The following is a 227,006-nucleotide window of genomic DNA, read 5'->3' as shown; positions in this document are numbered from 1 at the left end:
GGCGCGCCGGGTTGCCTTGCCATGTCGTGAAGGGCCGAGCGCGGCAGATAGAAGAAGAGCGAGTGAAACGGCTTGTCGATCACATAGCGCGGGTCGCGCTTGAGGTCGTACAGATAGGTCGCGCCCGCACGAATATCCTCCCTGGTGACGTAGCGGCCTTCCTCCCAACATTCGCAAGCGGGATAGTCGCGGAGTTTCAGGCTGACGAGGTAAGCATCTTCAGCCGGCAACGAGCCGGAAAGTTCGGACGTCGGCTTGTCATTGCGGACTTCGGTGACCGCAAGCTCCGCGCTGCGCAGCGAGCGCGTGATCAGAACCGGAGCTTCCTTCACGTGAAGGCCCCGCCCGAGCCTCTGCCCGTAGACGCCTGCTTGTGTCATTATCAATATTCCATCCGTGAAAGGCACGTCTGCGTCGGCCTTTCCGAGTCGATGCATTATCGGAGATCGACGACCGACGGTCCAGCTTCGCCGGATTAGCATATAGATTGTGGCAGCCGGTCGCACTCCGTCGCGACGAGGTGAATTCATTGTGATTTCAGCACGATTTCACAGGCTTGGCATCGCGAAGGACAACACCGTTAACGTGTGCGGCAGATCATGGCACGATTTTATCGTGCGTTCTGGAAAGCATCCGCTGCGCGCCTTTGCGCCGCTAGGCCGACCATTCCTCGCCCCAGACCTGGACGACGTGGCCGGGCGAGACTTCGCGATACTGCCGGACCGGCGGCTGATAATCCGGTGCGCGCACCGGGCTTCTGATCTCGTCGTTCGAGGTCTCGCGCTTCGTGCCGCGGCGCGATGGATCGGGCACGGGCACCGCGGCCATCAGCTTCTTTGTGTAGGGATGCTGCGGATTGCCGAAGAAGGCTGCGCGCGGGCCGGTCTCGACGATCTCGCCGAGATACATCACCGCGACGCGATGGCTCATGCGTTCGACCACCGCGATATCGTGGGAAATGAAGAGATAGGCAAGGCCCATGCTGGCCTGGAGGTCGAGCATCAGGTTGACGACCTGCGCCTTGACCGAGACGTCGAGGGCGGAGACCGCTTCGTCCGCAACGATTAGCTTCGGCCCGAGCGCGAGCGCGCGCGCAATGCAGATGCGCTGGCGCTGGCCGCCTGAGAATTCGTGCGGAAAGCGCGCGGCCATATCCGCGGTCAGGCCGACGCGTACGAGCAGATCGGCCACCTTGTCTCGTGCCTGTGAGGCAGTCGCGAGACCGTTGGCGAGCAGCGGCGCTGCGATCGCCGTCCCCACCGACATGCGCGGATTGAGACTCGCGAACGGATCCTGGAATACGATCTGCATCTGCTTGCGGAAGTCGCGCAAGGTCCGGGCGTTCATGGCGAGGACGTCCTGGCCGTCGACCAGGACGGTGCCGCTGTCCGGCTCCGTCAGCTTGAGGATGGAACGGCCTGTCGTCGATTTGCCGCAACCGGATTCGCCAACCAGCGCCAGCGTCTCGCCGGCGCGCAGGGTGAAGGAGATGTTCTCGACCGCGTGGACGCGGCCCGAAACCTTGCCGAACAAGCCGGAGCGGATCGGAAAGCGTGTGGTGAGGTTGGAGACTTCGAGCAGCGGCCGCTCGGCGGTTGAGACCGTTTCAGGTGTCTCCGTCGGCTCGTCCGAGGTGCCCGTCACCTTGTCGACGATCGGAAACCGCATCGGCCGCGTCCGCCCGCCCATCGAGCCGAGGCGCGGTACGGCCGCGAGCAGCGCGCTCGTATAGGGATGCGAGGGCGCAGCAAAGATGCGCGCGGTCGCATCGGTCTCGACCGCCTGCCCGCCATACATCACCACGGTACGGTCCGCGATCTCCGCGACCACGCCCATATCGTGGGTGATGAAGAGGATCGACATCCCCTCCTCCTGCTGGAGCTCCTTCAGAAGCTCCAGGATCTGCGCCTGGATGGTGACGTCGAGTGCCGTGGTCGGCTCGTCGGCGATCAACAGCTTCGGCTTGCAGGCGAGCGCCATCGCGATCATCACGCGCTGGCGCATGCCACCGGAGAAACGATGCGGATGCTCGTGGAAGCGTGATGCCGCCGCGGGAATGCGGACGCGATCGAGCAGACGGATGGTCTCGGCCTCCGCCGCCGCGCGCGACAGGCCGCGATGCTGGATCAGCGCCTCGGCGATCTGGAAGCCGATGGTGAGCACCGGATTGAGGCTCGTCATCGGCTCCTGGAAGATCATGGCGACATCGTTACCACGAACATCCGTCATGCTCGCTTCGGACAGCGTCAGCAGATCGCGGCCCGCGAGCGTGACGCGCCCCTCGACCCGGCCGCTCTCCTTCGGAATGAGCCGCATGATGGAAAGCGCGGTGACGCTCTTGCCCGAACCGGACTCGCCGACGATCGCCACGGTTTCTTTGGCCGCGATATCGAACGACACGTCGCGGACGACGGGAATCCATTGCCGCTCGCGCAGAAAGGACGTGGTCAGGCCCGCGACCGACAACACGGGCGCCTGCGCTTCGGCAACGATCGGATCAGGCCTGCTTGCGCCGGTGCTCATGCGATTGCCCTAATAGCCGCGACTGCGATCGACGCGCCCCGGCAGATCTTCGCCGCGGCGGTGGCGCGCGATGACGTCGAGCACGAAATCGACGGCCGTATCAGGCGTCGTCATGCTGGCATTGTGCGGCGTCAGCAGGATGCGCGGATGGCTCCAGAACGGATGGCCGGCCGGCAGCGGCTCGGGATCGGCAACGTCGAGCACCGCACCGGACAGTGCGCCGCTGTCGAGCGCCGCGAGAAAATCGGATTGGACGAGATGCGGGCCACGCCCGACATTGACGAGCCCTGCTCCGCGCGGCAGGCGCGCGAACAGATCGGCATTGAGGATGCCGCGGGTCTCGTCGGTCAGCGGCAGCAGGCAGACGAGAATGTCGGCCTGCGCGAGAAACTCTGGCAAGGTGTCCGTACCGGCGTAACAGGTGACGGCTTCAATCGCGCGCGGCGAACGATTCCAGCCGAGAAGCGGAAAGTCGAACGCCTTGAGCCGGTCGAGCACGGCCTGGCCGAGCTGGCCGAGCCCCATCACGCCGACACGACGACGTTTGGCCGGCGTGATCCGGATCTCGCGCCAGACCTGCTCCTTCTGTTGGCTGATGAAGTGCAGGAGATTGCGATGCAGGGCGAGCACGGCCATGGTGACGTATTCCACCATGGTCTCGGCGATGCCGGGCTCCAGCATGCGGACGAGCGGTATGTGCGGTGGAAGTTTTGTGGCATCGAACTGATCCACGCCAGCACCGACCGAAAAGACCAGCTCGAGATTGGGAAAGGTCGTCGCGATGTCGTCCGGCGGTACCCACGCCACCAGGTAGCGCACCTCTGCGGGATCGCCGATGTCGGGCCAGAGCCGGAACGACACATCGGGCGCGCGCTCGGCGAAGAAGCGCGCCCATTCGGCGCCGCGAACCATGTTGGCCTTGTAGAGAACCGTCATGCCACCAGCACTCTCAGAACGGGCTGACCGGCGCGAGACGCCGGCCGTCGATCATGCGCTTGTGGCTGTAGGCCGCGGGATCGACCAGCGGCGTCGCGCCGGTCACGATGTCGGCGGCGAGCTTGCCGGCCGCAGGACCGATGCCAAAGCCATGGCCGGAGAAGCCCGTCGCGAGGAAGAAGCCGGGCAAGGCATCGACCGGCGAGATCACAGGAATGGTGTCCGGCGTGCAGTCGATCGTGCCGCCCCAGGCTTCCGCGATCTCGATGTCCTTCAATTCGGGATTCGACTTGATCAGCGAAGCCAGCGCCGCGTTGACCAGCGACATGTCAGGCGCCGGATCGCGCACACGCTCGGTCTCGAACGGCGACGGCTTGTCCAAACTCCAGCTCGTGCCGCGCACGATCTGGTCGAAGAACGACTTGCCGAACGACAGTTTCAGCCCGTTCTTGCGATGCAGGTAGGTCGGCCAGAAGGTGCGCGCGTAGCGGAACAGGTCTGGCGACAGTTCGACCGTGCCGCGGCCGCGCAGCGCCAGTGTAAAGCCGCCGTCGAGGCGGCGACGGATACAGTAGAAGTCGGTGCCGAGCGCGCCGGACGTGATCTCCGGTCCCGGCGTGGTTCGGCATGCGGTGGCGTTGACGAGACCGATCGGCAGCTCGATGCCGTGACGGCGGCAGAACAGCGACGACCACGCGCCGCCCGACAGCAGCACGGACTGGGTGCGAATGGTGCCCTTCTCGGTGACGACGGCGCTGACCCGTCCGCCCTGCGTTTCCAGCCCGCGTGCAGCGCAGCCCTGGTGGATGGTCACGCCGTGCTTGCGTGCAGCGGTGGCGAGCGCGGGCACGGCCATCGACGGCTCGGCGCGCCCGTCGCTCGGCGTGTGCAGACCGCCGACCCATTTCTCGGAATTGCCGGGCAGGCGCTCGGCGACTTCCGCCGGCGTCAGGACGGTCGAGTGGACCTGCATCTCGCGCGCCGTTGCGGCCCATCGCTCCCAACTGGCCAGCTCGTCCTTGCTTTTGGTCAGGAACAGCACGCCGGTGCGGCGGAAGCCGGCATCGACACCGGCGTCGTTCTGCATGTCCTCCCACAGCCGGAGCGCCTCGCGGGCCAGCGGGATCTCCTCACGGGCGCGGCCCCTGCTGGCGGCACCAACCCCAATTGCGGCTCGACTGCTCGCCGCCGACATGGCCTTTCTCGACGAGGGCGACGGAGAGACCCTTCTTTGCCAGATGGTAGGCCGCGGACACGCCGATGACGCCGCCGCCGATGACGACGACGTCCACCTGCGCCGGCAGGCGTTCGTCGCTGTTTATACGGGTGAGCGGCGGGGACATGGGACACTCCAGCTATTCAGTTCGATCGAAGCAAGTCGGCTCGGGGGCAGGCTCGTCATGGGATATTCATTCGCGGATCGAGCGCGTCGCGCAGGCCGTCGCCGAGGAAATTGAAGCTCGTCACCGCGAGCGTGATGGCGACGCCCGGCACGATCGCAAGCCACGGCGCGCTGGTGAGATAGATCTGCGCGTTGTTGAGCATGTTGCCCAAACTCGCGGCCGGCGGCTGGACGCCGTAGCCGAGGTAGCTGAGATAGGATTCCAGCAGGATCGCCTTGGCGACGTTCAGCGTCGCCGCGACCACAATTGGCGCGATCGCATTGGGCACGAGCTCGCGAAACATGATCCGCAGGTTCGACGAGCCGAAGGCGAGCGCAGCAACCGCAAACTCACGTTCTCGCAGCGAGCGCACCTGGGCCTCGACGACGCGGGCCACCCACATCCAGGCGGTCGCCGCGATCAGGACGGTCGTGGTGATCAGGCCGGGCTCGGTAAGCGCCGCCAGCGCCAGCAGGAGAAAGATCGTCGGGAAACACAGCACGGCGTCGACCAGCCGCATCAGGACCGCGCCGACCACGCCGCCATAGAAGCCGGCAAAGGCGCCGACGGCGATTCCCACCGCCATCGCGATCACCATCGCGACGATGCCGATCGTGAGCGAGACGCGTCCGCCCATCATCAGTCGCGCCAGCACATCGCGGCCAAGTTCGTCGGTGCCGAGGATATGCGCACCCGACAAGGGCGGCGCGAACCGCTTCATGATGTCGATATGGGTGTCGTCGAACGGCAGCAGATAGGGACCGAACGCCGAGCCGAGGACGAGAACCAGAATGATGACAGCCCCCGCAAGCGCAAGCCGGTGCCGGCGAAAGCGCCGCCATGCGGCCTGGCCGGGCGCGAGCTGAGCGGTCGAGAGGGTCGCAGCCGTCATTCCTAGCCCACCCGGATGCGCGGATCGACGACGGCATAGAGGATGTCGGCAAGCAGCGAGCCGATCAGCACCATGGTCGCCGAGAACATCAGGATGCCCATCACCACGGGATAATCGCGGTAGCCGATGGAATCCAGGAACAGCCGGCCCATGCCGGGCCAGGTGAACACGGTCTCGGCGACCAGCGCACCGCCGAGCAGCGTCGGAAACTGGAGGCCGGCCACAGTGATCATCGGCAGCAGGGCGTTGCGCAGCGCGTGCACGGTGAGGATGCGCCATTCCGGCATGCCCTTGGCGCGCGCGGTTCGGATGTAGTCCTGGTTAATCACCTCGAGCATGGAGGAGCGCATGAAGCGACCCCACATCGCGGTCTCGACCAGCGCCAGCACCAGCGCCGGCGCAATCAGATGATGCAGCAGGTCGAGGAAGGAGCCATCGCCGACCGTTTGGCGATTGCCGGCCGGCAGCCAGCCGAGCTTCACCGAGAACACGTAGATGGTGACCAGGCCGAACCAGAAGGTCGGGATCGACAGCGCGATCATGGCGCCGACGGTCGCCAGCGTATCGAACAGCGAATAGCGGCGCAGCGCGCCTAGCACGCCGATCCAGCAGCCGAGCAAAACCGCGATGATCGTCGCCGTCGCCATCAGCTCCAGCGTGGCGCCGAGATGGGAGGAGATCACAGACAGCACCGCCTCGCCGTCGCGATAGGACTTGCCCCAATCGCCTCTCAGCATACGGCCGAACCAGTCGAGATACTGGATCGGCAACGGGCGATCGAGGCCGAGCTGCCTCGTGACGCGGTCGAGGTCCTCCTGCGTCATCTGCGCGGACGCCGCGTATTGCGACAGCGGACCGCCGGGGGCCAGATGCAGGATGGCAAACCCGATCGCGGAGACGATCACGAGCAGCATGATCGCCTGCGCCAGGCGGTTGACGACGTAACGGGCCATCTCAGGCGATCCAGCGAGCCTGAGGCATCAGGCCCAGTACCATTCGCGGATGTTCCAGCAATTGATGGACGTGTTGATGTTGGGACGGAAGCCCTGCAGCCCCTCCTTCACGCCCTCGGCGATAAAACCCTGGAACAGCGGCAGGATGGCGAGGTCGTTGCGGATCAGCTTTTGCAGATCGCCATAGGTCGTCTTGCGCTGGGCGAGATCGAACTGTCTGGCGCCCTCGGCAAGCAGACGATCGGCCTCGGCGCTGTTGTACTGATAGGTGTTGAAGCCACGGCCGCCCTTGGCAGGGATAGCGCCGGAGCCGAAGCGCGGCGTCACGTCGGGGTCGCTGCCGAGCATGAAGTTCACGGACACCAGCACCGAATTGAACTTCGACTGCTGCCAGAAATCGCCCCAGATCACGGCGGCCGGCATGTTGTTGACCCGCATCGCCGCGCCGATCGCGCGCCAGTCCTGGATCAGGAGCTGCTGGGTTTGCTCGCGCACCGCATTGCCCGACGTCGTCGAGTTGGTGAATTCGAGCTTGACCCCACCCTTCTCGCGGATGCCGCCGGAGCCCCGGGTCCATCCGGCCGCGTCGAGCAACGCGTTGGCCTTGGCCGGATCGTATTTGTGTTGCGGCAGGCCCTGCTGGAACGACCAGGCCTGTTGCGGCACGAAGCTCTCGGTCTGCGTCGGCAGGCCGTAGTTCAGCGCATCGATGATCGCCTGCTTGTTGATGGCAAGGTAGAGCGCCTCGCGCACCGCGCGATCGGCGAAGGGGCCGAATTCGAGATTGGGCGCGACGTGCTCCACCGACGACGTCGCGGAGACGAAGATCTTGCGGCCCTTCAGCGTCTTCGCCTCCTGCACGAAATTCGGCAAAATGCCTTGCAGGCCGGTGTAGTCGACCTGCCCCGTGCGGAACTGGGTGTAGAGGACGGTGAGGTCGGGGATGTATTTGAAGACCACGCGTTCGACGTAAGGTCCCTTGCCGTGGTAGCCGGCGTGGGCATTCAATTGAATGTGGTCGCCGGGCACGCGCTCGCCCCAGCGGAACGGCCCGGTGCCGACAGGCGCATTGTGGAACGGCGAGGCGTTCGGATCCGACAGCTTCTCCAGGATGTGCTTCGGCACGATGAAGGTGAGCGACAGGATCGACATGTAGGGCGAATAGGGAGCCTCCATCCGCCAGTGGATCTCGTCGGGCGCGACGACCTTGATGTCCTTGACGAGGTTGTGGCCGACGCGGTTGCGGACGCGGAAGTCGGGATTGTTGATCAGGTCCAGCGAGAACTTCACGTCCTCGGCCGTGAACGGCGTGCCGTCATGCCACTTCACGTCGCTGCGCAGCTTGATCTTCCAGGTCAGGCCATCGGCCGACAGGCCGCCATTCTCGATGGTCGGGACTTCGCGCGCGAGGTCGGGAACGAACTTGCCATCGGGCTCGATGAACCAGAGCGGCGAGAACACCTGCCACCAGATGCCCTGATCGACCTCGATGCCAGGCATCAGCGGATGGAAGACGGTCGGCTCCTGCGACAGCGCCGCGATCACCTGCCCGCGCGGCTTGTCCGGCGGATTGGTCGGGCGTTCGCTCTGCGCAAAGGCGTTGCCTGCAAGGGTCCATCCCGCCGCGGCACCCGCGCCGAGCTGGAAGAATTGTCGGCGATTCGGAATGCCGAGATGACGCAGTCCGCCAACGCCGAACTTGCCGGTGCTGTCTGCCATGACCAGTCTCCGTTCCCGCACACGGCACCGTCTCCCGCGCCCCCGAGACCCGGCAAAGGGACAGGAGTGGGCTTTAGTGCTTCTAAATTTTTCAGTCAAAAGTTCATCATGACTAAATACAGCTGTCAATCACATTGCTAGGATGCGCGACCTTTTCACGCCGCCGGCCATTCCGGCGGCGAGGCAATGCATGGGAGAGCGACATGGATGGTCGCGGCGAGACCAACAGCCCGAAGGACGCCCCGGCGATCGAGGCTGACGATGCGGTCGACCAGCGGCTCGGCGAAACCGTGCGGCTGCTGCGGCAGCGCGCCGGCCTCTCGATCCAGGACGTCGCCACCAAGACCGGGCTCTCCAACGGCATGATCAGCCAGCTCGAACGCGCGCGGGCCATGCCGTCGATACGGACGCTGCGCCTGCTCAGCATCGCGCTCGACGTTCCCATCTCCTATTTCTTCGAGACCACCGATCCCGCCGACGTGCAGCGCTACATCGTGCGCAAGAACAGCCGGCGCCTGTTGCGGCTCACCGCCAGCGGCGTCGTCAAGGAAGCGCTGACGCCGGCAGACGAGGGCCAGCTCGAACTCTACGAGCTGACGCTCAACCCCGGCGCCTCGTCCGGCACCGACTTCTTGCAGCACACCGGCGAGAAGGCCGGGTACATCCTGTCCGGCAGCCTGCGGCTGTGGCTCGACAACCAGGCTCATCTGCTCGAGGCCGGCGACAGTTTCCGCTTTCCGAGCATCGTGCCGCACATGTTCGACAACCCGACCCAGCAGGCCGCGCGTGTGATCTGGGTCACGACGCTGCGCCAGACCGATTCGCCGGCAGGTTGAGCGCGAGGAACGCCGGCGCCCCGCCGGAAATTGCCCCTCGACGCAGGCTCGCGGAGCCTGTAGCTGACGTGAAGCCGGAGCAATCTACAGCGCGAACGCGAGGGTCCCGCGATTGACGTCGCTGGTGTGAGACCATGAAACTCAGACCGCTTCTGACACTCGCGATGGCCGCGCAGGTCGCCGTGACCGCCGCGGCCCTCCTCGCCTCCTATGCCGGGACCGGGTTCGGCTTGGCCCAGGTCGTCGCTTTGCTGGTAAGCGGCGCCGTCGCGGTCCTGCTCGCACGGCTGTGCACGCGCGCGATCGAAACGGCGCAGGACAAACGCGCCGCCGCGCAACTGGCCGAGCAGGCCCAGGCCAGCGCACAGATGACCCAGGCCGTCATCAAGACCGCGCTCGACGCTTTCGTTCAGACCGATGCGAACGGCATCGTCCTGGAATGGAGTGTCCAGGCCGAGGCCCTCACCGGATGGACGCGCAAGGAGGCGCTCGGCGCCGACGTCGTCAACCTCCTCATCGCCGAGTCGCTCCGCGACGGCTTCAGGCAACGCATGATGCGGCTTTTGCCGGAACTGTCGGATACGCCGATCGGCATCCGGTTCGAAGCGACGCTGCTGCATCGGAACGGCGACCAGATCCTGATCGAGGCGTCGAGCACGGCGCTCCAGCTCGGCGGGCGCACCATCATCAACAATTTCGTCAAGGACGTCACCCAGAAGCGCGCCGCCGAGGAGCAGCTGATCCAGGCCCAGAAGATGGAGGCGGTCGGCCAGCTCACCGGCGTCATCGCGCACGAATTCAACAACATGCTCACCGTGATCACGGGGACGATCGAGATCCTCGCCGACGCCGTGAAGGACGACCCGCCGCTTGCGACCATCACCAAGCTGATCAGCGAAGCGGCCGATCGCGGCGCCGCGCTGACGTCGAGCCTGTTGTCCTTTGCCCGCAAGCAGGCGCTCCAGCCGGCCGAGATCGACGTCAACGAGCTGCTCGAAGAGGTGGCAAAGCTGCTGCTGGCGACCTTCGACAAGAAGATCGAGATCGTGTCCAGGCTTGACCGCAACGTCTGGCTGGCTTTCGCCGACCGCGGCCAACTGAGCGCGGCGCTGCTCAACCTCGCGATCAACGCACGCGACGCGATGCTGGATGGCGGCAAGCTCACGCTGACGACGCGCAACGTGGTGTTCGGCGTGCGCGAGGCCGTCGCGGTGGGCGCCGGCTATGCCGGCGACTATGTCGAGATCGAGATCGCCGATACCGGCACGGGCATTCCGCAAGCCATTCTCGAACGCATCTTCGATCCGTTCTTCTCGACCAAGGATGTCGGCAAGGGCACCGGGCTCGGCCTCAGCATGGTGTTCGGTTTCGTCAAGCAGTCCGGCGGCGGCATCAAGGTCACGTCCGAAGAAGGCCGCGGCACGATTTTCACGATCTACCTGCCGAAGGCCGAGACCAGTACGCTCCGTCCGGCCGGCTATGACGAGCGCAAGGTCGTGGGCGGCACGGAAACCATCCTTTGCGTCGAGGACGATCGCGACGTCCGCCAATATGTCACCGTCCAGCTCGAAAGCCTCGGCTACAAGGTCATCTCCGCCGCCAACGCGACCGAAGCGCTCGCCATCGTGGCCGACGGCGCGCCGTTTGATCTGCTCTTCACCGACATCGTGATGGCCGGCGGCGTCAACGGACGCGAGCTCGCCGAACAGATGGTGGCCGCGCGGCCCTCGCTGCGGGTGCTGTTGACGTCGGGTTATGCCTACGATTCGCTGCACGCGCAGGGGCGTGCCACCATGGGCGCGCCGCTTCTGGCAAAGCCGTACCGAAAAGCCGAGCTCGCGCGCATGCTGCGCCGCTCCCTCGACACCGCCGTTGACGCCGCGGGCGATCCGATCCCGACGCCGTACTCGGTGCAGGCGGATGTTGAGGGCTTTTTACGCAGGCAGGCATTGGAAGACGGCGCGACTCGATCGCGGAAGACGTAGGTTTCCGCTGGCCGGCCGGACCGAGCCAACGATGGCTTATGCACAATTCTCTTGCAACCTGTGCGGGCGGCCGGAATATTGTCTGCCCCGGACAACCTACCATTTCAGACGCCAGACGTTTTGAAGACCTAAGCCCTACTTGACATCATTCGAGGACCAGCCCATGGCGGACGTCGCAAATCAACAATTCAAAGAGCAAACGCCGAACACCTATAAGTGGGCACTGGGAGCAAGCGGTGTGGTCGCGGTCGCGACGACAGCGGCATTGTCGATAGCCCCCGAAGTCGCAGGTTACGCTATGGCTGGCCTGATGTTCTTCATTTTGCTGATGTTCATCGTCGTCAACTTAGAGATTGGGACGACTGCCAACGCCAATCCTCTTGCGCAAAATGCGCGGCTCCAGGTGAAGGTCTTGTCCTGGTTTGCAACCGTCGCTCTCATCCTGGGAGCGACATCGATCATGTCGTCGATCCTGCTTGGATGGCCACTACAAATATCAATTGCCCAAGACACGGGATCGAAGAAATACCTCGATTCCATCAAGCGCTATGACCTCCCGAAAAGCACCATCGAGCGAATTGCAGCCGGCGTCTGGCAAGAAAGGCTTCTGAGGGATAACTCAGCTCTCTATACATATACGGAGACGAGCTTCACACCGCACTTCCTGACATTGTGGGACGACAAGCGAAACGTGACTGTGCGAATTCCAACGCGGGGCGGCATGCTGGAATGGTCCATCAATGACAAGTTCAAGGACTGCGACGGCGAGTATTGCTGGGGTGACGTCAACCAGGCGACGATGTTTAGATGATGATGCATTGTCCTTGTCGCTCGCTTTTCGACAAAGGTTGATCGGGAAGCGCGGCGCTTTTCGCTAGCTCATCCTTCGCCGCAGCGTTGCCGACGGCGTCTCACCGAATTTTTCGCGGTAGGCACCCGCCATGCGGCCGAGATGGGTGAAGCCGAGATCGAAGGCGATCTCGGTGATGGAGACATCTGGCGAAGCCTGCGCGAGCCGGGCGTGCAGAGCAGCGAGGCGCATGTCGAGCAGCACCTCCGAGATCGACACGCCGAAGTGGCGGCGGAAGCCGAGCTGGAGCGCGCGGACGCCGATCCCGGACGCGCAGGCGAGCTGCGCGAGGTCGAGCGGCTCACCGGCATTTTCCGCAAGATGGTCCCGCGCGGCGCGCAGTGCACGCGGCAAACGCTCGGCTTGCCCCGAGAACCTCCTGATGGCATCCGACAGGCCATGGCGCTGGCCATTGAGGAGATGATCGAGCAGCACCTCGCGCCAATCGGCCATCGCGACCGGTGAAAGCCTGCCGGACGGCCCGAGACGCTCGGCGAGCAGCATCAGCTCGGCAAGGCTGGTCTGCAGGGCCTGCCCCGCCGGTGCGTCGAGGTCGATCGCGGCATCAAACTCGACCGGGCCGGCCGCCCTGCCCGACAGCGACGCAGCGCGTTGCTCGACCATGCGACGGTCGAGCAGCAGGATCGCCTGCGCACAGTCGCTCCACATCATCCGGGTCGGGATGGTCGGCGACAGCAGCGACGCCGTCCGGCCCGGCGCAGCATCGATTTCGCTGACGCCGGCACGAATGCGGGCGGTGCCGGTGAGCGGGACCTGCACCAGGAAGAAGCGCTCGAGGCAGCCGGGATCGATGCTCACCGACCCGCCATAGGCGACATAGTTGATGGAGAAGCCGTCGAACGCCGCGCAATTGTGCCGGGCGGAGAAACCGGGTCCGCGCGGCCGTACCGGCTCGAGATTGTGCGGGCAGAAGATGCGTCCGATCTGCTCTGCCGCTTCGTCGACATCGTCCGTGGTGACGCGGGCGAAGTCCGCAAGCCGTTCGGCTGCAGACGTTCTTGCGGTCATTTCCAGCACGGCTGCGGACATCATCGACCACGCTTCGCGTCACGGAATTGCTTTAAGCCTATAATGGTTCCTCGAACGCGGAAAGGGCCGCGTCGCAAAATCATCATGCTGCACGGCAACAGTCGCGTCCGGATTCGTTTAGCGGATAGACACCGACCGTCGACGGGTCGAAGCTCCATCCTCGCCGGAATCCATGAGGAGCGAGCCATGACTGCACTCGAAAAGGGCATAACCGCTGTTGGCACGGGCTATGGTGGCAAGAGCTGGAACATCCTTGGTCAGGTCTATTTTCCCAAGGCCGTCACAGATTCCACCTTCGCGTTCGAGACCAACAGCGAGCCCGGCCAGTTCGTGCCGGTGCACATCCATCCGACCCAGGACGAGTTCATCCTGGTGCAGGAAGGCACGCTCGACCTCAAGCTCGACGGCCAATGGGTCAAGGCCCATGCCGGGGATCTGGTGCGCATGCCGCGCGGCATACCGCACGGCTATTTCAACAAGTCCGACAAGCCGTGCCGCGCGCTGTTCTGGGTCTCGCCGATGCAGAAGCTGGAGGCGCTGTTCAACCAGCTCCACAATCTGACCGACCCCGCCGAGGTCGTGCGCATCTCGGCGCTGCACGAGGTCGACTTCCTGCCGCCCGAGGCCAACGACTAGGCAGCGGCCTCCCCGTCCACTTTCATCTGCTTGCAGGTCCGCCGGCCGCGCATCGCGGCCGAACGTGGCCGCTTGCGCCCGAAACACATTGATCGCGAGGAATCCCATGGTCAGCCCCAAGCATGTCTGCGTGATCGGCGCCGGCGTCTCAGGCCTCGCCGCCGCAAAGGCGTTCTCCAGCCACGGCCACCGCGTCACCATCGTCGAGCGCAGTGCCGATCTCGGCGGCGTCTGGGAGCCGGCCCGCTCCTATCCTGACGTGCAGACCCAGAGCCCGAAGGAGCTCTACCGCTACACCGATCGCGCCATGCCGGACAGTTATCCGGAATGGCCCACCGGGCCGCAGGTCCATGCCTATCTCTGCGACTATGCGAAAAACTTTGGCCTCGATCACATGCTGCGCCTCAACACTGGGGTCGCCGGCATGGAGCGCCGCGCCGATGGCAAACCGGGCTGGACGCTCACGCTATCAGGCAAGGACGGCGCGACCACGAACGAGAATTTCGATTTCGTCGCGGTCTGCACCGGGCAGTTCAACGAGCCGCGCGAGCTGCATTGCCCGGGCGAGGACGGCTTTCTGGCGCAGGGCGGCCAGATCCTGCATTCGTCGACATACAGCGATCCGACGCTGGCGAAAGGGCGGCGCGTCGTCGTGCTCGGCGGCTCGAAGTCGGCGACCGACATCGCCGTGAACGCGGTGAAATCGGGCGCGCGCGAAGTCACCATCGTGATGCGCGAGCCGGTGTGGCGCATTCCCTATTTCATCGGCGGGCTCGTGAACTTCAAGCGCATCCTTTACATCCGCGCGCAGGAGGAGATGTTTCCGGGCTGGGGCGCGAGCTCCATGGCACGGCTCGCGCACCGCATCGCCGCGCCGCTGATCTGGGCGAACTGGCGCGGGCTGGAGAGCCTGCTGAAGGCGCAGCTCAAGCTGAACCGGTGCAAGATGGTGCCGAAGGAGCGGATCGAGGACGGCGTCAACTGCTCGGTGCCGATCGCAACGCCGGACTTCTACCCGATGGTCGCCGACGGCCGCATCAAGGCGGTGTTCGGCAGCTTCGACCACTATGAAGGCGACAGCATCGTGATGAGCGGCGGCGAGCGCGTCGCGACCGACGTCGCCGTGCTCGCGATCGGCTACAAGCTCGGCGTGCCGTTCCTGCCCGAGGCCTATCGGCAGAAACTTGTCGATGCGGACGGGCAGTACCGGCTCTACCGCCTGATCGCCAACCCTGATCTGCCGGAGATGGGCTTCGTCGGCTTCAACTCGTCGTTCTGCACCGTTCTCTGTGCTGATCTGGCGGCGAACTGGCTGGTGCGCTATGCCGACGGACAGCTCGCGAACCAGCCGACGGCGCAAGCGATGCGCGACAATGTCGAGATGATGCTGCACTTCAAGCGGGTCGAACGGCCGGCCGCCGGCGTCTATGGCGGCCTCTGCGTCGCGCCCTATCACTATCGCCATTTCGACGAGCTCATGGCCGATATCGGCGCCAAGAACCAGAAACGCGGCGGGCTCGCCGGACACTTCCAGCCGCCGGATGCGGATGCCTATGCGAAGTTCCTGGCGACGGCGCCGGAGTACCGGGCCACAGCGTAAGGTCGGAGAACCCGGACTGTGCGTGATTTGCAACTCGCCAGTCCGCGCGTTTGATGTTTACGATCCCGTGACCGACGAATCTCCGGCACATGGGAACCGGCCATGGGACGACGATGTCACGCCGCCATAGCCCTGGCGGTGCTTGGGCTGATCCTCACGACGTTCACAGTCAGCCACGCACAAACGCCTAACGCGAAGCAATCGGAGGCGCTCGCCACCTATGATCGCGCGCTCGGCGATTTCAAATCCATCCTTGCCGAGCGGCGCCGACACATCGAGGCGAAGGAACCGCTGCCGAACCTGCCGGGACAGGCGCTCTATCTGGCGCGCGTCGCTGTCATCAGTGCTTACAAGGATCTCACCGACGCCATGCCGTCGCGGATCGGCAAGCCCAACAAGTTCGAGATACCACCGGCCTATTTCGACGCCGACATCGAGCCGCTGATCGACGAATATTCAAAGCTGTTCGACGTCATGGAGGCGCCGCCCGCGGGCGCGCAGAACTCGGCGACGCCGTTCAAGGACGTCGTCGATCTCGCCACAGCGATCGCGCGCGCCAAGGGGCTTGCACCGGCTCACGCCGAAGCTGCGGGCCGGATCAGCCTCGGGCTGTTCTTCGCCGAGACCAACGGCAAGCAGAATGTCCGCAACGGGCGCTCGAACACCTATATGGGCAGCTTCCAGACCGGCCCGTCCGAGGACCGCAACGGCCGCAGAAAATGGGAGGCCATCAAGGGAGACATCGCGGCGGCCGACCCCGAATTGAGCGCCCGCGACGACAAGGAAGAGGCGCGCGCCCGCGGCACGGACTATCGCTTCAACCACTGGACCAACGTGCGCGACGGCCTGATGAACGCGCATGCGGAGGTCTTCCCGGAGATTCCGGGAATCGTGAAGACACTGCCCGACCCGATCGACCAGATGAAGCTGTTCGAGCTGATCCAGATCGTGCCGACCCCGACGCGGTCCGCGCTCAAGTCCGGCGATCTCCTGAATTACAGGGTGTCCAGTCCAACGATTATGAAGCACCTGCGCAACAACAGCATCTTCGCGTTTGGACAGGCCGACCGGGCGCGCAACTCGGCCAGCTTCCGGGAGATCCTCGCTGCGATGTGGCTGTTCAACCGCAAGTTCGAGCGCGCGATGGTGAAATATTCGGAGATCAAGGGGCGCTGAGGACATACAGAAGGGCGACGCCCCGCGAGACTCAGCACAATTATAGATAGAGTGTGAGCTAGTTCATATCAGCGACCCCATGCCGGGCGTAGTTTTGCAAGGAGATGTCTCGCGTCCCGGCGCCAAAGCGTTGCGGGTTTCCGGACGTCAAGCCGAGCGAACATCTGTCAATCCATAGGAGGACAGGCCATGAAGTTCGCAGCACTGCTTTTTGTTTTCACTCTCGCCGCACTCACGACGACTGTTCCTGCAGATTCGGCCAACGCGTGCGCGCGCCCCTGCGGACACTATTGTTGCGGATAATCGGCGGAGAATTCCAATGCGCCCATTGGTCAAGTGGGGGGCATTAGTCGCGATCGTGAGCATCGCACCACTGGCATCCGTGGCCGCGATACATCTACGCACGCCCCCAAATAAGCTCAACGAAGCAATCACCGCTATCGGCTTTCACCCGATAACGCCACCGGTCCTCCTGCGCGCTCCAGGCTCCATCTATCATGTCTCTCCGAACGGCCAGGATTACGACATGCTGTGCGAAGTCTCGCCGGATCGGCTGGTCGGCGTCACTCGTACTTCATCTTCAGCGACCCAGGTCACTTCGGAGCTACGAAAGACACAGTATTCGCTCGACTCAAAAGTCGTGCGTTCGATTCAGTCACATACCGATGCAAAATTGGCAGAAGCTGTAAAGCTCGAGCTTGATGACGTTCAGGTGTTGGAAATCTCACTTGAAGATCTATCAATCATCGCGGAGGAGCTGTTCCGCCGCGAGTCCTGCGATCGGGAAGTGAAACGTTATCTGGAAAACGGGGAATACGTTTGCCAGGGACAGCGGGTTCTCAAGGCGTCGACGAAATACGTCGCGGCCTATGACAATTCAGCGGCAGGCTCCGTGGAGCAAACGACGGACTTGATAAGGAATAATTTCGATCCGACTGTCAGCATACAGGGCGGTCAGAGCCTCTCTGGAGCGAACCTCTATTATGGAATGAGACTGGCACCGCGGTGCCTGTCCCTCCAGGATGCCAAAAGGCAGCCACGGCCGCCGTCCTCGCTCTGGGACAGACTGGTCAATCACTTTCCTTCGCTTGAGTTCTTTTGAATACGGCCACGCGATCCGACACGGCGGCAGGAGTGTTCATGCAGGCGATGACTGACTTTTTCGCCGCATCCGCATCCCGGAATCATGCGTCGACACTCTAATTCGTCGGCACTCTAATTCTCCGGCTTGTAGCCGTCCGTCAGTGTCTTCAGAAACGCGATGATGTCGGCTTCGTCCTGCTCCGTCATTGCCGGCTTGTCGCCGGAGTGGCGATCGAAGGGCGGATCGGTGACGTCGACATTGGCATGATATTTTTGCGGCAGGTCGTCGTATTTCCGCACCGCGCCGTCGGCGCCGCGCGGAAAAACCTTTTCCGGATTGGTGTCGCGAAAATTGTAGAAATCCAGGACCTGCTCGAGGGTACTGAAGACGCCGTTATGGAAGAAGGCGTGGCGCGTCGCCGTGTTGCGCAGCGTCGGCGTCAGGAACATGCCGCAATATTGCGTCTGCTCGGGAATGTCGGTGCGCTGCGGGCCGCAGACGCCGAGATCGAAATGGTTGGGATCGCGGTTGCCGGCGAGCGCGGCATTGCGCGGCGCGCCGAGCGCCTCGTATTGGTGGTCGGTGAACAGCGGCGGCAGGCCGTCGCGGGTCGGCGCCGAGGTGTGACAGCCGGCGCAATTGGCCTTGTCGGGGTCGTTGAACATCTGCAGGCCGCGCAGCTCGCTTTCGGACAGCCGCGCCTTGCCCTCGAGCCAGTAGTCGTACTTGCTGGTGTAGGGATGGAAGCTGACTTCCTCCACCTGATAGCGCGCAACCGCGAACATCGCCTCCGCGATCAGGAGTCGCTGATTTCCGAGCACGCCGGCGCCGAACAGCTCGACGAAGCGATTGGCGTAAGGCGCACGGCGCAGCTTGTCCGCGACGATCTCGGCACTGCCGCCGTCCATCTCGTTGGGGTCGAGCAGCGGGAACAGCGCCTGGTCCTGGAGCGTGTCGGCGCGGCCGTCCCAGAACAGGCCGCCTTGCGGCACGATGTTCGCCGATGCGCCGCTGCCGCCGGCCGTCTTCGTCGTCCGCGCAGCCTGCTGGCCGATTGCAGCCATCTGCGCGAGATCGATGACGTTGTCGTCGTCGCCCTTGTCGGGGCCGATGCTGAAATTGGGGTGGCGATCGAGATAGGTCAGCGACGGCACCGCGCGCGCGCCTTGCCGCGACAGGGCGGCGCCGCCGAGCATCACCGGCCCGTCGTTGGGCGGGCCGTAGGCGTGATCCGGGCTGTGGCAGGATGCGCAGGACAGCGCGCCGGACGACGACAGAGAGGCGTCGTAGAAGATCTCCTTGCCGAGCTGCGCCATCGCGGACAATGGCGCGACGGGCGGGCGCATGGGGCGAACCGGATTCGGGTTCGCGCCGAGCTGGCTCGTCTCCGCAAGTCCCTGCGTCCCGGCCGCAAAGACGGCGCCGGCCAGACAAAGCAGGCCGGCGCCGAGGAGCCACATGGTGCGGCTGTTCATCAAGCGTCCCGTTGGACTAGTGGTGGTGGTGCTCGTCCGGCGGGCTGGTGATCGCCGTGCCGGAGGTCGGATCGAGGAACAGCGCGTCGGTCCGGTAGTCATGGCTGTGATCCTGATCGAAGTCGAACAGGTCCATGATCGAGCCGGAGCTGGCGTCGAACGAGCCGCCACCGATACGCTGGCCGCGCAGCCAGTTGTCCTCGATGAACCGCACCACGGACGCCTGCGAGATGTAGGTGCTGCTCACGTGGTTGGTCCTGGCGTAGGGCGAGACCACGATGAACGGAATGCGCGTGCCGGGACCGCAGCGGCCGTTCACCGGCTTGCCGGAGAGACCCTTCGGTGCCGGCTGCTTCTGCGGGCCGAGGCCGCACAGGCCCGGACCGTTGACCTGATCGGCGGTCGGATCGTAAGAGGCGGTCTTCGGCGCAACGTACTGGTGGTCGTACCAGCCGTCGGAGTCGTCATAGGTGATGATGACCGCGGTTTCGCGCCACTCCGGCTGCTTCTGGAGGAAGTTGATCAGCTCGACATTGCCGACCTGCTCGTCGAGCGGATCGGAGTTGCCGGCGTGACCGTCCTGGTAGGCCGACATCTTGATGTAGGAGACGGCCGGGAAATTGCCGGCCTTCACGGCGGCGTAGAAGTCCTCGAGGTCGTAGGCGTGGTTGGCCGGATCGACGGTCTTGCCGCCCTTCTCGTAGGTGTGGCCGATCGCATCGACCGAACTCGGCCGCGCATGGGTCGGGTTGGCGGTCGACTTGTAGTACTGGAACCAGGCGTGGTGCGGGCTGTAGTCCACGATCGTGCCGTTCACGTTGCTGGAGAACGTGGTGCGCGCGCAGCCGGTGGTGCCGTTGGCATTCTTGAGCGTCAGGTCAAAGCCGCCCATGAAGCTGCCCCAGCTGATGCGCTCGTCGTTGAGCAGGTCGCCGATGTTCTTGCCTGTCATCAGCACGGTGCTGCTCGTGCTCGAGCAGGAATCGTAGGCCGGGTCGGTGTCGCCGATCAGCGTCAGGCCGCCCTGGCCGTCGGCGATCGACGCCGAGGTGCCGACGATGTTCTGCGCGCCATTGGTCTGGCCGGAAATCACCGCGAGCGCGCCCTGCGTCGACGGACCGAAAGTGTCGGTCCAGGCATTGTCGCTCATGGCGAAGTGCTGGGCGTAGTTCCAGAAGGCGGTGGTGGTGTTGCCGTCGAAATAGCCCATGACCTGACCGTTGGTGCCGAACGCACCGGCGCCGCCGGCGGTGCCGCGGCCGGTGAATTTCGGAAACAGGTCTTCCTTGCCGTTGTCCACGGCCTGTTGCTCGGGCGTGTAGGAGTGGTTCTGCGAGCGCGTGTTGGCCTGAGTGCGGTCGAGGCGGAACGGATCCGTCGCGCCGGTGCCGTTGGCCGCGCTGTTGTTCGGATTGTTCACCAGCAAATGCGCGTTGGCGAGATTGTTGACCTTCGGCGTATGCGGCTTCGGCACGAAGGGGATCGAGCCCGACGGATTGGCCGCGTTCGGATAGGTCGCGAAGTAATGATCGAACGAGCGGTTCTCGTTGAAGATGATCACGAGATGCTTGATCGGCGTCTCGGTGTGGATGTCATGCGGATGACGGTGATGATCACGGTCGTGATCGTTGTCGCGACCTTGATCATGCCCGTGATCGCGGTCACGGCCGAAGTCGTCCGCAAGGACGGGAAGAGTGCACGCGAGCGCGCTCGCGGCCGCGACAATCGCAGCCGTCGTCAGTAGTCTCGATTTCATTTTTTTTGACGCCCCGGAAATGAGGATGTTTACGATCAGAAATGTTCTAAACATCGCGAGTGACAGAGCCGTGTCAGTTTGACGCACGAGACACTTTGCGCAGTGGTCGAGGCATAATTTTTTATGCAGCCACCCGCTTCGGCCGTACCGAAGCGCGTCTTGCCGTTTTATTCCAAGGGCGAAGGCAAAAATGATCGCGTTCAGATTGTTGCGCAATGCCCCCGGTTGCATTTAGCTTTGCCGGACAAGAACAAAGTCTCAGGGGGAAACATGAAAGCCGCTGTTCACAGGCGCACGCGCGATGTCGCGTCGGCTCTGGTCGCAACGTCCTTTGCCGGCTTTGCAAATTTCGCCGCTCATGCCGAGATCGTCGTCACCGCCAATGACGGCAAGATGATGCTGGAGAACGGCAATGCCGTGGTGCGCAAGCAGCCGCTGCCGGACACGGTCAGCGTCATCGATCTCGCCGATGGCGCGCTGAAGCTTTTGGGCGAGGTCCCGGCACCCGCCAGCGTAGTCGGGCCGCCGCCGAGCGTCGCGATTGCGCCGGACGGCTCGCTTGCGCTGGTCACGGGTGCGATGAAGCTCGATCCCGCGGACACGACCAAGACGGTCCCCGACGACAAGCTCTCGGTGATCGACCTCAAATCCACCCCGCCAAAGGTGCTCGCGACATTGCAGGCCGGCCCAGGCGCCGCCGGCGTCTCGATCAACCGTGCCGGCACGCTGGCGCTGGTTGCCAACCGCAGCGAAGGCACCGTCTCGGTCTTCGCGATCAGCGGCAATACGCTGACCGCAGGCGGGAAGATTCAACTCGGCGATGCCAAGTCCGGCCCCAGCCATGTAGTGTTCTCCCGCGACGGAGCCACCGCGCTGGTCACCCGCGACGGCGACAGCAAGATCTCGCTTCTGAGCGTGGACGGGACCAAGGTCGAATACACCAAGCGCGACCTCTCCGCCGGCATCCGCCCCTACGACATCGACCTCACCGGCAGCGCGGTGGCCGTCGTCGGCAATGTCGGTGCCAGCAGCGGCGACAGTGACACGATCAGTCTGATCGACATGACCGCCAAGCCGATCCGCGTCGTCACGACGGTTACCGTTGGACAGACACCTGAGGCCGTGAAGATGTCGCCGGACGGCAGCCATGTCGCCGTCACCGTCATGAACGGCTCGAACAAGCCATCGGCCTCGCCCTTCTTCAACGATTTCGGCCTGCTCAAAGTCTACAAGATCTCGGGCACCGACCTCACGCCGGTGGCGGAGGCCAAGATCGGCCATTGGTGTCAGGGCATGGTGTGGTCAAAGGACTCAAAACATGTCGTGGCGCAGTGCATGGTCGAGAACGAGCTGATCGCGTTCTCGTTCGACGGCAAGGCGCTGACCAGGACGTCCACACTCAAGCTGCAGGTGAGCCCCGCAGGCATTCGCACCGCGGAGCCGTGAGGCCAGTCGTAACAGCAGGCGAAGAGCCTGGAATGGCCGTCAGAGCCGCTTGGTGAAATGGTAGCGACGAATGCCGCCGCCCAATGTCTTGTTGCTGGCGGCATCGGCGATCTCCTCGCGCACCTTCTCGTATCCTGCGTTTCGATACAGCGCCAGCGCATCCTGCTGAAGCTCGGACGTGCTCAGCTGCAATTGCGGACGATTGCGGCGGCGGCACTCCTCTTCCGCAAACGCCAGCATCTTTCGCGCGATACCCCGGCGCCGCGCGCCGGGAGCAACGTACATGCGCCGTAACTCCATCGCGCGTTCGCCAGAGGCCTCCAGTCCAAACATGCCGACGATTTCATCGTCATCGACGGCGACCCAGAAACCGCCGCTCCGACCCGAATAATAATCGGCGAGACGATCTATCTCCTCCGCGAGGGAGCGGGTGATGTATCCTTCAAACGCCTCCGCCAAATGCACCGGCGCCAACAGGCGATTGACCTGGATGAACAGCTCGCGCACGGCGGCCGCATCGGCCAGCAAGAAAGCGCGGATCTGAATCTCGCTTGCCATGGAGCCGCTGCCGCTACTCCGTCCGGATCGGCGTGTCCTTCAGGCCATTGTTGTCATAGGCCTTGCGCAAGGCGCCGTTCGTCACCGCCTCGTTCATGAACTTGGTGACGAACGCCAGCGCTTGGCTGTGACCGAGCGGCACGGCCACCGCCGTCACCGTTTTCTTGAAGGTCTCGTCCAGCACCTTCGTGCCCGGGATCTTCTGCGCCATCTTGTTGAGCTGGTCGCGCGACAGCGCGAAGGCGTCGATCTCGCCGCTCTTCAGGAGGCCGAAGATCTCGTCATAGGTCTGATAGCCCGTGGCTTTCGCATTCTTCAGATGCGCGATCGCGCCGCGCATGGTCGTGGTGGCGTTGACGGCCGCGACCTTGATGCCGGGTTGATCGAGGCTGGCGAAGTTGGTGATGGCTGAGCCGGGCTTGACGATGTAGGTGGCATCCGCGACCTCGTAGATCGGGCCGAACATCATTTTGGTCTCGCGCTCGGGATCTTTTGGCAGCCAGGTGACGTCCCAGGTCCCCTTCGACGCCGCGTCGGTGATCTGCCCGGAATTCTGGTGCACGACATATTCGACGGGTACGCCGAGCTGGCCGGCCATCTCCTTGCCGAGGTCGACCGGCACGCCGGCATAGCCGGCTTCGGTCTTGGTCGACCAGAACGCGCCGCCCGCCGGGCTGATCGCGATCGCGACCCGCAGCTTGCCGGTCGGCGCGATCTCGTCCTTCAGGCCATCGGCTAGCGCGGGCATGGCGACTGCCGCTGCGAAAACGAGGCCGGCAAGGGCCGCCTGGAGCGACGTGGGCATGTCATGTTCTCCTCACCTTTTCTTCTCTGCTTCTCGACCGTTTCGTTTCCGTCACTCGGCCTTTGACACAATTCTGGTCGATCATGCACCCGATGAAGAGCGGTTTGCCATGACAAACCTGTCAAAGGCCACTGCGCCGTTTACAGTGTAAGGCTGGTGACCGCCATGGCTATGGTGTTCCACGGCCGGGCATTTGTTGGTAGCCTGCCACACCGACAGACAATAATCGGGGGCCACCGAATGACCTGCGCGAATCCCGCTGATCTCGCACAACGGAACGGAGCGTGGAGACATGTCGGGCGGGCACTCGTTGCCGCGGCGGCCGTGGTGGCGCTCGCCGGCTGCGAGGACAAGAACACGTTCGTGGCGCCGCCGCCGCCGAAGGTGGACGTCGCCACGCCGGTACAGCGGGCCGTGACGCGCTATGTCGAAGCCACCGGCAACACCGCGCCGGTCAAGAGCGTCGATCTGGTGGCGCGCGTGCAGGGCTTCCTGCAATCGATCGACTATCAGGACGGCAGCTTCGTCAAGCAGGGCACCCAGCTTTTCTTAATCGAGCCTGAGACCTACAAGCTCAAGCTCGAGCAGGCGCAGGCGGCCGAGGTCGGTGCGCAGGCCACGCTCAAGCAGGCCGAGGCCGATTTCAAGCGGCAGGTCGACCTCGTGCAGCGCCAGGCTGTCTCGCAGGCGACGCTCGACACCTCGACATCCACCCGCGACAACGCCCAGGCCAGTCTCCAGCAGGCCCAGGTCAATACGAGGCTCGCCGAGGTCAATTACGGCTACACCAAGGTGAGCGCGCCGTTCGACGGCATCGTCAGCGCGCACCTGGTCTCGATCGGCGAGCTCGTCGGCGTCTCCTCCCCGACCCAGCTCGCAACCATCGTCGCGCTGGATCCGATCTGGGTGAACTTCACGGTCAGTGAGCAGGACGTCCTTCGCATCCGCGCCGAAGCGGCCCGTCGCGGGCTGACCGTGGCCGACCTCAAACAGTTGCCGATCCAGGTGGGCCTCCAGACCGAGACCGGCTATCCGCATGAAGGCCACCTCGACTACGTCTCGCCGACCCTCAATACATCAACGGGCACGCTCGCGGTACGCGGCGTCTTGCCCAACGACAAGCGAGCGCTGCTGCCCGGCTATTTCGTCCGGGTCCGGGTGCCCTTCGACCAGGACAAGAACGCCCTCCTCGTCCCCGACACCGCGCTCGGCAGCGACCAGGGCGGCCGCTATCTCCTGGTGGTCAATAGCGACAACATTGTCGAGCAGCGCAAGGTGCAGATCGGTCAGGTCGACAACGGCCTGCGCGTGATCGAAAGCGGCTTGAAGCCGGACGACCGCGTGGTGATCGCGGGGCTGCTGCGCGTGATCCCGGGTCAGAAGATCGATCCGCAACTGACGAAGATCGAGCAGCCGCAGGCGTCTGCCAAGTGAGGGGGCGCCAGCCATGATCTCGAAATTCTTCATCGAGCGGCCGGTCCTCTCGAACGTCATCGCGCTTCTGATGATCCTGATCGGCGGCGTCGCGCTGTTCAACCTCGCGGTCGCGCAATATCCCGACGTGGTGCCGCCGACGGTGCAGGTCACCACGCGCTATCCGGGCGCCAGCGCCAAGACCGTGATCGACACCGTCGCGCTGCCGATCGAGCAGCAGGTCAACGGCGTCGAGGACATGCTCTACATGCAGTCCTACAGCGGCTCCGACGGCACCTATACGCTGACCGTGACCTTCAAGATCGGCACCGACCTCAACTTCGCACAGGTGCTGGTGCAGAACCGCGTCTCCAGCGCGCTGTCGCAACTGCCATCCTCCGTGCAGAACCAGGGCGTCACCGTCCAGAAGAAGTCGACCTCGATCCTGCTGTTCGTGACGCTGACCTCGCCGGACAAGACGTTCGACAGCCTTTATCTGAGCAACTACGCCACCATCAACATCCGCGACGAGCTTTCGCGCCTGCCCGGCGTCGGCAACGTCACGGTGTTCGGCGCCGGCCAGTATTCGATGCGGGTGTGGCTCGATCCGAACAAGCTCCAGGTCCGCGGACTGATGCCGTCGGACGTCGTCACGGCGATCCAGCAGCAGAGCCAGCAGGTCTCGGCCGGCCAGGTCGGCGCGCCGCCGACGCCGCCGGGACAGGCGTTCCAGTACACGCTCAACGTCAACGGCCGGCTCGACGACACCACCCAGTTCGAGAACATCATCGTCAAGACCGGCACCAGTGGCGACGTCACGCGCGTGCGCGACGTCGGCTGGGTCGAATTGGGCGCGCAGACCTACAGCCAGATCTTCTCGCTGAACAATCAGCCGGCCACCGGCATCGGCGTGTTCCAGTCGCCGGGCGCCAACGCGCTCCAGGTCGAGCAGGCCGTCGAGAAGAAGATGGCGGAGCTTGCAAAGCGATTCCCCGAAGGCATCAAATACGACACGCCGTTCGACACCACCAAATTCGTCGAAGCCTCGGTGCACGAGGTCTACATGACGCTGATCGAGGCCGGCCTGCTGGTGCTGGTCGTGATCCTGGTGTTCTTGCAGGACTGGCGCGCAATGCTGGTGCCGGCGACCACCGTGCCCGTCACCATCATCGGCGCGTTCGCGGCGATGGCGGCGCTCGGCTTCACCATCAACATGTCGACGCTGTTCGCGATCGTGCTCGCGATCGGCATCGTCGTCGACGATGCCATCGTCGTGGTCGAAGGCGCCGCGCACAACATCGAGCAGGGCATGAACGGCCACGACGCCGCGATCAGGGCAATGGACCAGCTGTTCGCGCCGATCGTCGGCATCACCCTGGTGCTGATCTCGGTGTTCCTGCCGGCCTCGTTCCTCGCCGGCCTCACCGGGCGCATCTATTCGCAATTCGCGCTGGTGATCGCGGCGACCGCGCTGCTATCCGCCATCAACGCGGCCACGCTGAAGCCGACGCAATGCGCGCTCTGGCTGCGGCCCACGGTGCCGCCGGAGCAGCGCAACTTCTTCTACCGCGGCTTCAACGCCGTCTATAACCGTGTCGAGCGGGGCTACACGCGCCTCATCGGCGTGCTGTGCAGGAACAGCACGATCTCGGTCGCATTCGCACTGGTGCTGATCGGGATCGGCGGCTACGGCCTGTCGCGGGTGCCGACCGGCTTCCTGCCGATCGAGGACCAGGGCTATTTGATCGCCGCCGTGCAACTGCCCGACGGCGCCGCGCTGGAGCGGACCCAGACGGTGCTCGACAGAGCGAGCGAGCTGATCAAGGACACGCCTGGTGTCCAGCAGGTCATCACCATCGCCGGCATCTCCGCGCTCGACAACAGCGCCAGCCTCGCCAATGCCGGCGTCGCCTACATCATCCTGAAGGACTGGTCGGCGCGCAAAGGGCCCGGCGAAGATCTGCGTTCGCTGGTCTACGGGCTGAACGACAAGCTCGCGACCATCATGGAGGCACGCACCCTGGTGTTGCCGCCGCCGCCGATCCAGGGCATCGGCAACGCGGCCGGCTTCTCGATGCAGGTCGAGCTGCGCGACGGCAACAGCGATTTTGCAAAGCTCCAGGCCATCACCGGCGCGATGGTTTCCAACGCCCAGAGCCAGAGCGCGCTGCAGCGCGTATCGTCTTCGTTCCGCTCGTCGGTGCCGCAGTTCAACGTCGAGATCGACCGCATCAAGACCCAGACGCTGCACGTCACCACCGATCAGGTGTTCGCGGCGCTGTCGACCTATCTCGGCTCGTCCTACGTCAATCAGTTCAACAAGTTCGGACGCGTGTTCCAGGTCTATACCCAGGCCGATCCGGCATTCCGCGTCACCGAGCGCGACATCGCCAACATGCAGGTACGCAACTCGAACGGCGACATGATCCCGATCGGCACCGTCGCCACGATCACGCCGGCCACCGGTCCGTCGCTGATCAGCCTCTACAACCTCTACCCTTCCTCGACCATCGTCGGCCTGCCGGCGCAGGGCTACTCGTCCGGCCAGTCGCTGAAGCTGATGGAGGAGATCGCGGACAAGACGCTGCCGCCGGGCACGGGCTATGAGTGGACCGCGATGTCCTATCAGGAGAAGGCCGTCTCGAACCAGATCTACTGGGTGTTTGGCCTTGCCATGCTGCTGGTCTATCTCGTGCTCGCCGGCCAGTACGAGAGCTGGTACGCGCCGATCTCGGTGATCCTCGCGGTGCCGCTATCGCTGATCGGGCCCATGCTCGTCCTCAACGCCTTGAAGATCGACAACAACCTCTATTGCCAGATCGGCCTGATCCTGCTGATCGCGCTGTCGGCCAAGAACGCGATCCTGATCGTCGAGGTCGGGCTCGAGCTGCATAACCGCGACGGCAAGCCGGTGCTGGAATCCGCGATCGAGGCGGCGCGCGCCCGCTTCCGGCCGATCCTGATGACGTCGTTCGCCTTCATCCTCGGCGTGGTGCCGCTGGTGATCGCGACCGGCGCCGGCGCCAGCGCGCGCAAGTCGATCGGCATCACCGTGTTCTCGGGCATGCTGGCCTCGACCTGCCTTGCGGTGCTGTTCGTGCCGGCCTTCTTCGTGGTGGTGCAGCGCTTCGAGAACTGGCGCACGTCGAAGAAGGCGCCGAAGGCAAAGACGGCGGCCGAGGTGAAACCGTAGTTTTTCCGCGGAGGCGGGCTGCCGACAAACAAAAAAGTCGAAAACAACCCCATGCACAGTAGAACGGCGTTGATGGCATTTGAGCGTTCCGGTGCTTTGACCCGTCGGGCAAAACACCGGCAGAATGGCATTGTGGGCGGGGTGCACGATGCGCCGGTCCATCCCCCGTCATTGCGAGCCCAGCGAAGCAATCCAGAGTCCCTCCGCGGAAAGATTCTGGATTGCTTCGCTACGCTCGCAATGACGATGGGGCGAGAGGCGCCCGTCTCTCGGCAATCCCTCACGCCGGCTGCGGCGTCCTGATCTCGCGCGGCAGGATGATCGCGGCGGCGATCGCGAGCAGGCACAGGGCAGCGAAGGCGTGCAGCATGGTGACGAAGCCGCCCTGCTCATAGAGCCAGGCGACCAGGCCGACGGAGGCGCCCGCGGCGGTGAAGCCGATGAAATAGCGCACGGCATAGGCGCGCGAGCGCCATTCCTCGCTGGTGTATTTGCCGACCATGGCATCGTTCACCGTGACCTGCCCGAACGCGCCCATGACGATGCCGATCGAGACCAGGATCAGCGGCAGATTGGACAGGTTCGCGGCGAGATACAGGAACGGCGCCAGCATGAAGGACAGCGGCAGCGCCACCGTCTTCAGCGAGTAGCGGTCGAGCAGCCGGCCGATCGTGTACTGGGTCATCGCGCCGAACACGTAGACGCAGGCCGCGATGACGCCGAGCAGCGCCGGGCTTTTTGTCAAATCCGCGAGCCGCTCGGCAAACAGCTTCGGCAGCGCGACGGTAACCGCGTTGAACGTCGTCGAGATCGCGATCACGACGATCAGCAGCGACAGGATCACGCGCCACATGTCTTTCTTCGCCACGCGCGCTTGAGCTGCCGCCTGCTTCGAGCCCTTGCGGTCCTCATGCACGACCATCATCGCAAAGGCGATGCCGATCAGGATGGTGACGACACCGGGCACGATGAAGGCAAAACGCCAGCCGAGATACTGGCCGATCACGCCGGTCACCAGCGCGGAGGAGGCAACGCCGAGATTGCCCCAGACGCCGTTGATCCCCATCTCGCGGCCGAGCCGGTCGGCATAGGACACGATCATCGCGGTGCCGACGGGGTGATAGATCGAGGCAAAAATGCCGATCGCGAACAGCGCCGCGCCGAGCTGTGCCGGGGTCTGCACGAAGCCGACCGAGATCATGGAAGCACCGATGCCGACGAAGAAGATCAGCATCATGTGGCGGCGGCTCCAGCGGTCCCCGAGCCAGCCGGTGAGCAGCGAGCCGGCGCCGAAGGCGACGAAGCCCGGCGTCGCATAGGGCAGAAGTTCCGAATAGGCCATGCCGAGCGCCGGCCCCATGATGATCACGGCGGCGGCGAAAATCAGCATCGCATAATGGTCGATGAAATGGCCTGCGTTGACGAAACTGATCACCCGGCTGGGACTATTCATTCCGAATCCTCTCCTGCTCCGAAATGGGTTATATGTCGGAGCCATGACGGGATGCTGCCAATGACTGTCTTGGAAACGCCAATCCTGCGGGAGGTCCGGAGCAACCATCGCTCGCCAGCGGGTGTGCACCTCGTCGCCCGCGACTATCCCAAGGGCATGCGGATCGATCTGCACATGCACCGCGAGGCGCAGCTGATCTATGCCGCCAAGGGCACGATGCAGGTGACGACGCCCGCGGGGCGCTGGCTGGTGCCGCCGGACCGCGCCGTCTGGGTGCCGGCCGGGCTCGAGCATGCCCTCGACCTGCTCGCCGACATCGAGATGCGCACGCTGTATTTCGACCTGCCCTGGCTCAAGCGCGAACAACGCTATGAGGGGCTGACCAAGGAATTCGTGGTGCGGGTATCGCCGCTGCTCAACCAGGCGATCCTCGCGCTGTTCGACGCGCGCAACACCGAGGAGCGCACCGAGCTGCTGGTCCGCCTGGTGATGCTGGAATTGCACCAGGCGGAGGATTCCGCGACCTTCGTGCCGCTGCCGCATGAGCCGCGCTGCCGGCGCGCCGCGATGATCGTGCTCGACGATCCCACCGGCCTGCACGACATCGACACGCTGGCGCGTGAGGTCGGAACCTCCGCGCGTACGTTGTCGCGGCTGTTTTCGACCGAGACGCAATTGAGCTTCAAGAGCTGGTGCCAGCGCGCAAGGGTTGCGGCAGCGATCCAGCGGCTGTCGACCGACCCCAATGTGTCGGTGAAGCAGCTCGCCACCCAGCTCGGCTATGCCAGCGTGCCGGCGTTTTCGGCAGCATTCCGTCAGGTGACTGGGCGGACGCCGACGGAGTTTGCGGGGAAATAGTCACGGTGTCGTCGCCCGGCTTGACCGGGCGACCCAGTATTCCAGAGACGGCCGTGATTGAGCCGAGAGGCCGCGGCGTACTGGATGCCCCGGTCAAGCCGGGGCATGACAGCTTTGGTGGCACTCTCGGCCTCGCGGGGCATGACAGCTTTCCTGGTGGCGCATGGCACCACGAAAGATACAAAATTCCCCTGCTTGATTGTGATCGGCTTCCGCCTAAATCCCGTGTAAGCTTCCGCAGCGCACAAACCGGAATCGAAACGACCAGATGGCCAACGCCTTCTTCTCAGACCTGCTCGCCACCATCTCCGATCGCGGCCGCACGCTGCTGCGCCGCGGGGATTCCGCCGACGCCAAGCACGATGCCGACGGGCTGATCGAGCTCTGCGGTGCGCTGCTGTCCGGTCGTGGCGAAGCTTCGGGCACCGCCATGGCGCGTGAGGTGCTCGACATCTACCAGGAGTTGGATGCGGCAGGACGCCGCGCCTTCTTCGAAGCCCTGGTGCGCGATTTCGGCCCCGATCGCGAACGCCTGTCCAAGGCGATCGAAAAATGGCGCGCCAGTCCCAGTGACGAAGACGCGAGCTCGCTGCATTTCGCCTCCGAGCCGCGCCGGCAGGAGCTGATCCGCCGCCTCAACCGCGCGCCGGGCGGCACCGGCGATCTCGTCAACATGCGCGCCGATCTGCTCGGCATGATGAACGGTCACACCGATCTCGCCGCGCTCGATCGCGACGTCTCGCACCTTCTCTCGTCGTGGTTCAACAGGGGGTTTCTCGTGCTGCGCCGGATTGACTGGTCGACCCCGGCCAACATCCTCGAAAAGATCATCCGTTACGAAGCCGTGCACGAGATCAGCGACTGGGACGACCTGCGCCGCCGCATCGATCCGGTCGACCGGCGATGCTACGCCTTCTTCCATCCCGCCATGGTTGACGAGCCCCTGATCTTCGTCGAGGTGGCGCTGACCGAGACGATCCCCGGTGCGATCGCGCCGCTGCTGGCGGTCGACCGCCAGCATCTGCCGATCGAGCGTGCGCGCACCGCGGTGTTCTATTCGATCTCCAACACCCAGCGCGGGCTTGGCGGCATCTCCTTCGGCAGCTTCCTGATCAAACAGGTGGTCGAAGAGCTGCGCCGCGAGACGCCAAAACTCGACACCTTCGTGACGCTGTCGCCGGTGCCGGGCTTCATGCAATGGGTGAAGCAGGACAGGGACCTGCCGCTCTCGGACGAGGACCGCGAGGTGCTGAAGCGCCTCGACGATCCCAAATGGTTCGAGAACCCCGAGACGACGACGCTGCTCCGCACCGTGATCGAGCCGCTCGCGGCCTATTACTTCCTGAAAGCGCGCACGCCGAAGGGCAAGCTGATCGATTCCGTCGCCCGCTTCCATCTCGGCAACGGCGCACGGCTCGAGCGCATCAACTGGCTCGGCGACCTCTCGCCGAAAGGCGCGCGCGAGTCCGCCGGCGTGATGGTCAACTACCTCTACCGCCTCGACGACATCGAGAAGAACCACGAAGCCTACGCCAATGACGGCGAGGTCGTGGCGTCGAGCGCGGTGAAGAAGCTGCTGAAGGGCGAGGGGCGCAGGCTGCTGGACATGCGGCTGTCGTAGGGACAATTGCGGTGTCATCGTCCGCGAAGGCGGACGATCCAGTATTCCAGAGGCCGGCGTTGGAGAAACTCGCTCTGACCACATCCGCCGCGGCGTACTGGATGCCCCGCCTGCGCGGGGCATGACAGCGGAGCGCGGCGGCTACTGGACATACCGCTATCCCAGGCGCTATCCGTTTCATCAGTTCCTGCACCAAAGACGGGACACCATGAAACGACGCGACTTTCTCAGCCTGACCGCAGCGGCGGCAACCGGCCTCTCGCTTTCGCCCGCGCGCAGTTTCGCGGAGGGATCTGGCTCCGGGCCAGAAATGACGGCGCTGTGCGACTACATGAGCGCTGCGAAAACCCGCGCGCTGCCGCCCGAAGTCGTCGAACAAGCAAAGCACCACATCCTCGACACGCTGGCGTCGATGATATCAGGATCGGAGCTGCCGCCCGGTCAGGCGGCGCAGCGCTACATTCGCGCCAATGCTGCGCAGGGGACATCGACCATTGCCGGCACATCGCTCACCGCGTCGCCAGTCGAAGCTGCGCTTGCCAACGGCGTTATGGCGCATGCCGACGAGACCGACGATTCGCACAGCCCGTCGCGCTCGCATCCCGGCAGTTCGACTGTGCCCGCGGCACTTGCGCTCGGCGAACACCTCGGAATCGACGGCGCCCATTTTCTGCGTGCGGTGACGCTCGGCTATGACGTCGGCACGCGCGTGGTGATGGCGATGGGCGGGGCCGATTTCAGCTATGAAAGCGTGCTGAGCACGCACAGCATTTCCGGTACGTTCTGCGCTTCCGCTGCGGCGGCTAGCGTCGCCGGCTTCGACGCGCACCGGATGCGCTGGGTGCTCGACTATGCCGCGCAGCAATCCTCCGGCTTCATCGTGTGGCGGCGCGACGTCGACCATATCGAGAAGGGGTTTGTGTTCGCCGGCATGCCGGCCCGAAACGGCGTGACGTCGGCACTGCTGGTGCGTTCGGACTGGAACGGCGTCGACGACGTGTTCTCAGGGCCAGACAATTACTTCCTGGCCTATGCGCCGAAGGCAGCGACCGGAAAACTCGTGGAGAAGCTTGGCGAGCGTTACGAGATCGCAGGCACCGACATCAAGAAATGGACGGTGGGTTCACCGATCCAGGGACCGCTCGATGCGGTCTACGCCATCCGCAGCAAGCAGGCGTTCGAGGCCGGAGAGGTCAAGCGCGTCACCGTACGTCTTGCGCCGTCGGTCGCCGAGGTCGTGGACAACCGCGACATCCCCGACATCTGTCTCCAGCACATGGTCGCCGTGATGCTGCTCGACAAGACCGCCTCGTTCCACGCCGCGCACGACAAGCCGCGCTTGCAGGACGCGGCGGTTTTGAAGGAGCGCGCCAAGGTGAATTTGGTGCGCGACGAGGAGCTGGCCAAACTATTGCCGGTGCGCGTCGCCGTCGTCGAGATAGAGCTCACTGATGGAAGCCGCCTCTCCGAGCGCGTCACCGCCGTGCGCGGCACGCCGCGCAACCCGATGACGCGCGACGAGGTCATCGACAAGGCGCGCGATCTGATTGCCCCAGTGGTCGGCGGCGAGAAGGCCGAGCGGTTGATCAAGTCGGTGTATGAGATTGAGGCTGTGACCGACATCCGCAGCTTGCGGCCGCTGCTGCAACGCGTGTGAGGAGCGAAATTTCGTAAGGGATGGCAGACTTTCGCCACATCGTCATTGCGAGGAGCTCTTGCGAAGAAACAATCCAGACTGCCTCCACAGAGAGATTCTGGATTGCTTCGCTGCGCTCGCAATGACGGAGCGTGTGGCAGGCATCTCGCCCCGCGCCACGCATCGTCGAGCTACAATTGGAATTCTTCCATGACATCCGATGGTGCCGCATCTCCTCGGCCAATAAGCCCCTCGGACCGGATCGACGCCATCGACGTGCTGCGGGGCATTGCCCTGTTCGGCGTCATGGCCATCAACGTGGTCATGGAATTTCGCATTTCGATCTTCGAGCAGTTTCTTGGTGCCAGGACGCTTGCTTCGCCGGTTGATCGCGCCGTCGAAACGATCCTGACGCAGGCCGTGGAGCTCAAGGCGTTTGCGCTGTTCTCGCTGCTGTTCGGCGCAGGCCTTGCCATTCAATTCGACCGGCTCGCGAACAGCGAGCGCCGCACTTTCCTGCTCCTGCGGCGGCTCGCTGTGCTGCTGGTGTTCGGCGTCATTCATTTGTGCCTGATCTGGAACGGCGATATCCTCACCGAATATGCACTGGCGGGATTCATCGTGCTGCCGTTCCTGTTTGGCCCGCGCTGGTTGCTGACGCTCGCCGCGCTGGCGTCTCTCGCGCTGTATCTGGCCATGCAGGCCTTTCCGCCCGCGGGGTTGTTTCCCGGCAGGACCGCGATCTGGCGGGACGTCATGGATGCAAATCGCATCTATGCGACGGGCGGCTTCCTCGACGTGCTGGCGTTTCGTCTCCGCGAAATTCCTCTCATCGCGTCCCTGCACGCGTTCGTCTTCTTGCGCACGATCGGGCTGTTTCTCGTCGGAGCGCTGGCCTGGCGGAGCGGCATTCTGCAAAATGCCCGCGGCCTGCTCGTCATCGCGCTTCCGGCTATCTGTCTCGGCGCGGCCTTGCTTTACGTCGGCATCGAGCCGCTCGGCAACATCCTGCTGGCGCTGGGCTATGGTGCCGCCATCCTCTTCATCGCCAGTTTCGGACGCGGCAAGAGGCTGCTCGGCTGGGCCGCGCCGCTCGGCCGGATGGCATTCACCAACTACGTCGCACAATCGCTCATCTTCGGCTGGATCTTCTACGGCTACGGCCTTGGCCTGTTCGGACGGCTCGGCATCACCCAGGCCCTCGCTATCGGCATCGCCGTCTACGTCGGACAGGTGCTGTTCAGCGCATGGTGGCTGCGCCACTGCCGATACGGCCCGATCGAATGGCTGTGGCGCACGCTGATGTATGGTGCACTGCAGCCGATGTTGTTGTCACGGGTGGAGGGCGTGCAGTGACCAAGGTCCCTCCGCCGTCATTGCGAGGAGCACATGCGACGAAGCAATCCAGACTGCCTCCGCGGAAAGATTCTGGATTGCTTCGCTACGCTCGCAATGACGGGATGAGTGGCGCCCTCTCGCCTACTACCGCCACTCCCCCTGTCGTCAGATCAGCGTCTCGTAGAGATCCGTCCAGTCCGGATTGGCGCTCTCGATCAGCGCAAGCTTCTTCGCTCTGCTGCCACCCTTGATCTGCTTCTCACGTACAATCGCATCGGTCATTGTCGCGTGCAGTTCGTACCAGACGAGAAGCTTGCAGCCGTGCCTCTGCGAAAAGACTCTGGATTGCTTCGCTGCGCTCGCAATGACGGAGAGTGTCGGCGCGGCCGTCGAGCCCAATCCTACTCCGCCAGCGCCTTCATTTCCTTGTAGAGATCGAACTTGCCTTCGAAGCCGATGCCCGGCAGGTCGGGCATGGTGATGTGGCCGTTCTCGACGCGCACACCATCCGGGAAGCCGCCGTAGGGCTGGAACAGGTCGGGATAGCTCTCGTTGCCGCCGAGGCCGAGGCCGGCTGCGATGTTGAGGGACATCTGGTGGCCGCCGTGGGGGATGCAGCGGCTCGGCGACCAGCCGTAGGTTTTCAGGACCTCCAGCGTGCGCTGGTATTCGCAGAGGCCATAGGACAGCGCGCAGTCGAATTGCAGCCAGTCGCGATCCGGGCGCATGCCGCCGTAGCGGATGAGGTTGCGCGCGTCCTGGTGGCTGAACAGGTTTTCGCCCGTGGCCATCGGGCCCGGATAGAATTCGGCGAGCGCGGCCTGCAGCGCGTAGTCGAGGGGATCGCCGACTTCCTCGTACCAGAACAGCGGATAGTCCCGCAGCATTTTTGCGTAGGCGATGCCGGTCTCGAGATCGAAGCGGCCGTTGGCATCGACCGCGAGCTGCGCGTCCTTGCCGATCTCCTTCAGCACCGCCTCGATGCGGGTGCGGTCGTCCTCGATCGACGCGCCGCCGATCTTCATCTTCACGACGTTGTAGCCGCGATCGAGATAGCCGCGCATCTCGCCGCGCAGCATCGAGAGATCCTTGCCGGGATAGTAATAGCCGCCGGCGGCGTAGACGAACACGCGCGGATTTGCTTTCACGCCGTGCCGTTCGGCGAGCAGGCGGAACAGCGGCTTGCCTGCGATCTTCGCCACCGCGTCCCACACCGCCATGTCGATGGTGCCGACCGCGACCGAGCGCTCGCCATGGCCGCCCGGCTTCTCGTTGGTCATCATCGCGCCCCAGACCTTGTCGGGGTCGAGATTGTCACCAGCCGCATTCAGCAGCGACTTCGGATCGGCCTCCAGGATGCGCGAGGCAAAGCGCTCGCGGATCAGGCCGCCCTGCCCGTAGCGGCCGTTGGAATTGAAGCCGTAGCCGACGACGCGCTTGCCGTCGCGGACGACGTCAGTGACGACGGCGACGAGGCTCGTCGTCATCTTGGTGAAGTCGATATAGGCGTTGCGGATCGGCGAAGAGATCGGCTTCGTGATCTCGCGGACGTCAACGATGCGGACGGACATGGGGTTGGCCTTTTACTTTCGTCATTGCGAGGAGCGAAGCGACGAGGCAATCCAGACTGTCACGGCGGAAAGATTCTGGATTGCTTCGCTTCCGCCGTCGCTCTTCGAGCTATGGCGGACAAGTCGCTCGCAATGACGTGGAGAGAGTGTGCGCTCCTCGCAATGACGGGTGGAGAGAGCACGGCGCGCTTAGAAACTATTTCTTATCCCTGAAATACGGCTCGACCGGACCATGCACCTTGATCGTCAGCGGATTGCCGTGGCGGTCCTTGGCGTTGCCGGCGGTGACGCGGACCCAGCCTTCGCTGATGCAGTACTCCTCGACATTGGTCTTCTCGACACCCTTGAAGCGGATGCCGACGTCGCGCGAGAGAATATCCGCGTTGTAATAGGGGCTGTTCGGGTCGACCGACAGGCGGTCCGGAAATTCGTCGCTCATGATTGTCTCGCTCATAACAGGGTCTCGATTTGATTCCGCAGTCCTTCCGGCCGTGCGGTCGGCGCGTAGCGCGCGATCACCTTGCCGGCACGGTCCACGAGAAATTTGGTGAAATTCCATTTGATGGAGGCGCCCAGCAGGCCGGATTGCTGGCGTTTCAGGTACTCATACAGAGGGTGCGCATGGGCGCCGTTGACGTCGATCTTCTCGAACAGGGGAAAGGTGACGTCGTAGTTGGTCGAGCAGAAGGACTGGATCTCGCTCGCCGGCCCCGGCTCCTGCGCGCCGAACTGGTTGCAGGGAAAGCCGAGCACCGAGAAGCCGCGCGGCGAGAGGTCGCGATAGAGATCCTCGAGCCCGCGATATTGCGGTGTGAAGCCGCATTTGCTCGCGGTGTTGACGATCAAGAGCACCTGCCCTTCGAAACGGCGCATGGGCACCTCCTCGCCGAGAAGCGAGTTGGCCTTGAAGTCGTAGATCACAGACATCGCTAACCCACGGGATCGATCGGCGACGGCGGCACGCCGCCCGCCTCGATCGCTTCGCCTGCGAGCAGACACAGATCCTCGCGATAGCGGCCGGACACGATGTGCACGCCGACCGGCGCCTTGCCAACCAGACCGGTGGAGACCACCAGGCCCGGCAGTCCCATGAACGGGGTCGCGATTTGCGGCATCTGCGCCTCCCAGACGCGCTCGAAGGATTCGTTGTCCTTGCGGTCGAGATGATCCGGGAACGGCAACTCGCCGGACACCGGCGTGAGCACCACGGCATATTTTTCGAAGAACAGCATCCAGTCGCGGGTCAGCGTGGCGCGGCGCGTGAGCGCCTTGGCGTAGTCCGCCTGGTCCATCGGCGTGACCTTGGCGCGATTGCCGCGCAGGCAGGCCAGCGCACCGGGATCGCCTTCGCGCTCAGCCATCTCCAGCTGCGCCTCATAGCCGTCGCCAAGCCAGAGTTTTCTCTGCCACTCGACCGCCTCGCGCATCGGCGGCGTGTTCTCGATGACCTCGACAGTCCAGCCGGCGCGCTCCAGCCGCTTGCCGGCGTCGGTCACCGCGGCCTTCACCTCCGGTTTGGTCGCAAGCCCGTCCGGGTTGAGGCAGAGCGCGGCGCGCTTCGGCCGCGCGGGGCCCTCCAGCGGCGCCGGCACGAACCAGGGGTCGCGGATGTCGCGGGCCGACATGGCTTCGAGCGAGATCCTGAGATCGTTGACCGTGCGCGCCAGCGGGCCCGAGACGGCCATGATCTGCGGCCCGATCGGACGCTCCGGCAGCGCCGGGTTGAAGGCCGGGATGCGGCCGAGCGTCGGGCGCAGGCCGTGCACGCCGCAGGCATAGGCGGGATAGCGGATCGAGCCGGCGATGTCGGTGCCGTGGGCGATATGGCCGATGCCGGCCGCGACCGCCGAGCCGGCGCCGCCGGACGAGCCGCCCGGGGTCAGCGAGGCATCGCGGGGGTTCTTGGTGTCGCCATGGACCAGATTGGTGGTGAACCAGCGATAGGAGAAGGCCGGGCAATTGGTGCGGCCAAGCAGGATGGCGCCCGCTTTGCGGAAATTGGCGACCACCGGATTGTCCTCGCGCGCGATCAGGTCGCGCTGGAGTTTCAGGCCGTTGGTGGTGGCAAAGCCTTCCTGGTCGACATTGGCCTTGATGGTGACGGGCACGCCGGCGAGCACACCGGGATCGTCTCCCCTGGCGATGGCGGCATCGACGGCATCAGCCTGCTTGAGCACGTCCTCCGGCCGGTGGTCGATCACCGCGTTGAGCTGGGGATTGACGGCGTCCAGGCGGGCCAGACCGGCCTTGGCCGCCTCCCTGGCGGAGACCTTTTTGGATTTGACGAGGGTAGCGAGGTCGGCGGCCGACAGGCGCCAGAGATCTTGCATGGTTTGCTCCGTTTAACCGGCGTCTTTTAGCGCCGGGAACGCGGCAAAGCCATGCGGATTTCGCGGGGAGGAAGAGCGGGCTTGGCGCCGGGTGGTGCCTCATTCCCGGTCATTGCGAGCGCAGCGAAGCAATCCAGAATCCCTCCGCGGAGACAATCTGGATTGCTTCGTCGCAAGGGCTCCTCGCAATGACAGGGGAGCGCGCGGGGGCCTCAATGCCTGGTCGCGGACTGATCCGGGATGTCCAGCAGGGCCTCGGTGAAGGGGAATTCGAGCACGATCTCCCCGTCGTCGTCGGTCACCTCGATGACGGCCTCCATGAGCGCCGGCTGGGCGCCCTCCGACTTCACCACCTCCAGGATCATCTGGCGGGCGACCTCCCAGGCGCGATCGGGGTTACGCAGGTCCTCCCCGTCGGGATCCACGATCAATTCGTCGCCGATGCGGGTGTTGAAGAAGTATCTGGGCATCACGAGAGTCCAAATTGGGAGGCCTGTACCGGATTGAAAGCTGCACTGCACTCACAACTGCTTTATCAGGACAGGGTTCGCGACCGAATGCGCCACGCGCAAGGCAGCATCACGGGAAGTGATGTTCCACCATCATTTTCGCGGCGCAACATGGCTTTCTCGGGAAGATTTCACTAGCGAAGTTTTCCGCTCGCATTACTTTAACCGTTGGGCGGATACGTCCGAATTCGTGAAAATGGAGAGCCAAAATGGCTTGGAAAGCCCCGAAGATCGTCGAAGTGCCCTGTGGCATGGAAATCAACATGTATGTGAGCGCCACCCGCAAGTAAGCGGTTGGTGGTTTCTGCGCAGGTGGATCTTTCGGTCACGATCGGTTTCCGGAAGACACGAACTTTGTCGGCATCCGTGTCGGCCTGAGATCCACCTCGCGACGTTCCCTCCAGGAGACGTATTATGCTTCGCGTCGTCGTCCTGGGCGCCGGGGCCGGCGGCGGAGTCCCGCAATGGAACTGCGGGTGTGAGGGCTGCCGGGCGGCCCGTGAAAATGGCCAGGAGCTTCAGAGAACCCAAGCCTCGGTCGCTTTCAGTGGCGACGGCGAGCACTGGTTCCTGATCAACGCCTCCCCCGATCTTCGCCAGCAATTGAACGCCACGCCGCAGCTGCATCCCAAGGCCGGCGCGCTGCGCCATACACCTGTTGCAGGCGTGATCCTGACCAACAGCGAGGTGGATGCGGTCGCGGGCCTGCTGTCGATGCGCGAGGGCTCACCCTTCACGGTCTATGCGCATCAGAAGGTGCTGGCGATCCTGAAGAGCAACAGCATCTTCAACGTCCTGAACGAGAAGAACGTACAGCGCCAGCCGATTTCCATCCACGAGCCGTTCGAGCCGCGGCTGCCTGATGGCGCGCGCTCAGGACTTGAGGTGCTGCCCTTCGCGGTGCCCGGCAAGTCGGCCTGGTATCTGGAAGGTAAGGCGCATCCCGGCGGCGAGACCGGCGACGGCGATACGCTGGGACTCAAGATCACGGACAAATCAACCGGCAAGTGCTTCTACTTCATCGCCGCCTGCGCCGAGGTGACCGATGCGCTCAAGGCCGAGATCGATGGCGCAGCACTGGTGTTCTTTGACGGCACGGTCTGGCAGGACGACGAGATGATCAAGGCCGGGCTCGGCCACAAGACCGGCAAGAGCATGGGCCATGTCGCGATGTCCGGTCACGATGGCGCGATCGCGCGCCTCGCCGACCTCACTCTCGACAGGAAGATGTTTCTGCATATCAATAACTCGAATCCGGCGCTGCTGCCCGATACGCCGGAGCGTAAAGCGCTTGAGGCCGCGGGCTGGCGGATACCCGCCGACGGAACGGAGATCGTGCTGTGAATGCCGCGTCACTGACTGGAATGACCGCGCTCTCTGTTGGCAAGGACATCAGGCTCAACTCGGCCGAGGAGCTTGAGGCGACGCTGCGCCATATCGGGGCTACGCGCTATCACAGCCTGCATCCGTTCCATAAGCTGCTGCACGGCGGCAAGCTGAACAAGGGCCAGGTGCAGGCCTGGGCGCTGAACCGCTACTATTACCAGAGCACGATCCCGATCAAGGACGCCGTGGTGATCTCGCGCTTCCGCGACCGCGCTACGCGGCTGGAATGGCGCCACCGCATCGAGGACCATGACGGCGACGTCGGCAGCGAGGGCGGTATCGAGCGCTGGCTGAAGCTGACCGAAGGCCTCGGCCTCGACACGGCCTATGTGGAATCGACCGAAGGCATCTTGCCGGCGACGCGCTTCGCGGTCGAAGCCTATGTCCATTACTGCCGCGAGAAGAGCCCGCTGGAGGCGATCGCCTCCTCGCTCACCGAATTGTTCGCGCCGAACCTGCACGAGGAGCGCATCTCCGGCATGCTGGAGCACTACGACTTCGTCAATCCCGACATCATGAGCTACTTCAAGCGACGCTTAGCGCAGGCGCCGCGCGATGCCGGTTTCGCGCTCGACTACGTCAAGGCGCATGCCACGACGCCGGAGCAGCGCGCCTCCGTCTGCAACGCGCTGATCTTCAAGACCAACGTGCTGTGGGTGCAGCTCGATGCGCTCCAGCACGCCTATGTCGAGGGCCACATTCCGCCGGGCGCCTTCGTGCCCAAAGCGAGCTGAGGGATCAGAGCAATGGCCGGGCCGCGGAACATCAGCGTCAGCGAGGCAAGCCGCCCGGTGCTGCCGCGGCATGCCAAGCTGAAATATGACGAGACGCGCAAGGTCTGGGTGATCCTGGCGCCGGAACGGGTGCTGGCGCCCGACGAGATCGCGGTCGAGGTCTTGCAGCTCTGCGATGGCGAGCGCAATGTCGGCGACGTCGCCGACCAGCTGGCCGCGAAATACGCCGCGCCGCGCGAAGCGATCCTGGCGGACGTCATCGTCATGCTGCAGGATCTCGCCGACAAGGGCTTCCTCACCGAGGCCCGGGAGAAGACGTCATGAGCGACCTGCTCGGCAATCTTCCGCCCGACATCAGCGACAGCCTCGCGGTGCTGGAGAAGCAACGCTCGACAGCGGAGACGTTCGGCATTCCGCTCGCCGTATTGCTCGAGATCACGCATCGCTGCCCGCTGCAATGCCCCTATTGCTCCAATCCGGTCGAGCTCGACCGCTCCGGCAAGGAACTGACGACCGAGGAGTGGAAGAAGGTCTTGAGCGAGCTCGCCGAGATCGGCGTGCTCCAGGTGCATTTCTCCGGCGGCGAGCCGACGGCGCGGAAGGACCTCGTCGAGCTGGTCAAGCATGCCAGCGACGTCGGCCTCTATACCAATCTGATCACCTCGGCCGTGCTGCTGACGCGCGAGCGGCTGAGCGAGCTGGCGGATGCCGGGCTCTGCCATGTGCAGATCAGTTTCCAGGGCGTTGAAGAAGGTCTCGCCGACCGCGTCGCCGGCTACAAGAACGGGCATCGCAAGAAGCTCGAAGTGGCGAAATGGACGCGCGAGCTCGATCTGCCGCTCACCGTGAACGCGGTGATGCACCGGCAGAACCTGCACCAGCTCCCCGACATCATCCAGATGTCGATCGATCTCGATGCCGACCGGCTCGAGGTCGCCAATGTCCAATATTACGGCTGGGCGCTGAAGAACCGCGCCGCGCTGATGCCGACCGTGGCGCAGTTAGACGAATGCACCCGCATCGTCGAGGAGGCGCGCGAGCGGCTGAAGGGCACGCTCGCCATCGACTACGTCGTTCCCGATTATTACGCGCTGCGGCCGAAGAAATGCATGGGCGGCTGGGGCCGGCAGTTCTTCAACATCTCGCCGGCCGGCAAGGTGCTGCCCTGCCACGCCGCCGAGAGCATCACCGGGCTCGACTTCGAATCCGTGCGCTCCAATCATTCGATCGCCTGGATCTGGCAGAACTCGGACGCCTTCAACCGCTATCGCGGCACCGGTTGGATGAAGGAGCCGTGCAAGACCTGCGAATTCCGCGAGATCGATTTCGGCGGCTGCCGCTGCCAGGCCTTTGCGCTGACGGGCGACGCCGCCAACACCGATCCCGCCTGCGCGCTGTCGCCGCTGCACGAGACCATCTTCAACCAGGCCGAGCGCGAGGCCGAGGGCGAGACCAACCGCTTCCTCTATCGCAATTTCGCCGGCGGCACTCTGGAATCCGGGAATGATGCCTGACGCCGACGCGGCCGCATCCGCCAAACGTGCCGATCCCTTTGCGCCGCTGACCTCCGACATGCTCGACGTCGGCGACGGCCACGAGCTCTATGTCGAGAGCGTCGGCCGCGCTGACGGCATCCCCGCCATCTATCTGCATGGCGGGCCCGGCAGCGGCTGCCAACCCGACCATCGCAAGCTGTTCGATCCCGAACGCTTCTGCGCGGTGCTGTTCGACCAGCGCGGCTGCGGCCGCAGCCGTCCCAAGGGATCGCGGGAAAATAACACGACGGCGCATCTGATCGCGGACATGGAGAAGATCCGCGAGAAATTCGGCTTCGACCGCTGGATGGTGGTCGGCGGCTCCTGGGGCGCGACGCTGGCGCTGGCCTATGCCGAGGCCCATCCCGACCGCATCTCCGGCATTGCGCTCCGCGCAACCTTCCTGGGCACCCGTGCCGAGGTCGAAACCGCTTTCACGTCGCGCCTGTCGCAATTCTATCCAGCGCTCCACGAGGATTTTCTCAGCGTGCTGCCGCCCGATGAGCGCGCACACCCGGTGGACGCCTATTGGCGCCGCATCCTCGATGCCGATCCGGCCCTGCATGGTCCCGCCGCGCGGGCCTGGCACGACACCGAACGCGTCCTGTCTGAGCACAAGGCGGCCAAGACGGGGCTGGACCTCGCATCGCTGAACGTGTGGCGCACGCTGCCTGCGACGCCATTCATGGAGGCACATTATTTCGTCCACGACAGCTTCATGACGGACGACCAGCTGTTGCGGAACGCCGGCAAGCTCGCTGGCATTCCCGGCATCATCGTGCAGGGCCGCTACGATCTGTTGTGCCCTCCTGAGACATCCGAGCGGCTTGCGAAAGTTTGGCCGGGTTCCGAGATTCGGATCGTGGAAGAAGCCGGACATTCGCTCTATGATGCCGGCGTGCGGGACGCGGTCATGAAGTCGATCGCCGATCTCGCGTCGAAAGCCGCGCGCTAGATCGATCTCCTCATCCTGAGGAGCGCTCCAAAAGGAACGCGTCTCGAAGGATAAGGCCCGGATCTAGCAGTGGGGCCTTCATGGTTCGCGACGCCACTTCGTGGCTCCTCGCCATGAGGGTCTGAATGGGAAGGACAAGAACAATGCCGCTCGCCGGGCAAGGCATGCTGCTGACGTCGATGAACATCGACGTTCCAGATGAGGCCGATTTCAATCGCTGGTACGATCGCGAGCATCTGGAAGAGCGCGTCGCGATCGAGGGTTTCCTGGAGGCGCGGCGCTATGTCGCGCATGCTGCCAATCCCAAATATCTCTCGCTGTACTCGACCGCGACGCTCGACGTGCTCGACAGTCCCGCCTACCGGGCCCGCCTCGCCAACCAGACCGAATGGTCGCGGCGGACCATGGCGCATTTCAAGAACATGCTGCGCGTGGTCGCGCGCATCACCATCAGCAAGGGCACCGGTCGCGGCGCAGCACTCGGGCTGGTGCGGCTGCGGCCGAGCGCCGACAATGCCGGGACATGGCGTGATGCACTGCACGAAAAGCTGACGCCCGGGGAGCGCGGGGGCATCATCTCGATGCATCTGCTCGAAAGCGAGCCGGAATTGTCGGGCGCGACCGCAGACATTCCAGCGGTGCGCAATGAGGGCGCGCGCGACTGGTTCGTGCTGATCGACGGCACGCATGTCGGCGCGGTCTCCGCGGTCATTGCCGAACGCTTCACCGGCCCCGCCGCATCGCCCTTCCCGCTTCCTGTCTCCGTCGGCACTTACAGCCTGATGTGGGATCTCGCGAAGAGCGATATCGCGTCCGGCTAGCGGCCATCCGCAACGCAACATATTGCACCGCACGCACCTTGCGTGCGGCCGTTAATGCTGAGCGCGCGCAGCACCTATGAAAGCAGGTGATCGCATAAATTTGCCGTTGTACTTCGGAATGATTCTAATAAGCTAACCCAATGACGTCATTCATAAACCAGATCGACGCGCATTAGCGTTCGCCAAGCTCAAGAAAAGGCCGCCGGGTCTTTGGGCCTGTGCGGACAGGGTAGGAATGAAACCGACCGACATCGCGGCCCCCGACTACTTTCACAAAGTGGTCGATTGCCAGTGGGCCTGTCCTGCACACACCCCGGTTCCCGAATACATCCGACTGATCGCACAAGGCCGCTACAGCGACGCCTACATGATCAATTGGAAATCGAACGTGTTTCCCGGAATTCTGGGACGCACCTGCGATCGTCCATGCGAGCCGGCGTGCCGTCGCGGACGCGTCGAGGAAACGCCGGTGGCGATCTGCCGCCTCAAGCGCGTCGCCGCCGACTTCAAGGACGACATCAGGCAGCGCCTGCCGCGTCCGTCGCCGAAGAACGGCAAGCGCGTTGCGTTCGTCGGCGGTGGCCCCGCCTCGCTGACGGTGGCGCGCGATCTTGCCCCGCTCGGCTATCACTGCACCGTGTTCGACGGCGATCCCGAGGCCGGCGGCATGATGCGCACGCAAATCCCGAAATTCCGCCTGCCCAATTCGGTCATTGACGAGGAGACCGGCTACATCCTCGATCTCGGCGTCGAATTCAAAGGCGGCCACCGCATCGAGAGCATGAAGGCGCTGCTCGCGGAGAAATACGACGCGATCTTCGTCGGCTCCGGCGCACCGCGCGGACGCGAGCTCGATGTTCCGGGCCGGAAAGAGGCTGCCGCCAACATCCATATCGGCATCGATTGGCTGTCTTCGGTGTCATTCGGCCATATCGACAAGATCGGCAAGCGCGTGATCGTGCTCGGCGGCGGCAACACCGCGATGGATTGCTGCCGCACCGCGCGCCGCCTCGGCGGCGCAGACGTGAAAGTCATTGTGCGCTCCGGCTTCGAGGAGATGAAGGCCTCGCCCTGGGAGAAGGAAGACGCGATCCACGAGGACATTCCGATCCTCAACTACATGGTGCCGGTGGCATTCAAGCATGTCGCCGGCAAGCTCATCGGCGTCACCTTCCAGCACGTCAAAGCCGAATACGACGCCAAAGGCCGCCGCAATCTGGTGCCTTCGGGCGACCCCGATCAAACCATTCCCTGCGACGACGTGCTGGTCGCGGTCGGCCAGGAGAACGCCTTCCCCTGGATCGAGCAGGATTGCGGCATCGAGTTCGACAAATGGCACATGCCCAAGGTCGATCCGAAGACCTTCGTCTCGACCAATCCGAAAGTGTTCTTCGGCGGCGACGCCGCGTTCGGCCCGAAGAACATCATCTGGGCCGTGGCGCAGGGCCACGACGCCGCGCTGTCGATCCACAAGATGCTCTCGGGCGATGACATCACCGAACGGCCGCTGCCGGAGGTGCAAATCTCCTCGCAGAAGATGGGCATCCACGAATGGAGCTATGACAACGACATCTCCAACGACAAGCGCTTCAAGGTTCCGCATCGCGACAAGGTGATTGCGCTGAAGGACATCCGAACCGAGGTCGAGCTCGGCTACGACGTCAAGCTGGCGCTGGGCGAAGCCGAGCGCTGCCTGAACTGCGACGTCCAGACCGTGTTCTCGACCTCGCTCTGCATCGAGTGCGACGCCTGCGTCGATATCTGCCCGATGGACTGCATCACCTTCACTGATAATGGCGAGGAAAGCGACCTACGCCAGCGCCTGAAGGCGCCCTCGCCACATCCCGACCAGGACCTTTACGTCTCCAGCGACCTCAAGACCGGGCGCGTGATGGTCAAGGACGAGGACGTCTGCCTGCATTGCGGGCTGTGCGCCGAGCGCTGTCCCACCGGAGCCTGGGACATGCAGAAATATTTCATCGAGATGACTTACGCAGGTTCGACATGTCCGACAAAAAGCCGCTCAGCAGCGTAAACGACTTCGTCGTCCGCTTCGCCAACGTCAACGGCTCGGGCTCGGCCAGCGCCAACGAGATGTTCGCGCGCGCGATCCTGCGTCACGGCGTTCCGGTCTCCCCCCGCAACATCTTCCCCTCCAACATCCAGGGCCTGCCGACCTGGTACGAGGTGCGGGTGACGGAAGACGGCCATCTCGGCGCCCGTGGCGGCGTCGACATGATGGTGGCGATGAACCCGCAGACCTGGGACAAGGACATCGCCGGCATCGAGCCCGGCGGCTATCTGTTCTACGATTCCACCAAGCCGATGCCGTCGACCAAATTCCGCGACGACATCACTGTGATCGGCGTGCCGCTCACCGCGATCACCAACTCGACCTACACCGATCCGCGCCAGCGCCAGCTGTTCAAGAACATCATCTATCTGGGCAGCCTCTCGGCGCTGCTCGACATGGACCCGAAGCTGATCGAACAGCTGATCGGCGAGCAGTACAAGGGCAAGGAGAAGCTGCTCTCCTCCAACGTCCATGCGCTGCATCTCGGCCGCGACTGGGCGCTGCAGAATTTGAAATGCCCGATCGGGCTGCGGGTGAAGAAAACCGACAAGGTCGGCGACCGCATCTTCATCGAGGGCAACAGCGCCGCCGCGCTCGGCGCGGTCTATGGCGGCGCCACCGTGTGCGCCTGGTATCCGATCACGCCGTCCTCGTCGGTGGCGGAGGCTTTCACCGCCCACTGCAAGAAGTATCGGCACGATCCTGAAACGGGCAAGGCGAAATACGCCATCGTGCAGGGCGAGGACGAGCTGGCTTCGATCGGTATCGTCATCGGCGCCTCCTGGAACGGCGCCCGCGCCTTCACCGCGACCTCCGGCCCCGGCATCTCCTTGATGACCGAGTTCATCGGCCTCTCCTATTTCGCCGAGATTCCGGCCGTGATCATGAACATCCAGCGCGCCGGTCCCTCGACCGGCATGCCGACCCGCACCCAGCAATGCGACATCATCGCCTGCGCCTATGCCTCGCATGGCGACACCAAGCACGTGCTGCTGTTCCCGGAAGATCCGGCCGAGGCCTTCGAGTTCGCGGCGGCCGCGTTCGATCTTGCCGAGCGGCTCCAGACCACGATCTTCCTGATGCTCGACCTCGACATCGGGATGAACCACCGTCTCTGCCGCCCGCTGAAGTGGGACGACGCGAAACAGTATGACCGCGGCAAGGTGATGACCACGGAGATGCTGGAGGAAGGCCGCGACTTCGGCCGCTATCTCGACGTCGACGGCGACGGCATTCCCTACCGCACCTATCCCGGCACGCATCCGACCAAGGGCTCCTATTTCACCCGCGGCACCTCGCGCGACCGCTATGCGCGCTACTCCGAGGAAGGCTCGGTCTATGCCGACAACATGCAGCGTCTGGTGCGCAAGTTCGAGACCGCGCAGGACCTGGTCCCGCGCCCGCTCCAGGCCAACGCGGAACGGCCGACCAAATATGGCGTGATCTATTTCGGCTCGACCTCGCCCGCGATGGACGAGGCGATCGGCCTGCTGGAGGCGCGCGGACATCAGCTCGACCGCCTGCGCATCCGCGCCTTCCCGTTCCACTCGAGCGTGGCGAGCTTCCTTGCCGAGCACGACTTCGTCTACGTGGTCGAGCAGAACCGCGACGCCCAGCTCCGCCAGCTCATCGTCAACGAGAACGGCATCGACCCGGTGCGCCTGGTGCCGATCGTGCATTACGACGGCACACCGATCACCGCCCGTTTCATCGCAAAAGCCATTGGCGACCACCAGGATCACCTCAAGGTGACCCCGCTCCGCAAGGCCGTGTCATGACCTATATTGCCAAGCCGAAGTTCCATCATCCGGGCCTCAAGAAGAACGAGCTCGGGTACACGCACCGCGACTACGAGGGCAAGATCTCGACCCTGTGCGCCGGCTGCGGCCATGACTCGATCACGGCCTCGATCATCGAGGCCTGCTACGAGCTCTCGATCGAGCCGCATCGGGTTGCGAAAATCTCCGGCATCGGCTGCTCCTCGAAGACGCCGGACTATTTTCTGGGCAATTCGCACGGCTTCAACTCCGTGCACGGCCGCATGCCGTCGGTCTTGACCGGCGCCAACCTCGCCAACCGCGATCTGATCTATCTCGGCGTCTCCGGCGACGGCGATTCCGCCTCGATCGGCTTCGGCCAGTTCGCTCATTCGATCCGGCGCGGCGTCAACATGACCTATATCGTCGAGAACAACGGCGTTTACGGCCTGACCAAGGGCCAGTTCTCGGCCACCGCCGACCGCGGCTCGAAGTCCAAGAAGGGCGTCACCAACACCGACAACGCGATCGACCTCGTCGCGATCGCGCTGCAGCTAGGGGCCACCTTCGTCGCGCGCTCGTTCTCCGGCGACAAGAGCCAGCTGGTGCCGCTGATCGCGGCCGCGATCGGCCACAAGGGCGCATCCTTCATCGACGTCATCAGCCCCTGCATCGCCTTCAACAACCACGCCGGCTCGACCAAGAGCTTCGACTATGTGCGGGAGCACAATGACGCCGTGAACCGGCTCGACGTGCTGGTCGGCCGCGATCCCATCGCCGTCGAGTATGCGCCGGGAACGGTGCAGGTGGTCGAGCAGCACGACGGCAGCAAGATCGCGCTGCGCAAGATCGACGCGGATTACGACCCGCACGACCGCCTCGGCGCCCAGACCTTCCTCCAGAAGCACGCCGCCAAGGGCCAGATCGTCACCGGTCTGCTCTACGTCGATCCCGATGCGGAAGACCTGCACACGCATCTCAACACGGTCGAGACGCCGCTCAATACGCTGGAGGCGGACACGCTGTGCCCGGGCTCGGCTGCGCTGGACAAGTTCAACGCCAGCCTGCGGTGATCATCGACCGCGCTCGACCGGCTGCCTGACACGTATGGTGATCTTCTCCGATACGACAGGCGGCTCGAACGGATAGTGCTTCGCGTCGCCCAGCACCAGTTGCAGCGTGTGCATCCCGGGTGGAAGTTCGAGCAGGGTTTCGGTCTGCCCCGCCCCGAAGTGCAGATGCGACTTGTCCTGCGGGATCGGCTCCTTGGGATCGATGGGATCGTTGACGTCGACCAGCAAATGATGATGGCCGGCGTTCTGGTACTCGTCGCCGGCGTGCGTCACGCCCATATTGCGCAAGCCGAACCGGACCCAGAACCCGCCCCGAACCTTCTGCCCGTCACGCGGGGTGATGAAATAGAGCTTGGCATCCTTGGGAGCGGTCTTGCCCTGCGGATAGGCGACGCCTGGGAGTAATGCGAGCGCCGCCGCCAGGGCGGCGCAACGAATGATCTGCATCGAAATGACTCCACCACTTAAGGACTTAGCGCAACGCGGAATCCATGCGTCGGATAACGAACATTGGTATCGTAGCCATCGCGGTTGGACGGCCTCACATATCTCGAATCGTTCTTCCATGAACCCGAGCGCAGGACATGCGACGAGCAGTCCCCGCCGGTCCATGCCGAGCCGTCACCGGGTGCGCCCTGATAGGTCCTGCGCCAGCAGTCCTCGACCCACTGATCGACACCGCCACCCATGTCGTGGAGGCCGAACGGATTCGGCTTGAAGCTGCCGACCTTCGCCGGCTGCTCGGCCGCGAGGTCACCGCAATCCTTGCATCCCGCCATGCCCGGCTGGAGCTTGTCGCCCCACCAATATTTCGTCTGCGTCCCGCCGCGCGCGGCGTATTCCCATTCGGCTTCGCTCGGAAGCCGATACGACTTCTTCGTGGTCCGCGCGAGCCAGGCCGCATATTGCTGCGCGTCGGTCCAACTCACATTGGTGATCGGCGCATCGTCCTTGCCGATGGCGGTGAAGCCGCACGCCTTTGCAGCCGCGCATTCGTTCCATTCCCGCACGGTCACCGGATACTTTCCGATCGAGAACGGCTTGACCGTGACCTGGTGGACGGGACGTTCGGTCGGATCGTCATTGCTTCCCATCGCGAAACTGCCGCCGCGAATGGCGATCATCTCGGGTTCGCGGAGCGACGTGGCCGATGGGCTTGGTGCTGGACTCGACGTCGAAGCACTTGACGTCGAAGCACTTGGCGCGGAAGCACTTGGCGCCGGAGCACTTGACGCTGAAGCACTTGGCGCCGGAGCGGGCGATGGAGACGATGCCGCCAATGAAGGAGACGGCTGCGGCGTTTGTGTCGCGGCTTCTCGCGGTGCAGGTTGCGGGCTCGGCGATGCGACCGGAGCAGCAGTCGGCGCGGCGGCCTGCTCCCTCACCCTGCCCGACGGCTGCGCCAGCAGATACCACAACACACCGGAAGCGATCACGAGGAGCGTGACGCCCAGAAGGAAGATCAGGGTATTCTCGCGCCGGCCTCGCGTCCTCCCAACCGCATCTGCGTCCGGCAGCACGCGATAGACGCGCACCGGATCGGTGATGTTCTTGACCTTGCGGTCGCCGAGCGACTCATAGCCGCATACCACCTTGTGCTTGATCTGCTCGTAGATCGCGCCCGAGATATAGACCTGACCGGGCTCGGCGATACCCTCGATGCGCGTGGCGATGTTGACGCCGTCGCCGTAGACATCGTCCGGCTCTACGATCACATCACCGAGATTGACGCCAATCCGATATTCGATCCGGGAGTCCTTCGGAAGCGAAGCGTTGCGCCCGACGAGATTCTGCTGGATGACGATGCTGCAGCGAACGGCCTCGACGGGACTGTCGAAGATCGCGATGAAGCCGTCTCCCGTCGTCTTCACCAACGTTCCATGGTGTTCGACGATGCTGGGCTCGATGAGATCCCGCTCGATCCGCTTAACGCGAACATGCGTGCCTTCCTCGTCGGCCTGCATCAAGCGGCTGTAGGAAGCGATGTCACCGACGATGATTGCGGCGAGACGACGCGGCATCGAGCCGTGTGGAGGCGGCTCGTCATGATTTCCGGATCTGAAGTTACGAATCTCGCCCATTGCGGGGAACTCCACAAACGCGGGTGAGCTTACGACATCGAATTTCAGCTGTCTGTGAAGACTATCACATTGATGATCCGCGACAATCTCGCAGAAATCAGCGGCGCCGAGTTCCCGGGCAGAAGCGCCGCAAGGATTGAACCTTCTCGGACCGACGGCGGACTAAGGCTCGCGCGACCACTCGGCAACGCAGCCTATGCCTGCTTCGACCGCCGCTGCGATGCGCGGCATCTTACCCGATGCAGGCGAATCCTCGCCCGCTTCAGCTGACAGCCTCGGGCTCCGGTTCAGGCTCCGGCACGGAGTGGTCCGAAGGGGCCGGTCGTCCGGCACCCCAATATTGCTTGCAGGTCTCGAGCAATGTCTTGACGTCCATGGTCAGGCCGCCCGCATTGACGATCACGCTGTCAGCGCCAAGCGTCTTGTTCATCAGCGACAAGGCACGCCTCAGGAAGCCCCCGGAGAATCGCCCGGCGACAAGGGGATCGAGCTTGAGCACCACGAACTTCTGCAGGCGCTGCTCCCAGATCTGTATCTTCCGCACGGAGCTCCAAGCGATGGTCTCGTCGGCGAGCCTGAGGTCGCGAATGCCGACACGGCTGATGAAGACGACCGGCGACCTGGCCGAGATCAACCTCCAGAGCATCCTGAAGGTGGCGAGGCCGAAAAACACCGCACCGACATAGCAGGCGGCGACCTCGAACGTGGTGATGTTCTTGCCTTGCTGCCACATGAATGCGAGCGCAGCGCAGAGCAGCGACAGCAGCAGACCGGCGCCGAAAAACACCAGCAGCCGTCCCCGGGAATAGCCGATCGTAATGTTGGGCAAGTTCTGACCTACGGACATGTTCGACCGCCACCAGCCTTTTGCAGCAACCCTGGGTTTACGAACGCCCCTTCTCCCGAGTTATTAGGACTGGAACCTTGCGCGAGGCTGCCCACGGGAATGCAAGGCATCGGCACTTGAACGCGCGGCGTCCGGCTTGCGACTAACCGCCAGTCGGCTCTCACCCCCCTCCGATGCGGCCGTCAATGGTTCGCGCGCCCGGTGCGATCATGAGGCTTGCCCTGCTCCTTCCGCTTGTCCTTGCCGCCTTCGTCGGCGCCGCACGCGCCGAGGAGGCCGACGATATCCGCGAGGCGACCAAGGCCGAGGCCGAAACCTTCAACACGCGCATGTATGCCGGGACACCCGGCAGCAAGGCCTATGCCTGCTTCGTCCGCCGCTACGATGCCGCACATCTGGCGCGGCATCCGAAGCAGAAGGTCGCCTCGATGAAGCTGCTGGTCTCGGCGGAATTGGACAAGGAGGACAAGGAGCTCCACAACTCCTTCCGGCTCGGCTTCAGATACCGCCATCGCTCCGGCGATTTCGACTCCAGTGGCTCCTGTAACCACGCTGTTTTCACCAAGGACGGCACCGAGATCCGGCTCGGCTGCGGTGTCGACTGCGAAGGCGGCGGTATCGGCGTTGCGCTCTCCAGGGACGACAAGTCGGCGATCGTACGGCTGGCGCGGGTCAGGGTCTGGCAGAACAACAAGCCGGACGACGAAGCCGAGCAATCGCTGGTCGCTGGTGCCGACGACGGCATTTTCCGCCTCGACCGCACCGACAACCGCGGATGCGCCTCGCTGGTGACGGACCGCAAGGAACTCGCCGCGCTGCGTCACAAGTGATAGGCCTCGGCGAAATCAGGCCAGTCGAGGGAGATCGCCATGAACCGCCGGAGCATCTTGTGGAGCGCCGTCTCGGCCCTGGGCGCGGCGCTTGGCGGCTCCAGCGCGAAGGCCGCGACGGAAGTCGGCGCGGGCAACAAGCTCAAGGTCGTCTATCACCTGAGCGACGCCGAGAAGGTCAATTTCGTGCTCGGCAACATCCAGAACCACGTTGACGGCGTCGGCGGTCCCCAACACGTCACCATCGCGCTGGTGATTCACGGGCCGGCGCTGAAGGCGTTTCACCGGGCACAGGCCAACCCCGACGTCGGCAAGCGCGTCGGCGATTTCTCCAAGGACGGTGTCGAGCTCGCGGCGTGCGCCAACACTATGAAGGCGCAGAACGTCACGCTGACGGGTTTGCTGCCGGGCTTCGTCAGCGCGGAGAAGGGCGGCGTGGTCCGTTTGGCCGAGCTCCAGTCGCAGGGTTATCTCTACCTGCGGCCTTAGGCGTCGAAGTCTTCCATTCTCCGGCTTGACTTATCCATAACTCTACGGTTATGAGTTAATCCATAACTTATGGGTTATGGATTTCACATGTCCGCCGCGCACGATCTTCTGTTCAGGACGCTCGCCGATCCGACCCGGAGGGCGATCTTCGAGCGGCTATGCCGGGAGGGCGAGCAGACGGTCGGGGCACTGACGGCGACGTCAGGCGTTTCCCAGCCGGCGGTCTCAAAACATCTCGGCGCGCTGAAGCAGGCCGGGCTGGTGCGCGACCGCCATGCAGGACGCCAGACCCATTACAGCGCGCAGCCCGGCGCGCTCAATCCGCTGATCGACTGGACCGGCCAGATGGCCGGCTTCTGGCAGAACCGGCTCGATGCTCTCGACGATCTCCTGAAGAGGATGGACCAATGACCGAAGCTGCCGCCGAGATGCGCTCCGTGGTGATCGAGCGCGAATTTTCCTTCCCGGCCGAGCGGATCTGGCGCGCGCTGACGCAGCCGCATCTGATCGAGGAATGGCTGATGAAGAACGACTTCAAGCCGGTCGTGGGACATCGCTTCAATCTTCGCGGCGAATGGGGCGGCGTGCTGGACTGCGAGGTCCTCACCATCGAGCCGCAGCGCGCGCTCGCCTATACCTGGAATTTCTCGCATGAGAACGCGGCGTTCGATCTGAAAAGCGTGGTGACCTTCACGCTGACGCCGACGAACGCGGGCACGCATTTGCGCGTCGAGCAGGCGGGCTTCAGCCCGACCCAGAAGCAGGCCTATGGCGGCGCGCATGCCGGCTGGAAGCAGTTTTTCGCCAAGCTGGACGAGGTGCTGGCGCGAGCTGACTAGGTCCGTCGCCGGCCTTTATTCGATCATCTCAAGAGGAGGTTTCATTGACCGGGAATATGTGGGTTCGGCAGATCCATCGCTGGCTGTCCATCGCTTTCACGCTCGCCGTGATCGCGAACATTGTTGCCCTGACGCTGCAAATCCAGGCCACGTGGATCGGGCTGCTGGCATTCGTCCCACTGATTCCATTGCTCGCGACCGGGCTCTACATGTTCGCGCTGCCCTATGTCGGCCGCCGCGGCGGCGCGCGGCAAGAGGCGTGATCATGAAGAGGGCTGTGACCGCGAAGACAAGCAGCGCGACCAAGACGGACGGCGCTTCGCCCTCCAGGATGATCGACGGCAGGATCAAGGAGCTCGGCGACTGGCGCGGCGAGATGCTGGGGCGAATCCGCAGCCTGATCAAGCAGGCCGATCCTGACGTCGTCGAGGAATGGAAATGGCGCGGCGTTCCCGTGTGGGAGCACGACGGCATCATCTGCACCGGCGAGACCTACAAGGCCGTCGTGAAGCTGACTTTTGCCAAGGGCGCGGCGCTGGACGACCCGGCCGGCCTGTTCAATTCCAGCCTCGACGGAAACGTGCGCCGCGCGATCGAACATTCGCGAAGGCGAAAAGATCAACGAGAAGGCGTTGAAAGCGCTGATCCGCGCGGCGGTGGAGCTGAATGGGTCCAAGAAGAAGCCGGCGAAGAAGCGATCGGCTTAGACCACGTCAAGTCGATGCAAATTCCTGGTGACGGCCAGAGCAAGCGCCTCGTCCTTCGAGACGACCGCTCCGCGGTCTCCTCAGGATGAGGCTAAGCAGAAGCGCTGTCTGTCGACATAGCTCCCGCACACTCCGTCCTCATCCTGAGGGCCCGCCAGAGGCGGGCGTCTCGAAGGATTGGCCGCGGGCGAGCTACCGCCACGTCGATGTTCCAGCAGCTTGCCAGCCGCGTCAGGCCGCCGCCGGGATCGGGCGCGGGCTTACGACATATTCGCGCAGGACCTTGTCGTTGGCATCGACCTCGATCAGTGAGACGTCGTAAGTCCAGAGATCGGCGAGGTGCTGGAGCACGCGCTTGGCGTCGGTCTCGTTGAGCTGCGAGCCCTTGATGACGTGGTGATGCAGGATCAGCCGGCGGTCGCCGGAGAGATCGACGTCGACCACTTCGATATTGGCGTCGATGAAGCCGACATCATGCTGCCGTGCCAGCTCGCGCCGCACCCGGCGGAAGCCGCGATCGTCGTGGATGGCATCGACCCGGATGCCGGCACGCTCCTCGGGATCGTCGTGCAGGTGGAACATGCGGAAGTGCCGCATCAGCTTCGGGCTCAGGAACTGCGCGATGAAGCTTTCATCGCGGTAGTTGGCCCAGACGTCGCGCAGCACGCCCATCACGTCGTTCTTGCCGGCAATGTCGGGGAACCACTCGCGATCCTCGTCTTCCGGCCTGGTGACGATGCGCTCGATGTCCTGCATCACGGCAAAGCCGAGCGCATAGGGATTGAAGCCGGAGAAGCGCGGATCGTCGAATTCGGGCTGGAACACCACGTTGGTGTGCGACTGCAGGAATTCGAGGAAGTTGCCGTCGGAGATGCGGCCTTGCTGATGCAGCTTGGTCATGATGCGATAGTGGACGTAGGTCGCGGTCCCCTCGTTCATCACCTTGGTCTGGCTCTGCGGATAGAAATATTGCGCGATGTGGCGGACGATGCGCAAAAGCTCGCGCTGCCAGGGCGCCAGCCGCGGCGCGCTCTTCTCCAGGAAGTAGAGCAGGTTTTCCTGCGGCAGGCCGAGCAGCTTGCGGCGGCGTTCGATGCTGAGCGCCGAGCGGGTCTTCGACGCCCCCTTCGGCACGGTGCGCCAGAGGTCGTTGAAGACTTCCTCCTCGTGCTGACGGCGGCGCCCTGCCCGCTTCTCCTCGGCGCGCAGATCCAGCTTCTTCTTGCCGGGATAGCGGTCGATGCCGTGCGACATCAGCGCATGCGCGGCATCCAGGGTGCGCTCGACCTCGACGCGGCCGTAGCGCTCCTCGCAGGTCATCACGTAGTTCTTGGCAAAGTCGAGATAGTCCAGAATGCCGTCGGCGTCGGTCCACTGCTTGAACAGATAGTTGTTCTTGAAGAAGTGGTTGTGGCCGAAGGCGGCGTGGGCGATCACCAGCGTCTGCATCGTCGCCGTGTTCTCCTCCATCAGATAGGAGATGCAGGGCGAGGAGTTGATCACGATCTCATAGGCAAGCCCCATCAGGCCCTTGCGGTACGAGGCCTCGTGGAACGCGAAGTGCTTGCCGAACGACCAGTGCTTGTAGAACAGCGGCATGCCGACGGACGAGTAGGCATCCAGCATCTGCTCGGCGGTGATGACCTCGATCTGGTTCGGATAGACGTCGAGCCCGAGATCCTTCGTCGCCACCTCCTCGCAGGCATCGGTGATGCGCTGCAAGGTGTGGAAATCCCAATCGGCGCCTTCGAACAAGCGTTCCGTCATGGAGCGGCTTTCTCCTGGGAAGTTTCGCGGCGCTGGAACAGATCGTGGAACACCGGGAAGATCTCGCTGCGCTCGCTGACCTTGCGCATCGAGAGCGGTGCGCCGCTGTTGCGCAGGCGGTCGTAGAGGGTCCAGAGCGAGGAGTCGGAGAGATCGAAGGCGCTGCCGCCGGACTCCCCGACCTCGAGATAGGCAAAGAACTGGCAGACCGGCAGGATCTTGTCGGTCAGCAGCATGCCCGTGAGCTCGCCGTCGGAATAGGAATTGTCGCCGTCGGAGGCTTGCGCGGCGTAGATGTTCCAGTCCGCCGGATTGAAACGCTCGCGCACGATCTCGTGCATGGCGTGGAGCGCGCTCGAGACCAGCGTGCCGCCCGAGGCCGGACCGTAGAAGAAGGTCTGCTCGTCCACCTCCTCGGCGCGGTCGGTGTGGCGGATGAAGACGATCTCGACATGCTTGTAGCGCCGCTTCAGGAACACGTAGAGCAGCATGTAGAAGCGCTTGGCGAGATCCTTCATGTGCTCGGACATCGAGCCGGAGACGTCCATCAGGCAGAACATCACCGCCTGCGCCACCGGCCGCGGCACCTTCTCGTAGCGGCGGTAGCGGATATCGAGCGGATCGACGAAGGGAATGCGCTTGGTTCTCGCCTTCAGCCTTTCGAGCTCGGCGAGCAGCAGCACACGCTCGTCCTCGTTGGTGCATGCCGCGATCGCAGCTTCCAGCTCCTCGATCTCCTCCTTGCGGGGACGCTTGAGCGCGATGCGCCGCGCCAGCGCGAGCTTCACCGTCCGGCTGACCGAGATGTTGGCGGGCGAGCCGGACGTGGTGTAGCCGGCGCGCTGGATGCCCTCGCTCTCGGTCTGCGCGATCTTGCGCTTGGCAAGATCCGGCAGCTCGAGGTCGTCGAGGAACAGATCCACGAACTCGTCGCGGGAGAGGACGAAGCGGAACGCGTCCTCGCTGTCGCCTTCGCCGGGACCGGAATCCTTGGCGCTGCCCTGGCCGGATCGCTGGAGGTAATCGCCCTCGATGAACTTCTTGTTCCCGGGCAAAACCATGTCGCGCGTTCCGCCTTCACGGCGGAAACGCGGCTCGTGCATGCCGTCGAGCGGTATCGTGACCTCACCACCCTCCAGGACGTCCTTGATGTCGCGTTCCTGCGAGGTCTTCTTGACGGCGCCCTGCACCAGGGATTTGGCCCGACGCAAGAACCGCTGCCGGTTCTCAAGACTCTTGCCGCCTGGATTCAGGCGCCTGTCAATAATGTGAATGGGCACTTTTCCATCCGCTCCATCCGCCTCAACCGGCCTGCTTCACACGCATGTACCATTCGACGAGCCGGCGAACCTGACGCTCGGTGTAGCCGCGCTCCACCATGCGTGCGACGAACTCGCCGTGCTTCTTCTCCGTCTCGCCGTCCTTCTTCGACCCGAAGGAGATGACCGGAAGCAGGTCCTCGACCTGCGAGAATATCCGCTTTTCGATCACGTCGCGAATCTTCTCGTAGGAAATCCAGGTCGGATTCTTGCCTCCGTTCTGGGCCCGCGACCGTAACGAGAATTTGACCACCTCGTTGCGGAAGTCCTTCGGGTTGGCGATACCCGCCGGCTTCTCGATTTTGGTCAGTTCCTGGTTCAAAAGCTCGCGATCGAGCAGCTGGCCGGTGTCGGCATCCTTGAAGTCCTGATCCTCGATCCAGGCGTCGGCGTAGTCGACGTAGCGATCGAACAGGTTCTGGCCATAATCCGAGTAGGATTCGAGATAGGCTTTCTGGATCTCGTTGCCGATGAACTCGGCGTAGCGCGGCGCCAGGTCCGCCTTGATGAATTCGAGGTAGCGCTTCTCGACTTCCTCAGGGAGCTGCTCGCGGCGGATCGACTGCTCCAGCGCGTACATCAGATGCACGGCGTCGGCGGCGACTTCCTGCGGATCGTGGTTGAAGGTCGCAGCCAGGATCTTGAAGGCGAAGCGGGTGGAGACGCCGTCCATGCCCTCGTCGACGCCGGCGGCATCGCGATATTCCTGGACGCTCCGTGCCTTCGGATCGGATTCCTTCAGGCTCTCGCCGTCATAGACCCGCATCTTGCCGAACAACGTGGAATTCTCGTGCTTGCGCAGGCGCGACATCACCGAGAACCGCGCCAACGTCTCCAGGGTCGACGGTGCGCACGGCGCGGCCGCCAGCTCCGAGCCCTGGATCAGCTTTTCGTAGATCTTCTGCTCTTCGGTGGCCCGGAGGCAGTACGGCACCTTGATCACGCAGATGCGGTCGATGAAGGCCTCGTTGTTCTTGTTGGCCTTGAAGCTCGACCACTCGGCTTCGTTCGAGTGCGCGAGGATCACGCCGGTGAACGGGATCGCGCCGATATTCTCGGTGCCGATGTAGTTGCCCTCCTGCGTTGCGGTGAGCAGCGGGTGCAGCATCTTGATCGGCGCCTTGAACATCTCGACGAATTCAAGGATGCCCTGGTTGGCGCGGTTGAGGCCGCCCGAATAGCTGTAGGCGTCGGGATCGTTCTGCGCGTAGGTCTCGAGCTTGCGGATATCGACCTTGCCGACCAGCGAGGAGATGTCCTGGTTGTTCTCGTCACCAGGCTCGGTCTTGGAGACCGCGATCTGGCGCAGCCGCGACGGCTGGATTTTTGCGACTCTGAACTGAGAAATGTCACCGCCGAAGGCTTCCAGCCGCTTGTAGCACCACGGGCTCATCAGGCCGGTGAGGCGACGGCGCGGAATGCCGTACTTCTCTTCCAGCATCGGTCCGAGATGATCGGGATCGAACAGGCTGAGCGGGCTTTCAAACACCGGGCTCAATTCATCGCCGGCTTTGAGCACGTAGATCGGCTGCACTTCCATCAGCGACTTGAGCCGCTCGGCGAGCGAGGATTTGCCGCCGCCGACCGGGCCGAGCAGATAGAGGATCTGCTTGCGCTCTTCGAGCCCCTGCGCCGCGTGGCGGAAGAAACCGACGATGCGCTCGATGGTTTCTTCCATGCCGTAGAAGCCGGCGAAGGCCGGATAGGTCCGGATGGTGCGGTTCAAAAAAATACGGCCAAGGCGTGGGTCCTTGGCCGTGTCAATCGTCTGGGGCTCACCGATGGCTGCTAGCAGTCGCTCGGCCGCGTTCGCGTATTTCATGGGATCGCTTCGACACGATTCCAGATATTCCGCCATCGACATGTCGTGTTGGCTTCTCGCCTCGAACGACTTAGCGAAAGCGTTGAATAGAGAATCGTTATACATGATCCCTCTCCGCGTGAGTTCCGCCACAAGCTGAAACGAAAGCAGTTACCGGACCGTTCCTCAGGCCATTTCGAATCAGCGTGAGCACATGACGATCATTGGACACCCGGGTGCCGACACGACGCAACGCACAACGTAGGCACTCGTTGAGTTACGAACAGGCACATGCCTGTAATTTGTGCGAATCTGTATCTATCTTCGCTCATTTCCAGAAAATGTCACTTGGTCGCAACATCCGGGCATTACCGGGGATGAGCCCATCCGGCACTGCAACATGGAGCGATCTGCGAGCGGCAATCTTATGACGCTTGTACGGCGAAGCCTTGCGTGCCGCGTTCATCTTCCTGCTGCAATGCGGTGCGCGCAACGCTCGCAGCATGACAATCGCGGCAAGCGCGCAGCAGTGTATCAAAATCGGTCGCCAACCCCTCGGAGGGGATGACAATCCGTTCATTCTGCCGTTCATTCTGCCGTTCATTCTGCGCGCGGGGCGCCAAGGTGCTGATGGTGCAGAGCTGCCGCTGCAAGGCCGGCGTCAGCGTCAGCACGATCGCCTTGTGGCCGCGGCCTTCCTCAGTCGAAACCTCCGCAATCGAGTCCCACAGCAGAAATTCATTGCCGATGCGGAGGTCGCGGATGCCATAGGGGGTGACGATCACCACCGGTCCCCGCTCGGCGGGCAGCAGCCAGATCAGCCGGCCGGTCACCAGGCCGAACAGCACGACGCCGGCATAGCCGACCGTCGTATCGTAGTCGCCCAGACCGTCCCACCAGTCGAAGGCAAGGGTCGCGCTGAACAGGGTCAATGCGAAGCCCGCCGCGACCAGCAGCCGCAGTTGGGTCGTACATGGGCTGATTTCGAGATCGTGGGTCGCATCGATGCATGCGGCCGGCGCGACCGATTGCGGGCTGTCGGCAACAGCGAGCGTCAGGCGGTCATGATGTGCGTGCATGCTCTTCCCCAGCATGGCCATTCGCGGCCGAGCGACGATCTATCAGGCGGACCGTAATCCGCTGATGACACTCCACGCAGACTGGGCTGACGAGACGAAGCGGCTACGTTGGTAACGAGCCCTTGGCCATTGTTCCGGCCGACGACTTTTTACGCAACACAGCTACTTCCGCCTGGATCGCCATGATCGCGACGGAGTTACACTGGAGGGTAGACGCCTATCCCCTTGATTGGTTCCCTCCCGGGAGCATGTAGGCTAGAGGATAGCGCGTCAGGACCGGCGCGGAAACCCCTCGCCCGCAGGCTTGGAGATAAATAAACATCATGAATCCCGTCAAAGAACTGGAAAAGCACGGACAAGCCGTCTGGCTGGACTTCCTGGCCCGTGGCTTCATCGCCAAGGGCGACCTGAAGCGGCTGATCGACACCGACGGTGTCAAGGGCGTCACCTCCAACCCGTCGATCTTCGAGAAGGCGATCGGCAGTTCGGACGAGTATGACGCCCCGATCGGCAAGGCGCTGAAGCGCGGCGACCGGACCGTGGCCGACCTGTTCGAGGCCGTCGCGATCGAGGACATCCAGAACGCCGCGGACGTGCTCCGCCCGGTCTATGACCGCCTGAGGGCCGGCGACGGCTATGTCAGCCTGGAAGTTTCGCCCTATCTGGCGATGGACACCGCCGGCACGGTCGCCGAGGCGCGGCGGCTCTGGAAGGATGTCGACCGCAAGAACCTGATGGTGAAGGTGCCGGCGACGCCGGAGGGCCTGCCGGCGATCGAGACGCTGATCGGCGACGGCATCAGCATCAACATCACGCTGTTGTTCGCCAGGGACGTCTACCTCCAGGTTGCCGAGGCCTATCTCGCCGGTCTGGAAAAATACGTCGCCGGCGGCGGCGACCCGTCGCACGTGGCGAGCGTCGCGAGCTTCTTCGTCAGCCGCATCGACTCGGTCGTCGACAAGCAGCTCGACGAGAAGATCGCCCGCGCCAACGATCCATCCGAGAAGGAGCGGCTCGCCGCGCTGAAGGGCAAGGTCGCGATCGCCAACGCCAAGGTCGCCTACCAGGATTACAAGCGCCTGTTTTCCGGCCCGCGCTGGGACAAGCTCGCCGCCAAGGGCGCCAAGCCGCAGCGGATGCTGTGGGCCTCCACCGGCACCAAGAACAAGGACTACAGCGACGTCCTCTATGTCGAGGAGCTGATCGGCCCCGACACCATCAATACCGTGCCGCCGGCGACGCTCGACGCGTTCCGCGACCACGGCAAGCCGCGCGACAGCCTGGAAGAGAACGTCGACGACGCCCGCCGCGTGCTGGAAGAACTGGAACGCTCCGGCGTCTCGCTCGAGGCGATCACCGAGGAGCTCGTCAAGGACGGCGTCAAGCAGTTCGCCGATGCCGCCGACAAGCTCTATGGCGCCGTCGCCCACAAGCGGGCAACCGTGCTCGGGCCTGCGATCGACCACCAGCTTCTCTCGCTCGGCGACGGCCTCGGCAAGGCGGTGGCCAAGACCACCGAGGAATGGCGCGCCTCGGCAAAGATCCGCAGGTTGTGGCAGCGCGACAAATCGGTCTGGACCGGCACCGACGAGGACAAATGGCTCGGCTGGCTCGACAGCGCGGCGAAGGCCGACGTCGCCGACTACGAGGACTATGCGAGCCGCGTGAAGGGCCAAAAGTTCTCCGATGCCGTCGTGCTCGGCATGGGTGGATCGAGCCTTGGCCCCGAGGTGTTGGCCGAGACTTTTGCGCGGAAGTCCGGCTTCCCGAAATTGCACGTGCTGGATTCCACCGATCCGGCACAGGTCCGGGCAATGGAGGCCAGGATCGACATCGCCAACACCGTGTTCATCGTGTCCAGCAAATCCGGCGGGACCACCGAGCCGAACGCGATGAAGGATTATTTCCACGAACGCGTCGCACAGGCGGTCGGGCCGAAAGTGAAGACCGGCCATCGCTTCATCGCGGTGACCGATCCCGGCTCGTCGCTGGGGAAGGCGGCGAAGAGCCTCAACTACGCCCGCATCTTCCATGGGGAACCCTCGATCGGCGGCCGCTATTCGGTGCTCTCGCCGTTCGGCCTGGTGCCGGCGGCGACCGCGGGCATCGACGTCAATACGCTGATCAAGCACGCGCTCTCCATGGCCCGCTCCTGCGGACCCGACGTGCCGCCAGGTGAGAACCCGGGCGTCCAGCTCGGCCTTGCCATGGGCCTCGCCGGCCTCGAAGGGCGCGACAAGGTGACGATCCTGTCGTCGAAGAAGATCGCCGATTTCGGCGCCTGGGCCGAACAGCTGATCGCGGAATCGACCGGCAAGGAAGGCAAGGGCCTGATCCCGATCGCCGGCGAACCACTCGGCGAGCCCGCGCTCTACGGCAACGACCGCTTCTTCATCGACATTCGCACCGAAGGCGAAGCGGACGCCGCGCATGACTCCAAGCTCGCCGCGGTCGAAGCCGCCGGCCATCCCGTCGTGCGCATCGTGATGAAGTCGATCGACCATCTCGGTCAGGAGTTCTTCCGCTTCGAGATGGCGACGGCGGTCGCTGGCAGCATCCTCGGCATCAACCCGTTCGACCAGCCGGACGTGGAAGCGGCCAAGATCAAGACCCGCGAGCTCACCGCGTCGTTCGAGAAGACCGGTGCATTGCCGGCCGAACAGCCGGTGGTCAGCACCGACGAGGCCGATCTCTACACCGACGAGGCCAACGCCACGGCGCTGCGCGCCGCTGGCGCCAACGGCGACCTCACCTCGTGGCTGAAGGCGCATCTCTCCCGCTCGGGCCGTGGCGACTATGTCGCCCTGCTCGGCTACATCGCGCGCGACAAGGCGACGATCGACGCACTCCAGACGATGCGTCTCGAAGTGCGCGAGAAGCGTCACGTCGCGACCTGCGCCGAGTTCGGGCCGCGCTTCCTGCATTCGACCGGGCAGGCCTACAAGGGCGGGCCCGACAGCGGCGTGTTTCTCCAGATCACGGCCGACGATGCCAAGGACTTGTCGGTGCCGGGCCAGAAGGCGAGCTTCGGCGTGATCAAGGCCGCGCAGGCGCGCGGCGACTTCGACGTGCTCACCGAGCGCGGCCGGCGCGCGCTCCGGGTCCACCTCAAGGGCGGGCTCAAGAAAGGTCTCGCGGCGCTCAACGCGGCGCTTAACGATGCGCTGAACTAAGGGAATCTCTCGATGCAACTCGGCATGATCGGCCTCGGCCGGATGGGCGGCAACATCGTTCGCCGCCTGATGCGCCACGGTCATACGACCGTGGTCTACGACAAGGACGCCAAGGCCGTCGCGGGTCTCGCCGCAGACGGCGCACAGGGCTCGGCGACGCTGGAGGAGTTCGTCGCCAAACTGGAGCGGCCGCGCGCGGCCTGGGTGATGCTGCCGGCCGGCCACATCACCGAGACGACGATCGACACGATCGCGGCCGTGATGCAGGCCGGCGACGTCATCATCGACGGCGGCAACACGTTCTGGCAGGACGACGTCCGCCGCGGCAAGGCGCTGAAGGAGCGCGGCATCCATTATGTCGACGTCGGCACCTCAGGCGGCGTCTGGGGGCTCGACCGCGGCTATTGCATGATGATCGGCGGCGAGAAGCAGGTGGTCGACCGGCTCGATCCGATCTTCGCCGCGCTTGCGCCCGGCGCCGGCGACATTCCGCGCACGGAGGGACGTGAGGGGCGCGATCCCCGCATCGAGCAGGGCTACATCCATGCAGGCCCCGTGGGCGCCGGCCATTTCGTCAAGATGATCCACAACGGCATCGAATACGGCCTGATGCAGGCCTATGCCGAAGGTTTCGACATCCTCAAGAATGCCAACATCGAGGCGTTGCCGGCGGATCATCGCTACGATTTCGACCTTGCCGACATCGCCGAGGTGTGGCGGCGCGGCAGCGTGATCCCATCCTGGCTGCTCGACCTCACCTCGACGGCGCTCGCCGACAGCCCTGCACTTGCGGAATATTCCGGCTTCGTCGAGGATTCCGGCGAAGGGCGCTGGACCGTGAATGCGGCGATCGACGAGGCCGTACCGGCCGAAGTTTTGACCGCGGCCCTCTACACACGTTTCCGTTCCCGCAAGGAACACACCTTCGCCGAAAAAATTCTCTCCGCGATGCGCGCGGGTTTCGGCGGCCACAAGGAGCCGAAGCAGCCGGGCGCTTCGAAACCCAAATAAGAGCCGAAGTAACAAGTAACAGAGCGAAGGCCGATCATTCGTGACAAAAGACCCGCAGGCCAAGCCCAAGCCCGAAAATTGCGCCTTCGTCATCTTTGGCGCGACCGGTGACCTTACCCATCGGCTGGTGATGCCGTCGCTCTACAATCTGGCCGCCGAGCACCTGTTGCCGGAGAAGTTCTGCGTCGTCGGCGTGGCCCGCAACCGCCAGTCGGATGACGAGCTGCGCGACAGCCTGTTGAAGGGCCTGCGCCAGTTCGCAACCCGTCCCGTGGACGACGACATTGCCCGGAAACTGCTGGAATGCGTGACCTTCGTCGAGGCCGATCCGAAGGATCCCCCCTCCTTCGACCGCTTGCGCGCGCATCTGGATTCGCTGGAATGCGCGCAGGACACCGGCGGCAACCGACTGTTCTATCTGGCAACGCCGCCTGCCGCGTTCGCGCCGACTGCGCGCGAGCTCGGCCGCACCGGCATGATGAAGGAGAACGGCGCCTGGCGTCGGCTCGTAATCGAAAAGCCGTTCGGCACCGATCTCGCGTCAGCCAAGGCGCTGAATGCCGATCTCTTGAAGATCATGGACGAGCACCAGATCTACCGGATCGATCATTATCTCGGCAAGGAGACGGTGCAGAACATCCTGGTGCTGCGCTTTGCCAACGGCATGTTCGAGCCGATCTGGAATCGCAACCATATCGACCACATCCAGATCACCGTGGAGGAGAAGCTCGGCGTCGGCCATCGCGGCGGCTTCTACGATGCCACCGGCGCACTGCGCGACATGGTGCCGAACCATCTGTTCCAGCTGATGTCGCTGGTCGCGATGGAGCCGCCGGCGCGGTTCGATGCGCATTCCGTGCGCTCCGAAAAGGCCGACGTGCTGACGTCGATCCAGGAGCCGACCCGGGAAGAGGCGCTGAAGAATTCGGTGCGCGCGCAATATCTCGCCGGCCGCATCGGCGACGACGAGATCACGGACTATCGCAAGACCGAGGACGTCAAGCCCGGCAGCACCACCGAGACCTTCGTCGCGCTGAAGCTGATGATCGACAATTGGCGCTGGGCCGGCGTGCCGTTCTATCTGCGCACCGGCAAGGCGCTCGGCCACAAACGCACGGAAGTGGCGATCAAGTTCAAGCAGGCGCCGCTGTCGATGTTCTCAGGCACGGATGTCGACCGCCTGTCGCAGAACTTCCTCACCATCGGCATCGCGCCGACCGAAACCATCGAGCTGCAGTTCAACGCCAAGATCCCGGGGCCGAGCATCACCATCGACGGCGTCGAGATGAAGTTCAAGTACGGCGACTATTTCCGCGCCGATCCCTCGACCGGCTACGAGACTCTGATCTACGACTGCATGATCGGCGACAACATCCTGTTCCAGCGCGCAGACGGCATCGAGGCCGGATGGCAGGCGGTGCAGCCGTTCCTGGACGCCTGGAAAAGTGAAGGCACCAACGGCATCGAGACCTATCCCGCCGGCAGCGACGGCCCCGCCTGCGCCGATGAGCTGCTCCGGCGCGACGGGCGAAGCTGGCGGAAGTTTACGTGATGGCAGCGGCCGACCAGCCGAAGCTGATCGTCGAGGCCGATGCCGAGGCGCTGGCGCAGGCCGCAGCCGAACGGGTGATGGCGCGGATATCAGCCAATCCCGGGCGGATTGCGATCTGCCTCACCGGCGGCTCCAGCCCGAAGAAGCTCTATCAATTGCTCGGCAGCGAGGCGTATCGCGGCAAGATCCCGTGGGACCGCGTGCACTGGTTCATCGGTGACGAGCGTTTCGTGCCTTCGAGCGATCCCCTCAACAACATGGCAGTCGCGCGCGCGACCTTTCTCGACCGCAATGCGCCGTCCGGGCATATTCACCCGATCCCCACCACGGCTGAAAGCCCCGAAGCGGGTGCCGAGGCCTATGCGCGCGAGCTTCAGTCCTTCTACGGCGCCGAAAACCTCGATCCGGCACGGCCGCTGTTCGACATGGTCCTGATGGGCGCGGGCCCGGACGGCCACACCGCCTCGCTCTTCCCCGGCTACCCCGCGATCGAGGAGACCACACGCTGGGTGGTCGGCGTCCCCAAGGCCAATGTCGCGCCGTTCGTGCCGCGGGTGTCGCTGACCCTGCCCGCCTTGGCCTCCTGCCGCGAAATGCTGTTCGAGATTGCCGGGCACGACAAGCAGCCGATCTTGACGCGCCTGCTCAATGGCGAGACTCTGCCGGCTGTACGCGCGCGCTCGAATGGTGAGACCGTCTGGCTGGTCGACCAGGCCGCGCTTCCGGAGGGAATTCGTGGCGGGCGTTGAAGCACCTTGTGCGTTGATCGTGATGGGCGTGTCGGGTTCAGGCAAGAGTACGGTTGCGGAGGCGCTCGGGCAGCGGCTCGGCTGGCGTTTCGAGGACGGCGACAGCTTTCACCCAGCCAGCAATGTCGAGAAGATGCGAGCCGGCCACCCCCTCACCGACGAGGACCGCTGGCCCTGGCTCAACGCCATCGCCGACGAGATTGCGCGGGTTTGCGATAAAGGCGAGCACGTGATCATCGCCTGCTCGGCGCTGAAGCACACCTATCGCGACGTGCTTCTGCGCGGACGCGACGACGTCCGCTTCGTCTTCCTGAGGGGCACTAGGGAGCTGATCGCCGCCCGCCTCGCGCAACGCAAGGGCCATTTCATGCCGCCCGAACTGCTGACGAGCCAATTCACGACGCTGGAGCCGCCCGAGGCTGGCGAGCACGTCGTCACCGTCTCGATCGATGAATCCGTCGAGGCGATCGTTGACGGCGTGGTCCGGCAATTAAAGCTGAGCGGGGCGAAACGCTGAGGCCGACAAACCCTGAGGTCCTGCCATGACGAAAATCTCACTGGTCGTCTCCGACGTCGACGGCACGCTGCTGACCAAGGACAAGACGCTGACGGAGCGCGCGCAGTCCGCGGTCCAGCGACTGCACAAGGCCGGCATCGGCTTCACCATCACCTCCAGCCGCCCAGCGATCGGCATGCGGTTCCTGGTCGAGCCGCTGGCGCTCTGGCTGCCGATCGGTCCGTTCAACGGCTCCTCGATCGTCGATCCCGAGATGCATCCGGTCGAGCAGCACCTGATCCCGGCGAACGCCGCCGAACGATCGTTGCAGATCCTCCGGGAGTTCGGCGCCGACATCTGGCTCTTCACCACCGACAAATGGCTGATCGACAACCCTGATGGTAAATACGTCGCGCACGAGCAGCACACGATCCGCTCCGATCCCACCATCGTGACGGATTTCTCGCCGTACCTTGCGAACGCCTGCAAGATCGTCGGCGCCAGCGCCGATGCCGCCGGCCTCGAGCGTTGCGAGAAGGCGATGCAGGAGGCGCTGGGCAGCGCGGCCACCGCGGTGCGCTCGCAGACCTATTATCTCGACATCACCCCGCCCGGCTTCGACAAGGGCACCTTCGTGCAGGCCATGGCCAAGCGCCTTGGTATTTCCACCGACGCGGTCGCCACCATCGGCGACATGCAGAACGACCTTGCGATGTTCCGCGTCAGCGGCACCTCGATCGCCATGGGCAATGCCACCGACAGCGTCAAGGACCAGGCCACCCACGTCACCGCAACCAACGAACAGGACGGCTTTGCGGAGGCGATGGAGGTGATCTTGAAGCGGAACGGGGTGGGCTGAGATCTGATGAGATGAGACTCGACTGGCGCCGCGACGGAGGTGCGCTCCCTCCCCCTTACTTCGACCGCTGAACCGCCGGCTTCTCGCTCTCCTGCCTCGCGGCCGAGAGATTGTGCGCGGTGTTGATCAGCGCGATGTGGGTCAAGGCCTGCGGGAAATTGCCGGTCTGGCGTTGGGCGCCTGAATCATATTCTTCGGCCAAGAGGCCGACGTCGTTCGCGATGCCGACCACGCGATCGAGCAACACTTGAGCCTTGTCGAGATCGCCGGCCAGCACATGCGCATCGGCCAGCCACAGGCTGCACGCCAGGAACGCGCCCTCGATCGGCTGCGTCTCCTCGGACACTTCGCGGGGATCGTGGCGCAGCACAAAACCGTCGCGCATCATGTGTTTCTCGACGGCGGCGATGGTGCCCCCAATGCGCGGGTCCGATGGCGGCAGAAAGCCGACGGCCGGCAGCAGTAGCACGCTGGCATCGAGCAGTTTTGAACCATAGAAGTCGACGAAGGCATTCTCCTCCGCGTCAAATCCCTTGTTGCAGACATCGCGATGAATGGCTTCGCGCAGGGCACGCCAATGCAGCAGCGGCGCCTTGAAGCCAAAGGTCTCGGCGCTCTTGATGCCGCGGTCGAAGGCGACCCAGGTCATGACCTTGGAGAACACGTAGTGCCTGGGCTGTCCACGCAGCTCCCAGATGCCGTTATCGGGACGGTCCCAGACCTCGGCGAGATGGTTGAGCACGGCGCATTCCAGCGCCCAGGTCGTCTCGTCGTCGAGCTTCAGCTTCGCCATGCGCGACTGGTGGAAGGCGTCGATCAGTTCGCCGTAGACGTCGAGCTGGAGCTGCGCATGCGCGGCGTTGCCGACGCGCACCGGTTGGGCGCCCTCATAACCGTCGAGCCAGCCCGCTTCCCATTCCAGCAGACGCCGCTGGCCCCAGATGCCGTACATGATCTGCATGTCCGCCGGCGAGCCTGCCGCCGCGCGCAGCAGCCAATTGTGCCAGGCCAACGCTTCCTCGGTGTAACCCGAGTTCATCAGCGCCAGCAGCGTGAAGGTCGCATCGCGCAGCCAGCAGAAGCGGTAATCCCAGTTCCTGGCGCCGCCGAGCTTTTCCGGCAACGAGGTGGTGGGCGCCGCGACGATGCCGCCGGTGGGGGCGAAGGTCAGCGCCTTCAGCGTGATCAGCGAGCGTACGATCAGATCGTGATATTCGCCGTCGCGGGTGCAGCGGCTGCACCATTCGTTCCAGAATTTCTCGGTCTCCTGGAAGGCGATCTCCGGATCGATCGGCGCGGGCGGATCGAGATGCGAGGGGCCGTAGGTCAGCACGAACGGCACGGTCTCACCCGCCTTCACGTCGAAGTCGGAGACCGTGGTGAGATCCTCGCCGCGGGTCTCCACCGGGGTGCGCAGCACCGTCATGTCCTGGCCGGCGATCGCCAGCAGCGAATGGTCGATGCGTCGCACCCAGGGAATGTCGACGCCGAAGCCGAAGCGGATGACAAGCTCCATCCGCATCTTCACCGTGCCCCTGAGGCCGCGGACCAGCCGCACGATGTCGGAGGCCTTGCCGCGCGGCGGCATGAAGTCGATCAGCGCAACGGTGCCGCTCCTGGTCTCGAAGCGCGTTTCGAGGATGAGGGTGTTGCCGAGATAGCGGCGCGAGATGGAGGTCGTGTCCTCGCTTGGCGCGATCAGCCAGCGGCCGTTCTTGTGCGTACCGAGGATCGCGGCAAAGCAGGCATCTGAATCGAAGGCCGGCCAGCACAGCCAGTCGATCGAGCCGTCGCGCCCGACCAGCGCTGCGGTCTCGCAATCGCCGATCAGCGCATAGTCCTCGATCCTCTGAGCCAATGTGTCACGAGCCCCGGAAAATCCGCCGTTTCAACTCCCGCCGGTCAACGAGCGTTCCCGCGTCGCCGCCTTCAAGGCCGTAACATCGACCTTGGCGGCGATCTTGTCGAGCGCCACCGGCAGGCGCTGGCGCCAGTTCGGATGCTCATCGATCGTACCGGGAATGTTGGGCTGGTCAATTACGCCGAGCAGATCCTCCAGCGACACCGCCAGCAGACGCGACGGCGTCCGCGACAGGAAGGCGAGCACCGAATAGAGATCGTTGGCGTTGATGCCGTTCTGGCGCAGGATCTCGTCGAGCCTGCCGAGCGCATCCCAGCGCGCCTGGTCGTTCTCGCCAGGGTCGAGCCCGAGCGAGCGCTTCATCTTGAGATCGCTGAAGGAGCGCCAGCCGGCATAGGTGCACAGATCATGCGTGTTCAGCGTGACCAGCGCGTTGGGCCGGTAATGGTCGGCATTGCGGAAGCGGCCGGCATCGTCGCGCTCGAACATCATGACCAGGTAGGACCAGATGCCGAAATCCTGCATGGTCTCGCGGAAACCTTCCGGCACGGTGCCGAGGTCCTCGCCGATCACGATGCATTTGTGCGCCGCGCTCTCGCGCACCACGGCGCCGAGCAGCGCCTCGAACGGCATCTGCACGTAGGCGCCGTTGTCCGGCTTGAAGCCGCGCGGCACCAGATACAGCCGTTTCAAGCCCAGCACGTGATCGAGCCGGATCGCGCCGGCATGGCGCATCGAGGCGGCCAGCATGTCGGCGAACGGCACGAAGGATTGCGCCTCCAGACCACCGGCATTGAAGCCGGCAAGGCCCCAATCCTGTCCGACGGTGTTGAGCACGTCGGGCGGCGCGCCGACGGCGAGATGGCGCGAAATCGCCATCTGCTCGTTCCAGGCGTCGAAGCCGTTGGACTGCACGCCGACGGCGACGTCGAGATAGAGCCCGACGCGCATGCCGAGCTGGCCGGCCAATTCCTTGGCGGACTGCAATTGGCTATCGGCCGTCCATTGCACGAATTCGACGAACTCGACCTCGCGCTTGTCGGGACCGTTGCGGAGCTCGGCGCATTTGGCTTCATCCGGCTGCTGCCACTCTTGCGGCCACTCCCACCAAGGCCCGGAGAAGCGATGCCGCAGCACCTCGAAGCAGGCAAAGCGGGACAACAGCGGCGCGCGGTCCGCGCGGAAGGCGTCGAATTCATTGCGGCGCGCCTCGCTCGCGCTCGTCACGAAACTGTTGTAGGCGGCGCGCAGGCCGAGCCATTTCAGCGCCGCCATGTCCGCATAGGGCACACGGTCGCCTTCGCGCAGCCGCGCGGCGGTCGCCGCCGCGTCGGGGACGAGGTCGGCGGCAAACTCCGGGATCGCCTCGACGTCGATATAGAGCGGGTTGAGAAACAGCCGGCTGTTCGGCGAATAGGGGCTGCAATCGGCGGGGTGGTTGTCGAACAGAACATGCAGCGGATTGAGCCCGACGCCATCGGCGCCGAGCTGCCTGGCGAGCCGGACGAGATCGGCGAGGTCGGTGAAATCGCCAATGCCCCAATTGCGGTCCGAGCGGACGCTGTAGAGCTGAACGGCAAGCAGCCAGCCACGGGCGAAATCGCCGCCGAAGGCGCGTTCGGGCGCCACGATCATCGGCACCTCTTCCGCAACACCCTTGGCATCGGTCAGCGTCAACCGATGATAACCGAGCGGCAGGCCGGCGGGCCAGGCGATCACGGGCTCGTGGGTCTCGCCTTGCGCGATCACATTGCCGTTTGCGCGCAATGTCCATTGCAGCGGCGGCGCGCCGATTGTCGTCAATTCGGTGCGCGGATGTCCCAGGGCGCGCACCACCACGGGCCCGCCGACGAAGCGGTAAACCCGCTTCTCCGGCAGGGCCTCGAGGATGGATTTGAGGGCCACGGGATCGGTGACCCGCAGCTTTCCGAGGGCATCGACGAATTCGGACTGAACGCCCTTGATCCGGGCTTGAGCTAAAAGATCCATTCGGCACGCAGCTTGCAGGCCGTCATCCGGCCGGGGGCAGGGAATTTAACGAGGTCGTGGAAGAGGTTAGTCAGGGCTAACTCGCAGACCGTGCCTGCCGTTCCCAAGGGAACCAATGACACACAAGCGGCTTTCTATATTGGTATCAAGCGTAGGTTCCCGACAAGGGAAACGGGCTCCTGCTTTCTTGTCAATGGCATCACCGTGAACAAGACAATTCAAACTGTCGAGAGTGCCGCAGCCGGCAGCGCTTTCCTCATCGAAGATATCTATCCCTCGATCGACAGCGGCCGTTTCGCGGTGAAGCGGATTGCGGGCGAACGGGTCGACGTCTGGGCGGACATTTATCGCGGCGGCCACGCGGTGATCGGTGCCGCGCTGATCTGGCGAGGAGAACAGGACCGGGAATGGCGGAGCGAGCCGATGATCCATCACGGCAATGACCGCTGGTCCGGCGCCTTCACCCCCGGCGAGCCCGGCCAATATGTCTATGCGATCGAAGCGTGGACCGACGAGTTCGCCACCTGGTCGCACGGGGTTGAGCGCAAGCGGCGCGCCGGTGCGGACGTCAGCCTCGACGCGATCGAGGGCGCCGGCCTCCTGACCAAGGCACATGGCGCCCGGCAGGACGCTGCGGCGGTCATCGTGAAGCAATGCGAGGATTATCTTCAGACCGGCGACGTCGGCTCGCTGCTGGCAGCCGATCTCGGCGCGGCCATGGCTGAGAGCCAGTCGCGGCCCGACCTGACCCGCTCGCAGAACTTCCCGCTGATCGTCGACCGCGACAGAGCGCGCTTCGGCGGCTGGTATCAGATGATGCCGCGCAGCCAGGGCCAGAGCCCCGGCCAGCATGGCACGCTCCGTGACTGCATCGCGCGCGTGCCCGACATCGCCGCGATGGGATTTGACGTGCTCTACTTCACGCCCATCCACCCCATTGGCCGCACCCGCCGCAAGGGCCGCAACAATGCGCCGGTGGCGACCGAAGGCGATCCCGGCTCGCCCTATGCGATCGGCACGACCGAGGGCGGGCACGATGCACTGCATCCTGAGCTCGGCACGATCGAGGATTTCCGCGCGCTGGTCGCGACCTGTCTCGAATACGGCCTCGAGCTCGCGCTCGACTTCGCCGTGCAATGCTCGCCGGACCATCCCTGGCTGAGGCAGCATCCGGAATGGTTCAAATGGCGGCCGGACCGCTCGGTGCGGACGGCGGATGATCCCTATTCGGACATCGTCATCCCCGATTTCGCCTCCGTCGACAGGGCCGGGCTGTGGAACGCGTTTCGCGATGCCATGCTGTTCTGGATCGACCACGGCGTCACCATCTTCGCCATCGACAATCACGACACCGCGCCGCTTCCGTTCTGGGAGTGGCTGATCAGCGACATCCGCCGCCGCCATCCCGAGGTGATCCTGTTCTCCAAGACCTTTGCACGGCCGAAGCTGATGCAGGGCCTCGCCAAGCTCGGCTTTGCACAGTCCTTCAGCTATTTCCCCTGGCGCACCGCGAAATGGGAGCTGGAGCAATATCTGGGCGAGCTGACCCGCTATCCCGAGCGGGATTTCTACCGGGCGAACCTGTTCGTGAGCACGCCCGACCTGCTGCCCTATCATCTCCAGGGTGGCGAGCCCTGGGCGTTCAAGTCGCGAGCCGCGCTGGCCGCGACGCTGTCCGGCAGTTACGGCATCTACAGCGGGTTCGAGCTGCTGGAGCATGACGCGATTCCCGGCCGCGAAGAATATCTCGATTCCGAGAAATACCAGATCAAGCAGCGCGACTGGGACCGGCCCGGCAACATCAAGCCCTACATCGCCGCGCTCAATCGCATCCGCAACGATAACGCCGCACTTCAACAAATGGAGAATTTGCGCTTCCTCGGCGTCGAGGACGGCGAGACGATCGCCTTTGCCAAGGAGGCGGCCGATCCAGCCAACACTGTCGTCGCGGTCATCGCCCTCTCGCGCCATGTCCGCGAAGTCTGGTTGCCGCTCGGCGACCTCACCATCGACGCCGGCGGCGCACGCCGCCACGTCACCGCACTCGAAAATCTCATCACAGGCGAACTGTCCCGCATCGAATGGGGCGGGATCAGATTATATATCGATCCCGACCGCGACCCGGCGCTGCTGTTCCGCTGCCTGGCGTAAGGATCACGCCATGAATGTTTTGTCTTCCGTCGACACCCAAAAAGCCGAGGCAGCCGAGATCGTGGATGAACTCTGGTACAAGGACGCCATCATCTACCAGCTCCACGTCAAGGCGTTTGCCGACAGCAACCATGACGGCATCGGCGATTTCGCCGGACTGACCGAGAAGCTGCCCTATCTCCAGGAGCTCGGCGTCACCGCGCTGTGGCTGCTGCCGTTCTATCCATCGCCAGGACGCGACGACGGCTACGACATCGCCGACTACGGCTCGGTCAATCCTGATTTCGGGACGATGAAGGACTTCAAGCGCTTCATCCAGGAAGCGCAGAAGCGCGGCCTGCGCGTCATCACCGAGCTCGTCGTCAATCACACCTCCGACCAGCACAAATGGTTCAAGCGCGCGCGCCGCAGCCATCCGGGTTCGAGCGCCCGCAACTGGTATGTCTGGAGCGACACCGACCAGAAATACCAGGGCACGCGGATCATCTTCACCGACACCGAGAAGTCGAACTGGACCTGGGACCACGAAGCCGGGGCGTTCTACTGGCACCGCTTCTTCTCGCACCAGCCGGACCTCAATTTCGACAATCCGCGCGTGGTCAGCGCCCTGATCCAGGTGATGAAGCGCTGGCTGGATGCCGGCGTCGACGGATTCCGCCTCGACGCCATCCCCTATCTCTGCGAACGCGACGGCACCAACAACGAGAACCTCCCCGAGACGCATGCGATCATCAAGCGCCTGCGCCAGGAACTGGACTCCTACTCCAAGGGCAAGCTGCTGCTGGCCGAGGCCAATCAATGGCCGGAGGACGTGCAGGAATATTTCGGCCGCGGCGACGAGTGCCACATGGCCTACCACTTCCCGCTGATGCCGCGCATCTACATGGCGATCGCGCAGGAAGACCGCTTTCCGATCACCGACATCTTGCGCCAGACGCCGGACATTCCCGCAAGCTGCCAATGGGCGCTGTTCCTGCGCAACCATGACGAGCTGACGCTGGAGATGGTCACCGACGTCGAGCGCGACTATCTCTGGACCACCTACGCCAACGATCCCCGCGCCCGCATCAATGTCGGCATCCGCCGGCGGCTGGCGCCGCTGATGGACAATGACCGCCGCAAGATCGAGCTCATGAACTCGCTGCTGCTGTCCTTTCCCGGCACGCCGATCATCTATTACGGCGACGAGATCGGCATGGGCGACAACATCTATCTCGGCGACCGCAACGGCGTGCGCACGCCGATGCAGTGGAGCCCGGACCGCAATGGCGGCTTTTCCCGCTGCGATCCCGCCCGTCTCTACGCGCCGCTGATCATGGACCCCGTCTACGGCTACGAGTCGGTGAACGTGGAGGCGCAGTCGCGCAGCCTGTCCTCGCTGCTCAGCGCCACCAAGCGCCTGATCTCGGTACGCAAATCGACCCTCGCCTTCGGCCGCGGCACCATGACCTTCATCCGCCCGGCCAACCGCGCCGTGCTGGCCTATGTCCGGCAGTACAACGACGAGGTGATCCTGTGCGTCGCCAACCTCTCGCGCGCAGCCCAGGCGACCGAGCTCGATCTGTCGCCGTGGAAGGACCGCATTCCGCAGGAGATGCTCGGACGCACGCGTTTTCCGCCGATCGGCGAGGTGCCCTACATGATCACGCTGGGGCCTTACGGCTTCTACTGGTTCCAGCTCACCGAGCGCAACAAGTCCGAGCCGGTGACGCCGCGCGCGGTGCCTGAGTTCGAGACGCTGGTGGTGCCGGTCAATTCGACCTGGGTGTCGCTGGCGCGCGAGCGCGGCGTGTTCGAGCACGAGGTGCTGCCAGGCTTCCTGTCGCGCACGCGCTGGTATCCCGAGCAAGATCCCAAGCAGATCAAGCCGACGCTGACCTCGGCGGTGCCGTTCTGCGACATCGGCGACAACAGGCCCTGGATCGCGATCTTCGAAACCCCGCAACAGGATGCCACGGCGCGCTACGTGCTGGCGATGCAGATCGAATGGGTGCGCTTCGACCGCGAACGCTTCAACCCGAAGGCGCTCGCCGCCGTGCGTCAGGGCGCGCGCGAGGGTACGTTGCTCGACGTCGCGACCGAGCAGATCTTCATCGGCCTGTTCCTGCGCAATCTGTCGCAGAACCTGGTGGTGGAAGAGAACAATCTGCGCCTGGAGTTCAAGGCGACCAGCCGGTTCGCCGATTACATCATCAAGGAGCCCGAACGCATCCGCGCCATCGAGCAGTCGAACAGCACGGCGCTGGTCGACAACCAGTACGTCGCCAAGATTTATCGCCAGCTCGAAGGCGGCATCAATCCCGAGATCGAGATCGGCTCCTACCTCACTGACGTCGCGCACTTTGCCAATACGCCGGCGTTGCTCGGCAGTGTCGAGCTGGTCGAAGGCGATCGAAGCAGCGCGGTCGGCGTGCTGCACGCCTATGTCGAGAACCAGGGCGACGGCTGGACCGTCACCACGGGTTATCTCGACCGCTATATCGACGAGCAGCGGTTGGCGCCGATGAGCGAAGCGCCCCGAGAGACCCAGGAGCAGGCGCCTTATCTGCACTTCATGGCGCAGATCGGCCGGCGGCTCGCCGAGCTGCATGTCGCTCTCGCCGCCGCAAGGCCCGATGATCTCGCGCCGGAGCCGATCGGCCCCGCGCATGTCGAGCGCTGGGCATCCGAGCTCAAGGCACGGGCCGAGCGGATCTTCGAACGGCTGGCCGACAGCCGCGACGGCCTGCGCGAGGCCGACCGGCCTCTGATCGACCAGCTCGTCGCGGTGCGCACGACCCTGCCCGACCACCTCTATGCACTCTTGCCATCCGACATCGGCGGGTTGAACATCCGTCATCATGGCGACTTCCGCCTCGGGCAAATCCTGATCGTGAAGGACGATATCTTCATCATCGACTTCGACGGCAATCCGCATCTCGCGCTGGCCGACAAGCGGCGCAAGGCACCGGCCGCACGCGACGTCGCCGGCCTGATCCGCTCGATTGAGCTTTCGGTTAACACAGCGCTCGGCCGCGCGCTGACGGGCGCATCCGACGAGCAGGACCGGCTCACGACCGCACTCGGCGAATGGCGCGAACGCGCCGCCGCGACATTCCTTAACGCTTACCGCGAAGCCATGACCGATCGCCGGCTGTGGCCGGAAGATCGGCAATCCGCGGAAGGCCTGTTAAGGTTTTTCCTGCTTGATCAAGCCTTCGACGAAGTAGAGTACGAGCTGTCCCACCGGCCTGAGGGGCTCCGCGCGCCGCTGACCGGACTGCTTCGCATTCTGTCCAATGAGAGCGAAGCCCATGCCTAAACTGCCAGCCGAGGCCTACGCGATCATCGAGGGCCGCCACTCCGACCCCTTCCATTATCTCGGGTTGCATCCCGAGGGCGGCAAGAGCGTGGTGCGCGCGTTCCTCCCCGAGGCCACCAATGTCGAGGCGGTGGGCGAACATGGCGAGGTGGCGAAGCTCGATCGCGTCCACGCTTCGGGCCTGTTCATCGGCGCCTTGCCGAACGGCTCGAAGCGCTATCAGCTCCGCGCCAGGTTCGGCGACAACATCGTCGAGTTCGAGGACGCCTATCGCTTCCCGCCGATCCTGACCGATTTCGATCTCTATCTGCTCGGCGAAGGCACCCATCAGCGCCTCTACGACAAGCTCGGCGCGCATCCGATGCGGCTCGAAGGCATCGACGGCATCGGCTTCGTCGTGCTGGCGCCGAATGCGCGGCGCGTATCCGTGGTCGGCGATTTCAATTTCTGGGACGCGCGGCGCCATCCGATGCGGGTCCGCGGTGCCGGTTATTGGGAGCTGTTCATCCCGCACGCCAAGGCCGGCGACCACTACAAGTTCGATATCATCGGGCCGCACGGCCATCAGGTGCCGCTGAAGTCCGATCCCATGGCCTTTGCGAGCGAGGTGCGGCCGAAGACGGCTTCCATCGTGTTCGACGAGGCACATCTCGCACGCCCGCGCCCGGCGCCGGATGGCATCAACGCGCTCTCGGCGCCGATGTCGATCTACGAGGTCCATCTCGGCTCCTGGCGGCGCAAGAACGGCGGCGAATGGCTCACCTATCGCGAGCTGGCCGAGCAGCTGCCGGCCTATGCCCGCGACATGGGCTTTACCCATCTCGAATTCCTGCCCGTCAGCGAGCATCCATTCGACGGCTCCTGGGGCTATCAGCCGACCGGCCTCTATGCGCCGACCAGCCGCTTCGGCGGGCCTGAGGATTTTGCCGCGCTGGTCGACGCCTGCCATCGCGAGGGCGTCGGCGTGCTGCTCGACTGGGTGCCCGGCCATTTCCCCGACGATCCGCACGGGCTCGGCAGCTTTGACGGCACCTCGCTCTACGAGCATGCCAATCCGCTCCAGGGCCGCCACCTCGACTGGGGCACGCTGATCTACAATTACGGCCGCACCGAAGTGACGAACTTCCTGGTGTCGAATGCGCTGTTCTGGCTCGAGCGTTACGCGATCGACGGCCTGCGCGTCGATGCGGTCGCCTCCATGCTCTATCTCGACTACAGCCGCCCGCCGGGCGCCTGGATTCCGAACCAGTATGGCGGCCGCGAGAACATCGAAGCGATCGCGTTCCTGCGCCGCTTCAACACCGAATTGTACGCGCGCTTCCCGCAGGTGACCACGGCGGCCGAGGAATCCACCGCGTGGCCGCAGGTCTCGCGCCCGGTCGAATTCGGCGGGCTCGGCTTCGGCTACAAGTGGAACATGGGCTGGATGCACGACACGCTGAACTACATCAGCAAGGATCCGATCCACCGCAAGCATCATCACGGCGATATCCTGTTCGGCCTGCACTACGCCTTCTCGGAGAACTTCATCCTGCCGCTGTCGCATGACGAGGTCGTGCACGGCAAACGTTCGATCCTTGGCCGCATGCCCGGCGACGAATGGCAGCGCTTTGCGAATTTGCGCGCCTATTACAGCTTCATGTTCGGCCACCCCGGCAAGAAGCTACTGTTCATGGGCGCGGAGATCGCGCAAAGCCGCGAATGGAATCACGACCAGTCGCTCGACTGGCACCTGCTCGAATACAAGTACCATTCCGGCATCCAGGCGCTGATCCGCGACCTCAACCGGCTCTATCGCGCGGTGCCGGCGCTGCACCAGATGGATTGCGAACAGGGCGGATTCGAATGGCTGATCACGGATGACGCCAACCGCAACGTGTTCGCCTGGCTGCGCAAGGGATTCGACGAGCACGCACGGTGTCTCGTGATCATCAACTTCTCGCCCAACGTCTATCGCAACTATCGCGTCCCCGTGCCCTTCGCCGGCAAGTGGAAAGAGGTGTTCAATTCGGACTCCGCCCATTACGGCGGCACCAATGTCGGAAACATCGGCGAGGTTCATGCCGCTGGCGGCAAGGTGCCCGAGCTTCGCCTCACCATTCCGCCGCTCGCCGCGATCTTTCTCGTTCCGGAAAGCTGACCGATGCGCCTGACTGCTGGATCGCCCGCACGCCTTGGCGCAAGCTGGGACGGACGCGGCACCAATTTCGCGTTGTTCTCCGCCAATGCGCAGAAGGTCGAGCTGTGCCTGTTCGACACGCAAGGAAGGCGCGAACTCGAGCGTGTCGAGCTGCCCGAGCGGACCGAGGACGTCTGGCACGGCTATCTCAATGACATCTCGCCGGGCCAGCTCTACGGCTATCGCGTGCACGGCCCCTACGAGCCCGAGCACGGCCACCGCTTCAACGCCAACAAGCTGCTGCTCGACCCCTACGCCAAACGGCTCGCCGGGCGGCTGGTCTGGAGCGATGCCCATTTCGCCTATCGCACCGGTTCGCCGCGCGAGGACCTCTCCTTCGACCGGCGCGACAACGCGCGCGGCATGCCCAAGGCGGTCGTCGTCGACGAGACCTTCAACTGGGGCCGTCGCGAGATCCGGCCCAACATCCCCTGGGAAGACACCATCATCTACGAGGCCCACGTCAAGGGTCTGACGCAGAAGCGCGACGACGTGCCGCCGAATTTGCGCGGCACCTATGGCGGCCTGTCGTCGCCGGCGATGATCGAGCATTTGAAAACGCTCGGCGTCACCACCGTCGAGCTGCTTCCGATCCACAGCTTCATCGACGACCGCATTCTGGTCGAGAAGAAGCTCGTCAACTACTGGGGCTACAACACGCTGTCCTTCTTTGCGCCCGAACCGCGCTACGCCCAGGACAATGCGCTCGATTCCTTCCGCACCACGGTCGCGCGCCTGCACGATGCCGGCATCGAGGTGATGCTCGACGTCGTCTACAACCACACGGCCGAAGGCAATCACCTCGGTCCGACCCTGTGCTACCGCGGCATCGACAATGCCTCCTATTACTGGCTGAACCGCGAGAACCCGCGCTATTACGACGACTTCACCGGCTGCGGCTCGTCGGTGAACCTCACCCATCCGCGCGTGCTCCAGATGGTGATGGATTCGCTGCGCTACTGGGTCGAGGTCTGCCATGTCGACGGCTTCCGCTTCGACCTCGCCACCACGCTCGCGCGCGGACCGAACGGCTATGATCGCGGCAGCTCGTTCCTGACGGCGATCCGGCAGGACCCGGTGCTGGCGGCGGTGAAGCTCGTCGCCGAACCCTGGGATCTCGGGCTCGGCGGCTACCAGGTCGGCGCATTCCCTTCCCAATGGTCGGAGTGGAACGATCGGTATCGCAGCGCCATGCGCCGCTACTGGAGCGGCGAAGGCAGCCTGATTGGCGACATCTCCAGCCGCATGACAGCCTCATCCGACCTGTTCAACCATGACGGACGGCGACCGCGCGCCGGCATCAACCACATCACGGTGCATGACGGCTTCACGCTCGCCGACCTCTTCAGCTACAACGAGAAGCACAACGAGGCCAATGGCGAGGACAATCGCGACGGCTCCAGCGACAACCACAGCAACAATTGCGGTGTCGAGGGTCCGACCGACGATCCCGAGATTCTCGGGCTGCGGCGGCAGCTTCGCAAGAACGTGCTGGCCTGCCTGATGCTGGCGCAGGGCGTTCCGCTGATCCTGGCCGGCGACGAGGTCGGCAATTCGCAGTCCGGCAACAACAACGCCTATTGCCAGGACAACGAGGTCGGCTGGGTCGGCTGGGACAATCTCGGCAAGGACGGCGACGACATGGTCGATTTCGTCGCCGGGCTCGCCGAGATCCGCCGCCGCTTCTCGCAACTTCGCAGCCATCGCTGGCTCGACGGCCGGCCCAAGGACGGCGTCTCCTACGGCGCGCTGTGGCTGACGCCCGCCGGCGACGAGATGACGGAGAACGACTGGAAATTCCCGGAAGGGCGGTTCCTCTCCTATGTGATGGGGCCGATGGAACCGGGGAGCGCCGCGATCTTTATCGTACTGAACGCCGCCCCCGAAGAGATCGCATTCAAATTGCCCAAAATGGCCGAGTACAAAAGCTGGCAGCAGATCCTGAACACCACCGATGCCAGACCGAACAGTGTTGATTTGCAGCCCGGAAGCGACAGCAAGGCGCCGCCGCGCTCCGTGCTCGCCTTCGCGGGGGCGCTATGAGACCATCGTTCGGGGCGAGGCCGACCAAGGACGGCGTGTCGTTCCGGCTGTGGGCGCCCGGCGCTCGCCGAGTCGATCTCCTGCTCGACAGAAGGCACGCGATGCAGCGCCGGCAGGATGGCTGGTATGTCGCCGAGATTGCCGGCCTGCCCGTCGGCAGTCCCTACCAGTTCAGGATCGACGACGAGATCGACGTACCCGATCCCGCATCCGCGTTCCAGCCGGACGACGTTTTTGGACCGAGCGAAGTCGTCGATCATGATGCCTTCGCGTGGCGCGCGCGCGATTGGCGCGGACGTCCCTGGGAAGAGACGGTACTGATCGAGACCCATGTCGGCACCTTCACGCCTGAGGGCACCTACCGCGCCATGATCGACAAGCTCGATCATCTCGTTGCGACCGGAATCACCGCGCTGGAATTGATGCCGCTGGCCGATTTCGCCGGCCGCCGCGGCTGGGGCTATGACGGCGTGCTCTGGTACGCGCCCGACAGCGCCTATGGCCGGCCCGAGGACCTGAAGACACTGATCGACGAGGCGCATCTGCGCGGACTGATGGTGTTCCTCGACGTCGTCTACAATCATTTCGGCCCCGAGGGGAATTATCTCGGCCGCTATGCGCCGGCCTTCTTCACCGATGCGCATACGCCCTGGGGCAGCGCGATCGATTATCGCGTGCCGCAGGTCCGGGCCTTCGCGGTCGAGAACGCGCTGTCCTGGCTCACCGACTACCGCTTCGACGGCCTGAGACTGGATGCCGCCAATCACGTCATGGCGATCCCGGGCGAGCAGTCGATGTTGCAGGACCTCAGTGTCGCCGCCGGCGAGCTCGCCAAGGCCACGGGACGGCACATCCATCTCGTGCTGGAGAACGGCGACAATCGCGCCAGCCTGCTCGATGCCGGGCAAGATCCGCCCAACGGCAAATATCGCGCGCAGTGGAACGACGACTATCACCACGTCTGGCACGTGATGCTGACCGGCGAGCTCGCGGGCTATTACGCCGACTACCAGACGCCAAGCATGGATCTTGCGCGCGCGCTCACCTCGGGCTTCGTCTACCAGGGCGAGATCTCGGAGTTCTGGGGCAAGAAGCCGCGCGGCGAGGCGAGCGGCGAGCTGCCGCCGGCGACCTTCGTCAACTTCCTGCAAAACCACGACCAGATCGGCAATCGCCCGTTCGGTGATCGGCTCGAGAGCCTGGCATCGCCGCGGCAGATCGAAGCCGCGCTCGCGGTCACCCTGCTCGCGCCGATGGTGCCGATGCTGTTTCAGGGCGAGGAATGGGGCTCCACGGTGCCCTTCCCGTTCTTCTGCGATTTCCAGGGTGGCCTTGCCGATGCCGTGCGCAAGGGGCGCAAGCAGGAATATGCCTGGGCCTACGAGAAATACGGCGACGAGGTCCCCGATCCACTCGATCCCAAAACGCTGCAATCGGCCGTGCTGGATTGGACCGGCCACACGCCGGAGCAGGATGCGCGGCTGGCGCTGGTGCGGGAGCTGCTCGCGCTCCGTCACAAGGAGATCGCACCGCGGCTGAAGGGTGCGAGGTTCGGCGATGCCGAGACGGCCGATAGCGGCCTGCTCACCGCGCATTGGCGCATGGGCGACGGCGCGAGGCTGCTCCTGACCACCAATCTCTCGGACAAGGACATCGCACGTCCCAGCGACGCGACAGACACGCCGATCTGGGGCTCTGTCAGCGGCGATCGGCTCCCACCCTGGTCGGTGATCTGGCATCTCGGAGGTTAGCATGCCTCCTGCCATTCCTCTGGCGACCTATCGGCTTCAGCTCACCGCGGATTTCGACTTCGACAAGGCCGCCGCGGTCGTGCCTTACCTCAAGGCACTCGGGATCACGCATCTCTACGCCTCGCCGGTGATGAAGGCGCGCAAGGGCTCGACCCACGGCTACGACACCGTCGACCACAGTCAGTTCAATCCCGAGCTCGGCGGCGAGGCCGGCTTTGCCCGGCTGAGCGACGCCCTCACGCAGCACGACCTCGGCCTTATCATCGACTTCGTACCAAACCATGTCGGCGTGCACTTTGCCGACAATCCCTGGTGGCTGGACGTGCTGGAATGGGGCCAGGCCTCGCCGCATGCGGTTTCCTTCGACATCGACTGGGATCAACTGGCCTATCGTGCCCGCGGCGGCGTGCTGCTGCCGATCCTCGGCTCGCCCTACGGTGAGGCGCTGGAGCGCGGCGACATCGAGCTGCGCTACGATGCCGATGAAGGCAGTTTTTCCGCCTGGTATTTCGAGCATCGCCTGCCGATCGCGCCGGAACGCTATGGCGAAATGCTGCGCGTGATCGTGAAGGAAGCCGACGCCGCCGAGACCGAGGCCGGCAAGCGCCTGCTCGCGCTCGCGGCCCGCTACACCGGGCTGCGTCGCCCCAACCGCAGGGAAGCGCCCGGCTTCAAGGCGGAGCTCAAGGAGATCGCAGGCAGCGCCGACATCATCGAACGCGGTCTCGCCACCTATCGTTCCGCCAAGGATCGTCCGGCGCAGACGCTGGCGCTGCATCATCTGCTGGAGCGCCAGCACTACAAGCTCGGGCACTGGCGGCTCGCCTCCAGCGACATCAACTATCGCCGCTTCTTCGACGTCAACGGGCTTGCGGGCCTGCGGGTCGAGGACGCGAGCACGTTCGCCGCCACGCACCGGCTGGTGAAGCAGCTCATTGCCGACGGCAAGCTGCAAGGCATCCGCCTCGATCACATCGACGGCCTGCGCGATCCCGCACAATATTGCCAGCGGCTGCGCCGGCTGGTGCGCGACGCGCAAGGCAACACCAAACCGTTCTATACCGTGATCGAAAAGATCCTGTGCGAGCACGAGCGCCTGCCGCGTTTTGCCGGCGTTCAGGGCACCACGGGCTATGAGTGGATGAATGTCATCACTCAGGTTCTGGTCGACGCGAAAGGGCTGCAGGCGCTGAACGAGACCTGGCGGCAGATCAGCAACCGCGCGCCACAGCTGGCGCCTTACGTCAAGGACGCCAAGCGGCGCGTGCTGGAGACGCTGCTGACCAGCGAATTCACCGTGCTGACTCGCCTGCTCGCGCGGATCGCCAACGGACATTACTCGACCCGCGACTTCTCCGCCGACAGCCTGCGGCAGGCGCTCGAATTGTACGTGCTGCACTTCCCGGTCTATCGCACCTATTTGACGCATAGCGGCCCGACCGCGCTCGACCGCAAGCTGATCGACGACACCATCGAACGGGCCCGCGCGGAATGGTTCGCTGCGGATGAAGGCATCTTCGACTTCCTGCGCGACGCGCTGACCATGGACCTGCTCAAACCCGGCCGTCCCCCGCACAGCGCCCCGCGGGTGCGCCGCTTCGCGCTGAAGGTGCAGCAGTTCACGGGACCGATGATGGCGAAGTCGCTGGAGGACACCGCGTTCTATCAATCCCACCGGCTGCTCGCCTTGAACGAGGTCGGCGGCGACCCCGCGAGCAACGGCCTCACGGTACCTGCCTTCCATGAGGCCATGCGCGCGCGTGCCAACGAATGGCCGCAAGGGATGACGGCGACCGCGACCCACGACACCAAGCGCGGCGAGGACGCGCGCGCGCGGATCGCGGCGCTCAGCGAAATTCCCGGCGAATGGACCAGTGCGGTGGCGCGCTGGAAAGTCCTGAACGCGCCGCATCTCGCGCTCGACGGCAATCTGCGCGCCCCGTCGGCGACGTTCGAATACATGCTCTACCAGACCCTGCTCGGCGCCTGGCCGCTTGGGGAGACGGCCGATGCTGGCTTCGTCGAGCGCATCCAGGCCTATGCGCTCAAGGCCGCGCGCGAGGGCAAGGAGGAGACCAGCTGGCTCAACCCGCACGAGGCCTATGAGAACGGCGTCGCGAGCTTCATCGGGAAGATCCTCGATCCAGTACAATCCAGCGAGTTCCCGGACGCGCTGCAAATCCTGGCACGCCGCGTCGCGCTGCTCGGCGCCTTGAATTCGCTGAGCCAGCTCACGCTCAAGGCGACGCTGCCCGGCGTGCCGGACTTCTACCAGGGCACCGAATACTGGGACCTGTCGCTGGTCGATCCCGACAACCGCCGCCCGGTGGACTTTGCCGCGCGGCAGACGGCGCTGACGTCACTGGAAGCGCCGGACTGGCGCGGGCTGACCAAGACCTGGCCGAACGGCCAGCTCAAGCTGGCCTGGACGCGGCACCTGCTCAAACTGCGCAACGAACTCGCCGATGTGTTCGCGCAGGGCGAATATCAGCCGCTGCAGGTCCGGGGCGCGCACGCAGACCACGTCATTGCCTTTGTCCGCCGACACGGCCGCACGGCTGCGATCGTCGTGGTCGGGCGCCAGTTTGCGCCGTTCACGCAAGAGGGCCGACAATGGCCCGCGTTCGAGGGCGTTGACGCGACGATCGACATCACCGGCTACACCGGGCCGGACCTTGCCGGCAATCAATTGCCGCTCGCGCAAGCCTTCCGGGATATTCCCGCTGCGGTCATCGAAGCACGTGCCGCCAGCACGGCGAGACCCAGGCAACAGCGCGCTCGTAGCTGACGGCTACTTGCCCCCGTCCTTGGTCAGCAGCAGCTGCCCGCGCTTGCGGATGGTCGCCTGCGCCATCTCGGCGAAGCGCTGCAACAGCCACGGCAACACAACCTCAACCTTGACGTGGTCGTCTGCGACATCGACCTGACCGCTCGCGATCTGCCCGAGCGCGCGGATGCGAAAATTCATGCTGTCGCCGTTCCAGCGCTCTTCCTCGACCTGCATCACGGGAATGCTGGCGGCGGCGCGGCCGAGCCCGGTCTTGAGCCGGCGCACGGCTTCCTCGCGGCCGAGACGATGCGGAATGGAGACGACAAGCGGTGCTGACATGGCGCTGCCCTGTGGTGACTGATCCTCACATAGTCATGCCGCCTGGACTAGCAAAGGTTCCATGCAAGTTGGCCCCGTTCGCCGTGTTTCATCGTGGGAACTATAGAACCTGCGGCAAGTTGCCCTCGCACCACGGGACAGGTGCAAACGACCCTTTCAACAAAGGGCTGGAGGAGACTAGCATGTCTATCGGTACGATCATTCTGATCATTTTGGTCATCGCGCTGCTCGGCGGCTTCAGCGGTATCGGCGGCGGCCCGTTCTACGGCACCGGCTATTATGGCGGCGGCGGCCTCGGGCTCGTCATCGTCATCCTGCTGATCCTGCTGTTGCTCGGACGGATCTAGCGCAAGGAGCTGTAGCGGCCTCGTAGGGTGGGCAAAGGCGCAACGCGCCGTGCCCACCTCTTCGCCGCAATAAGAAAGATGGTGGGCACGCTTCGCTTTGCCCACCCTACTTCTTCTTCTCCGCGAGCTTCTTCATCGCGGTCTTTATTGACGAAGCCGCCCCGTCATAGCCATCCCAGACTTTCGAGCGCGCCAGCAGACCCGGTACCGTCCGCACCGTGTACCGCTTCGGATCGAGATCGCCCTTCACCTGCGCCCATGTCACAGGCATCGACACGGTCGCGCCATCGCGCGCACGGGGCGACAGCGGCGCCACCGCCGTCGACAGGCGATCGTTGCGCAAATAATCCAGGAAGATCTTTCCATTGCGCAGCTTCTTCGACATGTTGAGCAGATAGCGCTCGGGATCGTCGTCGGCCATCCACTGGCAAACGCCTTGCGCGAACGCCTTGGCCTCCTTCCAGCTCACCTTGTCGCGCGCGCCGTGGAGCAGCGGCACCACCACGTGCAGGCCCTTGCCGCCGGTGGTCTTGCAAAAGCTCTCCATGCCGACGTCGGTGAGGCGCTGCCGCATCTCCTTGGCGGCGTCCACGACATCGGCGAATTTGACGTCCGGCGCGGGATCGAGATCGAACACCAGCCGGCCCGGCGTATCGTAGGCGTCCGGGGCACAATTCCAGGGATGCAGCTCGACGCCGCCGATCTGCGCGACCGCGGCGAGCCCCTCGACGCGATCGATCTGCAGGTACGGCTTGCGATCGCCCGAGACCTTTGCGAGCTCCAGCAGGTTCGACGTGCCCTGCATGGCATGGCGCTGGAAGAATTTTTCGCCGCCGATGCCATCAGGCGCGCGCAGGATCGAACAGGGCCGGCCCTTGATGTGCTCGATCATCCAGGCGCCGACGGCCTCGAAATAGCGCGCGAGATCGAGCTTCGTCACGCCCGCGCCGTCGCCGCCATCCGGCCACAGCTCCTTGTCGGGCTTTGAGATGACGACACCCATCACCTCGGCCGTGCCGGCATCCTTCCGCTTGCCTGCCTTCGGCACGGCCCGCTTCCTGGCCGAGGGCTTTGCGAGTTCGGTATCAGCGGGTGTTTCCGCCTCGACCTCCTCAGCCGGCTTGTCCTGCCGCAGGCCCTTGAAGGCGGCCTGGCGGATATTGCCGTCGGCGGTGAACCCGGCGAACTCGATCTCGGCGACGAGCTCCGGCTTCAGCCAGTGCACGTCGCGCGTCTTTTTCGGCGCGTTCTTGCCGCCGAAGGGGCTTTGCCTGGCCTCCATGGCTTTCAAGGACGGCATGATGCGCTTGACCGTGTCCGCGCCGAAGCCGGTGCCGACCATGCCGACGAAGGCAAGATGATCGCCGCGGTGCACGCCGGCCATCAGCGAGCGGAATTTGCCGTTGGTGGTCTTCCAGCCGCCGATCACGACCTCATGGCCGGCGCGGCATTTGGCCTTGGTCCAGCTTTCCGTTCGTCCCGACCGGTAAGGCGCATCGAGCTTCTTCGACACCACACCTTCGAGCTCGAGCTTGCAGGCCGATTGCAGCACGGCATCGCCGCTGCTCTCGAAATGCTCGACATAGCGGATTTGGCTCGATTTCTTCTTGCCTGCGTCCAGAACTTGCCTGAGGCGGTCCTTGCGCTCGCCGAGTGGCAGGCGCCGGCAATCGAGCCCCTCGGCGAACAGGAGATCGAAGGCAAAGAAGATCAGGTCCTCGGTCTTGCCGTCCGACAGCGCGGCCTGGAGCGAGGAGAAATTCGGCGCGCCGTTGTGATCCAGCGCGACGATCTCGCCGTCAATCATGGCGTCGGGAAGCTCGCCCGCCTCCTTCGCGATGGCTGCGAACTTGTCGGTCCAGTCGAGGCCCTTGCGCGTCTTCAGCGTCGCCTCGCCGTCCTCGACGCGGAGCTGGACGCGATAGCCGTCGAACTTGATCTCGTGGCACCAGCCATCGGCCGCCGGCGGCCGCTCGACCGGGGTACAGAGCTGCGGCGCGACGAAGTCCGGCATCTCCGAGACTTTTTTCGCGTTTGTCGCGATCGTGGCTTTCTTCTTTGCCGCCTCCTTCCCGCGCTTCAACGCCGCGCCGGGCGCCGGCCTGACGGTGCGCCCTTTCGGCTCCTCGGCACGATTGGACTGCCAGACCGCATCGGCCTTGGCCTTGGCACCCTTCGCCAGCATGAACGGCTTTGGCGCGCGACCCTTGCCATCAGCGATCTGCGCCATCGCGCGGCCGGAGGCCACCGACTTGTCCTCGCCGAGAATGTCGTCGCTCTCGCTGGCATATTCGTCGCGATGCTTGATCAGGAGCCAGTTGGTGCGCTTGCCGCCGATGCGGTCATGCCTCATCCGCACCAGCACCCAGCTTCCATGCAGCTTGTCGCCGTGGAGCGTGAACTTGAGGTCACCCTTCTGGAAGCCGCGCTCGGGATCCTCGGACTCCCAGGTGCCGCGGTCCCAGAGCATGACCGTGCCGCCGCCATACTGCCCTTCCGGAATCGTGCCTTCGAAATCGCCATAGTCGAGCGGATGGTCCTCGACTTCGACCGCGAGCCGCTTGTCATGCGGATCGAGCGAGGGTCCCTTGGTCACCGCCCACGACTTGAACACGCCGTCGAACTCGAGCCGCAGATCATAGTGCAGTCGCGTCGCATCGTGCTTCTGGATCACGAAGCGCCGCTGCGCCGATGGCGCCACCGCGGTCTTGCCCGACGGCTCCGGTGTCTTCTCGAAATCGCGTTTCTGTCGGTAGGTGGAGAGTTTTCGCAGCACGACCGGTCCCGCATTCTCTTTCGGCGTTGAAGCCTATCACGGCGGAAGTCCCACCCGGAACCAAAACCCGATGGGGCTGTTGGGGTTCCAAAATGCCTTGAAACGCTGGAGAACGGAATGGCCCCGCGCGCCTATTGGAAGGGAACGTTAAAGCTCTCGCTGGTCAGTTGCCCGGTCGCGCTTTATCCGGCGACCACCGCGGCCGAGAAGACGCGGTTTCACATGATCAACCGCGAGACCGGAAACCGGCTCAAGCAGCAGATGGTGGACTCCGAGACCGGTGACGTGGTCGAGAGCGGCCAGAAGGGACGCGGCTACGAACTGCGCAAGGGCAAATATGTAGAGATCGAGCCGGAGGAGCTCGAGGCGGTCCAGATCGAAAGCAACCACACCATCGACATCGAGAGTTTCGTGCCGAGCGAGGAGATCGACCAGCGCTATCTCAATCATCCCTATTATATCGCGCCCGACGGCAAGGCTGCGGTCGATGCCTTCGCCGTGATCCGCGACGCCATGAAGGACCAGGACCGCGTGGCGCTCGCCAAGATCGTGCTCACCAACCGCGAGCACATCATCGCGATCGAACCGCTCGGCAAGGGCCTGCTCGGTACCACGTTGCGCTTCCCCTATGAGCTGCGCGACGAGGACCAGTTCTTCGACGGCATCAAGAGCCCCAAGATCACCAAGGACATGGTCGAGCTCGCCGGCCACATCCTGCAGACCAAGGCCGCACATTTCGACCCGAGCAAGTTCAAGGATGAGTACGAGACCGCGCTGAAGGCGCTGGTGAAGCGCAAGGCCAGCGGCAAGACAATCGAGCTGCCGGAGCGCGAGGAGCGCCCGAGCAACGTCGTCAGCCTGATGGACGCGCTGAAGCAGAGCCTGAAGGGACGCGGCGGGAAGAAGACGGCGGCCAAACCCAGCGCACGCCGCGCGACGGGAAAGCAAAGAGCGACGAGGAAGACCCAGCGGTCGACGGCCCGGCACAGGAAGGCGGGCTGATTGCCTCCGTCATTGCGAGCGCAGCGAAGCAATCCAGGATCTTTCCGCGGAAGGACTCTGGATTGCTTCGCTGCGCTCGCAATGACGATGTGGATGCAGGCTCGCGCCACAACCTCTGCCGTCATGCCCGGGCTTGTCCCGGGTATCCACGTTCTTCGTGCCGCACGTCAAGGCATGGATGGCCGGGTCAAGCCCGGCCATGACGGGCCGTTTGACGTCGAAAGCTAATCCCCCGCCTTCAGCCGGTACCCGATCCCCGTCTCCGTCAGCACATATTGCGGGCGTTCGGGATCGGCTTCGATCTTCTGGCGGAGCTGGCGGACATAGACGCGCAGATATTGCGCGTCGGTAAGCTCGTCCCAGAGCTCCTTGAGCAAGAAACGATGGGTCAGCACCTTGCCGGCGTGCTGCACCAGCACGCGCAAGAGATCGTACTCCTTCGGTGACAGCTTTATCTCGCGCTCGCCGACCTTGACGATGCGACGCACGAGATCGACGGAGAGATCGCCGGTGCGGAACACCGGACGCTCGCCCTTGACCTGGAGCTGGTGCCGCAGCGCCGCGCGCAGGCGCGCCAACAGCTCGTCCATGCCGAACGGCTTTGTCAGATAATCGTCGGCGCCGAGATCGAGCGCCTGCACCTTGCCGGCCTCGTCGCCGCGGCTCGACAGCACCACGATCGGCACGCCCTCGTTGCGGCCGCGGATGGTGCGCAGCAATTCGTGGCCCTGGATGTCGGGCAGGCCGAGATCGAGAATGATCAGAGCGGGTTCTTCCGCGAGCTTCTCGAGCGCGGTCTTTCCGTTCGACGCTTCCAGGATCTCGTAGCCTTGCGTCGAGAGTCCCATCCGCAGCAATTTTCGGATTGGCGGCTCGTCGTCGATGACCAGAACCTTGATCGGGGCGGCGCTCATGCGGCTGTATCCAATGCGTGGGTCCGAGCCGGAACGGGCAGCCGGATGGTGAGGATCGCGCCGCTGCGGTCGCCGCGGTTGGCGGCCGAGATCGTGCCCTGCATCGCCTCGACGAAGCCGCGGGAGATGGCGAGCCCCAGCCCGGTGCCGGGACGGACATGGTCGCCCTTCTGCACGCGATAGAACTTGTCGAACACGCTCTCGAGCTCGTCAGGCGGAATGCCGCCACCCTGGTCGGCGATCTCTAACACGACATGATTTCCCTCGCGCCGGCTGCGGATCGAGATCGTTGTATCGGGCAGCGAATATTTCGCGGCATTGTCGAGCAGATTGAACAGCACTTGTTCGAACAGCACGGCATCGAGCTGAAGCATCGGCAGATCGGCCGCCAGCACCAGTTCCACCTTGTGCGCCGTCAATATCTTGCTCGCACGCCGCAGCGCGCTGCCGACGATCTCGCCGAGATCGTGCAGTGCCGCGTTGGGCACGATGGCGCCGGATTCGAGCTTTGTCATGTCGAGCAGATTGGCGATGAAGCGGTTGAGGCGCTCGGACTCGTCGATCACGGTGGCGAGCAGATCGCGCTTCTCGGTGTCGGACAAGGCACCGGCGAGATCGCGCATGGTCGAGGCCGCGCCGAGCACGGAGGCGAGCGGCGTCTTGAGATCGTGCGAGATCGAGGTCAGCAGCGCAGAGCGCAACCGCTCGGATTCGACGGTGCGCTTGACGCGATCCACGTCCTCGACCAGCAGCACGCGCTCGATTGCCAGTGCGCCCTGGTCGACGAGTGCATCGAGCAGCCGGCGCTGGTCGGGGGTCAGCAGCGGACCGGTGCGATCATTGTCGATACCGATGACGCCGATCGGACCACGCCCGGTGCGCATCGGCAGGAACAGCCGCTTGGCGCCGGGAAGCGTATCCGAGCCGCGGCCGGCGGGACGATCATTGCTCCAGGCCCAATTGGCTGCGGCGAGATCGGCCTGGTCGATCTGGTCCTCGGGCGGATAGCCGGACTTCACCGTGAGCAGCCCCTCCTCCGGCAGCAGCAGGACCACGCGAACCTTCAGCATCAGCGCGGTTTGATAGGCAGTTGCCCAGAGCACGTCGTCGAGCGTGCCGGTGCCCGTGAGCTTGCGGCTGAACGCATAGAGCTGCTCGGTCGTGCGGATGCGGCCGAGCGCGGTGTCCGCCTGCGTGCGCACCCGCCCGGCGACATTCGATACCACGAACGCGATCAACATGAAAAAGAAGAACGCCGCGACATTGGTCGGGTCGGTAATCGTGAAAGTGTAGACCGGCGGCAGGAAGAAGAAGTTGTACGCCAGCGACGCCGCGACGCTCGCAAGGAGCGACGGCCACAACCCATAGCGAACAGCCACGGCGACAACCGCGGTCAGGAACATCAGGTCGACGTTTTCGATGCCGAAATACGGCTTGATGGCCACCGCTGCGGCAAGGCCGAGCGCGGTGATCCCGAGCGCCTTCAAATAGGGACGAGCATCAAACGCCTCTGCCCGTGCCGCCGTCTGGACCGCCGTCTTCGGCGCCGGCTCGGCCGCGAGCTCATCGCCGGGAATGACGTGAACGCTGATATTGCCGGAACTGCGCACGAGATCATGCACGACGGAGCCGCGCGTCAGTTCGAACCACCGCGAGCGCGTCGATTTCCCGATCACGATCTGGGTGACGTTGTTGCCTTGCGCGAAGTTGATGACGTCGTCGGCGATGCGGCGGCCGACAGCGGGAATGGTCAGCGCTTCACCGCCGAGCGATTCGGCAAGCCGCAGCGTATCGGCGAGACGGTCGCGCTCCTCGTCCGAAAGCTGGAGCGACCGCCGGGTCTCGATCGAGATTGCGGTGAATTGCGCATGCAGCCGGTCGGCCAGCCGCTTGGTGTAGCGCACGAGCCCCGCCGCGCGCGGATCCTCGCTGATGCAGACGAGGATGCGCTCGCCCGCGGCCCAGGGGCCGGCGATGGCATTCGCCTGCATGTGATTGAGAAGCTGCTCGTCGACCCGCTCGGCCGTACGCCGCAGCGCCAGCTCACGCAGCGCGGTCAGATTGCCCGGCGAGAAATAGTGCTCCAGCGCCCGCTCGGCCTGCTTGGGCACATAGACCTTGCCCTCCCGCAGCCGCTGGATCAAATCGTCGGGCGTGAGGTCGATCAGCTCGATCGCATCGGCGCGGTCGAAGACCGAGTCCGGCACGGTCTCGCGCACCCGCACATGGGTGATCTGGGCGACGACGTCGTTCAGGCTCTCGATATGCTGGATGTTGACGGCGGTGTAGACGTCGATGCCGTGGGACAGCAGCTCCTCGACGTCGAGATAGCGCTTGGGATGGCGGCTGCCGGCGGCATTGGTATGAGCGAGCTCGTCAACCAGCGCGATCCGAGGGCGGCGCTCGATCACGGCATCGAGGTCCATCTCCTCGACGCTCTGGCCGCGGTAATCGAACCTCTTGCGCGGCACCACCTCGAGCCCGCGCACCAGCGCCTCGGTCTCGGCGCGGCCATGGGTCTCGACAAAGCCGACCACCACGTCGATGCCCGCCTTGCGCCTGGCATGGGCGCTTTGCAGCATCTCGTAGGTCTTGCCGACGCCGGGGGCGGCGCCGACGAAGATCTTCAGCTTGCCGCTCGCGCTCTCCTCCCGACGCGCGGCTTCAAGGAGCGCCTCAGGGGACGGACGTTGTTCGGGATCGCGGCGCTCTCGGACCATCAGGCCAATATAATCATCCGCCCGCCCCCAGCCTAGACCGCTACTTCGCGGTGGCGCGATCGAGCGCGAGGTTCAGTGCCAGAACGTTAACCCGCGGTTCGCCAATCAGGCCGAGCAAACGGCCCTGGGTGTTGGAGGCCACGAGCTGCTTGACCTGAGCGTCCGGCAGATTCCGCGCCTTCGCCACCCGCGGCACCTGAAATTCAGCCGCTTCCGGCGAGATGTCCGGGTCGAGGCCGCTGGCCGAGGTGGTGACCAGGTCGACCGGCACGGCGGCGTTCGGATTTTCAGCCTTCAACTTGTCCACATCCTCCTTGAGCCGGTCGGCCAGCGCCTTGCTGGTCGGGCCAAGGTTGGAGCCGCCCGAGTTGGCCGCGTTGTAGGGCGCCGACACCGTCTTGGTCGAATCATTCGGGTCCGGCGCCAAAGTCGCCGAGAGGCGGCCGTGGAAATATTTGTCCTCCTTGAACTCCTGCCCGATCAGGGCGGAGCCGATCACCTTGCCGTCCCGCTCGATCAGGCTGCCCTGCGCCTGCGAGGGGAAGATCGCACCGGCAATAGCGGTCATTGCGAGCGGATAGGCCAGGCCGGTGATGGCGGTGAGCACCAGCAGCAGGACGATGGCGGGGCGAATTTCTCTGAGCATGTTAGGTCTCCAAATCTTTCGTCATTGCGCGGGGCGCGGTGCGCCCCGCGACGACGATCAAGCCAGATGCAAGGCGGTGACGACGAGGTCGATCGCCTTGATGCCGATGAAGGGAATCACGATGCCGCCGAGGCCGTAGATCAGGAGGTTGCGCCTCAGCAATGCGCCGGCACCGACCGCGCGATAGGCGACGCCCTTCAGCGCCAGCGGGATCAGCGCGATGATGACCAGCGCGTTGAAGATGATCGCCGACAGGATGGCGCTCTGCGGGCTCGACAGGTTCATGACGTTGAGCACGTTGAGCTGCGGGTAGAACGCCAGGAACATCGCCGGGATGATCGCAAAATACTTTGCGACGTCGTTGGCGATCGAGAACGTCGTCAGCGCGCCGCGCGTCATCAGCAGCTGCTTGCCGATCTCGACCACCTCGATCAGCTTGGTCGGGTTGGAATCGAGGTCGACCATGTTGCCGGCCTCGCGGGCGGCCTGGGTGCCGGTGTTCATGGCGACGCCGACGTCGGCTTGGGCGAGCGCGGGCGCGTCGTTGGTGCCGTCGCCGCACATGGCGACCAGCTTGCCCTTGGCCTGCTCGTCGCGGATCAGCTTCAGCTTGTCCTCGGGCGTTGCTTGCGCGAGGAAGTCATCGACGCCCGCCTCCGCCGCGATCGCAGCGGCCGTCATCGGGTTGTCGCCGGTGATCATGATGGTGCGGATGCCCATGCGGCGCAGTTCTGCGAAGCGCTCGCGGATGCCGCCCTTGACGATGTCCTTGAGCTGGATGACGCCGAGCAGCTTGCCGTCCTTGGCGACCGCAAGCGGTGTTCCGCCCGCTTTCGAGATCTCATCGGCGATGGTCTGGACTTCACGGCCGACGTCGGAAAGCACCGCAGGCTGAATGGCGCGCGCGGTGTTGCCGGAGGCAACGGCCAGCGGCGCACCGCCGCCGACATAGTTGAGCATGGCATCGACCGCGCCCTTGCGCACCGACGAGCCGCCGGCATCGACACCGCTCATGCGGGTTTGTGCCGTGAACGGAATGAAGGTGGCGCCAAGCTCGGCCATGTCCCGGCTGCGAATGGAATACTTCTCCTTCGCCAGCACGACGATGGAGCGGCCTTCCGGCGTCTCGTCGGCGAGCGAGGCGAGCTGCGCCGCATCGGCGAGCTCCTGCTCGGTGACGCCGCGAACCGGGCGGAACGCGGTGGCCTGACGGTTGCCGAGCGTGATCGTACCGGTCTTGTCGAGCAGCAGCGTATCGACGTCACCGGCAGCCTCGACCGCGCGGCCGGACATCGCCAGCACGTTGAAGCGGACCAGGCGGTCCATGCCAGCGATACCGATCGCCGATAGCAGCGCGCCGATCGTGGTCGGGATCAGCGTCACGAACAGTGCGACCAGCACGACCACCGAGATCGAGCCGCCGGCATAAGCCGCATAGCTCGGAATGGTGACGGTGGCGAACACGAAGATGATGGTGAGGCCGGCGAGCAGGATGTTGAGCGCGATCTCGTTCGGCGTCTTCTGCCGCTCGGCGCCCTCGACCAGCTTGATCATGCGGTCGATGAAGGTCGAGCCTTGCGCGGCCGTAATGCGGACGCGGATCCAGTCGGACTGCACCTGCGTGCCGCCGGTCACCGCCGACCGGTCGCCGCCGGACTCGCGGATCACGGGCGCGGACTCGCCAGTGATGGCGGCTTCGTTGACGGAAGCGACGCCTTCGATCACCTCGCCGTCGGAGGGGATGGTGTCCCCGGCCTCGACCAGCACGATATCGCCGACCTTCAGGCTGGTGCCCGGCACCAGCGTGAAGGCCTGGCCCGCGCCGCTCAGGAGCTTGGCCTGGCTCTCGGTGCGGGTCTTGCGCAACGATTCGGCCTGTGCCTTGCCGCGGCCTTCGGCCACCGCTTCGGCGAAATTGGCGAACAGCACCGTGAACCAGAGCCAGAGGATGATCTGGAAGGTGAAGCCGAGATTCTCGCCGCCGGTGACGAGGTCGCGCAGAAAGATCACCGTGGTGAGCGCGGCCACGATCTCGACCACGAACATCACGGGGTTCTTGATCATCAGCCGCGGGTCGAGCTTGGTGAAGGACGCGCTGATCGCGGGCAGAACGATCTTGGGATCGAGCATTGCCGACATCGGGGCACGTTTTTGCAGTTTCATCGTATCCATGGAGGTCACTCCAAACAATCAGAAGACGTTGCCGGCGTTCATCGCGAGTTGCTCGACGATCGGGCCGAGCGCGAGTGCCGGGAAGAAGGTCAGGCCGCCGATGATCAGGATCACGCCCACGACGAGGCCGACGAACAGCCCGCCTGTAGTCGGGAACGTGCCCGCCGACGGCGGGATCGACTTCTTGGCGGCCAGCGAGCCCGCAATCGCCATCGCCGGAACGATCATGAAGAACCGGCCGACGAACATCGCGGATGCGAGCGTGAGGTTGTAGAACAACGTGTTGCCGGTGAGGCCCGCGAAGGCCGAGCCGTTGTTGCCGGTCGCCGAGGTGAAGGCGTAGAGCACCTCGGTGAAGCCATGCGGGCCGGCATTCGCCATGGAGGCGACCGCCGCCGGATAGACCACGCCGACCGCGGTCCAGCCGAGATACATCAGCGGCAGCACCAGGATCGCGAGCATCGCCATCTTGACTTCGCGCGCCTCGATCTTCTTGCCGACATATTCCGGTGTGCGGCCGACCATCAGGCCGGCGACGAAGATCGCGAGCACGACGAACAGCAGCATGCCATAGAGGCCGGCGCCGACGCCGCCGATGATGACTTCGCCGAGCTGCATGTTGATCAGCGGGATCATGCCGCCGAGCGCGGTGAAGCTGTCATGCATGGCGTTGACCGCGCCGCACGAGGCGGCCGTGGTCACCACGGCGAACAGCGAGGATGCGACGATGCCGAAGCGGACTTCCTTGCCCTCCATGTTGCCGCCGGTCAGGCCGAGTGCATGCATCATCGAGGTGCCGTTGGCTTCCGCCCAGTAGGTGATGGAGACACCGGCGATGAACAGCACGCCCATCACCGCGAAGATCGCCCAGCCCTGGCGCTGGTTGCCGACCATGCGGCCGAACACATTGGTCATGGCCGCGCCGATCAGGAAGATCGAGAGCATCTGCACGAAGTTCGACAGCGCCGTCGGGTTCTCGAAGGGATGGGCGGCGTTGGCATTGAAGAAGCCGCCGCCATTGGTCCCGAGCATCTTGATCGCGACCTGCGAGGCCACCGGGCCGACCGCGATGGTCTGCTTGGCGCCTTCGAGCGTCGTGGCCTCGACGTAAGCACCGAGCGTCTGCGGCATGCCCTGCCAGACCAGGAACAGCGTGTAGACGACGCAGATCGGCAGCAGCACGTAAAGTGTCGTGCGGGTGACGTCGACCCAGAAATTACCGACCGTGCGCATCGAGGCGCGCGAGAATCCGCGGATCATGGCCACCGCGAGCGCGATGCCGGTCGCCGCCGACAGGAAATTCTGGTGCGTCAGGCCGAGCATCTGCACGAGATAGGATACCGTGCTCTCGCCGCCGTAATTCTGCCAGTTGGTATTGGTGATGAAGGAAATCGCGGTGTTGAAGGAGAGATCCTGGGCGACAGCGCCCTGCCCGGCCGGGTTGAACGGCAACACCGCCTGAAGCCGCATCACGCCGTAGATGATCAGGAAGCCGCCGACATGAAACAGCAGCATCGAGACCGTGTAGGTCAGCCAATGCTGCTCGCGCCTCTCTTCGACGCCAGAAAACCAATAAATGCCGGCCTCGATCGGCCGCAGCACCGGCGACAGGAACGTCCGCTCGCCGTTGAACACAGCCGTCATGTACCCGCCGAGCGGTTTTGTCAGCGCGACGATAATCGCGCAAAAGAGAATGATCTGGAGCCAACCGATCATAGTCATGGCATCAACCCTTTAGGACGTTTGTCCTGCGCAGGAGCGGCAGGATCAGGGCAAGCAGGCACGCGACGAGCGCGGCGTCCGCGAGCAGCAATTCGAGAAGCAGCAGCACGGGTCAGAACCGCTCGGGCCGCAGCAGTGCGTAAGTGAGGTAGAACAGGAGACCGAGCGAGACGACGGCGGCGAGCGAATAATCGAAGGTCATGGTCCGCTCCCTCACAGCCGTTCGCAGGCGTAGGTGTAGCCGATCGCAAGCGCGAAGAAGCCAAAGCCCAGCGCCAGCACCAGAATGTCCATCATGGGAATGCTCCTCGTTGCGGCTTTATGTCGGACGCAACCGTTTCTCAGGCGTCCGGCGAGCGCGTGGAACGAAGGAAATGCAAAGCATTTCCACGGCACCAGCCGGGACTTTTGACCGTGTTGAAGTGCCACCACCGGCATAGGTTTTCGAGATGAGGCCTATGGCGAAGTTATATGAATTCTATAAGTGCCGACGCGTCGTGGCTGTTCGCCATGTGGCACCGACACTGTATTCCGGACGGTCGTTCCGAGCAGGCAGCGCAGCGACACAAGCCACCGTTGCTTTCACTACCGTTGTTAAGGCAGGCCATGGCCAGGGTCTTTTCAAAAAGCCCTGCTTCTATAAGCCTCGACCTTCGGCGGCGACGGCGGCCGGGGATCTGTCGCTCTTATCCGGAAGATTCCGTGCACTTATGAAATCCTTATATCGCCCGTCCCGCCCCCATCTCGTTTTCAAATGCGCTTCCAGCCATCTTGGAGAGGCCGGCCGACTGACCGACGCCAATTCCAGGAGGCCTGACATGACCGCCGTTCTCCGACGCCTTGCCCCACCTTCCCTCAACCAGCAGCTTCGCGCGGCACCGGCAATGACGCGTCCGCTGATGCTCGACATCATCGATCAGGCCTGCCGGCGCTTCCCGTCGCGCGGGCGGAGCGAGCGCAGCGCGCATATCACGCGCCTGGTCGACGCCGAGGCCTGGACCGACGCCGCGCTGGCGCTGATCGAGCTCGAGCTGCCGCTGTGGCAGGTCCGCCGCATCGCCTATGACGAGGGCGAGTGGCATTGCGCGCTGTCGCGCGAGCGCGAATTGCCGGACTGGCTCGACGCCGCTGTCGAAGCCCGGCATGCCGATCTCGCGCTGGCGTTGCTGTCGGCCTTCATCGAGGTACAGGCATTGGCCGTGGAGGTATCGCGGCCGAGCGTTCCCACCGTGCGCGCCGCCCCGGACCCGCTCTATCAGCCGGTCGCTTGCGAGAATTTCAGCTAGGCCAAGCGGAGGTTCGCGCCTTGCCGCAATCTTCAGACATGTCGCGGGGCCTCAGCCCGACGCGGTTGATCGCGCGCTTTGCCGTCCGCATCGCACTGCTCGTCGCCTTTGCAGCCTTCGGCAGCGTCGGCTTTGCACGCAGCCTCTCCGCCCTGCTCTGGATGTCGATCATCCTGTGCGCCCTCGCCGGCCTCGTCAGGCGCGAGCCGCTGTTCGGTGCCGTCCTCAATCATTGGGACGAGGGCGTTGCCTTCGGCGCCCTGTTCGCGCTGGTTCAGGTCGTCAACGAGCTGGCCTGAACATCGGGCTTTATGACCTTCCTATGAGATCGTCGCGCAGCCTCACTCGAAATCATATTCGCTTGAAAAGATATTGATCGGGTGGTCGCGGGACACGCACCCGTCGCCCGCGTCAATCGGAAGGAATACGAAAGTGAAACTCGTCGAACCTCCCTCGTGCAGCTCTCCCTCGACCATCGTCTTCATCGGCCGCAACCACAGGGGACAGTGGGTCGCCCAGCAGCAGAACGGCCTCTACGGTGGCCTGTTCGTCAACCGCGCCCAGGCCATCAAATATGCGCTGTTCGAAAACGGACAGCACCCCGAGACCATCATCGAGCTGCCACGCGAGATCGAGCTCGACATGGGCAGCAGGCCCGATGCCGCCGCTCCCAAGCGCGCCGCCTGAGCTTCTCGGCAAAAAACCATGTTCATCCCACCCTCCGCCTGGTTCACCGGGTTCATACCGGACCTGCCGACGCCGTTCGATTCGGCCGACGCGATCGACCTGAAGGCGTTCGCTGCGCTCTGCGAGCGTCAGATCGCGGCCGGCGTACCCGCACTGGTGGTGTGTGAGACCGCCGGCGAGGCACCGACGCTCTCGCCGGCCGAGCAGGCGCTGATCATTCGCACCGCGGTCGATGTCGCGCGTGGCCGCGTGCGGATCATCGCCGGCGCTGTGTCGAATTCAACGAGCCACGCCATCGAACTCGCGCGGCGCGCGGAAGCCGCCGGCGCCGATGCCGTGATGTCGGTGGTGCCCGCCTACAACAAGCCGATGCAGGACGGAATGCTCGCGCAGTTCCGCGCCATTGCCGGCGCGATCGGCCTGCCCGTGATCCTGCACGACGTACCCTCCCGCACGCTGCGGCCGCTCGCCGACGAGACGCTTCTGCGTCTCGTCGAATCGCGCCAGTTCGTCGGCTTGCGCGATGCGAGTGGCGACATCACCCGTCCGATGCGCCTGTCCCGCCGCCTGCCTGCCGGATTCCGCTGTCTATCCGGCGACGACAGCACCGCCTTCGGCTTCATCGCGGACGGCGGCGATGGCGCGATCTCGGAGGTTGCCAACGTCGCGCCGGATCTCTGCCGCACGATTTTTTCGCATGTCAGGCAGGGCCGGCTGCAATCCGCCCGCTACCTGCACAGGCGCCTGATCCCCTTGATCGCCTGCCTCGGGAAGGAGAGCCCGGCCGCACTCAAATGTGCACTCGGCGTGCTTGGCCTGATGTCGTCCGCCACAAGGCTTCCGATCGTTCCGCTGGACGCAGCCGCGCAGAGGGAAGTGGTACGCGCATTCGCCGCGATCGCCGACGAGGAGCTGATCGACCGCGTCGGCGCCTGAGGCGTCGCACGGCATCCGGGTATTCCCATGCGGCAATCAATCGAAAGGCCTCACAGGCTGCTCCGCGCCTGGCAGCTCGCGCTGCTGCGATTTGCGGTGACGCTCGATGAGTCCGACAGGCTTAATGTCGCCGCGCTCGCGGCGGAGCTCGATCATCTGGGCGGCGGCGCCAGGGACTCCCTCCACTTCTTTCGGCGGACCAGCTCGCAACTCTGTGCGGCCATCAGCGGGCAGCGGCAGAGTGTGGAAGCGACGCTGGAATGCTTCTGCAAGCAGATCGAGGAACCGCGGCTGCGGAACGCCTTTGCCGCAGCGATCGGGATGACGCATTCGGATCCTGCGCCGTCTCAGGCCCGGCCGAAGCGGAACCCCGGTCTCTTCAGAGGACTGCCGGCGCGACGGTCGGCATCCTTATAGCATTCCTATACTGGTGCCTCGGCGCTCATCTCGCAATCCTACGCAACGATGGACATCATACGAGGCAGATTGCGGCGGCCTCGGCCACCGCCACGCTGACGAAGGAATGCAGACATGTCGATGCTGACACATGGCGTTGATCGCTCCCTTGGATGGGCCGAACGCCCCGCACGGATCTCGCCGGAGCGCAAGGCGCAGCTCAAGCGCATCGCGCTCAGCGCGCTGACCCTGCTCTCGATGGGCAGCGTGCTCGCAGCGCTGATCGCGCTGAAGACCGCGATCTATGTCTGGCATCTCCACGCCTGACGGCATGGGAGACCATCATGACCTTGCAGATGTGTGAAGAAGCCGCCATGACCGCGATCGCCCTTCAAGCCACGCGTCGCCAGCCCGAGCGACCGACAATGGCCGCGTCCGCGGCGTGCCTTGGACCGATCGACCCGGATGTCATAAGCACCGCCATCCCCGCGTTCTTCATCGGGCGCAACGGCGCCGGCCTCTGGGTCGCGCGTGAGGCGCATGGACGCGTCGGCGGTCTCTTCCTGTTCAAGAGCTCCGCGGTCGATTTCGCCAACCGGCAGAGTGGCCTCGCAAGATGCGCGCTGGTGTTTCCCGCCGAGACCTTCGAGCTCGATATCGAGAACCGCGGCAATCCGCTGATTGCGCTGGCGGAGGGTGCGAGGCGGCTCCTGGCCCGCGCGGCGACAAGGCTGCGGATATGATCGAGCTCAAGATCGCCATCCTGGTTGCGGTGATGGGGGCATTGCTGCTCGGCCTGCGCATCGGCGTCGCGCCTGCCACGGACAAGTAGCATGCAGCTCCTCAAGGGAAATCTGGAGCAGGCGGTCACTACAACGATCCTGACCATGACGCTGAGCCTGATCTGGGGCGCGGTCCTGACAATCGTGATCACGCTCGTGGCACGCGGGCTGGGAGTTTAGAACCCGGCACATCGATGGACCGTGAATTGACCATGGCTGCCTACGAGGCGAGCAGCCGGGTGCGCGGCGCCGTCGCGATGCCCGCCTGAGGCCGCGTATCCCCGCGAAAAGATCTGGCCGATCTGGCGCAATTTCACGGAACCGTGTAGATCGGTTTCATGAGCACAAGCAGCGTCAACGTCGTCGCCCACCCCCTGGTCCAGCACAAGCTCTCCCTCATGCGGGAGAAGGACCGCTCGACCAAGAGTTTTCGCGAGATCCTGAACGAGATCGGGATGCTGCTCGGCTACGAGGTGACGCGCGATCTGCCTTTGGAGCTGGTGGAGATCGAGACGCCGATCTCGCCGATGCGGGCACCGAAGATCGCCGGCAAGAAGCTCACGCTGGCGCCGATCCTGCGCGCCGGCGTCGGCTTCCTCGACGGCATGCTGGCGCTGATGCCCTCGGCGCGCATCGCCCATATCGGGCTCTACCGCGACCCCGAGACATTGCAGGCCGTGGAATATTACTTCAAGGCGCCGCAGGACCTGTCCGACCGCACCGTGATCCTGATGGACCCGATGCTGGCGACCGGCAACTCGGCCTGCGCCGGCGCCTCCCTGCTCAAGGCGCGCGGCGCCCGCGACATCCGCTTCGTCTGCCTTCTGGCCGCGCCCGAAGGCATCGCGCAGTTCCAGAGCGAGCATCCCGACGTGCCGATCTGGACCGCCGCGATCGACGAGCGGCTCAACGACCACGGCTACATCGTGCCGGGCCTGGGCGATGCCGGCGACCGGATGTTCGGCACCAAGTAGACAGGTCTGCGCGATCGGGTTAGTCCGGTTGCCATGAGCGTCAACCAATTTTCGCTTCAATCGCTGATCGGTGCCGAAGGTGCCGAGCCCGCCTTCGTGTTTGACGGCAGGCCGGTCTCGCGCGCGGAATTCTCCGGGAAGGTCGAGCAGACCGCCGCATGGCTTGCCGCGCAAGGCATCGGCCAGGGCGACGTGGTCGCGGTCTGGCTGGTCAACCGGGTCGAATGGATCGCACTGCTGTTCGCCGCTGCCCGCTGCGGTGCGATCGTCGCCTCGGTCAATACCCGCTACCGCAGCGCGGAAGTCGGCCATCTGCTCAAGGTGTCCGGCGCCAGGCTGATGGTGGTCGAGGCCGCGTTCCGCTCGATCGATTTCGCCGCCATCCTCGCCGAGGTCACCAGGGACGAAGTGCCCGCGCTGCAAAGGCTCGCGGTGGTCGGCGGGGATGCGATCCCCGCACACTGGCCCTGTGTGCGCTTCGATGCGTTCGAGACATCCTATCCGCCAGCGCCGCCGACGCGGGACGAGGTCGATTTGCCGGTGCTACTCTACACGACATCGGGCACGACCAAGGGGCCGAAGCTCGTCGCGCATTCGCAGCGGACGCTCGCCACGCACGCCGCCTCCGTCGCCAAGGCGCTGAAACTCTCGCCACAGCGCCATTCGCTGCTGGCCATGCTGCCGTTCTGCGGCACCTTTGGCATGACCAGCCTGCTCGGCTTCATCGCAGCCGGCGCGACCATCCATGTGCTCGATGCTTTCGAGGCGGCATCAGCGTCGAAGGTCCTTGGCGAACACAAGATCACGCACGCCTTCGGCTCCGACGAGATGTTCCGCCGCATCCTCGCGCTCGCCGACACACCACGGCCATTCCCACATCTCGAAGTCTGCGGCTTCGCCGCGTTCCAGCCCGGCTGGCGCGAGCTCGCCGCGGAGGCCGAGGCGCGCGGCATGCCGCTGTTCGGCCTCTACGGTTCGAGCGAGGTGCAGGCGCTGTTCTCGATCGCCCGCCCCGGTGATGCCTTCGCCGATCGCATCGAAGGCGGCGGCTGGCCGATGTCTCCCGACGCGAAGGTGCGCGTGCGCGATACCGAGACCGGGGAGCTGGCGGCGCAAGGCGTCTCCGGCGAGATCGAGATCAGCGCGCCCTCGTGCTTCCTTGGCTATTTCAACAACCCGGATGCGACGCGCGATGCGATCACCACTGACGGCTTCTTCCGCACCGGCGATATCGGCCGCCTGCGCGGCGACGGCGCTTTCGTCTACGAGACCCGCGCGGGCGATGCGATGCGGCTCGGCGGCTTCCTGGTTGCGCCGGGCGAGATCGAGGACGAGCTCAAAGCCTGCACGGGGGTTGCCGACGCCCAGGCTGTCGCGATCGATCTTAGGGGTCAGGCGCGCTGCGTCGCCTTTGTGATCCCGGCCAAGGAGCCGCCGCAGCAGGAGATGCTGGTGGCGCGCCTGCGCGAGCGGCTCGCCGGCTACAAGGTGCCGGCCCGAATCTATATCGTCGACGCTTTCCCCGTCACCGACAGCGCCAACGGTGTGAAAATCCAGCGCGCCCGGCTTCGCGCCATGGCAATGGAACGGATCGCCGCCGAATAGGCCGGCCTGTTTCAGATAGCTCGCTAGTGCGCGGCGCGAAGTTGTGCCGACAGCGCATCGCGGTGCCCGGGCGCCGCGATCGCGATCATGCGGCGCGCGCGCTCGGCAAGTCCGCAACCGCGCAGCTCCGCAACGCCCCATTCGGTCACGATGGCATCGACGTCGGCGCGCGGCGTCGTCACGGTCTCCACATTGACGACAATGCGGCTGGTCCCGTCGGACGCCGTCGCCGGCAGCGCGATGATCGCCCTGCCCCCGGGCGATGCATTGGCACCGCGCACGAAATCGAGCTGCCCGCCGATGGCGCCGATCGCGACGCCGTTCAGCGTCTCGGAATTGACGCTGCCGTCGAGCCCGACCTGGAGCGCCGAGTTGATCGCGACCAGCCGGTTGATTCGCGCCAGCACGTTCTGGCCGTGCGTATATGACGTCAGCCGCACCGAAACAGCCTTGTTTTCGTGCACGAAGCGATAGAGCCGCTTCGTGCCGATCACCTGGTTCGTCACCGTGATCCCGGCATCGATTCCCTTCTCCGCATTCGTGACCGCGCCGCGCTCGATCAGGTCGACGACGGCGTCATTGATCAGGCCGGAATGGATGCCGAGATTGCGCGCATGCGACAGCGAAGACAGGATCGCATCCGGAATCCGGCCGACGCCGAACTGAAGCGTACTGCCGTCGGCGATCAGGCTCGCCGCATGTGACGCGATTTTCCGTGAGACGTCATCAAGTGGCGCCGGCGGCAGTTCGACGGGCGGACGGCGAGCGGCGACCCGCAGATGGATCGGCGCGTCCGCAGGCCATTCCGCGCCAAACGTCCAAGGCGCATCCGGATTGATCTCGGCGATGACGATGCGCGCGCCCCGTGCGGCATCGATGACATAATCGTTGGAGAGGCTTGCGCTCAATCGACCATCGCCGGACTCGGCGAGTTGCACCAGCACCACATCCGCACGGTGGCGCCGTGAGGCGAAATCGGCGCAGAAGGCGCTGTAGTTGCTCGGGATCACGTCGAGCCGTCCCGCTTTCGCGAGCCGCCGCGCATTGCCGATCACACCATAGCTCTGGAACGAGATGTTGGGCGCGCACGCCGCGGAAAAGGTGTCGGAGAATATTGGACCGACCATCATGCGGAACGCCGGCAGATGCCCGGCTTGCGTGACCAGCGCTTCGGTCAGGGTGACCGGCTCAGCCGTTGCCTGCCCGCACACGACACGGTCGCTCTCCCGGATCAGGCCGGAGAAGTCGAGGTCCATTGGCGTCCCCGCTCAGCGATTCGCGCGAAGACTAGTAAGACTTCGCCAGTCCGAGCACCTTTTCCGCAATGAAGCTGAGCGCGAGCTGCGGGCTGACCGGCGCGATGCGCGGGATCAGGACCTCGCGCAGATAACGCTCGACGTGGAACTCCTTGGCGTAGCCGAAGCCGCCATGGGTCATCACCGCTTGCTCGCAGGCGTGGTAGCCGGCTTCGCCTGCGAAATATTTCGCGGCGTTCGCACCAGCGCCGCTGGGCAAGCCCTTGTCGTACTGCCAGGCTGCCTGCATCACCATCAGCCAGGCCGCCTCGAGCTCGACCCAGTTCACCGCGAGCGGATGCTGGATGCCCTGGTTCTTGCCGATCGGCCGGTTGAACACCACGCGCGTCTTGGCGTATTCGGTCGCGCGCGACAGCGCGAGCTTGCCGAGGCCGACGGCTTCGGCGGCGATCAGGATACGCTCGGGGTTCATGCCTTCGAGGATATACTGAAAGCCCTTGCCCTCTTCGCCGATGCGGTCCTCCATCGGGATCTCGAAATCCTCGAAGAACAGCTCGTTGGAATCGACGATCTTGCGACCCATCTTCTCGATCTCGTGGACCTTGATCTTCTTGCGATCGAAATCGGTATAGAACAGGCTGAGGCCGTGGGTCGGCGAGCGCACGTCCTCCAGCGGCGTGGTGCGCGCCAGCAGCAGGATCTTGTGCGCGACCTGCGCGGTGGAGATCCACACTTTTTGGCCGTTGACGATGTAGCGGTCGTTCTTGGCCACAGCACGCGTCTTGAGCTGGGTAGTGTTGAGCCCGGTGTTGGGCTCGGTGACGGCGAAGCACGCCTTCTCGCGGCCCTCGACCATCGGCGGCAGCATGCGCTTGCGCTGCTCTTCGGTGCCGAACACCACGACGGGGTTGAGCCCGAAGACGTTGATGTGCACCGCGGAGGCGCCGGACATGCCGGCGCCGGATTCCGCGATGGCGCGCATCATGATCGCGGCTTCGGTGATGCCGAGCCCGGAGCCGCCATATTCCTCCGGCACGCAGATGCCGAGCCAGCCGGCATCGGCCATCGCCTTGTGGAAGTCATGGGGAAAGCCGCCGTCGTGGTCCTTCTTCAGCCAATAGGCGTCGGGAAAGTCCTCGCAAACTTTTGCAACGGCGGCGCGAATGGCTTCCTGCTGATCGGTGAGCGCGAAATCCATATTCTTGATCTCCTTATTGGGAGCCGGGCTCCGGTCCTAGCGCCCCATCTGCGAGGGCAGCCAGAGAATGATGGACGGAAATGCCACCAGAATCGCGATTGCGATCAGGTGCGCGATGAAATGCGGGAAGGTACCGTGGAAGACTTCCGCCACCGGTCGCTTGGCATAGCGGGCGACGATAAAACAGTTCAGCCCGACCGGCGGCGTGATCATGCCGACCTCGGCGGTGACGATCTTGATGACGCCGAACCAGATCGGATCGAAGCCGAGCGTCTTGATCAGCGGCAGCACGATCGGCACGGTCAGCACCAGGATCGCGATCTGGTCCATGAACGAGCCGAGCACGATGTAGCCGCACAGGATCAACGTGATGATCACCCAGCGCGAGGCGGGCAGGCTGCCGATCCAGGCGACGAGGTCCTGCGTGACATGGGTGAGCGTGAAGAAATAGCCGAAGATCGAGGCACCGACCAGGATCATGATGATCATGCAGGTGCCGTGGCAGGCGCGCAGCAGCGTCGCATAGAGCGAGGACGGCGTGATCTTGCCCTTGACGATGGCGAGCAGGAAAGCGCCGAACGCGCCGAAGGCGGAGGCTTCCGTCGGCGTCGCGACGCCGAGATAGATCGTGCCCGTCACGATCGAGAACAGCACCACCATCGGCGAGACCTGCCACAGCAGCGCAAACTTCTCGCGCCACGGTACCGACTTCGCGGCCGGTGCGCGCGATGGATCCTGCCAGACCAGGAAGTAGATCGTGGCCATGATGGTGAACGTCACCAGGATTGCCGGGATGATGCCGCTGATCAGGAGCTTGCCGATGTTTACCTCCGCCAGCAGGCCGAAGATAACGAGCGCAACGCTGGTCGGCAGCAGCATCGACAGCGTGCCTGAGATCGCAACGACCCCCGCCGCCATCTTCGGCTCGTAGCCCTGGCGGATCATCGCGGGCAGGCTGGTCGAGGACAACGTCGCGGCCGAGGCGGTCGAGGTGCCGCAGATCGCACCGAAGCCGGCGCCTGCGAGCGCAGTTGCCATGCCGAGGCCGCCGGGAATGCGGCCGACCCAGGCCGAGGCGGTCTTGAACAGATCGTCTGCGACACCCGACAGCAGCACGAGGTCTGCCATCAAGAGAAACATCGGAATGGTGATCAGCTCGTAGGCCGAGACGGTCGAGAGCGGCGCTGTCTGCAGGATGCCGAGCAGCGTGCCCCATCCGCCGACCATCACGAGGCCGACCGAGCCGGAAAAGGCCATGGCGAAGCCGACGGGCGTGCCGAGCGCGAGCAGGCCGAACAGCAGGGCGAGAACGATGAAAGGTGTCATGGATATCGCCCGTTACTCGAAGCCGCGTGCTTCGCCGACACCGGTCACCGGCGGCAGCGGATAGAGGTCGCGGCCGCTGACGAGGCTCAGCACATTGCCGACCAGCTGGAGCGCGAGCCGCAACACCAGCACGCCGCAGCCGAACGGCACCAGCGCAGCCGAGATCCAGGTCGGCCAGGGGATCGCGCCGGAGAGCACGTCGTGCTGCTCGTAATTCTCCAGCGCGCGCTCGAACCCGACCTTGCAGATCAGGATGAACACGAACAAGCCGGCGAGCGCGGTGACGATCTCGGACAACCGCCGCCCGGTCAGCGAGAAGCGCGACAGGAGGATGTCGACGCCGACATGGACATGCTCACGCAAGGCGTCCGACAGCGTGAAGAAGAACACACCGGCGAGGAGGTAGAGTCCGATCAGATCATAGGTGAAGGAGAACGGACTGTTCAGCGCGTAACGCATGAACACGTCGGTCACCACCAGCAGCATGATCACGAACATGAACACCACCGCGATCACCGTCAGCGCGCGTTCCAGCGCGCCGAGCACATCTCCTGCCCGTTTGATCACCTCTAGCGTCTCCCTGTTGGATATCGGACTACCTGGCGCTTTACTTGGCGCCGCCCGCGGTGAGCAGATCGTCGAACTCCTTCAGCGCGGCAGACGCCTGCTTGCCGCGGCTGTCGAGCCCGCTCGCCCACTCCTTGCCGACGCCCTTGAGCTTGTCCTTGATCTCGGTGCGCGTCGCCTCTGGCAGCGGATCGAAGCTGATGCCTTCGTCCTGCATTTGCTTCTTGGTGACTTCGCCTTCCTTTTCGACGCCGGCGCAGGCTTGCGGCGTAATCGCCTCCGAAGCCTCGTTCATCGCCTTCTTCACGTCGTCGGGCAGCTTGTCCCAGACCGACTGGTTGATGGAATAGGCGACGATGAAGCTGCCGAAGCTGACGCCTTCGGTGGCGTGCTTGACCAGCTTGTCGAGGCCGTAGGAGACGACGCTGTCGAGCGGGAACAGCAGGCCGTCCATGGTGCCGCGCGACAGCGACTCATAGGCATCGGGCGCAGCCATGCGCACCGGCACGGCGCTGAGCGCACGCAGCGTCAGGTCCTGCGCGCCGCCCGTGGTGCGCAACTTCAGGCCCTGCATGTCCTTGGTGGTTTCCACCTTCGACTTGACGGTCCACACCTGGTAGGGCGGCAGCACTACGGCGAGCAGCAGCTTGATCTTGTTCGGCGCGTATTCCTGCTTGGCGAGAATGCCTTCACGCGCGATCTTCCAATAGGCGAGTGTGCCCTGGCAGCTGGTTGCGAACGCACCCGGCAATTGCGCGACTTCCGAGAGCGGCATCTTGTCGGAGACATAGGACGGTCCGATGTAGCCGATGTCGACCACGCCGGACTGCGTCAGACGCAACATGTCGGCGGCTTTGCCGATCTGCTGGTTCGGATAATAGGTGAAGGTCACCGTGCCATTGGTGCGCCTGGTGACGTCGTCCATCCAGGGCTTCAGCATCAGGCGGACGAGATAGTGACCGGCGGGGAAGCTATCGGCGACCTTCAGCTCCAGGGCCTGCGCCTGCAGCGTCGAGACCGGCAGCGAGAGAGCGAGCACTGCTGCGGCCCTGACCAGATTCTTCTTCATGTCGTTCTCCTTGACGCGTCCCCACGCCGAACGCGGCAGCGAATTGCTGCGGCGCCGTCCGGCCCTCGCTCTATTTCTTGCTTGAAAATGTACATATAGGTGAATTTATCTGTCAAGTATATGAACTATGCATGGAGCTATGCGTCGTAGACCGGAGCCGTCGAATTGACACGGCTACTTTATGAACTTTAACTCCACCTATATGAATTTATCCAACGAGGCCTCATGGGACCGCTCGCCGGCTTCACCATTCTCGACCTGACCTCGGTGCTGATGGGCCCCTACGGCACCCAGGTGCTGGCGGACATGGGCGCCGACGTGATCAAGGTCGAAAGCCCCGAGGGCGACATCGTTCGCCAGATCGGTCCCGGCCGCACGCCCGGCATGGGCGGGATGTTCCTCAATGCCAATCGCGGCAAGCGCAGCATCGTGCTCGACCTGAAGAAGACGGAAGGCCGCGACACCTTGCTGCGGCTGGCGAAGCAGGCCAACGCGCTCGTCTACAATGTGCGCCCGCAGGCGATGGCCCGGCTCGGCCTCGACTACGAGACGCTAGCCGCGATCAATCCCGCTCTCGTCTATGTCGGCGCGTTCGGCTACGGCCAGTCCGGCCCCTATGCCGCAAAGCCCGCCTATGACGATCTCATCCAGGGCGCCGCCACGATTCCGACGCTGCTTGCGGCGGCCGGCGACGGCACGCCGCGCTACGTTCCCGTCACCATCGCCGACCGCATCGTCGGCCTGATGCTGGTCAATGCGATCATGGGCGGGCTGATGCATCAGAGCCGCACCGGCGAAGGCCAGCGCATCGACGTTCCGATGTTCGAATCGATGACGGAGTTCGTGCTGGTCGATCATCTGGGCGGCCTCACCTACGATCCGCCGCTCGATCATGGCGGCTATGCCCGCCTGCTCTCGCGCTATCGCCGCCCCTACAAGACCAGCGACGGTTATCTCTGTGTCCTCATCTACAACGACAAGCACTGGCGCAGCTTCTTCGAGGCGATCGGACAGCCGCATTTCCTCGATCAGCCGCGCTTCGCCAACCATGCGTCGCGGACGAAGCACATCGACGAGATCTACGAGGAGATCGGCCACATCTTCCTCACACGCACCACCGCAGAATGGCGCGAGCTGCTCGAGCGCGCCGACATTCCGGTGATGCCGATGCATACGCTGGAGACGATCCTCGAAGATCCGCATCTCAACGCGATCGACTTCTTCAGGACCGTCGATCATCCCGTCGAAGGCCGGATTCGCCAGATGCGCGTGCCCTCCACCTGGAGCGTGACCCAGCCGGAAGCCGCCGGCCCCGCACCGACGCTCGGCCAGCATGGCCGCGACATTTTGCGCGAGGCCGGCTTCTCGACCGAGGAGATCGAGCAGCTCGCAGAGCAAAAAGCAGTTCACCTGGCCGCGCCGCCCTAACGGCAGCGCTGGCCAGAATCGCAGCGATACAGGGAGGAAACCGCGATGGCCGGACTTTATTTCGAGGACTTTTCCGTGGGCCAGGAGTTCAGGCATCCGCTGACCCGGACCGTCACGGAGATGGACAACACCATGTTCAGCCTGCTGACGCTCAACCCGCAGCCGCTGCATATCGACGCGCATTTCGCTGAAAAGACCGAGTTCGGCCAGCGCATTTTCAACAGCCTTTACACCCTCGGCATCATGATCGGCATGACGGTCTATGATACGACCATGGGGACCACCGTTGCCAATCTCGGCATGACCGACGTCACGTTCCCAAAACCGGTCTTCCATGGCGACACCTTGCGGGCGACGACGAAGGTGCTTTCGTTGAGGGAATCCAAATCGCGCCCGAGAGCGGGTATCGTCGAGTTCGAGCACCACGCCTTGAACCAGAACGACGAGATCGTCGGCAAATGCCGCCGCATGGCGATGATGCACAAGAGGCCGGTCTGATGCGTTCGATGCTATTCGTGCCGGGGGATTCCCCGCGCAAATTCGAGAAGGCGAGCGAAGGCAAGGCCGACGCGCTGATCATCGATCTCGAGGATTCCGTCGTCACGGAGAAGAAGCCGGAAGCGCGCGGGCTGACGCTTGCGATGCTGAAGGGCCGCCCCGGCCCGCATCAGCTCTATGTCCGCGCCAACGCGCTCGACACCGACCTGACGCTCGCCGATCTCGCCGCGGTCATGCCCGGCAAGCCCGACGGCATCGTGCTGCCGAAATCGCAAGGCGGCGATGACGTGCGCCAGGTTGCAACCTGGCTCGAAGCCTTGGAAGCCGCGGCCGGCATCACGGTCGGCGCGACCCGCATCGTCTGTGTCGCGACGGAGACGGCCAGCTCGATCTTCGGGCTTGGCAGCTACAAGGGCTGCTCCCCTCGCCTCGCCGGATTGATGTGGGGTGCGGAGGATCTCTCGGCCTCGCTCGGCGCCACCGAGAAAGCCTCGGGCGGCGTGTTCCACAGCCCCTATCGGCTCGCGCGCGATCTCTGCCTGATGGCGGCGGCCGCGGCCGAAGTCGCGCCGATCGACACCGTCTATACCGACATCGACAACCTCGCCGGCCTCGAGCAGGAAACGCGGGCGGCGCGGCGCGACGGCTTTTCGGCGAAGGCGCTGATCCATCCGAAACATGTCGACGTCGTCAACGCGGCATTCGAGCCGACCGAGGCTGAGCGCACCTGGGCGGAAAAAGTGATCGCGGCATTCGCGAGCAATCCGAACTCCGGCACGCTGCGGCTCGACGGCCAGATGATCGACAAGCCGCATCTTCGCGCCGCGAAGAAGATCCTCGGCCAGACCTAGATCGGAACGCCGCCACCATGATCGTTCGCCAAGCCGCAAACGTCCTGGAGATCATGGAATTCTTCGCGCAAACGAGGAAGCCGGCGACGCTTGCCGAGATCGCCGATCATTTCGGCTGGCCGCGCTCGTCGACCTTCAACCTGCTCGCGACGCTGTCCGAGAAGGGCTACCTCTATGAACCGCGGCCGCGCGCCGGATTCTATCCGACGCCGCGCTGGCTGGCGATGGCACGGATGATCTCCGAGGTCGAGCCGCTGCCGCCGTGGACGCATCAGCTGATCGCAGATCTCTCCGCCGAGACGGGCGAGACCGCATCGATCGTGGCGCCGGCCGGCGTGATGGCGGTGTTCATCGACGTCGTCGAATCCCAGGCCGCGATCCGCTATTTCGCGACCATCGGCCACCGCGTGCCGATCCACGCCACCGCCAGCGGCCGCGCCCTGCTGCTGCAATATTCACAGGAAGAGCGCGACTCCGTCTATCGCAAGATCGAGTTCAAGCAATACGGGCCCTCGACGCCGATCAGCATCGAGGCGGTCGAGATCGAGCTGCGCAATTCGATCGCGCGCGGCTATTGCCAGAGCTTCGCCGATTACAGCCGCGACCTCGCCGGCGCGGCGATCCCGCTGCCGATCGGTGACCGCCGGCTCTCGGTCGTCGTCGCAGGGCCGGAATTTCGCATTGGTCCAAAAGTGCCGGAGGTGGCCGCGCTGATCGCACGGACCGTCGACCGGCTGCGGCCGAAGACGACCGCGGCCTAAAGCCGGAGCCTCATTCGAGTCCCTGAACGGGCGGGGTCGAAGTCTCCGCCGGCGGAGCCGGGGCAGCTTGAACTGGCTGCACCGGGGGCGTGGCTTGAGCCGGCGGATTGCTGGCAGCTCTGATCTGGCCGTTGGCATTCATCGCCTCACGCGCGCGCGGCGGAGCGCCGGTCGCGGCTGCGCGGTACGCCTCGCGGCGTGGCGGCTGCTGGTGTCTTGCCGACCGCGAACCTCTCACGCCCCATGACCTCGCGATTGAAGGACCGGCGGTATAGCCAATCACTGCACCCGCGACCGCACCGACCGGACCGAGCACGACGGCCCCGGACACGGCGCCTATCGCCGCAGCACCAGCGCGCTCCTGCGCAACGGCGCTCGCAGGCACGCCAGCCAGCAGCACGACCGCAGTGATCAAAACTTTCTTCATCGGAGCGCCTCCCTCTCGGGAGATCACTCTTACTCAAATATGGCCGCACGAGGTTTGTTCGTTGCCCAACACGGGGCAATGGCCGATGGAACTCCGGCAATTCAAAGACCCCCGCCGCCACTCGCGGTTCCAGCGGACGCAGTTCGGCGCAACTACGGCGCGATCTTGTCGCTGGTAAATCCATTACCATCGAGCGCACGACGCACGGTCCCGTCTACCTTGGCTTCATCCAGGAAGCGCGCCGCCCAGGCCTTCGCCACGGCCTTGCCCTTGGGAACGACCACGACCACGCCGGTCGATTGAATAACTTCGTCCAGCACCTTGGTTCCGGGCAGCTTTCGCGAAAGGTCTTCCAGAGCTCCCATGCCCATCGCCAGAGCATCGAGCTGCCCCTTGCCGATCAATTCGGCCGCCTCTTCCGGCTTCACGAACTTTGTCAGCTTCGCCTGCATCAGCGATTTCTCGACCGTACGTGACGTCGATGTCCCTTCGATGCAGCCGACCCGCATGCCGGCGCGATCGACATCCGCAACGATCAGGATGTCCGAACCGGCCCGCACGAGATAGCCGCTCATATAGGCGACGTAAGCAGGCCCCTGGTCCACGAACGCCTCGCGCTTGACGTCCGCCGGCATGAAGGAGAGATCCCAGACGTCCTTGCTGCCGGCCGCGGCGATCTCGTCGGAGCTCTGATATTCGACGAGCTGGAGCGGAACGTGCAGCTTGTCAGCGGCGGCCCTGGCGAGCTCGACCGTGACGCCGCGCGGCTTTCCGGTCGAAGGATCGCGCGTGGTCCAGAAGGCCGACGCGGCCGGGCCGACGGCCACCGCTACGCGGAGCGCTCCCGTCGGCGCGATGTCCACGGGGCCTTCGGCCTTTGCAACGGTGATCGCAAAGGCCAGACTCAACGTGGCGATCACAGCATGCCGCAACATGAGCACCTCCCGACGCGATACTTGGCTGCAGGGATCGGTTAAACGATCTTGATCGACATATCAGGCAGGCCCTCGAGCTTGCACAGCAGCACGTCGCCCTTCACCACCGGGCCGACATTCTCTGGCGTGCCGGAATAGATGATGTCGCCAGCTTTCAGCTCGAACGCTTCGGAGAGCTTTGCGATCTGCTCGGCAACGCTCCAGATCATCTTGCTGAGATCCGAGTTCTGTTTCACCGTGCCATTGATCGCCAGCGAAATGGCGCCCTTCTCGAAATGGCCGGTCTTGCTGGCCGGATGGATCGGCCCGATCACCGCGGCGTGGTCAAAGCTCTTGCCGATCTCCCAGGGCTTCTTTTCCGCGGCCATGCCGTTCTGGAGATCGCGCCGGGTCATGTCGAGGCCGAGCGCGTAGCCATAGACGTGATCGAGCGCCTTGTCGGCCGGGATGTTGGTGCCTCCCGATTTCAGCGCGGCGACCAGTTCGACCTCGTGATGATAGTTCTTGGTCAGCGACGGATAGGGATGGTCGGCGACCTCGCCCACCGCAACGTTCTGGATAGCATCCGTCGGCTTCTGGAAGAAGAACGGCGGCTCGCGGTTCGGATCCGAGCCCCGCTCGATCGCGTGCGCGGCATAGTTGCGGCCGATGCAGTAGATGCGGCGGACCTGGAACACCTGGGTCTCGCCGACGATCGGGATCGCGACCATCGGCACCGGGAAGATCGGCTTGGGTGCGGCCTGCGCCGCAGCCGGCGCCGCCTCAGTAAGGCCTGCCGCTGTCATCGCGGCCGCGGCAGTGAGCACGCTGCGTCGCGTGGTTTTTGTCATGGCTTCACTCCCTGATATTTGCCGTTTCTTGTCGAACGGTAGTCTTAGAGCCAAATGCAGGGCGGGCCAATGGCCCGCCCTGTGCATCTTAAGTCGCGACGCGATCGAAGAACGCGCGAACTTTTTGCGCGCAGACGTCCGGGTCAGTCGCGGCGACGTGATAGGAATCGCCCGGCAGCACTTCCAGCTTCGAGCCCAGAATCGTTTCCTGCCATGCCTTCACGGAGGCGACGTCGCCAAGACCGGAGCCGGTCGTGGTGATCACCAGCGTCGGACGCTTGATGGACGGAAGTTCGCCGGTGACGTCGACCGTCGGCACCATCTGTAGGAATGCCTCCAGCGTCGAAGCCTTGGTCTTCGACATCAGCTTGATCCACCAGTCCAGCGCCGGCGGCGGCAGCGAGGAGCCGAGGCGGCCGGCCGTGGTCTCGCGCACCCAGGGCTCGACGCCCTGCTCGCGGATCTGCTTGCGCCAGGTCGGCGCCCGCTCGTTGAACGAGGTGAGCGAGGCCGGCGCACCGACCGCGGCGACTGCGATCACGCGATCCGGGTGTTTTGCGGTCAGGTGCATCGCCAGCGTGCCGCCGATCTTGCCGCCAACCAGGAAAACGCGATCGAGCTTCAGCACGTCCAGCATCCGGATGATGTCGTCGCCAAGGCCTGCGAAGCGGTAAACGTAGTCGCCCTGCATCGGTGTCGAATCGCCATAGCCGCGCAGGTCAGGCCGCACCACCAGATGATGCGTGGCGAAATACGGCACCCAGCGCCGGAACGCCTCGCCGCTCTCGGCGAGCCCGTGCAGCATCACGACCGGCGGTTTGACGTCCCATGGCAGCAGATAATCGTCGATGCGAACCGCAAGCTCGCAATCCTCGCTGACACCGATCTTCCGCAGTTCGCTAGCCATTAGATACACCTCGTTCCACCGCCATCGACATTGATGCAGGTACCAGTAATGAAGGACGCGCGGTCTGAACAGAGGAACGCGACGATGCCGGACACCTCGTGCGGCTGCCCGACGCGGCCGAGCGGAACCGAGGCGATCGCCGCAGCATTGGTCGCGCCCTGATCCTGGCCCGAGATCGCCGCACCTTGAGAGATGAGGCTGTCCCAGCGGTCGGTCTGCACCGGTCCGGGATTGACGCCGGTGACCAGCACATTGTCCGGCGCGCATTCCTCGGCGAGCGCCAGCGTGAAGTTCAGCAGCGCGGCATTGACCGCGCCGCCCGCCATATAGGCCGCGCGCGGCTGGTGGCCGCTGCGGCCGATGATGTTGATGACGCGGCCCCAGCGGCGGTCGCGCATTTCCGGCAGGACATTGCGCGCACAGCGCATGTAGCCAAGCAGCTTCAGCTCGATCGACTTGGCCCAGGTCGCATCCGGCGTCTCCGCGATCCGGCCCATCGGCGAGGCGCCGGCGTTGTTGACGAGGATATCGATGCGGCCGAAGGCCTCGCGCGCGGTGGTCATTGCACGGGCGATGTCGTCAGGCTTGGTCATGTCGCCGGCACAGGCAATCACGCGCCGGCCGGTGTCCCGCGACATCTCTTGCGCCGCCGCCGCAAGCCGCTCGGCGTCGCGCGCGACGATGACGACATGCGCCTGCTCGCGCGCGAGTTCGGCGGCAATGGCACGACCGATGCCGACGCTGCCGCCGGTCACGACGGCAACCTTGCCGCCCAGGTTCAGATCCATGACGCTACCCTAACTCGCTAATCGACCGTGGCGCCGGAGGCCTTGACGAGCTTGCCCCATTTTGCGGTTTCTTCCGTCATGAACTGACCGAATGTGTCGCCGAAAACGGTGCCGGGCTCGGCCCCGAGTTCAGCGAGCCGCTTCTTGACATCCGGCATCTTCAGAATGGTCTCGAGCTCGCCGCTCAGCTTGGCGAGCGCGGGCGCAGGCGTCTTGGCCGGCGCCACCAGTCCGAACCAGGACGAAGCCTCGAAGCCGGGAATGGTGTCGGCCACGGTCGGCACGTCGGGCAGTGCTTCCGCACGCTTGGTACCGGCAACCGCGATCGCATTGATGGCCTTGCCCTGCACCTGCGGCAGCACCGCGGGCATGTTGTCGAACATGAAGGGGATCTGGCCCGCGAGCAGGTCGTTCATCGCCGGCGCCGCGCCACGATAGGGCACGTGGACGATGTCCACGCCGGCCATGCTCTTGAGCAATTCGCCCGCCAAATGATTCGTCGAGCCGATGCCGGACGAGCCGAAATTCAGCGAGCCGGGCTTGGCCTTGGCGAGCGCGATCAGCTCGCCGACATTCTTCGCCTGCACCGACGGGTTGACGACCAGCACGATCGGGACCGAGGCAATCAGCGCGATCGGAGCAAACGCCTTGGCGGGATCGAACGGCAGCTTCTTGTAGAGCGAACCGTTGATCGTCAGCGGAGGCGGCGCGGTCAGCAGCAGGGTGTAGCCATCGGGCTCGGCGCTCGCCACCGTCTCAGCCCCGATATTGCCGCCGGCGCCGCCACGGTTCTCAACGAGGAAGGTCTGGCCGTTCCGTTCAGTCAGCTTCTGCGCGACGATGCGGGCGATGATGTCGTTGGACCCGCCGGCCGGGAACGGCACGATGATCTTGACGGGTCGGGAGGGATAATCCTGCGCTACCGCGAAGCCGGAGAACAGAACGGCCGCACTGGCGGTCAGAAAGGTGCGTCGCATAACCCCGCGCATGGGCACTTCCTTGATGTTTGTCTTGTTGTTGATTGATTCATCACGCCGTCAGCAATGGCCTCAACTTGCCGACGTCGTCAAGCCGTTCGAGATTGCCGATCTGGTCGATCAGCTTCTCGGCCCTGTCACTGCCCAATACCGGTGCAATCAGATCCCGCGTCTTGGCCGCCACGGCTTCCGTGCTCAGCGGATTCTCCTTGGTGCCCGGCGGATATTTCGTGAAGTGCTCGACCTTCTTGCCATCGGTCAATGTCACTTCGACGACAGCGCCGCGCGGCGCTGCCGGGTCCATCAGCGCCTTGTCGCCAGCCAGCGTCACCTTGGCGCGCTGTTCGAGGATCTTGGGGTCGTGCATCAACGCGACGTCGTGACTGTCGTTGAACGACACGGCGCCCTTGACCAGCGCGACAGCCACGAGATGCTGGCAGTTGACGTCTGGCATCGCGCTCTCGCCCACAATTCCCATCGCATCGGTCGGCAGCTTGACCAGGATGCTACGCACATTATCTGGCGTGAGGCTGTGCTGCTTGCGCAGCGTCAGCATCGCATCCAGCGGCGACTGGATGGGATAGCCGACCGAGAAGGTCTTGATTGCGGTCTCCGTGACGTAGAAGCGACTGCCAAGCTCTTTCACCATCTCTTCCGGCTTCGGATCGCTCGACAGTGCAATGAAGAGATTATGCGTGCCGTCGAGCACGTCGTCGACGCCTGTTAAGCCATTCTTCACCATGTCGACGGCCATCACGCCGTTGCGTGCGCCCATGCCGGCGAAGTCGAAGGCCTTCTCGATATGGTCCTTGTCCTTGACCCAGCTCCAGAGGCCGGACACCTGCTGCGACGAATAGGAGATCGCGTAGCGCGTCCCCTTCTCGTCGAGCTGAGCCAGCGATGCGGCGGCGCCGAGCGCGCCAAATGTCGACGACGTTCCCTCCGCGCTCCGATGCGAGCCGCGCACGAGATCCGGGCCCAGCGCCATCAGCAGCCGGCAGGTCAGGTCGTAGCCGAGCGTAACGGCGCGAATGAAATCCTGTCCGCTGCGATGCTCGCGCTCGCCAATAGCAAGTGCGGTCGGCACCACTGAGCAGCCCGGGTGCGCCTTGGTGACGGGCTCGAAATCGTCGGTCTCGTCGGCATGCGCACACATCGCGTTCGCCAACGCCGCGTTAACGGCCGTGGTCCGGAAATCCGAGCCGACGACGGACGCCTGGGCATCGCCGCCGAGGGTGCGCACATATTTCAGCGCCATTTCGCCCGGCTTCATTCGCGAGCCCGAAACCATCGCGCCGAGCGTATCGAGAATGCGGTGCTTGCATTCACGCAGCACCTGCTCCGGCAGCTCCTGGTCGCGCGCGGCGACCATGTAGCGGGCGAGACGCTCGGTGACACCTGGGCTCGCCGCGAGAGCCGCACGGCCGCCGGTGGCGACCAAGGCGGCAACCGAACCGGCGGACTGCAGGAAACGGCGGCGTGACGGCATGCTGTTCTCCTCCGCGGTCAGGTTGCGACCGACATCCTTGCGATCTCCGCCGCGTTCGGCAGGTTCTCGACATTCCAGCAGGCGTCCATCACGCGCCGGATCGTCGCAGCAGGGATGATACCCTCTGCAAGGTCCGAGAATTTGGTTTCGAGCTGCTTGTCCGTCATCGGCACCTCGACGCTGCCGATCGCATGCTCGATGTAGCGGTTGAGCTTGCGGCCGTCCTTGAGCACGATGGTGAGATCGACCTGCTCCGGCTTGATGCCTGATGTTATGACCGGATTCACCTTGCCGCGCAGCGCGACGACGGTCGGATCGGTCACGGCCCGGTCACTGAACTGCTTCTCACCGCCGGCGCCCTCGACGATGGCGACCGCGACCGCGTGATAGATGCTGAACTTGCCTTCGAGGCCCGCCTTCGGCGTCTTCTTGCCGGTGAGTTCCAGCACCAGCGGATGGACCTTGAGGTCGACGCGCTCGATCTGGTCCGCAGTCACCTTGCTCTCGTTGCGGAGCTGGATCGCGGCGTCGATCGCCGGGTGCATGACGATGCCGCAGGCGAATGGCTTGTAGGTATTGAGCGCGGCCTCATAGCGTTTGCCGAGGTCGCCTAGGATCTCGTTGTAGTCCTGCTTGGTGCTGATCGTGTTGGCCCAGCCGCGCTTGGCCTCGATCATGGCATCGGACGAGGTGAAATTCTTCGAGGCCAGGATCGCCGCGAAAATGCCGCTTGATGCGGCACGGCCTGGATTGAAGCTCTTGTTCATCGAGCCGAAGGATTCGCGCAGGCCCACCGGCTGCGAGGCGGCAAGGCCGAGCGCCCATGTCATCTGCTGCTCGTTCAGCTTCAACAGCTTGCCGACGGCCGCGGCCGAGCCGAACACACCGGCGGTGCCGGTGATGTGCCAGCCGACATCGTAATGGTTCGGATAGACCGAGTTGCCGATCCGGCACTCGGTCTCGACGCCGAGCACCAGCGCGTTCAGGAAATCCTTGCCCGATACCGGCTGCATTTCCGACAGCGCGAGAATGGCCGAGGCCACCGGGCCGGCAGGATGGATGATCGTCTTCAGGTGGGTGTCGTCATAGTCGAAGATATGGCTCGACACACCGTTGATGAAGGCCGCGTTCATGATGTCGAACCGCTCACGCCGCCCGAACAGCGAGGCCTGCTGCAGCCCGGAGAACGGACCGAGCGCGGAGACCGCGATATCGACCGTCTCGTGATGCGAGCCGCCGATGGCGACGCCGACCCAGTTCAGCAGCGTGCGCACGCCTTCCTTGCGCACATTGGCCGGCAGGTCGTCATAACTCGCGGTCACGAGATAATGCGCCAGCGCACGCGTCACCTCCTTGGGTGGCGCTGCTGCGGGAGCTGCGGTGGGTGCCTGCGCGAATGCCGCGTTGGCGCCGACGGTTGCGAGCGGCAGCGCGGCCGCCGCCTGGAGCAGGGTCCTGCGATCAGTTTGCATGGGCAGCCTCCTTGACCTTGATCGATACCAGTTGCGCTGCAAGGCGGACCGCGCTTTCGAGCGCGCCGGTCTTGGCGACGCCCGTGCCGACGATGTCGAACGCGGTGCCATGCGATGGCGTGGTGAAGACGGTCTCGAGACCCGCGGTGACGGTGACGCCGCGGTTGAAGCCGCGCAGCTTGGTCGCGATCTGGCCCTGGTCGTGATACATCGCGACTACGCTGTCGAATTCGCCGGCGAAGGCGCGGATATAGACGGTGTCGGCGGGATAAGGCCCGGTGCAGGCGATGCCGGTCTTCGCGGCGGCCTCGACCGTCGGGCGGATCATCTCGATCTCGTCGCGGCCGAACAGGCCATTCTCGCCGGCATGCGGATTGAGGGCGGCGACCGCGATGCGCGGCTTGGCGACGCCGGCCTTGCGCATCATGCGGTCGACCAGTTCGATCGAGTCGGTGATGCTCGCCGGATTGATGCCGTCGAGCGCCTCGCGCAGCGACTGATGCCCGGTCACGCGCGACATCCATTGCCCGTCGAGCACGTTCATCTCGGAGAAATAGGTCTTATGCCCGAGCAGGCTTGCGAACATCTTGTGCTCGTCGGGGAACTTCCATCCGCCGTCGAACATCGCGCGCTTGTTGAGCGGCGCAAACGTGATCGCGTCGACCTCGCCCGCCTTGGCGAAATCGATCGCACGCGACAGCGTCTCGCCGGTCAGCCGGCCCGATTCCGCGCTGGCCTTGCCGATCGGGAATTTGCCGGGATCGGTGTTGCCGAGGTCGACGAGCTGCACGGCGCCGCGGCCCCAGTTGGCCGCCTTGGGCGAGGCAATCCGCTCGACCTTCAGCTTCACGCCGGCATGCGCCATGCCCATCTCGAGCACGCGGGCATCGCCGACGACGACGAGACGGGCCGCATCCGCGAGCCGGTCATCGGACAGAATGCGCGCGACCTGTTCGGGGCCGATGCCAGTGCAATCGCCGGGGGTGAGCGCGATGACGGGCAGTTCTTTGGTGCTGGTAGCCATGATAGAAACCTTGAGTCCTTACTTCACTGCTTGGATTTGAGCGGCGGACTGAGCCCAGTCCTCGCGGTTGAATTCCCCATCCCATTTCGCGACCACGACGGCGGCGACGGCATTGCCGATGGTGTTGGTGATGGCGCGCGCCAGCGACATGAAGCGGTCGATGCCGAGCAGCAGCGCCAGTCCCTCCGCCGGCAACCCCGCGGCGATCACCGTCGCGGCGAGTGCGGCGAAAGCGCCGCCGGTAACGCCCGCGGCGCCTTTGCTGGTGAACAGCATCACCACGAACAGGCTCAATTGCTGGCCGGCCGACAATTCGATGCCGTAGACCTGGGCGACGAACATCGTGGAGAGCGGCAGCGTCAGCGCGACACCATCGAGATTGAAGGAATAGCCGGAGGGAATGACGAGGCCAGCGACTGCCCGCCCCACACCCGCCCTCGGCAGCTTCTCCATCATGCCGGGGATGGCAGTCTCCGACGAGGAGGTGCCGAGCACGACGAGCAGCTCGTTGCGCAAGAGGCGCAACAGGTCCATCAGGCGGATACCGGCGAGACGGCAGATCACGTTGAGAATGACGAAGATGAAGAACGCCATCATCGCCCAGGCGGTGCCGACCAATAGCGCCAGCGCATAGAGCGTGGCGGCGCCGAACTTCGCCACCGTGAAGGCCATGGCGCCGAACGCTCCGATCGGCGCCAGCGCCACCACGACGTGGACGACGCTGAACACGAGTTCGGTGATCCGCTCAAGGCCCGTCCGCAGCGGCGCTGCCTTTTCGCCGAGCAGCAGCAAGCCGATACCGCACAGAAGCGCGAGCACGAGAACCTGGAGCACGTCGCCGGTCGCGAACGCGCCGACAAAACTCTCCGGGATCATGTGCTGGATGTAAGCTGACAGCGACCCGACATGGGCCTGCGAATAGCGCGCGACGGTCTCCGCCTGCTGCGCCGTGGCATGCGCCACGCCCGCGCCGGGCTGCACCCAGCGCACCACCACAAAACTGATCAACAGGCAGATCGTCGTCACCGCCTCGAAATAGGCGAAGGCCTTGAGCCCGATGCGGCCGACCGCCTTCATGTCGCCGACCTGCGCGATGCCGGTGACCACCACCAGGAAGATCAGCGGCGCGATCGTCATCTTGATCAGCGAGATGAAGGCATCGCCGAGCGGCTTGAAGTCGACGGCGACGGTCGGAAGCAGGAAGCCGAACAGTGCGCCGAGCGCGGCGCCGGCGACGACCAGGACATATTGCTCGCGCCAGAGCGGCTTGCGGCGGCGTTCAGAAACCGGGCGCGACATCGGCTCAGTCGATATGGGCTCAGACAGCGGCGTTGCGGCGATCTGCAATTTGCTTCCTCCAACGGCATCGTCGCGCCGCGCCTTGTTCTTGTCATGCGATGCCGTTTACATTGGACCAGCGGCGTGTCAGGCGCTAATGCCGTATCGGTATGATTTGAGGACAAAACCGCATCATGGACCTGGTCTGGCTGGAGGATTTCCTTGCCATCGCCGAGGAAGGCGGGTTCTCGCGCGCCGCCCAGCGACGGCATGTGACCCAGCCGGCGCTGAGCCGCCGCATCAGGTCGCTCGAGGAGTGGCTGGGCACGCCGCTGTTCGAACGTTCGACCCACACGATCACGCTGACGCCGGCCGGCGAGAGTTTCCGCCCCGTCGCGGAGGACGTGCTGCGCCGGGTCCTGGTCGGACGCGAGGAAGCGCTCGAAATGGCGCGGCTGAAGGCCGAGACCATCACCTTCGCTGCCACGCATTCACTGTCGCAGACCTTCTTTCCGGAATGGATTCGCAACTCCGACAGCGCGCGGACCGACTCGGCCGTTCAGCTCGTCGCTTCGAATTTCGCCGGCTGCGAGAAGCTACTTCTGGATGCGCAGGCGCATTTCATGCTGGCGCACTACCATCCGACGCTGGTGAGCCGGCTCGACATGGACCGCTTCCAGCGCGTCGATCTCGCGACCGACGTGCTGATCCCGATCAGCGCGCCGGCCGCAAAACCGGGCCGCGGTGGACGCAGCAGCAAAAAGGCACAGCCTCGTTACGCCCTGCCCGGCGCATCGGGCGCGCCGCTGCCCTATCTCGCCTATCACCCCGGCTCGGGCGTGGGGCGGCTCGTCACCTCGTTCCTGGCCGCGAAGGATTCGACGGCGTGGCTGGCGCCCGGCTTCGCCGCGCCGGTCATGCTGCTGGTCGACATGGCGCGCGAAGGGCGCGGCGTGACGTGGGCTCCGATGAGCCTCGTCCGCGCCGATCTCGACAGCGGCCGCCTGTTGCGCGCCGGCGGCGCGGATTGGGACATTCCGATCAGCGTCTCGCTGTTCCGCACGCGGGCCCGCATGACCCGGGCGGCCGAGAATTTCTGGAATTCGGTGCGCAAGGGCCGGCCAGGAGGGAAATCCATCGCCGCTGCGCCGCGGACCAGATGACCGTGTCGCGGATCAAGTCGGCCTTCGGGCTGCTTCGGCCGCAGATGCTGCTGATGAGCCTGCTCGCTGCCACAACGTTAGACGCGGCGCGCGCCGGCGACGCATCCGTCGCGCCCGCGGAACTGAAGGCGATCGGCACGATCGATGCGCGCTTTCAATCCTACAATATCGAGATGGTGGAGGTGACCGGCGGCCGGTTCTGGAAGCCTTATCCGCGAACGATGCGCGCGCTCGATGAGCGGGATCGTTACGGCGAGAGGCCGCCGATCGATCTTGCCAATGCGCGGCTGCACAAGCTCGCCGCCGCTTTGGCGCCGGCCTATCTGCGCGTGAGCGGCACCTGGGCCAATGCGACGTTCTTTGCCGACACGGACCGTGCACCGGCCAAGCCCCCGCCGGGATTCAATGACGTGCTCAGCCGCAACCGATGGCGCGACGTCATCGACTTTGCCCGCGCCGTCGACGCGGAGATCGTCACCTCCTTCGCGATCAGTCCGGGCAGCCGCGATGCGGATGGCGCGTGGAAGACCGATCAGGCGCAGCGCCTGATCGACACGACGCGTTCGCTGGGTGGCCACATCGCGGCGGTGGAATTCATGAACGAGCCAACGCTTGCGGCGACGAACGGTGCACCGCCGGGATATGATGCGGCCGCTTATGGCCGGGACTTCAGGATCTTTCGCGAATGGATGCAACGCGCGGCGCCCGAGACGCTGATCGTCGGTCCGGGTTCAACCGGCGACGCGCCGTCGCCATCCGGGTCGGGCATCACCACGCGCGATCTGCTCGCCGCATCCGCCCCCGGCATCGATCGCTTCTCCTATCATCACTACAACACGCTCTCGCCGCGCTGCGGCGGCCGCGACGATCCGGCGCAGGCGCTCTCCTCGGACTGGCTGGCACGCACCGACGCGACGTTCGCGACCTACCGCGCCCTGCGCGACGCATTCGAGCCGGCCAAGCCGATCTGGCTGACGGAGACGGCAAACGCCGCCTGCGGCGGCAATCCATCGGACAAGACCTTTCTCGACACCTTCCGCTATCTCGACCAGCACGGACGCCTCGCAAGGGCCGGCGTCCAGGTGGTGATGCACAACACGCTGGCCGCCAGCGACTACGGCCTGCTCGACGAGGGAACGTTTCGACCGCGGCCGAGCTACTGGGCTGCGCTGCTCTGGCATCGGCTGATGGGAACGACTGTGCTCGACGCGAACCCGGTCGCCGCGCCAGATCTCCATCTCTACGCGCATTGCCATCCGGGCATGCAGGGCGCCGTGTCCGTGCTCGCAATCAACGCGTCGCGGCACGCATCATCGACCCTGACGCTGGCACACCCCGCCGAGCGTTACACGATACATGCGAGGCGGCTGCAAGACGCGACAGTTCAGCTGAACGGCAAGACGCTCGCGCTGAGTGCCGATGACGAACTGCCCCGACTTGAGCCGCGCGCAACACCTGCGGGAGCGATCCGGCTGGTGCCGGCGACCGTCACCTTCCTGGCGTTTCCGGACGCAGCAAACCCCGCCTGCCGGTGACCGCGCTTACGACTTCAGTGCGTCGCGCGCTGTCTCCGGCGCCATCAGCGTCGCGATGATCGTGATGATCGAGAGCGCAATGATGTAGACCGACACCGGCCAGTAGGCGCCGGCCCATGCGAGCAGCGCCGTTGCGATCAGCGGCGAGAAGCCGCCGCTCAGCGCCGCCGCGACATTGGCGCCCAGCGAGGCGCCGCTGTAGCGCACCTGGGTGCGGAACAGTTCCGGCATGAACGCCGCCTTCGGCCCGAACAGCAGCGCGTGCGTCAGCGTCATCGTGACGACGAGTGCGAACGTGATCAGCGCCGGCTCCCTGGTGTCGAGGAACCAGAACAGCGGAAACGCCAGCGCCACCGAGAACACCCCGCCGGCGAGATACAGCGCCCTGCGGCCGAAGATATCGGAGAGCCAGCCGGCGAGCGGCAGCGTCGCGAACTCGACGAGCGCGGCATAGACCACCGCGTTCAGGATCACCTGGCGAGGCAGGCCGAGTTTCGTCGTCGCATAGACCACGGTGAAGACGGTGAGGAGATAGGCGAGCCCGACCTCCGACACCGTGATGCCGATCGCGAGCAGAAAGCTGCGCCAGTCGCGGCGCAGCACCTCCAGCACCGGCTGCGCCAGCACTTCCTTGCGCTCGACGACTTCCTTGAAATGCGGCGTTTCCGCGAGCTTGAGCCGCACGATGAAGCCGACGCCGACGAGCAGGATGCTGATCAGGAACGGCACGCGCCAACCCCAGCTCAAAAAGTCCGCCTCGGGCAGTTGCGTCATCAGGGCGAAGATACCGGTCGAGGCGGCGACGCCGACGGGAAAGCCGATCTGAACCAGGCTGCCGTAGAAGCCGCGCCGATCACCGGCGTGCTCGATCACCATCACGACCGCGCCGCTCCATTCGCCCCCGAGCCCGATGCCCTGGACGAAGCGCAGGATGATGAGCAGGATCGGCGCCCAGACGCCGATCTGGCTGTAAGTCGGCAGGCAGCCGATCAGGAAGGTGCCGAGCCCCATCGCGATCATGGTCGCGACCAGCATGGTCTTGCGCCCAAGCCGGTCGCCGTAGTGCCCGATGATGGCACCGCCGATCGGTCGCGCCACGAAGCCGACCGCATAGGTCGAGAACGCCACCAGCGTTCCGACGAAGGGATCGAAGCTCGGAAAGAACAGCTTGTTGAAGACCAGCGCAGCTGCCGTGCCGTAGATCAGGAAATCGTACCACTCGATCGCGGTGCCGAGCGCGCTTGCCCACACCACATGCGCCGTCGTCGATCTCTCCGCGGCCGCGGAGACCCCCGTTGCTGCCGTCATGCCCTGCCCCAAAGATTCCTGACGGCATCATGGCCAATCGCGATGGCGGTTGCAACCTGCGGAGGTGTGATCTCTGTGCGGGATTACAATGCGAGATTTTGCGCGTCGCTGCTCCCGCACTCCGTCATTGCGAGGAGCTCTTGCGACGAAGCAATCCAGGCTGCCTCCGCGGAGAAAGTCTGGATTGCTTCGCTGCGCTCGCAATGACGGGTGTGGCGGCAGTTGCGCGCACGCCTCCGGCAATGTCTCCCGGGCGACCATGGAACTCATTGACCCCTCTTATTCGCCATTGACAAACTCATTCGTCAATATCTAATTTATCCCCCAGAATAACCAGCCGCGCCAAGCGGCCAATAAGAGAGGGATCGACGATGAGAGGGCTTTTGGCCTGCACCTTGCTCGCGGCCATGACTTCGGCTGCCATGACCACGGCGGCGAGCGCGCAAGTCTCCGATGACGCGGTGCGGATCGGCGTGCTGACGGATCTGTCGAGCTGGGGCCGTGACAACAGCGGGCCGGGGTCGGTCGAGGCGGCCAAGATGGCGGTCGAGGAGTTCGGGCCGACCGTGCTCGGCAAGCCGATCGAGATCATCAGCGCCGACCACCAGATGAAGACCGATGTCGGCGTGCAGATCGTGCGCGGCTGGTTCGACAACGGCAAGGTCGACGCCGTCGTCGACATCCCCAACTCCGGCATCGCGATCGCCGTGCACAACATGGTGCGCGAACGCAACAAGATCGCGCTGCTCTCCGGCCCCGGGGCGAGCTCGCTGACCGACGAGCTGTGCAGCCCGAACACCGTGCACTTCACCTACGATACCTACGCGCTCTCCAAGGTGACGGCCTCCGCCGTGATCAAGGAAGGCGGCAAGTCCTGGTACTTCATCACCGCGGACTATGCCTTCGGCCAGCAGCTCGAAAAGGACGCCACGCGGTTCATCAACGAGATGGGCGGCAAGGTGCTCGGCGGCGTGAAGCATCCGACCAACACAGCCGACTTCTCCTCCTTTGCGCTCCAGGCGCAGAGTTCGAAGGCCGACGTGGTGGCGTTCGCCAATGCCGGCCAGGACACCGACAACGCCATCAAGCAGTCCGGCGAGTTCGGCCTGGTGCAGGGCGGCCAGAAGCTGGTCGGTCTCCTGATGTTCGACACCGACGTGCATGCGGTCGGCCTGAAGGCCGCGCAGGGCACCTACATGACAACGGCGTCCTACTGGAACATGGACGAGGCGACCCGCGCCTGGTCGAAGAAATTCTACGAGCGCACCAAGGTGATGCCGACCATGATCCAGACCGGCGTCTACGGTTCGGTGCTGCATTATCTGAAGGGCATCAAGGCCGCCGGCACCGACGACCCCGCCAAGGTGATGGCCAAGATGCGCGAGCTGCCGATCGAGGATACCTTCGTCCATGGCGGCAAATTGCGCGAGGACGGCCGCGTCATCCGCGACATGTATCTCGCCAAGGTGAAATCGCCCGAGCAGTCCAAGGAGCCGTGGGACTATCTGCAGATCGTCAAGACCGTGAAGGGCGAGGACGCCTTCCGCCCGGTCTCCGAATCCAAATGTCCGCTGCTGAAGAAATGAGGCCCGCATGACCGGCAACGAGCGCAACGCAATTGAGACTTACGAGTGCGATGTGCTCGTGGCCGGATCGGGGGCCTCCGGCATGTCGGCCGCGATCACCGCGGGTTATCGCGGCCTCGACGTGCTGATCGTCGAGAAGGAGCCGCGCTTCGGCGGCACCACCGCCCGCTCCGGCGGCTGGCTCTGGATCCCCGGCACCTCGCTGGCGAAGGCCTACGGCATCGAGGAGGCGCCGGAGCAGGCCCGCACCTACTTGCGGCACGAAGCCGGCAACAACTTCGATGCCGCGCGGGTCGATGCATTCCTGAGTGCGGGTCCCGAGGCGGTCGATTTCTTCACCACCAGGACCGCGCTGCGCTTCGACATGCCACTGGTGTTTCCCGACTATCACGCCGAAGCGCCGGGCGGCGCGCAGGGCGGCCGCTCCATGGTGACGCGCCCGTTCGACGGCCGCGAGCTCGGCGACCAGATCAAGACGCTGGGCATGCCGCTTCCCGAGCTCACCGTGTTCGGCATGATGCTAGGCTCCGGCAAGGAGATCATCCATTTCATGCGCGTGACGAAGTCGCTGACCTCGGCGGTATACGTCGCCAAGCGCCTGTCACGGCACCTGATGGACGTGCTGCGCTATGGCCGCGGCATGACCTTGACCAACGGCAACGCGCTTGCCGGGCGCCTCGCGAAATCCGCGCAGGACCTGAAGATTCCGATGTGGCTGTCCTCGCCCGTGCGCGAGCTGACGGTCGAGAACGGCACTGTGACTGGCGCCGTCGTTTCGCGCGAAGGCCGCGAGGTGCGCGTCCGCGCGCGACAGGGCGTCGTGCTCGCCTGCGGCGGCTTCCCGCATGACGTCGAACGCCGCAAGAAGATGTTTCCACACGCACCGACCGGCCATGAGCATTATTCGCCGGGACCGGCCGGCAACACCGGCGACGGCCTGCGCCTTGCCGAAAGCGCCGGCGGACATGTCGAGGATCGCCTACCGAACGCGGCGGCCTGGGTGCCGGTGTCGGTGACCAAACGCAAGGATGGTTCGAGCGGCGTGATGCCGCATTTCATCGACCGTGCCAAACCCGGCGTAATCGCGGTGATGCGGGACGGCAAGCGCTTTGCCAATGAGGGCAATTCCTATCACGACTTCGTCCAGGCCATGATCAAGGCCGCAAAGCCCGGCGAGGAGATCGCCGCATACCTCGTCTGCGATCACCCGACGCTGCGCAAATACGGCCTCGGCTGTGTGCCGCCGTTCCCGATGCCGCTCGGTCATCACCTCGATACCGGCTATCTCATGCGCGGCGACACGCTGGAGGCGCTGGCGGCGAAGACCGGCATCGACGCGACGGCGTTCACCGAGACGGTCAGGCAGTTCAATGCGACTGCGCCGCAAGGGCACGACGCCGCCTTCGGCAAAGGTTCAAAAGCCTATAACCGCTACCAGGGCGACGCCATGCACGGTCCAAATCCCTGCATCGCACCGATCAAGAACGGCCCGTTCTACGCCATCAAGATGGTGATCGGAGATCTCGGCACCTATGCCGGCATCGTCACCGACGAGAACGCGCGGGCGCTGGACGCCGAAGGCCGGGTGATTCCCGGGCTCTATGCCGCGGGCAACGACATGGCGAGCATCATGGGCGGCAATTATCCCGGTGCCGGCATCACGCTTGGGCCGGCGCTGACCTTCGGCTACATTGCCGGCCGTCATCTCGCCGACAGCGCCGCCAAGCGCAACGCGGCGTAAGCCACGCGCCAGGAGACGCATGAAGAGAGAAAGCCGCGGCATCCAGTCGATCGAGGTCGGCGGAGAATTGCTTCGCGCGCTCGCGAGATGCGGCGAACCGATGATGCTGCGCGATCTCGCGCGCGAGGCCGGCATGACGCCGGCCAAGGCGCATCCCTATCTCGCCAGCTTCTCCCGCATCGGGCTGATCGAGCAGGACGAGACTACCGGCCGCTACGAGATCGGCGCGCTGGCGCTGGAGCTCGGCCTGATCAGCCTGCGCCGTCTCTCCGGCGTGCGGATCGCGCGTCCGAAGATCGCAGGCCTCGCGAGCCAGATCGGCCATGCCGTCTCGCTCGCGGTCTGGGGCACGCACGGTCCGACCGTGGTGCAGCTGGAGGAGCCCGGTCAGCCCGTTCACATCGTGATGCGTGCCGGTTCGGTGATGGCGCTGCTCGAAACCGCGACCGGCCGCGCCTTTGCAGCGTTCCTGCCGGAGAAGACCATCAACGCCGCGCTCGAAAGCGGCCTCGACCGTCATGGCGTCGGCTACAATCCGAAGCGGGCGGTGAAGGGCGCGAAGGTCGCCGAGATGCTCACGGAGGTTCGCAAGCACGGCCTCGCCCGCGCGCTCGGCGATCCCCTGCCCGGCGTCAATGCATTCTCGGCGCCGGTGTTCGACCATTCCGGCCATGTCGCACTGGTCATCACCGCGATGGGGCCGGAAGGCACGTTTGATGCGCGCTGGGACAGCCCGATCGCCCATGCCCTGCGCGACTGCGCCGGCGGCATTTCGAAGCGGCTCGGCTACGGGATGACCATCGCGGCGGAGTGAGGCCTGTTAGGCCGGCGACACGCGCACCTCCTCCGCGGAGATCGATCCGCTGTCGACGACGAGCGCGACGGCGCCGCTGGTCAATGGGAGATCGCCCGTGTCCTGAACGCTGAAGAGTTTTTTACCATCGACATGGGCTTCGATGTCGCTTCCGGCCACGCGCAGCTCAATCCGATATCTCCGGTCGAGCTGCCAGTCGAAGCGTTCGCTGGCGAGCACGAGTTCGTCATGCACGCGCTTGACCAAACGGACGCGGCCGCCCTCGGCACGGTCGAACATCAGCGCGTAATAGCGCTCGCGTCCCTGCACCCGCGCCGCGAGGCCCCAGGCGTTCGCCAGCAGCGGCATGATCTCGGACGTTACGCGATAATCCTTCCAGTCGCGCGTACCTTGCGCGATGAAGCCGAGCCCGTCGCCATTGGTAACGCGCAGGCCCTCCCAGCGGGTCTGGAACTGGCTGACATTGTTGACCCAGGCGTGCTTCCACATCGTGCTCAGATTGTTGTCCGGCCGCTTCAGCACGGTGTCAGGCGCGCCACCCCAGGTCAGATAGTCGAGATAGAGCGTGCCATCGACGCCGAGCGGATCGCGCGTTTCGATCTCCACCCCGATCTCGAAGATCGGATAGGCATGGGTCTCCGGCACCTCCCAGCTCAGCACGGCGTGACAGCCGCCGGTCAGTTCCTGCGCATCGCCGTAGATCTGGATCAGCTCGTCGTGCTCGTCATAGACGCTGGAAAACAGTCGCACCGCCACGGTGCCGCTATCCGCTTCCGATTCAATCCGGCACTCCACCCGTTGCCCCGAATACAGCGTCGGACAGGCCACAAGCTGGTAGGTCGGCATCGTAAACACCTCCTTGTCGAAGAAGGTGGGGCTCGCAACGCGTGCCACGCGTCCGGGCGCCAGACGGCGGAAGTCGATCGCCAGACTCCGCTCCCCAGTGCGGCTGTGGCCGGCGACATTGCTGAGCTCGACCTCATGGAGCCGTGCGGGCGAGCCGCCCTTCACGTGGAAGCCCTGCAGGCTACCCGGAAAGTTGAAGTTGAAGCGCGCGCCGTCCTTGGCAACCGCCAGCGCCGGCACACCGGCGAGCGCAAGCCCGGCCGCGACCAGCGACTGCGTCTCGATCACGGCGTCGGAGATCGCAGCGCCACCATCGGCCGTCGAGATGTACATGCGGTCGGCGATGGGGGTGCGGAAGTCCGGCCCGGCGTCGAGGCCGGCAAGTCCGGTGCGGATGCCGAACAGGCAGCCGACATTGCCGGCGTTGCAGTCGGTATCCCAGCCGGCCGTGTTTGCGATGCGCATCGCCTCCTGAAAGCTGTTCCCGCCGTAGAGCGTCGCCAGGATGATCAACGCGTGGTTGGGCACGACATGGCAATTGCCGAGGAATTTGTCGTAGCCGTAACGTTCGGCGATCAGCGCACGGGTCCGTTCCCAGTCGTTGCCGTTGTCGCCGGCGTGCCATTCCCGGACGTCGTTGACGACGCGCCGGATCAGCGCGTCCTTCGGCACGAAGCCGAGCCCGACATCGATCAGCTTCTGCACGTCGTGCTCGACGAAGGCCAGCGCCTCCATCGCCGCGAGCAGTCTTGCGGCATGCACGGATTCACCATCATGGCTCACGCGCCCGGCCTGCTCGGCCAGATAAGCGGCCTGCTCCGGATTACCCGGGCTCACCATCGCCCAGCCGTCGATGAAGATTTGCGCACCGATCTGCTCGGCTACGGTCGTGCCGTTCAGCTCGATCGAGCCGCTCTGCGGCGCCGGGATACCGGACTTCAGCCGCAGATAGGCGGTGTGCTCGGTGGAATTGCCGATGCCACCCCACCACAGGATGGCGCGCTCCTCGACGATGTAGTTCAGCCAGGCTTGCCCGATCTGCTTCGAGGTGAGACGCTTCGGATAGCCATTGTCGGCAAGCGCGCGGGGAAACGCAAAAGTGCCAGAGACGTCGTCGTCGGTAACGACGAGATGATGGGATCGCAACGCGACGTCACGACGCTCGTTGACATAGTAGTTGATCGGCCCGAGCTCCTTCATGATGCGCTCATAGGTCCAGCCCTCGAAGGGCCGGCCGAGGTAGACACCGATGAGCTTGCCAAGCACGCCGGCATAGACCCGCTCCGCGTAATCATGAGGAATAGCTGTCACGAGTTCACTCCCATATCCAATTGCTTGGCTCGCGGGTCAGACCGACGAGCGCTTCATGATCTCGAATTTCAATTCATGGCTCCGGCCCGGCGCCGCGAGCCCGCCCGGTTGCAACCGCTTGACCAGCGTCTCTGCCGCAAGCGCGCCGAGATCGAACTCCGGTTGCCGCACCGTGGTGAGCCCGAGCAGCTTTGCGACCGGGATATCGTCGAAGCCGGCGATTGCAATGTCGCTGGGGATCGAGAGCCCGGCTGCACGCGCCGCCTCCATCGCACCGAGCGCCAGCACGTCGCTCGCGCCGAACACGGCGGTCGGGCGATCGCCCTTTCTTTCGAGCAGCCGCTTCATCGCACGCGCGCCGGATTCCTCGGAATAAGCGCTATCGGTAATGAAATCTGGCGCAAGTCCCGCTTCCCGCATCACCGCGCCGTAACCCTGCGCGCGCCGCTGGCTCGGGCCGAACTCGGCCTGGATCATCGCGATGCGCCGGTGCCCGCGCGCGATCAGAAGCCGCGTCATTTCCGCGGCCGCTTCGGCATTGTCGATATAGACGCTGTCGATCGCGAGCGGTCCGTCCGGCTTGTGCTGGCTCTCCAGCCGCACCAGCGGGATGCCCTTACGCGCGAGCACGGCGAGCTGGGGCGCCCGCAGATGAAAGAACGTTGCGACGACGCCGTCGGCGCGCCCCTGGAGGAGCCAGTCGATGGCGCGCGCCTCGCCTTCCGGCCGCCCGTCGGTGTCGAAGATCAGGACGTCATAGCCAGCCGGCGCCGCGACCGTCTGCAATCCCCGGACGAGGCCTGGATAAAACGGATTGGTGATATCTGGAATGACACAGGCAAACGTCATGGTCCGCGCGCTGCGCAGCATCCGCGCCGGATGGTTCGGCTGGTAACCCAGCTCCTGTGCGACCTGAAGAATGCGCGTGCGCGTCGCAGGCGGAACGGACGGCGTCTCCGTCTTGTTCAGGACAAGCGACACCGCGGCCTGCGAAACACCGGCCGCGAGCGCGATATCCTTCTGCGTGGGGCGGGCTGGCGCCTGCTTGTCGCGCCCCTTCCCCCGCTTCGTCCTCGTTGTTGACGTCGCCATTTGGCTTAGTTATACGTATTACTAAAGGAAAATCAACAATCACCGCCAATGACCTGAGGAAACCGAGGTTCATCGCCATGACCATGACCCGACGCCAGCTTGTTGCCGCCATCCCCGCTGCCGCGCTTGCCGTTAGCTTGCCGCGCGACGTTCGCGCCGAGGACGGGCGCAAGGTCGTGACGTTCTGGTTCGGCCAGGCGAATTCGGACGGCCAGGCCGCGCTGCGCAACGATTTGGTCGAGGCGTTCAACGCCTCGCAGGACAAATATCTGCTCCAGCTCGAGGTGAAGGGCGCCGCCGTCAACAACCTCCTGAAGGTCGCACTCGTCGCCGGTAACGGCCCGGACATCGTGCAGACAGCGGGTCCCGCCTATCTCACCGCGATCGCGAATGCCGGCCAGGTGCTGCCGCTCGACGATTTCGCCGAGAAGTACAAGTGGAAGGATCGCTTCCTGGCGCCGCTGCTCAACACCAGCGTCTACGGCGGCAAGCTCTACGCGCTGCCGCGCGACTACGAGTCGATGCACCTGTTCTATAACAAGGAGCTGTTCAAGCAGAACGGCTGGAAGCAGCCGACCAACCGGCAGGAGATGGAGGCGATCGCAGACGCAGCGCTCGCCAAAGGCATCATCCCCTTCGGCGCCGGCAATGCCGACTGGAAGGGCGTGAACGAGTGGCTGATGACGGTGTTCTTCAACAACGTCGCTGGCCCCGACAACGTGCGCAAGGCACTTGCCGGCGAACTGCCCTGGACCGCGCCGCCGTTCGTCGAGGCGGTCGAACTGTCAAAGGCGTGGTACAACAAGGGCTATTTCGGCAAGAACTATTTCTCGCTGACCATCGAGCAGAGCTTCCTCCAGGTCGTCAACGCCAAGGCGGCGATGGCGTTCAGCGGCACCTGGTCGTTCGGCACCAAATCCTACGGCATGTCGAAGCCCGATACCGTGATGGACGTCATGCCGACGCCGACCCTCGGCTCGGCCTTCACGGGATCACTGGTCCATCTCGCCTGCGGCGCGACGCTGTCGATCGCCAAGAACTCGCAGAATGCGGAAGGCGCAGCCGCAGTGTTCGAGTTCATGCTGACGCGCAAGTTCTACGAGACCATGAACCGCGACTGGCCCGGCAAATGGGCACTCCCGGTGAAGGACCTGCCGCCGGACATGCTCCAGGGCATCGGCTATCCCCTATTCGAGAAGACGATCGCGAATCTGCACGAAGCGTTCAGCAAGGGGCAGTACGGCTTCACCACCTGGACGTTCTGGCCCGGCGCCACCAACTCCTATCTGATCGAAGGCATCGAGCAGGTCTGGCTCAACAAGATCACGCCGGACGCTTACCTCACGCGGATGCAGACGCTCTTCAGCCAGGAAGCAAAGGAAGGCAAGGTGCCGCCGCTGCCGCCGCGGACGGCCTGACGCACGATGTGGCTCTTCGCGCTTCCAGCGCTCCTGATTAACGTCTGCATCATCCTGGTTCCCGCCGTGCTGACATTCACGGCGGCGTTCTTCATGTGGGACGGTGTCGGAAAGCCGGCGTGGGCGGGACCGGCCAACTTCCAGAACATGTTCGCCGATCCCGTGTTCTGGTCGGCGCTGACAAATAACTTCATCTGGACGGCGATCTTCCTGACCGTGCCGGTCTGCCTCGCGCTCGTGATGGCAGCGGCGCTGCTGATGGCGCCGAAGGCGCGCATCGTGGTCCAGTCCATCATCTTCCTGCCGCGCATCATCGCCGTCGCAGTCACGGGCCGCATCTTTCAGGGCATGATCTTCAGCCCCGCGACCGGCGTCGTCGCCTGGTTGAACGAGCACGGCTTTTCGATCTCCGATCCCCTCGCCGATCCCGACCGCTCGCTCTATGCTGTCGCCGCGGTCGACATCTGGCACTGGTGGGGCTTTCTCGCGGTCGTGTTCCTGTCGGCGATGCGGCAGATCAGCATCGACCAGATCGAAGCCGCGCGGCTCGACGGAGCCGGCTTCTTTGCTTTGTTCCGCTACGTTCTGATCCCGGGCATCCGCCCGACCCTGACCTTGATGCTGATTCTGACCGTGATCTGGTCGTTCCAGGTCTTCGAATTCATCTTCATCGTCACCCGCGGCGGCCCCGCCTATGGCAGCGAGGTGCTCGCGACATTTGCCTACCGCCACGCCTTCTTCGAAGGCGACGTCGGCCAGGCTGCAGCCGCCGCCTGCGTCATGAGCCTGTTCGGCCTGTGTGCCACCGCCGTCTATCTCTGGCTCCAGATCACCGACGACGCGCAATCGACATGATCGGGGATCGCTGGAGCAGGACATTCAGCCTCGGGCTGATCGGCATCGCATCGTTCAGCTCGCTGCTGCCGATCGTGCTCGCCGTGATGAACGCACTGAAGACGACGGTCGAGATCGGCAGCAATCCGCTCGCGCTGCCGACCCAGTTGCACTGGGAGAATTTTTCCTCCGCCTGGCGCAACGCCCAACTCGGCCCGAGCCTGCTTCACAGTGCCGAAGTCGCGATTCTGACCATTCTGATGGTGTGCGTCACCGCGACGCCCTGCGCCTATGTGCTGGCGCGGCAGAAGGGAAAATTCTGGCGCTTCATCACCTTCTACTTCATGGCCACGATCACCGTGCCCGTGCAGCTCTATCTTTACCCGCTCTACTTCATCTTCGCGAAGCTCGGGCTGGTCAATTCGATCCCCGCGGTGGCGCTGATCTACACGGCGATGTTCTCGCCGTTTGCGATTTTCCTCCTGCGCACCTACGCGCTCGCGATTCCCGTCGCGCTCGAGGAAGCAGCCCAAGTTGACGGCGCAAAGCCGTGGCAGACCTTCTGGTACGTGATCCTGCCGATGATGCGGCCCGGGCTGCTCACGGTCGCCATCATCGTCGGGCTGAACGCCTGGAACGAGTTCGTCATCGCCGTGACGTTCCTGCAGAACGACAGCAACGTCACCGCGATCGTGCGCTTCTACAATCTGACCGGCCAGTATTCGACCGACTGGGGCGAGATGCTGGCCGCAGCCGTCACCATCGTGCTGCCGATCGTTGCGATCTTCGTGCTGCTGCAGCGTCAGTTCATCGACGGCATGACGTCGGGCGCGGTGAAGTCTTGAAGCCCTACTTGTCCTTCACCGGCACCGTGTAGTTCAGGATCAACCGCCCGCCATCCGGATAGATCGTCTGCCCGGTGATATAGGACGCATCGTCACTCGCCAGGAACGCCACGACCGACGCAATCTCGCTCGGCTCACCGCCGCGGCCTGCCGGCGTGCGTGACATCACGGTCCTGCGGGCATCCTCCGAGGTGTAGATGGACGACGCCACCATGTCGGTCAAAATCGTGCCCGGCCCGACCGCGACGACGCGGATGTTGTGCGGGGCGAGCGCGACGGCGGCGACCGAGGTCAGCTGCTTCATGCCGCCCTTGGAGATGGCGTAGGTCGCAAGCGTCGGGATCGCCAGCAGCGCGTTCACCGAGGACATGTTGATGATGACCCCGCCACCGCCCTGCGCAATCATCTGCTTCGCGGCAGCCTGCACGCCGAAGAACGCGCCCTTCAGGTTGATGCCGATAATTTCGTCGAATTCCTCTTCGGAAATCTCCAGGATGTCGCGGTTGCGGGCGACGCCGGCATTGTTGACCATGATGTCGAGCCGGCCGAATTCTCTGACCGCGGTCGCCACCGCGCGATCAACGTCCGCACGCCGCGCGACGTGACATGGCACGGCATACAATTCCTTGGGCTTGCCCAGCTCGTTGACCGTCTTCTCGAGCTCATCCGTATCGACGTCCGAGATGACGACCTTGACGCCGTCGTCGAGGAACCGTTTTGCGCACGCCTTGCCAATGCCGCGCGCCGCGCCGGTGATGACGGCGACTTTGCCGGATAGTTTCATGGGTCTCACTCCAGGATAGCTGCTTGGGCAGCGAGCTATCCCGGAGAGGACCCCGGTTCAAGCCGCCGCAAAGCCGAGATGAGCACGGAACCGGTTCTTGATAAAGACGGCATCGCGCGAGGGCAGCGAGCGCGGCGGATTTTCCGCCAGAACCTTGATGACAAAAAGCCGCGGGCCATCGGCCGGCTCGGCGATCTGCGCTGCGAGGTGTTGCACCTCCTCGAGCGTCCGCACGGTTCCGGTCGCGGCAAAGCCGCAGGCGGCGGCAATTGCCGTGAGATCGACGCCGCGGCCGGTGTGGCTCGCCTGCATGCCGGTCTCGCCAAAATGCTGATTGTCGATCACGACGATGTCGAGGTTGCGCGGGCGCGCCACTCCGATGGTGGCGACGCCGCCGAGCCCCATCAACTGCTCGCCATCGCCCGTCAAGGCGAGGACGCGCTTGCCCGGCTGGGCTTGCGCGAGCCCAAGCGCGATCAGCGCGGCGCCGCCCATCGCGCCCCAGAGATAAAAATTGCCGTCGTGATCCCCCACGGAATGCAGGTCATAGGTGGGCGAGCCGAGACCGGAGACGACCAGCGTGTCCTTGCGGTCTTTCAGGAGCGCGGCGACAGCGGCGCGACGATCGAGTTGAGCTTGCATCGGCATCACCACTTCTTCTTGCCGATCAGGCGTTGCCCGATCAGAACCGCGATCTGCTGGTCGGACTCGTAGGCGAGCGATGCCGCCGATTCGACCGTCTCGACCAGATCCTCCGCCGTCTCCGCGCGCATCACCTTCAGCCCGATCGCCTCCAGCGAGGGCTGCGTCGCCCGGCTCATCGGCACCTGCCAGGGATTGAACTCGGCCCATTCACCGCGCATCGTCACCAGCATCAGCAGCGGAAAGCGCCCGATCGCCGACAGCGACAGCATGTTGATGCAATTGCCGACGCCGCTCGACTGCATCAGCAGCACGCTGCGCTGACCGCCGAGCCAGGCGCCGGCGGCGATGGCGATGCCCTCCTCCTCGGTCGTCAGCACGTTGGTGGTGACGTCGCGGTCGGCCGAGAACATGCGGATGAGCTGGCTGTGGCCGGCATCGGGAACGTAGGACATCTGCCTGACGTCGGCGGCTTTGAGGATACGATAGAGCTCGGACGGCCAGTCGTCGCTGCTGCGCGTTTCAGGATTCGGTTGAGGGCTGTGCACCGCGAGGTCTCCGTGAAATTCGGGCAGACGCTAGCGATTATTCCGCGCGACGGCTCTGACCGTCTGGCACGAGCAGATATCGAGGAATTGTATAGCTGCCTTTTCCGTTGTCGCCTGCGGGACCAGAGCACGATGCGCATGACTGCGCCCTCTCCCCTTGCGGGAGAGGGCATCACCACAGGTTGACACAAACTCATTGGGGTGAGGGGTATCTCTCGGCGCATTCAATGCATCAATATGCGCGGAGAGATACCCCTCATCCGGCGCTTCGCGCCACCTTCTCCCACAAGGGGAGAAGGAAGAAAGAACCTCAATTCGCCGCAGACCTCGCCGCAGCCGGCATGTAGATCTGCGCGTAGCCTTCCTTGATCGCGGAGGTAATGCGGTCGAGGCGGCGGTCGATGTGCTTCTCCAGCACCGAGACGCAGGCCTCCTCGTCGCGCGCCTTCAACCCTTCGACGACCGCGCGGTGCTCGGCCTGGGTGTTGGAGCGGTTGATGCGGTCCATGTCGATCCAGCGCACGAAGCGGATGCGGGCGTTGACGTTGCGCAGCACGCGCAGCATCTCGGCGTTGTTCGACATCCCCATCAACCGCTCGTGAAAGGTCTCGTCGAGTTCGACCAGCTCCACCGACGAACGCTCGCCGGGATCGGGACCGGTGGCTTCGAGGAATTTCAGGAGCGCGTCGATGTCCTCGTCCTTGGCACGCTTGATGGCGAGGCGGATCGAGGCGACCTCGATCGACTTGCGCAGCTCGTAGAGATCGAAGATCTCGTGCGCGTCGAGCTCGCGGCAGAAGAAGCCCTTGCCCGGCGTGAAGCGCAGGAAGCCTTCGGTGTTGAGACGGTTGAGCGCTTCGCGCAGCGGCGTGCGGCTAACGCCGAGGCGCTTTGCCAGTTCGCCCTCGTTGAGCCGTTCGCCCGGCTTGAACTCATAGCTCACGGCCATCGCCTTGAGCTGTTCATAGACGCGATCGACGATACTATCGGAAGCCAGTTCCACGTTGCTCTTCATAAGCTGCATTCATGCCCGAACACAGCCCAATATACCGGGGCTATATGGACGATTGCAATCCAAACAGCTGCCTAGCACATCTTGTGCAGAGCTTTGCGACAGCCGGATTCAGGCAAACGCGCGCGGGCGCAGTCCAGCATGAAACCAGGTGATCATGGAATAGATGTCGTAGACCGGCAGTCCAACTTCGGCCTGCAGAGCTGCCGCATAAGGCGGCATGTTGGTGCATTCGAGCACGATGGCGCCGACATCCGGATTTTTCGCGACCAGCTCCTTGCCCGCCTCGACCACGTCACGCTCGGCCTGGGCCACATCCATGTCGTCCTTCTCGGCCTTGATCAGGACGCGAAAGAATTCCTTGCCGTGCTCGGTGCCGACCAGTGGCGTATCGAGCGGCACGCCGGCGCCTTCGAGATGGGCCGGCGTCAAGGTCGAGCCTGATACCGTGACGAGGCCGACGCGCTTGCCCGGCGGCAAGGTCGCCTGCACCCACGGCACCTGCATCAGCGACGAGGTCGCTACGGGAACGCCGACGGCGGCCGCGATCTCCTTCTGAAACAGCGAGAGGAAGCCGCAATTGGTGGTGATGGCTTCCGCGCCCAACCGCACCAGGTCCTTCGCCGCATCGATGAAGTCAGGCAGCAGGCCGGCGGCGCCCTTCAGCACCACCTTCTCCGGCGACGCGCCGCTCACCACCCGATAGAGCACGGGGAACGGCCAGGTCGTGCCGTTGCCCATGTCGCCGGGAATGCGGGGAAAGCGCGCTTCCAGCATCAAAATGCCGAGCGGCGCGCCATAGATGGCCTTGCCGCCGCGGGCGATGCGAGAGGACGAGTTGGCTGGATAGGTCATGTTGCGTTCTCAGAGGAAGCGAGTGGGCGCGAACGGCGCAAGCGGGATCTCCGGCTGCTTGCCGCTCAGGAGCTGGGCGACGAGACGGCCGGTGCGGGCCGATCCGACCAGGCCGACATGGCCATGGCCGAAGGCGTAGACGATATCGCGCGAGGCACGCGCATGGCCGATGCAGGGCAGCCCATCCGGCATGCTCGGCCGATGGCCGAACCAGGTTTTGATGCGCGAATCTGGAATATCCTTCGGCAGTTTCGGGAACATGCTGAAGAGGTTGTTGCGCAGGATTTCGGCGCGCTTCCAGTTCGGCGCGGCCTCGAGGCCCGCGATCTCGACCGTGCCGGCGGCGCGCAGGCCCTTGTCGGTCCAGTTCACCACCATGCTGACGTCGGACGCCATCATCGAGCTGCGCGGACCCGATTCCGGGTTCTCGATCATGACGTGATAGCCGCGCTCGGTTTCGAGCGGCAAGGGATCGCCGAGGGATGCGGTGAGCTGTTTTGACCGCGCGCCGGCGGCGACCACCGCGGCATCGCAAGCAATCTCACCGGTCTCGGTGAGAACGGCAACGAGCTTGTTGCCTGAAAGCTTCAGACCGGTCGCCCTGGCATGAACGAGCTTGGCACCGCTCGCGAGCGCATGCTGGGCCAGCGCCGCAACGTAAGCGCCGGGATCGCGGCAGCGGCCGGCTTCCTCCACCACCACGCCAAAGGTGTAGCGCGGATGCAGATCCGGCTCGCGCTGACGCATCTCGTCGGCGTTCAGCTCCATCCATTCGACGCCGACCTTCTTGCGCAGGCGCCAGCCGAGATTGCTGTCGAAATTGCCGCGCGACGGGAATACGTGCATCACGCCGTTGCGCTCGACCAACTCGGGCACGCCCGCTTCTTCCGCGAGCTTCTTGTGCAGCAGCGGCGCGTCCTTCAGCAGATCGCGCAGCGCAAACGCCGTCTTCTCGACCCGTGCCTCGGTCCAGCCCGAGAGCAAATACTTGACCAGCCAGGGCAGCGCCTTCGGCAAGTAAGACCAGCGGATCGCGAGCGGGCCGAGCGGGTCCATCAGATAACCCGGCACCTTCTTCCAGAGGCCCGGCTCGGCCGGCGGAATCACCGAATGGGAGGAGAGCCAGCCGGCATTGCCGTAGCTCGCCGCCTGTTCGCCACCGGGCTCGCCTGCGTCGATCAGCGTGACGCGATGCCCCTCGCGTAGCGCCTCGATGGCGCTGATCACGCCGACCGCGCCGGCTCCGATGATAGCGACGTGGCGGCCTTCCGACATCGGCTACGCCTTCACCGCCGGCGCGAAATCCTTGCCGACCGAGATCGCGCGCGGATCGATGATGCAGTGGAGGATCGACGGCTTGCCCGAAGCGAGCGCGCGCTCGAACGCCGGCGCAAACTCTTCGGTGCGCTCGACGCGCTCGCCATGGCCACCGAATGCCTTCGCATACATCGCAAAGTCAGGGTTCTTGAGCTGAGTTCCGACCACGCGGCCGGGATAATCACGCTCCTGGTGCATACGGATGGTGCCATATTGCGAGTTGTCGACGACGATGACCACCAGCGGCGCGTCGTACTGCACGGCGGTCGCGAACTCCTGGCCGTTCATCAGGAAGCAGCCATCACCGGCAAAGGCGACGACGACGCGATCCGGATATTGCCGCTTTGCAAGCACCGCGGCCGGCACGCCATATCCCATCGAGCCCGACGTCGGCGCGAGCTGGGTGGCAAAGCTGTGGAAACGGTGATGGCGATGGATCCAGCCGGCATAGTTGCCGGCACCGTTGCAGACGATCGCGTCCTTCGGCAGGCGGTCGCGCAGCCAGGTCATGACCTGGCCGTACTGGAATGTGCCCGGCAGCTCACGCGCCTTGTCGGTCCAGGCGAGGTAATCGGCATGCGCCTTGGCGGCCTCGCCCTTCCAGGCAACGGCGCCAGCGGGCTTCAGCGTCTCGACGGCGGCCGCGAACGCGGCAGGCGTCGCCTGGATCGCGAGCGCCGGCTGGTAGACGCGGCCGAGCTCTTCCGAGCCCGGATGCACGTGGATCAGCTTCTGCTTCGGCGTCGGGATATCGAACAGTGTGTAGGACGAGGACGGCATCTCCGACATGCGGCCGCCGATCAGGAGAATGACGTCGGCGTTGTCGATGCGCGCCTTCAGGCCCGGGCTCGGCCCGATGCCGAGATCGCCGGCATAATGCGAATGATCGGCGTCGATCAGCGAGGCGCGGCGGAACGAGGTCGCAACCGGCAGGTCGAACCGCTCGGCAAAGCGCGCGATGCTCTTGGTCGCTTCATCGGTCCAGCGCGAACCGCCGAGGATGACGAGCGGCGCCTTCGCACTCGCCAGCATCGCACTGACCTGCTCGATGTCAGCGGGCGCGGGCCAGCTCACTGCCGGCTCGATGCGCATGGCGTCGGCAACGGCCGCGGTCTCGGTCAGCATGTTCTCCGGCAGCGCGATCACCACGGGACCCGGACGGCCCTGCATGGCGACGCGGAAGGCACGCGCGACCAGCTCCGGAATGCGATCGGGGCGATCGATCTCGACGGCCCATTTCGCCATGGTGCCGAACACCGCCTTGTAGTCGAGCTCCTGGAACGCCTCGCGCTCGCGCATGCCGGTGTCGACCTGTCCGACGAACAGGATCATCGGCGTCGAATCCTGCATCGCGATGTGGACGCCGTGGCTGGCATTGGTGGCGCCGGGGCCGCGGGTGACGAAGCAGATTCCGGGACGGCCGGTGAGCTTGCCATAGGCTTCGGCCATCATCGCAGCACCACCCTCGGCGCGGCAGATCACGACGTCGATCGGGCTGTCATGCAGCGCGTCGAGTGCCGCGAGGTAGCTCTCGCCCGGCACGCAGGTGACGCGCTCGACGCCTTGGGCGACGAGCTGATCGATAAGGATCTGGCCCCCGGTGCGGGTGTTGCGAATGGTCATGACAGCTCCCTGCAGGCTTTGGCGATGCGCATCACGGCCTCGCGCAAGTTTTGTTCCGAGGTGGCGTAGGACAGGCGGAAATAAGGTGCAAGGCCGAAACAGCTGCCCGGCACCACGGCCACGTCATGCCTCTCCAGCAGGAAGCGGCAGAACGCCGCGTCGCTGTCGATGGTGGCACCATCAGGCGTACGGCGGCCGATCAGGCCGGCACAGCTGGCATAGGTGTAGAACGCACCTTCCGGCCGGCGGCAGGTGACGCCGTCGATGGCATTGAGCGCATCGACCACGATGTCTCGGCGGCGCTGGAACGCGGCACGGCGCTCGATCAGGATGCCTTGCGGCCCCGTCAGCGCAGCGATCGCAGCGGCCTGGCTCACCGAGGACGGATTCGTCGTGCTCTGGCTCTGCACCACCGCCATCGCCGCGATCAATTCGCGCGGACCGCCGCCATAGCCGACGCGCCAGCCGGTCATGGCGTAGGCCTTGGAAACACCATTCACGGTCAGCGTGCGTGATTTCAGGCTCGGCTCGAGCGCCGCTGCGGTCACGAACGGCATGCCGTCATAAATCAGGTGCTCGTAGATATCGTCCGCCATCAACCAGACATGCGGATGGCGCTTGAGCACATCCAGGATCGGGCGAAGCTGCGCGGCCGAATAGGCGGCTCCGGTCGGATTGGACGGAGAGTTCAGCAGCAGCCAGCGCGTCTTCGGCGTGATCGCGCGTTCGAGATCGGCGGCGTCGAGGCGAAAGCCGTTCTCCTCGCGGCAGGGCACGTCGACCGGCGTGCCGTCGGCGATCCGCACCATGTCGGCATAGCTGGTCCAGTACGGCGCGGCGAGAATCACCTCGTCGCCGGAACTGAGCGTCGCCATGAAGGCGTTGTGGATCACCTGCTTGGCGCCGGCGCCTGCGGTGATCTCGTCGGCGGCATAGACGAGATCGTTCTCACGGCGGAATTTGTCGGCGATGGCCGCCTTCAATTCCACGGTGCCGTCGAGGATGGTGTATTTGGTCTGGCCGGCGCGGATGGCGCGCTCGGCCGCATCCTTGGCATGATCAGGCGTATCGAAGTCAGGCTCGCCGGCGCCCAGCACGATCACCGGCCGCCCCTCGCGCTTCAGCCGCTGCGCGACCGCGCCGATCTTGAGGATCTCGGAGACGCCGATCGCACTGATGCGCTGGGCGGGACGGAAGGTCGATGCGGGCGCCTGGACAGTCACGGCCGAGCCTCAACTGCGCGCGGCGATCGCGATCACCTCGATGCGGAAGGCGGGATCGGCGAGCTCGACCTTGCCGCAGGCGCGGGTCGGCGTGTTGCCCGGCACGACCCAGGCATCATAGACCGCGTTCATGGCGTCGAAATCGTCCATGGTCTTGAGCCAGACCTGCACGCTGAGCAGGCGCGATTTGTCGGTACCGGCGCGCGCCAGCATGTCGTCGACCTTCGCCAGCGCCTCTTTCGTTTGCTGGATGATGTCGGCGGTCTTGGTGTCCGCCACCTGACCTGCGAGGAAAACGAGATCGCCGAACACGGAAGCGCGGCTGCGGCGGGCGTTCTGGTCGATGCGGGTGATATCCGACATGGGATTGTCCTTAACTTTACTTGCCGGTGGCGATGATGCGGCGGCAGTGGTCGAGTGCCGCGCCGATGAGGTTGTCGCTCGCCTCGGGCGTGCGGAACGCCGAATGAGCCGACAGCGTCACGTTCGGCAGCTTTGTGAGCGGATGCCCGGCCGGCAGCGGCTCGACAGTGAAGACGTCGAGGCCGGCATGGGCGATGTGGCCCGAACGCAGCGCGTCGAGCATCGCATCCTCGTCGACGACGGCGCCGCGCGCGGTGTTGATCAGGATGCTGCCTTTACGCATCTGGGCGATGCGCTCGCGCGACAGGAAACCCTTGGTCTCGTCGTTGAGCAAGAGATGCAGCGAGACGACGTGGCTCTCGGCGAGCAGCTTCTCCAGCGAGACGAACTCGACGCCGGGATGCGTCTTCGGCGTCCTGTTCCAGGCAATCACCTTCATACCGCAGCCCGCCGCCATGCGCGCGGCCTCCGCGGCGATGCCGCCAAAACCGATCAGGCCGAGCGTCTTGCCGTTGAGCTGCATCGCGTCACGGCGCAGCCAGTTGCCCTCGCGCATGCCGCGGTCCATCTCGCCAAAATTTCGCGCAGACGCCCACATCAGCGCGATCGCGCACTCGGCAACCGCGGTGTCGCCATAACCCTTGATGGTGTGGACGGAGATGCCGCGCTCGGCGAGCTCCTCCGGATTCATGTAGCTGCGCGCGCCGGTGCCGAGGAAGACGACGTGCTTCAGCTTCGCGCATTTCTCGGCAATCGCTGATGGCACCGCCGTGTGGTCGACGATCATGATCTCGGCATCGCCGAGCAGGCCGGGCAGATCGTCGGGCTTGATCGAGGGATTGCGGTTGATGCCGACCGGCAGGCTGGCAGAGCGCAGCAGCTTGTCGGTCACCGCTGCCAGGGTCTCGTTCGCATCGACGAATAGGGCGCGCACAGGCCTCTCCTTCAGCTCACTTCCATATTGCGTTCAGTCTTGTATTCAGACTTAAATGCAATTTACAACCCCTCCCCATCGGGAATTTTGCGCAATCCTGCCAAGATATTGGGCTCATTTCTGCATTGCCGCCCAAATGGTCAGCAACTCGAAATACCGTATTGCATTTTATCCTGAATACAGAAATAGTCCAGAGGCCGGACACGATCCGACCCAGATTCCAGGGAGACAGAGACCATGAATCGCAGGGATGCTCTCACCACCGTCGCGCTGGCAGGCGCAGCGATCGCCGCCGCGAGCGGCTCGGCCAAGGCCGATGCGCCGACCTCCACGCTCGACCGCATCAAGAAGAATGGCGTGCTGCGCGTCGCTGTCATCGTCGGCCAGGAGCCCTATTTCCATAAGGACCTCGCCACCAACGAATGGTCGGGCGCCTGCATCGACATGGCCAAGGACATCGCCGGCAAGCTGGGCGCCAAGGTCGAGACGCTGGAATCGACCTGGGGCAACCAGATCCTCGATCTCCAGGCCGACAAGGTCGACCTCGCCTTCGCCGTGAACCCGACGCCGGAGCGCGCGCTCGTCATCGACTTCTCGACGCCGATCCTGGTGCACTCCTTCACCGTCATCACCAAGAAGGGCTTTGCCAAGCCGCAGACCTGGGCCGAGCTCAACAAGCCCGAGGTCAAGATCGCCGTCGACATCGGCTCGACCCATGAGACGATCGCGCGGCGCTACTGTCCGAAGGCGACCATCCTCGGCTTCAAGAACCGCGACGAGGCGATCCTGGCGGTTGCGACCGGCCGCGCCGACTGCAACGTCTCGCTGGCCGTGCTCTCGGTCTCGACCCTGAAGAAGAATCCGAACCTCGGCGATCTCGCCATTCCGCGGCCGCTGCTGACGCTGCCGACCAACATGGGCATCCGCGCCGAGAGCGACCGCCGCTACAAGGACTTCCTCAGCGCCTGGGCCGACTACAACCGCGCGATGGGCCAGACCCGCGACTGGATGCTCAAGGGTTTTGAGGCGGTCGGCCTCACCGCCGACGATCTCCCGCCCGAAGTGCAGTTCTGACGGTCGATCGATGTACGTCTGGGACTTCGCGGCGCTCAAGCCGTATTGGGGCCTGATCTGCCAAGGGCTCCTGGTCACCGTGTATTACACGGTGACCACGGTGGTCGCGGGTCTCGCCATCGGACTGTTCGTCGGCATCCTGCGCACGACGGCTCCGCGTTGGATCACGGTGCCGTTGCGTCTCTATATCGAGGTGTTCCGCTGCACGCCGCTGCTGGTGCAGCTGATCTGGGTCTACTATGCCCTGCCCGTGCTGATCGGCGTCGACATGTCGCCGGCGATGGCCTGCTTCATCGCGCTGTCGCTCTATGCCGGCTCGTTCTATGCGGAAATCTTCCGCGGCGGCATCGAGGCCGTCGACACCGGCCAGTGGGAGGCCGGCCGCGCCATCGGCATGCGCCGCGGCAAGATCTTTCGCCGCATCGTGCTGCCGCAGGCGACGCAGGTGATGATCCCCTCCTTCATCAACCAGACCATCATGCAGCTCAAGAACACCTCGCTGGTGTCGGTGGTCGCGGTCGGCGACCTGCTTTACCAGGGCACTGTCATCACCGCGTCGAGCTACAAGCCGCTCGAGGTCTACACCACGATCGCCGTGCTCTATTTCGTCGTGCTGTTCCCGCTGACGCTGATCGCTGATAGGGTCGAGCTGAAGATGGGAGCGCACCGATGAGTGCTCTGATCGCTGACAACATCCACAAGGCGTTCGGCGACCACGAGGTGCTCAAGGGCGTCTCGCTCTCGGTCGCCCGCGGCGAGGTCGTCACCCTGATCGGCGCCTCCGGCTCCGGCAAGTCCACCTTCCTGCGCTGCCTGAATCTCCTGGAAATGCCGCAGCAGGGCGCGCTTGCGATCGGCACGCATAAATTCGCCTTCGGCAAAGGCATGCGCGCCGCCGGCGATGCGCAGCTCGCGCTGCTTCGGCGCAGCGTCGGCATGGTGTTCCAGCACTTCAACCTGTTCCCGCACATGTCGGTGCTCGCCAATGTCACCGAAGGGCCGGTGCAGGTGAAGGGCATGGCGCGAAACGAAGCCGACGCGCTTGGCCGCGATCTGCTCGCCAAGGTCGGCCTCGCCGACAAGGCCGACGCGTTTCCGAGCCGCCTCTCCGGCGGCCAGAAGCAGCGCGTCGCGATCGCGCGTGCACTCGCGATGAAGCCAGACGTGATGCTGTTCGACGAACCGACCTCGGCGCTCGATCCCGAACTTGTCGGCGAAGTCCTCTCCGTCATCCGCAGCCTCGCGAGCGAAGGCATGACCATGGTGCTGGTGACGCACGAGATGGCCTTCGCCGCCGACGTCTCCACCCGCGTCGGCTTCATGAACGACGGCATCATGGCCGAGATCGGCACGCCGGAGGAAACCATCCGTCAGCCGCGCAGCGAACGGCTGAAGGCGTTCCTGGCCCGGTTTCACGAGACGCATTAGACTGCTGTCACGACCATCCTGGATCGGTGGGTAGATCATGAAACTCCGCGGCGGCTTCACGAATTACGGCGAGACGATCGGCATCCTGATGCTCGATACCCGCTTCCCGCGTCCGCGCGGCGACATCGGCAATGCGCTCTCCTATGATTTCCCGGTGCGCTACAAGATCGTGCGCGGCGCACACGCCACGAGGATCATGGGCGACCATCCCGATCCCGCCCTGCTCGAGCCGTTCATCGCGGCGGCCCGCGAGCTGGAAGCCGACGGCGTCAAGGCGATCACCACGAGCTGCGGCTTCCTCGCGCCATTTCAGCAGCAGCTCGCGGCAGCCGTGAACATCCCGGTCTTCACCTCGAGCCTGATCCAGGCGCCGTTGATTCATGCCATGCTGCCGCCGGGCAAGGTCATCGGCATCTTCACCGAACGCGGCCACCACATGAACGAGGGGCATTTCCGCGGTGTCGGCTGGTCGCCGGACGAGATCCCCGTCCAGATCCAGGGCATGAAGCCCGATGCGCAGTTTCCCGCAACCTACATTCTCGGCCGCGAGGAACTGGACACCGACGTGCTGCGCGCCGAGATGATCGAGATGACGCAAGCCTTCATGGCGTCCTGCAAAAACCCGGGCGCGATCCTGTTCGAATGCACCAACATGTGCCCGTTCTCGAAGGACGTTGCCGAAGTATCGGGCCTTCCGGTGTTCGACATCAACACGTTGATCAATCTGTTCTACCGCGCGGCCAATCCCGTGCCATTCTTGCGCTGAACGAGCCCCGCTGCCCCTCGTTGCCGGCCGGAACGAGACGCGTCAGGGCGTGACGGAGGCGTCGGCCTCCCTCCCCTCCCGCTCCACCCAACCCGTCGCAATCGCGTTTGCCCAGCTGAGCATGCCTTTGCTGCGCGCCAATGCGGCCATGGCCGTGGTGTCATAGGGCACGTAGCGGATCGTCGCGGACCAGCCTGCGCCGGCATGCTCCAGGATCGCGTAGCACGCATGCGGCGTACCGACCTCGACCACGTAAGGAACGGGCGCCTTCCCGTCATAACCGGGCAACCCGACGCTGCCGGGATTCACGACCAGCCGTCCATCCCTCAGGCGCACCACGCGCGGAATGTGGGTGTGGGCGCACAGGATGATCTCGGCGTCGATCCCCTCAGCTTCAGCCTCGATCGCGTCGATGCCGCTCGGACGCAGGCAGCCGTCGTCGGCGATGTGGTCGAGCCAGAAAGCTGCATCGTCCCTTGGCGATCCATGGCACAGGAACACCCGTCCGTTATACGTGAGCGTGGACGGCATGCTTGCCATCCAGTCGAAATGCTTGCGCGTGAGCTGACGGAAATCGCTGCGACCGGAGCCGCCGGCCTGCCAGAGCTCGACGAGGATTCGATCCTGATCGCCCCGTATCGACGGAAAGCCTCGCGCCATCAACAGGTCCGCGGTCCTGGCCGCCTCGAGCGGGCCACTGACGTGGTCGCCGAGATTCACGACCTCGTCGAGGCCGAGCATGGCAATGTCCGCAAGGACGACTTCAAGTGCCGGACGATTCCCATGCACGTCCGCGATGGCAGCAAATCTCATTTGGCCCCTCCCATTCGGAATGGCCGATCGTTCTCGCTATGCGGGGGATGCAGGACTGGCTAGTCAATTTAGCTACGTCTCTTTAGCTGCATTTGTAGAAGCGCCCGCAAGCTGAGGATCAAATCGGCGCTGGCAGAAGAATTACACGATCGCGGTTGCCAGGCAAGCGATGCGAGTTACGAACTGTCGCGGCAATGCCGACGTGACCTCGGGAAAATAACACGCTACGTTTCCCGGAGAAGACCAAGAGGAAACGCCAATCGTGTACGACTTCATTATCGTCGGCGGCGGCTCGGCGGGGTCCGTGCTGGCCCACCGGCTCTCCGCAAAGAGCGCCAACAAGGTCCTGCTGTGCGAGGCCGGACAGGACACACCGCCCGGCAACGAGCCCGCCGAGATCAGGGACAGCTATCCGGGCACGGCCTATTTCGATCCCCGCTTCCACTGGACCGAACTCAAGGTCACGACCCAGATCGTCAGCCACAACAATCCGAACGAAGCGCGCCCTCCTTTACGCAAATACGAGCAGGCGCGCGTGCTGGGCGGCGGCTCGTCGATCAACGGCCAGATGGCCAACCGCGGCGCACCGACCGACTACGATGAATGGGACGCGCGGGGCGCCGACGGCTGGAGCTGGAACGACGTGCTGCCCTTCTTCAAGAAGGTCGAGCGCGACCTCGACTTCGACGGGCCGTATCACGGCAAGGACGGTCGAATTCCGGTACGCAGAATTCCGCGTGAGCACTGGACGCGGCATTCGCAGGCGTTCGCCGACGCCTTCCAGCAGGCCGGCCATCAGTTCGTGCCGGACCAGAACGGCGAGTTCGTCGACGGCTATTTTCCGGTGACGCATTCCAATCAGGCCGAGCAACGTGTCTCGGCCGCGATGGGTTATCTCGATCGTGACACGCGCAAGCGCGCCAATCTCACCATCTCCACCAACACGCAGGTGAGAGAGCTGCTGTTCGAAGGCACGCAATGCGTCGGCGTGAAGGCGATGGTCGACGGACGGGAACAGGAATTCCGCGGCCGCGAGATCATCCTCTCCAGCGGCGCGATCCATTCGCCGGCGCATCTCCTGCGCGCCGGCATCGGCCCGGTCGGTCACCTCAAGGATATGGGCATTCCGGTCCTGATGGGGCTGGCAGGCGTCGGTCAGCGCCTGATGGATCATCCCTCGATTTCGCTGTCGTCCTTTGTCCGCCGCGGCGCGCGCATGAACGAGCACACCAGGCGCCACATGCAGCTTGGCCTGCGTTATTCATCCGGGCTGTCGGGCGTACCGAAGGGCGACATGTTCGTCGTCCTGCTCAGCAAATCGGCCTGGCACGCGGTCGGCGAGCAGATCGGCTCGCTGCTGACCTTCGTCAACAAGACCTATTCCGAGACCGGACAGGTCAAGCTCGCCTCGCGCGATCCCGCCGCCGAGCCGATCGTCGAGTTCAATCTGCTGTCCGACCGCCGCGACCTCGATCGCCTGATGAGCGGCTTCCGCAAGATGGCGGCGGTGCAGATGAGCGACGTGGTGAAAGCAGTGACGGACAAGCCGTTTCCGGCCGCCTATACGGACAAGGTGCGCAAGATCGGCGTGGTCAATACCAAGAACAGGATCCTGACCAAGATCGCCGCGACCTTGATGGACGGGCCGGCGGCGCTGCGCCACTACCTGATCGACAATTTCGTCGTCGAAGGTTTCACCTTCGACCAGGTGATGAACGACGACGATGCGCTGGAAGCCTTCGTCCGCAAGGCGACCATCGGGGTGTGGCACGCCTCGTGCTCATGCCGCATGGGCCGGGCCGACGATCCGATGGCAGTGGTCGATAATCAAGGCCGCGTCAAGGGCGTTCAGGGCCTGCGCGTCGTCGACGCCTCGATCTTCCCCGTGGTGCCGTGCGCCAACACCAATTTTCCGGTGCTGATGTCGGCGGAGAAGATCGCGGCGTCGATAATGCAGTGAGGGCTAGCGACTGCCGGGAGCTGGAGGGATCAATGGATTGCAGCATCCGCCCGGCGCGCGAAGAGGATAGCGGCGAAATCAGCGCCGTCATTCTGCGCGCACTGCGCGAGACAAATGCGAGGGATTACACAGACGAGATCATCGAGCGGGTCGAGCATAGCTTCAGCCCGACCGCCGTTCTGGAGCTGATCCGCAAACGCACGGTCCTTGTTGCCGCCCTTGGCGGCCGCGTCGTTGGAACGGCGAGCCTTGACGGAAGCGTCGTCCGCACGGTCTTCGTGGCTCCCGACGTTCAGGCGCAGGGGATCGGCAAGTTCCTGATGGCCGAGATCGAACGCATCGCGCGCGAGCGAGAGATCGCTTTGTTGACCGTCCCGTCTTCCGTCACCGCGGAATCCTTCTACGCACGGCTCGGGTTCAAGGCCGTGCGTGACAGTTACTTTGGCGATGAGCGCACGATCATCATGGAGCGATCGCTCGCTGCTGTTTCGTAGGTCCGGACTGCGCCGATAGCTCCGCCCATACGCGGAAGCGCGCGCCGTCGTTGAGCGGCACGATGTGAAACGGCTGGCCGAAGATCGCGAGCGGCTCATGGCCCGGCGCGAACTGCGGCCAGGCTTGCGCGACGTCCGGCATGCCGGTCGTGACGAAGCGCAAGACGCTCGCCTGAAACCGCGCCGCGACATCAATGTCGGCCGGGGTCATCGGCCCGCCCTTGCGCCTGAGGATCGGCCGATCGATGAAATCAGGCAGATGCGCCCACAGGCAGGCATTGTCCGCGCCATGGGTTGGTCCCTGCGACAGGAACGGCTCCAGCGCCGGGCGATGATCGAACCGGCTCAACCACACCGCGCCGCCTGCCGCAGCATGACGCCGCGCGAGATCGGCCATGGGGCGATGCCAGAACGCATCCGACAACAGCGCCTCGTACGGATCCTCGTCGAGGCGCGCGTTGGCGCGATAATAGGATAGCAGCCGGCACCAGCCGGCATCGCCGAATGCCGCACGCACTTGTCGCTCGGTGGTGCGGATCATCGCCGCAGGCGGCGCGCTCTTCAGGAACATCACCATCTCGTCGCGGCAGGAGCCGAGCCAGAGCGGAATGCCGCGCAAAGTTCCGTCGGCGAAGACGTCGCGCGGCTCGCGCGGGATCACGGTCCCGTCGAGCACCGGGCCGAACACGGTGCCTGCGTCCGTCTCGTCCGCGAGCCTGCGTCCGACGCGCTCGACCGCCGCGAACAGCCTTGGCAGCGGCACGGACGCAATCCCGCCGGGATCACGCGCAAGCTCGAGCTCCTCGAGCACGTGGCGCGCGACATCGTCGGCGTGACCTGCGCTCATGATGTCGCGCCCGGGCGCGCTCAGCGCGAGCGCACGGAAAAACTTGCCTCTTGCCTGCGGCAGGGTTGCGAGCGCGATCACCATGGAGGCGCCGGCGGATTGTCCCGACAGCGTAATCGCATCCGGATCGCCGCCGAAGTTCGCGATGTTGGCCCGGACCCAATCGAGCGCTGCCAGCGCATCCTGGAGCGCGAGGTTGTTGGCTTCGGTGAGGCCGTAGCGATGCAGTTGCAGGAAGCCGAGCGGCCCGAGCCGGTAGTTGATGGTGACGATGACGGCCGGGCCGTGGGCGGCGAGGAAGGAGCCGTCATAGTCGGCGCCGCCGCCGGTGACGAAGGCGCCGCCATGGATGAAGAAATTGACCGGCAGCGGGTGATCCGCCGCCGGCGCCCAGATGTTCAGGCTGAGACAGGATTCCTCGTCAGCATGATCGAGATGGCCGGGCTGCGGCGCGTAGGCGCCGTAGTCCGTGCAGCGGCGCGGCTCGGTCCACGCGAGCGGCGGTGTCGCCCTGGCAAAGCGCCGCGCGATTGCGAACGGTACGCCATTGAAGGCGCGTACGCCGCTCTGCTCGGCGCCGACGATCGGTCCGCTCGTGGTCGGAACTGCATTGGTCAACATGCGACTGTTACTCTGTCTTGTCTCAAGCGCGCTGCTTCCCGAGATCGGCGATGTCGACATTGTGGGTTTCGCGCGCGGTGGCCGCTGATGCCGCCGAGATCACGCAGCAGCAGGCAACGAAGATTGCCACGGGAATCCAGCCGTTCGGCCCTTCGCCGACCAGGCTCGCACTCACCAGCGGCGTGAAGCCGGCGGCGAGGAAGCCGAGCTGCGTGCCGATCGCCGTGCCGGAGTAACGCACGCGCGCGTCGAACATCTCCGCATAGAACGACGGCCAGATCGCGTTCGGCGCGGCGTAGATGACGCCCGAGAGGATCATCGCCGCGGCGAAGATCGCCGGCGTATTCCCCGATGTCACCAGCATGAAATACGGGAACACCAGCACCGCGCAGCCGAGCACGCCACCGATGAACACCGGCTTGCGGCCGATCCTGTCGGCCAGCAGCGCCCACAGCGGCTGGGTGATCAGCGCGGTGACATTGCCGAGCACGCCGGCCCACAGCATGGTCGGGCGGGCGACGCCGAACTTGCTGGTGGCATAGCCGAGCGCGAACACCGCGGTCATCGTGCTCACGGTGGCGATCAGCGCACAGACGATGACGCGCAGCACGTCCGGCCAGTAGTCGCGCAAGAGCGTAACGACGGGGAAGCGCGCCATCTGCGCCTTGTCCTTGATGTCTTCGAAGACGGGCGTTTCCGGCATGGTCCTCCGCACCAGGTAGGCGACCAGCAGCACGAGCGCGGAGAGCAGGAACGGAATGCGCCAGCCCCAGCTCAACAACTGGTCTTCCGGCAGGCTCGACACCGGGATGAACACCAGTGTTGCAAGGATCGCGCCGGCCTGGGTGCCGCTCAGGGTCCAGCTCGTGAAGAAGGCGCGGTTCGAATTGGCGGAATGCTCCAGCGTCAGCGAGTTGGCTCCGCTCTGCTCGCCGGCAGCCGACAGGCCCTGCAACAGGCGGAGCAGCGTCAGGATGACAGGCGCGGCGTTGCCGATCGTCTTGGCATCCGGCAACAGGCCGATCGCCAGCGTCGAGCCGCCCATCAGCACCAGCGTGAACAAGAGCACCGTCTTGCGGCCGATACGGTCGCCGAAATGGCCGAGGATGACGGCGCCCACGGGCCGGGCGATATAGCCGATGCCGAAGGAGAGCAACGCGAGCAGCGTCGCGGTCGAGGGATCGACATTGGCGAAGAATACTCTTGGAAAGATCAGCGCCGCCGCGGTGCCGTAGATGAAGAAGTCGTAGTATTCGAGCATGCTGCCGACGAAACTGACCAGCGCGGCGCGCTTCGGCAGCTTGTTCGGCGCGGCTTCCGCGCTGGATGATGCGCGCAGCGGTGCGGTTGACGTCAACGTCATTGAAGGTTCCTCCCCATGTGGCCGGTGCGGTTCGCGTCCGGCAGATCGCCTCGCGCGCGTGTTCTGGTTCTGGTTGCCGCAACTTTGGTCTCGAGCAATAATGTACGAACTAGTACGTTTATGCAATACGCATTGGATCAGCGCCCCGACGGGTGAAATTTGCCTTCACCTTCAAGGTGATCCGTGGAAACTGGCGGGAGAAACAGTGATGCTCGAGCGCATGCCGCCCCCATCGAAACGCACCAACGACCCCGAGCGCACCAAGCGCGACATCCTCGAAGTGGCGATGGCCGAATTCGCCTCGGAGGGCTATTCCGGCGCCCGCGTCGATGCGATCGCGGCGCGCACGCGTACGTCGAAGCGGATGATCTATTACTATTTCGGCGGCAAGGAGCAGCTCTATCTCGCGGTGCTGGAGGAGGCCTATCGCAGCATCCGCGCGCTGGAGGACCAGCTCGACATCGAAAGCTGCGACGCCCGGGAGGGACTGCGCCGGCTGATCGAGGCCACCTTCGACCATGACGAGCGCAATCCGAACTTCATCCGCCTCGTCAGCATCGAGAACATCCACCACGGCAAGCACCTGAAGCAGAATCTGCAACTGCGCCAGCTCAATGCCAGCGTGATCGCGACACTCGACGGCATCCTCGAGCGCGGCCGCGGCGAAGGCGTCTTCCGAGACGACGTCGACGCCATCGACCTGCACCTCGCCATCTCCTCCTACTGCTTCTTCCGCGTCGCCAACCGCCACACCTTCGGCGCCCTGTTCGACCGCGACCTCAGCGAGCCCAGGGTGCTGGCGAAGAGCCGGACGCAGATCGTGGAGATGATCCTGGCGTGGCTCGGGGCGAAGGCTTAGCAACACACTTGCTGTCATTCCCCGCGACCCGGCTACGCCAAGGCTTCGCCGGGGCTGCGGTCCAGGGGCGCCGAAGCTTTAGCGTAGGCGGCAGGCGGGGAATCCAGTACGCCGCGGCCTATCGAGGAACCACTACCGGCTCTGGAATACTGGATCACCCGCTTTCGCGGGTGATGACGGCGGAGACCGGAGCCCCCCTCACCCGCCCCTCTTCCCCCGCGTGCTCGCCAGCAGCACCAGCATGAACGACGCCACCGTCATCAGCGTCGAGATCGCGGCGATGGTCGGGTCGATCTCGTCACGCAGCGCGGTGAACATGCGCTTGGTCAGCGGCTGATACTGGCCGCCGGAGATGAACAGCGCGACGATGGTCTCGTCCATCGCCGAGATGAAGGCGAAGATGCCGCCCGCGACCACGCTCGACTTGATCTGCGGCAGCGTCACCGCGAAGAAGCTGCGCAGGCGGTTCATGCCGAGGCTGCGCGCCACCATCTCCTGCGCCGGATCGAAGCTCTGCAAGCCCGCAAGCACCGAGATGACGACATAGGGCAGGCCCAGCATCACGTTCGCCAGCACGAGGCCGGGCATGGTCGCGACCAGGCCGACCTTTGCATAGACGAAGAAGATGCCGACCGCAGTGATGATGATCGGCACCACCAGCGGCAGCAGCAGCGCCATGTGGATGATGCGCATGATGCGCAGCTTCGACTGGCTGATCGCGTAGGCCGCCGCGACCCCGCACGGCGTTGCGATCAGGACCGTGAAGAACGCGACCGTCAGCGTCACCCGCGTCGCCTGCATCCAGGCCGGATTGGCGAAATATTGCTGGTACCAGCGCAGCGAGAACGACGGCGGCGGGAACGTCAGGAAGCGCGCACTGGAAAACGAGATCGGCGCGATGATCAGCACGGGCAGGATCAGATAGACCAGCACCAGCGCGCTGATCACGTAGAGGACAATCCGTGCGGGCGAAGTGCGCGTCATTTCTGCCCCAACACGCGATCGAGCGAGATGAAGCGGCTGACGGCGAAGAAGATCAGGAGCACGCTCAGGAGCAGCACCACGGCGACCGCGCTCGCGGCGCCGAACTGGTTGTAGAGCTCGACATTGCGGCTCACCAGCATCGACACCATCACGGTGCGGCCGCCGCCGAGCAATTCCGGCGTGATGTAGAAGCCGAGGCAGAGCACGAACACCATGGTGCAGCCCGCGAGCACGCCCGGCAGCGACAGCGGCAGGAACACCCGGAAGAAGGTGAGCGACGGGCTCGCCCCCAGGCTCGCACCGGCCTGCATCAAATCACCGGGGATCTTCTGCATGGTGGCATAGAGCGGCAGCACCATGAACGGCAGCAGGATGTGCACGGTCGCAACCACCGTGCCGAACGTGTTGTGCACCAGCGCGAGCGGCTCGGAAATGACATCGAGATAGCGCAGGAACTGGTTGATCACGCCGGTGCGCTGGAGCAGCGCCAGCCACGCATAGGCGCGCACCAGCACGCTGGTCCAGAACGGCAGCACCACCAGCGACAGGATGAGGATGCTCCAGCCTTTCGGCACGGCGTTGGCGAGATAGGCCACGGGATAGCCGAGCAGCAGCGCGATGACTGTCACCGCGAGGCTGATCTCGAAGGTCAGCGCGAAGCTGCGCCAGTAGATGTCTTCCGTGAAGAGCCGGCGATAGTTCTCCAGCGTGAAGCCGTCATGGTAGATCGACTGCCAGGCGAGCCAGCCGACCGGCAGCACGATCAGGAGAAGAATCACGAGCAGCGCCGGCGACACCAATGCCAGCATCAGCGCATGCTCGCGGCGCTGATGCTTTTGGGAGGAATCTGGCACGGATGTCGACAACGCTGCCTCGCTCACTTCTGCATGAAGGACGCCCAGCGCTTCTCGGCGGCCTCGCCCGCGGGCGAGGACCACCAGGCGTAAGACATCAGCGCCTGCTTGGCCGCGTTCGCCGGCTCGCTCGGCAGCTGCGCGGCACGCTCGGGCTTGATCACGCCGGTCTCGAACGCCTTCGGATTGCCCGGGCCGTAGTCGATGCTGAGCGGCAGATTGGCCTGGTGCACGGGATCGACGGCCTCATTGATGAATTTGACTGCCGTCTCCAGATTCGGCGCGCCCTTGAGGATGCAGAGCGAGGTGCTCTGAAGGACGCCCTGGTTGTAGGTGAAGGAGACCTTTGCACCCTCCTTGGCCACGGCGCTGACGCGGCCGTTCCACGCCATCTCCATGTCGACCTCGCCGTCGTTGAGCAGCTGCGCCGACTGCGCGCCTGACGTCCACCACACCGTGATGTGCGGCTTGATCTCCTCCAGCTTCTTGAAGGCGCGGTCGACGTCGAGCGGGTAGAGCTTGTCCGGCGCGACGCCATCGGCCATCAGCGCGGCCTCGAGCGTCGCGAACGGATGGTTGCGCAGCGCGCGGCGGCCGGGAAATTTCTTCACGTCCCAGAAATCGGCCCAGCTGTTCGGCGCGTCCTTCGGGAAGGTCTTCTGGCTGTAGGCCAGCACGCTGGAATAGAACTCGTATGACACCGAATAGGGACTGCGATAGGCCTCCGGCATCGCCGCGCCGTTTGGAATCTTCGAAAAATCGAGCTTCTCGATCAGCCCCTGCTCGCCGCCGCGCAGGCAGTTGCCGGTCGGGGTATCGACGACATCCCAGATCGGCTTGCCGCTGCCGACCTGCGTCTTGATCGCGGGCCAGGCGTCGGGGATGGAGTCCTGGTTGATGGTGATGCCGAGCTTCTTGGCGGAGGGATCGAGGATCGCCACCGTCTGCGCCGCCTGATAGGCACCGCCTTGCGAGACGAAGGTGATCTGCTCGGCGGCGCCCGCCGCAGTGGTAAATCCGATTGCGCCCAGCACGGCACAGCCCAATCCAAAATTCCGTGTCGTCGTCATCCTCGCCTCCTCCAAAGAGATCTCACTGACCAATCGCATCGAGAAACTGGTACCAGCCGGCGACCATGCGCACGGCGGGCTCGCGCAGCGGATAGAACGGGATCGCCTTCATGCGCCTGATATCGAGCAGCCCGACCTCGGGCGTCTCGCCGCGGACAAAGGCGGCGAGATAGCGACCCATCAGGCTCGACATCGCAACGCCAGCGCCATTGTAGCCCATCGAGACCAGCGTGCGGTCGTCGAGCCGGCCGATATGCGGCACCGAGTCCATCGTCATCGCGACGAGGCCCGACCATTTGTGGGCGAGCGGCACATCGGCAAGATCGGGGAAGATGCCGACCATCGCCTTGCGCAACGCGTCGAAGGCAGCTTGCGAGTCCTGCTTGCCGAAGGCGCCGCGGCCGCCGAAGATGACGCGGTTGTCGACCATGCGGAACCAGCGCATCATGCGCTTGGTCTCGGTGTAGGTGCGCCCCGTCGGCATCAGCTTGCCCGCGAGATTGCGCGGCAGCGGGTCGGTCGCGACCATGGCGCTGCGGAACGGGATCAGCGTGCGCTGCATATGCGCGGTCGCGCTGGTGAGATCGGAGTAGCTGTTGGTGGCGATGATCGCCTGTTTCGCGCGCACCGCGCCTTGCGGCGTCTCGGCGACGATGCCGCCGTTCTCCTTCCGCAGTCGCACCACCGGCGACTCCTGGAAGATGGGAACGCCGCGGCGCGCGACGCCATCGGCGAGCCCGCGCAGATAGTTCAGCGGATGGATGCCGCCGGAGCCGGGATTGAGCACGCCGCCGACAAAAATGTCGGAGCCGGTTTCGTCACGTACCCCGCGCTTGTCGAGGATGCGGACTTCGGCGGAGCCCATCTCGCGCGTCATCCAGTTGGCTTCGTCGATCGCGGCCTTCAGCGTCGTCTCGTTATGCGCGGCCTTGACCTGGCCCGTGCGTGTCAGCGCCGCGCTGGCGATGCCGAATTCGGACACCAGCTCTTCGACCATGTCAGTCGATTCATGCGCGATCTCGTACATGCGCTGCGCCATGGCGCGGCCATGCGCGGCGTCGATCTCGCGGAACGACAGGCGAAATTTTGCGGTGATCACGCCGCCATTGCGCCCGCTCGCGCCCCAGCCGGGGCGGTTGGCCTCCAGCACGATGGGGCTAAGCCCGCTCTTGGCGATGTGGTGCGCCGCGGAGAGGCCCGTGTAGCCTGCACCGATGATCACCACATCCGCCTGTCGCTCGCCCGACAGCACGGGAAACGCGTGCGCCGGCCCCGCCGTGGCTTCCCACAGCGAGTTGGCCGATGGCAATGCGCTCCAATCCCGTGTCATGCCGCCGCTCATGCCTTACGCCGCCGGTCCGATGGCCGCGTCGGCCAGCGCCTTCAGCGTCGGGAAGTGGAAGTCCGGCTTGGTCAGCGTCTCAACCGCCGGCGTGCCGCCGAACCCGGCGATGCCCTGGCGGCGCTCGATCCAGCACACCTTGTATCCGAGCTTTCGCGCGATCCCGATGTCGTGGTACTGGCTCTGCGCGACGTGCAGGATGTCGGACTGCTTGTAGCCGAAGGCGGACTGGCGCCCCTTGTTGTAGGCGAAGAACTCCGGGTTCGGCTTGGCAACGCCGGTATCGTCGGCGCAGACGGTGTCGTCGAAGGGATTGCCGAGCGCGTGCGCGTAGCAGGAGAGCGCGACGCGATCCGCATTGGTCATCGCCACCAGCCGGAACTTCGTGCGCAGGCGCTTCAGCGCCTCGACCGAATCCGCGAACGGCCCCCAGCGCAGCACCGAGAGCTGGAACACATCGCAGGATGCATCGTCGGAGGGAAGCCCGAGCTCCTTGGCGAGATGGCGATAGACGTGGAACATCGCCTCGCTCGAGCGCTCATAATGCTTGTCGCGGCCGCGCTTGTAGGGCTCGAAGATCTGCTCGTCGCTGAGCTCGGCCGGCGACTTGCCGGAGATCTTGCGTACCGCGGAGAGCACGCCGGTCTCGAAATCGATCAAGGTGCCGACGACGTCGAAGGTGAGAACCTTGAAATTGCTGAACGAGGCTGCTGACGACATCTTTGGTTTCTTCTCTCGGTTGAACAGGGCTTGAGTTCAGTCCCCCGCCCTGGGGACAACGATGGTGTCCTCGGGGTGAAGGGTCACGGTGAGGCTGCCGCCGAGCGACGGGATGCGGCTGTAGGCCTGGTGATAGCTCGGCTGGCGCAGGCTGAGCGCGATGCCATCGGCGAGGGCCAGGAAGATGCGGAGACTCTCGCCCTGGTAGACGATGTCGGTGACCGTCCCGGTCAGCCGGTTGCAGGCGGCATCCTGCGCGCCGTCGTCGATCAAGAGCTTTTCGCTGTGCACGGCGAGCATCAGGGCATCGCCTGAGGGAATGGCGCGGGCGCTGCGCAAGAGCGCGTTGCCGAGCGCGACGCTGGAGGCATCGACGCGGCGAACCGGCAGCATCGTCGCTTCCCCGATGAAACTCGCGACAAAGGAGTCCGCGGGATGATCGTGCAGCCGCTCGGGCGCGTCGATCTGGATCAGCCGGCCGTCCTTCATCACGGCGACGCGGTCGCTCATGGTCAGCGCCTCGCGCTGGTCGTGGGTGACGTAGATGATGGTGGCGCCGATGCGCCGGTGCAGCGCGCGCAGCTCGATCTGCATGGATTCGCGAAGCTGCTTGTCGAGCGCGGAAAGCGGCTCGTCCATCAGGATCAGGCGCGGCTCGAAGATCATCGCACGCGCCAGCGCCACGCGCTGGCGCTGGCCGCCGGAGAGCTGCGCGATGCCGCGCTCTTCATAACCGGCGAGACCGACCATCGCGAGCGCGGCGCGCACCTTGTCGGGCCAGCTCGCTTTCGGCAGGCGCCGTGCGCGCAGGGGAAAGGCGACGTTCTCGCCGACGCTCATATGCGGGAACAGCGCGTAGTTCTGGAACACCACGCCGATGTCGCGCTTGTGCGGCGGCATCCAGGTGACGTCACGACCGCCGAACAGGATGGTTCCGCTCGATGGCAGGATGAAGCCGCCGAGAATTCCAAGCAGCGTGGTCTTGCCGGAGCCGGAGGGGCCGAGCAGGGAGACGAACTCGCCGGCGCCGACATTGAGCGAAACGTCGTCGAGAGCGCGAACGGCGCCATACGCCTTGCTCGCGGACCTGATCTCGACGCTTTCCGCTCGTTTGTCCAACGATCGACCTCGCCTCGTTCCCTGCAATGGCGTGCCTCACTGCGCGCCATAAGCCTGCTTTATAGACAGGAATTTTGAGCAATCACGGCCGAAGCGTGCACCGCACCAAATCTTCGTTCGCAAGCCCTGTCTTTAGGCTGTGATGCCAATGACACCAGACTTGGCAAAACTCGGCAATTGCCAAATTCTCACCGCGTCCATAACATGGCGTTATGCCCGAGCTCCGCCGGATGCTGCCCTCCAGTAACGCCCTGTTCGTCTTCGACGCAGCGGCGCGCAATGGCAGTTTCACGGCGGCAGCAGCCGAGCTCAACGTCACGCAGCCGGCGGTGAGCCGGATGCTCGGACAGTTCGAGGAGCATCTCGGCGTCCGCCTGTTCGACCGCACTGCGGGGCGCGCGGTGCTCACCGAGGAAGGCGAGCTGCTTTATCGCCGCGTGCTCGAAGGCTTTCGCAGCATCGAGACCGGGCTCGTCGAGATCGAGCGGCGCCGCAAGGGCACCGAGACGGTGACGCTGTCGGTCTCCTCCGCCTTCACCACGCATTGGCTGATGCCGCGCATCGACAAGCTCCAGAAGCAGTTTCCCGACGTCGATCTGCGCTTCCAGCTGATCTCCGGCGCGCTGCGCGGGCCGGTCGAGAATGTCGACCTCGGCATGCGCTTCCGTGACCGCGACGAGCCGTCATCCGGCGGCACGCTGGTGATGAAGGAAGTCATGCTGCCGATGTGCAGCCCTGGCTATCTCGGCGAGACCGATCCCGCTGAAGGCAACACCATCATTCGCCTCGCCGAGACGCCGGGCGACTGGGCGGCGGATTACGCCTCGCTTCTCACCGGCCGCCGCGGCGCGGCCAAGGCGCTGAGCTTCACCGACTATGCCGTCGTGATGCAGGCCGCCCTGCTCGGCCAGGGCATCGCGCTCGGCTGGCTGACGGTGGCCTCGCACTGGCTCCTGACCGGCGCGCTCGTGCCGGCCTCCGAGACGCTCACCACCACGCGGCGCATCTGCGAATTCCTGCCGCCGCGCAACCGGCCGATGCGCCCCATCGCTGCCGAGATCCGCGACTGGATCATCGCGCAGATGAAAAGCGAGATCGCCGCGATCGACCAGCTCTATCCGAAGCTCGGCGCGATGGCCGCCTGCTATTGAGGCCGAGCGATCACCGCGCGCTACCCCGGCCGAAAGCGCAGATTGGCGCGCGATAGCTGGCTGATCGACGTACATCCCATCAGCTTCATATCGCGCACGAGCTCGGCCCGCAGCAGGCCGAGGGCCCGTTCGACGCCGGGCCGGCCGGCGGCGGCGAGCGGATAGAGATAGTATCGTCCAAGCCCGACAGCCTTGGCCCCGAGCGACAGCGCTTTCAGGATATGAGTTCCGCGCTGGATGCCACCGTCCATCATCACGTCGATGCGGTCGCCCACGGCATCGACGATTTCGGCGAGCTGATCGAAAGCCGAGCGGGAGCCGTCGAGCTGGCGGCCGCCATGATTGGAAAGGACGATCCCGGCACAGCCGATATCGACCGCGCGGCGCGCGTCTTCCACCGACATGATCCCCTTCAGGCAGAACGGGCCGTTCCAGGTCCGTACCATCTCCGCGACATCGTCCCAATTCATCGCAGGATCCAGCATTTCCGTGAAGTAGCGGCCGATCGACATGGCGCCGCCGCTCATGTCGACATGCTCCTCCAGCTGCGGGAGCCTGAATTTTTCGTGGCTGACATACTGGATACCCCACATCGGCTTGATCGCGAACTGCAACATGCCCGCAGGCGTCAGGCGGAAGGGAATGCTGAAGCCGGTGCGCAGATCGCGCTCGCGATTTCCCCCGGTGATGCTGTCGACCGTCAGCATCATCACCTCGACGCCCGCGTCCCTGGCGCGCTGCATCATGGCGCGGTTGAGACCGCGATCCCTGTGGAAATAGAATTGATAGACCTGCGGCGTGTCGTGGGCCTTGCGCAATTCCTCGAGCGACACCGTGCCCAGCGAGGAGACGCCGAACATGGTGCCGTAGCTCGCCGCAGCAGCGGCGACGGCACGCTCGCCTTCATGATGGAACAGGCGCTGCAAGGCGGTCGGCGAGCAGTAGAACGGCAGCGCGAGCTTCTGGCCCATGATGGTGACCGAGAGATCGACGTCCTGCACGCCGCGCAGCACGTTGGGCAGAAGGTCGCAATGCTCGAAGCTCGCGCTGTTGCGGCGATGGGTCGTCTCATCGTCGGCCGCGCCATCGATATAGTCGAAGATCGGACCGGGCAGTCGGCGGCGCGCCAGTCGCCGGAAATCGTGGAAGTTATGACACTGTGTCAGGCGCATTTCTCAACTCCGCTCGCGGCATGTTCTGCGCGTCGATCATCTTGCCATCGCGCCGCCGATGCTGTCAGCGGTCGCCATCGCGGCGATCTCTCGCCTGATGGCCCCGCCGGTCTCCTATCGATGCTCGATCGCCCTGATCGCGCCGCGGAGCTCGGCAAGGCCGCGCAGGCGGCCGATCGCGGTGTAGCCGGGATTGGTGCGCTTGGTGGCGGCGAGATCGTCGAGCATACGATGGCCGTGGTCGGGACGGAACACGATTCTCTTGTCGGGTGAGCGCCGTGCGTTCTCCTTCAACAGCGCCTTGAGCACGGCGACCATGTCGACGTCACCGTCGAGATGGTCGGACTCGTAGAAGGACAGGCCGTCGGCCTCGCGCTTGGTCGCGCGCAGATGAGCAAACGCAATGCGCGGTCCGAAGCGCTCGGCCATCGCGGGCAGATTGTTCTCGGCGCGCACGCCGAGCGAGCCGGTGCACAGGCAGATGCCGTTGGCCTTGGACGGCACGGCGTCGAACAGCGCCTGATAGTCTTCGGCGGTGGAGGCAATGCGCGGCAGGCCGAACAGCGGGCGCGGCGGATCGTCGGGATGCAGCGTCAGGGAGACGCCGAGTTGCTCGGCAACCGGCGTGACACGGCCCAGGAACTCGGCGAGATGCTGCCGCAGGATCTTTGGCGTGATGTCGCGGTAGGTCTCCAGCCGGTCACGGAATTGCGGGATCGTCATCGGCTCGGTGGTCGAGCCCGGCAGCGCGCTGGCGATGACCATGACGAGATAGTCGATATCGGCCTGGCTCATCTTCTCGAACAGCTTTTTCGCGCGCGCCTGCTGCTCGGGCGAATACTCCTGAACGGCGGCGGGGCGCTTCAGGATATGCAGCTCGAACGCTGCAAAGCGGTCCTGGTCGAAGCGCATGGCGCGGGCGCCGTTCGGCAGCTCCCATTCCAGATCGGTGCGGCACCAGTCCACCACCGGCATGAAATTGTAGCAGATGATCTTGATGCCGGCCGCGGCCACCGCTTCAAGACTCGCGATCCACGCCTCGATCGAGGCCGTCGCCTTGGCCCCGAGCCGCTTGACGTCGTCGGGGATCGGAATCGACTCCACCACCGACCAGGTCAGTTGCGAGCGGCCGGGCTGGCCATGCTCGATGAAGTTCTTGCGCTCCTCGACCGCCTTGCGTGTCCAGGCTTCGCCGATCGGCACCTGATGCAGCGCCGAGACGATATCCGTCGCCCCGGCCTGCCTGACATCGTCCAAAGACACCGGATCATCCGGACCGTACCAGCGCCATCCCTCGAGCATCATCGAAGTTCTCCTAAAGCGTTTTCGAGCGAAGTGGATACCGGTTCGCGTGAAGAAAACGCGTCAAAACAAAGGATTAGTTCGCGGTCAGCACGACCTTGACGCTCTGCGAGCGGTCAAGTGCCAGCCGCAGTGCGTCCGGCGCGGTCGACAGCGGCCGCTCGGCAGTGACCAGCGACAGCACGTCGACGCTGCCTGCGCCAATCAGTTCCACCGCGGTCATGAACTCGAAGCCGAAGCGGAACGAGCCGCGCAGGTCGATCTCCTTGGCCATCACCGCATTCGACGGCGTCGGAATCTGGCCGCCCGGCAGATTGCCGATCTGCACCACAATGCCGCCGCGCCTGACGATGCCGATCGCGCTGGCAAGGCCCGCGGCGGTGCCCGAGACCTCGAACGCGACATCATAGGGGCGCGAGGCGGCCTGCGCCTTCAGGCCTTCCTCGCCGGCCGCGACGTTCTCGACGTGCGAAGCGCCGAGCCGGGTCGCAAACGCGAGCGGCGCCGGCGCGATGTCCGCCACCGTGATGTCGGCCATGCCGGCGCGATGTGCAGCGAGCATCGTCAAAAGCCCGATCGGGCCGGCACCGAAGATGATGCCGCGCTTGCCTTCGATATTGCCGGCGCGCGCCACCGCATGCAGGCAGACCGCGAGCGGCTCGGCCAGCGCCGCCGCCTGATAGGACACGTGGTCGGGGATCTTCACGCATTGCGCGGGGACCGCGTCGAAATAGTTGGCGAAGCCGCCCTGCATGTGCGGCGTCTTCGACGCCGAACCCATGAAGTAGATGTTCTCGCAGAGATTCGGCCGGCCCTCGCGGCAGGCGACGCAATGGCCGCACCAGCGCGACGGATTGACGGCGACACGGTCGCCGAGCTTCAGGTTCGCTGCGGAGCCTGCGATCTCCACGACCTCGCCGGAGATCTCGTGGCCGAGCACGAGTGGCGACTTCACGACGAAATCGCCGGTCCGGGCATGACGGAAATAGTGCATGTCGGAGCCGCAGATGCCGCCGGCGCCGAAGCGGATGCGCACCATGCCATCAGCGAGCTTGTCGAGCGGATGCTCGATCATGCGCAGATCTTCGGGGCCGAACAGGGTTGCGGCGAGAGCGGTGGAGGTCATTTGGAGAGTCCCATGTATTTAGGCAGCCAGAGGGTCAGTTCGGGAATGTAGGTGATCGCGATCAGCGCGACCATCAGCGGCACCAGCCAGGGCAGGATCGCGACCGTCGTGCGCTCGACCGAGAGTTTTGCCACGCGGGCGAGAACGAACAGCACCATGCCGAGCGGCGGATGCAACAGGCCGATCATCAGGTTCAGCGTCATGATCAGACCGAAATGGATCGGATCAATGCCGAGCTTGAGCACGATCGGCAGCAGGATCGGCACCAGGATGGTGATCGCCGCCGTGGTGTCGATGAAGCAGCCGACGAACAGGATCAGGACGTTGGCGAGCGCCAGGAACACCCATTTATTGTGGGTGATGCTGAGCATCCAGTCCGAGAGCATTTGGGCTGCCTGCGACACCGTCAGCAGCCAGGCGAAGATCGAGGCTGCCGTGACGATGAACAGCACCGAGGCCGTGGTCTCGATGGTGTCGAAGGTCGCTTTCGCCACCGTCTTCATGGTCATGGTGCGGTAGCGGACGAGGCCGAGGAACAGCGACCAGATCACGGCTGCGACCGCGGCCTCGGTCGGCGTGAACCAGCCGAGCGTCATGCCGCCGATCAGGATGACCGGCGCCATCAGCGCCATCACCGCCGAGAAGTCGAAGTACCAGTCGATCGCGAGCAGCGCGCCGAGGCCGATGACGACGGCCATGTTGGTGGACATGCCGGCCAGCACCATCAGCCAGATCGCAAGCGGGAAAGCGAGCACGATGGCGATCTCGAGGCCGGCCGAGCCGAGCTGCGGCCAGGAGAACGGCGTATCGCTGCCCCATTTGTTCTTGTGCGCGAAGTAGGTGACGGTGGCCATCATCAGCAGCGTCATGACGATGCCGGGAATGACGCCACCCAGGAACAGCCCACCGATCGAGACGTTCGCCATCATGCCGTAGATCACGAAGGGCAGCGACGGCGGGATGATGGGCCCGAGCGTGGCGGACGCCGCGGTGACGCCGACCGAGAACTCGGTGGAATAGCCGTGGTCCTTCATCGCCTTGATCTCGATGGTACCGAGACCGGCGGCGTCCGCGATCGCCGTGCCGGACATGCCGGAGAAGATCACCGAGCCGATGATGTTGACGTGGCCGAGGCCGCCGCGCATCCAGCCGACCAGCGCGACCGCGAATTTGTAGATGCGGCCGGTCACACCGGCGATGTTCATGAGATTGCCGGCCAGGATGAAGAACGGCACCGCGAGCAACGGAAAGCTCTCGACGCCGGCGATCATGCGCTGCGCCAGCGTGACGTCAGGCGTCACGCCGCTGACCAGAATGTAGAGCAGCGACGACGCGGCCATGGCGATCGCCACGGGAACGCCGAGCAGCATCAGGACGAGGAAGCCTCCAAGCAACAGCAACATAACTTTACCCCTCAAAACCGTCGTAGGCGCCGGGACGTTCGAGGATCGAATAGCCCTGTCGCAGATGTTGAATGGTCACCTGCACCGAGCGCACGAACATCAGCACGAAGCCCGCCAGCACGGCGTAATAGACGTAATCCTTGGGCAGATTGATCGTGGTCATCGATTCATCGCCGATGATCTGGATGTAGACCCAGACCAGCTTGATGGCGTAGCCGAAGAAAGCGATCCGGATGAGGTCGATCGCGGTCGACAGCGCGCGCGCCACGACATGCGGCAGATAGCGGTAGATCAGATCGACCTGGATGTGCCGCGACAGCCGCACGCACATCGAGGAGCCGATGAAGACCACGCCGATCAGGCAGTAGGTCGCGATCTCCTCGGTCCAGGCATAGCTGTCGTTGAGGACGTAGCGGGTGAAGAACTGGAGGAAGACGGCAAGCGCCATCACCCAGAAGATCACCAGCGCCACCCAGTCCTCGAAAGCGTAGACGCCGAGATCGACCTTCGGCACCGCCTCTTCTTCGAAGGTGTGGGCGATCTCGTCCCCGGTGATCTGCCGGTGCACTTCGACGGTGGACATGGGGTTACTCCTCAACCTCTTAATCGTCATTCCGGGGTGACTCGAAGAGCCGAACCCGGAACGACGACTTAGTTCTACGAACTCCGCTCCTCATCCTGAGGAGCTTGCGAAGCAAGCGTCTCGAAGGATGGCCTCGGGCGACGCCTGAGCGACATCCGGGCCTTCATGGTTCGCCCGGCGATGCGAAGCATCGTCCGGAGCGCGCTTCGCGCTCCTCACCATGAGGGTCTCAGTTATTTCACCGCCTGAATGCGTTCCCAGTCGGCCTTGCGATAACCGAAGGTCTCGAACGCAACGTTCTTCAGCACGATGTCGCGGAACTCGTTCTTGTCGACCTCGGTCACGGTCAGTCCCTTCTCCTTGAAGAAGGAAACCAGCTTGGCCTCGTTCTGCTTGATCTCCGCGGTCGCCTTCGCAGCGGCCTCCTGCGCGACGTCGGTGAAGATCTTCTTGTCCTCGTCGCTGAGCTTCTTCCAGAGCGCGCCCGCCACCACCGTGTTGAGGTGGTCGACGATGTGGCCGGTCAGCACGATGTGCTTCTGCACTTCGTAGAACTTCTTGGCCTCGATCGTGGTCAGCGGGTTCTCCTGCGCCTCGACGGTGCCGTTCTGAAGCGCGAGATAGACTTCGGCGAACGCGATCGGCGCGGTGTTGGCGCCGCAGGCGCGCGGCATCGCCAGATAGGCCGGAACGTCGGGCACGCGCATCTTGAGGCCCTTGAGGTCGGCGCAAGTCTTGATCGGTTTGTTCGACGAGGTCTGGCGCACGCCGTAATAGGTCACCGCGACGATGTGGTGGCCGCTCTTGTCCTCATAGCCCTTGGCGAGCTCCTTGAAGATGTCGCTCTTGGTGTAGGCAAGGAGATGGTCGGCGTCGCGGAAGGTGTAGGGATAGTAGGTCACGCCGATCGGCGGGAAGCTCTTGGCCGCGAAGCTCGAGCCGGAGATGATGATGTCGACCGAGCCGAGCGAGAGGCCCTGGTTGATGTCGGCTTCCTTGCCGAGCTGCGACGCCGGATAAACGTCCACGGTATAGCGCCCGTTGGTGCGCTTGCCGATCTCCTGCGCGGCCCAGACCGAGGCGGTGTGGAACGGCTCCGAGGTCTCGTAGACATGGGCCCATTTGAGCTTGGTCTGCGCCATGCCGGGATTGGTCGCCGCGAACATCGCCGCGACCGAAGTCGCCAGCACCATCGTCATCTTCTTCAACACTGACTTATCCTCCACTGACTAAAGTCTGCTTCTTGTTCACCCGCCCCAAAACCGGGACGAGCCGCCCAATCTCATCGTCGCCGCGCGTTGCCGCTTTTGGCCTGCGTCTTCGCGCGTTTTGGTTTTGCCGGTTTCGCCGGCGTGCGCGCGACCCGGCCTCGCTCCGCGGGCGATCCCGCGGCGGTCTCGGCACCAAAGTTCTGCGCAAAGCGCTCCTGCGAGCGCGCTAAGTGCTTGCGCATGGCCTCACGGGCAGTGTCCGGATCGTGCGCCGCAATCGCGTCACGCACGGCGCAGTGCTCGTCGAGCGCAGTGCGCCAGGTGCCCGGGCTCTCGAAGTAATGTGCAAGCTGCGCGAAATAGGGATTGAGGCGCTGGTCAAACAGCTCGCCGACCACGCGCACCAGCACGGCATTGCCGAGACTGCCGGCGATCGCGACGTGGAAGGCACGGTCGTGCACCATCGAGGCCTCGCCGGGATGCTCGACATTCTCCATGGCGACAAGCGACGCATCGATGCGGGCGATATCGTCCTTGGTCGCCACGCGCGCGGCCTGCTCGGCGATCGCGCTTTCGAGGAATTCGCGGGCGCGCAAGAGCTCGAACGGGCCTTCGATGCCGGCGGCCGGAAGCGCTGGCGCGGCGTCCGCTGGCTCGGTCACATAGATGCCGGAGCCGACGCGAATGCGGACACGGCCCTCGACCTCGAGCGCGATCAGGGCTTCGCGCACCGTCGGCCGCGAGATCTTGAGCTGCTCGGCGAGTTCCCGTTCGGTCGGCAAGCGGCTGCCGACCGCGTACTCGCCGCTGTCGATCAGGCTTCGCAATTGATCGGCGACCTGGCGGTAAAGCCGTCTCGCCTCCACAGCTTCCAGCGGCACGCTGGCCTCCCCGAAAGGGTCTCGCCGGGAAGCATCGCGTCCCGGCGGCCCGCCAATTTTGGAAAATTGGTCTTACCAATTGACCGAAGCATTGACCGAAGACAGGGGCCATGTCAAGCAGCGGCCAAACACAGGGAGAGACGACCATGCGCCATGATTCAACGCGTCTTGGCCGCGCCAATCTCGACCGGCTGCCGCCCGCCATCCGCCGCCCGGCCTATGACCGCTCGCGCGTTACGCCCGGCATCGTGCATCTGGGCCTGGGCGCATTTCATCGCGCCCATCAGGCTGTGGTCATCGACGATTGCCTTGCCGCAGGCAGCTCGTCCTGGGGCATCGTCGGCGCGAGCCTGCGCAGCCCGGATACGCGCGACGCCCTCGCCCCGCAGGATCATCTCTACACTGTCGCCGTACGTGCCGCCGAAGGCACCGAACACCGCGTCATCGGCGCGCTGCTCGACAGCGTCGTCGCGCGCGAGAAGCCGGCAGCACTGGTCGAGCGGATGGCCGATCCCGCCATTCGCATCGTCTCGCTGACGGTCACCGAGAAGGGCTATTGCCACACGCCGCAGACCGGCGATCTCGACGAGCGCCATCCGGATGTCGTGCACGATCTCAACAATTTTGACGCGCCGCGCTCGGCGCCCGGCTTCATCGTCGCTGCACTGGCGCGCCGGCGCGCACAGGGTCTAGCGCCCTTCACCGTGCTGTGCTGCGACAACCTCGCCGCCAACGGCCACACCGTGCAGCGGATCGTGACGCAGTTCGCCGCGCTCCGCTCGAAGGACCTCGGCAAGTGGATCGCCGATAGTACCGCCTTCCCATCGACGATGGTCGACCGCATCGTGCCGGAGACGACGGACGCCGACCGGGATGCGGTCTCGAACGCGCTCGGCATGCGCGACGCCTGGCCTGTGATGACCGAGCCGTTCGCGCAATGGGTGGTCGAGGACCGCTTCACAGCGGGGCGGCCCGATTTCGCCGCCGCCGGTGTCGAGCTCGTCACCGACGTCAAGCCGTTCGAGCTGATGAAGCTGCGACTGCTCAACGCCAGCCATTCGGCGCTGGCCTATCTCGGTTATCTCGCGGGCTACGAGACCATCGCCGACACCATGCTGGATCCGCATTTCGCCCGTCTCGCCGCGCAGGTGATGGAAGAGGCCGCGGTGACGCTGACGATGCCTGTTGGCACCGATCTCGCCGCCTATCGCACCTCGCTGCTCAAGCGCTTCGCCAATCCGGCGCTGCATCACCGCACCTGGCAGATCGCGATGGACGGCTCGCAAAAGCTTCCGCAGCGCCTGCTCGGCGCGATGCAGGATCGCCTGCGCAACAACCTGCCGATTGCGACGCATGCGCTCGCGGTGGCCGGCTGGATGCGCTACGTCACCGCACGCGACGAGCAGGGCCGCGCCATCGACGTTCGCGATCCGCTCGCCGCCGAGTTCGCCGCGCTGGCGCGCGAGGCGGGTCCCGTCGCCGAACGGCTCGCGCCCGCATTGCTCGGGGTCGAGAAAGTGTTCGGACCGCTGGGCACCGAGCCGCGCCTGCGCGAGGCCGTGACCACGGCGCTCGGCCGTCTTTATAAGGATGGTGCGCGGCGGGCGGTGGAGACATTTGTCTCGGCGTGACCACAAAGCAGGCAATGCTGCACTGCGGTCCAAATCGAACGCAAAGTCGGACGGAAGTCGCGCTTGATTTTTGCCTGCCATTGCCCCACCCGAGAGGCATGGCAAAGGACAATAAGGTCATCGCCGCGAACGCGGCCTTCTACGCCGCCTTTTCAACGGGCGACTTCGACGGAATGGAGCGGATGTGGGCGGATGACGACGCCATTTCCTGCATCCATCCCGGCTGGCCGGCCATCATCGGCCGAGCCACGGTGATCGGCAGCTGGCGCGACATCCTGCAAAATCCGGAGCGGCCGCAGATCGTTTGCGCCGAACCGCAGGCGATCGTCGACGGCGACAGCGCGCGCGTGCTCTGCATCGAGATCGTCGACGGCACCGCTTTGGCCGCGGCCAACCATTTTCGCCGTGTCGGCGACGGCTGGCGGCTGGTGCACCACCAGTCGAGCCCAATCGCGCAGATTGTCGAGCAGGCTGAAGACGATAGAACGAGCCACCGCGTCCACTGACTGCGGCGGGCCGGCCGGCGCTTTCTACTGTGCATGGGGTTGTTTTTCAGTTTTTTGTTTTGAGCCCCCGAGTTCCGACAAATCGTCCAGCACGACCTGCGCCGCACTGAAATCATCGTCCCGAAAGAACATGCTCCTGGTGATGAGCACCGGAATGTTCGCCCGCGAGGCCGCGATCAGACCGTTGCGGGAATCCTCGATCGCGACGCAGTCGGCTGCGCCCAGATTCAGCCGCGCCAGGGTTTCCAGATAGACATCCGGCGCCGGCTTCTTGTGGCGGACATCGTCGCCGGCGATGACCGCATCAAAATCCGCCGCCCAGCGCGTTCCCAGCGCTTGCGACAGCAGCGCATCGATATTGCCGTGCGAGGTGGTGGTCGCGATCGCGAGCCGTTGGCCACGGGCCCTCGCGGCGGTGAGCAGGTCCGCCACACCGGGCCTCAAGGGGCAGCAGCCGGTTTCGATCAGCTCGGCGTAATGCGCGGTCTTGATGCGGTGAAGGGCTGCGATATCGGCATCCGGCAATGGCGGCGCGACCTGCAGCCTCGCGTGAAAGGCGCGCATGCGCTCCTTGCCGCCGGTGACACGCAGCAGCTCCTTGTAGACGGCCCGGTCCCACTGCCAGTCGAGGCCGTGACGGACGAAGGCATGGTTGAAGGCCCGCCGATGCAGCTCCTCGGTTTCGGCCAGCGTGCCGTCGACATCGAAGATCAGCGCGGCGGCGCGCCCGATCAACTCCGCGGCACCGCATGGCACTGCGGCCGGCGCTTCTGCCTGCATGACCGACACCTCCCTCCTGACAAGCGAGCATCGCGTGCCCTGGCGGCCGAGTAAAATTGCAATATCTTTTGCCGGACCCAAAAATCCCTTATGAGCGAACGGCGCGCAGTTCGCGCGAGCGGGAACTCCAGCACGGCAGGCGCATGCGGCTCTTCATCCTCGGCCTCGGCTACAGTGCCCGGCATTTCGTCGGCCAATTCGGCGGCGCCTTCTCGCATATCGCCGGCACCGTGCGCGATCCCGGCAAGCGAAACGACCTTGCCGATATCGAGGTGCACACCTTTTCCGGCAGCAGTCCGGCCCGCGAGGTGGTCGAGCGAGTCCGCGACGCCGATGTCCTTCTCATATCGATCCCGCCCGGCAGCGCGGGCGACCCCGCAGTTACGGCCCTTGGCGACGCGCTCGCGAGCCGGCGGCGGAAGATCGTCTATCTCTCCACCATCGGCGTCTATGGCGATCACGCAGGCCGCTGGGTTGACGAGAGCACGCCGCCGCAGGCCACCCTCGACCGCACGCGCACGCGCGTTGCGGCGGAGCAAGCCTGGACCGCCACGGCGCGCGGCGACGTCGCGATCCTGCGGCTTGCGGGCATCTACGGTCCCGGCCGCAACGCGCTGGTGACGCTGCGGGCGGGGACGGCCCGGCGCATCATCAAGCCGGGACAGGTCTTCAACCGCATCCACGCCGACGACATCGCGAGCGCGATCATGGCCGCGGTGAAGCACAGTGACGGCGGCACCTGGAACGTCTGCGACGACGAGCCGGCGCCGCCGCAGGATGTGATCGCTTATGCGGCGAAACTGATGGACCTTGCGCCGCCGCCCGAAGAGCCGTTCGAGATTGCCGAGATGTCGGCGATGGCCCGCAGCTTCTATGCCAGCAGTGCCCGGGTCTCCAACGCGAAACTGAAGCACGAGCTCGGTGTCACGCTTGCCCATCCGACCTATCGGCATGGCCTGGATGCGCTGTGGCACACCGGGCAAGGGCGATAGGTTCCGGTTATCTCCGACGCGTCCCAGACATGCCCCACCCGCGCTTGACTTCGCTCAGGCGCAGCCGTGATCTAGCCGCTCGGCGAGCCACCACAGAACGAGCTCGCCTTGGGAGGATGCAATGAACAAGACGATCGCCATGATCGCGACGGCGGCTGCCGTCATCACGTTCGGTACGGCGCGCGCCGCACCACTGCCCGAAGCCAACCCTGATGACGCCGGTTTCTCGAAGCAGGGTCTCGAGCGGCTCGACAGCTTCTTCGCGCGCGAGATCGCCGCCAAGCGCGTCCCCGGTGCCGTCGTCGCGGTGGCACGGGACGGCAAGCTCGTGCACTACAAGGCTTACGGCATGCTCGATCCCGACAAGGGCACGCCGATGCCGGTTGACGCGATCTTCGCGCTGGCCTCGATGACCAAGCCGATGGCGGCGGTCGCCGGCCTGACGCTGATGGAGAAAGGCCAGTTGCCGCTCCAGGCCAAGCTGTCCGACTACTATCCAGGCTTTGCCGACATGAAGGTCGGCGCGACCGAGGCCAATGGCTCGCTCAAGCTCGAACCGCAGGCCTCCCCGATCTTTATCCACGATCTCTACCGGCATACGTCCGGATTGATGTATGGCGGCCGCCCCGACTCATCGAGCCCGGTGGCGCGGCAATACCCCGATGGCGTCGCCCCGGCGGTGGAAGGCGACACTGAGGCCTTCATCGGCCGCATCACGAAACTGCCGCTGGCACATCAGCCCTCGACCGAGTTCGAATACGGCTTCTCGATCGACGTGCTCGGCGCCGTCGTCGAGAAGGTCAGCGAGCAGAGGCTCGGCGACTATCTCGCCGCCAATGTGTGGCAGCCGCTCGGCATGAAGGACGCGACCTTCCACCCGACCGACGCACAGCGCCCTCGCCTCGCCCGCCCGTTTGCCAACGATCCGCTGACCGGGAAGCCGCAAGCCATCAAGCTGCTGGACACCCCGACCAAGTTCGATTGCGGCGGCGCCTGCTCATTCGCGACGATGGGCGATTACATCCGCTTCGGCCAGATGCTGCTCAACGGCGGCGAGCTCGACGGCCAGCGCATTCTTTCCCCGAAGACCGTGCATCACATGACGACCAACCACCTCGGTCCCGAGATCAAGAACAATGTGGCGAACATCGAGCCGCATCGCGCCGGCTTCGGCTTTGGTCTCGCGGTCGCGGTCCGGACCAGCGAGGGGCTGTCGTCGGTTCCCGGTAATCCCGGCGAGTTCACCTGGAACGGCGCCTACGGGACGCAGTTCTTCTGCGATCCCAAGGAGCGTCTCGTCGTGGTGGTGGGAACGGCGGCGCCGGGCGAGCTCAGGAAATACTATCGCGAGCAGGTGCAGGACATCGTCTATGGCGCGATGGTGAAGTGAGACCGGCGCGCTGGAATAGAAAGGGCGGCCGCTCAGGCCGCCCTTTGCGAATCTGGCGTCAGCTCAACACGCCGTACCTCTTGAACCAGGCCTGGGCCTGCTTCCAGGCGTCTTCCGCCGCATCCTTGCGATAGCTGCCGCGATAGTCGGCATGGAAGCCGTGCGGCGCCTGCGGATAGATCTTGAATTCGGCGATCTTCTTGTCCTGCTCAAGCGTCGCCTTGAACTGCTCGACCTGGGCCACGGGAATGCCGGTATCGGCGCCGCCATAGAGGCCGAGCACCGGCGCCTTCATCTCGGGGGCGAGCTGAAGCGGGCTCTTCGGCCACACCGGATTGGCGGGATCGACCGGCGCACCGTAGAACGCGACACCAGCCTTGAGGGTGCCGCTGTGGGCGGCGTATTCCCAGACATTGCGGCCACCCCGGCAGAAGCCGATGATGCCTAGCTTCGTGGTGTCGCCGCCTTGCGATCCCGCCCACGCCACCGTCGCATCGAGATCGGACAGCAGCTCGGCGTCCGGCTTGGCATTGACGACCGGCAGCAGATCCTTGATGTCGGTGACCTTGGTGAGATCGACACCCTTGCGGAAATAATAGTCGGGCGCGACCGCGAAGGCGCCGAGCTTGGCGAGGCGCCGTGTCACATCCTTGATGTATTCGTGCAGGCCGAAAATCTCCATCGCCACGATGATCACCGGCGCCTTGGTGTTGCCGGCCGGGCGCGCGAAATAGGCAGGCATCTCTTCGGAGCCGACCTTGATCCTGGTGTCGCCAGCCTGGAGGCCGCCGGTATCTGTCGTGATGATTTCGGCACGGACCGGACCGGCCGCAAGCGTGTAGCCGGCAGCGACGGCCGCGGTGGCGCTCATGAATCCGCGGCGCGAGACCGGCGCGACTTTCGTCAGCCCGACGACGTCGGATGTCATGGTGGTTTCGAAGCTCATCGGTCGATCCTTCCTGATGCTGGGCCCTGATTCCTCAGGCGGCGCATTCGCCGATAATTGCCGGCGAAACGCAAATCACCAGCCTGCGAGCATGTTCGCGTTCAGGCCAAGCCCTGACGTCTTTTCACCGGCGCCGTTTCGGGCATCAGGCTCATTGCGACAAGTCCGACGATCGCCGCAAGCAGGAGGTACCAGGCCGGTGCCAGCGGATTGCCGGTGACGTGGAGGAGCCAGGTGACCACGAGCTGCGCCGTACCTCCGAAGCTCGCGATCGCCACCGCGTAGACGGTCGCGAACACGCCTCCGCGGATGTTCTGGGGCAGCGCTTCGGTGAAGGTCGCATAGAACGCGGTGAACGGCAGCGAGCCGATGATCGATAGCACACCGAAGCCGATCAGGAGCGACAGCGCGCCCGGTGCATGGACGATCCACAGGAAGGTCGGATAGGTGAGCAGGAGGGTTGCGAGCTGCGGCCAGATCATGATCGGCTTACGGCCGAGACGATCGGCGAGCCATCCGCCGACCAGTGCGCCGACGAACTGAATGCCGTTGCTGACGAGCGACACGGCGAAAGCCAGCGTCGACGACACGTGCAGGGTATTCTGCGCATAAGTCGTCATGTATTGCGTGACATAGGTCGAGATCGTTCCGCTGGCCAGGATCATCAACGCCAGCGCGATGATGCCGAGGTGACGCCGGGCCTGCGAGAGGTGACCTGTGCGCTCTTTCGCTGCGACACCGGCATCGGCATGCGGAATCGTCTCGGGCAGTGTCCGCCGCATCCAGAGCCCGAACGGCAGGCAGACGGCCCCGATCAGGAACGCCACCCGCCAGCCGTAGGAGTCCAGCATCTCCGGCGCCATGGTCGTGCTCAGGATGACGCCGACCAGCGCGCCGGCGGTCGCCGCGATCTCCTGGCTCGCCGGCTGCCATGCCACGACCAGCGCCCGATGCTCGAGCGGGGCAATCTCGAGAAGATAGGCGGTGGTCGGTCCGACCTCGCCGCCGAGGGCGAAGCCCTGCACCATGCGCGCCGCAATCACGATGATGGGCGCGGCGACGCCGATCATGCGATAGGACGGCGTGAGCGCGATGGTCAGGATAGCAGCTCCCATCAACGCAAAGCTCAGCAGCATGGCGGGCCGCCGGCCGATCCGGTCGGAATAGATGCCGAGCACGATCCCGCCGATCGGCCGCGTCACGAAGCCGGCCCCGAACGTCGCCAGCGACAGCATCAGGCTGCCGTACTCGCTTCCGGTCGGGAAGAAGGTATGGCCGATCTGGATGGCGAAGAAGCTGTAGGTAATGAAGTCGTAGAATTCGAGCATGTTGCCGATGGTGGCTGCGAATGCTGCTCGTTTGACGTTGAACGGCGCCGCTTGCTCAATTCCCAACGACACTTTGACTTCCCTGGATTCGCTCGTTTGCCAGACTTAACCGTCCGGCTGCATTGCGTCGCAACATCCATTAACCGAAAGAGAGGGTTCTCTCCCGGCCAGCCACATCGCCAGGCGTTGCCGGTGATGCGCCCTTTTGCGTATTCGAAACTCCAGGCCGCAACAAATGGGCCTCGCAGTGGCGACAATGACACATCATGTTGCTCAGGCGTCGCACATCACCGTCAATTCACGTGCAAGCTCTCGTGATTTGATTGAAATTTTCAGAAGAGTTGAGCCGTGCGATTTACTCGAACTTTCTGTGTGACGCTCTAGTTCCACGGCCGGAAGTTCCATCTGCACAACGGATGCAACTTCCCGAGCGCGGTCCCTCCATCCGGCAACGGACGAAGAATCGCCCGAGAACTTTCATTCTCGTCCACCCAGATTGCGCTACCAAAGGCTCAATTGAATAAAGCTTGTCCGACCTGGAACTGAAATGATTTTAGCTCGCGAAGCGATTGAATTGTTGGGACAGATGGCCCGCATCCTGTGGTTCGAAGGCACCAAGCATGGCTTGCGCGACCGCGAATGGATGGCCCTGCGCTTTCTCTCCCGCGCCAACCGTTTCTCGCGGACGCCCTCGGCGCTCGCGAGCTACGTCGGCACCACGCGCGGCACCGCCTCTTTCATCATCGGCGAACTCGAGCGGCTCGGATATCTGGAGCGAAAGCGCTCCGCGACGGACAAGCGATCGGTGACGCTGAGCGTGACGCAGCAGGGCAAGAAGTTCCTGGTGCGCGACCCCATCAGCGTTCTCCTCGAGCCGATCGCCGTCCTCGACGACGAGGCCAAGATCCGCTTTCGCGACACGCTCCGGCACGTGCTCGATCAGGCGGACGCGGCCGAGCAGCGGCACCATACCGACGTCTGCAAGCGATGCATCTTCCTGCGCGAAGATCGCACCGCCACGGACGGCAAGCCCGGCGCCGCCGAGTTCAGCTGCCGCCTGTTTCGCGCGCCGATCGCCGAGGCGGAGATCGATCTGCTATGCACCAGCTTCGAGCATCATCGCCAATAGGAGGCGGCCCTCGATCACGGCGTCGCCTTGCGTGACGAGTAGATGACGCCGCCGCTGGACTCCACGACCAGACGGCCGTTCTCGTTCTTGATCTCTTCGATGCGGCCAAGCCCGGGTACCTGCTGTCCAAGCACGGCCTCGATGACGCCGTTCGGACCTTGCAGGATCGCAATTCCCTCATAGGCCTGGCGGACCGACCAGCCCTTGACCACCTTGCGCGGCGCCGACGGAGGAACCGAACCCGTGATCTCGGGCGCGGCAACCGAGGCCATCATCGGCATCGTCTGCGAGGGCGGCTGCGAGGCGACGGCCGCCGGCGCCGGCGCTTGCGCCTGAGCCTGGGCGAGCTTGTCCAGCTTCACCGTCGAGGACGAACTCACCCGCTCGATACGGTCCAGATTCTCGGCGAACCTGCCGAAGCGATCGTTGGTCGCCTTGCTCGACTGATCGACCGCGGTGCGCAGGCCGTCGAGATTTTCGGACACGCCCGACACCTGCTTGCGCAGCAGCGCGACAGTCTCGCGCAGATTCCTGATCTCCGTATTGGCGGCCACGTTGCTTTGGGCCGGCTGCGTGGTGAGATAGGCGATCACGCCGGTGCAGGCGCAGACCACCAGGATCGCAGCGACCGCCAGTGTTGCGAGCGGCGCGACCCATGTCGGACGCGGCGGCGGCGGCTTGGCCACGATCACGGCCGGCTTCATCACGGTCGGCGCAGGCTTCGGTATCGCCATCTTGTCGAGGCGCGCCTTGGCGCGAATACGCTTCAGCCCCTCGAGCGCCTCTTTCGCCAGGGTCTCGTCGTTCGCCGCAGCCGACACACGCTTCGCGCTTGCAGCGGGCTTGGCCGTCTGTGTCGTGTTTGTATCGCGCGCATCCGGAGCCGGCTTCGCCGCCGCGGAAACATCAGCGGTCGCGTTGGGACGAGCTTGTCCATCGGACAACATGTGAAAATGCTCCGTTCGGTTCGATCTATCGAACGGTGAAGTTATTTGCCGAAGCTTGCCTGAAACGTGCGCAGCGAAAACTTTTCATCGCGCCCGATGCGACGTCGCATGAGTCAAAAGCGTCATGGACGTGGCGAGAGTGCGACTCGAAAGACACACACTCGCCAAGATTTCGCCAAGCTGGAGTCGCCGCGCCATACATGAGTCGAATTGTCGCATGGGGAAACACCAGCAGGAGAGTCAATCCCGGGTTGAAAACCCCGCTATGCGGATGACCCGCAGCGCCGCGCAAAATAGCTGTGATTACGCGGGGATGCGGAACTTTAGAAACGTTACGGTGCAAAACTAGTTCGATTATCAAATCAACTGATGCGATCGAGCATACAAAGAAACAACCAGAAACGAATCAACAGCATCAAACACGCATAGCAACCGCTTTGCTGCGCGCGCTTGATCGGAAATCGGCAATTGTTACGGTCCTACTCAAGTGATTCTCGCCAGTTGGCGAGGAGATCGACACAGTTCAGGTGCGTTCGGACGCAATCGGCAAGTTGGCGCAACTGTTCTAGGTCTGTCTCAATCCGCTCCGCGAGGTGATCCGTAAGACACCCGCCGAGCCTCACGCAGTAAGCGTTCAGTATCGAGTCGATGTAGCAGGCCTGCACACGCAGGCACTGAATGCGTAGGGCTGCCCGCGAATATCGAAACCATAATAACGGTTCGCGGGATGGAAATATCGTCAAACAGCATGGTTGCCGAGCCGGGCATCACAACAACCATCCGGCCGCAACAAGTGCGAAACAGGGGCGAAAGACTAATGTATATTATCGTTGATGATCGCGAGAGCGTCACGAACAGCTACGTTGGAGGGCTCGTTCGCGAAGGTGTATCGTCGATCGGCTTCTCCTCCGGAGAATTCTGGGACTGGCTGCAATCTGCGAGCGAACCGGATCTGGCGGCGGTCGACGCCTTTCTCCTCGGGGATTGCGATGCCCGCGGAAGCCTGCCTCGGGCGATGCGCAAGCGCTCCTCGGCGCCCATCATCGCCATGAGCGGCCAGAAGATGCTCAAGAACACGCTTGAGCTGTTCGAATCGGGTGTCGACGACGTCGTCCATGTACCGATTCACCTGCGCGAGATCCTCGCCCGAACGGCCGCAATCGCGCGCCGCCGGGTGGGCGAGCTGCCGAGGCCCTGCGAGACCAGGATCCAGGTCTTCTTCAACGGACGTGACCCCGAGATCGCGGGCCACGCTCTCACCCTGCCCCGCCGCGAGCTGCGCATTCTCGAGTATATGGTCAGCAACCACGGCAAGTGGATCACCAAGACGCAGATTTTCAACGCGGTCTACGGCATCTTCGAGTCGACCTTCGACGAGAGCGTGATCGAGAGCCACGTCAGCAAGCTGCGCAAGAAACTCCGCGACCGCCTCGGCTTCGACGCGATCGTGGCCCGGCGCTACGTCGGATACCGCCTCAACATCCCTGCCGGCGAGACCATCGACGTGCCGATGCAGGAACTCGACGAGGTCGGGATCCTCCTGAACAGGGCACATTCCGCCCCGGCGGCGTACCCGGCCGGAAACTGACGCGGCAGGGCACCGCCACAAAAACGACAACGGCCTCTGCGGAGTACCCTTCGCAGAGGCCGTTGCACTTTCAGCGGCAGGGATGGCGGAACAGCGGCCTCGCGATGCCGGCGCCGCGATAGCTACGGCTTCTGCTGGAATTCTTCCTTCGAAACATAGTTGAAGTCCTCGACCAGGACGTCCTGGACGACGTCGGCCTGCATCCGCTCGTTGACGCGCTGCTTGATGGCCGTCGTGAGGATGGAAAGGTCGTAACGGGCGAGCTTCCTGAAATCGAGGCGGTCGTCGGCATAGATCCTGCGGAAGGCCTCGTCGACGACGAACGGCTCCGGCGGGACGTTGAGCTGGTGCATGATCCGCGCTTCAACGGTGTAGACGAAGCGCGCCACGATGTAGCCCTGCACGCTGCCGCCCTCGACCATTGGCACGCTCAGCGCCCGCGTCTTCTGGTATTGAAGGCCGTCGAGATATTCGTCCTTCGCCGGCAGCAGGCTGCCGTTTTCCTTCCAATAGGCCACGGCATAGCTCGTGCCCGCGGTGAGGATGCATACCCAGAGCCCGGCCAGCACGAGTCTGATCATTTTCCGTCCTGTGCTGTGCGGCCGGTATAGGTGCCGTCCGACTCGGCTTCCTTGATCGCTTTGACGATGATGGCCGCGACCTCGCGCACCGCATCGTAATGCATTTCGAGGATGGAACGGTTTCGCTCGAGCTTCTCGCGCAACCGCTGGATCTCCTCGGTGATCTCGACCTCGTTGCCGAGATGCATCCGTGCCCGCATCAAGCGGACGAATTCGAGCATGCTCCGGCTCTTCCGGGCACTGAAGTCGTCGAAATCGATCTTCTTGCCCGTCGAGAGCGCGACCGTCTCCTCCTCGACGATGTTCTCGAGCCGGCGGATCGCAGACAGCAGGCCACGCACCTCGTCCGATCTCGCCGCGTCGGTGCCGTCGTTCACCACGTCACCGCCGAGATTCGGCAGCAGCGCAGGCAAGAACGCATCGCCTTCTGCCGCTTCCAGCGTCATCGCGTCGGCGTCCACGACCGGCTGCTCCACCACCAGGACCGCCGCACCTTCTTGTGCTTGCATAGGAAATTCACCCCTCAACTTCTGTCACCCATTCCCGGATCATGATCCGGTCTTTTCCGTAACGCCGGGCCCTGCCGGCTGCGCAGCGGCGAGTTGCTTGGCAATGCCAATGCCCTTGCCCTTTGCCAGCTGAGCACCAAGCTGCTCCGCCAGCATCGACTTCCAGACGCCGCCGGCCGTGCCCTTGCCGAAGACTTCCTCCGACTCCTTCGGCAGCATCGTCTCGACGAAGGTCTGGAGAATGAACGCCTCGAACTTCCGGTACACCTCGCCGGATGCGGGCGCCTTGATCACCCGCACCGGCGGCCCGTTCACCGCACCCGGCTGCTGCGCTTCGGCAGCCTGCGCCGCGGATTGATCGGCATTCGCCGCCTTAGCCTTGCCGACCTCCGCGTCCATGGTGGCGGCGAAATCGGCGTCCGACGATTTCAGTGCATCGAGCTTCGCGGTCGCCGCCCGCTGCGTCACGGGGTCGGCGGCATCGAGGACATCAAGAACGAGGTCGGGCGTCGCTGTCACGATCATGTCTTGTTCCGGCTGGCTGGCCGTGGCGTCCAGTCACGCACGGCGGGGCTTATTCCCGTCATCTCTTCGAGCGAGCGCGCCTCCGCGTCGCGAAGCTTGTCTGCGAGCGCGGCCTTCGCGACCTGCTCGAGCTGTTTCACACGGCGGGTGTCCGCGCGGACCTGGTCGAGTTGCTGCGACGCCTGCGCCTGGACCGCGCGCGCACCGGCGCTCGTCCTGTTCAGGCGCCGCGCGATTGAGTCGCTCGACGAGCCCGCCGGCGGTTTGCCCTCGTTGAGGGTTCCTACCAGCCATTCCTGCTCGTCCTGCAAGCTGCGCTCCTGCTGCCGCAGATGCGCGAGCTGCCATTCGGACAGCCGGAGCTGAAGCTTCACGAGCGAGACCATCCGGCCGAGCTTGTCCGCGCGCGACGTCATGACCATCACTCCGCCAGCCACGACGAGACGCCAAGCATGAATTGCGTCAAGAGCTCGTCGCTCGTGAGGTAGAGCAGCAGGAAGCCGCCGAACAGCACGAAGGGCACCGAGATGAAATAGACCGGAATTGCCGGCGTCAGCTTGTTGATCAGGCCGACCGCGAGGTTGACGATGACCGAATAGACGATGAAGGGGCTCGTGATCCGCAGCGTCAGCACGAACGCCTCGGACAGGCGGCTGACGAGCTGTTCGAGCGCCATGCTGCCGCCGATCCTGTTGCCGGGCTGCCAGACGTCGTAGGAGTTCATCAGCCCGCGCAGGACCTGCCAGTGCTGATCGGTCATGAAGAACAGCGTGGTGACGGCTGCCATGATCAGCGGGACCAGGGCCGGCGCCGGATCGGTGTCGCCGACCGGCGTTCCCGGGATGTTGCTCAGCCCGATCGCGCCCGCCATCACGGTCGCCATGGTCTGCAGCGCGAGGAAGAACACGCGCCCGCCGAGCCCGATGACGCTGCCGACCACGAGCTCGGAGCAGATCAGGAGCGCAAGCGTCAGCGGCGCGGCGTTGTCGGTGAGAGGTTTCAGGACCGAGATCAGGATCGGCGTCAGCGCAAACGTCGTGACGAGCGCGACGAACAGGCGAACCTGGGCCGGAACGTTGACGCTGGAATAGCCGGGCACGAGCATCAGGCAGGCGCCGATGCGGCAGAACACGATGAACGTGACCAGCACGCTGTCGGCGAGGCCGCTGATCACGATATGGCTCCCAGCGCCCTGATCTCGGCGCTGCGCGCGACCTCGACATGCGACAGGACCGGCAAGGTCGGGAACACCCGCTCCAGGATCATCCGGACATAGGGGCGGGCTTCCGGGGTGACCGCCAGAACCACGCTGGTGCCGTTCTCGGTGAATTTTCGGATCGCGGCGCTGGCTTCGGTTGCGAACTGCTCGATCAGGCGAGGATCGGCGTCGAATTCGAAGACTTCGCCCTTGGCGTCGCGCTTCAGGCTCTGGTGGAACGCCAGGTCCCAGCGATTGCCAAGGCGGACGACGTTCAGCACACCGTTGTCGGAAAGGTCGCCGCAGATCTGCTGGGCAAGTCGGGTCCGCACATGCTCCGCGACCTGCTCGGAGCGCCGCACATGGGGTGCGATCTCGGCAATGGCCTCAAGGATCAAATGGAGATTGCGGATCGACACGCGCTCGGCCAGCAGGATCTTCAGGATCGCCAGCAGGCCCGAATAGGAGATCTGCGACGGGCAGAGATCCTCGACCAGGCGCTTGTATTCGGGATCGAGACGGTCGAGCAGGCCGCGCATGTCCTTGTAGGATAGCAGCTGTGCGAGATTTGCCCTGAGCACTTCGCTCAAGTGCGTGAGCAGCACCGACAGGTTGTCGACGGGCTTGCAGCCCTGACGCTTGACCTCGTCGGTGAACGCCTCCGTCACCCACAGCGCCTTCATGCCGAAAGCGGGTTCGATCACCTCTTCGCCGGGCACGTCGGGCTTACCGTCCTTGTCGACGAGCACCAGCACCTCGCCGAGCCGCAGCTCGCCATGGGCGATACGCGTGTCGTGGATCCGGATCTGGTATCCCTTGGGATCGATCGACAGATTGTCGCTGAGCTTGATCTCCGGAATGACGAAGCCGTATTGCTTGGCAAACTTCTTGCGGAGCTTGCTGACCCGGTGCCCAAGCTCGGTGCGCGCGCCCAGCAGATGGACCGACAGATGGCCGCCGAGCGACACCTCGATCTCTGCGGTCTTGAGCGATTCCTTGACGGATTCCTTGGCATCGGCCTGGGCGCGCTCGTCGGCCTTGCGCGCATGCTCTTTCTTCTCCCGCGCCGCCTGCCGCCGCGGCAGCGAGTAGCCGACAAAGGCCATGGCACCGCCGAGCAGCACGAAGGGTGCCATCGGCAGCCCAGGCATCAAGGCGAGCACGAACATCATCAACGACGCCGCCGACACCGCGCGCGGGTAGCCACCGAGCTGCCTCAGCACGGCCTGCTCGGCCGACCCCCTGGTGCCGCCCTTGGAGACCAGGAGGCCCGCCGACAGCGACACGATCAGTGCCGGCATCTGCGTTACCAGACCGTCGCCGACGGAGAGTTTGGTGTAGACGTCGGCGGCGCGCGACAGCGTCAGCCCGTGATGCGTCACGCCGATGATGATGCCGCCGAAGATGTTGATCGCCGTGATGATCAGGCCGGCGATTGCGTCGCCGCGGACGAATTTCGAAGCACCGTCCATTGCGCCGAAGAACGCGCTTTCCTCCTCGAGCTCGCGGCGCCGGCGCTGGGCCTCCTTGTCATCGATGAGGCCCGCGGAGAGGTCGGCGTCGATCGCCATCTGCTTGCCCGGGATGGCGTCCAGGGTGAAGCGGGCACCGACTTCGGCGATACGCGTTGCGCCCTTCGTGATCACGACGAAATTCACCGTCACCAGGATCGCGAAGATGATCAGACCGATGACGAAGTCGCCGCCCATGACGAACTTCGAGAAGCCGGCAACGACGTGACCCGCGGCTTGTTCGCCCTCCCCGCCCCGCGACAGGATCAGACGGGTGGTCGCAACGTTGAGTGCCAGCCGCAGGATCGTCGCGATCAGCAGCACGGTCGGGAAAGCGGAGAAATCGAGCGGCCGCTGGATCCACAGCGCGACCATCAGGATCAGCGCGGACAGCGCGATCGAGAAGGCGAGGCCGAGGTCGATCAGGATCGGCGGTATGGGCAGGAACAGGATCGTGAGCATGGCCACGATACCGCCCGCGAAAAAGGCGTCGGCCCCCAATCGTCGCGGGGTCGGCAGGCTAGCAGCTAATGTATCGGCCATGGGTCACCGGCAGAGGGTCCGCCCCGCAATCTGCCGTGCAAAGCTTACGCGAGGGTGGTGGCCGGGCTCGCGCGGATCAGAAGCCGTGCTCGATCCGCGAATAGACCATCTCGGTGAAGGTGGAGAGATGGGCGCCGATGAAGGAGCCGGAGACGGCAACGACCAGGAGGATGACGATGATCTTCGGCACGAAGGTCAGCGTCACCTCCTGGACCTGGGTCAGCGCCTGGATCAGCGCAATGGCGGTGCCGACGAGCATCGCGGCGCCGACGGCGGGGCCGGAGGCGACGATGATGGTCCAGATCGCCGCCTGGACGATGTCGAGGGCGTCCCGCTCGTTCATGACTGGCTGATCGTAAGGCCGGGCCCGACCGCGACCTTCGTGCCGTTCTCGAGGGTTGCGATGGAGCCATCGTTGTTGATGGAGATCGAAACGACCTTGCCGCTGAAGGTCGCGCCGGTCGCGTCGGTGAAGCTGACGGTCTTTCCGATCAGCCCGTTGGCCTGCGACAGCGACTGCGACGACAGCAGCGCATCGAGCTTCGAGTTGGTCTGCATGGCCTGCTCGACCGTCGAGAGCTGGGCGAACTGGCTCATGTACTGCGAGGTATCCATCGGATTGGTGGGATCCTGGTTCTTCATCTCGGCGACGAGGAGCTGAAGAAAGGTATTGTAGTCGACGGTGTTGCTCGCCGTGTTCTTCGTGGAATCGGTCGCATTGGACTTGCTGGTGCTGTCGGTCGCGCTGTTGACGTTCATGTAGCCTCTCCGCTGTCAGGCAGCCTCGAATGGGATCTCGGTGGCGACGCCGGCCAGGCCGGCCAGGATTGCGTCCTCTACCGGGAACAGTCCCCGGATCCGCTTGAGCGCCTCGAAATATCGGGTCGTGCGGACCAGCTCGTGGATCGTGGCGAGCCCGTCGAGCATCTCACGGCTCTCGCAAACCGCGAGCAGGGCCGCGTGATGCTCCCCGTAGAGCGCGACTGCGGCGCCGATATCCGTCGGGTTCATCAGCATGAGCTGGACGATGAAATAGAGCTGCCGCATCGCCGTAGTGGCGTCGGAAGCCTGCATGACCTGCCCTTCGAGCAGGAACATCACGTCGTTGACGAGCTCGACGGAGACCTTGCGGTCCACGCGCAGCACTGCGCCGTTGACGTAGATCCGCTCACCCGCCCGCAAGGATATTTTCATCAGAGCGCGTCTCGGATCAGGCGGTTGATTTCGATGAGCTGCATCACGTCGTTCGACTTCTCCTCGCGAAGCCGATCGGCTTCCTTGACGACCCACAGGCCGATCGAGATGATGTCGGCGCGCAACTTTTCCGGGAGTGCGTTCTCCGGATGGGCGAGATCCTCGATGAAGATCGTCCACAGCCGCCGCACGTAGAGCAGACTCTCGACCAGATCTTCGAAGCTGAAGCGCCCGCCCTGGACCCGCTCGAGCCGGTCGATGCCGAGACTGAGCGCCTGCCGCTCGCGGCCCCGCGCCTCAGAGGCGCTATCATCGACGACCGCTTCATAGGCTTCAAACGTCATCAGAACCACTCTGCGCAGGAGACCGAACAACAAGACAAAGTTACAGACCCCGGCTCAGAGATAGTTGATCAGGCTGATCTGCTGGAGCTGCGACGTCAGCGACAGCGCCGTCTTGATCTGGGTCTGCAGGGTGTTGACCCGGACCGAGGCCTCCGTCGGGTCGACGGCCTCCATCTTGACGATCTGATTGTTCAGAATGTCCTGCTGCGTCTTGAGCTTTTCGGTGGCGCCGGTGACCCGCTGCTGGACCGTGCCGACGCCGCCGCCGAGCGTAGCGAGGTCCGTGATGGCGTTACCGACGAGGCCGATGGCCTTGTCCACGACGACCTGGAACGTGTCCTGGCTCAGGTTCGCGTTCCCAAGATCCGCCATCATGGTGTAGGCCTCGGCGAGCCTACGGAAGCCGATCTGGTTGGCGCTAACGGACGTATCGGCGATCTCGGTCGTGGAGATACGGCTTTGCATGGTCTGGTCGGTGGCCGTTGACCAATTGGTGTTCCAGGCCGGGCTCGCGAACTCGGCATCGAAGGTGGTGTTGAGGAAGGTCTGCATTTGGGCCGGGGTAATGGTGCTCACGCTGGCCGAGGATTGCGAGAAGCCGAAGGTCGCAAGGAAATCGGCATCGACCTGGTTCTTGCTGGCCGAACCCGCAGTGTAAGCCGTGATCGGCGTGTTCTGCGTGTTGACCCCCGAGAAGAGATACGAGCCATTATAGGAGACGTTCAGCGCGCCGATCAGATCCTGGAGGTTGGCGGACGCAGGCGGCAGGATGATCCGCCCGCCGCCGTCGGTGCTGCGGGCCGCGATCAGGTCCTTGAGGAAAGAGGTTGCGGTTGCGCCCAGCTGGGTGATCCGGTTCTGCGTCGTGTCCAGGCGCCCCGAGACGAGCCCGTTGGTATCGACGAGCTGATCGGCGAAGCTCAGGTCCGCCCGCAGGGTGACGTCGCTTCCCGTCGTGGCACCAAGCTCGAGGCCGACATCGGCGAAGCGGCCGGTGGTGGCTTCCTTCGAGGCCTTGGTCAGCGCGGCCTGATTGTTCGTGATCGAGGACCTCAACGACGAAGACAGCATCAGGGTCGAGATGTAGTTGGCGCTCATCATGACTTAATTCCCCACGGCGGCCAGCAGGCTCTGCAACATTTGGTCGACGGTCGAGATGATCTTCGACGACGCCGAATAGGTACGTTCGACCTGAAGCATCAAGGACATCTCGTCGTCCATGTTGACGCCGCTGACGTTCGACAGCGCTGCGGAGCTGCGGTCGAGTAGCGTGTTCTGATAGGTGGCGTTGTCGTCCGCGGCCTTGCGCTGGTTTTCGATCCAGCTCGTCGACGACGCCGCGAAGTCGATCAAGCTGCCGCTCGGCTTGCCTTGCGTGGTTGCATCGAACGGCTGCGACGCATCCATGTTGCCGATCAGCTGCTGCAGCCTGGTCGAGTAGCCGGCATTGCCGGTGGTGTTGTATCTGTAGGCGACGTTGCCGCTGATCGCGCCATCACGCAGCAGGTTGGGATTGCCGCCCTGGGCCGGGTCGACCGACGCGGCAACGCTGATCGAGCCGGCCAGGCCGACCGAGACGGTCGCGCTTGCGGGCATCGCGGGTGAGCCGGGATAGGTGAAGAGGCCGGGCCGGTCGGGCAGCGCGGCGCCGGACTGGTCGACCTCCTTGAAGGATTCGACAAGGCCGCGTGCGACCTCGTCGAGCTGGCTCTGATACGTGACCGTGGCGTTGTCGCGCAATTGGGCGAGGCCAGCGAGCTTGCCGGTCTTGATCGGCATCACGGAATTGGCGCCGGTGACCGGGACACCGTCGATATAGACAGCATTTCCGGTGGTCCCGGGCGTATAGATGTTGGTCGCCGCGAAGCTGACCGAGCGCGCCGTCTTGTCGAACAGCACGACGCCGCTGTCGGCGTAGAGCGCCGCGTCGCCGTTGGCGCGCAGCGTCATCGAGACGCCGACCTCCTGCGACATCTTCGAGATAATGTTGTCGCGCTGGTCGAGATAATCGGTGACGTCGTCACCGGCGATCGTCCCCTTCACGATCGCGGTGTTGACCTTATCGAACTGGGTCAGGAGCTGATTGATATTCCCGACCGAAGTCGCCATGTCGGCGTCCGCTCCCTGGCGCACCGTCTGCACGGTCTTGGTGGCCTGGTTGAGCGCGGTCGCCATGTCCTTGGCGGACGTGACCGCCGCCTGCGCCAGCGTGGTGTTGTCCGGGGCGTTGGCATATTGCTGGAGCGCCTGCTTCAGCTTGTTGAGCTGGGCGGCCGGCGACTGCCCAAGCTCGGGATCGTCTACAGTCGAGGCCGATATCTTCTGAAGACCGTCCAGGATCGCATTCTGCTTGGCGGACCCAGACGTCGCGATCAGGACGTTATTATAGAGACCCGAGCTCGCGGCGCGCTGGATCGCCGCCACATAGACGCCGGCCCCAGGGAGATTGTCCAGCACGGCGATCTTGCGCGAATAGCCGGCGGCGCTGGCACCGGCTATGTTGCGCGAGATCGTCGACGACTGGATACCCGACGCCATGAGGGACGCACGAGCGGAGTCGAGAGCGGCGGTAAGGGACATGATTTGCTCTTGCCCGGAATGAGCGCTTGAGGATTCAGCGCTTCAGGTTGACGACGACGTCGAGAAGATCGGCGCCGGTCTGGAACGATTTCGAATTCGCAGTGAAGCCGCGCTGCGCCTCGATCATCCCGGTGAGTTCGTCCGCGAGGTCGACGTTGGAGTCCTCCAGCGCGCCCGACTGGACAGTGCCGAGACCGCCGGTACCGGCATTCCCGGCCTGCGCGTTGCCGGAATTCATGTTGGTCGAATAGACGTTGCCGGGCTCCGGCGTCAGGTTGTCGGGGCTCGCGACGTCGGCGAGCATGATGGTGTAGAGCGTCAGCTGCTGACCGTTCTTGAGGATCGCCGTCACGAAGCCCGAATCGTCGACATCGACTTTGTCGATGGCCGATGGAACGCTGCCATTGACAGTCGCCTTGAAGCTGAAGTCGGTTCCGACCTGCGTCATGTTCGACAGGTCCAGGCTCATCGCCGCACCGCCGGGAACGGTGAGGGCGAGAGTCGTCGGGCTCGCCGCGGCCAGCGTGCCTTTGCCGGCTGCGGTCGTATCGAAGGTGAAAGTGGTGGCGGCACCGACCGACGCACCTGTCGCGGAGTTGTAAGCCTGAAGCTGCCAGGTGTCAGAGCCGGCGGCCGTCGCCGTGTGGGACATGTAGACGTCGAGCGTAACGGCCTGGCCGATATTGTTGTAGGCCACGATCGAGCTCTTCGACGAATATGACGCCGGCCCGGGCGGACCGGCGATCACAGCCGCTTTCGGATCCAGATTGCCGGTCGTGAGCGTTCCCGCCGTCGACGGCACAGGCACTTGCGAAACCTGGGCAATGTTGACGATCTGCATGCCGGACAGGCTGTTCTGCGAGAAATTGGTCACCTTACCAGGCTGGCCCAGGAGGTAGTAGCCGGCCGCGTTGACCAGATTGCCCTGGGCGTCCGGCACGAACGAGCCGGCGCGCGTCAGATATTGCTGCGTGTTGGCGGCGTTCGACACCACGAAGAAGCCGTTGCCCTGCACGGCGAGGTCCGTGGTCGACGTGGTGAACTGCGTGTGTCCCGCGTCGCTGATGGCGTAGCGAACCGTCGTCTCGACGGCGCCGGAGTCGTAATTGCCCGAGCCGCTCTTCAGGATCAGTGACGAGAATTCCGTCGAAGCCCGCTTGTAACCGGTCGTGTTGACGTTCGCGATGTTGTCCGAAACCGTCGACAGCTTGTTGGACTGCGCGCTCATTCCGGAAACGCCGGTGCGCATAACACCATACAGGCTCATGAAGTAGGCTCCTTTGTCAGGTTGTATCTACAATGCGAGTTCTTGCTTGCGCGGAGCTGATGATTAGGATCCGTGCACAACTTTCAGGTTGTAGCGGTCACGTTGTCTTCGGCTGACAGAACGAGCGCGCCTTGTCGGTCCACGCGCCGAAGCCGCTGGAGACGAGATGCGCGACGATGTGACAGACGTAGCGCTTCTGCGCGGGCTGATTGTTGGGGCCTGCGTTGTAGCGCGCGACCGCCATGGTCCAGCTGCCCTCGCGCTGCTTCAGCTCTTTCAGGAAGCGTGCGGCGTATTCGACGTTCTTCGCGGGATCGAACATCGCGCGCACCGACGTGAACTTGTCGCCGTGATAATAATGGTTGATCTGCATGCAGCCGAGGTCGATCAGCTTGATGCCCTTGCTGCGCATCGTCTCGAAATTCGCGATCGCGTCGTTCATGTCCTTGGCGAACACGGTCTGGCCGTCGGCGCCGAGCGCGTAAGGGTGGAGCGAACCGCGCCGTCCGGTCTCGGTGAGGCCGACCGCATAGAGAATGCCGAGCGGGATCCCATGCTGCTGGGACGCGCGCGCCATCTCGCGCTCGCACGGGCGCGCGTTGTTGGTCGCCGCTGCCGCGGCGCCCGCGCTACAGATAAACAGGGCCGCGGCGAATATGCGGCCCCACGTCCTGGTCATGACGCGTCTCCTCGTTGGACTGGCGCTCCTGCCGGGCCTGCTTCGCACCGCCGTCCGATTGCCCGGACGACGTGCCGGCGCCGCCGAACGTGCCTTGCGACTGCGACGATGGCTGTTGCTGGCCGGAGAGCTGCGGCTGCGGCTGGCCGGAGCCGCTCTGGAATCCGTCCAGCGAGCCGTGCTGCACGGGCGCGACGTCGGCGACATAGCCCGCCGACTGCATGAGATCGCGGATCGACTCGCGCTGCTGATCCAGCATCAGGCTGGTGTCCTTGCGCGCGGCCGCGAGGTGAACGGAAACCTCCGAGCCGACGAGGCGAAGGCGTACCGTGACGTTGCCGAGTGCCGGCGGTTCGAGATTGATCGTCAGGATCTTCAGCGGCTCAGGCGCATTGGTCCGCGACGTCGCGAGATCGGGGGCGGTGGACGCCGTCGGAGCCGGCGACTCCTTCAGCTCGGCGACGACTGCGTTGGCGATCTGCTGCGGAGCGCTGAACTGCGCCGGCGGCAGATGGGTCTCCTGCTGGACCACGGTGACCTTGGTCGCTTCGGGCAATGCGTCCCGCGCCGAGGCTTTGACGGCGCGTTCGACATTGGCCGTGACGGCCTCGAAGCCTTGCGTCGCGGGCATTGGCTTCGAGGACGCATCGCTGCCTTGCTGCGCGGCTGCCGCCGCCTGCGAAGGCGCGGCCTGCGAGCGCGTGCCCGTTGAAGCGGCAGCGGGCGGCGCGGGCTCGGCAGAGGTGACCTTCGCCATGCCCTGGACCTCACGCTTCGTCGTGGCAGAGCGCTCGTCGCGCGCAGGCGCGTCCTTCTTGTCGGCCGCCGGCGATTGCAGTTGCGGCTTCGCGGCCGGCACGGCGGCGAACTGCTGTTCGACGACCACCGGAATGCTGGATCGGGCCGAAACATCGGTCTTCGCGCTGTGGTCGACCGGAGTTTGCGTCTCCGGCGATTTTTCAGTTTTCTCGTCGGACGATTTGCGAATGGATTCGGGCTCGTCATCCGCCTCGGTGCGTTCCCGCACCGTCTTGTCCTTGTCGGCCGGGCGCGCGAGGTGCGTGCGCAGCGATCCGGCCTTCGCGCTCGTGTTGCCGCCCTCGTCGTTGAGCGCCCGCTTCGCGAGATTCGAGACGGTGTGCAGCAGATCGTTGAACGACGAATCTGCCGGCGATTTCGTTCCGGCGGATTTTCCCGAGCGCGATGCGCCGCGCACGTTGAGGCTTTCGGCGAGACCCGAAAAGACCTGTCCGGAGGTTCCACTGAGCTTCGTCATGGGCGATCCCTGGTAAGGCGTTCGAGTTCGCCGAGCTGCTTCCGCGCGCGCGCAAGCGTCTCGGTCGACGCGGCGAGATCGAGACGCGCCGGCGTGACCGGAGGCTTGTCGGCGGCGGCGGTGGATCCGCCCGCGAACGGCTTGCGGACATCGAGTGCGAGCTGCAACGTCGCATTCAGCAACGGAACGTCGCGCTCGGGCAACTTCGAGCGGTCGAGGGCCTTCAACTCGGCGACACCGCCGTCATACTCGTCAGTGAGCGCCCGCGAGACGCCGCGGAAGAAATGCGCGCGCTCGCGATCCTCCGACGCGTCGGCGCTGAGCGTCAGCGCACGCTCGCCTGCAAGCCGGGTCACCGCCAGCCGTCCATGCACCATCGCGGTGCGCGCGATCACGAGATAAAGCTTGAGGCGGCTCGCGCGGTCGATCTGCTCCAGCAGAGTGACGATCCGCGCAAACCGGCGCTCGTCCAGAGCAATGCTCGATTGCGTCAGGCCGGAGGCGAAGCGCTGCCAGAAGTCCCCGGCATAGACCGAGTTGCGGTAATGGCGGATATAGGCGAGCGTCAGGAACTCGAACTTGTCGAAATCCTCGGCCTGCCCGACCAGCAGGATCTCGCGCCGCAGCGCCGCCTCCTCCACCAGCGTGCCCGGCAACAGCAGTCGCGCGTCGTCCAGACGCTCGATCGCGAGCGATGCCTCGGCGCGCGCGAACAGCGCGCCCTGGACCAGCGCGACCTGTCCGCCCAGGCCCGTTGGCAACGTGCGCGGCTTGACGTCCTTGAGCAGTTCGCGCGCTTCGTCCTGGCGGCCTTCGACATAGGCCAGCGCACCATTGAATAGCCGCTCGTCGACGTTCAGCTTGTCGCGCGGCAGCTTTCGGACGACCTGCGGCCCGCCGCCGCTGAGCAAATAGATGATGACGGCCTGGCCGTTCTGCGCGTTGCTCCACACGCTCGGATCGGCGGCGAGGAACTTTTCACCGACCTGCCGGGTCAGCGCGATGTGGCTGCCATGCGCCGCGGTGTCGCCGCGGGCAATGCCATCCTGCACCGCCTGCAAGGTGCGCACGAGCTCATAGGGCTCGCCCGAGGTTGGTGCCGGGGACGGTGCCGGATCGGCAAACGCGCATACCGTCGTGAACGGCAGCAGCAGCGCGGCGCGCAGGAGCGGCCTGATCAAGGGCGCTTCTCCCGGATCAGGATCTCGATCCGGCGGTTCTGGGCGGCAGCAGGATCGTTCGTCAGTTTCGGCCGCCGATCGGCGTAGCCTTCGACATGCTCGATCCGCTGCGCATCGACGCCGGACCGAACCAGCATGTAGTAAGCCATCTGCGCGCGCGCGGTCGACAGCCGCCAATTGTCGTAATTCTCGGACTTGTAAGGCCGATTGTCGGTGTGGCCGCGGACGATGATCATGCCCTGGCGCTTCGTCAGCAGCGGCCCGATCTTGTCGATCACGCGGATCAGCTCAGGCCGCGGCTCGGCCGAGCCGACCGCGAACATCCCGAAGCTCGCATCGTCGGTCAGGCTGATCAGAAGGCCCTCCTCGACCTGACGCACCTCGGCAACCGGGCCCGCACCGGCCTTGATGTCCGACAGCGCATCCGCAATAGCAGACTGAAGCTGCTTGACGGTCGGCTGCTGGGTCTGTGCCACATCGCGCGATTCGGAATTCTTTGCTTGATCGCCGGGGCGTGGCTGCGCGGCGGCATTGGCTTGAGCGCCAGCCTGGGCGCCCGGTTGCGGCGCATTTGCCTGGGCACTGCCATCGCGTTGAGCCTGCGAAGGCGCAGGCCCCGGCGGCAGCAGGGGCGACAGGCTTGCGGACGACGCGTCCGCGTTCGGCGCCACGCTTCCGCCGGCATCGTCCTGCTTGGCACGTTGCGCCTGCGGCTCGCCCTGACCTGTCGCGGACGCGTTGTCGCGCGCGGACGCGTTCGGCTTTGGCTCGCTGTCGACGAAGTGATCCGCATCCTTGGACGTCTGCGGCGTCAACTTCCAATAGCCGGGATCGAAGGGATCGCGGTAGGCATCGCCGCCCTTGAGGCCGTCCTCTTCGGCGGAGGTCAGCGCGCCGGCACGGCGCTGGCCCGAGGCCTGGTTCGCGCTGTTGGCGATCTCGGCAAGCGTCGCATAGGGATCGCGGAACAGAACCTTCTCTTCGAAGGAGGCAGGCTTCTCCGCCGTCGGCGAGTCTCCGCGACGTTCTTCGTTCGGCCCGGCCGGCTGACGCTTGCCGTCCTGGCCTTCGAACTGCGTCGGCTCCTTCTTGCTGAGATCCTTGAGGCCCTTCGGGGCGGGTGCGTTCTCCGCGAGCTTGATCGGGTTGAAATAGCTCGCGACCACCTGCTTCTGGTCCTGGTTGAGCGCATTGAGCAGCCACATGACCAGAAAGAACGCCATCATCGCGGTCATGAAGTCCGCATACGCGATCTTCCAGACGCCACCGTGATGCGCCTCCTCGGCGAAGGCGCTGCGCCTGCGGATGATCACCAGCTCGTGCTTGACTTCTTCCATGGCAGACTACCGGCGCGCCTCGTTCAGACGTTCGCTCCACGCCGCAATCTGCGTCTCGATCACGGTCTGGTCGGCGACAACGCGGACCTCGAAAGTCTCGGCGGCTTCGTATTCAATCCCGGTTCGCCGGGCCGTCTGGAGCTGCGAGCGCACCAGATCGAGCAATTCGCCCGGGCCGGTGATCTTGAACACCGGCACCGGCGAATTGCCGGTCAGCGCTGCGATCTGCTCGACCAGCGATCCGATCGCCTTGTCACGGACGGCATCGGCGAGGAAAGGCAGCAATATCCGCGCAACCGAGCTTGCGATGTTGGTTTCGATCTCGCGGCAGGCCGTCTCGAAGCCGCCCACGATCGTGGCCGCCTGCTGGTCGGACCATTTGGCCCGCTCCTCGCCGAGCCGGATCGCGCTGCGAACGCGCTCCTCGGCGACCCTAGCATCGCCTTCCGCGACACCGGCGGCGTGACCGCGACGATAGGCATCTTCGAGAAGATTGGCCGACGGAGCTTCCGCCTCGGGCGCCGGAAGCGGCGATTGAAGCTGCGGCTGCGATTGGACCTGACGCGGCGGCTGAGGCTGAGGCTCGCGCCGCACCTCCATCGGCCTTGTCAGCACATCCTGGATCTTGGGGGGCGGAGGCGGCGGCGGAGACTTGGCCCGCCCATTCGCGTCGAACTGCGTCAGGAGTTTTCCGATAGCCGCGTTCATGCTGCCTCCTCGCGTCGCATCCAGTCTTTAAGGATTGCTGCCGCCTGCATCTGATCGAGCCGGACGATCTGCTCCAGCCGCTTCTGCGGCGTCCGCTGCATCTTGCCTTCGAGATCCTCGACGAGGTTGAGCTCGGGGTCCTGACTGTCGGCCAGTGCAAGGGCTGTTGCAGCTTCAAGCTCGGCGGCCTCGGCCGCCTCGGTCTGCTCCTGCGCTGCGCGATGCGTCAGAATGCCGTTGACCGCGGGGCGAAGGCCGAACCAGACCAGCATCGAGGCAACGGCCAGGATGGTGACCGCGTTGATGACGCTGCCGAGCTGCTTGTTGATCATCTCGACGAAGCTGATCGGCGGCACCGGCGCCAGTTCGCGCGAGCCTTCGATGAAGTCGACGGCCGTCACCTGGATCTGGTCGCCGCGCTGCTTGTCCAGTCCGCCTGCCGTCGCCGCGAGCTGGCTGATCTCGGCGAGCTTGCTGTCGACGATCGCCTGATTGCTCTTGTCGCCGAGATCGGCGACAAGCCGCGCGCGGTTGACCAGCACGGCGATGAAGAGCTTCTTGACCAAATAGCCGTCGCTCACCGTCGTCGTTGTCTTGGACGACACCTCGAAATTGGTGACGTCCTCGCGGCGGGTCTTGTCCTCGCTGGAATTCTTCGTGCCGCCGCTATTCACCTGCTGGTCCGGCAGGTTCTGCTGCACCGTGGTCGGCGTCGAACGGTCCGCATTCTGCGACGATTCCTTCTCGCGCACGTTCCGGACCGAACGCTCGGCGCGGCTCTCCGGGTCGTAGACCGTCTCGTTGGTCTGCCGCTTGTCGGTGGAGAGCTGCGGCGCGACGCTCACCTCGAAATTGTCCAGACCGAGATATGGCGTCAACGCCTTGCGGATGTTCTCCTGCACCATCCCGCCGACCGTCTTCTGGAGGCTCGCCATCTTGGTCGGGGCCGCGCTGGCTTCGTCCTCTTCGGCGAGCAGCATCGAACCATCGGCATCCAGCACCGTCACCTTGTCGCGGCTCATGCCGGGAATGGCCGCCGCGACGAGGTGGCGGATCGACTGCGCCGTGCGCGCCTCGATCGCGCCGTCGGTGCGCAGTACGACCGACGCCGAAGGCGGCTGCTGCGTCGCCCGGAACGAGCCGCGCACCGGCATCACGATATGCACCCGCGCCGCCTTGACGCCCTTCATCAACTGCACGGTGCGCGCGATCTCGCCTTCGAGCGCCCGGAGCTTGGTGACCTCCTGCATGAACGAGGTAAGGCCGAGCGAGCCGATCTTGTCGAACAGCTCGTAGCCGGAATTGGCGCTGGTCGGCAGCCCCTTCTCGGCAAGCAGCATCCGCGCCTGCATGGTCTGGCTCGGGCGCACCGAGATGGCGTCGCCGGCCGTATTGACGTCGAATGTGATATTCTGCTCGCGCAGCGCGGCGCCGATGCGCGTCACGTCTTCGCGATTCAGGCCTGTATAGAGCGTTTCGAACTCAGGCCGGCTCAGATAATAGGCGCCGCCGACGACGGTGACGAGAACGGCAAAGCCGATCAGTCCCAAGGCCATCAGGCGCCGCGGCCCAAGCTCCAGCAGATTGTTGAGCAGTTGCTGTACCTGCGCACGACTGAGCAGCATGTGACCTCGTACCAATGCGAACGTATGGGACACTCCGCTGCCAACCTTGTCTGAAGGTTGCGCAAGGAGACGAATGTGTCGGTTCGCGGGCGAGGCGTTGCAATTTTACAAGAATCCTGGACGACGCGATCAACTCAGCAGCAACAAGCAGGCGCACGAGCGCATGGCAGCGCAATCGGCTGCGGCGTGTTGCATGACGTCTGGCGTCGGAAGAACTTCCATTACGGGCACATCTTGTGCCGCCACACCCGCCGGTCATGGCAGGGACCGTGCTCCCGGGGGAGCACGGTTGTTTCCAAAGCCGAAGCTTACTTGAACAGCGACAGGATGCTCTGGCTGTTCTGGTTGGCGATCGAGAGCGCCTGAACGCCGAGCTGCTGCTGGGTCTGAAGGGCCTGGAGGCGGGTCGATTCCGCATTCATGTCGGCGTCGACGAGCTGACCGACACCGCGATCCACCGAGTCCATCAGGGTCTTGACGAACTCCGTGTTGGTCGAGATGCGGTTCTTGACGGCGCCGAGGTCGGCGGCGGCCGAGGACACCGAGTTGATCGCAGTGGTGAGCTGCGTGATGTAGCCATCGAGCGTGGTCTGGTCAGCCGTCGAGTCGGTCAGCGCGGAGATGTTGATCGTGTTGACCGACGCCGGGCCGCTCACCTTGTCCAGGATACCGGTCTGGGTCGCGGTATAGAGCGAGTAGTTGGCAATCGTCAGGGTGATGGACCCGATCGTCGGCGTGCCGCCGACGCGCGAGAACGACGACACCAGGTTGAAGGTCGCCGGAGTGGCGGCGGTCGTGCTCAGCCAGTTCACGCCGTTGAAGGTTGCCGCATCGGCGGTACCCTTCATCTGCTGCTGGATCTGGGTGATGTCGGCCTGGATCTTGGTGCGGTCGATACCAGCGGTCTTGGCTTCGACCAGCAGCGCCTGCAGCTTGGTCAGGCCGCCGGTCTTGTCGCCGACAACCGCGGTCAGAGCGGTGTATTCGGTGTCGACGGTCGCAGCCGACAGACCGAGCGAGTCGGAGACGGCGGAGAGCGCGGCGTTGTCGGCGCGCATCGACGTCGCGATCGACCAGTAGGCGGCGTTGTCGGAAGCGGTGGCCACGCGCTGGCCGGTCGAGATCCGGTTCTGCGTGGTCGCGAGCTGCGAGCTGACGCTCCGGAGTGTCTGGAGCGCGGTCATTGCAGCGGAGTTGGTAAGCAGGCTCGAGGCCATTCTTGACGTCCCTTTGAAACGGATTGAATTGATTTTGGGGACATACCGGGCTTGCACCGGTACGGCGGGGCGGCATCATGCCTTTGGGCGGCCGAAGAGCGGGCCCAACCTGTCGTAGCGGCGACGATAGCGCGCGAAGTTTGTGCGAGGCTTGTGGCGACGTGGCTGGACCGCAACACGGTGAGCCAGGAGGTCACGACGCGTGACGAGCGTACGCCAAATAAAAAGGCCGCGCTTCGCGAGAAGCGCGGCCTTCCCGGATGGTTTTGAGGCTTAGCCGCGGAACAGCGACAGGATGCTCTGGCTGTTCTGGTTGGCGATCGAGAGCGCCTGAACGCCGAGCTGCTGCTGGGTCTGCAGGGCCTGAAGGCGGGTCGATTCCGCATTCATGTCGGCGTCGACGAGCTGACCAACACCGCGGTCCACCGAGTCCATCAGGGTCTTGACGAATTCCGTGTTGGTCGAGATGCGGTTCTTGACGGCGCCGAGGTCGGCGGCGGCCGAGGCCACCGAGTTGATCCCGGCCGTGACCTGCGCGATGTAGCCATCGAGCGTGGTCATGTCAGCCGTCGAGTCGGTCAGCGCCGCGATGCTGATCGTGTCGATCGATGCAGCGCCGCTCACCTTGTCCAGGATGCCGCCCTGGGTCGCGGTGTAGAGCGAGTAGTTGGCGATCGTCAGGGTGATGGATCCGATCGTCGGCGTGCCGCCGACGCGCGAGAACGACGACACCAGGTTGAAGGTCGCCGGCGTGGTCGCGGTCGTGCTCAGCCAGTTCACGCCGTTGAAGGTCGCCGCATTGGCGGTACCCTTCATCTGCTGCTGGATCTGGGTGATGTCGGCCTGGATCTTGGTGCGGTCGATACCAGCAGTCTTGGCTTCGACCAGCAGCGCCTGGAGCTTGGTCAGGCCGCCGGTCTTGTCGCCGACAACCGCGGTCAGAGCGGTGTATTCGGTGTCGACGGTCGCAGCCGACAGACCGAGCGAGTCGGAGACGGCGGAGAGCGCGGCGTTGTCGGCGCGCATCGACGTCGCGATCGACCAGTAGGCAGCGTTGTCGGAAGCAGTGGCCACGCGCTGGCCGGTCGAGATCCGGTTCTGCGTGGTCGCGAGCTGCGAGCTGACATTGCGGAGGGTCTGCAGCGCAGTCATTGCAGACGAGTTGGTGAGCAGACTTGAACCCATTTTTGATGTCCCTTTGAAGATTGAACTGTTTTTGGGGACATACCGGGCTTGCACCGGTACGACAGGGCGGCGTCATGCCTTTGGGCGGCGAAAAAGCAGGCCCAACCTGTCGTAGCGGCGACGATAGCGCGCGAAGCTTGTGCGAGGCTTGTGGCTCTGTGCCCGGACTGCAACAGGGCAGCCGAATTTGCGGCGTGCGCGCGGCAACACACCAAACGAAAGGGCCGCGCTTCGCGAGAAGCGCGGCCCTCCCCAGATGGTCTAAGGCTTAGCGGAACAGCGACAGGATGCTCTGGCTGCTGTTGTTGGCGATCGAGAGCGCCTGCACGCCGAGCTGCTGCTGGACCTGGAGGGCCGCCAGGCGGGTGGACTCCTGGTTCATGTCGGCGTCGACGAGCTGGCCGATACCGCGATCAACCGAGTCCATCAGCGACTTCACGAAGTCCGTGTTGGTCGAGATACGGGTCTTGACGGCGCCGAGGTCGGCGGCGGCCGAAGCCACCGAGTTGATCGCAGCGGTGACCTGCGTGATATAGCCGTCGAGCGTGGTCTGGTCAGCCGCGGAGTCGGTCAGCGCGGAGATGCTGAGCGTGTCGATCGACGCCGCGCCGCTCACCTTGTCCAGGAAGCCGCCCTGGGTCGCGGTGTAGAGCGAGTAGTTGGCGGTGGTCAGGGTGATCGAGCCCGTGGTCGGCGTGCTGCCGACGCGGGAGAACGACGACACCAGGTTCACGGTCGCCGGGGTGGTGGCGGTCGTGCTCAGCCAGTTCACGCCGTTGAAGGTCGCCGCACTGGCTGTCGCCTTCATCTGCTGCTGGATCTGGGTGACGTCCGCCTGGATCTTGGTGCGGTCGATACCAGCGGTCTTGGCTTCGACCAGCAGCGCCTGCAGCTTGGTCAGGCCGGAGTCCTTGTTGCCGATAACCGTGGTCAGAGCGGTATATTCGGTGTCGACCGTCGCAGCCGACAGACCGAGCGAGTCGGAGACGGCGGAGAGCGCGGCGTTGTCGGCGCGCATCGACGTCGCGATCGACCAGTAGGCAGCGTTGTCGGAAGCAGTGGCCACGCGCTGGCCGGTCGAGATCCGGTTCTGCGTGGTGGAGAGTTGCGAGCTGACAGACCGCAGGGTCTGGAGCGCGGTCATGGCGGTCGAGTTCGTAAGCAGGCTTGACATTGCGAATGTCCCTTTGATGTACGCGTTACATTTTCACGAGGGGACATACCGGGCTTTCACCGGTACGGAGGGGCGGCATCATGCCTTTGGACTGATGTGGGTGGGGTCCAACCCGCCGTGCCGCATTGCTAGCACGTCGAATCTTGCGCCGAGATTAAGATCGGCTTGAATTTCGCTGTAATATCATATAGTTAACATTACCCTCTGCTAACCATAGACCGGCACTTTTCGCTAACCATAACCGGCCGGCGATCGCGGTCGCTACGAGAACGACCGCACCAGTCCGGAGGCCAGCAGGTTCCAGCCGTCGATCAACACGAAGAACAGCATCTTGAACGGCAGCGCGATGATCGTCGGCGGCATCATCATCATGCCCATCGACATGGTCAGCGTCGCCACGATCATGTCGATGACGAGGAACGGCAGGATGATGAGGAATCCGATCTCGAACGAGCGCCTGAGCTCGGAGATCATGAAGGCCGGAATGATGACGCGCATGTCGATGCGCTTGTCGTCGAATTTCTTGCGGAAGCTCTCCGCGGCGAGTGCCTCGAAGGTCTGGAGATCCTTGTCGCGGACATGGGCCAGCATGAACTCGCGGAACGGATCGGTGATCTTCAGATAGGCTTCCTCCTCCGAGATCTCGTTCTTCATCAGCGGCTGGACGCCGGTTTCCCAGGCGCGGTCGAAGGTCGGCGCCATCACGTAGAAGGTCATGAACAGTGCGAGGCTGATCAGCACCAGATTGGCCGGCGTGGTCTGAAGGCCGAGACCGGAGCGCAGGAACGACAGCGCCACCGCAAATCGCGTGAAGCTCGTCACCATGATCAGCAGTCCCGGCGCCACCGACATCACCGTGATCACCGCCATCAGCTGGATGATGCGGCCGCTGGTGGAGCCGTTGCCCGGCGGCAGCAGCGAGTTGAGGTCCGGAATCTGGGCCAGCGCCACCTCGGGCAGCACGACCAGAACCAACGCGAGCAGCAGGACTCTCACTCTCACTGAATCACCAGGGTCTCAATGATCAATTCGCGGATCTTGCCCGACGAGCGGATATTGGCGCGCTCCGTCAGGTCGTCGCGCAGATGCTGAAGCCCGCGCGATCCCTCGAACTGGCCAACCGATGCCGACCGCAGATAGGTCACGATGTCCTCGCTGATATGGGCGGCCAGGATGCCGGCATCCTCGTCGCTCATGCTATCGGTCACCATGGAGGCTTCGACACGGGCCCAGTTGTTGGCCGGCGCGGCGAGATTGGTCACGATCGGGGACAGCTTTCTCAGCCGTGCACTGCCGGCGTAGCTCGTGGCAAGGGGCGGCGGCGTGGCGGTCTTCTTTGCGTCGGCGACGCGCTCCGCGGCCGCGAACAGCTGCAGGCCGGCAACCGCGCCCGCACCGATCGCGATCAGGGTCAGCACCACAATGGCCGCAATCAGGCGCATCACGTCCCCTGCCCTCGCGGCGCGGCGCGGTCGGCGCGATTCTCAGAATGGTGCCACGGCGTCATAGATCCGATGTCCCCATCCAGGCTGCTGCACGTCAGACAGATTTCCGCGACCGCCATAGGCCACGCGTGCCTCGGCGATCTTCTCGTAGGAGATCGTGTTGGTGCGCGAGATATCGCGCGGACGCACGATGCCGCCGACGTTGAGCACGCGCATCTCGGTATTGACCTTGAACTCCTGCGAGCCGCTGATCATCATATTGCCGTTGGGCAACACGTCGGTGACGATGGCGGCAATCGACAGCTTGATGTCTTCGGTACGATCGATCTGACCGTTCCCCTTGATCTGGGTGTTGGTGTTCAGATTGGCGCTGGTCGAGCCCTTGTCCTGCCATCCGGCGACGTCCATCAGCCAATCCAGCCCGAACTTGATTTGCGAATCGCGCGAACGATCAGTCTTGTTGTCGAGCTTGGCCTTGTCCTGCATCGAGATGATGACGGTCACGACGTCGCCGGTGCGCCGGGCACGGGGATCGCGATAGAGATCCGTGCCGTCGTCCCAGGTCGAGCGATAGCTGACGGGCGTACGCATGCGGGGCGTCACCGGAATCGGATCGGCCTGTGTCCTCAGGCCGGTGCCGACCGGCGACAGTCGCGGACCGGTCAGCACTTCCGCGGGATCGCCGATGCACCCGGTCAGCATCAGGAGCGGCAGGATGAGGATCAGATTCTTCATCTATTTGGTCTTTCCGTCATCCACGCGACGCATTCCGCCGAGCAGATCGGCAAGGTGCGCCGCGCGTGCCGTCTCCATCTCGTTGAAGATCGCGCTCGAGCTCCTCGGACTGAGTTTTGCAAGCACGGCGGCGGCGGTCTCGTCCGCCATCCCGGCGATCTGGGTCGCCGCGGCATCCGGCTTCATGCGCGAATAGATCTCGACGACGCTCGCTTCGGCCTTCTTCAGGAAGTCGTCACGCAGCGCCATCCACTTCTCGTATTCGGCGCGCTTGGCCTCGACCTCGGCGATCCGCTCCCGGAGCTGGGTCTCGGCCTTCTCCAGTTCCCTGAGCTGCCAGGCCAGCCGCGCATCAACGGCGGGGTCGGCGACATTGCTGCAGAACAGGGCGACCTCATTGTCCGCAGGTACCGCAGCCTGTGCCGGTGCGGGCTTCGGCGGCGCCGTGACGCTGCCCGGCTTGGCCGGGCGCACGGGCGCGACTGCGGGTGCCGGCGCAGGCTTCTCGGGAGCCGGCACGGCCCCCGTGATCGCAGGTCCGGAATCTTCGGCGGCCCACGCCGTCGCCCGGAACGACGCATTGTCGCCCGGTATCGACGGGGCCGACGGCTTCTGCGGACCAGGCGCGCGGGCACGTGCGAAGGACAGCAGGTTGAGCGGCTTCGACGGCTTGGCCTCATCCAGCGCCAGAACGGGCGAAGCGCATCCGAACGCGCAGGCCGCGACCAGGAGGAGGAGTTTGGCTTTGTGATCCAGCTTCAGCATCGGGCCGCGTGCGATTCTCGGTCGAGACCTGAGCATTGAGCGACCAAGCTTGCACGACGCTTGTGCATCATTGCACGATGACGTCGGCCTGGAGTGCGCCGGCCGTTTTGATCGCCTGAAGGATCGCGATGATGCCCGACGGCTTCAGGCCGATCTGGTTCAGCCCGCGCACCAGGCGCTGGAGGTCGACGCCGCTCAGGATCGCCACCTGCGATCCGGCCTCGTTGGCCTCGACCACGGTCTGGGGAACGACCACCGTCTGCCCTCGCGAGAACGGCGCCGGCTGCGACACCACGGGAAGCTCGGTGACACGAACCGTCAGGTTGCCATGCGTCACGGCGACGGTCGATATGCGCACGTCGCGCCCGATCACCACCGTACCGGTCCGCTCGTTGATCACCACGCGCGCCGGCGTGTCCGGCTCGACAGTCAGCTCGCCGATTTCGGCGAGGAAGCGGACGGGGCCGATATGGCGCGGCTTCGACAGCACGATGGTGCGGTAGTCGCGCTCGAAGGCGATCTGCGCGCGGTAGCGGCCACCGGCGTAACCGTTGATGGCGTCGAGAATGCGTGTCGCGGTGACGAAATCAGGGTTCTTGAGCTCCAGCACCAGGAACTCCATCTCGTGGAGGCTTCCCTGCACCTCGCGCTCGACCAGCGCACCGTTCGGGATGCGGCCCGCCGTCGGCGTGCCCTGACTGACGTTCTGCGCCTGCCCTCCCACACTGTAACCGGCGACCGTAACCGCGCCTTGCGCCACCGCATAGACCGCGCCGTCCGCCGCCCGCAGCGACGTCATCACCAGCGTGCCGCCGAGCAGCGAGGTCGCATCGCCGAGCGACGATACGGTCACGTCCATGCGCTCGCCCGCTCCGATCGAGGGCGCCAAATCCGCGGTCACCATAACGGCTGCGACGTTGCGTGTGCGCAGCGTCGTCGGACGCGGGGGATTGTTGGTGCTCGTGGTCTCGTTCCTGACGTTGATGCCCATGTTCTCGAGCATCGATTGCAGGGACTGCTCCGTGAACGGAGCGTTGCGGAGCGTGTCGCCGGTGCCGTTCAGGCCGATGACGAGGCCGTAACCGACGATCTGGTTTTCGCGCAATCCCTTGATGTCCGCGATGTCCTTGATGCGGACGGCCGCCTGGGCGCTGGCGGCGGAAACGAGCAGGACGAGCGCAAGCAAGAATCTGGTCATGATCCATCCACGACCTTGACGGTGCCGTCCGGCTGGACGACGCCTCTGATGATCACGCCGGTGTCGGTGTTTCGTACCGGGATGAGCGCGCCGGTCGCGCCCGACTGCATCGCCGCGCCGTAGGTGACGATCGACAGGCCGCTGTCTTCCACCACGACCTTGACCATGGCGCCGCGGGCAATCGTCCAGGGATCTTCCACCGAATTGGTCGGAATCGGCTGGCCCGGCAGCAGCGCGCGCCGTGCCATGCGTCCGACCAGGATCTGGCGTCCTTCGATGAACATGGCAACGCCGAGCACGTTCGGCGCGAAGGCGCGTTCCGTGATCATGTCGTCCCGGATCAGCTCGCCGGCGCGGATCGACACGGCCGGCACGGGAAGCCGCTTCTCCTCGGCCGCAGCGAGGCGCGCCGAGACGAGAACCAGCAGCACGGCGGCCAACCCGCGCACCATCAAGCCCACCCTGTTCGACATCGAGAACACCGGAACTAGCGCATGCCCTTCGAGACCGTCTGGGCCATTTCATCCGAGGCCTGGATGACCTTGGCGTTCATTTCATAGGCGCGCTGCGCCGAGATCAACTCGGTGATTTCCTTGACCGGGTCGACGTTCGAGGCTTCGAGATATTGCTGATTGATCTTGCCGTATCCGGAATCGCCCGGCAGCCCGACGACCGGCGTGCCGGACGCCGTGGTCTCGCGATAGAGGTTGCTGCCGAGCGGCTCGAGGCCCGCTTCGTTGGCGAAATTGGCGAGGTTGAGCTGGCCGATCTGCCGCGGGTTCACTTCCGTATCCAGCTTGGCAAACACCCGTCCGGTCTGGTTGACGACGACCTGAACCGTTCCCTGCGGTATCGTGATTGCGGGATCCAGCAGATAGCCGTCGGTGGTGACGAGCTGGCCGTTGGCGTTGGGGCTGAACGAGCCGGCGCGGGTGTATTGCACCTCGTTGTTCGGGCCGAGCACCTGAAACCAGCCACGGCCGTTGATCGCGAGGTCGTAGGGGTTGCCGGTCTGCGTGAGCGCGCCCTGGATGTGCAGCTTGCGGATGGCCGTCGACTTGACGCCGAGACCGAGATTGGAGCCTTCCGGGATCGGCGAGGAGCCATTGACGTTCGCGACGCCCTGCATGCGGTCCATCTGGTAGAACAGATCGGTGAATTCCGCGCGCGCACGCTTGTACGACGTCGAATTGATGTTGGCGATGTTGTTCGCGATGACTTCGATGTTGGTCTGCTGGGCGTTCATGCCCGTGGCCGCAATGGCGAGCGATTTCACAGCTTCATTCCCTCAGATCAAATCGACATCCGGACGACTTCTTGGTAGGCCTGCACGACCTTGTCGCGAACCGCGACCGCGGTCTGCAAGGCCTGCTCGGCCGACATCAGCGCCTCCACGACCTTCCGGGTCGATTCCTTACCCTGCATCGCCGAGATCGACGCCGCTTCGCCCGCCTTCAGCGTCCCGATCGCGTCCGTCGTCACCTGCTTCATCACCGATTCGAATCCGACATCGTCGGTGGACTGAATGGCGGTCGGCGCCGCCGGCGCGATGGCCTGCGTCTCGGTCGCGCGGCTCGCCGCTTGCCCGGCGGAAATCGCGGTGGATGAAATTGCCTCAAGCATTGTCAGCTCCTCAGCAGGTCGATGGTCATGCCCAGCATCGACCGCACCTGTTTCACGACCTGGAGATTGGCTTCATAGGACCGGTTGACTTCCCGCATGTCGGCCATCTCGATCATCATGTTGACGTTCGGCAGCTTGACGTAACCGGCCTTGTCGGCGGCGGGATGTCCCGGCTCGTACTCCACGCGATACGGCGTGGTGTCGACCCCGATCTCCTTGACCTTCGCAAGCTGCGCGCCCGAGGCGCGGTCCATGGCGGCATCGAAAGTGATGGTCTTGCGCTGATACGGATCGGCGCCGGCCGTGCGCCCCGTCGAGGTCGCATTGGCAAGGTTTTCCGAAACGATGCGCATGCGCGTCGACTGCGCTTCGAGCCCGGAGCTCGCGACCGTCAATGACGCTTGCAGTGAGTCCAGCATGTCAATTCACCTCAGCTCTTCGCGCTCGACAGCAGCATGCGGTGGAACGACCGCACGACCGCCGAGTTCATCGAGTAGTCGCGACTGACGTCGCTGCCCTTGATCATTTCCTGCTCGAGGCTGACGGAGTTGCCGGAGTGAACCACTTCCCAGCTGTCCTTCTTCGCGGTCTTCCGCGTATCGGTCTCGGCCGCGGACAATTGCATGTGCGAGGGTGACGTCGTCGCGAGCCTGACCGGCGTGGCGTCGAGCACCTTGTTGAAGGGCTCGACGTCGCGCGCCTTGAAGCCCGGCGTATTGGCGTTGGCGACGTTGGTCGCGATGGTCGACTGGCGGAGCTCGAGGTACCGCGCCTGCGACGATGCGAGTTCGAAGAGATAAAGCGGTCCCACGACGGCCCCATGCTGATTTCTTAAGATTAAGTTTAGGGCCGCAAGCTTTCGTCAGGCTGATGCAGCCGACGCTATGCTCGGAAATCTACTGAACCTTCTCGGTCCGCGGCGCCTGCTTGGACTGCAGGAAGTAGATGATCTCGGCGACCGGCCGGAAGAATTCCGCCGGAATCACCTGGTCGACCTGAACCGCCTCATAGAGCGCGCGCGCCAGCGCCTTGTTCTCGATCACCGGGATCCGGTTCTGCTCCGCGACTTCGCGGATCTTCAGCGCGATCACGTCCATGCCCTTGGCGACGACCATGGGCGCTGCGTTTTCCTCGCGCTTGTAGCGCAGCGCGATCGCGAAGTGTGTCGGGTTGGCGATCACCAGCGTCGCGCGCGAGGCGGATGCGATCATGCGTTGGCGCGAACGGTCGCGCGCCAGCGAGCGCAGGCGCGCCTTGATCAGGGGATCGCCTTCCGCCTGCTTGTGCTCGTCCTTGATCTCCTGCTTGGTCATGCGCAGCTCGCGCCGCCAGTGGAAGCGCGCCCAGGCGAGATCGATCGCGACCAGGACGATGGTGGCGATGCAGATCGCCGAGACGATCCGCATCGCGATGTTGAGAATCATCTCCGGCAGCGCGACCGGATCCGTGTACATCGCCTCGAACGCCCTGGCTTCGGACGAGCGCAGCACGAACACGACGACGACCGTCACCGAGACGAGCTTGAACAGCGACTTGGCGAATTCGACGAGGCCCTGCGTTCCGAACAGCCGGCTCCAGCCGCTGATCGGCGAGATTCGCGACAGCTGCGGCTTGATGCGCTCCAGCACCAGGCGCGGCGCATTCTGCAGCAACGATGCGGCGAGGCCGAACACCGCCAGGGTGACGACCAGCGGCACCAGGAATCGCAACGCCTCGAGGCCCACCACCGTGAGCAGGTTGCGCGCGTCCGCGCCGTTGCTGAGAGGGAAGCCTTCGGGATCGTCGAGCAGGCTCTTCAGCGTCGGCGTCAATTGCTGTACGCCCTGGCCGATCAGGAACGCCTGGATCACCATCAGCGCGGCCATCGAGGCGAAGATAGAAGCCTCCCGAGAGACCGGGATTTTGCCCTGTTCGAGCGAATCGCGGACTTTCTTCTCGGTCGGCTCTTCTGTCTTGCTCTCCTGATCGGATGTTTCTGCCATGCCCGTTCAGCGGTCAGCGGAAGACCAGCTCGTCCTCCTGCTCGGGGTTGAGCTCGATTTCGCCCTTTTCCGCCAGGTCGAGTGCAAGGTCGGTGATGACGCGGCGCGCCTCCAGCACGTCGCGCTGGTTCGACGGCTCGCCGATGGCGAGTTCGTGCTCGACGACGCGGCGGACGCGCGAGGCAACGGAGGACAGGATGAGTTCGCGGAAATGCTTGTCCGTGCCTTTCAGCGCGATAACGATGCGATCGGTCGGCACCTGGTCGAAGATCATGGTGCGCGCCTTCGGGGTCAAATTGACCACGTCGTCGAAGGTGAACAGCAGTTCCTTCAGAACTTCGGCCGACTTCGGACGCTTCTCCGACAAGCTCTTCAGCATGTCCTCGATATGGCCGCGCTCCATCTTGTTGATGATGTCCGCGACGCGCGCGTAGGTGTCGGCGCCGAGGTTGCGGGCGAAATTGAGCGTCAGGTCCTCGTGCAGCGTCTTCTCGAGGACTTTCATGGCGTCGTCGACGATCGGCTTGAGGCTGAGGACGCGCCGCATCAGCTCATTGCGCAGGCTCGACGGCAGCTGGCTCATCACCTTGGCGGCGCAGGACGGCTTGACCTTGGACAGGATCAGCGCCGCGGTTTGCGGATGCTCCTTGGAGAGGTACGTCGCCAGCGAGTTTTCCGACACCGACGAGACGCGGTCCCACACCGACCGGCTCGAATTGCCGAGGAGGTCCGACATGATTGCCGAGACCTGGTCGGCAGGCAGCACGTCGCCGAGTACAGCTTCAAGACCGCCGATGGTGCCGAGAATGTTGGCGCCCATCGAGAACTGCTGAGCGAACTCCTCGACGATCGACTCGAGCTCCTGCGCGGTGATCGGCCGCAGCTCGGCCGCGGCCTTGGTGACGATGCGGATATCCTGCGGCTCGAACTGCGAGAGCACGCTCGCGGCCGCCTGCCGGCCCATGGCCAGCAGGAGTGCCGCGACCTTTTCCGTTCCGCCCAGCGTGGCAACGCCTCGCTGCTTGATAGGAGCGACGCCGACCTGTGCCGCCATGATCAGGTATCACCCTGCCCCAGCGGTCCGACGATCTCTGTGAGCGAGACGCCGAAGCGGGAATTGTCCTCTTCGACGACGACCACTTCGCCGCGGGCAACGACGCGGCCATTGACCACGACGTCGACGGGCTCGCCGACGCGGTGATCGAGTGGAACCACCGCGCCGCGGCCGAGCTTCATCAGGTTCGCGACCGGAATGGTCGCCGAACCGAGCACGACCTGCATCGTGACGGGAATGCGCAGGATGGCATCGACATTGGCGAATTTGCCGGTTTCCTCCGCCGTGCGCGCGGCGATCTCCGCCAGCCGCTCCAGCGGAGACGCATCGGTCTCTCCCGATGCCGATGCAGACTCATAGTCGAAAGATTGCGCCATTTGGTATCGCCTCTTGGTATTTCCGCTCCCGGAGCGTCGCGACGGTCCGATCGCACGTGTCCTTCAAGTCCCGAATTCAATGCTTGTTCGCCTCGGCGCCGCTCACGGTTGAGGCCGGTTGGAGCCCGCTCCGCGCGTCGAGCGCCGCGATCGCCTCGTGGGCCTGATCTATCTTCGTGCTCAGCACGTTGGCGAGCCGGCCGAGATTTGCGGTGGAATCATGCGCGGCGGTGATGACGGTGTCGAAGGCGCCCGCCGTCTCGTGGACGATGGTCGAGAACTCGCCCTGGTAACTGCGCAGCCGCGCCAATTCGCGGTGCATCCGGGTCACCCTCATGCTGGTGAACGCCAGCGCGATCAGCAGCACGGCATCAACGAGATAGGATATCATCGACGAACTCCCGCTTCTGATCGACGGGATCGGCCACCTGCATGGCGTAATAGCCATCGAGCTGGCCGATCTGACACCAGAACAGCACCTGGTTGTTGCTCTCGAGCCGGGCCAGCGTGCGCGGCGTGGCCTCGAGCTCCAGAACCTGCCCCACCTTGAATTGCACGACGTCCTCGAGGGAAATCATCTTCTCGTCGAGCACCGCGCTCAGCGTCACTTCGGTACGGTGAACCTCGCTCTCCATCTGCTCGCGCCAGCGCGGATCGGCCGCGCGGCCGTCGCTGACGACGACGTGGGCGAGCTTCTGCCTGAGCGGATTGAGCGCGGAGTGCGGAATGATCAGGAACATCTGGCCGCCGCGATAGAGCGCCTGCACCATCATGTTCGCGCAGATCGACATATTGCTGGCGCGGCCAATCGCGAGCGACGCCATCGCCGTCTCGACTCGCTCGACACGGAAGGTGACATTGGAGGTGCCGGCGAAGGCGCCCTGCAGCGCCTTGGCGAACCGCTCAAACAGTGCCTGGACCAGCCGGATCTCGATGTTCGAGAAGGTGCGTTCGACGTCGAGCGGCGGTTCGGCGCCGTCGGAGCCGAACATCGCCTCGACCATGGTGAAGACGAAGTCGCGATCCAGCATAATGATGACGCGCGAGTCCCACTGCTCGGCATAGAGCACGGCGGCAACCGCGTTGCCCTCGTAATCCTTGATGATGTCGCCGAGCGGGTCGTTGGTGATGCCGTTGACGGAGAAGTAGCACGGCGTTCCGGCCATCGGCTGCAGGCTGTCGGTGCACGATGCCGCCATGCGATCGAAGATCACATTGAGCATCGGCATGCGTTCGATCGATATGCCGGCGGCGTCCAGCAGGTAGTTCGGCAGCTGCTTCCGCTGATCGACGTCGAGGTCTTCCGTCATCATGCGCGGGCAGCCTTCGGTTCAGCCTCGGTCGCGACGGCCTTCGGACCCGCAATCGTCTCGTTCTCGACCACGTCGATCGACGGCCGTTCGCCGCTCGCGATCATCTTGCGACCGTGCTCGACGGCGATCTGCGGCATGGCGCCGTTCATGAACGCCAGCAGCGTCTGCTTGACGATGATGTAGGGCCGGCAGCGCTTCTCTCGCGTCATCTTGATCTTGATCGCGAAGGGCGAGAGGACACCGTAGGACAGGAAGATGCCGGCGAAGGTGCCGACGAGCGCCGCGCCGATGAAGCCGCCAAGGAGCTTCGGCGACTGGTCGAGCGCGCCCATGGCCTTGATGACGCCGAGCACGGCGGCGACGATGCCGAGCGCCGGCAGCGCCTCGGACACGACCACCATCGAATTGTAGGGCGCCAGCTTGGCCTTCACGATGGTGTGGATCTCTTCGTCCATCAGCGCTTCGATCTCGTGCGTGCGCGCATTGCCCATGATGATGAGGCGGACATAGTCGCAGATGAACTGCAGCAACGGCGGGTCCCCGAGGACGCTCGGGAACGCCTTGAAGATCTCCGAGGACGCGGGATCGTCGATATGCGCCTCGACCTCGTTGCGGCCTTTGCCCCGGAGCTCCCGCATCAGGGCATGGAGCGCTCCGAGCAGATCGAGGTAATAGCGCTCACTCGGCACTGCGCCGGTGATGGCCTGCATGCAGGCCACGCCGGTATCAACGACCGTTTTCCACGGATTGGCGACGATGAAGGTGCCGATCGCGGTGCCCAGGATGATCACGAATTCCCACGGCTGCATGAGCACGGCCAGATGCCCGCCCATGGCGGCAAATCCGCCGAGCAGTGCCGCTACCGTGATGAAAATCCCCACGAAACTGAGCAACGCGCCACTCCATCGCCGATCCCATCGGGAATATCTAGTCGGCGACGCTTGCGCGAGGCTGGCTTCGTGGTCGCCAGCCCCGCGCAAGCAATTGGCGGCAGCTTGAGACGAAGTCGCAACGGCGGCCAGAGGGGCGCGTGCCATGCTATCCACGATCGCGGACTACACCAGACTGACCAAGGACATGGGCAAATCGCTGACGCAGGTCGCGGCCCAGCCGGACGTCAGCCGCGACACCGATTATTTTCTCAGCCATATCGGCAATGTGAAGACGATCGACGACTTCCTGAAGGACTATCGCCTCTACTCCTACGCGATGAAGGCCTTTGGTCTCAGCGACATGACCTATGCCAAGGCGTTCATGCGCAAGGTGCTGACCGAGGGTGTCTCCGACTCCAAGAGCTTCGCCAACAAGCTGACCGACACCCGCTACCGGCAATTCGCCGCCGCCTTCAATTTCGCCGCCCTCGGCGACAAAGCGACCCAGGCCGCCGCGGCCACCACCGGTACGGCGACCCAATACGTCACGCAGACGATGGAGGAGAAGGCCGGCGACCAGAACGAGGGTCTGCGGCTGGCGCTCTATTTCACCCGCAAGGCCTCCACCATCAGCACCTCCTACCAGATCCTCGCCGACAAGGCGATGACGCAGGTGGTCCAGACCGCGCTCGGCCTGCCGTCGACCATAAGCGCGGCAGACATCGACGCCCAGGCCAAGTTGATCACGAGCAAGATCGACCTCACCGATTTCCAGGACCCGGCCAAGGTCACCAAGTTCGTGCAGCGCTTCGCCGCGATGTGGGATGCGACCCAGGCCCAGAACGACATCAACAATGGCAACTCGACCAACTCCGCGCTGGTCCTGATCGGCGGCGCGTCGTCGATGGCCGGCCTGGATACCGACATGCTTACGAAGCTTCAGTCCATCCGGTTCGGAAAGTAAGTCATGCAATCGGCTCTCTATGTGGGATTGTCGGCGCAGGTCGCCCTCGAAAAGCGCCTCCAGACGATCGCCAACAACGTCGCCAACGTCAACACGGCGGCATTCCGCACCGACGTCGTGAAGTTCGAGACCGTGCTGTCGAAGGCCGGCGCGAACCCGGTCGCCTTCTCCTCGCCCGGCGACAACATCATCTCGCGCGAGATGGGCAGCATCACCGAGAGCGGCAACCCGCTCGACGTCGCCGTGGTTGGACAGGGCTGGATCGCCTTCGCCGGCCCGAACGGCACGGTCTATACGCGCGACGGCCGCCTCCAGATCGCCCCCAACGGCGACCTTCAGACCGTGTCCGGCTTCCCCGTGATCGATGCCGGCGGCGCGCAGATCACGCTCGACCCGAACGGCGGACCGATCGCGATCGCCCGCAGCGGCGCGATCACCCAGGACAACAACGAGATCGGCTCCATCGGCCTGTTCAACATTCCCGCCGATGCCAATCTCGAGCGCTACGGCAATTCCGGCGTCACGCCGGACCGGCCCGCGACCGCCATCGCCGATTTCTCCCGCGACGGCTTCAAGCAGGGCTATGTCGAGGGCTCCAGCGCCAATCCGATGATGGAATTGACGAAGCTGATCGCGGCTTCGCGCGCCTTCGACGGCACCAATTCGATGATCGAGGGCACCGAGAGCTCGCTCCAGAACGCAATCCGGACGCTGGGCGAGCCGGGCAAATAGACTGCGCTGCATGCGCATTGAGGGTGGACGGTTTCCTTGAACGCTCTTCGGCAACTCGAGTGGGCGCTGCTGGAGCTTCAGCAGAGCACTCCCCTGGCCAGCGTCAGCGGCGCGATCTCCGAGATCGCTCCGACGCATTTCCGCGTCTCCGGCCTGTCGCGCTTCGTCAGGCTTGGTGAACTGATCGGCGTCAACTCCGGCGGCAAGCCCCAGATCGGCGAGGTGGTGCGGATCGACAGCGAGGGCATCATCGCCAAGCCGTTCGACCGGCAGTTCGCCGGCGGCCTCGGCTCGGTTGCCTACCGGATGCCGCCACTGTCCTTCGCGCCCGATCCGAGCTGGAAGGGCCGCGTCATCAACGCGCTCGGCGCGCCGCTCGACGGACAAGGTCCCCTCACCCCGGGATCGCGCACCGTCTCGGCGGAAGCCGAGGCGCCGGCGGCCATGAAGCGGGCGCGCGTCCACAAGCCGCTGCACACCGGCGTGCGCGTCATCGACCTGTTCGCCCCGATCTGCGCCGGCCAGCGCGTCGGCATCTTTGCCGGCTCCGGTGTCGGCAAATCGACGCTGCTGGCGATGCTGGCCCGCAGCCAAGGCTTTGACACCGTCGTGCTGGCGCTCGTCGGCGAACGCGGCCGCGAGGTGCGCGAATTCATCGAGGACGTGCTCGGCGCCAACCGCAGCCGCGCCATCACCATCGTATCGACGGGAGATGAAAGCCCGATGATGCGGCGGCTGGCACCGAAGACCGCCATGGCGGTCGCCGAATATTTCCGCGACCGGGGCGAATCGGTCCTGCTGGTGGTCGATTCGATCACCCGTTTCGCCCATGCCGCCCGCGAGGTCGCCCTCGCCGCCGGCGAGCCTGCGGTCGCCCGCGGTTACGCACCGACGGTCTTCACCGACCTGCCCCGCCTGCTGGAGCGCGCCGGCCCCGGCGAGGAGGGATCCGGGACGATTACCGGCATTTTCTCCGTGCTGGTCGACGGTGACGATCACAACGAGCCGATCGCCGACACCATCCGCAGCACCCTCGACGGCCACATCGTGCTCTCCAGGCACATCGCCGACCAGGCGCGCTATCCCGCCGTCGATGTTCTGGCCTCGGTCTCCCGCCTCGCCCACAACGTCTGGGACCCCGAGGAGCGCGAATTGGTGAGCAAGCTGCGCACCATGATCGCCAAATACGAGGACACGCGCGATCTTCGCCTGATGGGCGGATATCAGACGGGGCGTGATTCGGGTCTCGACCAGGCCGTCGACATGGTCCCGAAGATCTACAGCGCCATGCGGCAGGACGCCTCGGCAGGGCCGAGCGCCGATCCATTCCGCGAGCTGCGAGACATGCTCAAGGGCGACTAGCCGGGCGCGGCCGGCGCGCCCGTCGTCGTCGACCTGCTCATTATCGCGACAGTCGATCACGCATACCGCTGCGCCTCCGGCGCATGCGCACCCGTCGCCAACTGCTGCTTTCCGTCGCGCGCTAGCATCGGCCGTTCAGTGGAGATCGCGCCGCCGAGGCGAAAGCGATCCGGCGAACCCGTCTCGCTGTCATTATCACAACAACCGCTGCGTGCAATCTCTACGAGTTCCATTGCCGATTCTGTGACGGATCGCGCAAGTTGTGGATGACGCGCCGCTGCGCGTCACCGTCATGCACAAGCTTCCATCAATTTGCATCAACGGCGGACAGCAACAGGCGTGCAATCAAACCGTCGCACATTTGCGTGCAAGTAGCTTGTTACACTGCGTATTACGATCACCATCATGTGTCCTGACGAACGAGATTGTCTTGAACGTTACAATCGCTTCGAGCGACAGCCAGTCTTCGGGAGCGTCTCTACTTGATTTTGTTGAGAAGCTCATTCATCGTTTCGATGGAATACAAGAAACGTCTGCGTGTGACTTGAACTTCAGGGGCTACGGTTGAACAATACCGATCCATCGTCCGGCTGTGACGGCAACTCGGGCTTTCGTTCGACGACGCCACGATTGGCACACCATCATCGACACAGCTTCTCGCGCCGTATCTCGCAGGGTCCATCTGTCGAGTTCGGCGGCAGAACAGTCCGTGCTTTCGCGCGAGAGCCTGGCTCTGCGCATGTGTCGGATGTTGTGGTTGGTACGGCTTCTCGCGAAGGACTGGTGCGCAACGACGGAAGGCGGCTCCGGGGCGCCGCAGACGTGATATCCGGGGCAAGGTAGGAATTTATGCCGTTGGCACGCGAGGCCGTCGAGCTGCTGGTTCAGGCGGCCAGAGCCTGGTATTTCGAAGGCAATCAGCACGGGTTGCGCGACCGGGAATGGATGGCGCTGCGCTTTCTTCACCGCGCCAACAGGTTCTCGCGCACGCCGTCCGCGCTGGCCGGCTTCATCGGCGCGACCCGGGCCACGGCATCGCAGATCGTGAAGACGCTGGAAGCCAAGTCCTTCCTGGTGCGAAAGCCGTCGCACGAGGACAAGCGGTCCGTCGTGCTGCACGTCACCGCGCAAGGCGAGAAATGCCTGAGCCAGCACGACCCGATCAATCACGTGGTGAACGCGGTCACGTCTCTCGGCACCGACGAATGCGTCAGGCTGCGCGACTCGCTGCGCGAGATCCTCAATCATCTCGACGCGGCCCATCAGCGGCTCGATGCCAGCATCTGCCGCGACTGCATGTTTCTCGCCGAACGCAGTCCCGGCGCGGGCAAGGGACGCGCGAGCGCCGAATTCATGTGCCGGCTGTACCGCGCCCCGGTTTCTCTCGAGGAGACCGAGCTCCTCTGCACCAGCTTCGAGCGCACCCGCGACCGCCCGAAGATCGAGGGGCATCTCGACCGCGCGCGCATGGCGAGCCAGGGATGAGGCGGGAGTTCGCGACGTGATGGAACGCGCAAGTTTCGGGCGAATGCGATCGCCGGCGCTTGCGTAAAGTTTCTCAGCGGTATCGTTCTTTGAAACACTCGTTTCCTCCGGTCTCCCGGACGCGCTGACCAAGCACGGGAGCATAGTGGCGCACGCTCCCTCCACGTCGTTGCGAGCGCAGCAAAGCAATGACGGAGTATGAGACATCGGCGTCGTCCTCCAAGTACCCCTGTCGTTCCCCGCGACCCGGCTACGCCAAGGCTTCGCCGGGGCTGAGGTCCAGGGCCGCCGAAGCTTTAGCGTAGGCGGCAAGCGGGGGAATCCTGTACGCCGCGGCCTCTCGGCTCAATCACAGCCGTCTCTGGAATACTGGATCGCCCGGTCAAGCCGGGCGACGACAGCGAGTGCCTGGTCGCAGACACGCCTTCGCATCCTCGCGGCATGTTTCGCCCGAGTTTTGCCTGGTCACTCCACCCTCGAAGCCAAGAGGGCGCAGGGAAGGCCGGGTGCTGACCTCGCACCCGCGGTCCGCTGCGCGAAAGGTAACGCAAGGAAACCGCACAGCAGCATACAGGTGGTGCCAATCACTCGGCCTTCCCTGCGCAGTGGTTGGACGGCTTATGCCGTGCTCTCCCGGGAGCCGAGTTCCTTCTGGCCTCCCTCACGCTTGCAAAAGTCACCAGCACCGCGCCGGTTGACGCGACTGCCGCATTCGCAAAGCACTTGACCGTAGCAACGACGGCCAGGACCACACGGTTTTGCCGCACGCACGGCCCGCCATTTCGCCGCAGTTTTTCCAGCCCTGTCGACGGAGCCGGAAACTTACAGACGAGACGAACCTGACAGCGCCGCTCATCCGGCACGAAGTTTTGGGCTCACGGAGAGCAATCCGCCCTGCCCTTGACCTCTCGCGCCCGACGCTGTCGCGTCCACCGCAAGCCCGACTCGCGACAGTGACGACACAAGATCGCCCCTCTTGGTGAGCCGGGATGGGCGACACATACGCCAATTCCGAATTTCGGTAAAGTGGAATATTTTCGCCCGCGCGGCTTGACGCCCTCTCGGGTGTTTTGCCCGTCGGGCAACGAGACCCCGTCGCCCGGATGGAGCCAACGGGTCGACGCGAAGCGCCGCCCGATCACGGGCTCCGCGCAATCCGGGAAAGGCGTGAGCGCCGGACGAGCGGTCCCGGATCGGGCTGCGCTCCATCCGGGCGACCGATCACCCGCGCCCGCCCGGCAGTCCGCCTTCCGCCTTGTATGCATTATCCCAGTTGCCATCCCCGCGGACTTCGCTTTACATGCCGGCAACTCGCCCGCAGATGACGGCCGGGGCTCAAAAATCACACACATTTTCAAAGGGACGGAATATGGCGCGTAACATCCTGATTCTCGGGGCTTCCTACGGTTCCCTGCTGGGCACGAAGCTGCTGATGGCGGGCCATAACGTGTCCCTGGTCTGCCGCGCCAAGACCGCCGAGCTGATCAACCGTGACGGTACCGAGGTGCGCATCAAGCTGCGCGACGAGGCGGTGCACCGGGCGATCTTCTCGCGCGACCTGCCCGGCAAGCTCGACGCGGTGACGCCGGGCAATGTCGACCTCTCGCGCTACGACATGGTCGGCCTGGCAATGCAGGAGCCGCAATACACCAACCACACGGTCCGCGTTCTCATGGTCAAGATCGCCGCGGCGAAGCTGCCGTGCCTGTCGATCATGAACATGCCGCCGCTGCCCTACCTGAAGCGGATCCCGTCGCTCGCCGACATGGATCTCGAGGAGGCCTACACCAATGCTCAGGTGTGGGAGCGCTTCGAGCCCGGCCTGGTGACGCTGTGCTCGCCCGACCCGCAGGCCTTCCGTCCGCCGGAAGAAGCCGCCAACGTGCTTCATGTCGGTCTGCCGACGAATTTCAAGGCATCGGCCTTCGCCGACGAGAAGCACAACAAGGTGCTGCGCGAGCTCGAAGCCGACATCGACGCGGTGACGCTCGACGGTCACGACGTGCCGGTGAAGCTGAAAGTGTTCTCTTCGCTGTTCGTGCCGCTGGCGAAATGGTCGATGCTGCTGACCGGCAACTATCGCTGCATCACGCCGCACGAGCCGCAGTCGATCCGCGACGCCGTGCACGGCGATCTCAAGCGTTCGCAGACGATCTACGATCATGTCGACGCGATCGCCCGCCGTCTCGGCGCCGATCCGCAGGACCAGGTGCCGTTCGCGAAATACGCCAAGGCCGCCGAAAGCCTGCTCAAGCCGTCATCGGCCGCGCGCGCGGTCGCGAGCGGCGCGCCCTTCATCGAGCGCGTCGACCTGCTGGTGAAGCTGATCTCGCATCAGCTCGGCACCCCCAATGCCGAGATCGACCGCACGGTCGAGACCGTGGACCTGAAGCTGAACGAGAAGATCGTGCAGGGCGGATCTGGCGCGCAGTAGCAGCGTGCCGGCGCTGCCGTCATAGGTCGCGCCGGCCTGCACTGATCGAATTGTCGATGCAGATCGGATCGCCCCTCAGCATGGGCTTACAATTTGGCCCAATACGGGCGATCCTGCTCAGCAGTCCGTTTGCGTAAATCCCGCATACATGCGACTGCTAGCCGTCACGCGGGCGCCGATTTCCGCAGGTTCCGGGGCAGCGCGATGGCCGGATCGAAGGGCTGAAGAACAAGTAGAAGACGATGGATCAGACGGCGTTGCAGGTCGCTCGCGCGGTGGAGGCCGGCGCGACGACGATGAAGGGGATCGTTGACGCGACCGGATTGTCCCGCCTCAAGGTCGAGCGCGCGCTGAGCACGCTGGAGAAGCAAAAGCTCCTGGTCCGCGACGGCCAGGGTTTTCGCGCGACCGGCCTGCCGAAAACGGCGCCGCTGACCCGGCAGTGCGGATCGTGCAACGCCTGCTGCGATATCCTTGAAGTGGCCGCCGTCGACAAGCCGGTGAACCAGCTGTGCAGACACTGGCAGACGGGAACCGGGTGCACCATCTACGACCGCCGCCCGCAGATGTGCCGGTCGTTCGTCTGCGCCTGGCTGCAAGGTCATCTCGATGATGCCTGGTTTCCGGCGACGTCCGGCATCATCGTGCATTTCAGCCAGGACGCGGTCAACGTGACGGTCGACGACCACTGCCCCGATCGCTGGCGCGAGGAGCCTTATTTCAGCAAGCTCGTCGAATGGTCGCTGAACGGGATCAGGCGGATCGGTAACCGCGGCTACGCGACCCTCGTGGTCTCCGGCGAGAACCGGTTCCTGCTGCTCGGACGCACCATCGTTCCCGAGCCGACGCTGTTCGGAACGGCGTTCCTGCCGCTCACCACCGACACCTTCCGGTTCTGGCGCGCGACATCGCCCGAGCATCTGCAGCGGCTGCACGAGCGCATCGCCGAGATCGAGCGTATCCGGCAGGAATTCGGCTCCTGTGCGATCCCCGAGAACGAGGACGACGATCCGCAGGCGCCCTATCGGCCCGCACTTTTACGGCAATCGAATCACGCCTGAACTCCGCCGTGGGCAACACCGCATGATTCGCACGGTGCCGCTCGACGCGCCCCGGCCGGGTTGATAAGCCCCACTCCGCGAATGATGGGGACTTGAGTCGGGGACATGACAGTTGCGATCGAGATGGGGCAGACCACGGCAGGCGCCGCGGCCGCCATGGACCTCGAGGAACTGCTGGCGACCCGGCTCCTGGTGCAGGGCAATTCGGGCTCCGGCAAGTCGCATCTGTTGCGGCGGCTGCTCGAACAGAGCGCGCCCTGGGTGCAGCAGGCCATCATCGACCCCGAAGGCGACTTCGTCACGCTGGCCGAGCAATTCGGCCATCTGGTGATCGAGGCCGAGGATCACACCGAGCGCGGCCTTCAGGTCGCGGGCGAGCGGGCGCGGCTGCATCGCGTCTCCACCGTGCTCAATCTCGAAGGGCTGGACGCCGAGAACCAGATGCGGCGTGCCGCGGCGTTCCTCGGCGGCCTGTTCGACGTCGACCGCGATCATTGGTACCCGATGCTGGTGGTGGTCGACGAGGCGCAGCTGTTCGCGCCGGCGGTCGCCGGCGAGGTCTCGGACGAGGCGCGCAAGCTCTCTCTCGGCGCGATGACCAATCTGATGTGCCGCGGCCGCAAACGTGGCCTCGCCGGCATCATCGCGACCCAGCGCCTGGCAAAACTCGCCAAGAACGTCGCGGCGGAAGCCTCCAATTTCCTGATGGGCCGGACCTTCCTCGACATCGACATGGCGCGCGCCGCCGACCTGCTCGGCATGGAGCGGCGGCAGGCCGAATCCTTTCGCGATCTCGAGCGCGGACAGTTCATGGCGCTCGGCCCGGCGCTGTCGCGACGCCCCCTGCG

At 64.5% G+C, this 227,006-nt stretch carries 208 protein-coding genes and 3 pseudogenes (2 of these 211 only partly in view); 86 read left to right on the top strand and 125 right to left on the bottom strand.

Annotated features, from left to right (window positions below):
* The 7 genes and pseudogenes from ACVJ5M_RS11725 to ACVJ5M_RS11695 all read right to left on the bottom strand — a co-directional run.
* Positions 1–380, bottom strand: the beginning of a protein-coding gene (locus tag ACVJ5M_RS11725) for a helix-turn-helix domain-containing protein (RefSeq protein WP_063981454.1). The gene continues 544 nt to the left of window position 1, outside the view; only the first 380 of its 924 coding nucleotides appear in the window; its start codon is at positions 378–380; its stop codon lies beyond the left edge, outside the window.
* A 274-nt stretch (positions 381–654) separates the two neighbouring features.
* Positions 655–2,523, bottom strand: a complete 1,869-nt coding sequence (locus ACVJ5M_RS11720) for an ABC transporter ATP-binding protein (RefSeq protein WP_456679289.1) — start codon at positions 2,521–2,523, stop codon at positions 655–657.
* A gap of 9 nt (positions 2,524–2,532) precedes the next feature.
* Positions 2,533–3,459 carry a 2-hydroxyacid dehydrogenase gene (locus tag ACVJ5M_RS11715; RefSeq protein WP_063981453.1) on the bottom strand — a complete coding sequence of 309 codons (927 nt, stop codon included), beginning with the start codon at positions 3,457–3,459 and terminating at the stop codon, positions 2,533–2,535.
* 13 nt (positions 3,460–3,472) lie between these two features.
* A pseudogene (locus ACVJ5M_RS11710) lies at positions 3,473–4,715 on the bottom strand (NAD(P)/FAD-dependent oxidoreductase).
* A gap of 142 nt (positions 4,716–4,857) precedes the next feature.
* Positions 4,858–5,733, bottom strand: a complete 876-nt coding sequence (locus ACVJ5M_RS11705) for an ABC transporter permease (RefSeq protein WP_063981451.1) — start codon at positions 5,731–5,733, stop codon at positions 4,858–4,860.
* A gap of 2 nt (positions 5,734–5,735) precedes the next feature.
* Positions 5,736–6,686 carry an ABC transporter permease gene (locus ACVJ5M_RS11700; protein WP_063981450.1) on the bottom strand — a complete coding sequence of 317 codons (951 nt, stop codon included), beginning with the start codon at positions 6,684–6,686 and terminating at the stop codon, positions 5,736–5,738.
* A 27-nt stretch (positions 6,687–6,713) separates the two neighbouring features.
* Positions 6,714–8,405 (bottom strand): peptide ABC transporter substrate-binding protein, encoded by a 1,692-nt coding sequence (locus ACVJ5M_RS11695; protein WP_063981449.1) that lies wholly within the window; start codon positions 8,403–8,405, stop codon positions 6,714–6,716.
* Between the two features lie 203 nt (positions 8,406–8,608).
* Here ACVJ5M_RS11695 and ACVJ5M_RS11690 point away from each other — a divergent pair, with 203 nt between their 5' ends.
* The 3 genes from ACVJ5M_RS11690 to ACVJ5M_RS11680 all read left to right on the top strand — a co-directional run bounded on the left by ACVJ5M_RS11690 (position 8,609) and on the right by ACVJ5M_RS11680 (position 12,037).
* Positions 8,609–9,241, top strand: a complete 633-nt coding sequence (locus tag ACVJ5M_RS11690; RefSeq protein WP_063981448.1) for a cupin domain-containing protein — start codon at positions 8,609–8,611, stop codon at positions 9,239–9,241.
* Positions 9,242–9,375: 134 nt separating this feature from the next.
* Complete coding sequence (locus ACVJ5M_RS11685) at positions 9,376–11,226, top strand: ATP-binding protein (RefSeq protein WP_354099545.1); 1,851 nt, start codon at positions 9,376–9,378, stop codon at positions 11,224–11,226.
* A gap of 163 nt (positions 11,227–11,389) precedes the next feature.
* Positions 11,390–12,037, top strand: a complete 648-nt coding sequence (locus ACVJ5M_RS11680; protein WP_187387948.1) for a hypothetical protein — start codon at positions 11,390–11,392, stop codon at positions 12,035–12,037.
* A gap of 63 nt (positions 12,038–12,100) precedes the next feature.
* Here the strand turns inward: ACVJ5M_RS11680 and ACVJ5M_RS11675 are convergent, their stop codons facing one another.
* Positions 12,101–13,126, bottom strand: coding sequence for an AraC family transcriptional regulator (locus ACVJ5M_RS11675; RefSeq protein WP_354099568.1), 1,026 nt, complete (start codon positions 13,124–13,126; stop codon positions 12,101–12,103).
* A gap of 186 nt (positions 13,127–13,312) precedes the next feature.
* Here ACVJ5M_RS11675 and ACVJ5M_RS11670 point away from each other — a divergent pair, with 186 nt between their 5' ends.
* From ACVJ5M_RS11670 to ACVJ5M_RS11655, 4 genes are all read left to right on the top strand, one after another.
* Entirely contained in the window at positions 13,313–13,762 is a 450-nt protein-coding gene (locus ACVJ5M_RS11670) for a cupin domain-containing protein (protein ID WP_063981444.1), read from the top strand.
* 88 nt (positions 13,763–13,850) lie between these two features.
* On the top strand, positions 13,851–15,362 hold the full coding sequence (locus ACVJ5M_RS11665) for a flavin-containing monooxygenase (RefSeq protein WP_187387947.1): 1,512 nt from the start codon (positions 13,851–13,853) through the stop codon (positions 15,360–15,362).
* A gap of 102 nt (positions 15,363–15,464) precedes the next feature.
* Positions 15,465–16,538 (top strand): hypothetical protein, encoded by a 1,074-nt coding sequence (locus tag ACVJ5M_RS11660; protein WP_063981442.1) that lies wholly within the window; start codon positions 15,465–15,467, stop codon positions 16,536–16,538.
* Positions 16,539–16,857: 319 nt separating this feature from the next.
* Positions 16,858–17,640: a hypothetical protein gene (locus tag ACVJ5M_RS11655; protein WP_063981441.1), complete on the top strand. Its 783-nt coding sequence runs from the start codon at positions 16,858–16,860 to the stop codon at positions 17,638–17,640.
* Between the two features lie 113 nt (positions 17,641–17,753).
* Here the strand turns inward: ACVJ5M_RS11655 and ACVJ5M_RS11650 are convergent, their stop codons facing one another.
* On the bottom strand, positions 17,754–19,097 hold the full coding sequence (locus tag ACVJ5M_RS11650; protein ID WP_354099544.1) for a cytochrome-c peroxidase: 1,344 nt from the start codon (positions 19,095–19,097) through the stop codon (positions 17,754–17,756).
* A 16-nt stretch (positions 19,098–19,113) separates the two neighbouring features.
* Entirely contained in the window at positions 19,114–20,853 is a 1,740-nt protein-coding gene (locus ACVJ5M_RS11645; RefSeq protein ID WP_166102303.1) for a phospholipase C, read from the bottom strand.
* Between the two features lie 270 nt (positions 20,854–21,123).
* On the opposite strand from ACVJ5M_RS11645, the gene ACVJ5M_RS11640 reads away from it, so the two are divergent.
* The gene (locus ACVJ5M_RS11640; RefSeq protein ID WP_063981439.1) at positions 21,124–22,299 is read left to right on the top strand and encodes a lactonase family protein; all 1,176 of its coding nucleotides are present in this window, start codon (positions 21,124–21,126) and stop codon (positions 22,297–22,299) included.
* 39 nt (positions 22,300–22,338) lie between these two features.
* Here the strand turns inward: ACVJ5M_RS11640 and ACVJ5M_RS11635 are convergent, their stop codons facing one another.
* Together ACVJ5M_RS11635 and ACVJ5M_RS11630 are read right to left on the bottom strand one after the other, a co-directional pair.
* Positions 22,339–22,857 carry a GNAT family N-acetyltransferase gene (locus ACVJ5M_RS11635; RefSeq protein WP_063981438.1) on the bottom strand — a complete coding sequence of 173 codons (519 nt, stop codon included), beginning with the start codon at positions 22,855–22,857 and terminating at the stop codon, positions 22,339–22,341.
* A 13-nt stretch (positions 22,858–22,870) separates the two neighbouring features.
* Complete coding sequence (locus ACVJ5M_RS11630; RefSeq protein ID WP_283017518.1) at positions 22,871–23,662, bottom strand: ABC transporter substrate-binding protein; 792 nt, start codon at positions 23,660–23,662, stop codon at positions 22,871–22,873.
* A gap of 240 nt (positions 23,663–23,902) precedes the next feature.
* Between ACVJ5M_RS11630 and ACVJ5M_RS11625 the strand changes: the two genes are divergently transcribed.
* On the top strand, positions 23,903–25,096 hold the full coding sequence (locus ACVJ5M_RS11625) for an efflux RND transporter periplasmic adaptor subunit (protein ID WP_063981436.1): 1,194 nt from the start codon (positions 23,903–23,905) through the stop codon (positions 25,094–25,096).
* Positions 25,097–25,109: 13 nt separating this feature from the next.
* Positions 25,110–28,268 (top strand): efflux RND transporter permease subunit, encoded by a 3,159-nt coding sequence (locus tag ACVJ5M_RS11620; protein WP_283017519.1) that lies wholly within the window; start codon positions 25,110–25,112, stop codon positions 28,266–28,268.
* A gap of 280 nt (positions 28,269–28,548) precedes the next feature.
* Here ACVJ5M_RS11620 and ACVJ5M_RS11615 read toward each other — a convergent pair whose 3' ends face one another.
* Positions 28,549–29,721: an MFS transporter gene (locus tag ACVJ5M_RS11615; protein WP_063981434.1), complete on the bottom strand. Its 1,173-nt coding sequence runs from the start codon at positions 29,719–29,721 to the stop codon at positions 28,549–28,551.
* 51 nt (positions 29,722–29,772) lie between these two features.
* Here ACVJ5M_RS11615 and ACVJ5M_RS11610 point away from each other — a divergent pair, with 51 nt between their 5' ends.
* From ACVJ5M_RS11610 to ACVJ5M_RS11595, 4 genes are all read left to right on the top strand, one after another.
* A complete protein-coding gene (locus tag ACVJ5M_RS11610; protein ID WP_371497412.1) occupies positions 29,773–30,579 on the top strand; it encodes an AraC family transcriptional regulator in 807 nt (268 codons plus the stop codon).
* Positions 30,580–30,847: 268 nt separating this feature from the next.
* Complete coding sequence (locus ACVJ5M_RS11605) at positions 30,848–32,200, top strand: malonyl-CoA decarboxylase (RefSeq protein ID WP_063981433.1); 1,353 nt, start codon at positions 30,848–30,850, stop codon at positions 32,198–32,200.
* A 208-nt stretch (positions 32,201–32,408) separates the two neighbouring features.
* Positions 32,409–33,857: an MmgE/PrpD family protein gene (locus ACVJ5M_RS11600; RefSeq protein WP_063986129.1), complete on the top strand. Its 1,449-nt coding sequence runs from the start codon at positions 32,409–32,411 to the stop codon at positions 33,855–33,857.
* 189 nt (positions 33,858–34,046) lie between these two features.
* A complete protein-coding gene (locus ACVJ5M_RS11595; protein ID WP_063981432.1) occupies positions 34,047–35,192 on the top strand; it encodes a DUF418 domain-containing protein in 1,146 nt (381 codons plus the stop codon).
* A gap of 147 nt (positions 35,193–35,339) precedes the next feature.
* Here the strand turns inward: ACVJ5M_RS11595 and ACVJ5M_RS11590 are convergent, their stop codons facing one another.
* The 6 genes from ACVJ5M_RS11590 to ACVJ5M_RS11565 all read right to left on the bottom strand — a co-directional run bounded on the left by ACVJ5M_RS11590 (position 35,340) and on the right by ACVJ5M_RS11565 (position 39,545).
* On the bottom strand, positions 35,340–35,540 hold the full coding sequence (locus ACVJ5M_RS11590) for a GIY-YIG nuclease family protein (protein ID WP_371498107.1): 201 nt from the start codon (positions 35,538–35,540) through the stop codon (positions 35,340–35,342).
* Positions 35,541–35,575: 35 nt separating this feature from the next.
* Positions 35,576–36,745: a D(-)-tartrate dehydratase gene (tarD, locus tag ACVJ5M_RS11585; RefSeq protein WP_063981430.1), complete on the bottom strand. Its 1,170-nt coding sequence runs from the start codon at positions 36,743–36,745 to the stop codon at positions 35,576–35,578.
* Positions 36,746–36,941: 196 nt separating this feature from the next.
* Positions 36,942–37,199: a DUF3297 family protein gene (locus ACVJ5M_RS11580; RefSeq protein WP_015684132.1), complete on the bottom strand. Its 258-nt coding sequence runs from the start codon at positions 37,197–37,199 to the stop codon at positions 36,942–36,944.
* Complete coding sequence (locus ACVJ5M_RS11575) at positions 37,196–37,672, bottom strand: glutathione peroxidase (protein WP_063981429.1); 477 nt, start codon at positions 37,670–37,672, stop codon at positions 37,196–37,198. The genes ACVJ5M_RS11580 and ACVJ5M_RS11575 overlap by 4 nt, the downstream gene beginning before the upstream one ends.
* A 2-nt stretch (positions 37,673–37,674) precedes the next feature.
* On the bottom strand, positions 37,675–39,075 hold the full coding sequence (locus tag ACVJ5M_RS11570; protein WP_063981428.1) for an amidase family protein: 1,401 nt from the start codon (positions 39,073–39,075) through the stop codon (positions 37,675–37,677).
* Between the two features lie 212 nt (positions 39,076–39,287).
* Entirely contained in the window at positions 39,288–39,545 is a 258-nt protein-coding gene (locus ACVJ5M_RS11565) for a DUF6894 family protein (RefSeq protein ID WP_063981427.1), read from the bottom strand.
* 248 nt (positions 39,546–39,793) lie between these two features.
* Between ACVJ5M_RS11565 and pqqA the strand changes: the two genes are divergently transcribed.
* The 10 genes from pqqA to ACVJ5M_RS11515 all read left to right on the top strand — a co-directional run bounded on the left by pqqA (position 39,794) and on the right by ACVJ5M_RS11515 (position 49,919).
* The gene (gene pqqA, locus ACVJ5M_RS11560; RefSeq protein WP_007595659.1) at positions 39,794–39,874 is read left to right on the top strand and encodes a pyrroloquinoline quinone precursor peptide PqqA; all 81 of its coding nucleotides are present in this window, start codon (positions 39,794–39,796) and stop codon (positions 39,872–39,874) included.
* 124 nt (positions 39,875–39,998) lie between these two features.
* The gene (pqqB, locus tag ACVJ5M_RS11555) at positions 39,999–40,928 is read left to right on the top strand and encodes a pyrroloquinoline quinone biosynthesis protein PqqB (protein ID WP_063981426.1); all 930 of its coding nucleotides are present in this window, start codon (positions 39,999–40,001) and stop codon (positions 40,926–40,928) included.
* Between the two features lie 20 nt (positions 40,929–40,948).
* Positions 40,949–41,704 carry a pyrroloquinoline-quinone synthase PqqC gene (gene pqqC / locus ACVJ5M_RS11550; RefSeq protein ID WP_175618535.1) on the top strand — a complete coding sequence of 252 codons (756 nt, stop codon included), beginning with the start codon at positions 40,949–40,951 and terminating at the stop codon, positions 41,702–41,704.
* 12 nt (positions 41,705–41,716) lie between these two features.
* Positions 41,717–42,028 (top strand): pyrroloquinoline quinone biosynthesis peptide chaperone PqqD, encoded by a 312-nt coding sequence (gene pqqD, locus ACVJ5M_RS11545; RefSeq protein WP_028147039.1) that lies wholly within the window; start codon positions 41,717–41,719, stop codon positions 42,026–42,028.
* On the top strand, positions 42,025–43,218 hold the full coding sequence (gene pqqE / locus ACVJ5M_RS11540; RefSeq protein ID WP_456679288.1) for a pyrroloquinoline quinone biosynthesis protein PqqE: 1,194 nt from the start codon (positions 42,025–42,027) through the stop codon (positions 43,216–43,218). The genes pqqD and pqqE overlap by 4 nt, the downstream gene beginning before the upstream one ends.
* Positions 43,208–44,194 carry a prolyl aminopeptidase gene (gene pip, locus ACVJ5M_RS11535; protein WP_063981423.1) on the top strand — a complete coding sequence of 329 codons (987 nt, stop codon included), beginning with the start codon at positions 43,208–43,210 and terminating at the stop codon, positions 44,192–44,194. Before pqqE ends, pip begins: the two co-directional genes overlap by 11 nt.
* A 143-nt stretch (positions 44,195–44,337) precedes the next feature.
* Positions 44,338–45,015 (top strand): hypothetical protein, encoded by a 678-nt coding sequence (locus tag ACVJ5M_RS11530; protein WP_354097182.1) that lies wholly within the window; start codon positions 44,338–44,340, stop codon positions 45,013–45,015.
* A gap of 235 nt (positions 45,016–45,250) precedes the next feature.
* Positions 45,251–47,050: an FAD-dependent oxidoreductase gene (locus ACVJ5M_RS11525; RefSeq protein ID WP_063981421.1), complete on the top strand. Its 1,800-nt coding sequence runs from the start codon at positions 45,251–45,253 to the stop codon at positions 47,048–47,050.
* The gene (locus ACVJ5M_RS11520; RefSeq protein WP_063981420.1) at positions 47,020–48,867 is read left to right on the top strand and encodes a 2-oxoacid:acceptor oxidoreductase subunit alpha; all 1,848 of its coding nucleotides are present in this window, start codon (positions 47,020–47,022) and stop codon (positions 48,865–48,867) included. Before ACVJ5M_RS11525 ends, ACVJ5M_RS11520 begins: the two co-directional genes overlap by 31 nt.
* The gene (locus tag ACVJ5M_RS11515) at positions 48,864–49,919 is read left to right on the top strand and encodes a 2-oxoacid:ferredoxin oxidoreductase subunit beta (protein ID WP_063981419.1); all 1,056 of its coding nucleotides are present in this window, start codon (positions 48,864–48,866) and stop codon (positions 49,917–49,919) included. The genes ACVJ5M_RS11520 and ACVJ5M_RS11515 overlap by 4 nt, the downstream gene beginning before the upstream one ends.
* Here ACVJ5M_RS11515 and ACVJ5M_RS11510 read toward each other — a convergent pair whose 3' ends face one another.
* The 3 genes from ACVJ5M_RS11510 to ACVJ5M_RS11500 form a co-directional block, all read right to left on the bottom strand.
* Positions 49,920–50,366, bottom strand: coding sequence for a DUF4399 domain-containing protein (locus ACVJ5M_RS11510; RefSeq protein ID WP_063981418.1), 447 nt, complete (start codon positions 50,364–50,366; stop codon positions 49,920–49,922).
* Between the two features lie 17 nt (positions 50,367–50,383).
* Positions 50,384–52,000 carry an SUMF1/EgtB/PvdO family nonheme iron enzyme gene (locus ACVJ5M_RS11505; RefSeq protein ID WP_063981417.1) on the bottom strand — a complete coding sequence of 539 codons (1,617 nt, stop codon included), beginning with the start codon at positions 51,998–52,000 and terminating at the stop codon, positions 50,384–50,386.
* 262 nt (positions 52,001–52,262) lie between these two features.
* The gene (locus ACVJ5M_RS11500; protein ID WP_063981416.1) at positions 52,263–52,847 is read right to left on the bottom strand and encodes an STM3941 family protein; all 585 of its coding nucleotides are present in this window, start codon (positions 52,845–52,847) and stop codon (positions 52,263–52,265) included.
* Between the two features lie 209 nt (positions 52,848–53,056).
* Between ACVJ5M_RS11500 and ACVJ5M_RS11495 the strand changes: the two genes are divergently transcribed.
* The 6 genes and pseudogenes from ACVJ5M_RS11495 to ACVJ5M_RS11470 all read left to right on the top strand — a co-directional run bounded on the left by ACVJ5M_RS11495 (position 53,057) and on the right by ACVJ5M_RS11470 (position 55,712).
* On the top strand, positions 53,057–53,677 hold the full coding sequence (locus tag ACVJ5M_RS11495) for a hypothetical protein (RefSeq protein ID WP_354099543.1): 621 nt from the start codon (positions 53,057–53,059) through the stop codon (positions 53,675–53,677).
* Positions 53,678–53,716: 39 nt separating this feature from the next.
* The gene (locus tag ACVJ5M_RS11490) at positions 53,717–54,166 is read left to right on the top strand and encodes a DsrE family protein (RefSeq protein WP_063981415.1); all 450 of its coding nucleotides are present in this window, start codon (positions 53,717–53,719) and stop codon (positions 54,164–54,166) included.
* Positions 54,167–54,253: 87 nt separating this feature from the next.
* On the top strand, positions 54,254–54,577 hold the full coding sequence (locus ACVJ5M_RS11485) for an ArsR/SmtB family transcription factor (RefSeq protein ID WP_028147048.1): 324 nt from the start codon (positions 54,254–54,256) through the stop codon (positions 54,575–54,577).
* The gene (locus tag ACVJ5M_RS11480; RefSeq protein ID WP_063981414.1) at positions 54,574–55,005 is read left to right on the top strand and encodes an SRPBCC family protein; all 432 of its coding nucleotides are present in this window, start codon (positions 54,574–54,576) and stop codon (positions 55,003–55,005) included. Before ACVJ5M_RS11485 ends, ACVJ5M_RS11480 begins: the two co-directional genes overlap by 4 nt.
* Before the next feature lie 44 nt (positions 55,006–55,049).
* Positions 55,050–55,268: a hypothetical protein gene (locus tag ACVJ5M_RS11475; protein WP_063981413.1), complete on the top strand. Its 219-nt coding sequence runs from the start codon at positions 55,050–55,052 to the stop codon at positions 55,266–55,268.
* A 2-nt stretch (positions 55,269–55,270) separates the two neighbouring features.
* Positions 55,271–55,712: pseudogene (locus ACVJ5M_RS11470) on the top strand (DUF1801 domain-containing protein).
* Positions 55,713–55,943: 231 nt separating this feature from the next.
* Here ACVJ5M_RS11470 and ACVJ5M_RS11465 read toward each other — a convergent pair.
* The 4 genes from ACVJ5M_RS11465 to ACVJ5M_RS11450 form a co-directional block, all read right to left on the bottom strand.
* The gene (locus tag ACVJ5M_RS11465; RefSeq protein ID WP_028147051.1) at positions 55,944–57,479 is read right to left on the bottom strand and encodes a SpoVR family protein; all 1,536 of its coding nucleotides are present in this window, start codon (positions 57,477–57,479) and stop codon (positions 55,944–55,946) included.
* Positions 57,476–58,759 carry a YeaH/YhbH family protein gene (locus ACVJ5M_RS11460; RefSeq protein ID WP_063981412.1) on the bottom strand — a complete coding sequence of 428 codons (1,284 nt, stop codon included), beginning with the start codon at positions 58,757–58,759 and terminating at the stop codon, positions 57,476–57,478. The genes ACVJ5M_RS11465 and ACVJ5M_RS11460 overlap by 4 nt, the downstream gene beginning before the upstream one ends.
* Positions 58,760–58,781: 22 nt before the next feature.
* The gene (locus ACVJ5M_RS11455; RefSeq protein WP_063981411.1) at positions 58,782–60,725 is read right to left on the bottom strand and encodes a PrkA family serine protein kinase; all 1,944 of its coding nucleotides are present in this window, start codon (positions 60,723–60,725) and stop codon (positions 58,782–58,784) included.
* A gap of 299 nt (positions 60,726–61,024) precedes the next feature.
* Positions 61,025–61,699 carry an STM3941 family protein gene (locus ACVJ5M_RS11450; RefSeq protein ID WP_283017522.1) on the bottom strand — a complete coding sequence of 225 codons (675 nt, stop codon included), beginning with the start codon at positions 61,697–61,699 and terminating at the stop codon, positions 61,025–61,027.
* A gap of 302 nt (positions 61,700–62,001) precedes the next feature.
* On the opposite strand from ACVJ5M_RS11450, the gene ACVJ5M_RS11445 reads away from it, so the two are divergent.
* Genes ACVJ5M_RS11445 through ACVJ5M_RS11420 form a run of 6 tightly spaced genes read left to right on the top strand, consistent with a single transcriptional unit; the run spans position 62,002 to position 69,518 of the window.
* Positions 62,002–64,851 (top strand): bifunctional transaldolase/phosoglucose isomerase, encoded by a 2,850-nt coding sequence (locus tag ACVJ5M_RS11445; RefSeq protein ID WP_354099542.1) that lies wholly within the window; start codon positions 62,002–62,004, stop codon positions 64,849–64,851.
* Positions 64,852–64,863: 12 nt separating this feature from the next.
* Positions 64,864–65,862: a phosphogluconate dehydrogenase (NAD(+)-dependent, decarboxylating) gene (gene gnd / locus ACVJ5M_RS11440; protein WP_028160653.1), complete on the top strand. Its 999-nt coding sequence runs from the start codon at positions 64,864–64,866 to the stop codon at positions 65,860–65,862.
* Positions 65,863–65,902: 40 nt separating this feature from the next.
* Complete coding sequence (gene zwf, locus ACVJ5M_RS11435) at positions 65,903–67,414, top strand: glucose-6-phosphate dehydrogenase (RefSeq protein ID WP_063981408.1); 1,512 nt, start codon at positions 65,903–65,905, stop codon at positions 67,412–67,414.
* Positions 67,414–68,163: a 6-phosphogluconolactonase gene (gene pgl, locus ACVJ5M_RS11430; RefSeq protein WP_063981407.1), complete on the top strand. Its 750-nt coding sequence runs from the start codon at positions 67,414–67,416 to the stop codon at positions 68,161–68,163. The genes zwf and pgl overlap by 1 nt, the downstream gene beginning before the upstream one ends.
* On the top strand, positions 68,150–68,680 hold the full coding sequence (locus ACVJ5M_RS11425) for a gluconokinase (protein WP_014492792.1): 531 nt from the start codon (positions 68,150–68,152) through the stop codon (positions 68,678–68,680). The genes pgl and ACVJ5M_RS11425 overlap by 14 nt, the downstream gene beginning before the upstream one ends.
* Positions 68,681–68,705: 25 nt before the next feature.
* Positions 68,706–69,518 (top strand): Cof-type HAD-IIB family hydrolase, encoded by an 813-nt coding sequence (locus tag ACVJ5M_RS11420; protein WP_063981406.1) that lies wholly within the window; start codon positions 68,706–68,708, stop codon positions 69,516–69,518.
* A gap of 55 nt (positions 69,519–69,573) precedes the next feature.
* Here the strand turns inward: ACVJ5M_RS11420 and ACVJ5M_RS11415 are convergent, their stop codons facing one another.
* Positions 69,574–71,376, bottom strand: a complete 1,803-nt coding sequence (locus ACVJ5M_RS11415) for a glycoside hydrolase family 15 protein (protein WP_456679287.1) — start codon at positions 71,374–71,376, stop codon at positions 69,574–69,576.
* 30 nt (positions 71,377–71,406) lie between these two features.
* Positions 71,407–73,368 carry a 4-alpha-glucanotransferase gene (gene malQ / locus ACVJ5M_RS11410; protein WP_063981404.1) on the bottom strand — a complete coding sequence of 654 codons (1,962 nt, stop codon included), beginning with the start codon at positions 73,366–73,368 and terminating at the stop codon, positions 71,407–71,409.
* A gap of 204 nt (positions 73,369–73,572) precedes the next feature.
* On the opposite strand from malQ, the gene ACVJ5M_RS11405 reads away from it, so the two are divergent.
* From ACVJ5M_RS11405 to treY, 6 genes are read left to right on the top strand one after another with little or no spacing between them, the layout of a single operon-like run.
* On the top strand, positions 73,573–75,519 hold the full coding sequence (locus ACVJ5M_RS11405; RefSeq protein WP_063981403.1) for a maltotransferase domain-containing protein: 1,947 nt from the start codon (positions 73,573–73,575) through the stop codon (positions 75,517–75,519).
* Between the two features lie 10 nt (positions 75,520–75,529).
* A complete protein-coding gene (gene treS, locus ACVJ5M_RS11400; protein WP_063981402.1) occupies positions 75,530–78,820 on the top strand; it encodes a maltose alpha-D-glucosyltransferase in 3,291 nt (1,096 codons plus the stop codon).
* Positions 78,813–80,960 (top strand): 1,4-alpha-glucan branching protein GlgB, encoded by a 2,148-nt coding sequence (gene glgB / locus ACVJ5M_RS11395; protein ID WP_063981401.1) that lies wholly within the window; start codon positions 78,813–78,815, stop codon positions 80,958–80,960. The genes treS and glgB overlap by 8 nt, the downstream gene beginning before the upstream one ends.
* Before the next feature lie 3 nt (positions 80,961–80,963).
* Positions 80,964–83,042, top strand: a complete 2,079-nt coding sequence (glgX, locus tag ACVJ5M_RS11390) for a glycogen debranching protein GlgX (RefSeq protein ID WP_063981400.1) — start codon at positions 80,964–80,966, stop codon at positions 83,040–83,042.
* On the top strand, positions 83,039–84,793 hold the full coding sequence (gene treZ / locus ACVJ5M_RS11385) for a malto-oligosyltrehalose trehalohydrolase (RefSeq protein WP_231143285.1): 1,755 nt from the start codon (positions 83,039–83,041) through the stop codon (positions 84,791–84,793). Before glgX ends, treZ begins: the two co-directional genes overlap by 4 nt.
* Before the next feature lies 1 nt (position 84,794).
* Positions 84,795–87,581 carry a malto-oligosyltrehalose synthase gene (gene treY, locus ACVJ5M_RS11380; protein ID WP_231143286.1) on the top strand — a complete coding sequence of 929 codons (2,787 nt, stop codon included), beginning with the start codon at positions 84,795–84,797 and terminating at the stop codon, positions 87,579–87,581.
* Between the two features lie 3 nt (positions 87,582–87,584).
* Here treY and ACVJ5M_RS11375 read toward each other — a convergent pair whose 3' ends face one another.
* Positions 87,585–87,902, bottom strand: coding sequence for a polyhydroxyalkanoic acid system family protein (locus ACVJ5M_RS11375; protein WP_085405235.1), 318 nt, complete (start codon positions 87,900–87,902; stop codon positions 87,585–87,587).
* Between the two features lie 182 nt (positions 87,903–88,084).
* Here ACVJ5M_RS11375 and ACVJ5M_RS11370 point away from each other — a divergent pair, with 182 nt between their 5' ends.
* Positions 88,085–88,249 carry a DUF3309 family protein gene (locus ACVJ5M_RS11370; RefSeq protein ID WP_007595743.1) on the top strand — a complete coding sequence of 55 codons (165 nt, stop codon included), beginning with the start codon at positions 88,085–88,087 and terminating at the stop codon, positions 88,247–88,249.
* A 106-nt stretch (positions 88,250–88,355) separates the two neighbouring features.
* On the opposite strand, the gene ligD is transcribed toward ACVJ5M_RS11370, so the two are convergent.
* A complete protein-coding gene (ligD, locus tag ACVJ5M_RS11365; protein WP_354097177.1) occupies positions 88,356–91,025 on the bottom strand; it encodes a DNA ligase D in 2,670 nt (889 codons plus the stop codon).
* A gap of 117 nt (positions 91,026–91,142) precedes the next feature.
* Here ligD and ku point away from each other — a divergent pair, with 117 nt between their 5' ends.
* Entirely contained in the window at positions 91,143–92,027 is an 885-nt protein-coding gene (ku, locus tag ACVJ5M_RS11360) for a non-homologous end joining protein Ku (protein WP_231143289.1), read from the top strand.
* A gap of 224 nt (positions 92,028–92,251) precedes the next feature.
* Here the strand turns inward: ku and ACVJ5M_RS11355 are convergent, their stop codons facing one another.
* The 7 genes from ACVJ5M_RS11355 to ACVJ5M_RS11325 form a co-directional block, all read right to left on the bottom strand.
* Positions 92,252–92,941, bottom strand: a complete 690-nt coding sequence (locus tag ACVJ5M_RS11355; RefSeq protein WP_028147071.1) for a response regulator — start codon at positions 92,939–92,941, stop codon at positions 92,252–92,254.
* Positions 92,938–95,661: a sensor histidine kinase gene (locus ACVJ5M_RS11350; protein ID WP_085405238.1), complete on the bottom strand. Its 2,724-nt coding sequence runs from the start codon at positions 95,659–95,661 to the stop codon at positions 92,938–92,940. The genes ACVJ5M_RS11355 and ACVJ5M_RS11350 overlap by 4 nt, the downstream gene beginning before the upstream one ends.
* Positions 95,662–95,701: 40 nt before the next feature.
* Positions 95,702–96,307 carry a K(+)-transporting ATPase subunit C gene (locus tag ACVJ5M_RS11345; RefSeq protein WP_085405239.1) on the bottom strand — a complete coding sequence of 202 codons (606 nt, stop codon included), beginning with the start codon at positions 96,305–96,307 and terminating at the stop codon, positions 95,702–95,704.
* Positions 96,308–96,364: 57 nt separating this feature from the next.
* Positions 96,365–98,479 (bottom strand): potassium-transporting ATPase subunit KdpB, encoded by a 2,115-nt coding sequence (kdpB, locus tag ACVJ5M_RS11340; protein ID WP_063981391.1) that lies wholly within the window; start codon positions 98,477–98,479, stop codon positions 96,365–96,367.
* Between the two features lie 18 nt (positions 98,480–98,497).
* A complete protein-coding gene (gene kdpA, locus ACVJ5M_RS11335) occupies positions 98,498–100,201 on the bottom strand; it encodes a potassium-transporting ATPase subunit KdpA (RefSeq protein WP_063981390.1) in 1,704 nt (567 codons plus the stop codon).
* Positions 100,202–100,313: 112 nt separating this feature from the next.
* Positions 100,314–100,403 carry a K(+)-transporting ATPase subunit F gene (locus ACVJ5M_RS11330; protein ID WP_041953522.1) on the bottom strand — a complete coding sequence of 30 codons (90 nt, stop codon included), beginning with the start codon at positions 100,401–100,403 and terminating at the stop codon, positions 100,314–100,316.
* 11 nt (positions 100,404–100,414) lie between these two features.
* Positions 100,415–100,639 carry a hypothetical protein gene (locus tag ACVJ5M_RS11325; protein ID WP_187387946.1) on the bottom strand — a complete coding sequence of 75 codons (225 nt, stop codon included), beginning with the start codon at positions 100,637–100,639 and terminating at the stop codon, positions 100,415–100,417.
* 380 nt (positions 100,640–101,019) lie between these two features.
* On the opposite strand from ACVJ5M_RS11325, the gene ACVJ5M_RS11320 reads away from it, so the two are divergent.
* The 4 genes from ACVJ5M_RS11320 to dapA all read left to right on the top strand — a co-directional run bounded on the left by ACVJ5M_RS11320 (position 101,020) and on the right by dapA (position 103,110).
* Complete coding sequence (locus ACVJ5M_RS11320; RefSeq protein ID WP_354097175.1) at positions 101,020–101,487, top strand: hypothetical protein; 468 nt, start codon at positions 101,020–101,022, stop codon at positions 101,485–101,487.
* A gap of 20 nt (positions 101,488–101,507) precedes the next feature.
* On the top strand, positions 101,508–101,786 hold the full coding sequence (locus ACVJ5M_RS11315) for a hypothetical protein (protein ID WP_081369150.1): 279 nt from the start codon (positions 101,508–101,510) through the stop codon (positions 101,784–101,786).
* A gap of 133 nt (positions 101,787–101,919) precedes the next feature.
* Positions 101,920–102,174, top strand: coding sequence for a hypothetical protein (locus ACVJ5M_RS11310; protein WP_063981387.1), 255 nt, complete (start codon positions 101,920–101,922; stop codon positions 102,172–102,174).
* Between the two features lie 18 nt (positions 102,175–102,192).
* The gene (dapA, locus tag ACVJ5M_RS11305) at positions 102,193–103,110 is read left to right on the top strand and encodes a 4-hydroxy-tetrahydrodipicolinate synthase (RefSeq protein ID WP_456679286.1); all 918 of its coding nucleotides are present in this window, start codon (positions 102,193–102,195) and stop codon (positions 103,108–103,110) included.
* A 36-nt stretch (positions 103,111–103,146) separates the two neighbouring features.
* On the opposite strand, the gene ACVJ5M_RS11300 is transcribed toward dapA, so the two are convergent.
* Positions 103,147–103,440: a hypothetical protein gene (locus ACVJ5M_RS11300; RefSeq protein ID WP_231143295.1), complete on the bottom strand. Its 294-nt coding sequence runs from the start codon at positions 103,438–103,440 to the stop codon at positions 103,147–103,149.
* A gap of 201 nt (positions 103,441–103,641) precedes the next feature.
* Between ACVJ5M_RS11300 and ACVJ5M_RS11295 the strand changes: the two genes are divergently transcribed.
* From ACVJ5M_RS11295 to ACVJ5M_RS11275, 5 genes are all read left to right on the top strand, one after another.
* Positions 103,642–103,833 (top strand): hypothetical protein, encoded by a 192-nt coding sequence (locus tag ACVJ5M_RS11295; RefSeq protein WP_231143296.1) that lies wholly within the window; start codon positions 103,642–103,644, stop codon positions 103,831–103,833.
* A 17-nt stretch (positions 103,834–103,850) separates the two neighbouring features.
* Positions 103,851–104,249 carry a hypothetical protein gene (locus ACVJ5M_RS11290; RefSeq protein ID WP_166102521.1) on the top strand — a complete coding sequence of 133 codons (399 nt, stop codon included), beginning with the start codon at positions 103,851–103,853 and terminating at the stop codon, positions 104,247–104,249.
* Positions 104,250–104,339: 90 nt separating this feature from the next.
* Positions 104,340–104,468 carry a hypothetical protein gene (locus ACVJ5M_RS11285; RefSeq protein WP_256478590.1) on the top strand — a complete coding sequence of 43 codons (129 nt, stop codon included), beginning with the start codon at positions 104,340–104,342 and terminating at the stop codon, positions 104,466–104,468.
* Between the two features lie 158 nt (positions 104,469–104,626).
* Positions 104,627–105,262, top strand: coding sequence for a uracil phosphoribosyltransferase (gene upp / locus ACVJ5M_RS11280; protein ID WP_085405247.1), 636 nt, complete (start codon positions 104,627–104,629; stop codon positions 105,260–105,262).
* Between the two features lie 33 nt (positions 105,263–105,295).
* Entirely contained in the window at positions 105,296–106,867 is a 1,572-nt protein-coding gene (locus tag ACVJ5M_RS11275; protein WP_354097174.1) for an AMP-binding protein, read from the top strand.
* A gap of 23 nt (positions 106,868–106,890) precedes the next feature.
* Here ACVJ5M_RS11275 and ACVJ5M_RS11270 read toward each other — a convergent pair whose 3' ends face one another.
* Genes ACVJ5M_RS11270 through ACVJ5M_RS11250 form a run of 5 tightly spaced genes read right to left on the bottom strand, consistent with a single transcriptional unit; the run spans position 106,891 to position 112,283 of the window.
* Positions 106,891–108,123 (bottom strand): acetyl-CoA hydrolase/transferase family protein, encoded by a 1,233-nt coding sequence (locus tag ACVJ5M_RS11270; RefSeq protein WP_354097173.1) that lies wholly within the window; start codon positions 108,121–108,123, stop codon positions 106,891–106,893.
* Between the two features lie 31 nt (positions 108,124–108,154).
* Positions 108,155–109,321 carry an acyl-CoA dehydrogenase family protein gene (locus ACVJ5M_RS11265; protein ID WP_063981379.1) on the bottom strand — a complete coding sequence of 389 codons (1,167 nt, stop codon included), beginning with the start codon at positions 109,319–109,321 and terminating at the stop codon, positions 108,155–108,157.
* Between the two features lie 36 nt (positions 109,322–109,357).
* Positions 109,358–110,647, bottom strand: coding sequence for a TRAP transporter large permease (locus ACVJ5M_RS11260; protein ID WP_038941832.1), 1,290 nt, complete (start codon positions 110,645–110,647; stop codon positions 109,358–109,360).
* Positions 110,648–110,659: 12 nt separating this feature from the next.
* The gene (locus ACVJ5M_RS11255; RefSeq protein ID WP_028147088.1) at positions 110,660–111,214 is read right to left on the bottom strand and encodes a TRAP transporter small permease; all 555 of its coding nucleotides are present in this window, start codon (positions 111,212–111,214) and stop codon (positions 110,660–110,662) included.
* 40 nt (positions 111,215–111,254) lie between these two features.
* The gene (locus tag ACVJ5M_RS11250) at positions 111,255–112,283 is read right to left on the bottom strand and encodes a TRAP transporter substrate-binding protein (protein WP_283017524.1); all 1,029 of its coding nucleotides are present in this window, start codon (positions 112,281–112,283) and stop codon (positions 111,255–111,257) included.
* Positions 112,284–112,508: 225 nt separating this feature from the next.
* On the opposite strand from ACVJ5M_RS11250, the gene ACVJ5M_RS11245 reads away from it, so the two are divergent.
* From ACVJ5M_RS11245 to ACVJ5M_RS11230, 4 genes and pseudogenes are all read left to right on the top strand, one after another.
* Positions 112,509–113,711, top strand: coding sequence for a CaiB/BaiF CoA transferase family protein (locus tag ACVJ5M_RS11245; protein ID WP_354097172.1), 1,203 nt, complete (start codon positions 112,509–112,511; stop codon positions 113,709–113,711).
* A 30-nt stretch (positions 113,712–113,741) separates the two neighbouring features.
* Positions 113,742–114,209: pseudogene (locus ACVJ5M_RS11240) on the top strand (MaoC family dehydratase); the annotation flags it as partial.
* Positions 114,209–115,060, top strand: coding sequence for an HpcH/HpaI aldolase/citrate lyase family protein (locus tag ACVJ5M_RS11235; protein ID WP_354099541.1), 852 nt, complete (start codon positions 114,209–114,211; stop codon positions 115,058–115,060). The pseudogene ACVJ5M_RS11240 and the gene ACVJ5M_RS11235, both read left to right, overlap by 1 nt.
* Positions 115,061–115,077: 17 nt before the next feature.
* Positions 115,078–115,821, top strand: coding sequence for an IclR family transcriptional regulator (locus tag ACVJ5M_RS11230; RefSeq protein ID WP_063981375.1), 744 nt, complete (start codon positions 115,078–115,080; stop codon positions 115,819–115,821).
* Positions 115,822–115,831: 10 nt separating this feature from the next.
* Here the strand turns inward: ACVJ5M_RS11230 and ACVJ5M_RS11225 are convergent, their stop codons facing one another.
* From ACVJ5M_RS11225 to ACVJ5M_RS11180, 10 genes are all read right to left on the bottom strand, one after another.
* On the bottom strand, positions 115,832–116,248 hold the full coding sequence (locus tag ACVJ5M_RS11225) for a hypothetical protein (RefSeq protein ID WP_084794986.1): 417 nt from the start codon (positions 116,246–116,248) through the stop codon (positions 115,832–115,834).
* 152 nt (positions 116,249–116,400) lie between these two features.
* Positions 116,401–117,183, bottom strand: coding sequence for a transporter substrate-binding domain-containing protein (locus tag ACVJ5M_RS11220; protein ID WP_063981374.1), 783 nt, complete (start codon positions 117,181–117,183; stop codon positions 116,401–116,403).
* A gap of 38 nt (positions 117,184–117,221) precedes the next feature.
* A complete protein-coding gene (locus ACVJ5M_RS11215; protein ID WP_063981373.1) occupies positions 117,222–118,013 on the bottom strand; it encodes a fumarylacetoacetate hydrolase family protein in 792 nt (263 codons plus the stop codon).
* Between the two features lie 88 nt (positions 118,014–118,101).
* Positions 118,102–118,920, bottom strand: a complete 819-nt coding sequence (locus ACVJ5M_RS11210; protein ID WP_063981372.1) for an alpha/beta fold hydrolase — start codon at positions 118,918–118,920, stop codon at positions 118,102–118,104.
* Positions 118,920–119,708, bottom strand: coding sequence for an SDR family NAD(P)-dependent oxidoreductase (locus ACVJ5M_RS11205; protein ID WP_063981371.1), 789 nt, complete (start codon positions 119,706–119,708; stop codon positions 118,920–118,922). The genes ACVJ5M_RS11210 and ACVJ5M_RS11205 overlap by 1 nt, the downstream gene beginning before the upstream one ends.
* A 17-nt stretch (positions 119,709–119,725) precedes the next feature.
* A complete protein-coding gene (locus tag ACVJ5M_RS11200) occupies positions 119,726–120,697 on the bottom strand; it encodes a Bug family tripartite tricarboxylate transporter substrate binding protein (protein ID WP_354097171.1) in 972 nt (323 codons plus the stop codon).
* Positions 120,698–120,737: 40 nt separating this feature from the next.
* On the bottom strand, positions 120,738–122,174 hold the full coding sequence (locus ACVJ5M_RS11195) for an MmgE/PrpD family protein (protein WP_231143308.1): 1,437 nt from the start codon (positions 122,172–122,174) through the stop codon (positions 120,738–120,740).
* 17 nt (positions 122,175–122,191) lie between these two features.
* Positions 122,192–123,646 (bottom strand): MmgE/PrpD family protein, encoded by a 1,455-nt coding sequence (locus tag ACVJ5M_RS11190; RefSeq protein WP_354097170.1) that lies wholly within the window; start codon positions 123,644–123,646, stop codon positions 122,192–122,194.
* Positions 123,636–124,670: a PdxA family dehydrogenase gene (locus ACVJ5M_RS11185; protein ID WP_063981367.1), complete on the bottom strand. Its 1,035-nt coding sequence runs from the start codon at positions 124,668–124,670 to the stop codon at positions 123,636–123,638. Before ACVJ5M_RS11185 ends, ACVJ5M_RS11190 begins: the two co-directional genes overlap by 11 nt.
* Before the next feature lie 18 nt (positions 124,671–124,688).
* A complete protein-coding gene (locus tag ACVJ5M_RS11180) occupies positions 124,689–126,017 on the bottom strand; it encodes a cation:dicarboxylate symporter family transporter (protein WP_231143310.1) in 1,329 nt (442 codons plus the stop codon).
* Positions 126,018–126,142: 125 nt separating this feature from the next.
* On the opposite strand from ACVJ5M_RS11180, the gene ACVJ5M_RS11175 reads away from it, so the two are divergent.
* Complete coding sequence (locus ACVJ5M_RS11175) at positions 126,143–127,111, top strand: LysR family transcriptional regulator (protein WP_354097169.1); 969 nt, start codon at positions 126,143–126,145, stop codon at positions 127,109–127,111.
* Positions 127,108–128,646: a glycosyl hydrolase family 79 N-terminal domain-containing protein gene (locus ACVJ5M_RS11170; RefSeq protein ID WP_231143311.1), complete on the top strand. Its 1,539-nt coding sequence runs from the start codon at positions 127,108–127,110 to the stop codon at positions 128,644–128,646. The genes ACVJ5M_RS11175 and ACVJ5M_RS11170 overlap by 4 nt, the downstream gene beginning before the upstream one ends.
* A gap of 6 nt (positions 128,647–128,652) precedes the next feature.
* On the opposite strand, the gene ACVJ5M_RS11165 is transcribed toward ACVJ5M_RS11170, so the two are convergent.
* Complete coding sequence (locus ACVJ5M_RS11165; RefSeq protein ID WP_166102576.1) at positions 128,653–129,954, bottom strand: MFS transporter; 1,302 nt, start codon at positions 129,952–129,954, stop codon at positions 128,653–128,655.
* 371 nt (positions 129,955–130,325) lie between these two features.
* Between ACVJ5M_RS11165 and ACVJ5M_RS11160 the strand changes: the two genes are divergently transcribed.
* Genes ACVJ5M_RS11160 through ACVJ5M_RS11150 form a run of 3 tightly spaced genes read left to right on the top strand, consistent with a single transcriptional unit; the run spans position 130,326 to position 134,095 of the window.
* Positions 130,326–131,540, top strand: coding sequence for an ABC transporter substrate-binding protein (locus ACVJ5M_RS11160; protein WP_231143312.1), 1,215 nt, complete (start codon positions 130,326–130,328; stop codon positions 131,538–131,540).
* Between the two features lie 7 nt (positions 131,541–131,547).
* A complete protein-coding gene (locus ACVJ5M_RS11155; protein ID WP_231143313.1) occupies positions 131,548–133,281 on the top strand; it encodes an FAD-dependent oxidoreductase in 1,734 nt (577 codons plus the stop codon).
* A gap of 19 nt (positions 133,282–133,300) precedes the next feature.
* Positions 133,301–134,095, top strand: a complete 795-nt coding sequence (locus ACVJ5M_RS11150; protein WP_085405267.1) for an IclR family transcriptional regulator — start codon at positions 133,301–133,303, stop codon at positions 134,093–134,095.
* Between the two features lie 6 nt (positions 134,096–134,101).
* Here ACVJ5M_RS11150 and ACVJ5M_RS11145 read toward each other — a convergent pair whose 3' ends face one another.
* Positions 134,102–136,252: an ADP-ribosylglycohydrolase family protein gene (locus tag ACVJ5M_RS11145; RefSeq protein WP_231143314.1), complete on the bottom strand. Its 2,151-nt coding sequence runs from the start codon at positions 136,250–136,252 to the stop codon at positions 134,102–134,104.
* Between the two features lie 36 nt (positions 136,253–136,288).
* On the bottom strand, positions 136,289–137,344 hold the full coding sequence (locus ACVJ5M_RS11140; protein WP_354097168.1) for a LacI family DNA-binding transcriptional regulator: 1,056 nt from the start codon (positions 137,342–137,344) through the stop codon (positions 136,289–136,291).
* Positions 137,345–137,421: 77 nt separating this feature from the next.
* Between ACVJ5M_RS11140 and ACVJ5M_RS11135 the strand changes: the two genes are divergently transcribed.
* Genes ACVJ5M_RS11135 through ACVJ5M_RS11125 form a run of 3 tightly spaced genes read left to right on the top strand, consistent with a single transcriptional unit; the run spans position 137,422 to position 140,441 of the window.
* On the top strand, positions 137,422–138,762 hold the full coding sequence (locus ACVJ5M_RS11135; protein ID WP_063981357.1) for an ABC transporter substrate-binding protein: 1,341 nt from the start codon (positions 137,422–137,424) through the stop codon (positions 138,760–138,762).
* A gap of 6 nt (positions 138,763–138,768) precedes the next feature.
* Entirely contained in the window at positions 138,769–139,617 is an 849-nt protein-coding gene (locus ACVJ5M_RS11130; RefSeq protein WP_456679285.1) for a carbohydrate ABC transporter permease, read from the top strand.
* On the top strand, positions 139,614–140,441 hold the full coding sequence (locus tag ACVJ5M_RS11125; RefSeq protein WP_081369148.1) for a carbohydrate ABC transporter permease: 828 nt from the start codon (positions 139,614–139,616) through the stop codon (positions 140,439–140,441). The genes ACVJ5M_RS11130 and ACVJ5M_RS11125 overlap by 4 nt, the downstream gene beginning before the upstream one ends.
* A gap of 4 nt (positions 140,442–140,445) precedes the next feature.
* Here ACVJ5M_RS11125 and ACVJ5M_RS11120 read toward each other — a convergent pair whose 3' ends face one another.
* From ACVJ5M_RS11120 to ACVJ5M_RS11075, 10 genes are all read right to left on the bottom strand, one after another.
* Positions 140,446–141,225, bottom strand: coding sequence for an SDR family NAD(P)-dependent oxidoreductase (locus ACVJ5M_RS11120; RefSeq protein WP_354097167.1), 780 nt, complete (start codon positions 141,223–141,225; stop codon positions 140,446–140,448).
* A gap of 57 nt (positions 141,226–141,282) precedes the next feature.
* Positions 141,283–141,873 carry a thiamine pyrophosphate-dependent enzyme gene (locus tag ACVJ5M_RS11115; RefSeq protein ID WP_231143316.1) on the bottom strand — a complete coding sequence of 197 codons (591 nt, stop codon included), beginning with the start codon at positions 141,871–141,873 and terminating at the stop codon, positions 141,283–141,285.
* Entirely contained in the window at positions 141,873–142,415 is a 543-nt protein-coding gene (locus ACVJ5M_RS11110) for a thiamine pyrophosphate-binding protein (protein ID WP_063981353.1), read from the bottom strand. Before ACVJ5M_RS11110 ends, ACVJ5M_RS11115 begins: the two co-directional genes overlap by 1 nt.
* A gap of 310 nt (positions 142,416–142,725) precedes the next feature.
* Positions 142,726–143,430: a GntR family transcriptional regulator gene (locus ACVJ5M_RS11105; RefSeq protein WP_231143318.1), complete on the bottom strand. Its 705-nt coding sequence runs from the start codon at positions 143,428–143,430 to the stop codon at positions 142,726–142,728.
* 108 nt (positions 143,431–143,538) lie between these two features.
* Complete coding sequence (locus tag ACVJ5M_RS11100; RefSeq protein WP_014492734.1) at positions 143,539–144,282, bottom strand: aspartate/glutamate racemase family protein; 744 nt, start codon at positions 144,280–144,282, stop codon at positions 143,539–143,541.
* Between the two features lie 9 nt (positions 144,283–144,291).
* Entirely contained in the window at positions 144,292–145,557 is a 1,266-nt protein-coding gene (locus ACVJ5M_RS11095) for an NAD(P)/FAD-dependent oxidoreductase (protein ID WP_456679284.1), read from the bottom strand.
* A gap of 3 nt (positions 145,558–145,560) precedes the next feature.
* The gene (locus ACVJ5M_RS11090; protein WP_231143320.1) at positions 145,561–147,222 is read right to left on the bottom strand and encodes a thiamine pyrophosphate-binding protein; all 1,662 of its coding nucleotides are present in this window, start codon (positions 147,220–147,222) and stop codon (positions 145,561–145,563) included.
* Entirely contained in the window at positions 147,219–148,445 is a 1,227-nt protein-coding gene (locus tag ACVJ5M_RS11085; protein WP_231143321.1) for a pyridoxal phosphate-dependent aminotransferase, read from the bottom strand. Before ACVJ5M_RS11085 ends, ACVJ5M_RS11090 begins: the two co-directional genes overlap by 4 nt.
* Positions 148,446–148,454: 9 nt before the next feature.
* Positions 148,455–148,808 (bottom strand): RidA family protein, encoded by a 354-nt coding sequence (locus ACVJ5M_RS11080; protein WP_231143322.1) that lies wholly within the window; start codon positions 148,806–148,808, stop codon positions 148,455–148,457.
* A 16-nt stretch (positions 148,809–148,824) separates the two neighbouring features.
* The gene (locus tag ACVJ5M_RS11075) at positions 148,825–149,742 is read right to left on the bottom strand and encodes an NAD(P)-dependent oxidoreductase (protein ID WP_456679283.1); all 918 of its coding nucleotides are present in this window, start codon (positions 149,740–149,742) and stop codon (positions 148,825–148,827) included.
* A 237-nt stretch (positions 149,743–149,979) separates the two neighbouring features.
* On the opposite strand from ACVJ5M_RS11075, the gene ACVJ5M_RS11070 reads away from it, so the two are divergent.
* From ACVJ5M_RS11070 to ACVJ5M_RS11055, 4 genes are read left to right on the top strand one after another with little or no spacing between them, the layout of a single operon-like run.
* The gene (locus tag ACVJ5M_RS11070) at positions 149,980–150,816 is read left to right on the top strand and encodes a transporter substrate-binding domain-containing protein (RefSeq protein ID WP_354097166.1); all 837 of its coding nucleotides are present in this window, start codon (positions 149,980–149,982) and stop codon (positions 150,814–150,816) included.
* A gap of 10 nt (positions 150,817–150,826) precedes the next feature.
* Complete coding sequence (locus tag ACVJ5M_RS11065; RefSeq protein WP_354097165.1) at positions 150,827–151,489, top strand: amino acid ABC transporter permease; 663 nt, start codon at positions 150,827–150,829, stop codon at positions 151,487–151,489.
* Positions 151,486–152,244: an amino acid ABC transporter ATP-binding protein gene (locus ACVJ5M_RS11060; protein ID WP_231143326.1), complete on the top strand. Its 759-nt coding sequence runs from the start codon at positions 151,486–151,488 to the stop codon at positions 152,242–152,244. Before ACVJ5M_RS11065 ends, ACVJ5M_RS11060 begins: the two co-directional genes overlap by 4 nt.
* Positions 152,245–152,281: 37 nt before the next feature.
* Entirely contained in the window at positions 152,282–153,010 is a 729-nt protein-coding gene (locus tag ACVJ5M_RS11055) for an aspartate/glutamate racemase family protein (RefSeq protein ID WP_354097164.1), read from the top strand.
* A gap of 42 nt (positions 153,011–153,052) precedes the next feature.
* Here ACVJ5M_RS11055 and ACVJ5M_RS11050 read toward each other — a convergent pair whose 3' ends face one another.
* Positions 153,053–153,823, bottom strand: coding sequence for a metallophosphoesterase family protein (locus ACVJ5M_RS11050; RefSeq protein ID WP_231143328.1), 771 nt, complete (start codon positions 153,821–153,823; stop codon positions 153,053–153,055).
* 262 nt (positions 153,824–154,085) lie between these two features.
* Here ACVJ5M_RS11050 and ACVJ5M_RS11045 point away from each other — a divergent pair, with 262 nt between their 5' ends.
* Complete coding sequence (locus ACVJ5M_RS11045) at positions 154,086–155,783, top strand: GMC family oxidoreductase (RefSeq protein ID WP_231143329.1); 1,698 nt, start codon at positions 154,086–154,088, stop codon at positions 155,781–155,783.
* Between the two features lie 32 nt (positions 155,784–155,815).
* The gene (locus ACVJ5M_RS11040; protein ID WP_166106094.1) at positions 155,816–156,277 is read left to right on the top strand and encodes a GNAT family N-acetyltransferase; all 462 of its coding nucleotides are present in this window, start codon (positions 155,816–155,818) and stop codon (positions 156,275–156,277) included.
* Here ACVJ5M_RS11040 and ACVJ5M_RS11035 read toward each other — a convergent pair.
* On the bottom strand, positions 156,246–157,745 hold the full coding sequence (locus tag ACVJ5M_RS11035; protein ID WP_231143330.1) for a carboxylesterase family protein: 1,500 nt from the start codon (positions 157,743–157,745) through the stop codon (positions 156,246–156,248). The two genes, ACVJ5M_RS11040 and ACVJ5M_RS11035, sit on opposite strands and share 32 nt — an antisense overlap.
* Before the next feature lie 22 nt (positions 157,746–157,767).
* Positions 157,768–159,108 carry an MFS transporter gene (locus ACVJ5M_RS11030; RefSeq protein WP_354097163.1) on the bottom strand — a complete coding sequence of 447 codons (1,341 nt, stop codon included), beginning with the start codon at positions 159,106–159,108 and terminating at the stop codon, positions 157,768–157,770.
* Positions 159,109–159,316: 208 nt separating this feature from the next.
* Between ACVJ5M_RS11030 and ACVJ5M_RS11025 the strand changes: the two genes are divergently transcribed.
* Entirely contained in the window at positions 159,317–159,967 is a 651-nt protein-coding gene (locus ACVJ5M_RS11025) for a TetR/AcrR family transcriptional regulator (protein ID WP_085405284.1), read from the top strand.
* 198 nt (positions 159,968–160,165) lie between these two features.
* On the opposite strand, the gene ACVJ5M_RS11020 is transcribed toward ACVJ5M_RS11025, so the two are convergent.
* The 6 genes from ACVJ5M_RS11020 to ACVJ5M_RS10995 form a co-directional block, all read right to left on the bottom strand.
* Positions 160,166–160,951 (bottom strand): ABC transporter permease, encoded by a 786-nt coding sequence (locus ACVJ5M_RS11020; RefSeq protein WP_063981335.1) that lies wholly within the window; start codon positions 160,949–160,951, stop codon positions 160,166–160,168.
* A complete protein-coding gene (locus tag ACVJ5M_RS11015) occupies positions 160,948–161,760 on the bottom strand; it encodes an ABC transporter permease (RefSeq protein WP_354097263.1) in 813 nt (270 codons plus the stop codon). Before ACVJ5M_RS11015 ends, ACVJ5M_RS11020 begins: the two co-directional genes overlap by 4 nt.
* A gap of 68 nt (positions 161,761–161,828) precedes the next feature.
* On the bottom strand, positions 161,829–162,875 hold the full coding sequence (locus ACVJ5M_RS11010) for an ABC transporter substrate-binding protein (protein WP_231143332.1): 1,047 nt from the start codon (positions 162,873–162,875) through the stop codon (positions 161,829–161,831).
* A 22-nt stretch (positions 162,876–162,897) separates the two neighbouring features.
* Entirely contained in the window at positions 162,898–164,205 is a 1,308-nt protein-coding gene (locus ACVJ5M_RS11005) for an NAD(P)/FAD-dependent oxidoreductase (protein WP_231143333.1), read from the bottom strand.
* 15 nt (positions 164,206–164,220) lie between these two features.
* On the bottom strand, positions 164,221–164,937 hold the full coding sequence (locus tag ACVJ5M_RS11000) for an HAD family hydrolase (protein ID WP_014492710.1): 717 nt from the start codon (positions 164,935–164,937) through the stop codon (positions 164,221–164,223).
* A 36-nt stretch (positions 164,938–164,973) separates the two neighbouring features.
* Complete coding sequence (locus ACVJ5M_RS10995) at positions 164,974–166,056, bottom strand: ABC transporter ATP-binding protein (protein WP_231143334.1); 1,083 nt, start codon at positions 166,054–166,056, stop codon at positions 164,974–164,976.
* 212 nt (positions 166,057–166,268) lie between these two features.
* Here ACVJ5M_RS10995 and ACVJ5M_RS10990 point away from each other — a divergent pair, with 212 nt between their 5' ends.
* Complete coding sequence (locus ACVJ5M_RS10990) at positions 166,269–167,207, top strand: LysR family transcriptional regulator (RefSeq protein WP_231143335.1); 939 nt, start codon at positions 166,269–166,271, stop codon at positions 167,205–167,207.
* A gap of 20 nt (positions 167,208–167,227) precedes the next feature.
* Here the strand turns inward: ACVJ5M_RS10990 and ACVJ5M_RS10985 are convergent, their stop codons facing one another.
* The 7 genes from ACVJ5M_RS10985 to ACVJ5M_RS10955 all read right to left on the bottom strand — a co-directional run bounded on the left by ACVJ5M_RS10985 (position 167,228) and on the right by ACVJ5M_RS10955 (position 174,885).
* Positions 167,228–168,379 carry an alpha-hydroxy acid oxidase gene (locus ACVJ5M_RS10985; RefSeq protein ID WP_063981332.1) on the bottom strand — a complete coding sequence of 384 codons (1,152 nt, stop codon included), beginning with the start codon at positions 168,377–168,379 and terminating at the stop codon, positions 167,228–167,230.
* Between the two features lie 114 nt (positions 168,380–168,493).
* Positions 168,494–169,684 (bottom strand): mannonate dehydratase, encoded by a 1,191-nt coding sequence (gene uxuA, locus ACVJ5M_RS10980; RefSeq protein WP_231143336.1) that lies wholly within the window; start codon positions 169,682–169,684, stop codon positions 168,494–168,496.
* A gap of 73 nt (positions 169,685–169,757) precedes the next feature.
* The gene (locus tag ACVJ5M_RS10975) at positions 169,758–170,807 is read right to left on the bottom strand and encodes an L-idonate 5-dehydrogenase (RefSeq protein ID WP_231143337.1); all 1,050 of its coding nucleotides are present in this window, start codon (positions 170,805–170,807) and stop codon (positions 169,758–169,760) included.
* Complete coding sequence (locus ACVJ5M_RS10970; RefSeq protein WP_354099540.1) at positions 170,804–172,210, bottom strand: TRAP transporter large permease; 1,407 nt, start codon at positions 172,208–172,210, stop codon at positions 170,804–170,806. The genes ACVJ5M_RS10975 and ACVJ5M_RS10970 overlap by 4 nt, the downstream gene beginning before the upstream one ends.
* A 4-nt stretch (positions 172,211–172,214) precedes the next feature.
* Complete coding sequence (locus ACVJ5M_RS10965) at positions 172,215–172,793, bottom strand: TRAP transporter small permease (protein ID WP_231143339.1); 579 nt, start codon at positions 172,791–172,793, stop codon at positions 172,215–172,217.
* 233 nt (positions 172,794–173,026) lie between these two features.
* On the bottom strand, positions 173,027–173,986 hold the full coding sequence (locus ACVJ5M_RS10960) for a sialic acid TRAP transporter substrate-binding protein SiaP (RefSeq protein ID WP_071917185.1): 960 nt from the start codon (positions 173,984–173,986) through the stop codon (positions 173,027–173,029).
* A gap of 89 nt (positions 173,987–174,075) precedes the next feature.
* Complete coding sequence (locus ACVJ5M_RS10955; protein ID WP_354097161.1) at positions 174,076–174,885, bottom strand: FadR/GntR family transcriptional regulator; 810 nt, start codon at positions 174,883–174,885, stop codon at positions 174,076–174,078.
* 146 nt (positions 174,886–175,031) lie between these two features.
* Between ACVJ5M_RS10955 and ACVJ5M_RS10950 the strand changes: the two genes are divergently transcribed.
* Positions 175,032–176,516 (top strand): mannitol dehydrogenase family protein, encoded by a 1,485-nt coding sequence (locus tag ACVJ5M_RS10950; RefSeq protein WP_231143341.1) that lies wholly within the window; start codon positions 175,032–175,034, stop codon positions 176,514–176,516.
* A 98-nt stretch (positions 176,517–176,614) separates the two neighbouring features.
* Complete coding sequence (locus tag ACVJ5M_RS10945; RefSeq protein ID WP_208089555.1) at positions 176,615–177,022, top strand: nuclear transport factor 2 family protein; 408 nt, start codon at positions 176,615–176,617, stop codon at positions 177,020–177,022.
* A gap of 24 nt (positions 177,023–177,046) precedes the next feature.
* Here the strand turns inward: ACVJ5M_RS10945 and ACVJ5M_RS10940 are convergent, their stop codons facing one another.
* Positions 177,047–177,802: an HAD family hydrolase gene (locus tag ACVJ5M_RS10940; protein ID WP_354097160.1), complete on the bottom strand. Its 756-nt coding sequence runs from the start codon at positions 177,800–177,802 to the stop codon at positions 177,047–177,049.
* Positions 177,803–177,945: 143 nt separating this feature from the next.
* On the opposite strand from ACVJ5M_RS10940, the gene ACVJ5M_RS10935 reads away from it, so the two are divergent.
* Together ACVJ5M_RS10935 and ACVJ5M_RS10930 are read left to right on the top strand one after the other, a co-directional pair.
* A complete protein-coding gene (locus ACVJ5M_RS10935) occupies positions 177,946–178,794 on the top strand; it encodes an SDR family oxidoreductase (protein ID WP_354097159.1) in 849 nt (282 codons plus the stop codon).
* A 121-nt stretch (positions 178,795–178,915) separates the two neighbouring features.
* On the top strand, positions 178,916–180,184 hold the full coding sequence (locus ACVJ5M_RS10930; RefSeq protein WP_231143345.1) for a serine hydrolase domain-containing protein: 1,269 nt from the start codon (positions 178,916–178,918) through the stop codon (positions 180,182–180,184).
* A gap of 58 nt (positions 180,185–180,242) precedes the next feature.
* On the opposite strand, the gene ACVJ5M_RS10925 is transcribed toward ACVJ5M_RS10930, so the two are convergent.
* Positions 180,243–181,130: a dienelactone hydrolase family protein gene (locus ACVJ5M_RS10925; protein ID WP_354097157.1), complete on the bottom strand. Its 888-nt coding sequence runs from the start codon at positions 181,128–181,130 to the stop codon at positions 180,243–180,245.
* Positions 181,131–181,231: 101 nt separating this feature from the next.
* Positions 181,232–182,458: an MFS transporter gene (locus ACVJ5M_RS10920; protein WP_245328637.1), complete on the bottom strand. Its 1,227-nt coding sequence runs from the start codon at positions 182,456–182,458 to the stop codon at positions 181,232–181,234.
* A gap of 547 nt (positions 182,459–183,005) precedes the next feature.
* On the opposite strand from ACVJ5M_RS10920, the gene ACVJ5M_RS10915 reads away from it, so the two are divergent.
* Positions 183,006–183,587 (top strand): MarR family winged helix-turn-helix transcriptional regulator, encoded by a 582-nt coding sequence (locus ACVJ5M_RS10915; RefSeq protein WP_028147146.1) that lies wholly within the window; start codon positions 183,006–183,008, stop codon positions 183,585–183,587.
* A 14-nt stretch (positions 183,588–183,601) separates the two neighbouring features.
* Here ACVJ5M_RS10915 and ACVJ5M_RS10910 read toward each other — a convergent pair whose 3' ends face one another.
* The gene (locus ACVJ5M_RS10910) at positions 183,602–184,534 is read right to left on the bottom strand and encodes a hypothetical protein (RefSeq protein WP_063981321.1); all 933 of its coding nucleotides are present in this window, start codon (positions 184,532–184,534) and stop codon (positions 183,602–183,604) included.
* An 817-nt stretch (positions 184,535–185,351) separates the two neighbouring features.
* Between ACVJ5M_RS10910 and ACVJ5M_RS10905 the strand changes: the two genes are divergently transcribed.
* On the top strand, positions 185,352–186,122 hold the full coding sequence (locus tag ACVJ5M_RS10905; protein ID WP_231145403.1) for a response regulator transcription factor: 771 nt from the start codon (positions 185,352–185,354) through the stop codon (positions 186,120–186,122).
* A gap of 122 nt (positions 186,123–186,244) precedes the next feature.
* Here ACVJ5M_RS10905 and ACVJ5M_RS10900 read toward each other — a convergent pair whose 3' ends face one another.
* From ACVJ5M_RS10900 to motA, 38 genes are all read right to left on the bottom strand, one after another.
* Positions 186,245–186,703 carry a hypothetical protein gene (locus tag ACVJ5M_RS10900; RefSeq protein ID WP_014492689.1) on the bottom strand — a complete coding sequence of 153 codons (459 nt, stop codon included), beginning with the start codon at positions 186,701–186,703 and terminating at the stop codon, positions 186,245–186,247.
* Positions 186,700–187,212, bottom strand: a complete 513-nt coding sequence (locus tag ACVJ5M_RS10895) for a flagellar biosynthesis protein FlgN (protein ID WP_231143348.1) — start codon at positions 187,210–187,212, stop codon at positions 186,700–186,702. Before ACVJ5M_RS10895 ends, ACVJ5M_RS10900 begins: the two co-directional genes overlap by 4 nt.
* A gap of 39 nt (positions 187,213–187,251) precedes the next feature.
* Positions 187,252–187,737, bottom strand: a complete 486-nt coding sequence (locus ACVJ5M_RS10890) for a rod-binding protein (protein WP_063981319.1) — start codon at positions 187,735–187,737, stop codon at positions 187,252–187,254.
* Positions 187,734–188,153 carry a hypothetical protein gene (locus tag ACVJ5M_RS10885; protein ID WP_208088488.1) on the bottom strand — a complete coding sequence of 140 codons (420 nt, stop codon included), beginning with the start codon at positions 188,151–188,153 and terminating at the stop codon, positions 187,734–187,736. The genes ACVJ5M_RS10890 and ACVJ5M_RS10885 overlap by 4 nt, the downstream gene beginning before the upstream one ends.
* 5 nt (positions 188,154–188,158) lie before the next feature.
* Positions 188,159–188,911 (bottom strand): flagellar biosynthesis protein FliR, encoded by a 753-nt coding sequence (gene fliR / locus ACVJ5M_RS10880; RefSeq protein WP_063981318.1) that lies wholly within the window; start codon positions 188,909–188,911, stop codon positions 188,159–188,161.
* Positions 188,908–190,989, bottom strand: coding sequence for a flagellar biosynthesis protein FlhA (flhA, locus tag ACVJ5M_RS10875; RefSeq protein ID WP_071909981.1), 2,082 nt, complete (start codon positions 190,987–190,989; stop codon positions 188,908–188,910). The genes fliR and flhA overlap by 4 nt, the downstream gene beginning before the upstream one ends.
* Positions 190,990–191,065: 76 nt before the next feature.
* Entirely contained in the window at positions 191,066–191,332 is a 267-nt protein-coding gene (fliQ, locus tag ACVJ5M_RS10870; RefSeq protein ID WP_014492683.1) for a flagellar biosynthesis protein FliQ, read from the bottom strand.
* A complete protein-coding gene (gene flgD / locus ACVJ5M_RS10865; protein WP_063981316.1) occupies positions 191,329–191,748 on the bottom strand; it encodes a flagellar hook assembly protein FlgD in 420 nt (139 codons plus the stop codon). The genes fliQ and flgD overlap by 4 nt, the downstream gene beginning before the upstream one ends.
* Positions 191,749–191,763: 15 nt before the next feature.
* Positions 191,764–192,183, bottom strand: a complete 420-nt coding sequence (gene flbT / locus ACVJ5M_RS10860) for a flagellar biosynthesis repressor FlbT (RefSeq protein ID WP_063981315.1) — start codon at positions 192,181–192,183, stop codon at positions 191,764–191,766.
* Positions 192,183–192,527 (bottom strand): flagellar biosynthesis regulator FlaF, encoded by a 345-nt coding sequence (flaF, locus tag ACVJ5M_RS10855; protein WP_208069782.1) that lies wholly within the window; start codon positions 192,525–192,527, stop codon positions 192,183–192,185. The genes flbT and flaF overlap by 1 nt, the downstream gene beginning before the upstream one ends.
* Positions 192,528–192,581: 54 nt before the next feature.
* Positions 192,582–193,628: a flagellar hook-associated family protein gene (locus ACVJ5M_RS10850; protein WP_231143350.1), complete on the bottom strand. Its 1,047-nt coding sequence runs from the start codon at positions 193,626–193,628 to the stop codon at positions 192,582–192,584.
* A 3-nt stretch (positions 193,629–193,631) separates the two neighbouring features.
* On the bottom strand, positions 193,632–195,107 hold the full coding sequence (flgK, locus tag ACVJ5M_RS10845) for a flagellar hook-associated protein FlgK (RefSeq protein WP_063981312.1): 1,476 nt from the start codon (positions 195,105–195,107) through the stop codon (positions 193,632–193,634).
* Positions 195,108–195,141: 34 nt separating this feature from the next.
* Positions 195,142–196,374 (bottom strand): flagellar hook protein FlgE, encoded by a 1,233-nt coding sequence (locus ACVJ5M_RS10840; RefSeq protein WP_063981311.1) that lies wholly within the window; start codon positions 196,372–196,374, stop codon positions 195,142–195,144.
* A gap of 97 nt (positions 196,375–196,471) precedes the next feature.
* Positions 196,472–197,053: a transglycosylase SLT domain-containing protein gene (locus ACVJ5M_RS10835; RefSeq protein WP_231143352.1), complete on the bottom strand. Its 582-nt coding sequence runs from the start codon at positions 197,051–197,053 to the stop codon at positions 196,472–196,474.
* Positions 197,004–198,329, bottom strand: a complete 1,326-nt coding sequence (gene fliK, locus ACVJ5M_RS10830) for a flagellar hook-length control protein FliK (RefSeq protein WP_231143353.1) — start codon at positions 198,327–198,329, stop codon at positions 197,004–197,006. Before fliK ends, ACVJ5M_RS10835 begins: the two co-directional genes overlap by 50 nt.
* Positions 198,326–199,510 (bottom strand): chemotaxis protein, encoded by a 1,185-nt coding sequence (locus tag ACVJ5M_RS10825; protein WP_231143354.1) that lies wholly within the window; start codon positions 199,508–199,510, stop codon positions 198,326–198,328. Before ACVJ5M_RS10825 ends, fliK begins: the two co-directional genes overlap by 4 nt.
* Positions 199,507–200,847 (bottom strand): MotB family protein, encoded by a 1,341-nt coding sequence (locus tag ACVJ5M_RS10820; RefSeq protein ID WP_231143355.1) that lies wholly within the window; start codon positions 200,845–200,847, stop codon positions 199,507–199,509. The genes ACVJ5M_RS10825 and ACVJ5M_RS10820 overlap by 4 nt, the downstream gene beginning before the upstream one ends.
* A gap of 6 nt (positions 200,848–200,853) precedes the next feature.
* The gene (locus tag ACVJ5M_RS10815; protein ID WP_354097155.1) at positions 200,854–201,555 is read right to left on the bottom strand and encodes a hypothetical protein; all 702 of its coding nucleotides are present in this window, start codon (positions 201,553–201,555) and stop codon (positions 200,854–200,856) included.
* Entirely contained in the window at positions 201,552–203,180 is a 1,629-nt protein-coding gene (fliF, locus tag ACVJ5M_RS10810) for a flagellar basal-body MS-ring/collar protein FliF (protein ID WP_063981305.1), read from the bottom strand. Before fliF ends, ACVJ5M_RS10815 begins: the two co-directional genes overlap by 4 nt.
* Before the next feature lie 308 nt (positions 203,181–203,488).
* Positions 203,489–204,397, bottom strand: a complete 909-nt coding sequence (locus ACVJ5M_RS10805) for a flagellin N-terminal helical domain-containing protein (RefSeq protein WP_063981304.1) — start codon at positions 204,395–204,397, stop codon at positions 203,489–203,491.
* Positions 204,398–204,670: 273 nt separating this feature from the next.
* Complete coding sequence (locus ACVJ5M_RS10800; RefSeq protein ID WP_063981303.1) at positions 204,671–205,582, bottom strand: flagellin N-terminal helical domain-containing protein; 912 nt, start codon at positions 205,580–205,582, stop codon at positions 204,671–204,673.
* Between the two features lie 268 nt (positions 205,583–205,850).
* Positions 205,851–206,756, bottom strand: coding sequence for a flagellin N-terminal helical domain-containing protein (locus ACVJ5M_RS10795; protein ID WP_231143357.1), 906 nt, complete (start codon positions 206,754–206,756; stop codon positions 205,851–205,853).
* A 261-nt stretch (positions 206,757–207,017) separates the two neighbouring features.
* A complete protein-coding gene (gene fliP / locus ACVJ5M_RS10790) occupies positions 207,018–207,758 on the bottom strand; it encodes a flagellar type III secretion system pore protein FliP (protein ID WP_071909955.1) in 741 nt (246 codons plus the stop codon).
* Positions 207,755–208,198: a flagellar basal body-associated FliL family protein gene (locus tag ACVJ5M_RS10785; RefSeq protein WP_354097153.1), complete on the bottom strand. Its 444-nt coding sequence runs from the start codon at positions 208,196–208,198 to the stop codon at positions 207,755–207,757. The genes fliP and ACVJ5M_RS10785 overlap by 4 nt, the downstream gene beginning before the upstream one ends.
* 42 nt (positions 208,199–208,240) lie before the next feature.
* Positions 208,241–208,936, bottom strand: coding sequence for a flagellar basal body L-ring protein FlgH (flgH, locus tag ACVJ5M_RS10780; RefSeq protein ID WP_028153467.1), 696 nt, complete (start codon positions 208,934–208,936; stop codon positions 208,241–208,243).
* Positions 208,937–209,701: a MotE family protein gene (locus tag ACVJ5M_RS10775; protein ID WP_231143358.1), complete on the bottom strand. Its 765-nt coding sequence runs from the start codon at positions 209,699–209,701 to the stop codon at positions 208,937–208,939.
* A gap of 67 nt (positions 209,702–209,768) precedes the next feature.
* Positions 209,769–210,899 (bottom strand): flagellar basal body P-ring protein FlgI, encoded by a 1,131-nt coding sequence (flgI, locus tag ACVJ5M_RS10770; protein ID WP_135216095.1) that lies wholly within the window; start codon positions 210,897–210,899, stop codon positions 209,769–209,771.
* Entirely contained in the window at positions 210,896–211,351 is a 456-nt protein-coding gene (gene flgA / locus ACVJ5M_RS10765) for a flagellar basal body P-ring formation chaperone FlgA (protein WP_063986113.1), read from the bottom strand. The genes flgI and flgA overlap by 4 nt, the downstream gene beginning before the upstream one ends.
* 35 nt (positions 211,352–211,386) lie before the next feature.
* Entirely contained in the window at positions 211,387–212,175 is a 789-nt protein-coding gene (gene flgG / locus ACVJ5M_RS10760) for a flagellar basal-body rod protein FlgG (RefSeq protein ID WP_354099539.1), read from the bottom strand.
* A 17-nt stretch (positions 212,176–212,192) separates the two neighbouring features.
* Positions 212,193–212,522 (bottom strand): flagellar hook-basal body complex protein FliE, encoded by a 330-nt coding sequence (locus ACVJ5M_RS10755; protein ID WP_014492660.1) that lies wholly within the window; start codon positions 212,520–212,522, stop codon positions 212,193–212,195.
* 2 nt (positions 212,523–212,524) lie between these two features.
* The gene (flgC, locus tag ACVJ5M_RS10750) at positions 212,525–212,941 is read right to left on the bottom strand and encodes a flagellar basal body rod protein FlgC (protein WP_014492659.1); all 417 of its coding nucleotides are present in this window, start codon (positions 212,939–212,941) and stop codon (positions 212,525–212,527) included.
* A gap of 11 nt (positions 212,942–212,952) precedes the next feature.
* Entirely contained in the window at positions 212,953–213,333 is a 381-nt protein-coding gene (gene flgB / locus ACVJ5M_RS10745) for a flagellar basal body rod protein FlgB (RefSeq protein ID WP_014492658.1), read from the bottom strand.
* Positions 213,334–213,418: 85 nt separating this feature from the next.
* A complete protein-coding gene (flhB, locus tag ACVJ5M_RS10740) occupies positions 213,419–214,504 on the bottom strand; it encodes a flagellar biosynthesis protein FlhB (protein ID WP_039153365.1) in 1,086 nt (361 codons plus the stop codon).
* 13 nt (positions 214,505–214,517) lie between these two features.
* Positions 214,518–215,558: a flagellar motor switch protein FliG gene (locus tag ACVJ5M_RS10735; RefSeq protein WP_014492656.1), complete on the bottom strand. Its 1,041-nt coding sequence runs from the start codon at positions 215,556–215,558 to the stop codon at positions 214,518–214,520.
* Between the two features lie 2 nt (positions 215,559–215,560).
* A complete protein-coding gene (gene fliN, locus ACVJ5M_RS10730) occupies positions 215,561–215,935 on the bottom strand; it encodes a flagellar motor switch protein FliN (RefSeq protein ID WP_063981297.1) in 375 nt (124 codons plus the stop codon).
* Between the two features lie 76 nt (positions 215,936–216,011).
* Positions 216,012–216,326 carry a hypothetical protein gene (locus tag ACVJ5M_RS10725; RefSeq protein WP_063981296.1) on the bottom strand — a complete coding sequence of 105 codons (315 nt, stop codon included), beginning with the start codon at positions 216,324–216,326 and terminating at the stop codon, positions 216,012–216,014.
* Positions 216,307–217,248 carry a flagellar motor switch protein FliM gene (locus ACVJ5M_RS10720; RefSeq protein WP_028153460.1) on the bottom strand — a complete coding sequence of 314 codons (942 nt, stop codon included), beginning with the start codon at positions 217,246–217,248 and terminating at the stop codon, positions 216,307–216,309. The genes ACVJ5M_RS10725 and ACVJ5M_RS10720 overlap by 20 nt, the downstream gene beginning before the upstream one ends.
* Entirely contained in the window at positions 217,245–218,141 is an 897-nt protein-coding gene (gene motA, locus ACVJ5M_RS10715; RefSeq protein WP_063981295.1) for a flagellar motor stator protein MotA, read from the bottom strand. The genes ACVJ5M_RS10720 and motA overlap by 4 nt, the downstream gene beginning before the upstream one ends.
* A gap of 142 nt (positions 218,142–218,283) precedes the next feature.
* On the opposite strand from motA, the gene ACVJ5M_RS10710 reads away from it, so the two are divergent.
* Genes ACVJ5M_RS10710 through fliI form a run of 3 tightly spaced genes read left to right on the top strand, consistent with a single transcriptional unit; the run spans position 218,284 to position 221,178 of the window.
* The gene (locus tag ACVJ5M_RS10710) at positions 218,284–219,084 is read left to right on the top strand and encodes a DUF1217 domain-containing protein (RefSeq protein ID WP_063981294.1); all 801 of its coding nucleotides are present in this window, start codon (positions 218,284–218,286) and stop codon (positions 219,082–219,084) included.
* 3 nt (positions 219,085–219,087) lie between these two features.
* Entirely contained in the window at positions 219,088–219,816 is a 729-nt protein-coding gene (flgF, locus tag ACVJ5M_RS10705) for a flagellar basal-body rod protein FlgF (RefSeq protein WP_063981293.1), read from the top strand.
* A 36-nt stretch (positions 219,817–219,852) separates the two neighbouring features.
* On the top strand, positions 219,853–221,178 hold the full coding sequence (fliI, locus tag ACVJ5M_RS10700) for a flagellar protein export ATPase FliI (RefSeq protein WP_063981292.1): 1,326 nt from the start codon (positions 219,853–219,855) through the stop codon (positions 221,176–221,178).
* A gap of 56 nt (positions 221,179–221,234) precedes the next feature.
* On the opposite strand, the gene ACVJ5M_RS10695 is transcribed toward fliI, so the two are convergent.
* Complete coding sequence (locus tag ACVJ5M_RS10695) at positions 221,235–221,411, bottom strand: hypothetical protein (RefSeq protein WP_187387941.1); 177 nt, start codon at positions 221,409–221,411, stop codon at positions 221,235–221,237.
* Positions 221,412–222,027: 616 nt separating this feature from the next.
* On the opposite strand from ACVJ5M_RS10695, the gene ACVJ5M_RS10690 reads away from it, so the two are divergent.
* The 4 genes from ACVJ5M_RS10690 to ACVJ5M_RS10675 all read left to right on the top strand — a co-directional run.
* Positions 222,028–222,663 carry a MarR family winged helix-turn-helix transcriptional regulator gene (locus ACVJ5M_RS10690; protein ID WP_063981291.1) on the top strand — a complete coding sequence of 212 codons (636 nt, stop codon included), beginning with the start codon at positions 222,028–222,030 and terminating at the stop codon, positions 222,661–222,663.
* Positions 222,664–224,032: 1,369 nt separating this feature from the next.
* Positions 224,033–225,097 (top strand): ketopantoate reductase family protein, encoded by a 1,065-nt coding sequence (locus ACVJ5M_RS10685; protein ID WP_063981258.1) that lies wholly within the window; start codon positions 224,033–224,035, stop codon positions 225,095–225,097.
* A 242-nt stretch (positions 225,098–225,339) separates the two neighbouring features.
* Complete coding sequence (locus ACVJ5M_RS10680; RefSeq protein WP_063981257.1) at positions 225,340–226,158, top strand: YkgJ family cysteine cluster protein; 819 nt, start codon at positions 225,340–225,342, stop codon at positions 226,156–226,158.
* 105 nt (positions 226,159–226,263) lie between these two features.
* A protein-coding gene (locus ACVJ5M_RS10675) for an ATP-binding protein (RefSeq protein WP_063981256.1) crosses the window boundary here: on the top strand, positions 226,264–227,006 show its beginning. It continues 769 nt past the right edge of the window; the window shows 743 of its 1,512 coding nt (coding positions 1–743); it begins with the start codon at positions 226,264–226,266; its stop codon lies off the right edge, out of view.

The sequence above is a fragment of the Bradyrhizobium sp. S3.7.6 genome, assembly GCF_054061875.1.
Note: the sequence above shows the minus strand (reverse complement) of the source record. Positions and strands in the feature narration are given on the sequence as shown.

What these genes read in the sequence shown, in the direction of transcription:
- ACVJ5M_RS11720 (WP_456679289.1), bottom strand. Translation starts at nt 2,523, where the DNA reads ATGAGCACCGGCGCAAGCAGGCCTGATCCGATCGTTGCCGAAGCGCAG.
- ACVJ5M_RS11715 (WP_063981453.1), bottom strand. Translation starts at nt 3,459, where the DNA reads ATGACGGTTCTCTACAAGGCCAACATGGTTCGCGGCGCCGAATGGGCG.
- ACVJ5M_RS11705 (WP_063981451.1), bottom strand. Translation starts at nt 5,733, where the DNA reads ATGACGGCTGCGACCCTCTCGACCGCTCAGCTCGCGCCCGGCCAGGCC.
- ACVJ5M_RS11700 (WP_063981450.1), bottom strand. Translation starts at nt 6,686, where the DNA reads ATGGCCCGTTACGTCGTCAACCGCCTGGCGCAGGCGATCATGCTGCTC.
- ACVJ5M_RS11695 (WP_063981449.1), bottom strand. Translation starts at nt 8,405, where the DNA reads ATGGCAGACAGCACCGGCAAGTTCGGCGTTGGCGGACTGCGTCATCTC.
- ACVJ5M_RS11690 (WP_063981448.1), top strand. Translation starts at nt 8,609, where the DNA reads ATGGATGGTCGCGGCGAGACCAACAGCCCGAAGGACGCCCCGGCGATC.
- ACVJ5M_RS11685 (WP_354099545.1), top strand. Translation starts at nt 9,376, where the DNA reads ATGAAACTCAGACCGCTTCTGACACTCGCGATGGCCGCGCAGGTCGCC.
- ACVJ5M_RS11680 (WP_187387948.1), top strand. Translation starts at nt 11,390, where the DNA reads ATGGCGGACGTCGCAAATCAACAATTCAAAGAGCAAACGCCGAACACC.
- ACVJ5M_RS11675 (WP_354099568.1), bottom strand. Translation starts at nt 13,126, where the DNA reads ATGTCCGCAGCCGTGCTGGAAATGACCGCAAGAACGTCTGCAGCCGAA.
- ACVJ5M_RS11670 (WP_063981444.1), top strand. Translation starts at nt 13,313, where the DNA reads ATGACTGCACTCGAAAAGGGCATAACCGCTGTTGGCACGGGCTATGGT.
- ACVJ5M_RS11660 (WP_063981442.1), top strand. Translation starts at nt 15,465, where the DNA reads ATGGGACGACGATGTCACGCCGCCATAGCCCTGGCGGTGCTTGGGCTG.
- ACVJ5M_RS11655 (WP_063981441.1), top strand. Translation starts at nt 16,858, where the DNA reads ATGCGCCCATTGGTCAAGTGGGGGGCATTAGTCGCGATCGTGAGCATC.
- ACVJ5M_RS11650 (WP_354099544.1), bottom strand. Translation starts at nt 19,097, where the DNA reads ATGAACAGCCGCACCATGTGGCTCCTCGGCGCCGGCCTGCTTTGTCTG.
- ACVJ5M_RS11645 (WP_166102303.1), bottom strand. Translation starts at nt 20,853, where the DNA reads ATGAAATCGAGACTACTGACGACGGCTGCGATTGTCGCGGCCGCGAGC.
- ACVJ5M_RS11640 (WP_063981439.1), top strand. Translation starts at nt 21,124, where the DNA reads ATGAAAGCCGCTGTTCACAGGCGCACGCGCGATGTCGCGTCGGCTCTG.
- ACVJ5M_RS11635 (WP_063981438.1), bottom strand. Translation starts at nt 22,857, where the DNA reads ATGGCAAGCGAGATTCAGATCCGCGCTTTCTTGCTGGCCGATGCGGCC.
- ACVJ5M_RS11630 (WP_283017518.1), bottom strand. Translation starts at nt 23,662, where the DNA reads ATGCCCACGTCGCTCCAGGCGGCCCTTGCCGGCCTCGTTTTCGCAGCG.
- ACVJ5M_RS11625 (WP_063981436.1), top strand. Translation starts at nt 23,903, where the DNA reads ATGACCTGCGCGAATCCCGCTGATCTCGCACAACGGAACGGAGCGTGG.
- ACVJ5M_RS11620 (WP_283017519.1), top strand. Translation starts at nt 25,110, where the DNA reads ATGATCTCGAAATTCTTCATCGAGCGGCCGGTCCTCTCGAACGTCATC.
- ACVJ5M_RS11615 (WP_063981434.1), bottom strand. Translation starts at nt 29,721, where the DNA reads ATGAATAGTCCCAGCCGGGTGATCAGTTTCGTCAACGCAGGCCATTTC.
- ACVJ5M_RS11610 (WP_371497412.1), top strand. Translation starts at nt 29,773, where the DNA reads ATGCTGCCAATGACTGTCTTGGAAACGCCAATCCTGCGGGAGGTCCGG.
- ACVJ5M_RS11605 (WP_063981433.1), top strand. Translation starts at nt 30,848, where the DNA reads ATGGCCAACGCCTTCTTCTCAGACCTGCTCGCCACCATCTCCGATCGC.
- ACVJ5M_RS11600 (WP_063986129.1), top strand. Translation starts at nt 32,409, where the DNA reads ATGAAACGACGCGACTTTCTCAGCCTGACCGCAGCGGCGGCAACCGGC.
- ACVJ5M_RS11595 (WP_063981432.1), top strand. Translation starts at nt 34,047, where the DNA reads ATGACATCCGATGGTGCCGCATCTCCTCGGCCAATAAGCCCCTCGGAC.
- tarD (WP_063981430.1), bottom strand. Translation starts at nt 36,745, where the DNA reads ATGTCCGTCCGCATCGTTGACGTCCGCGAGATCACGAAGCCGATCTCT.
- ACVJ5M_RS11580 (WP_015684132.1), bottom strand. Translation starts at nt 37,199, where the DNA reads ATGAGCGAGACAATCATGAGCGACGAATTTCCGGACCGCCTGTCGGTC.
- ACVJ5M_RS11575 (WP_063981429.1), bottom strand. Translation starts at nt 37,672, where the DNA reads ATGTCTGTGATCTACGACTTCAAGGCCAACTCGCTTCTCGGCGAGGAG.
- ACVJ5M_RS11570 (WP_063981428.1), bottom strand. Translation starts at nt 39,075, where the DNA reads ATGCAAGATCTCTGGCGCCTGTCGGCCGCCGACCTCGCTACCCTCGTC.
- ACVJ5M_RS11565 (WP_063981427.1), bottom strand. Translation starts at nt 39,545, where the DNA reads ATGCCCAGATACTTCTTCAACACCCGCATCGGCGACGAATTGATCGTG.
- pqqA (WP_007595659.1), top strand. Translation starts at nt 39,794, where the DNA reads ATGGCTTGGAAAGCCCCGAAGATCGTCGAAGTGCCCTGTGGCATGGAA.
- pqqB (WP_063981426.1), top strand. Translation starts at nt 39,999, where the DNA reads ATGCTTCGCGTCGTCGTCCTGGGCGCCGGGGCCGGCGGCGGAGTCCCG.
- pqqC (WP_175618535.1), top strand. Translation starts at nt 40,949, where the DNA reads ATGACCGCGCTCTCTGTTGGCAAGGACATCAGGCTCAACTCGGCCGAG.
- pqqD (WP_028147039.1), top strand. Translation starts at nt 41,717, where the DNA reads ATGGCCGGGCCGCGGAACATCAGCGTCAGCGAGGCAAGCCGCCCGGTG.
- pqqE (WP_456679288.1), top strand. Translation starts at nt 42,025, where the DNA reads ATGAGCGACCTGCTCGGCAATCTTCCGCCCGACATCAGCGACAGCCTC.
- pip (WP_063981423.1), top strand. Translation starts at nt 43,208, where the DNA reads ATGATGCCTGACGCCGACGCGGCCGCATCCGCCAAACGTGCCGATCCC.
- ACVJ5M_RS11530 (WP_354097182.1), top strand. Translation starts at nt 44,338, where the DNA reads ATGCCGCTCGCCGGGCAAGGCATGCTGCTGACGTCGATGAACATCGAC.
- ACVJ5M_RS11525 (WP_063981421.1), top strand. Translation starts at nt 45,251, where the DNA reads ATGAAACCGACCGACATCGCGGCCCCCGACTACTTTCACAAAGTGGTC.
- ACVJ5M_RS11520 (WP_063981420.1), top strand. Translation starts at nt 47,020, where the DNA reads ATGTCCGACAAAAAGCCGCTCAGCAGCGTAAACGACTTCGTCGTCCGC.
- ACVJ5M_RS11515 (WP_063981419.1), top strand. Translation starts at nt 48,864, where the DNA reads ATGACCTATATTGCCAAGCCGAAGTTCCATCATCCGGGCCTCAAGAAG.
- ACVJ5M_RS11510 (WP_063981418.1), bottom strand. Translation starts at nt 50,366, where the DNA reads ATGCAGATCATTCGTTGCGCCGCCCTGGCGGCGGCGCTCGCATTACTC.
- ACVJ5M_RS11505 (WP_063981417.1), bottom strand. Translation starts at nt 52,000, where the DNA reads ATGGGCGAGATTCGTAACTTCAGATCCGGAAATCATGACGAGCCGCCT.
- ACVJ5M_RS11500 (WP_063981416.1), bottom strand. Translation starts at nt 52,847, where the DNA reads ATGTCCGTAGGTCAGAACTTGCCCAACATTACGATCGGCTATTCCCGG.
- ACVJ5M_RS11495 (WP_354099543.1), top strand. Translation starts at nt 53,057, where the DNA reads ATGAGGCTTGCCCTGCTCCTTCCGCTTGTCCTTGCCGCCTTCGTCGGC.
- ACVJ5M_RS11490 (WP_063981415.1), top strand. Translation starts at nt 53,717, where the DNA reads ATGAACCGCCGGAGCATCTTGTGGAGCGCCGTCTCGGCCCTGGGCGCG.
- ACVJ5M_RS11485 (WP_028147048.1), top strand. Translation starts at nt 54,254, where the DNA reads ATGTCCGCCGCGCACGATCTTCTGTTCAGGACGCTCGCCGATCCGACC.
- ACVJ5M_RS11480 (WP_063981414.1), top strand. Translation starts at nt 54,574, where the DNA reads ATGACCGAAGCTGCCGCCGAGATGCGCTCCGTGGTGATCGAGCGCGAA.
- ACVJ5M_RS11465 (WP_028147051.1), bottom strand. Translation starts at nt 57,479, where the DNA reads ATGACGGAACGCTTGTTCGAAGGCGCCGATTGGGATTTCCACACCTTG.
- ACVJ5M_RS11455 (WP_063981411.1), bottom strand. Translation starts at nt 60,725, where the DNA reads ATGTATAACGATTCTCTATTCAACGCTTTCGCTAAGTCGTTCGAGGCG.
- ACVJ5M_RS11450 (WP_283017522.1), bottom strand. Translation starts at nt 61,699, where the DNA reads ATGGCCATGCTGGGGAAGAGCATGCACGCACATCATGACCGCCTGACG.
- ACVJ5M_RS11445 (WP_354099542.1), top strand. Translation starts at nt 62,002, where the DNA reads ATGAATCCCGTCAAAGAACTGGAAAAGCACGGACAAGCCGTCTGGCTG.
- gnd (WP_028160653.1), top strand. Translation starts at nt 64,864, where the DNA reads ATGCAACTCGGCATGATCGGCCTCGGCCGGATGGGCGGCAACATCGTT.
- pgl (WP_063981407.1), top strand. Translation starts at nt 67,414, where the DNA reads ATGGCAGCGGCCGACCAGCCGAAGCTGATCGTCGAGGCCGATGCCGAG.
- ACVJ5M_RS11420 (WP_063981406.1), top strand. Translation starts at nt 68,706, where the DNA reads ATGACGAAAATCTCACTGGTCGTCTCCGACGTCGACGGCACGCTGCTG.
- malQ (WP_063981404.1), bottom strand. Translation starts at nt 73,368, where the DNA reads ATGGATCTTTTAGCTCAAGCCCGGATCAAGGGCGTTCAGTCCGAATTC.
- treS (WP_063981402.1), top strand. Translation starts at nt 75,530, where the DNA reads ATGAATGTTTTGTCTTCCGTCGACACCCAAAAAGCCGAGGCAGCCGAG.
- glgB (WP_063981401.1), top strand. Translation starts at nt 78,813, where the DNA reads ATGCCTAAACTGCCAGCCGAGGCCTACGCGATCATCGAGGGCCGCCAC.
- glgX (WP_063981400.1), top strand. Translation starts at nt 80,964, where the DNA reads ATGCGCCTGACTGCTGGATCGCCCGCACGCCTTGGCGCAAGCTGGGAC.
- treZ (WP_231143285.1), top strand. Translation starts at nt 83,039, where the DNA reads ATGAGACCATCGTTCGGGGCGAGGCCGACCAAGGACGGCGTGTCGTTC.
- treY (WP_231143286.1), top strand. Translation starts at nt 84,795, where the DNA reads ATGCCTCCTGCCATTCCTCTGGCGACCTATCGGCTTCAGCTCACCGCG.
- ACVJ5M_RS11375 (WP_085405235.1), bottom strand. Translation starts at nt 87,902, where the DNA reads ATGTCAGCACCGCTTGTCGTCTCCATTCCGCATCGTCTCGGCCGCGAG.
- ACVJ5M_RS11370 (WP_007595743.1), top strand. Translation starts at nt 88,085, where the DNA reads ATGTCTATCGGTACGATCATTCTGATCATTTTGGTCATCGCGCTGCTC.
- ku (WP_231143289.1), top strand. Translation starts at nt 91,143, where the DNA reads ATGGCCCCGCGCGCCTATTGGAAGGGAACGTTAAAGCTCTCGCTGGTC.
- ACVJ5M_RS11355 (WP_028147071.1), bottom strand. Translation starts at nt 92,941, where the DNA reads ATGAGCGCCGCCCCGATCAAGGTTCTGGTCATCGACGACGAGCCGCCA.
- ACVJ5M_RS11350 (WP_085405238.1), bottom strand. Translation starts at nt 95,661, where the DNA reads ATGGTCCGAGAGCGCCGCGATCCCGAACAACGTCCGTCCCCTGAGGCG.
- ACVJ5M_RS11345 (WP_085405239.1), bottom strand. Translation starts at nt 96,307, where the DNA reads ATGCTCAGAGAAATTCGCCCCGCCATCGTCCTGCTGCTGGTGCTCACC.
- kdpB (WP_063981391.1), bottom strand. Translation starts at nt 98,479, where the DNA reads ATGGATACGATGAAACTGCAAAAACGTGCCCCGATGTCGGCAATGCTC.
- kdpA (WP_063981390.1), bottom strand. Translation starts at nt 100,201, where the DNA reads ATGACTATGATCGGTTGGCTCCAGATCATTCTCTTTTGCGCGATTATC.
- ACVJ5M_RS11330 (WP_041953522.1), bottom strand. Translation starts at nt 100,403, where the DNA reads ATGACCTTCGATTATTCGCTCGCCGCCGTCGTCTCGCTCGGTCTCCTG.
- ACVJ5M_RS11325 (WP_187387946.1), bottom strand. Translation starts at nt 100,639, where the DNA reads ATGCCGGTGGTGGCACTTCAACACGGTCAAAAGTCCCGGCTGGTGCCG.
- ACVJ5M_RS11320 (WP_354097175.1), top strand. Translation starts at nt 101,020, where the DNA reads ATGACCGCCGTTCTCCGACGCCTTGCCCCACCTTCCCTCAACCAGCAG.
- dapA (WP_456679286.1), top strand. Translation starts at nt 102,193, where the DNA reads ATGTTCATCCCACCCTCCGCCTGGTTCACCGGGTTCATACCGGACCTG.
- ACVJ5M_RS11300 (WP_231143295.1), bottom strand. Translation starts at nt 103,440, where the DNA reads ATGCGTCATCCCGATCGCTGCGGCAAAGGCGTTCCGCAGCCGCGGTTC.
- ACVJ5M_RS11295 (WP_231143296.1), top strand. Translation starts at nt 103,642, where the DNA reads ATGTCGATGCTGACACATGGCGTTGATCGCTCCCTTGGATGGGCCGAA.
- ACVJ5M_RS11290 (WP_166102521.1), top strand. Translation starts at nt 103,851, where the DNA reads ATGACCTTGCAGATGTGTGAAGAAGCCGCCATGACCGCGATCGCCCTT.
- ACVJ5M_RS11285 (WP_256478590.1), top strand. Translation starts at nt 104,340, where the DNA reads ATGCAGCTCCTCAAGGGAAATCTGGAGCAGGCGGTCACTACAACGATC.
- upp (WP_085405247.1), top strand. Translation starts at nt 104,627, where the DNA reads ATGAGCACAAGCAGCGTCAACGTCGTCGCCCACCCCCTGGTCCAGCAC.
- ACVJ5M_RS11275 (WP_354097174.1), top strand. Translation starts at nt 105,296, where the DNA reads ATGAGCGTCAACCAATTTTCGCTTCAATCGCTGATCGGTGCCGAAGGT.
- ACVJ5M_RS11270 (WP_354097173.1), bottom strand. Translation starts at nt 108,123, where the DNA reads ATGGACCTCGACTTCTCCGGCCTGATCCGGGAGAGCGACCGTGTCGTG.
- ACVJ5M_RS11265 (WP_063981379.1), bottom strand. Translation starts at nt 109,321, where the DNA reads ATGGATTTCGCGCTCACCGATCAGCAGGAAGCCATTCGCGCCGCCGTT.
- ACVJ5M_RS11260 (WP_038941832.1), bottom strand. Translation starts at nt 110,647, where the DNA reads ATGACACCTTTCATCGTTCTCGCCCTGCTGTTCGGCCTGCTCGCGCTC.
- ACVJ5M_RS11250 (WP_283017524.1), bottom strand. Translation starts at nt 112,283, where the DNA reads ATGAAGAAGAATCTGGTCAGGGCCGCAGCAGTGCTCGCTCTCTCGCTG.
- ACVJ5M_RS11245 (WP_354097172.1), top strand. Translation starts at nt 112,509, where the DNA reads ATGGGACCGCTCGCCGGCTTCACCATTCTCGACCTGACCTCGGTGCTG.
- ACVJ5M_RS11235 (WP_354099541.1), top strand. Translation starts at nt 114,209, where the DNA reads ATGCGTTCGATGCTATTCGTGCCGGGGGATTCCCCGCGCAAATTCGAG.
- ACVJ5M_RS11230 (WP_063981375.1), top strand. Translation starts at nt 115,078, where the DNA reads ATGATCGTTCGCCAAGCCGCAAACGTCCTGGAGATCATGGAATTCTTC.
- ACVJ5M_RS11225 (WP_084794986.1), bottom strand. Translation starts at nt 116,248, where the DNA reads ATGAAGAAAGTTTTGATCACTGCGGTCGTGCTGCTGGCTGGCGTGCCT.
- ACVJ5M_RS11220 (WP_063981374.1), bottom strand. Translation starts at nt 117,183, where the DNA reads ATGTTGCGGCATGCTGTGATCGCCACGTTGAGTCTGGCCTTTGCGATC.
- ACVJ5M_RS11215 (WP_063981373.1), bottom strand. Translation starts at nt 118,013, where the DNA reads ATGACAAAAACCACGCGACGCAGCGTGCTCACTGCCGCGGCCGCGATG.
- ACVJ5M_RS11210 (WP_063981372.1), bottom strand. Translation starts at nt 118,920, where the DNA reads ATGGCTAGCGAACTGCGGAAGATCGGTGTCAGCGAGGATTGCGAGCTT.
- ACVJ5M_RS11205 (WP_063981371.1), bottom strand. Translation starts at nt 119,708, where the DNA reads ATGGATCTGAACCTGGGCGGCAAGGTTGCCGTCGTGACCGGCGGCAGC.
- ACVJ5M_RS11200 (WP_354097171.1), bottom strand. Translation starts at nt 120,697, where the DNA reads ATGCGCGGGGTTATGCGACGCACCTTTCTGACCGCCAGTGCGGCCGTT.
- ACVJ5M_RS11195 (WP_231143308.1), bottom strand. Translation starts at nt 122,174, where the DNA reads ATGCCGTCACGCCGCCGTTTCCTGCAGTCCGCCGGTTCGGTTGCCGCC.
- ACVJ5M_RS11190 (WP_354097170.1), bottom strand. Translation starts at nt 123,646, where the DNA reads ATGCAAACTGATCGCAGGACCCTGCTCCAGGCGGCGGCCGCGCTGCCG.
- ACVJ5M_RS11185 (WP_063981367.1), bottom strand. Translation starts at nt 124,670, where the DNA reads ATGGCTACCAGCACCAAAGAACTGCCCGTCATCGCGCTCACCCCCGGC.
- ACVJ5M_RS11175 (WP_354097169.1), top strand. Translation starts at nt 126,143, where the DNA reads ATGGACCTGGTCTGGCTGGAGGATTTCCTTGCCATCGCCGAGGAAGGC.
- ACVJ5M_RS11170 (WP_231143311.1), top strand. Translation starts at nt 127,108, where the DNA reads ATGACCGTGTCGCGGATCAAGTCGGCCTTCGGGCTGCTTCGGCCGCAG.
- ACVJ5M_RS11165 (WP_166102576.1), bottom strand. Translation starts at nt 129,954, where the DNA reads ATGACGGCAGCAACGGGGGTCTCCGCGGCCGCGGAGAGATCGACGACG.
- ACVJ5M_RS11160 (WP_231143312.1), top strand. Translation starts at nt 130,326, where the DNA reads ATGAGAGGGCTTTTGGCCTGCACCTTGCTCGCGGCCATGACTTCGGCT.
- ACVJ5M_RS11155 (WP_231143313.1), top strand. Translation starts at nt 131,548, where the DNA reads ATGACCGGCAACGAGCGCAACGCAATTGAGACTTACGAGTGCGATGTG.
- ACVJ5M_RS11150 (WP_085405267.1), top strand. Translation starts at nt 133,301, where the DNA reads ATGAAGAGAGAAAGCCGCGGCATCCAGTCGATCGAGGTCGGCGGAGAA.
- ACVJ5M_RS11140 (WP_354097168.1), bottom strand. Translation starts at nt 137,344, where the DNA reads ATGGCGACGTCAACAACGAGGACGAAGCGGGGGAAGGGGCGCGACAAG.
- ACVJ5M_RS11135 (WP_063981357.1), top strand. Translation starts at nt 137,422, where the DNA reads ATGACCATGACCCGACGCCAGCTTGTTGCCGCCATCCCCGCTGCCGCG.
- ACVJ5M_RS11130 (WP_456679285.1), top strand. Translation starts at nt 138,769, where the DNA reads ATGTGGCTCTTCGCGCTTCCAGCGCTCCTGATTAACGTCTGCATCATC.
- ACVJ5M_RS11125 (WP_081369148.1), top strand. Translation starts at nt 139,614, where the DNA reads ATGATCGGGGATCGCTGGAGCAGGACATTCAGCCTCGGGCTGATCGGC.
- ACVJ5M_RS11120 (WP_354097167.1), bottom strand. Translation starts at nt 141,225, where the DNA reads ATGAAACTATCCGGCAAAGTCGCCGTCATCACCGGCGCGGCGCGCGGC.
- ACVJ5M_RS11115 (WP_231143316.1), bottom strand. Translation starts at nt 141,873, where the DNA reads ATGCCGATGCAAGCTCAACTCGATCGTCGCGCCGCTGTCGCCGCGCTC.
- ACVJ5M_RS11105 (WP_231143318.1), bottom strand. Translation starts at nt 143,430, where the DNA reads ATGAAGAGCAACGTGGAACTGGCTTCCGATAGTATCGTCGATCGCGTC.
- ACVJ5M_RS11100 (WP_014492734.1), bottom strand. Translation starts at nt 144,282, where the DNA reads ATGACCTATCCAGCCAACTCGTCCTCTCGCATCGCCCGCGGCGGCAAG.
- ACVJ5M_RS11095 (WP_456679284.1), bottom strand. Translation starts at nt 145,557, where the DNA reads ATGTCGGAAGGCCGCCACGTCGCTATCATCGGAGCCGGCGCGGTCGGC.
- ACVJ5M_RS11090 (WP_231143320.1), bottom strand. Translation starts at nt 147,222, where the DNA reads ATGACCATTCGCAACACCCGCACCGGGGGCCAGATCCTTATCGATCAG.
- ACVJ5M_RS11080 (WP_231143322.1), bottom strand. Translation starts at nt 148,808, where the DNA reads ATGTCGGATATCACCCGCATCGACCAGAACGCCCGCCGCAGCCGCGCT.
- ACVJ5M_RS11070 (WP_354097166.1), top strand. Translation starts at nt 149,980, where the DNA reads ATGAATCGCAGGGATGCTCTCACCACCGTCGCGCTGGCAGGCGCAGCG.
- ACVJ5M_RS11065 (WP_354097165.1), top strand. Translation starts at nt 150,827, where the DNA reads ATGTACGTCTGGGACTTCGCGGCGCTCAAGCCGTATTGGGGCCTGATC.
- ACVJ5M_RS11060 (WP_231143326.1), top strand. Translation starts at nt 151,486, where the DNA reads ATGAGTGCTCTGATCGCTGACAACATCCACAAGGCGTTCGGCGACCAC.
- ACVJ5M_RS11055 (WP_354097164.1), top strand. Translation starts at nt 152,282, where the DNA reads ATGAAACTCCGCGGCGGCTTCACGAATTACGGCGAGACGATCGGCATC.
- ACVJ5M_RS11050 (WP_231143328.1), bottom strand. Translation starts at nt 153,823, where the DNA reads ATGAGATTTGCTGCCATCGCGGACGTGCATGGGAATCGTCCGGCACTT.
- ACVJ5M_RS11040 (WP_166106094.1), top strand. Translation starts at nt 155,816, where the DNA reads ATGGATTGCAGCATCCGCCCGGCGCGCGAAGAGGATAGCGGCGAAATC.
- ACVJ5M_RS11035 (WP_231143330.1), bottom strand. Translation starts at nt 157,745, where the DNA reads ATGTTGACCAATGCAGTTCCGACCACGAGCGGACCGATCGTCGGCGCC.
- ACVJ5M_RS11030 (WP_354097163.1), bottom strand. Translation starts at nt 159,108, where the DNA reads ATGACGTTGACGTCAACCGCACCGCTGCGCGCATCATCCAGCGCGGAA.
- ACVJ5M_RS11025 (WP_085405284.1), top strand. Translation starts at nt 159,317, where the DNA reads ATGCTCGAGCGCATGCCGCCCCCATCGAAACGCACCAACGACCCCGAG.
- ACVJ5M_RS11020 (WP_063981335.1), bottom strand. Translation starts at nt 160,951, where the DNA reads ATGACGCGCACTTCGCCCGCACGGATTGTCCTCTACGTGATCAGCGCG.
- ACVJ5M_RS11015 (WP_354097263.1), bottom strand. Translation starts at nt 161,760, where the DNA reads ATGCTGGCATTGGTGTCGCCGGCGCTGCTCGTGATTCTTCTCCTGATC.
- ACVJ5M_RS11010 (WP_231143332.1), bottom strand. Translation starts at nt 162,875, where the DNA reads ATGACGACGACACGGAATTTTGGATTGGGCTGTGCCGTGCTGGGCGCA.
- ACVJ5M_RS11005 (WP_231143333.1), bottom strand. Translation starts at nt 164,205, where the DNA reads ATGACACGGGATTGGAGCGCATTGCCATCGGCCAACTCGCTGTGGGAA.
- ACVJ5M_RS11000 (WP_014492710.1), bottom strand. Translation starts at nt 164,937, where the DNA reads ATGTCGTCAGCAGCCTCGTTCAGCAATTTCAAGGTTCTCACCTTCGAC.
- ACVJ5M_RS10990 (WP_231143335.1), top strand. Translation starts at nt 166,269, where the DNA reads ATGCCCGAGCTCCGCCGGATGCTGCCCTCCAGTAACGCCCTGTTCGTC.
- ACVJ5M_RS10985 (WP_063981332.1), bottom strand. Translation starts at nt 168,379, where the DNA reads ATGCGCCTGACACAGTGTCATAACTTCCACGATTTCCGGCGACTGGCG.
- uxuA (WP_231143336.1), bottom strand. Translation starts at nt 169,684, where the DNA reads ATGATGCTCGAGGGATGGCGCTGGTACGGTCCGGATGATCCGGTGTCT.
- ACVJ5M_RS10975 (WP_231143337.1), bottom strand. Translation starts at nt 170,807, where the DNA reads ATGACCTCCACCGCTCTCGCCGCAACCCTGTTCGGCCCCGAAGATCTG.
- ACVJ5M_RS10970 (WP_354099540.1), bottom strand. Translation starts at nt 172,210, where the DNA reads ATGTTGCTGTTGCTTGGAGGCTTCCTCGTCCTGATGCTGCTCGGCGTT.
- ACVJ5M_RS10965 (WP_231143339.1), bottom strand. Translation starts at nt 172,793, where the DNA reads ATGTCCACCGTCGAAGTGCACCGGCAGATCACCGGGGACGAGATCGCC.
- ACVJ5M_RS10960 (WP_071917185.1), bottom strand. Translation starts at nt 173,986, where the DNA reads ATGGTGCTGGCGACTTCGGTCGCGGCGATGTTCGCGGCGACCAATCCC.
- ACVJ5M_RS10950 (WP_231143341.1), top strand. Translation starts at nt 175,032, where the DNA reads ATGCGCCATGATTCAACGCGTCTTGGCCGCGCCAATCTCGACCGGCTG.
- ACVJ5M_RS10945 (WP_208089555.1), top strand. Translation starts at nt 176,615, where the DNA reads ATGGCAAAGGACAATAAGGTCATCGCCGCGAACGCGGCCTTCTACGCC.
- ACVJ5M_RS10940 (WP_354097160.1), bottom strand. Translation starts at nt 177,802, where the DNA reads ATGCAGGCAGAAGCGCCGGCCGCAGTGCCATGCGGTGCCGCGGAGTTG.
- ACVJ5M_RS10935 (WP_354097159.1), top strand. Translation starts at nt 177,946, where the DNA reads ATGCGGCTCTTCATCCTCGGCCTCGGCTACAGTGCCCGGCATTTCGTC.
- ACVJ5M_RS10930 (WP_231143345.1), top strand. Translation starts at nt 178,916, where the DNA reads ATGAACAAGACGATCGCCATGATCGCGACGGCGGCTGCCGTCATCACG.
- ACVJ5M_RS10925 (WP_354097157.1), bottom strand. Translation starts at nt 181,130, where the DNA reads ATGAGCTTCGAAACCACCATGACATCCGACGTCGTCGGGCTGACGAAA.
- ACVJ5M_RS10920 (WP_245328637.1), bottom strand. Translation starts at nt 182,458, where the DNA reads ATGCTCGAATTCTACGACTTCATTACCTACAGCTTCTTCGCCATCCAG.
- ACVJ5M_RS10915 (WP_028147146.1), top strand. Translation starts at nt 183,006, where the DNA reads ATGATTTTAGCTCGCGAAGCGATTGAATTGTTGGGACAGATGGCCCGC.
- ACVJ5M_RS10910 (WP_063981321.1), bottom strand. Translation starts at nt 184,534, where the DNA reads ATGTTGTCCGATGGACAAGCTCGTCCCAACGCGACCGCTGATGTTTCC.
- ACVJ5M_RS10905 (WP_231145403.1), top strand. Translation starts at nt 185,352, where the DNA reads ATGTATATTATCGTTGATGATCGCGAGAGCGTCACGAACAGCTACGTT.
- ACVJ5M_RS10900 (WP_014492689.1), bottom strand. Translation starts at nt 186,703, where the DNA reads ATGATCAGACTCGTGCTGGCCGGGCTCTGGGTATGCATCCTCACCGCG.
- ACVJ5M_RS10895 (WP_231143348.1), bottom strand. Translation starts at nt 187,212, where the DNA reads ATGCAAGCACAAGAAGGTGCGGCGGTCCTGGTGGTGGAGCAGCCGGTC.
- ACVJ5M_RS10890 (WP_063981319.1), bottom strand. Translation starts at nt 187,737, where the DNA reads ATGATCGTGACAGCGACGCCCGACCTCGTTCTTGATGTCCTCGATGCC.
- ACVJ5M_RS10885 (WP_208088488.1), bottom strand. Translation starts at nt 188,153, where the DNA reads ATGACGTCGCGCGCGGACAAGCTCGGCCGGATGGTCTCGCTCGTGAAG.
- flhA (WP_071909981.1), bottom strand. Translation starts at nt 190,989, where the DNA reads ATGGCCGATACATTAGCTGCTAGCCTGCCGACCCCGCGACGATTGGGG.
- fliQ (WP_014492683.1), bottom strand. Translation starts at nt 191,332, where the DNA reads ATGAACGAGCGGGACGCCCTCGACATCGTCCAGGCGGCGATCTGGACC.
- flgD (WP_063981316.1), bottom strand. Translation starts at nt 191,748, where the DNA reads ATGAACGTCAACAGCGCGACCGACAGCACCAGCAAGTCCAATGCGACC.
- flbT (WP_063981315.1), bottom strand. Translation starts at nt 192,183, where the DNA reads ATGAAAATATCCTTGCGGGCGGGTGAGCGGATCTACGTCAACGGCGCA.
- flaF (WP_208069782.1), bottom strand. Translation starts at nt 192,527, where the DNA reads ATGACGTTTGAAGCCTATGAAGCGGTCGTCGATGATAGCGCCTCTGAG.
- ACVJ5M_RS10850 (WP_231143350.1), bottom strand. Translation starts at nt 193,628, where the DNA reads ATGATGAGCGCCAACTACATCTCGACCCTGATGCTGTCTTCGTCGTTG.
- flgK (WP_063981312.1), bottom strand. Translation starts at nt 195,107, where the DNA reads ATGTCCCTTACCGCCGCTCTCGACTCCGCTCGTGCGTCCCTCATGGCG.
- ACVJ5M_RS10840 (WP_063981311.1), bottom strand. Translation starts at nt 196,374, where the DNA reads ATGAGCCTGTATGGTGTTATGCGCACCGGCGTTTCCGGAATGAGCGCG.
- ACVJ5M_RS10835 (WP_231143352.1), bottom strand. Translation starts at nt 197,053, where the DNA reads ATGACCAGGACGTGGGGCCGCATATTCGCCGCGGCCCTGTTTATCTGT.
- fliK (WP_231143353.1), bottom strand. Translation starts at nt 198,329, where the DNA reads ATGACGAAGCTCAGTGGAACCTCCGGACAGGTCTTTTCGGGTCTCGCC.
- ACVJ5M_RS10820 (WP_231143355.1), bottom strand. Translation starts at nt 200,847, where the DNA reads ATGGAAGAAGTCAAGCACGAGCTGGTGATCATCCGCAGGCGCAGCGCC.
- ACVJ5M_RS10815 (WP_354097155.1), bottom strand. Translation starts at nt 201,555, where the DNA reads ATGAACGCGGCTATCGGAAAACTCCTGACGCAGTTCGACGCGAATGGG.
- fliF (WP_063981305.1), bottom strand. Translation starts at nt 203,180, where the DNA reads ATGCTGCTCAGTCGTGCGCAGGTACAGCAACTGCTCAACAATCTGCTG.
- ACVJ5M_RS10805 (WP_063981304.1), bottom strand. Translation starts at nt 204,397, where the DNA reads ATGGCCTCGAGCCTGCTTACCAACTCCGCTGCAATGACCGCGCTCCAG.
- ACVJ5M_RS10800 (WP_063981303.1), bottom strand. Translation starts at nt 205,582, where the DNA reads ATGGGTTCAAGTCTGCTCACCAACTCGTCTGCAATGACTGCGCTGCAG.
- ACVJ5M_RS10795 (WP_231143357.1), bottom strand. Translation starts at nt 206,756, where the DNA reads ATGTCAAGCCTGCTTACGAACTCGACCGCCATGACCGCGCTCCAGACC.
- ACVJ5M_RS10785 (WP_354097153.1), bottom strand. Translation starts at nt 208,198, where the DNA reads ATGCGCCTGATTGCGGCCATTGTGGTGCTGACCCTGATCGCGATCGGT.
- flgH (WP_028153467.1), bottom strand. Translation starts at nt 208,936, where the DNA reads ATGAAGAATCTGATCCTCATCCTGCCGCTCCTGATGCTGACCGGGTGC.
- ACVJ5M_RS10775 (WP_231143358.1), bottom strand. Translation starts at nt 209,701, where the DNA reads ATGCTGAAGCTGGATCACAAAGCCAAACTCCTCCTCCTGGTCGCGGCC.
- flgI (WP_135216095.1), bottom strand. Translation starts at nt 210,899, where the DNA reads ATGACCAGATTCTTGCTTGCGCTCGTCCTGCTCGTTTCCGCCGCCAGC.
- flgA (WP_063986113.1), bottom strand. Translation starts at nt 211,351, where the DNA reads ATGGTGCGCGGGTTGGCCGCCGTGCTGCTGGTTCTCGTCTCGGCGCGC.
- ACVJ5M_RS10755 (WP_014492660.1), bottom strand. Translation starts at nt 212,522, where the DNA reads ATGCTTGAGGCAATTTCATCCACCGCGATTTCCGCCGGGCAAGCGGCG.
- flgC (WP_014492659.1), bottom strand. Translation starts at nt 212,941, where the DNA reads ATGCTGGACTCACTGCAAGCGTCATTGACGGTCGCGAGCTCCGGGCTC.
- flhB (WP_039153365.1), bottom strand. Translation starts at nt 214,504, where the DNA reads ATGGCAGAAACATCCGATCAGGAGAGCAAGACAGAAGAGCCGACCGAG.
- ACVJ5M_RS10735 (WP_014492656.1), bottom strand. Translation starts at nt 215,558, where the DNA reads ATGGCGGCACAGGTCGGCGTCGCTCCTATCAAGCAGCGAGGCGTTGCC.
- fliN (WP_063981297.1), bottom strand. Translation starts at nt 215,935, where the DNA reads ATGGCGCAATCTTTCGACTATGAGTCTGCATCGGCATCGGGAGAGACC.
- ACVJ5M_RS10725 (WP_063981296.1), bottom strand. Translation starts at nt 216,326, where the DNA reads ATGATATCCTATCTCGTTGATGCCGTGCTGCTGATCGCGCTGGCGTTC.
- ACVJ5M_RS10720 (WP_028153460.1), bottom strand. Translation starts at nt 217,248, where the DNA reads ATGATGACGGAAGACCTCGACGTCGATCAGCGGAAGCAGCTGCCGAAC.
- ACVJ5M_RS10710 (WP_063981294.1), top strand. Translation starts at nt 218,284, where the DNA reads ATGCTATCCACGATCGCGGACTACACCAGACTGACCAAGGACATGGGC.
- flgF (WP_063981293.1), top strand. Translation starts at nt 219,088, where the DNA reads ATGCAATCGGCTCTCTATGTGGGATTGTCGGCGCAGGTCGCCCTCGAA.
- ACVJ5M_RS10695 (WP_187387941.1), bottom strand. Translation starts at nt 221,411, where the DNA reads ATGGAACTCGTAGAGATTGCACGCAGCGGTTGTTGTGATAATGACAGC.
- ACVJ5M_RS10690 (WP_063981291.1), top strand. Translation starts at nt 222,028, where the DNA reads ATGCCGTTGGCACGCGAGGCCGTCGAGCTGCTGGTTCAGGCGGCCAGA.
- ACVJ5M_RS10685 (WP_063981258.1), top strand. Translation starts at nt 224,033, where the DNA reads ATGGCGCGTAACATCCTGATTCTCGGGGCTTCCTACGGTTCCCTGCTG.
- ACVJ5M_RS10680 (WP_063981257.1), top strand. Translation starts at nt 225,340, where the DNA reads ATGGATCAGACGGCGTTGCAGGTCGCTCGCGCGGTGGAGGCCGGCGCG.